Source organism: Clostridium sp. AF34-13 (genome assembly GCF_003477845.1).
Classification (GTDB): domain Bacteria; phylum Bacillota; class Clostridia; order Lachnospirales; family Lachnospiraceae; genus Butyribacter; species Butyribacter intestini.
This window is the reverse complement of record NZ_QUEB01000008.1, coordinates 1-180,795: the sequence shown is the minus strand read 5'-3', so window position 1 is coordinate 180,795 and position 180,795 is coordinate 1. Positions and strand designations below refer to the sequence as shown.

At 36.0% G+C, this 180,795-nt stretch carries 156 protein-coding genes and 1 pseudogene; 17 read left to right on the top strand and 140 right to left on the bottom strand.

Annotation, left to right across the window (positions count from 1 at the left end):
* Positions 1-53: 53 nt before the first annotated feature.
* Positions 54-569 (top strand): hypothetical protein, encoded by a 516-nt coding sequence (locus DWZ63_RS08650; protein WP_055946175.1) that lies wholly within the window; start codon positions 54-56, stop codon positions 567-569.
* A 166-nt stretch (positions 570-735) separates the two neighbouring features.
* A complete protein-coding gene (locus DWZ63_RS08645; RefSeq protein ID WP_055946172.1) occupies positions 736-2,388 on the top strand; it encodes a Na/Pi cotransporter family protein in 1,653 nt (550 codons plus the stop codon).
* Positions 2,389-2,655: 267 nt separating this feature from the next.
* On the opposite strand, the gene DWZ63_RS08640 is transcribed toward DWZ63_RS08645, so the two are convergent.
* The 4 genes from DWZ63_RS08640 to DWZ63_RS08625 are packed head-to-tail and all read right to left on the bottom strand — an operon-like array spanning position 2,656 to position 7,416.
* Positions 2,656-2,874, bottom strand: a complete 219-nt coding sequence (locus DWZ63_RS08640) for a hypothetical protein (RefSeq protein ID WP_055946169.1) — start codon at positions 2,872-2,874, stop codon at positions 2,656-2,658.
* A 58-nt stretch (positions 2,875-2,932) separates the two neighbouring features.
* On the bottom strand, positions 2,933-3,949 hold the full coding sequence (locus DWZ63_RS08635; RefSeq protein WP_055946166.1) for a GNAT family N-acetyltransferase: 1,017 nt from the start codon (positions 3,947-3,949) through the stop codon (positions 2,933-2,935).
* 8 nt (positions 3,950-3,957) lie between these two features.
* Entirely contained in the window at positions 3,958-4,623 is a 666-nt protein-coding gene (locus DWZ63_RS08630; RefSeq protein WP_055946163.1) for a hypothetical protein, read from the bottom strand.
* 15 nt (positions 4,624-4,638) lie between these two features.
* Positions 4,639-7,416 carry a transglycosylase domain-containing protein gene (locus DWZ63_RS08625; protein ID WP_055946161.1) on the bottom strand — a complete coding sequence of 926 codons (2,778 nt, stop codon included), beginning with the start codon at positions 7,414-7,416 and terminating at the stop codon, positions 4,639-4,641.
* Between the two features lie 286 nt (positions 7,417-7,702).
* Here DWZ63_RS08625 and DWZ63_RS08620 point away from each other — a divergent pair, with 286 nt between their 5' ends.
* From DWZ63_RS08620 to argH, 4 genes are all read left to right on the top strand, one after another.
* A complete protein-coding gene (locus DWZ63_RS08620) occupies positions 7,703-8,572 on the top strand; it encodes a prephenate dehydrogenase/arogenate dehydrogenase family protein (protein ID WP_055946156.1) in 870 nt (289 codons plus the stop codon).
* Between the two features lie 15 nt (positions 8,573-8,587).
* The gene (locus DWZ63_RS08615) at positions 8,588-10,972 is read left to right on the top strand and encodes a UvrD-helicase domain-containing protein (RefSeq protein ID WP_118499509.1); all 2,385 of its coding nucleotides are present in this window, start codon (positions 8,588-8,590) and stop codon (positions 10,970-10,972) included.
* Positions 10,973-11,166: 194 nt separating this feature from the next.
* Entirely contained in the window at positions 11,167-11,433 is a 267-nt protein-coding gene (locus tag DWZ63_RS08610) for a hypothetical protein (protein ID WP_022014474.1), read from the top strand.
* A 148-nt stretch (positions 11,434-11,581) separates the two neighbouring features.
* A complete protein-coding gene (gene argH / locus DWZ63_RS08605; RefSeq protein WP_055946144.1) occupies positions 11,582-12,955 on the top strand; it encodes an argininosuccinate lyase in 1,374 nt (457 codons plus the stop codon).
* 182 nt (positions 12,956-13,137) lie between these two features.
* Here the strand turns inward: argH and DWZ63_RS08600 are convergent, their stop codons facing one another.
* The 3 genes from DWZ63_RS08600 to DWZ63_RS08590 all read right to left on the bottom strand — a co-directional run bounded on the left by DWZ63_RS08600 (position 13,138) and on the right by DWZ63_RS08590 (position 16,448).
* Entirely contained in the window at positions 13,138-14,079 is a 942-nt protein-coding gene (locus tag DWZ63_RS08600) for a magnesium transporter CorA family protein (RefSeq protein ID WP_022014476.1), read from the bottom strand.
* Between the two features lie 125 nt (positions 14,080-14,204).
* A complete protein-coding gene (locus tag DWZ63_RS08595; protein WP_055946141.1) occupies positions 14,205-15,104 on the bottom strand; it encodes a mechanosensitive ion channel domain-containing protein in 900 nt (299 codons plus the stop codon).
* A gap of 105 nt (positions 15,105-15,209) precedes the next feature.
* Positions 15,210-16,448: a DUF1015 family protein gene (locus DWZ63_RS08590; RefSeq protein ID WP_118499507.1), complete on the bottom strand. Its 1,239-nt coding sequence runs from the start codon at positions 16,446-16,448 to the stop codon at positions 15,210-15,212.
* Between the two features lie 281 nt (positions 16,449-16,729).
* On the opposite strand from DWZ63_RS08590, the gene DWZ63_RS08585 reads away from it, so the two are divergent.
* On the top strand, positions 16,730-17,911 hold the full coding sequence (locus DWZ63_RS08585) for a GNAT family N-acetyltransferase (protein ID WP_055946135.1): 1,182 nt from the start codon (positions 16,730-16,732) through the stop codon (positions 17,909-17,911).
* Between the two features lie 235 nt (positions 17,912-18,146).
* Here the strand turns inward: DWZ63_RS08585 and DWZ63_RS08580 are convergent, their stop codons facing one another.
* The 32 genes and pseudogenes from DWZ63_RS08580 to DWZ63_RS08425 form a co-directional block, all read right to left on the bottom strand.
* Complete coding sequence (locus DWZ63_RS08580) at positions 18,147-18,620, bottom strand: hypothetical protein (RefSeq protein WP_055946133.1); 474 nt, start codon at positions 18,618-18,620, stop codon at positions 18,147-18,149.
* A gap of 162 nt (positions 18,621-18,782) precedes the next feature.
* Positions 18,783-20,012 carry a tyrosine--tRNA ligase gene (tyrS, locus tag DWZ63_RS08575; RefSeq protein ID WP_055946129.1) on the bottom strand — a complete coding sequence of 410 codons (1,230 nt, stop codon included), beginning with the start codon at positions 20,010-20,012 and terminating at the stop codon, positions 18,783-18,785.
* Between the two features lie 17 nt (positions 20,013-20,029).
* Positions 20,030-21,016: a GGDEF domain-containing protein gene (locus DWZ63_RS08570; protein WP_055946126.1), complete on the bottom strand. Its 987-nt coding sequence runs from the start codon at positions 21,014-21,016 to the stop codon at positions 20,030-20,032.
* Positions 21,017-21,198: 182 nt separating this feature from the next.
* Positions 21,199-22,212, bottom strand: coding sequence for a UDP-glucose 4-epimerase GalE (galE, locus tag DWZ63_RS08565; protein WP_055946123.1), 1,014 nt, complete (start codon positions 22,210-22,212; stop codon positions 21,199-21,201).
* Positions 22,213-22,335: 123 nt separating this feature from the next.
* Entirely contained in the window at positions 22,336-23,427 is a 1,092-nt protein-coding gene (gene glf, locus DWZ63_RS08560; RefSeq protein ID WP_055946120.1) for a UDP-galactopyranose mutase, read from the bottom strand.
* A 120-nt stretch (positions 23,428-23,547) separates the two neighbouring features.
* On the bottom strand, positions 23,548-24,021 hold the full coding sequence (locus DWZ63_RS08555) for a hypothetical protein (RefSeq protein WP_055946117.1): 474 nt from the start codon (positions 24,019-24,021) through the stop codon (positions 23,548-23,550).
* Between the two features lie 130 nt (positions 24,022-24,151).
* Positions 24,152-24,580: a GtrA family protein gene (locus DWZ63_RS08550; protein WP_055946114.1), complete on the bottom strand. Its 429-nt coding sequence runs from the start codon at positions 24,578-24,580 to the stop codon at positions 24,152-24,154.
* An 84-nt stretch (positions 24,581-24,664) separates the two neighbouring features.
* Positions 24,665-26,503, bottom strand: coding sequence for a glutamine--fructose-6-phosphate transaminase (isomerizing) (gene glmS, locus DWZ63_RS08545; RefSeq protein WP_055946112.1), 1,839 nt, complete (start codon positions 26,501-26,503; stop codon positions 24,665-24,667).
* 215 nt (positions 26,504-26,718) lie between these two features.
* Complete coding sequence (locus DWZ63_RS08540; RefSeq protein ID WP_055946110.1) at positions 26,719-27,018, bottom strand: hypothetical protein; 300 nt, start codon at positions 27,016-27,018, stop codon at positions 26,719-26,721.
* Between the two features lie 209 nt (positions 27,019-27,227).
* Positions 27,228-27,653, bottom strand: a pseudogene (locus DWZ63_RS08535) (IS21 family transposase); the annotation flags it as partial.
* Positions 27,654-27,995: 342 nt separating this feature from the next.
* Positions 27,996-29,228: a nucleotide sugar dehydrogenase gene (locus DWZ63_RS08530; protein WP_055946107.1), complete on the bottom strand. Its 1,233-nt coding sequence runs from the start codon at positions 29,226-29,228 to the stop codon at positions 27,996-27,998.
* Complete coding sequence (locus DWZ63_RS08525; protein WP_055946104.1) at positions 29,225-30,691, bottom strand: flippase; 1,467 nt, start codon at positions 30,689-30,691, stop codon at positions 29,225-29,227. Before DWZ63_RS08525 ends, DWZ63_RS08530 begins: the two co-directional genes overlap by 4 nt.
* A gap of 1 nt (position 30,692) precedes the next feature.
* Positions 30,693-31,610: a glycosyltransferase gene (locus tag DWZ63_RS08520; protein ID WP_055946100.1), complete on the bottom strand. Its 918-nt coding sequence runs from the start codon at positions 31,608-31,610 to the stop codon at positions 30,693-30,695.
* Positions 31,611-31,614: 4 nt separating this feature from the next.
* On the bottom strand, positions 31,615-32,613 hold the full coding sequence (locus DWZ63_RS08515) for a glycosyltransferase family 2 protein (RefSeq protein WP_182431473.1): 999 nt from the start codon (positions 32,611-32,613) through the stop codon (positions 31,615-31,617).
* A 9-nt stretch (positions 32,614-32,622) separates the two neighbouring features.
* A complete protein-coding gene (locus tag DWZ63_RS08510; protein WP_207664385.1) occupies positions 32,623-33,558 on the bottom strand; it encodes a GNAT family N-acetyltransferase in 936 nt (311 codons plus the stop codon).
* 61 nt (positions 33,559-33,619) lie between these two features.
* Positions 33,620-34,717 (bottom strand): DegT/DnrJ/EryC1/StrS family aminotransferase, encoded by a 1,098-nt coding sequence (locus tag DWZ63_RS08505; RefSeq protein ID WP_055946231.1) that lies wholly within the window; start codon positions 34,715-34,717, stop codon positions 33,620-33,622.
* Positions 34,717-35,127 (bottom strand): FdtA/QdtA family cupin domain-containing protein, encoded by a 411-nt coding sequence (locus tag DWZ63_RS08500; RefSeq protein WP_055946091.1) that lies wholly within the window; start codon positions 35,125-35,127, stop codon positions 34,717-34,719. Before DWZ63_RS08500 ends, DWZ63_RS08505 begins: the two co-directional genes overlap by 1 nt.
* Positions 35,128-35,139: 12 nt before the next feature.
* Positions 35,140-36,084, bottom strand: a complete 945-nt coding sequence (locus DWZ63_RS08495) for a glycosyltransferase family 2 protein (RefSeq protein WP_055946087.1) — start codon at positions 36,082-36,084, stop codon at positions 35,140-35,142.
* 14 nt (positions 36,085-36,098) lie between these two features.
* Positions 36,099-37,079 carry a glycosyltransferase family A protein gene (locus DWZ63_RS08490; protein WP_182431472.1) on the bottom strand — a complete coding sequence of 327 codons (981 nt, stop codon included), beginning with the start codon at positions 37,077-37,079 and terminating at the stop codon, positions 36,099-36,101.
* Between the two features lie 16 nt (positions 37,080-37,095).
* Positions 37,096-37,458, bottom strand: a complete 363-nt coding sequence (locus tag DWZ63_RS08485) for a DUF2304 domain-containing protein (RefSeq protein WP_055946082.1) — start codon at positions 37,456-37,458, stop codon at positions 37,096-37,098.
* A 12-nt stretch (positions 37,459-37,470) separates the two neighbouring features.
* On the bottom strand, positions 37,471-38,160 hold the full coding sequence (locus tag DWZ63_RS08480) for a glycosyltransferase family 2 protein (RefSeq protein ID WP_055946079.1): 690 nt from the start codon (positions 38,158-38,160) through the stop codon (positions 37,471-37,473).
* A 52-nt stretch (positions 38,161-38,212) separates the two neighbouring features.
* Positions 38,213-38,995, bottom strand: coding sequence for a glycosyltransferase (locus DWZ63_RS08475; protein ID WP_055946076.1), 783 nt, complete (start codon positions 38,993-38,995; stop codon positions 38,213-38,215).
* 11 nt (positions 38,996-39,006) lie between these two features.
* On the bottom strand, positions 39,007-40,758 hold the full coding sequence (locus DWZ63_RS08470) for a hypothetical protein (RefSeq protein WP_055946073.1): 1,752 nt from the start codon (positions 40,756-40,758) through the stop codon (positions 39,007-39,009).
* Between the two features lie 21 nt (positions 40,759-40,779).
* Positions 40,780-42,771 carry a DUF2142 domain-containing protein gene (locus DWZ63_RS08465; RefSeq protein ID WP_055946070.1) on the bottom strand — a complete coding sequence of 664 codons (1,992 nt, stop codon included), beginning with the start codon at positions 42,769-42,771 and terminating at the stop codon, positions 40,780-40,782.
* A 24-nt stretch (positions 42,772-42,795) separates the two neighbouring features.
* Positions 42,796-45,003: a glycosyltransferase gene (locus DWZ63_RS08460; RefSeq protein ID WP_055946067.1), complete on the bottom strand. Its 2,208-nt coding sequence runs from the start codon at positions 45,001-45,003 to the stop codon at positions 42,796-42,798.
* Between the two features lie 6 nt (positions 45,004-45,009).
* Complete coding sequence (locus tag DWZ63_RS08455; RefSeq protein ID WP_055946064.1) at positions 45,010-46,206, bottom strand: ABC transporter ATP-binding protein; 1,197 nt, start codon at positions 46,204-46,206, stop codon at positions 45,010-45,012.
* Between the two features lie 71 nt (positions 46,207-46,277).
* Complete coding sequence (locus DWZ63_RS08450) at positions 46,278-47,105, bottom strand: ABC transporter permease (protein WP_055946062.1); 828 nt, start codon at positions 47,103-47,105, stop codon at positions 46,278-46,280.
* Between the two features lie 12 nt (positions 47,106-47,117).
* Positions 47,118-48,947 (bottom strand): glycosyltransferase family 2 protein, encoded by a 1,830-nt coding sequence (locus tag DWZ63_RS08445; protein WP_055946058.1) that lies wholly within the window; start codon positions 48,945-48,947, stop codon positions 47,118-47,120.
* Between the two features lie 134 nt (positions 48,948-49,081).
* Positions 49,082-50,722 (bottom strand): glycosyltransferase, encoded by a 1,641-nt coding sequence (locus tag DWZ63_RS08440; RefSeq protein ID WP_055946055.1) that lies wholly within the window; start codon positions 50,720-50,722, stop codon positions 49,082-49,084.
* Between the two features lie 158 nt (positions 50,723-50,880).
* Entirely contained in the window at positions 50,881-51,909 is a 1,029-nt protein-coding gene (locus DWZ63_RS08435) for a glycosyltransferase family 2 protein (RefSeq protein ID WP_055946052.1), read from the bottom strand.
* Position 51,910: 1 nt separating this feature from the next.
* Positions 51,911-53,176 carry a glycosyltransferase gene (locus DWZ63_RS08430; protein ID WP_055946049.1) on the bottom strand — a complete coding sequence of 422 codons (1,266 nt, stop codon included), beginning with the start codon at positions 53,174-53,176 and terminating at the stop codon, positions 51,911-51,913.
* 107 nt (positions 53,177-53,283) lie between these two features.
* Entirely contained in the window at positions 53,284-54,804 is a 1,521-nt protein-coding gene (locus DWZ63_RS08425; protein WP_243020543.1) for a sugar transferase, read from the bottom strand.
* A gap of 276 nt (positions 54,805-55,080) precedes the next feature.
* Here DWZ63_RS08425 and DWZ63_RS08420 point away from each other — a divergent pair, with 276 nt between their 5' ends.
* A complete protein-coding gene (locus tag DWZ63_RS08420) occupies positions 55,081-56,928 on the top strand; it encodes an O-antigen ligase family protein (RefSeq protein WP_055946043.1) in 1,848 nt (615 codons plus the stop codon).
* A gap of 482 nt (positions 56,929-57,410) precedes the next feature.
* Here DWZ63_RS08420 and nadA read toward each other — a convergent pair whose 3' ends face one another.
* From nadA to DWZ63_RS08335, 17 genes are all read right to left on the bottom strand, one after another.
* Positions 57,411-58,319, bottom strand: a complete 909-nt coding sequence (gene nadA / locus DWZ63_RS08415; RefSeq protein ID WP_022014086.1) for a quinolinate synthase NadA — start codon at positions 58,317-58,319, stop codon at positions 57,411-57,413.
* A gap of 131 nt (positions 58,320-58,450) precedes the next feature.
* Positions 58,451-59,419, bottom strand: a complete 969-nt coding sequence (dusB, locus tag DWZ63_RS08410; protein ID WP_055946039.1) for a tRNA dihydrouridine synthase DusB — start codon at positions 59,417-59,419, stop codon at positions 58,451-58,453.
* 6 nt (positions 59,420-59,425) lie between these two features.
* Complete coding sequence (locus DWZ63_RS08405) at positions 59,426-60,196, bottom strand: type III pantothenate kinase (RefSeq protein WP_022014083.1); 771 nt, start codon at positions 60,194-60,196, stop codon at positions 59,426-59,428.
* 54 nt (positions 60,197-60,250) lie between these two features.
* Positions 60,251-60,625, bottom strand: a complete 375-nt coding sequence (locus tag DWZ63_RS08400) for a DUF6145 family protein (RefSeq protein WP_243020541.1) — start codon at positions 60,623-60,625, stop codon at positions 60,251-60,253.
* The gene (locus DWZ63_RS08395) at positions 60,612-61,613 is read right to left on the bottom strand and encodes a biotin--[acetyl-CoA-carboxylase] ligase (protein ID WP_055946033.1); all 1,002 of its coding nucleotides are present in this window, start codon (positions 61,611-61,613) and stop codon (positions 60,612-60,614) included. The genes DWZ63_RS08400 and DWZ63_RS08395 overlap by 14 nt, the downstream gene beginning before the upstream one ends.
* A 117-nt stretch (positions 61,614-61,730) precedes the next feature.
* Complete coding sequence (argF, locus tag DWZ63_RS08390) at positions 61,731-62,732, bottom strand: ornithine carbamoyltransferase (RefSeq protein ID WP_330672358.1); 1,002 nt, start codon at positions 62,730-62,732, stop codon at positions 61,731-61,733.
* A gap of 138 nt (positions 62,733-62,870) precedes the next feature.
* Positions 62,871-63,788, bottom strand: coding sequence for an SPFH domain-containing protein (locus DWZ63_RS08385; RefSeq protein ID WP_022014079.1), 918 nt, complete (start codon positions 63,786-63,788; stop codon positions 62,871-62,873).
* A gap of 15 nt (positions 63,789-63,803) precedes the next feature.
* Positions 63,804-64,238 carry an NfeD family protein gene (locus DWZ63_RS08380; protein ID WP_055946028.1) on the bottom strand — a complete coding sequence of 145 codons (435 nt, stop codon included), beginning with the start codon at positions 64,236-64,238 and terminating at the stop codon, positions 63,804-63,806.
* Between the two features lie 205 nt (positions 64,239-64,443).
* A complete protein-coding gene (locus tag DWZ63_RS08375) occupies positions 64,444-65,247 on the bottom strand; it encodes an RNA methyltransferase (RefSeq protein ID WP_243020539.1) in 804 nt (267 codons plus the stop codon).
* A gap of 332 nt (positions 65,248-65,579) precedes the next feature.
* Positions 65,580-66,653: a peptide chain release factor 1 gene (prfA, locus tag DWZ63_RS08370; RefSeq protein ID WP_022014076.1), complete on the bottom strand. Its 1,074-nt coding sequence runs from the start codon at positions 66,651-66,653 to the stop codon at positions 65,580-65,582.
* 111 nt (positions 66,654-66,764) lie between these two features.
* Positions 66,765-67,592, bottom strand: coding sequence for a peptide chain release factor N(5)-glutamine methyltransferase (prmC, locus tag DWZ63_RS08365; protein ID WP_082440836.1), 828 nt, complete (start codon positions 67,590-67,592; stop codon positions 66,765-66,767).
* Between the two features lie 115 nt (positions 67,593-67,707).
* A complete protein-coding gene (locus DWZ63_RS08360; protein WP_055946021.1) occupies positions 67,708-68,643 on the bottom strand; it encodes a DUF1385 domain-containing protein in 936 nt (311 codons plus the stop codon).
* Positions 68,644-68,823: 180 nt separating this feature from the next.
* On the bottom strand, positions 68,824-69,030 hold the full coding sequence (gene rpmE / locus DWZ63_RS08355) for a 50S ribosomal protein L31 (protein WP_022014073.1): 207 nt from the start codon (positions 69,028-69,030) through the stop codon (positions 68,824-68,826).
* A 158-nt stretch (positions 69,031-69,188) separates the two neighbouring features.
* Complete coding sequence (gene rho / locus DWZ63_RS08350; RefSeq protein WP_055946019.1) at positions 69,189-71,195, bottom strand: transcription termination factor Rho; 2,007 nt, start codon at positions 71,193-71,195, stop codon at positions 69,189-69,191.
* Between the two features lie 261 nt (positions 71,196-71,456).
* The gene (locus tag DWZ63_RS08345) at positions 71,457-72,275 is read right to left on the bottom strand and encodes a hypothetical protein (protein ID WP_055946016.1); all 819 of its coding nucleotides are present in this window, start codon (positions 72,273-72,275) and stop codon (positions 71,457-71,459) included.
* Positions 72,269-72,961 (bottom strand): ABC transporter ATP-binding protein, encoded by a 693-nt coding sequence (locus DWZ63_RS08340; RefSeq protein ID WP_243020537.1) that lies wholly within the window; start codon positions 72,959-72,961, stop codon positions 72,269-72,271. Before DWZ63_RS08340 ends, DWZ63_RS08345 begins: the two co-directional genes overlap by 7 nt.
* 186 nt (positions 72,962-73,147) lie before the next feature.
* A complete protein-coding gene (locus tag DWZ63_RS08335) occupies positions 73,148-73,516 on the bottom strand; it encodes a GntR family transcriptional regulator (RefSeq protein WP_055946010.1) in 369 nt (122 codons plus the stop codon).
* 227 nt (positions 73,517-73,743) lie between these two features.
* Between DWZ63_RS08335 and DWZ63_RS08330 the strand changes: the two genes are divergently transcribed.
* The 3 genes from DWZ63_RS08330 to DWZ63_RS08320 are packed head-to-tail and all read left to right on the top strand — an operon-like array spanning position 73,744 to position 76,387.
* The gene (locus DWZ63_RS08330; protein WP_055946007.1) at positions 73,744-74,895 is read left to right on the top strand and encodes an NADP-dependent malic enzyme; all 1,152 of its coding nucleotides are present in this window, start codon (positions 73,744-73,746) and stop codon (positions 74,893-74,895) included.
* Positions 74,896-74,903: 8 nt separating this feature from the next.
* Positions 74,904-75,866, top strand: a complete 963-nt coding sequence (locus DWZ63_RS08325; RefSeq protein WP_055946004.1) for a TIGR01212 family radical SAM protein — start codon at positions 74,904-74,906, stop codon at positions 75,864-75,866.
* Complete coding sequence (locus DWZ63_RS08320) at positions 75,866-76,387, top strand: DUF4364 family protein (protein WP_022014069.1); 522 nt, start codon at positions 75,866-75,868, stop codon at positions 76,385-76,387. Before DWZ63_RS08325 ends, DWZ63_RS08320 begins: the two co-directional genes overlap by 1 nt.
* A gap of 42 nt (positions 76,388-76,429) precedes the next feature.
* Here the strand turns inward: DWZ63_RS08320 and DWZ63_RS08315 are convergent, their stop codons facing one another.
* The 26 genes from DWZ63_RS08315 to DWZ63_RS08200 form a co-directional block, all read right to left on the bottom strand.
* A complete protein-coding gene (locus tag DWZ63_RS08315) occupies positions 76,430-77,728 on the bottom strand; it encodes a sensor histidine kinase (protein ID WP_118499501.1) in 1,299 nt (432 codons plus the stop codon).
* Positions 77,728-78,471 carry a LytTR family DNA-binding domain-containing protein gene (locus DWZ63_RS08310; protein WP_055945999.1) on the bottom strand — a complete coding sequence of 248 codons (744 nt, stop codon included), beginning with the start codon at positions 78,469-78,471 and terminating at the stop codon, positions 77,728-77,730. The genes DWZ63_RS08315 and DWZ63_RS08310 overlap by 1 nt, the downstream gene beginning before the upstream one ends.
* A gap of 146 nt (positions 78,472-78,617) precedes the next feature.
* Positions 78,618-80,663 (bottom strand): SIR2 family protein, encoded by a 2,046-nt coding sequence (locus DWZ63_RS08305; protein ID WP_243020535.1) that lies wholly within the window; start codon positions 80,661-80,663, stop codon positions 78,618-78,620.
* Between the two features lie 95 nt (positions 80,664-80,758).
* A complete protein-coding gene (locus tag DWZ63_RS15960; RefSeq protein ID WP_243020533.1) occupies positions 80,759-81,001 on the bottom strand; it encodes a hypothetical protein in 243 nt (80 codons plus the stop codon).
* Positions 81,002-81,077: 76 nt separating this feature from the next.
* Positions 81,078-81,809 carry a hypothetical protein gene (locus DWZ63_RS08300; RefSeq protein ID WP_055945996.1) on the bottom strand — a complete coding sequence of 244 codons (732 nt, stop codon included), beginning with the start codon at positions 81,807-81,809 and terminating at the stop codon, positions 81,078-81,080.
* Between the two features lie 34 nt (positions 81,810-81,843).
* Positions 81,844-82,881, bottom strand: a complete 1,038-nt coding sequence (locus DWZ63_RS08295; protein WP_055945994.1) for a hypothetical protein — start codon at positions 82,879-82,881, stop codon at positions 81,844-81,846.
* Complete coding sequence (locus DWZ63_RS08290; RefSeq protein WP_055945991.1) at positions 82,868-83,515, bottom strand: ATP-binding cassette domain-containing protein; 648 nt, start codon at positions 83,513-83,515, stop codon at positions 82,868-82,870. Before DWZ63_RS08290 ends, DWZ63_RS08295 begins: the two co-directional genes overlap by 14 nt.
* Positions 83,515-84,339, bottom strand: a complete 825-nt coding sequence (locus DWZ63_RS08285) for a hypothetical protein (RefSeq protein ID WP_055945988.1) — start codon at positions 84,337-84,339, stop codon at positions 83,515-83,517. Before DWZ63_RS08285 ends, DWZ63_RS08290 begins: the two co-directional genes overlap by 1 nt.
* A gap of 51 nt (positions 84,340-84,390) precedes the next feature.
* Positions 84,391-84,834 carry a hypothetical protein gene (locus tag DWZ63_RS08280; protein ID WP_055945985.1) on the bottom strand — a complete coding sequence of 148 codons (444 nt, stop codon included), beginning with the start codon at positions 84,832-84,834 and terminating at the stop codon, positions 84,391-84,393.
* Between the two features lie 64 nt (positions 84,835-84,898).
* Positions 84,899-85,039, bottom strand: a complete 141-nt coding sequence (locus tag DWZ63_RS08275) for a cyclic lactone autoinducer peptide (protein WP_082440835.1) — start codon at positions 85,037-85,039, stop codon at positions 84,899-84,901.
* Between the two features lie 277 nt (positions 85,040-85,316).
* Entirely contained in the window at positions 85,317-85,895 is a 579-nt protein-coding gene (locus DWZ63_RS08270; RefSeq protein ID WP_055945982.1) for an accessory gene regulator B family protein, read from the bottom strand.
* A 217-nt stretch (positions 85,896-86,112) separates the two neighbouring features.
* Positions 86,113-87,309 (bottom strand): DUF3880 domain-containing protein, encoded by a 1,197-nt coding sequence (locus DWZ63_RS08265; RefSeq protein WP_055945979.1) that lies wholly within the window; start codon positions 87,307-87,309, stop codon positions 86,113-86,115.
* A gap of 28 nt (positions 87,310-87,337) precedes the next feature.
* Positions 87,338-88,966: a hypothetical protein gene (locus DWZ63_RS15690; RefSeq protein ID WP_182431471.1), complete on the bottom strand. Its 1,629-nt coding sequence runs from the start codon at positions 88,964-88,966 to the stop codon at positions 87,338-87,340.
* Between the two features lie 101 nt (positions 88,967-89,067).
* A complete protein-coding gene (locus DWZ63_RS08255) occupies positions 89,068-89,928 on the bottom strand; it encodes a phosphatidylserine decarboxylase (RefSeq protein WP_118499499.1) in 861 nt (286 codons plus the stop codon).
* A 158-nt stretch (positions 89,929-90,086) separates the two neighbouring features.
* A complete protein-coding gene (locus DWZ63_RS15685) occupies positions 90,087-90,245 on the bottom strand; it encodes a hypothetical protein (protein ID WP_182431470.1) in 159 nt (52 codons plus the stop codon).
* A 112-nt stretch (positions 90,246-90,357) separates the two neighbouring features.
* Entirely contained in the window at positions 90,358-91,077 is a 720-nt protein-coding gene (locus DWZ63_RS08250) for a CDP-alcohol phosphatidyltransferase family protein (RefSeq protein WP_055945970.1), read from the bottom strand.
* Between the two features lie 8 nt (positions 91,078-91,085).
* Positions 91,086-92,147, bottom strand: coding sequence for a lysylphosphatidylglycerol synthase transmembrane domain-containing protein (locus DWZ63_RS08245; RefSeq protein WP_118499497.1), 1,062 nt, complete (start codon positions 92,145-92,147; stop codon positions 91,086-91,088).
* Positions 92,148-92,963 (bottom strand): phosphatase PAP2 family protein, encoded by an 816-nt coding sequence (locus tag DWZ63_RS08240; RefSeq protein WP_243020531.1) that lies wholly within the window; start codon positions 92,961-92,963, stop codon positions 92,148-92,150. It lies immediately after the preceding gene.
* On the bottom strand, positions 92,881-93,219 hold the full coding sequence (locus DWZ63_RS08235) for a hypothetical protein (protein WP_118499495.1): 339 nt from the start codon (positions 93,217-93,219) through the stop codon (positions 92,881-92,883). Before DWZ63_RS08235 ends, DWZ63_RS08240 begins: the two co-directional genes overlap by 83 nt.
* 16 nt (positions 93,220-93,235) lie before the next feature.
* Positions 93,236-94,570, bottom strand: a complete 1,335-nt coding sequence (locus DWZ63_RS08230; protein WP_118499493.1) for an AAA family ATPase — start codon at positions 94,568-94,570, stop codon at positions 93,236-93,238.
* A 14-nt stretch (positions 94,571-94,584) separates the two neighbouring features.
* On the bottom strand, positions 94,585-95,232 hold the full coding sequence (locus DWZ63_RS08225) for a YigZ family protein (protein WP_118499491.1): 648 nt from the start codon (positions 95,230-95,232) through the stop codon (positions 94,585-94,587).
* On the bottom strand, positions 95,214-96,254 hold the full coding sequence (locus tag DWZ63_RS08220; protein WP_055945957.1) for a lysylphosphatidylglycerol synthase transmembrane domain-containing protein: 1,041 nt from the start codon (positions 96,252-96,254) through the stop codon (positions 95,214-95,216). The genes DWZ63_RS08225 and DWZ63_RS08220 overlap by 19 nt, the downstream gene beginning before the upstream one ends.
* Positions 96,255-96,406: 152 nt before the next feature.
* Complete coding sequence (locus DWZ63_RS08215; RefSeq protein ID WP_118499489.1) at positions 96,407-98,107, bottom strand: hypothetical protein; 1,701 nt, start codon at positions 98,105-98,107, stop codon at positions 96,407-96,409.
* A 130-nt stretch (positions 98,108-98,237) separates the two neighbouring features.
* Positions 98,238-99,113 carry an ABC transporter ATP-binding protein gene (locus DWZ63_RS08210; protein ID WP_118499487.1) on the bottom strand — a complete coding sequence of 292 codons (876 nt, stop codon included), beginning with the start codon at positions 99,111-99,113 and terminating at the stop codon, positions 98,238-98,240.
* Positions 99,114-99,129: 16 nt separating this feature from the next.
* A complete protein-coding gene (locus tag DWZ63_RS08205; protein WP_055945951.1) occupies positions 99,130-100,380 on the bottom strand; it encodes a glutamate-5-semialdehyde dehydrogenase in 1,251 nt (416 codons plus the stop codon).
* A gap of 165 nt (positions 100,381-100,545) precedes the next feature.
* The gene (locus tag DWZ63_RS08200) at positions 100,546-101,412 is read right to left on the bottom strand and encodes a DegV family protein (protein WP_055945948.1); all 867 of its coding nucleotides are present in this window, start codon (positions 101,410-101,412) and stop codon (positions 100,546-100,548) included.
* Positions 101,413-101,628: 216 nt separating this feature from the next.
* Here DWZ63_RS08200 and DWZ63_RS08195 point away from each other — a divergent pair, with 216 nt between their 5' ends.
* Entirely contained in the window at positions 101,629-102,519 is an 891-nt protein-coding gene (locus DWZ63_RS08195; RefSeq protein WP_055945945.1) for a DUF3881 family protein, read from the top strand.
* Here the strand turns inward: DWZ63_RS08195 and DWZ63_RS08190 are convergent.
* The 6 genes from DWZ63_RS08190 to DWZ63_RS08165 all read right to left on the bottom strand — a co-directional run bounded on the left by DWZ63_RS08190 (position 102,497) and on the right by DWZ63_RS08165 (position 112,351).
* Positions 102,497-105,028, bottom strand: coding sequence for a PBP1A family penicillin-binding protein (locus DWZ63_RS08190; protein WP_118499485.1), 2,532 nt, complete (start codon positions 105,026-105,028; stop codon positions 102,497-102,499). The two genes, DWZ63_RS08195 and DWZ63_RS08190, sit on opposite strands and share 23 nt — an antisense overlap.
* 103 nt (positions 105,029-105,131) lie before the next feature.
* Entirely contained in the window at positions 105,132-106,415 is a 1,284-nt protein-coding gene (locus DWZ63_RS08185; protein ID WP_118499483.1) for an adenylosuccinate synthase, read from the bottom strand.
* 183 nt (positions 106,416-106,598) lie between these two features.
* The gene (locus DWZ63_RS08180; RefSeq protein WP_118499481.1) at positions 106,599-107,768 is read right to left on the bottom strand and encodes an HD-GYP domain-containing protein; all 1,170 of its coding nucleotides are present in this window, start codon (positions 107,766-107,768) and stop codon (positions 106,599-106,601) included.
* Positions 107,769-107,837: 69 nt separating this feature from the next.
* Positions 107,838-109,292, bottom strand: a complete 1,455-nt coding sequence (gene purB / locus DWZ63_RS08175; protein WP_118499479.1) for an adenylosuccinate lyase — start codon at positions 109,290-109,292, stop codon at positions 107,838-107,840.
* A gap of 117 nt (positions 109,293-109,409) precedes the next feature.
* Positions 109,410-110,903, bottom strand: coding sequence for an amidophosphoribosyltransferase (purF, locus tag DWZ63_RS08170; protein ID WP_022014040.1), 1,494 nt, complete (start codon positions 110,901-110,903; stop codon positions 109,410-109,412).
* A gap of 149 nt (positions 110,904-111,052) precedes the next feature.
* Positions 111,053-112,351 carry a glycoside hydrolase family 3 protein gene (locus tag DWZ63_RS08165; RefSeq protein WP_055945931.1) on the bottom strand — a complete coding sequence of 433 codons (1,299 nt, stop codon included), beginning with the start codon at positions 112,349-112,351 and terminating at the stop codon, positions 111,053-111,055.
* 386 nt (positions 112,352-112,737) lie between these two features.
* Between DWZ63_RS08165 and DWZ63_RS08160 the strand changes: the two genes are divergently transcribed.
* On the top strand, positions 112,738-112,950 hold the full coding sequence (locus tag DWZ63_RS08160) for a hypothetical protein (RefSeq protein ID WP_022014038.1): 213 nt from the start codon (positions 112,738-112,740) through the stop codon (positions 112,948-112,950).
* A 192-nt stretch (positions 112,951-113,142) separates the two neighbouring features.
* Here DWZ63_RS08160 and DWZ63_RS08155 read toward each other — a convergent pair whose 3' ends face one another.
* The 6 genes from DWZ63_RS08155 to DWZ63_RS08135 form a co-directional block, all read right to left on the bottom strand.
* Entirely contained in the window at positions 113,143-113,352 is a 210-nt protein-coding gene (locus tag DWZ63_RS08155; RefSeq protein ID WP_118499478.1) for a hypothetical protein, read from the bottom strand.
* A 196-nt stretch (positions 113,353-113,548) separates the two neighbouring features.
* Positions 113,549-114,655, bottom strand: coding sequence for a chorismate synthase (gene aroC / locus DWZ63_RS08150; RefSeq protein WP_118499476.1), 1,107 nt, complete (start codon positions 114,653-114,655; stop codon positions 113,549-113,551).
* Between the two features lie 75 nt (positions 114,656-114,730).
* The gene (locus tag DWZ63_RS15955) at positions 114,731-115,813 is read right to left on the bottom strand and encodes an ABC transporter substrate-binding protein (protein WP_243020529.1); all 1,083 of its coding nucleotides are present in this window, start codon (positions 115,811-115,813) and stop codon (positions 114,731-114,733) included.
* Positions 115,810-116,607, bottom strand: a complete 798-nt coding sequence (locus DWZ63_RS15950) for an ABC transporter permease (RefSeq protein ID WP_055945919.1) — start codon at positions 116,605-116,607, stop codon at positions 115,810-115,812. Before DWZ63_RS15950 ends, DWZ63_RS15955 begins: the two co-directional genes overlap by 4 nt.
* Positions 116,601-117,437, bottom strand: a complete 837-nt coding sequence (locus DWZ63_RS08140) for an ABC transporter permease (RefSeq protein WP_022015255.1) — start codon at positions 117,435-117,437, stop codon at positions 116,601-116,603. Before DWZ63_RS08140 ends, DWZ63_RS15950 begins: the two co-directional genes overlap by 7 nt.
* 15 nt (positions 117,438-117,452) lie before the next feature.
* Positions 117,453-118,523, bottom strand: a complete 1,071-nt coding sequence (locus DWZ63_RS08135) for an ABC transporter ATP-binding protein (RefSeq protein ID WP_055945916.1) — start codon at positions 118,521-118,523, stop codon at positions 117,453-117,455.
* A gap of 209 nt (positions 118,524-118,732) precedes the next feature.
* On the opposite strand from DWZ63_RS08135, the gene DWZ63_RS08130 reads away from it, so the two are divergent.
* Both DWZ63_RS08130 and DWZ63_RS08125 read left to right on the top strand, forming a co-directional pair.
* Positions 118,733-119,218, top strand: coding sequence for a hypothetical protein (locus DWZ63_RS08130; protein WP_118499474.1), 486 nt, complete (start codon positions 118,733-118,735; stop codon positions 119,216-119,218).
* Positions 119,211-119,468 (top strand): hypothetical protein, encoded by a 258-nt coding sequence (locus tag DWZ63_RS08125; protein WP_022015252.1) that lies wholly within the window; start codon positions 119,211-119,213, stop codon positions 119,466-119,468. The genes DWZ63_RS08130 and DWZ63_RS08125 overlap by 8 nt, the downstream gene beginning before the upstream one ends.
* A gap of 74 nt (positions 119,469-119,542) precedes the next feature.
* On the opposite strand, the gene DWZ63_RS08120 is transcribed toward DWZ63_RS08125, so the two are convergent.
* The 4 genes from DWZ63_RS08120 to DWZ63_RS08105 form a co-directional block, all read right to left on the bottom strand.
* Positions 119,543-120,901, bottom strand: coding sequence for a glycosyltransferase (locus tag DWZ63_RS08120; RefSeq protein ID WP_118499472.1), 1,359 nt, complete (start codon positions 120,899-120,901; stop codon positions 119,543-119,545).
* Between the two features lie 89 nt (positions 120,902-120,990).
* Positions 120,991-121,614 carry an HAD family phosphatase gene (locus DWZ63_RS08115; protein WP_055945906.1) on the bottom strand — a complete coding sequence of 208 codons (624 nt, stop codon included), beginning with the start codon at positions 121,612-121,614 and terminating at the stop codon, positions 120,991-120,993.
* Between the two features lie 159 nt (positions 121,615-121,773).
* Positions 121,774-122,667: an AraC family transcriptional regulator gene (locus DWZ63_RS08110; protein ID WP_118499470.1), complete on the bottom strand. Its 894-nt coding sequence runs from the start codon at positions 122,665-122,667 to the stop codon at positions 121,774-121,776.
* A gap of 176 nt (positions 122,668-122,843) precedes the next feature.
* A complete protein-coding gene (locus DWZ63_RS08105) occupies positions 122,844-123,809 on the bottom strand; it encodes a phytochelatin synthase family protein (RefSeq protein ID WP_118499468.1) in 966 nt (321 codons plus the stop codon).
* A gap of 998 nt (positions 123,810-124,807) precedes the next feature.
* Here DWZ63_RS08105 and DWZ63_RS08100 point away from each other — a divergent pair.
* On the top strand, positions 124,808-125,530 hold the full coding sequence (locus DWZ63_RS08100) for a LytTR family DNA-binding domain-containing protein (RefSeq protein ID WP_055945898.1): 723 nt from the start codon (positions 124,808-124,810) through the stop codon (positions 125,528-125,530).
* 82 nt (positions 125,531-125,612) lie between these two features.
* Here DWZ63_RS08100 and DWZ63_RS08095 read toward each other — a convergent pair whose 3' ends face one another.
* The 3 genes from DWZ63_RS08095 to DWZ63_RS08085 form a co-directional block, all read right to left on the bottom strand.
* The gene (locus DWZ63_RS08095) at positions 125,613-126,545 is read right to left on the bottom strand and encodes a hypothetical protein (RefSeq protein ID WP_118499464.1); all 933 of its coding nucleotides are present in this window, start codon (positions 126,543-126,545) and stop codon (positions 125,613-125,615) included.
* A gap of 660 nt (positions 126,546-127,205) precedes the next feature.
* Positions 127,206-128,207 (bottom strand): leucine-rich repeat domain-containing protein, encoded by a 1,002-nt coding sequence (locus DWZ63_RS08090; protein ID WP_182431469.1) that lies wholly within the window; start codon positions 128,205-128,207, stop codon positions 127,206-127,208.
* Between the two features lie 314 nt (positions 128,208-128,521).
* Entirely contained in the window at positions 128,522-129,997 is a 1,476-nt protein-coding gene (locus tag DWZ63_RS08085; protein ID WP_118499460.1) for a hypothetical protein, read from the bottom strand.
* Positions 129,998-130,257: 260 nt separating this feature from the next.
* Between DWZ63_RS08085 and DWZ63_RS08080 the strand changes: the two genes are divergently transcribed.
* On the top strand, positions 130,258-132,462 hold the full coding sequence (locus tag DWZ63_RS08080) for an Ig-like domain-containing protein (RefSeq protein WP_182431468.1): 2,205 nt from the start codon (positions 130,258-130,260) through the stop codon (positions 132,460-132,462).
* Positions 132,463-132,581: 119 nt separating this feature from the next.
* On the opposite strand, the gene DWZ63_RS08075 is transcribed toward DWZ63_RS08080, so the two are convergent.
* The 39 genes from DWZ63_RS08075 to murB all read right to left on the bottom strand — a co-directional run bounded on the left by DWZ63_RS08075 (position 132,582) and on the right by murB (position 180,580).
* Entirely contained in the window at positions 132,582-133,823 is a 1,242-nt protein-coding gene (locus DWZ63_RS08075; protein ID WP_118499456.1) for a LicD family protein, read from the bottom strand.
* A gap of 18 nt (positions 133,824-133,841) precedes the next feature.
* Positions 133,842-134,552, bottom strand: coding sequence for an IspD/TarI family cytidylyltransferase (locus DWZ63_RS08070; RefSeq protein ID WP_118499455.1), 711 nt, complete (start codon positions 134,550-134,552; stop codon positions 133,842-133,844).
* 28 nt (positions 134,553-134,580) lie between these two features.
* Positions 134,581-135,795: a CDP-glycerol glycerophosphotransferase family protein gene (locus tag DWZ63_RS08065; protein WP_118499453.1), complete on the bottom strand. Its 1,215-nt coding sequence runs from the start codon at positions 135,793-135,795 to the stop codon at positions 134,581-134,583.
* Positions 135,788-136,879 carry an NAD-dependent epimerase/dehydratase family protein gene (locus DWZ63_RS08060; RefSeq protein ID WP_182431467.1) on the bottom strand — a complete coding sequence of 364 codons (1,092 nt, stop codon included), beginning with the start codon at positions 136,877-136,879 and terminating at the stop codon, positions 135,788-135,790. The genes DWZ63_RS08065 and DWZ63_RS08060 overlap by 8 nt, the downstream gene beginning before the upstream one ends.
* 36 nt (positions 136,880-136,915) lie before the next feature.
* Complete coding sequence (locus DWZ63_RS08055) at positions 136,916-137,962, bottom strand: hypothetical protein (protein ID WP_118499450.1); 1,047 nt, start codon at positions 137,960-137,962, stop codon at positions 136,916-136,918.
* A 271-nt stretch (positions 137,963-138,233) separates the two neighbouring features.
* Complete coding sequence (locus DWZ63_RS08050; RefSeq protein WP_118499448.1) at positions 138,234-139,439, bottom strand: LicD family protein; 1,206 nt, start codon at positions 139,437-139,439, stop codon at positions 138,234-138,236.
* An 18-nt stretch (positions 139,440-139,457) separates the two neighbouring features.
* Positions 139,458-140,780 carry a hypothetical protein gene (locus DWZ63_RS08045; RefSeq protein WP_118499446.1) on the bottom strand — a complete coding sequence of 441 codons (1,323 nt, stop codon included), beginning with the start codon at positions 140,778-140,780 and terminating at the stop codon, positions 139,458-139,460.
* A 90-nt stretch (positions 140,781-140,870) separates the two neighbouring features.
* A complete protein-coding gene (locus tag DWZ63_RS08040; protein ID WP_118499444.1) occupies positions 140,871-141,314 on the bottom strand; it encodes a hypothetical protein in 444 nt (147 codons plus the stop codon).
* A 99-nt stretch (positions 141,315-141,413) separates the two neighbouring features.
* Entirely contained in the window at positions 141,414-141,791 is a 378-nt protein-coding gene (locus tag DWZ63_RS08035; RefSeq protein ID WP_118499442.1) for a hypothetical protein, read from the bottom strand.
* Complete coding sequence (locus tag DWZ63_RS08030; protein WP_118499440.1) at positions 141,784-142,368, bottom strand: SIS domain-containing protein; 585 nt, start codon at positions 142,366-142,368, stop codon at positions 141,784-141,786. The genes DWZ63_RS08035 and DWZ63_RS08030 overlap by 8 nt, the downstream gene beginning before the upstream one ends.
* Positions 142,369-142,458: 90 nt before the next feature.
* Complete coding sequence (locus DWZ63_RS08025; RefSeq protein WP_118499438.1) at positions 142,459-143,961, bottom strand: phosphotransferase; 1,503 nt, start codon at positions 143,959-143,961, stop codon at positions 142,459-142,461.
* Positions 143,962-144,436: 475 nt separating this feature from the next.
* A complete protein-coding gene (locus tag DWZ63_RS08020) occupies positions 144,437-146,260 on the bottom strand; it encodes a 6-hydroxymethylpterin diphosphokinase MptE-like protein (RefSeq protein WP_118499436.1) in 1,824 nt (607 codons plus the stop codon).
* A 29-nt stretch (positions 146,261-146,289) separates the two neighbouring features.
* Complete coding sequence (locus DWZ63_RS08015) at positions 146,290-147,783, bottom strand: N-acetylneuraminate synthase family protein (protein WP_182431466.1); 1,494 nt, start codon at positions 147,781-147,783, stop codon at positions 146,290-146,292.
* A 66-nt stretch (positions 147,784-147,849) separates the two neighbouring features.
* Positions 147,850-148,563, bottom strand: coding sequence for an acylneuraminate cytidylyltransferase family protein (locus tag DWZ63_RS08010; RefSeq protein WP_182431465.1), 714 nt, complete (start codon positions 148,561-148,563; stop codon positions 147,850-147,852).
* A 120-nt stretch (positions 148,564-148,683) separates the two neighbouring features.
* Positions 148,684-150,327 (bottom strand): 6-hydroxymethylpterin diphosphokinase MptE-like protein, encoded by a 1,644-nt coding sequence (locus DWZ63_RS08005; RefSeq protein WP_118499430.1) that lies wholly within the window; start codon positions 150,325-150,327, stop codon positions 148,684-148,686.
* Positions 150,328-150,434: 107 nt separating this feature from the next.
* On the bottom strand, positions 150,435-152,279 hold the full coding sequence (locus DWZ63_RS08000; RefSeq protein WP_118499428.1) for a 6-hydroxymethylpterin diphosphokinase MptE-like protein: 1,845 nt from the start codon (positions 152,277-152,279) through the stop codon (positions 150,435-150,437).
* A 37-nt stretch (positions 152,280-152,316) separates the two neighbouring features.
* Positions 152,317-152,631, bottom strand: coding sequence for a hypothetical protein (locus DWZ63_RS07995; RefSeq protein WP_118499426.1), 315 nt, complete (start codon positions 152,629-152,631; stop codon positions 152,317-152,319).
* A gap of 133 nt (positions 152,632-152,764) precedes the next feature.
* On the bottom strand, positions 152,765-153,589 hold the full coding sequence (locus DWZ63_RS07990; RefSeq protein WP_118499424.1) for a flagellin: 825 nt from the start codon (positions 153,587-153,589) through the stop codon (positions 152,765-152,767).
* 233 nt (positions 153,590-153,822) lie between these two features.
* The gene (gene flgN / locus DWZ63_RS07985; protein WP_118499423.1) at positions 153,823-154,317 is read right to left on the bottom strand and encodes a flagellar export chaperone FlgN; all 495 of its coding nucleotides are present in this window, start codon (positions 154,315-154,317) and stop codon (positions 153,823-153,825) included.
* Between the two features lie 12 nt (positions 154,318-154,329).
* Complete coding sequence (gene fliS, locus DWZ63_RS07980) at positions 154,330-154,728, bottom strand: flagellar export chaperone FliS (RefSeq protein ID WP_118499421.1); 399 nt, start codon at positions 154,726-154,728, stop codon at positions 154,330-154,332.
* Between the two features lie 117 nt (positions 154,729-154,845).
* Positions 154,846-156,984, bottom strand: a complete 2,139-nt coding sequence (gene fliD, locus DWZ63_RS07975) for a flagellar filament capping protein FliD (protein ID WP_118499419.1) — start codon at positions 156,982-156,984, stop codon at positions 154,846-154,848.
* A 56-nt stretch (positions 156,985-157,040) separates the two neighbouring features.
* Positions 157,041-157,469: a flagellar protein FlaG gene (locus DWZ63_RS07970; RefSeq protein WP_055945843.1), complete on the bottom strand. Its 429-nt coding sequence runs from the start codon at positions 157,467-157,469 to the stop codon at positions 157,041-157,043.
* A 340-nt stretch (positions 157,470-157,809) separates the two neighbouring features.
* Positions 157,810-158,040, bottom strand: a complete 231-nt coding sequence (gene csrA / locus DWZ63_RS07965; protein ID WP_022015200.1) for a carbon storage regulator CsrA — start codon at positions 158,038-158,040, stop codon at positions 157,810-157,812.
* A 14-nt stretch (positions 158,041-158,054) separates the two neighbouring features.
* Positions 158,055-158,501 (bottom strand): flagellar assembly protein FliW, encoded by a 447-nt coding sequence (locus DWZ63_RS07960; protein WP_182431464.1) that lies wholly within the window; start codon positions 158,499-158,501, stop codon positions 158,055-158,057.
* A gap of 406 nt (positions 158,502-158,907) precedes the next feature.
* Complete coding sequence (locus DWZ63_RS07955; RefSeq protein ID WP_182431463.1) at positions 158,908-160,464, bottom strand: flagellin; 1,557 nt, start codon at positions 160,462-160,464, stop codon at positions 158,908-158,910.
* A gap of 251 nt (positions 160,465-160,715) precedes the next feature.
* On the bottom strand, positions 160,716-162,890 hold the full coding sequence (gene flgK / locus DWZ63_RS07950; protein WP_118499413.1) for a flagellar hook-associated protein FlgK: 2,175 nt from the start codon (positions 162,888-162,890) through the stop codon (positions 160,716-160,718).
* Between the two features lie 103 nt (positions 162,891-162,993).
* Positions 162,994-164,979, bottom strand: coding sequence for a flagellar hook-associated protein FlgK (gene flgK / locus DWZ63_RS07945; protein ID WP_055945834.1), 1,986 nt, complete (start codon positions 164,977-164,979; stop codon positions 162,994-162,996).
* A 198-nt stretch (positions 164,980-165,177) separates the two neighbouring features.
* Entirely contained in the window at positions 165,178-165,690 is a 513-nt protein-coding gene (locus DWZ63_RS07940; protein WP_172794185.1) for a flagellar protein FlgN, read from the bottom strand.
* Between the two features lie 50 nt (positions 165,691-165,740).
* The gene (gene flgM / locus DWZ63_RS07935; RefSeq protein ID WP_055945832.1) at positions 165,741-166,019 is read right to left on the bottom strand and encodes a flagellar biosynthesis anti-sigma factor FlgM; all 279 of its coding nucleotides are present in this window, start codon (positions 166,017-166,019) and stop codon (positions 165,741-165,743) included.
* 276 nt (positions 166,020-166,295) lie between these two features.
* Positions 166,296-167,564: a diaminopimelate decarboxylase gene (locus DWZ63_RS07930; RefSeq protein WP_118499411.1), complete on the bottom strand. Its 1,269-nt coding sequence runs from the start codon at positions 167,562-167,564 to the stop codon at positions 166,296-166,298.
* Between the two features lie 107 nt (positions 167,565-167,671).
* Positions 167,672-169,924, bottom strand: a complete 2,253-nt coding sequence (locus tag DWZ63_RS07925; protein WP_118499409.1) for a DNA topoisomerase (ATP-hydrolyzing) — start codon at positions 169,922-169,924, stop codon at positions 167,672-167,674.
* Between the two features lie 18 nt (positions 169,925-169,942).
* The gene (locus DWZ63_RS07920) at positions 169,943-171,874 is read right to left on the bottom strand and encodes a DNA gyrase subunit B (protein ID WP_118499407.1); all 1,932 of its coding nucleotides are present in this window, start codon (positions 171,872-171,874) and stop codon (positions 169,943-169,945) included.
* A 501-nt stretch (positions 171,875-172,375) separates the two neighbouring features.
* Positions 172,376-172,693: a hypothetical protein gene (locus tag DWZ63_RS07915; RefSeq protein ID WP_055945820.1), complete on the bottom strand. Its 318-nt coding sequence runs from the start codon at positions 172,691-172,693 to the stop codon at positions 172,376-172,378.
* A gap of 94 nt (positions 172,694-172,787) precedes the next feature.
* Positions 172,788-173,765, bottom strand: a complete 978-nt coding sequence (pfkA, locus tag DWZ63_RS07910) for a 6-phosphofructokinase (RefSeq protein WP_022015189.1) — start codon at positions 173,763-173,765, stop codon at positions 172,788-172,790.
* Between the two features lie 178 nt (positions 173,766-173,943).
* A complete protein-coding gene (locus DWZ63_RS07905; protein WP_118499405.1) occupies positions 173,944-177,411 on the bottom strand; it encodes a DNA polymerase III subunit alpha in 3,468 nt (1,155 codons plus the stop codon).
* 86 nt (positions 177,412-177,497) lie between these two features.
* A complete protein-coding gene (locus DWZ63_RS07900; RefSeq protein ID WP_022015187.1) occupies positions 177,498-177,758 on the bottom strand; it encodes an HPr family phosphocarrier protein in 261 nt (86 codons plus the stop codon).
* 38 nt (positions 177,759-177,796) lie between these two features.
* Positions 177,797-178,759, bottom strand: coding sequence for a DNA-binding protein WhiA (gene whiA, locus DWZ63_RS07895; RefSeq protein ID WP_118499403.1), 963 nt, complete (start codon positions 178,757-178,759; stop codon positions 177,797-177,799).
* The gene (gene rapZ / locus DWZ63_RS07890) at positions 178,759-179,637 is read right to left on the bottom strand and encodes an RNase adapter RapZ (protein ID WP_055945812.1); all 879 of its coding nucleotides are present in this window, start codon (positions 179,635-179,637) and stop codon (positions 178,759-178,761) included. The genes whiA and rapZ overlap by 1 nt, the downstream gene beginning before the upstream one ends.
* Positions 179,638-179,653: 16 nt before the next feature.
* The gene (gene murB, locus DWZ63_RS07885; protein ID WP_118499401.1) at positions 179,654-180,580 is read right to left on the bottom strand and encodes a UDP-N-acetylmuramate dehydrogenase; all 927 of its coding nucleotides are present in this window, start codon (positions 180,578-180,580) and stop codon (positions 179,654-179,656) included.
* Positions 180,581-180,795 lie beyond the last annotated feature (215 nt).

Here is a 180,795-nt window from a genome sequence, read left to right as displayed (position 1 = left end):
TTAACCAAGTAGTCTTGTTTGACTACATCATTATTATACTAGGAGGTTATACGATGAATATCAGGAAATATTTTACCAGCAGATTTTTTATTATACTTCTCATTTTACTCCCTGCCATATGCACCGATTCACTTTTGACTAATGAATTGTCAGGTACAGTGCACTTTCAGACTATAGCTCCTTTCTTTTTACAAACAGAAAATGACATATCTGCAAATAAATTATATGCAAATGCTACATCAACAGATAATACCACCGCAAATGATGAACAGGGCGGTGTTTCTTTATCCGGAACAGATGATAATTCTCTGTATCATTATGAACTTATCTGCACGACAAACACGCTGAGCATTTCTGAAAATTTTCAATTTAATGAGCTGATAAACCGCATACGAAAACAAGGAGGAATTTTAGATTTTTCCTTTATTTTCATGCCCGTTTTTATATTATCTGCATTATATCCTGTCTGTTCTGAATACATTTCTTTACATTTTCCAAAAACAACCGAAATCGTAACCTGTTATCTTCATAGATCCGACGGCAAAAAAAAGAATGGCTTAATACAATAGTTTTCTATGTGATTATGATGTTAATATCAAAACAATACACTACAATTAACCAAGTTGAAATCAATGGTTGATTCTTGACTTAAAGTCCAAAAGACAGATATTATTTTTTAATTAATGCATCATATAAAATCACTATACTTTCTTTTTTTAGGAGGATTTTTAATTTATGAACCTTTCAAATATAATGGGATTACTAGGCGGTCTTGCTCTATTCCTTTATGGAATGCAGATGATGAGCAATGGCCTTGAACAGACTGCAAGAAATCAGATGAGAGATATTCTCAAAAAAATAACTTCAAACAGGATAACCGGTGTTCTTACCGGTGCACTTATCACGGCTGTCATTCAGTCTTCTTCCGCAACTACGGTTATGGTTGTCGGTTTTGTTAATTCAGGAATAATGAATCTTGAACAGGCAACCTGGATAATAATGGGAGCAAATATCGGAACTACAATCACAGGACAGCTCATTGCACTTGATGTCGGTGCCATTGCCCCGCTTTTTGCATTTATAGGTGTAGCAGCAGTTGTATTTCAGAAAAATGAAAAACTTAAACATGTCGGTGAGATACTCGCCGGTCTTGGTGTTTTGTTCATCGGTATGAACATGATGAGTTCCGCAATGAAACCTCTTGCCAATGAGCCGCAATTTGTAAATATGCTTACAAAGGTTGAAAACCCTATTGTCGGAATACTCATGGGTATGGTATTTACTGCGATAATACAGTCTTCTTCCGCTTCGGTCGGAATACTTCAGGCACTTGCCGCAAGCGGTGTAATAGGGCTTAACAGTGCTGCATTTATCCTTTTTGGTCAGAATATCGGTACATGTATAACTGCACTTCTCGCATCTATCGGAACTACAACAAATGCAAAAAGGACAACTCTTATACATATCATTTTTAATGTATTCGGTACTATCGTGTTCACTATATTATGCCTGATAACACCTCTTATCAGCATTATGCAGCATATTACACCGGCATCTGTTCCATCGCAGATAGCCAATCTTCACACATTGTTTAATATCGTCACAACACTGCTTTTGCTTCCTATCGGCAGTTTTCTTCCAAAAGCCGCTTCTCTTATACTGCGTGACCGCAAAGATGAAGCCCGCACCAAAAACGGCATGTTTGTAAAATATCTTTTAGATCCAAAGAATGTGCATACAGAAACAACCATGATTTCTGTTATATGCATCGAGGGAATACGAAACGAGCTTTCAAGAATGACGGCAATGGCAAAGGAAAATGTGCACGACTCTTTTGATGTATTTGAGCATTGTGATGAAGAAAAATTTAAAGAAGTTGAAAGCCGCGAAGAATATGTGGATTTTCTCAACAAGGAAATATCGAGTTATATAACTAATGCAATTACACATGAAGCAACAAAAGCCGGCAGCCAGATATTCAACTCATTTTATACGGTCACAAGCAATATAGAACGAATAAGTGACCATGCTGTCAATATTGCCGGATATTACAAGATGATACATGAAAAGAATATTATTTTTTCTGACAACGCCAATCTTGAGATAGCTGAAATAAAAGATACCTGCGACCAGACTATGGATATGCTTCTTGAAAAACCTGAAAATATTGTGAAATGGCATGAAAATGTGACCTGTATGGAACAAAAAATAGATGATATGACCGAACATTTCCGTAACAATATGTATAAACGTATTCAGGATGGAAAATGCTCTGACGAAGGCAGCATACTCTTTTCAGAAATGCTTACTGATTTTGAGAGGATAGGCGACCATGCACTCAATATTTCAAATGAGATACTAAAGATAACAATGAAAGAAATCGTGTAAAACCGCCAAAATGTTTTAATTTAATATTTAACATAAAAAAGCACAAAACCAGCGTTTTGCTCCTGGCATTACACTGCTTTACGAGCATTTGCCTATACAATAAAAACAATCCCGGAAAATCTTCTCTTTTGATTTTCCGGGATTTTAACTTAATTATTTTAATCTGCAAATATTTGAACTCCTGTCTGCTGCCCGATTATAACACTATCAGCTACTATCGCATCATATCAGAAAGTGCTTCATCAATAATGTTAAATTTTATACAGACTATTTCTTATACATAATCATACCAGAAACCTTTGGTGCAGCAATATTTCTTAAATCAGCTTTTTTAATCTTGACATTCTTTTTTGCAATAGTATATTTAACATACTTTTTACCACCACTCTTAAGTGTTATCTTTTTATTTTTTACTGTATATGAACAAATTGTTTTTCCATCCAGTGTCTTTACCTGAATATTAATCTTTTTTATCTTTATTGCCATATACTGTGTATTATTTAATATATTTGCCTGTAATACAATATTTCCTTTTTTCCAAATGTTATTTTATTTTTATATTATAGAAATACACATCGTCCATATCTTTTACTTCACATTCATACCCGGATTTTTTTATGACTTTTTTCCAAAATTTAACCGAGCCTTTATTTGCTTTTAATGCACACACGGAGCATATGCCTTTATTTATACTCCATACAGCTTCTATCAATTCTTCTGCTATGTGCTGTTTTCTATATGCTTTTAAGATAAATAATTCCTCAATATAAAAATCTGCTTCATCAGGTTCTCTTTCCCTGTCCGGTACTAAAAACACAATAAGTCCTGCAATTTTCCCTTTTACTTTAATTATAAACGGCTGTTTTTCCGACATTTCAAAATATTCTGAAACTTTATCCGGTATAAAAAGTGCATCCTCTGTCATACATTCTCCCATCCATTCGGCATATGATGACATTTCGTATATATATAGGTTAAATAATCTTTCAAATACTCTCCTATTTTCACTTGCTTCTGACAGATAAAATCTTTTGCTTGAAATAGCTGCTGACCGTTCTTCAGCGTCTATACCACATATTTTCTTTATAAATTCCTGATGTTTTTTTGTCGGCTCGCTAAAAATAAAATTTCTTATATCACCAGTGTCCCTTATCGCCAGTTTTCCGGCATATTCCATACCAACATGGTCGCACCACCTTTTATATCCGATTTCAAAAGGCTCAACCGCATAACCTTCATCATAACCATGAGATACCATTATGGCACTTTTTATCTTTATACCACTTTCTTTTCTCCTGCCATCAAAATAATCCTCATTTTCAAATGCAAAATCCATGAGTTCTTTTACCGCATCACTGCAATAAAATGAATGAATTGGAGTGGCTATTATGACAACATCATATTTTTTTATCTCTTCAGCTACAAAATCAACTTCTTCTTCATACAGATTAAATAAATCGTATTTTATTTTCATGTCCTTTAAATATGCTGCTGCATTATCACACATAATAGCCGTATTTCCATTTGGATTTTCACTTCCCGATAATATACAAACTTTCATAACTTTACCTATGCCTTTATAAAAGATAATATTCCATCTACAAAACCAAGACCAAGTTTATACAGACAATAAAGAAGAACTATCGCCAGTATCCATACTAAAACCTTATAGATAAGGTATCCTCTTGCAAAGTCTTTTCTCTCTTCAGATGTTTTTTTACTAAATGCAAGTACGAGAACATATATGAAACCGATTATGGGAATATTCATGTAACAGATAGTCTGAAACCATCCTCCTGCTCTTCCTATCTTTTCAATCCTTTCATTTTTCTTCTGTTCTTTTATCTCCGGAGAAATCTCAGGCTTTTTTTCTTTTTCTACAGCATTCTTAATTTTCCTGTCATTTAACGCTTTAATTTTTTTTCTATCCGCATCAGCCACTCTGACAGGATTTTCCGCCTTATTGTCATCCTCCCGTTTTTTCAAATTAGCTTGAACAGGCTTATATACCTTTTTTTTCATGTCAAAATCTTCATCTTTTGTTCTTTTAACTCTCTCAGGCTTTTTTTTCACCGGTTGTTTTGGTGGCTTCTCCTCTTTTTTTTCATTTTCTGTCAGGGAAGCCGCCCCAAAATACTCCTCATGTGTGGCAACAATATCTTTAAGCGACATCTCTTTAAAAGAGGAGTCGATGCTTTTTACAAGCTCATCTATATCATTTTTATTTTCTTCCATTTATCACTTCCTCCTCTATTCCTCTTCCTGAGGTTCTTCCGTTGCCACCGGTTCACTTGTATCTGTTGGCGTCTGATTTTTTTTGTTACTTTCTCCCTTTACCGGAAGTTCCTCAAGTTCTTTCTTATACATATCAAACATCGCTTTAAGATTATAATATTCTGAATAACCTTTACAAGCATCTAGGGCTTCTTTTGCCGAATCAATAAGAAGCTGCATATTTGACGGCTGATACAAATAACCATGCATCCTCTTTATTCTTGTTCTGGCAAGCTCTATCTTATTTTTGTAAATCTGATTTTTCAAAGCTCTCTCTGAATCATTTTTCTTCTTCTCTGCAAGACGTTCGTTCTCCTCTTTTTGCTGTTTTTCATATGCTTTTACTACTTTCTTCCAGCTTACTGTCTCGTCCTTTAAAGAGTCATATTTATTTCTCGCCCTTACCGCATAATCTGTTCTTACATCATCATCCACGATACTTGATATCATATCCGTAAGTTCCTTATAATCATTTTCCAAATCGTAGTAATCGGCGATATTACTGATATACCTCTTTTCAAAATTCTTGAGTTTTTTAAGCACTTCTTTCTGATATTTTTTATCCTTAAGTACCTGAACCTCATCTGCTTTCTCAGAGAGAATTGTCTTTGAGAAATAATCCATACCATATGTTCTTTTGCTGCTTCCTGAAATAGCTGTTCCCTCTATGATATTTCCATTTCCATCATATTTTGCAAGACTTATCGTAGACGGCATAATAAAGTCTTCCGGTTTTAATTTTTTATGAATATCATCCATATAATCTTTCCATATAACACCCGGAATAGAAGCACCTGAAGCCCCCGGCATTGCTCTAGGAGTGTCATAACCAGCCCAAACTACAGTTGTATAATACTTTGTATATCCGCAGAACCACACATCCTTACTTGAGTTTGTCGTACCGGTCTTACCTGCACATATCTGACCGTTATCAAGTTTTAATTTGCGTCCCGTTCCGTATGACTCATTAAATACTCCCTTTAACACATCAGTCATCATCCATGCAGCATCCTGTGAATACACCTGATCTTTTTCATTGTTATTCTTGTAAACTACACCGTCAGAAACATGTTCTATTTTCTTAATGCAAGTCCTGTCACTGTAACTTCCGTTGTTTGCAAGCGTTGAAAATCCTTTCGCCATATCGACTACACGCACACCCTCTGTAAATCCACCAAGAGAAAGTGCCATATTGTCATTATCAATATAACTTATATTATGGAAATGAAGCTTATCAAGGAATGACAATCCGTATTTTACGGTAATATTGTCAAGCACCTGCCATGCTACCGTATTGAGCGACCTTGCTACTGCCTCTCTTATCCTTACATTTCCATGATAACCGCCACCTGCATTTGATGGTCCGTTTACAAATTTATGGTCATTTACTATGGTAGACGGAGAATACATACCTGATTCAAATCCGGGAGTATAGTCAATAAGCGGTTTTATCGCACTTCCTGACTGTCTTGCAGCAAGATATGCCCTATTATACTGGTCATTTTTTCCACGACCTCCGACAATCGCCTCGACATAGTTTGTCTCATTATTGATACATACCGCTGCCCCCTGAAGTGCATATTTTCCAGTATCACCATCTTTTTCTTTATTAAATGAAAGTCCGTTATCTACTGCCTTTTGAAGTTTTTTCTGTTTCTTCATGTTTATTGAAGTATAGAGCTTATATCCGCCTGAACGTATGCTCTCTATTTTTTCACTATATACTTTGGAATATTGTTTATTGTATTTCTGATAATCTTCTTTTGAATCAAATACATATTGAAACTTGAAATTTTCTTTTTCCATAAGTGATATGGCTGCACAATGGATAGCATAGCTCATAACATAGCTCTCTTTACTGCCACCTTTTTCCGAAAACTGCTTTATATTTAATTTCTTTTTCAGTGCGGATTTGTACTCTTTAGGTGTGATAACCCCCTCTTTACACATAATCCTTAAAACACTGTTTCTCTTTTTTAATGCTGCCTTTGGATGAAGAACAGGATTGTATGATGCAGGGCTGTTTGACAGTCCTATAAGCATCGCTGCCTCATGTGGTTCTAAGTCTGCACACTTCTTTCCAAAATAATATTTGCTTGCGGCACCAACACCATAACATTTGTTTCCATAAAAGTTACTATTACAATAAAACTCCATAATCTGAGCTTTTGTAAATTTACTCTCTATTGTCGGTGCAAGAAGAATTTCAGCAATCTTTCTTGTGTAACTCTTGTTCTGCGTGAGCAGGTTGTTCTTTATAACCTGCTGTGTAATCGTACTTCCACCCTGTGTTATCTCCATGTTGTGTTTCAAAAGCGAAACACCTGCTCTCATCGTGGCAACAAGGTCCACACCTCCGTGTGTCTTAAATCGCTTGTCCTCCACGGCAATATAACCCTCATAAATATATGGCGATACATCATTTATCTTGACATATTTATAACTTCCGGCATTTACTGAACCTACTTGCTTACCCTTTGAGTCATATACCACCGTGTCTTCTTTCATTACAAAATCATCTTCACTAAGATGAACAAGTTTGTCAAATACTTCCTCTCTTGCCTCTGTAAACATAGGAAGCACTTTAACATATACACACAAACCTACTATTCCGCCTATCACCATTACTGATGCCAGAATACCCATAGCAGTTCCTATTATATTGGAAATAACTCCTGCATAACTGCCTATTACTCCTGCTATGATACGGAATACATCTTTCGCGTTTTTAACATATCTGCGTAAAGTGTTCATAACTTTCCTCCAACTAAAAATCAAATACGGCTTATTTTTCACCAAAACAGCCCATCTTATATCAAATGCCATGGATTGCAATATTGCTATCCGCTTTTGACCCTTGCATCATATAATACTATTTTTTGAGATATGTGTAAAGTTTTATTAGATTATATTGACATGATTTTTTAGCTGAATTACAATAAAAGAAGCTCTATATGAGAGGTTTTTTGTTGCTTACCGCACTATAAGTGTGAACAGTAACTTTTTCTCGTGAAGCAAAAAAATAACGAAAGGTTAAATCATGACTGAACAACTCTCTTTTAATAATTTTGGATTTATTGGATTTGGACTTATCGGTGGCTCTATAGCACACGCATTAAAAGAAATCTATCCTTCTTCCAATATTATTGCATATAACTACTATAAAACTAAAACACACAAAAAACTTGAAGCAGCAAAACAAGATGGTATCGTTGATAATATCAGCACATCACTAAGTGATTTTTCAGATTGTGATGTTATATTTCTTTGTGCTCCGGTTCTTACTAATATTTCTTATCTTAACGAACTCTCACCTTACATATCAGAAAATTGTTTACTTACTGATGTTGGAAGTGTAAAAGGAAATATCCACAAAGTCGTAGCAGAGCTTGGACTTAACAAAAATTTTATCGGTGGTCATCCAATGACCGGCTCTGAAAAAACCGGATATGCAAACTCCGACTCATCATATCTTAAAGATGCCTACTACATTCTCACTCCGACTGAGGAAGTCCCGGCTGAATATACTTCATGGCTTAAAAATTTTATAATCACTGCAGGCTCACATTGTGAGATAATGGACTATAAAACCCATGACAATGTAACTGCTGCCATAAGTCACTGCCCTCATATCATATCGGCTTCTCTTATAAATACCGTGGCTAAGCTTGATGATGACGGAAAATATGGCAGACTTGCCGCCGGCGGACTTAAGGATATAACACGCATTTCTTCTTCTTCCCCCGAAATGTGGCAGAATATCTGTCTTTCAAACCCAGATGCAATAGTTTCATTTCTCAACAGATACATTGCTACTCTTACAAATGCGAAAGAAGCAGTTATAAGTGGTGATTCAGACAAACTGATGCAATTTTTTGAAAGTGCAAAAAAATATCGTGATAAACTTTAATAAATGGAGGTAACAATGAATATATTAGAAGGACTGAACCCCGAACAGGAAAAAGCTGTTAAACATTTTCAGGGACCTCTCCTTATACTTGCAGGTGCAGGCTCCGGTAAAACAAGGGTTCTTACACACAGAATAGCCTTTTTGATAAATGAATACAGAGTAAAACCTTGGAACATTTTAGCACTCACATTTACAAACAAGGCTGCCGGTGAGATGCGTGAGCGTGTGCAGTCACTCCTTGCAGAACAGGCTGATGATATATGGGTGAGCACTTTTCACTCAACCTGCGTCAGGATATTGCGAAGAAATATTGAGGCACTCGGTTACTCACGGAGTTTTACGATATATGACGGTGACGACCAGAAAACGCTTATGCGTGAGATAATCAAATTTCTTAACCTTGACCCGAAAAAATATAAAGAAAGAACTTTTATGAACGCTATCTCCTCAGCAAAAGACGAACTTGTCTCACCTGAGGAATACGAAAAAATGGCGATGGGCGACCACCAGAAAGAACTTTATGCAAGAGCATACAGAGAATATGAAAGACGGCTTCACGATGCCAATGCACTCGATTTTGATGACCTTATCTGTAAAACGGTACAGCTTTTTAAAGAAAACCCGGATATACTTGAATATTACCAAAACAGATTTAAGTACATAATGGTTGATGAATATCAGGACACAAACACAGCACAGTTTAGACTTATACATCTTCTTGCCAGCACAAAAGGTGATAACGGTGAGACATTGCACAATCTTTGTGTGGTAGGTGATGATGATCAGTCCATCTACAAATTTCGTGGTGCAAACATCAAAAACATACTGAATTTTGAAAACTCCTATCCTGAAACAGAAGTCATAAAACTTGAGGAAAACTATCGTTCGACCCAGAACATCCTTGATGCAGCAAATGCTGTTATTAAAAACAATCAGGTGAGAAAAGATAAGGCTCTCTGGACACAGCACGAAAAAGGTGATCTTATATATCTCTCACAATTTGATTCCGATTATGACGAGGCATCTTCCATCGCTGCTGCCATTGCAGCAGTCACAAGAAGCGGGCAGGCAGACTATAAGGACTTTGCAATTCTTTACAGAACAAATGCCCAGTCACGTATTTTCGAGGAAAAACTTGTAACAAACAATATTCCTTACAGGATAGTCGGTGCTGTAAACTTCTACCAGCGTAAAGAAATAAAAGATATGCTCGCCTATCTCCGCACGATAGAAAATGGTCTTGATGACATATCGGTAAAGCGAATAATCAATGTTCCAAAAAGAGGTATAGGACTTACAACGATAGACCGAATAACCTCTTATGCCATAGAGCATGAAACAAGTTTTTACGGAGCATTGCAAAACTGTGATTACATCGATGGTGTCAAACGAAGTACCGGAAAGATAAATTCCTTTGTAAATCTTATCGAGTCATTTAAGAGACATTTAGAGATGGACGGCTATGGTCTTGATGATCTCATAAAAGAAATCATCGACGAAACAGGTTATGTAAAGCTTCTTGAGGAAGAAGATACCGAGGAAGCAAAAGGCCGTATAGAAAATATCGAGGAACTTGTCAACAAGATTGCATCATACATTGAAAGCTGTGACGATGAAGAACCATCGCTTAGCGGTTTTCTTGAGGAGATAGCTCTTGTAGCTGATATTGACAATGTGGATGAGAGTAATGACCTTGTTCTCCTTATGACACTTCACAGTGCAAAAGGTCTTGAATTTCCGTATGTCTACCTTGTCGGCATGGAAGACGGCATCTTTCCAGGATATATGGCAGTAACAGGTGATGACCCTGAGGAGATGGAGGAAGAAAGGCGACTCTGCTATGTAGGCATAACGCGTGCAAAGAAAAAACTTTCACTCAGTTGTGCTAAAGCAAGGTTTAGAAACGGCGAAATGCAATTCTACAGACCATCACGCTTTATAGATGAGATACCCCGCTATCTTATCAAGCAAACAGGTCCGGCAAAACAACAGACCACGCAGTCTGCAAAAAAAACATCCGGAAGCTACAGTGCGGCAGACTTCCTCAAAATGCAGCCAAAAATGCAGCAGACTCCGATATATAAAAAACCAGATGCAGCAGCCACAACCTGGAATCCGCTTGCGGAAAAAAAAGTAAAACAAAAACAGCATCAGGCATCAGGCATCGGACTCCTGGACAATCCTCTTATCAAAAAGGGCTTCGGAAACACTAAGGCTGCCACTGCTTCCTCTTCCACGCCTGATTATAAAACAGGTGACAGAGTTTCACACATCAAGTTTGGAGAAGGTGTAGTCAAGGATATGACTGAGCATTCAGGTGATTATATGGTGACTGTTGAATTTGACAACCAAACCACACGCAAAATGATGGCTTCCTTTGCAAAACTTAAGAAAAAATAACTATTATACTACTAGATATAACGGTTATCTTATGATATAATAATGACAAAATCCAGATGCATCGCATCTGCCGCACTTCGTGCTATATGATTTTATCGTTCACAAATTCGGTACAAGAAGATAACACCTTCTCTTGCCTTGCGAATTTGTGATATATTTCAACAGACATTTTTTAAGAAGAAAGGATGGGGATTATGAGCAACAAATTTGAAGATTTGATCAATGCAGCAAAAGTTTCTGAATTATTACACAAAAAAGAACTTGAAGAAAAGAACAAAAACGCTATCGTTATCGTTCTTGCCGTACTCGGTGCGATTGCAGCCGTAGCAGGTATCGCATTTGCGGTTTATAAGTATCTCACACCTGATTATCTTGAGGATTTTGATCCTGATGATTACTCAGATGATTTTGACGATGACTATATCGAGTTCTCTGACGGAGAACCTGAGGCTGAGGACTAATATATATTTGATATGATCTATTATCTAATTTTAATATATATTTTAGACTTAGGCAAATATTATAATTACAAGAATACCGAAGTGGATATTCCATTTCGGTATTTTAACAATTACCTGACATTATAACTGAAACGGAGGAACAACCAATATGAAACTTTGGGGAGGACGATTCACAAAGGAAACCAACCAACTCGTGCACAATTTCAATGCATCACTCTCATTTGACCAAAAATTTTATGAGGAAGACATAACAGGAAGTATCGCTCATGTAACTATGCTCGCTGAGCAGAAGATAATCTCTGATGAAGACAAAGACACTATAATCGGAGGTCTTAAATCAATTCTTGAAGATATAAAATCTGGAAAACTCATAATCAATGAGGAGCATGAGGATATACACAGTTTTGTAGAAGCTCATCTTATCGAGCGTGTCGGTGATGCCGGAAAGAAACTTCACACCGGAAGAAGCCGTAACGACCAGGTTGCACTTGATATGAAACTCTATACAAGGAAAGAAGTCCTTGAGATGGATAAGCTTCTCAAAAATCTTCTTAATAGTCTCTTAAAGATAATGAAAGAAAATCTTGACACTATAATACCGGGATTTACTCATCTCCAGAAAGCACAGCCTATAACTCTCGCACATCACATGGGTGCATATTTTGAGATGTTTAAAAGAGACCGCTCACGCCTTAAAGATATATATGAACGCATGAACTACTGCCCACTTGGCTCAGGTGCACTTGCCGGCACTACATATCCATTAAACAGAGAGAGAACAGCAGAGCTCCTTGGTTTTTACGGTCCTACATTAAACAGTATGGACTCCGTTTCTGACAGAGATTATCTCATCGAATTTTCATGTGCGATGTCTATTATAATGATGCATTTAAGCCGTTTTTGTGAGGAGATAATCATCTGGAACACAAACGAGTACAGATATATTGAGATAGATGATTCATACTCAACCGGCAGCAGTATTATGCCGCAGAAGAAAAACCCTGACATTGCCGAGCTTGTGCGTGGAAAGACAGGCAGGGTTTATGGCTCACTTACTTCACTTCTCACTACAATGAAAGGTCTTTCACTTGCATACAACAAAGATATGCAGGAGGACAAAGAATTTGTATTTGATGCCATCGACACTACAAAGGGATGTATTCTTCTTTTCAACGGTATGCTCGACACAATGACATTCAATAAAGACCGTATGCGTGCAAGTGCAGAAGGCGGATTTACAAATGCTACTGATGCCGCAGATTATCTTGTTAAACACGGTGTTCCATTCAGGGATGCACACGGAATTATTGGTCAGCTTGTACTTTACTGCATAGACAAAAATATATCACTTGGAGAAATGACTCTTGACGAATACAAAGCGATAAGCCCTGTATTTGAAGAAGATATATACGATGCAATAAGCATGGAAACCTGTGTCGATAAACGAAACACAATCGGTGCACCGGGACCACAGGCTATGCGTGATGTTATAAAATTATATGACGAATATCTTGCTGGGTAGAAAAGAGCAAAACCAGCGTTTTGCTCCCCAAGAATTGCAAAGCAATTCTTGTTGGTATCATACTATTTTACGAGCATTTCACTATACTGTAGAAAGGAGCAAAACCAGCGTTTTGCTCCTTTCTACTATGTTACGAACATTTTGCTATAACTAAAAAAGAAAAAGTTTTTGCAGGCTACAGCCTACAAAAACTTTTTCTTTTTTAATACTATAAGCATAACTGCACACACAATAAGTATCACTCCACAAATAATCCCAAAACCAAACGGTGTATTTGAAAACGGAACCCATTTTGAATTTACGTTCATTCCATATATTCCTGAAATAAGAGTTGGAATACCCATGACGAGCGTAACTATCGTAAGCGTCTTCATTACATTATTCAGTCTGTTGTCAATAACTGATGACATAAGTTCTCTTGTTCCGTTTACTATATCTCTGTATATGCTTGTCATCTCAATAGCCTGCTGGTTCTCGACAATTACATCATCAAGCAAGTCCTTATCATCAGGATACTGCTCAAGTCTTTTATATCTTGTCAGTCTGTCCATTACAACGGCATTTGCACGAAGCGATGTTGCAAAGTAAACAAGCGTTGACTCTAAGGCATGGAGATCTATAAGGTCTATATCTTCCGTATCATCATCGATTCTCTCCTCTATTTCAGTACGCTTCTTATCTATAACCCTAAGGCTGGTCTGATAGGATGATGCCACTCTAAACAATATCTGATAAACAAATCTGAGTTTTTTCTTTGTACTAAACTCCTTTACCCTTCCATTTACAAATGCTTGCAATATAGAAGTCTCCTCAGTACAGACAGTAATAATCGTATCTGATGTAAGTATGATACCAAGTGGTATAGTAGTATATGCTTCTTTATCGTGTCTTATCTCAGTCGTAGGTATATCAATGAGAATAAGTGTGTATCCATCCTCAAGCTCCACACGCGAGCTTTCCTCTTCATCAAGTGCTGCCAACAGATCCTGAATATCTATATTTAATTTTTCTGCTACTTCCTCACCTTCAGAAACCGTCGGGTTTACCATATCAATCCAGATTCCCTGAGTAAGTTCAGAAACCTCATATATCTTTTTATCATCTGTCCTGTAATACTTAACCACTTAATCTCACCAGCTTTCTTTCATTTTTTAATGACAATGCAGACATTTGCAATCCGCTTTCGCTGCTTTCCCATGAATACATTCACTTTGCTTATCTGCATTCTCAAAACACATTTAATTATACCCTATCCCCTGAATCCTTGCAACACAATACTTATCTGCTCAAGTAAAAGATACTTTACATCCCAGTAATCTTCGCTCTTTGTCCATGCCTTTGCCTGCATCTTTATGTTGACCGGTGTAAGTTTATCAACAACAACACATCTGTTCATTTCATGAAGTATCCTTTCGTTGCCCTCGATAAGCTTCATTATCTCAGTTTTAACTTCCTCGATATTTGCATCTAAAGAAACCGTAAACTCTAACACAAGCATTCTTTCGTCCTGCTTAGTTGTATTTGTGACATTTGAGTTTGAAATGGTACCGTTCGGTATAACGACAACCTTGTTATCCGTGGTGGCTATCCTTGTATAAAATATATCTATACTCATAACCGTTCCCTCAGCACCGGCAGTGATTATATAATCTCCCACTCTAAAAGGCTTCAAAAGAAGTATAAGCACACCGCCTGCAAGATTTGAAAGACTTCCCTGTAATGCAAGACCAACCGCCAATCCTGCCGAACCAAGAACCGCAACAATAGAACTTGTACCTATGCCGATTATTCCTGCTATAACCATCAGGAGTAGAATATTATAGGCAAATGTAGCAAGTGACATAACAAACTTTTGAACACTTATCTCTACCGCCTTACGCTCCATAGTCTTTTTTGTAACCTTGAGAGCCAGTTTGACAAGTTTTCTTCCAATAACAAAAACAATTACCGCTATCAGAAGCGTCTTTGCAAAATCAAGCAGCCACTCTCTCTGGCTAAGCAGATATTGTATAAAAAAGCTTGTTTTCTGCTCATCAGATGCAGATGAATTCATGACTTTCTGAAGTTCATCGACACCTATCGCCTTTCCACTTGCCGACTGCTCCACGACACCCGCTGCTGAGCTTAAAAGCCCTCTTGTATATAACATAAATCCCTCCTGTTTACCGTTATGCACTCTCTATATCTTCTCAATAAATGATTTTCCACCACTTATTACCATACGCAACAAAAGCTTTGGGACTTGCCTGTAATATTAAATCCTGTGAATAAAAAGACCGCTCCTGAGCTTTGGCTCAAACCATGTACTCTTAGGTGGCATTAAAAGACCTGCATCTGCCACCTCAAACAATTCTGATATAGATGTAGGATACATTGCAAATGATACTTTCATATCTGAATCAGCACGCTTTTCAAGTTCCTTAAGACCTCTTATACCACCGATAAAATCTATTCTCTCATCTGTTCTCGGATCTTTTATTCCAAGAACCGGTTCAAGAAGATAATTCTGTAACAGTGAAACATCGAGCGACAATACAGGGTCATTTATCTCAAGAAGCTCTTTCTTTGCAGAAAGCATATACCATTTTCCTGATAAATACATTGAAACCTTACCTTTTTTGTCAGGATGTTTTGCTTCACTTAAAGTTGTGACCTCAAAATTATCTTTGATTTTTTCGATAAATTCATCCTCTGAAAGTCCATTCAGATCCTTTACCGTGCGGTTATAATCCATTATCATAAGCTGGTCATCCGGGAAAAGCACTGATAAGAAATAATTAAATTCCTCCGTTCCGTCATAACCAGGATTTTCTTTTCTTCTCTTTAATCCGACTTTTACCGCAGAAGCTGCTCTGTGATGTCCATCTGCTATGTATATCTCTCCAATACCTGCAAACGCATTTTTGATAATCTCAACCTCTTTACTTTCAGCAATCTTCCATACTGTATGACCTATGCCGTCAACCGCCGTAAAATCATAAAGCGGACTTTCCTCAGTCATGACTTTTGACACTACATCATTTATTGCTTTTTTAGATCTGTATGCAAGAAAGATAGGTCCTGTCTGTGCACTTAATGTATCTACATGTCTGATACGATCCTGTTCCTTTTCCTCTCTTGTATTTTCATGCTTTTTAATAACATTATTTACATAATCGTCAACACTTGCACATGCAACAATCCCCGTCTGCTCTCTTCCATCCATCGTAAGTCTGTAAATATAATAACACTCGTCCTCATCCGTTACATATATGCCGTCTGCCACCATACTCTCAAAAATTTCTTTTGCCTTGTCATAAACCTGCGGTGCATATGTATCAACACTGTCATCAAACTGAGTTTCTGCCCTGTCTATCTTCAAAAAAGATAAAGGTTCTCTTATCACCTCTTCTGCTGCCTCCGCCCTGTTATAAACATCATAAGGTAATGCTGCAACCCTGTCTGCGACATCTGTATCCGGTCTTATTGCAACAAACGGTTTAATTACTGCCATAATACTTTTCCTCCATTTTTCTATAACTTTTTACTTATATGTAACAGTTCAGTCATAAAAAGATAATTGGCAATACAATGAGCTTGTTCATTGTATTGTTAAGTATCTTTTTATGGTAGAACTGTTACGCTTATATTTATCTAAAATAAAATATCTTTTGACCCTAACATACACATATGATATTATAACAAAAAAGAGAATAAAAAAACAGATGTAAATTAAACCAATACTGTTTATTGCAACAACTAAAAACAGACAGCGTAAAAAGGGGGCGGATGATTATGTTAAAAACTATTATATTTGACATGGATGGCGTTATCATAGACAGTGAACCACAACACGCAAAAGCAGCAGTCAGGACATTTAAGGAGCTTGGTGCTGATGTTGATATAGAATATTGCTATTCATTTATAGGAAGTTCAACTAAAAAAATGGCAGAGACAGCTATTAAAGATTTTTCTCTCGATATATCAACAGATGAACTTCTTGAAAAATTAAACAAGACCAAAAAAGAAATGCATGAAAAAGAAGGCTATATCGCTGTTCCCGGTGTCATAGAGCTTATCAAAAGGCTTTACAGAGACGGCATACAACTTGCAATAGCTTCATCATCTTCACCTAAAGAGATTGAAACTGTAGTAAAAAAACTCGGTATAAAAAAATACTTTGAAAAACTCGTGTCAGCATCACAAGTCAAACATCCAAAACCTGCACCTGACACATTTCTCCTTGCACTTGAAAAACTCGGTGCATCACTTGAGGATACCGTTATAATCGAGGATTCAGAAAATGGTGTAAAGGCAGCGAAAGAATGTAATGTCACCTGCATAGGTTTTTCTTCTCCAGATGCCGTAAAGCCACAGAATCTCTACAAAGCAGATGTGCTCATCGAGTCTTTTGACAGCATTGACAAGACATTTATCGAAAACACATTGTTACGCTCACATGGAAAACCGATAACTATAGCATCGACAAAACGACTTATCATAAGAGAACTTGCCGTATCAGATATACCCCAGATATATACTATATACTCTGACCCTCAGGTAAGAAAGTACATAGACAATATAGACGATTATCTTGACGCTGAAATAGAAAAACAAAAAGCCTATATACAGAAAGTCTATTCTTTTTACGGCTATGGTCTTTGGGGAGTATTTGGCAAGACAAGTAAAAAACTAATAGGAAGATGTGGCTTTGAAAATGAAACCATAGACGGCAAAGACGAAATAATGCTCTCTTATCTGCTTGACAGTGAGCACTGGGGCTATGGCTATGCATTAGAATGCTGTGAGGCAGCTTTAAGATATGCAAAAGAAAACCTGGACATGAACCGTATAGTTGTCGTCATCGACCATGACAATAGCCGCTCTATCAAAACAGCTGAAAAACTTGGTTTTAAATATGAAAAAGATGTAGTATTCAACGATAAAGATCGGAAACTTTTTTCGATTCAATTATAATCAGCAAAGCGTCTGCTTGCAATAATTAGTAAAACTATTTATATTCAGGGATATTCGCAATTTGTTTCACTAATTGCTCATAAATCTGTTAACTACTAAAATTATTTATTTGAAAAAACGGGTAAAACTTAATATTTTACCCGTTTTTATTATAAATTTTATACCAGAAACCGTCTGTTTTTATGCCACCGATTGTAAAAACAATAAGTGCACCCCGGCTTATTTCATGTTACCATTATCTTTTGTTGTTCTTTTTATTATTGTTTTTGTCTGTATTCTTGTTTGTATTTTTCTTATTATTTGCTTTCTTTTTGTTTGGCTTCTTTGTCGTTTTAGGTTTTGCTGTTGCAGTATTTCCATTTGCATTGCCAGTTGTCCCTGCCTGTCCCGCATTATTTGCTGTTCCATCAGTTCCCTGATTTCCTGTAGCATCATCGACAACATCCGCCGTATCATCCGCAACATCGTCAACTACATCTGCTGCATCATCAACAACATCACCCACAACACCGTCATCATCACCGGTCATATCACTCTCATCATAATCACTGTCATCCTCATTTACAACAGGTCCAGCTGTCTTTTCAGCCTCAGGTTCCTGTGTAGCAGATGATGTAACCGAATTATTGTTCTTACCGTTTCCACAACCGGCAAGCATCATAGTAGATAATGCCAATGTAGTTATTAACATCACAATTCTTCTTCGCATAATTTCCTCCTAACACAACTATATTTTTGTACTTAAGTGAAGCATTACCGCTGCCATAAGATTCCAGCAACAGCCACGCATTAGAAACAGGTCAATCAGTGCAATCATCCCATCTCTTAAACATAGTATGTTACGAGTTTAGCAAAGTTATTCATTTTTCAATTATTTAACAACAATTTTCATAAATTTTTTCTTTCCTCGTTTGAGTACAATACCATCTTCCGTGATATTATCTTTATTGATAACAGATTTAGGCTCTGTAACTTTCTCACCATCGACAGAAACTCCACCCTGCTGCACATTTCTTCTCGCCTCACCATTTGACGAAGCAAGTCCTGCCTTTACGAGAAGTGTAAGTATTCCTATATTTCCATCCACATCAAAATCTTCACCAGAAAGTTCAGTAACAGGCATCTGTGATGTATTTCCACCACCTGCAAATAATGCTCTTGCACCCTCTTTTGCCTTGTTTGCTTCCTCCTCGCCGTGAACGAGTTTTGTAAGTTCAAATGCAAGTATCTCCTTAGCTTCATTTAACTTGCTGCCTTCCCACTTGTCCATCTCATCAATCTGCTCTAATGGAAGGAATGTGAGCATACGGAGACATTTAAGTACATCAGCATCACTAACATTTCTCCAATACTGGAAGAAGTCAAACGGGGAAGTCTTGTCCGGGTCAAGCCAAACTGCTCCTGACTGTGTCTTACCCATCTTCTTTCCTTCAGAGTTAAGTAAAAGATTTATAGTCATTGCATATGCGTCCTTACCAAGCTTTCTTCTGATAAGCTCAGTACCACCGAGCATATTACTCCACTGGTCATCCCCACCAAACTCCATGTTACAGCCGTATTTCTGATATAATGTGTAGAAATCAAAACTCTGCATTATCATGTAGTTAAATTCAAGGAATGAAAGTCCCTTCTCCATTCTCTGCTTGTAACATTCAGCGGCAAGCATACGATTGACTGTAAAATGTGGTCCTATATCTCTTAAAACTTCCATATAATTTAAGTCTGTAAGCCAATCAGCATTGTTTACAAGCATTGCCTTACCCTCGCCAAACTCAATAAAACGGCTCATCTGTTTCTTGAAACATTCAACATTATGATTTATCGTCTCGACAGTCATCATCTGTCTCATGTCCGTTCTTCCTGATGGATCACCAATCATTGCCGTACCACCACCGATAAGTGCGATTGGCTTATTTCCTGCCATCTGGAGTCTCTTCATAAGACAGAGAGCCATAAAATGCCCCACATGAAGACTGTCAGCTGTCGGATCAAAACCGATATAAAAAGTTGCCTTACCATTGTTTATAAGTTCCTTTATCTCTTTCTCGTCTGTGACCTGTGCTATAAGACCACGAGCCACTAACTCATCGTATAATTTCATAATTATAATTCCTCCATTTATCTGCAATTATGCTTTCTTTTTTTATCCTCATACATTCTGTCATCTGCTATCTTGCACAATTCCTCTATTCTGAATGAGCCTTTTGCAAATGCTGTTCCAACAGCCACACTGCACGGACTCATACCATACTTTTCATTGACTATTTCTAGCTCTTTTTCCCATCTTTCCTTTATCTTGGTGACATCACTTTCAGCACAATTTAATGCAACCATTATAAACTCATCGCCACCCATTCTGAAACCGTGTATATTTTCAGACAACATAGCCTTAATACTCTCGGCAGCCTTTTTAAGAAGTGCATCCCCGGCATCATGTCCATATCTGTCGTTCGTCTCTTTCAGATGATTTACATCCATGAAAAATATACCGACTGATGCAAGCATAGTATATTCTTCCCTGCTTTTCGTGAAATAACTTCGTCTGTTATAAAGTCCCGTGAGAAGATCATGTTCACTGTCATAGCGCATTTTCTCACTCATTATCTTATTTTCCATCATAAGATGCACAGCGTTTAAAAACATATCAGAACAATCATTAAAATCAATTCCCACTTCCTCATCCTGCTCACCAAGCACAAGAACAATGCTATATAAAACACCCTCTACTATTCCTGAACAAACTACTATCCTTTTGTTTTCAATAAACTCATAACAACTCAATAATTCTTCTCTCATATCATCTGACATTTCAGCAACAGATGTATATATATAATGTCTGGTATTAAACAGTCTCCCCATTCCTGCATTGAGATATGTCTGATATTTTGTCACATCATCCGAATCTTTTCTGTAAACCACACTGTCAACAATACCTGACTCTGTACACGAATATGTCAACATTGCATCCATTCCAAAGCACTTTGAAAGCACCTTAAACAAAACTGAAAAATCATCGTGTATATGTTCCAAAACATAACTCTGAAACTGAACAATATTTTCTAAGGATTTAAGATATTCCATCATTTCTGCATTTTGTTTTTCCAACTTTTAGTCCTCCTGCAATCTGCAAAATCAAAATAACAATCCTACTCTGATTCTCCGTTTCAAAGCTGTCACAAAGTATCAGACATTTTCCTGCAATATATTTTATTAAACCGGGGACAAACTTCTAGCCAAAACTTTGTATTTAAACATACATACCTACCTGACTTTGTCCACACATCATCTTATCCCTCATAACCATTAGGATTTTTAGTCTGCCATCTCCATGCATCTTCACACATCTTATCTATGCTTCTCGTTGCCTCCCAGCCAAGTTCCTCCTTAGCTTTTGCCGGGTCGGCATAACACATATCAATATCTCCCGGTCTGCGTGGGGTAATCTTGTATGGTATCTCTTTTCCACAAGCTTTTTCAAAATTCTTAATTATATCAAGAACACTGTAGCCAACGCCTGTTCCAAGATTGTAAGTCACAAGTCCCGGATGTGTGACAAGTTTCTCAAGAGCCTTTATATGACCTGTTGCAAGGTCAACAACATGAATATAATCACGCACTCCGGTTCCATCCGGTGTATCATAATCATCGCCAAAAACATTTACACATTCAAGCTGTCCTGCAGCCACTTTTGCTACATATGGCAGAAGATTATTTGGTATGCCATGCGGATTTTCACCTATCATTCCACTCTCATGTGCTCCGATAGGATTAAAATATCTAAGCAGTGCTATATCCCACTCATTATCAGATTTGTATATATCTCTGAGCATATCTTCTATTATAAGCTTTGTTCGTCCATAAGGATTTGATACCGACAGTGGAAAATCTTCTCTAATAGGCACAGATTCAGGCTTTCCGTAAACAGTAGCCGATGAGCTGAAAACTATCGACTTAACACCATGCTTTTCCATAACCTTTAAAAGATTTAATGTACCTGTAAGATTGTTATCAAAATATCTAAGAGGTATCTGGCATGATTCACCGACTGCTTTAAGTGCAGCAAAATGAATTACAGAATCTATGTTTTCCTTTTCAAATATAGCATCAATGGCTTTTTCGTTTAAAAGATCTTCCTCATAAAAAGAAATCTTTTTTCCTGTAAGTTCTTCAACCCTTGCAACAGACTCCCTGCTGGAATTTACAAGATTATCCACAACTACTACATCATAACCTGCATTTAAAAGTTCCACATTTGTATGGCTTGCAATAAAACCTGCTCCACCGGTTACTAAAATCTTCATAAAGCACCTCATTTCGTTAATCTATTATTTTTCCGTCTGTTTTCTGCTTAATTTATCAATCAATGTCATAAACCACACACTCAATGTGATACAAAACATCTCTCATATGTTCATACACTTTTCCTATAACTCATTATCACACATTTCAAGTGCTGCCGCAATAACCTTATCCATATCATAATATTTGTACTGACCGAGTCTTCCGCCAAATAAAACATTTTTCTCATTTTTTGCAAGCTCCTCATACTGCCGGTAAAGACTGTCATTTTTTTCATTGTTGACCGGATAATACGGTTCATCACCCTTTTTCCACTCAGAAGAATACTCCCTGCTTATAATAGTTACGGGCTGTTTTCCAAAATTAAAATGCTTATGCTCGATTATCCTCGTATAAGGTACATCCGCAGAAGTATAATTGACAACTGCATTTCCCTGATAATTCTCCATATCAAGCTTTTCAGTCTCAAATCTGACTGAACGGTACTCAAGAACACCGAGTTTATAATCAAAAAACCGGTCTATCATACCTGTATATATTATTTTATCGGCATCAATCTGATTTTTTATATCAAAATAATCGACTGAAAGTTTAACTTCAATGCCCTTAAGCATATTCTCAATCATTTTTGTATAACCTTCAACCGGAATACCCTGATACCTGTCATTGAAATAATTGTTATCATAAGTAAATCTAAGAGGAAGTCTTTTTATGATAAATGCAGGAAGCTCCTTACATTCCCTGCCCCACTGTTTCTGGGTATATCCTTTTACAAGTTTCTCATACACATCTTTACCGGCAAGTTTTAAAGCCTGCTCCTCAAGATTTTTTGGCTCACCTATATTTAACTCAGCAATCTGCCTTTCTATCACAGCCTTAGCTTCAGCCGGAGTCTTAATGCCCCACATCTTGCTGAAAGTATTCATATTGAACGGAAGATTATAAAGTTCATCCCCATATATGGCAACCGGAGAATTTATATAATTATTAAACTCTGCAAATTGATTTACATACTGCCATATCCTCTTGTCAGAAGTATGAAAAATATGTGCTCCGTATTTGTGAACATCAATATCATCAATTTTTTCAGTATAAATATTACCTGCAAGATGCTCTCTCTTGTCGATAACAAGACATTTCTTTCCCTTTTTATGTGCTTCATGTGCAAAAACCGCACCAAACAGTCCCGCACCTACTATTAAGTAATCGTATTTCATATTTTTCCCCTTTTCCGTCATAATCAGACAACTTATTCACACGCTTTATACCAGCAGTCTTTTTAACTGCATACACATTTTTAAAAATTTTATCAAAGGCATTTCTTATGATTTTAAATCTTAATTAGGGTTCTTTAAGTCTCCGCCTTCTTTTGAAGAAAAATTGATACTGTCAAGTGTAAAATCATGCGGTATCATAATCTTATAACCCGAATATTTTTCGCTGTCCTTAACAGGAATCCTGCAATAATTTGTTCCTTTTTTCCATGTTGCATTGATGTAATCAGTCAATTTATTACCATCTTTGTCAAAAAATTTAAGACTTAAAACAACATCCTGTTCTGCTGTTTCAGCAAAATTAACATCAATTTCTTTTACTCCGTTATAATTGTCCGTTTTCAGATAACATTCCTGCTGGGTGTTAAACCCATAGTGAAGCCCCTCAACATTATAACCGGAATACTCAATGACACCTGAACTGCCCTCCTTAAATGCACCCTTTGGTGCAAAAACCGTATTTTTTAAGATAACGGCACATATTATCACAACAACTGCTATTGCTATACATATTATTGTTTTCTTTGATTTATTCATGTTTTTTCTCCTTACACCTATTTGTCATGTAGGTAAATGCAAAACTAATTATATCCTGTGTTAATTTCTCTATTTAATCAAGGATTATGCCATTTTCACAAATGCCTAATTAAGCAGGTGTGACTGCCCCTTATACGCTCTCAGCCTTTTTAGCAAAAATAATAAGTTTACTGAACACAAAATTCAAAACTATCACGAGGACATTCGACAATATTTTCATTATCATATCCGACCAGTGCAGGCAGTCAACAGTCACATACATTATAACCATATCCATAACCCCGGTAGCCAGACGGCACCATACAAATGACATACACTCTTTGAGTAATGCCGAAAGTGTATCAGTTTTGCTCTCGAAAACAAAAATCTTGTTTGTCACATACGCAAACGCAACACCGAGCACCCACGCTATTGCATTGCTGGGGATAGTATCTATCCCTATAAGATGCTTGCAAACCGCATATGCCACAATGTTTATAAGTGTCGTAAATCCTCCGAACACAAGGTAAAGGATTGGCTCTTTATACTTTAAATATAAATCCCATATTTTTTTAATCATATCTTATCTGTTAGTCTCCATTCCATTACGGCTTTCCGTTAATAATCTATCATACATTCCTGTTCATATCCGTCCAAACAACATTTATTCAACGGTAACGCTCTTTGCAAGATTTCTAGGCTTATCAACATCAAGACCTTTAGCTACAGAAACATAATAAGCTAAAAGCTGAAGTGGAATTACTGCAAGACTTGCTGCAAAATGCTCATCTGTCTTAGGAATATATGTTGCAAATTCTACTGTATCTTCTATATTATAGTTGCCATATGTAGTAAGTCCCATGAGGTATGCACCTCTACTCTTACACTCTACCATATTGCTTATCGTCTTTTCATAAAGACCATTCTGCGTAAGCACACCTATAACAAGCGTTCCATCCTCGATAAGACTTATAGTTCCATGCTTAAGTTCACCTGCCGCATATGCCTCAGAGTGAATATAGCTTATCTCCTTAAGCTTGAGACTTCCCTCAAGTGAGATAGCATAATCTATTCCACGGCCTACAAAGAAAATATCCTTTGCATTTGCCTGTTTAGAAGCAAACCACTGAAGTCTCTCTTTATCGTCTATTATCTTTTGAATCTTATCAGGAAGTTCACTAAGTTCTGACAAAAATCCGTCATACTGCTCCTGATTTATCTGACCTCTTACCATAGCAAACTCAATAGCAAGAATATAGCTTGCTATAAGCTGTGTGCTGTATGCCTTAGTAGTGGCAACTGAAATCTCAGGACCCGCAAGTGTATAAAATACATTGTCAGCCTCTCTTGCAATAGAAGAACCGACAACATTAACAATACTGAGTGTCTTTATTCCCCTGCTCTTAGCTTCCCTGAGTGCTGCAAGACTGTCTGCCGTCTCACCTGACTGGCTGATTATAATAACAAGTGCATCTTTATCAATAATAGGATTTCTATATCTGAACTCTGAAGCAAGTTCAACTCTTACCGGTATTCTTGCAAGATCCTCAATAACATACTGTGCAACCATACCAACATGCCATGCAGAACCGCACGCAACAATATGAATCTGACTGATATTTTCAATATCTTCCTTTGCAAGACCTACATTAGAAAGATCAATCTTTCCATCCTTGACAACTGAACCAAGCGTATCCTTTATAGCCTTTGGCTGCTCATGTATCTCTTTCATCATGAAATGCTCAAAACCAGCTTTCTCTGCTGCCTGTGCATCCCACTTAATCTCCTTAGGCTCTTTCTCAATCTCATCACCGTCAAGATTGTAAAAAGTAATCTCACCGGCTCTAAGTCTTCCGATTTCAAGATTTCCTATATAATAAACATTTCTCGCATAGCTGAGTATAGCCGGAACATCAGATGCAACATAAGACTCCCCATTTGCCGTAGCAAGAATCATCGGACTGTCTTTTCTTGCAACATAAATCTCCTCAGGATACTCCTTAAACATAACTGCGAGTGCATACGAACCACGGATTCTTATCATCGCATGATTGATGGCATCGACAGGAGTTCCCTCATATTTTTTATAATAATAGTCAATAAGTTTTACGGCAACCTCTGTATCAGTCTGTGAATAAAACTCATATCCTTTTTTGGCAAGCTTATCTCTAAGTTCCTGATAATTCTCAATAATACCGTTATGTACTGCAACAACATTACCATCATCACTGTGATGCGGATGTGCATTAGTCTCTGACGGCTCACCATGTGTAGCCCATCTTGTATGACCGATACCACAAGTTCCTTGCATAGCCTTACCGTCATTTGTCTTTTCGGCAAGCACTTTAAGACGACCTTTCGCCTTAACTACCTCTATATCTGCATCCCCGTTTCTCACAGCAAGCCCTGCTGAATCATACCCTCTGTATTCAAGCTTAGACAAACTGTCCAAAAGAATAGGTGCTGCCTGATGTTTACCAATAAAACCAACAATTCCACACATATTTTATAGTCTCCTTTATCATCAACATTATCTAAAGCAATTAAAAATCATAAACTTAGTCTATTATATTTAATTTATCTGTAAATTGCAACTAAAATATGTCAAGTGCGTAGGTTTAGGGGAAAAATTTCAATGTGAAAAGGCAGATGCTCACTGCATCCGCCTTTTCACATTCTTTTTTACTTTATAATATTGACCTTATATTTCCAAGCAGCTTATTCACCCAAAATATCTTTATTATAAAACTTTGAATTTTTAGATAATTCCTGTTCTATATATTCATAACCATATTTTTCTGCTAATGTTTTCTTATCTGCATACAGATTAGTTCCAAGACCCAGTCTGTCACTATCTATGTCTACGCCTAATACTGCAAGTGTTGTAGGGAACATATTCATACTTGTAAATTTACGATTTTTGTTATTTGATGTCTCAATGGCAGAATTTATAAAACAGTTATAAACTCTTCTGTCCTTAGAACCGTCATAATAATTTTCCATATAATCATTATCCATTGTAGGATGAGCACCTGAAATAACTATCGTAGTATTGTCATAAAAGTCCTGCCTCTGTATAAGTTACTTTCTCACTTTTTCTTTACCACACAACGCTTTTTGAAGAATGAAATTCCATAACTGTTTTTTGCAACTTTGTCCAATTTGGACTTGCAATAATGTCCAAAAATGTTTTGCAACTTTGTCCAAAAAGTGCTTGCAAAAAACAGACGCAGATAACCAACCTGGTTTTCCACGTTTCCCTTTTCCCATCCAGATTCGGGATTCATGAATACCAGCTTAACACGGTAGTGCTCGCAGAAACGCTGAAAACGCTCTGTTACATTGCGACCGCCACCTTTAATAACTTTGGTGACAATGGTTCTGGTATTGTCAAACCAGCTTTCAGTAGGAACTCCACCGATGTGCTCAAATATGGCAACCAGTCCCTCTAGAAGACACTCCATGTTTTCCCCGTAATTAAGCTGGAGAAAGCCGCCGTTGCTGTATGGAAAACTGAGCACAAGATACTTTGCTTCGTGGTGAAGCCTGCTGTTTTCACAAAAATCAGCAGTTCCAAAATCTGCCTGGCCTTCACCGGGATGATGCACAAGAAGAATGTAGCCATCGGTTCTCTTTAGCCATAGTTCCTCTTTTGTTTTTTTGAAAAAAGTTGTAAAGTGGTGTATATATTATACTGTCATTTTATTAATAATCTCTCTATCATCTACATCTCTATGCATTTCAATGAAAATTATCGAAATACTCAATTCATTCAATAACTCCTAACATTAATAATAAAAACACAAAAGTATGCATTGTTTTTGTCAAAAATAATGCATACTTCTAAAGAATACTTATTCTCCGTAAGCACAAAATATCCCTACGGCTAGCACAGCAACAAACATTATGCCATAATTAGAGTGTCTCAAAAATTTGAAACATCCGCTCCAACAATTTTGAAGTTTCTCCTTCAAAATTGAAACCATTTACTATATCTAATCTCTAAAATAGATATCCCTTGTATATACTTTATTCATAACATCACTTAATTCATCACTATATCTATTTGCAATTATCTGATTGCACATAACTTTAAATTTGTCCAAATCATTGATAACTTCACTTCCAAAAAATTCCTTTTCTTTCAAAGTAGGTTCATATATAACAACCTTTACTCCCTTAGCTTTTATTCTTTTCATTACTCCCTGTATGCTACTCTGTCTAAAGTTGTCAGAATTTGCCTTCATCGTTAATCTATATATACCTATTGTACATTCATGCCCTGGAGTTCCATCATAACCTGCACTTGTTTCATCATAATACCCCGCTCTTTTTAAAACTCTTTCTGCTATAAAATCCTTTCTTGTTTTATTAGCGTCAACTATTGCAGCTATTATATTATTAGGAACATTCTCATAATTAGCTAACAGTTGCTTAGTATCTTTCGGCAAACAATACCCTCCATATCCAAAAGACGGATTATTATAATGATTGCCTATCCTAGGGTCTAAACCTATTCCCTCTATTATCTGTTTAGTGTTTAATCCTCTAACCTCTGCATATGTATCAAGTTCATTAAAAAATGACACTCTTAACGCCAAATAAGTATTTGCAAACAACTTTATTGCCTCTGCCTCTGTCAAATCGGTAAATAAAACATCTATATTTTCCTTTATTGCTCCTTCCTTTAATAAATCTGCAAACTTTTCAGCCGCTTTTCTTAACCTTTCATCCTCTAACGGCGCTCCAACTATAATTCTAGACGGATATAAATTATCATATAAAGCTCTACCTTCACGCAAAAATTCAGGACTAAAAATTATATTTTCCATATCAAATTTTTCTCTGATTGATTTAGTATATCCGACAGGAATAGTTGATTTAATAACTATAATAGCATTTGTATTATATTTTTTTACAAGCTTTAAAACTGTTTCTACTGAACTAGTATCAAAATAATTTTTTACTGGATCATAATTTGTAGGTGTAGATATAATAATATAATCAGCCCCCATATAAGCTTTTTTTTCATCCATTGTCGCATGAAGATTCAGCTTTTTATTTGCAAGATATTCTGAAATTTCCTTATCTACTATAGGAGATTTTTTATTATTTATCATCTCAACCTTATCATTAATTATATCAACTGCCCAAACTTCATTATTCTGTGAAAGCAATACTGCATTTGATAATCCTACATATCCTGTTCCTGCAACTGCTATTTTCATCTCAATTTCCTCCTTTTTTCCTTTAATATTTTCACAAATTCACTATACACTATATCTTCTTTTAATATAATTAGTAAAGCAAAATATGTTACTGAACAACATAAAACCATTATAAATGTATATATTATAAAATTCATACTTACCATTTTTCTTAATACAACATAAAATACTACCATTGGACATGCTGATATAAACATTTTCACATATTCAGATGCTCCATTATTTTCTATCTTTATATACTCTTTTCCAAGAAAGACGGATATTAACATTACTATTCCTTCAGCAATTACCGTCGCCATAGCAGCTCCATTGTAACTTAAATATGGAATCAAAAACAAATTCATTATAATATTAGATACTGCTCCTCCACATGTTGCCCAAAATATTATTTTTTCTTTTTTAATTGGCATAAAAACTTGATAAGCTATAAAACCATTTATTGGAGATAAAAACAAATTTAAAACCAGTATTCTGACTGTTGGTACAGCATCCATATATCTTTCACCTGATATTAACATAATAATTTGAGGTGCTAACAAATACATTCCAAACATCGCAGGAATAATTAAAAGTATTAAAAATCTAAATACATTTGTTAATAAATTATAATATTCATCTTCCTTGTCATTACTCTTATAAAAAGATAATCTAGCCAATACAACCGTACTTATTGATTTTATCAATTGACACAGTACCTGATTCATCTTTGTTGCTGCTGTATAAATTCCAACATCTCTATTATTTTTCATTGTTCCTAACATTGTTATATCTGAATTTAAATAAATAACTGATGCAACAGATACTCCAAACATATATGTCATTGGTTTTAAATGCTTTTTTATATCCGTATAGCGTATTCCCTTAATAGATATTTTAATGTAATTTTTACTATGAAAAAAATTCAATATGTTAGATCCTGCCGTAGCAAATACTGTTAAACCTATATACCATGCTACATCATTTGAATTTTTAACAAAAACAAATAACAAAACTAAAGAAACTACCTGAAATATTATAGATCTTATTGTTATATATTGATATTCCTCTATAAGCTCATATAACCATTCTATTCCAACTGTAGAAAAGAATATCGTTGTACAACTTATCAGTAATAAATATCTATATGTTTTAAAATGTGGAAAGAAAAATATAATTATAAATCCTATATATGCTATAACCATTGTAAATAAATTAATATAAAACATCTCAGAAACGAATCTATTTAATTTTTGTCTGTCATTTCTTATTTTAGCACCTTCTGTTATAGCATAATTACTTATTCCAAATGCAGCAATAAGCTGAAAATAACTTACCATAGTAGTAACATATGTAACCTTACCTAAACCATATTCCGTTAATACCCTTGATGCATATGGAAAAGTAATCATTGGAAATACTATAGTCATTAACACACGGATAAAATTCATTATAAAATTATATTTTATTGATTTATATTTATTCAAGCTATCTCTCCTCATTCAATTTATGACACTTTTTTATTAGTATCCCTAGCGATACAATCTGATTTTCATAATTAAAAATTAGTTTCTTTCTATCATTATTATAAATGTAATTTGTAGAAACATCTTCTAAATGCTTAACCTCTATTTCTGGATAATACAACATATTCAATTCTTTATCTCTACACCTTAAATAAAGCAATTCTTCTTCTCTAAACATAAAAGTTTCTGTATCAAATCCCTCATCAAACTTTTTTATGTACGATGGCATAAAAATCAAACAACATCCATGTAATATTATATTATAATGTTTGTCTAAACTTCCTTCTATCATTTCTTCATGTAAAACTAATTTGTCCATTACTCCTATGTAACCTAATAGTTTTCTTACTACCAATTTGAATTTGTCCCACTTAGTCCAAAATCTCCATATAGATGACTTAATTCTTCTAAGTTGTTTAATATATGCATTACGCTCTTTTTCTAATTCTTCTACACTATTCATTTTATAATACATAGCATTTTCTTCACCATTTTTTAAACAGATATGTGGACCAACAACTGCCAAATTATTCTCATCAATTCTTTTTACTAAATCCCAAAAATTTTCTTGAAGAATAAATACATCATTATTCATGACACAAATATACTCACTATTTAGTACATCTTTTGCAAATTTATATCCCACATTATTTCCATTTGCAAAACCTAAATTTTTCTTATTGTAAATAAAGAAAACATTATTTTTACTTTCAAATTCTCCATCAACCTGTTTTCCCGTCTGTAATGGCGAATTATTATCAACTACAATTATGGCACTTTTTTCATCTTTGATTTTATCTAGCAAATTATTCACGCAATCTATTGTCATTTTAGCTTCACCATAATGTAATATCACAAATGCATATATATATTTTTTCATTTTATCACCTATTTCTTTTTACAATCCATTTCATGTTAAATAAAATATAAGCAATCATCGCCTTAAAAAATAAAGAATATGCTTTTATACTAAATCTTTTTTTTCCTACATTATAGCGATACAGTATTTCCGTATTATACAATTTATCTTTAGCTATCTGCTTTAAATAAAACTTTATTTTGTCATTGCTTTCATTGTTTACATTTTTCCTAAACACAAAATAATAAATATCCCAAAAATGTCTTATTAAACTTGATACCCAAAAATCATCATTTATCTTTATCTCCAAATCCATATCCATTAAATTTCTAAGACAACCAACATATTTTGAACTTCCTGTCCATATTCCATCGCCAGTTTGAGTATAACATGCCATTATATCAGCCATATAATAAATATCTCCATGCTGTAAAAAAGAGTAAACTATCATATTATCATTAAAATAATCTTTTACTAAATTATATTTTATCTCTTTTATATATTCACTTCTAAAAATAATTGAATCTGGATGAAAATAATACTTTTTCCAATAATCTTTAGCCTTTAATTTCATATTTCTTTCCATTTTTTTTAGAAATATTGTTTTTGTACCACTTTTACCGTCAACTGAATAAACATTATGTGCACACATCGAAAATCGTTTTTCATTATCATTTTCAAGAAATGCAATTTGCTTTTGAAACTTATTATTATTGCAAAAATAATCATCACCATCCAAATATGTAAAATATTTTCCCTTTACATACTTTAATAGATTAATTCTATTCCTTGATGCCCTAAAACTGCTATTATATTTTTTTCCCTCTTGTCTATCCATAATATATACACTTATCTTATTAGGATATTTTGCTTGCCATTCCTTTATTTTATCTAGTGTCCCGTCTGTAGAACCATCATCACCGACTAGAATCTCATATTCAAAATCAGTGTTTTGTAATAAAATACTTCTTAAAGCCCTATCAACATAATCTTTCTGATTATAAAATGTTACAAGAACGCTCAATTTCATTCGTTACTCTCCTTTTATGTAATAAGTAAGATTATTACAATATCTGCTTCCAAAATCTTCCTTACTTGTTATTAAGCCAGTATTTAGGTACTGCCCTAAATTTTCTGTTGCTGTTCCCCAAGAAACTTTTTTATATCCCAAATCTTTCATTTTTTCAATCATACTATAATACATATATGTCATTGGACTTAGCTTGTTATATGCCTGTCTTGCTGCTAAATACTGTGTATGTGCACAGGATACCTTAGGAAAATAAAACATCATTGAACCAGCAATCATTTCATTGTCCAAGAATGTCCCAAAAAATCCACATTCATTTTTTAACCTGTCATTTTTGAATTCTAATAATTCCTCAATCGTATGGACAGGTTTAGTATCATATTTAGCAAGATTTTCACACAGAATATCATAAAAAACTTTTATTTCATCATCTGTTTCAAGTTCTCTTGTCACAAGACCTTCTTTAATACAATTATGAACATTTGTCCTTTTACCCTGAGCAAAATTAGATAAAATATCTTCTTTATAATTATTCAAATCAACATATGTACTTAACTCCTTAAATTCTTTAAAGTTATTATATTGAAATGCATATTGAAATAAATCTGATTCCGCATCTGAAAATATATCTGATGTCATTTTCAGATACATCTCATCAAATTTTTCCTGTAATAGATATTCTTTAAATTCTTTGACCATATCTATTATATATTTCGCTCTGTAGTGCTTTTTATCTGTTATTATTCCTCCAAAAGTTGTCCCTTTATGTGAAAAGAAAATTCTCTTTCCATCTTCCTCAATAAGGCAGGCCGGACAAACCGCTGCAATATTATTTTTTTTATTATAAATTATTATTGATTCATCTACAAATCTGTCTTTTGGATGATAGTTAAGAAATCTTCTTGTCTGTAAAAAAGTTCCATTTATTGATTTTTCCATAACAAAATCATCCCATTTTTTCTCATCCTTTTCATTATATTTTTCAAAATGAAACATTTTACTACCTCCAGTTGTTAATTGTATTAATTACATAATCCACTTCTTCTTCTGACATTCCGTAATACATAGGAATGCTAAGTTCCGTATCTGAAATTTCTTCTGCAATCGGATAATCCCCTTCTTTGTATCCTAAATAACTATATGCTTTCTGGATATGTATTGGTATAGGATAGTGTTTATTTGTTCCAATTCCATTGTCATTTAGATGTTTTTCTAAACTTGCTCTTTCTTCACATCTTATAGCAAAAATATGAAAAACATGCTCGCAGTTTTGATTTATTTTAGGCAAAATAATCTTACTGTTATTTATTCCTAATAAATATGCATTTGCAATTTCCTGTCTGTTCTTATTCCATTTATCTAAATTTTTTAATTTAATTCTAAGAACTGCTGCCTGAATTTCATCAAGCCTTGAATTATTTCCCATATATATATGATGATACTTATAATCAGAACCATAATTTCCCAATGCCCTTACTTTATCTGCAAGCTCTTTATTATTTGTAACCACAGCCCCCGCATCACCTAATGCTCCAAGATTTTTTCCGGGATAAAAACTAAATCCGCCCGCATCACCTAATGCTCCAGCTTTCTGTCCGTACAATCTTGCACCATGAGCCTGAGCAGCATCCTCCAAAACAAACAAATTATGTTTTTTTGCAATTTTATTTATTTTTTTTACCTCAGCTGTTTGTCCATATAAATGTACAGCTGCAATAGCTTTAGTATTACTATTTATTTTTTCCTCTATCAATTCCTCATTTATAAGATAATCATCTATTCTAGGTTCTACAAAAACCGGTTTTGCACCAGTATAAGAAACCGCAAGTGCAGTAGCAATAAATGTATTAGACGGTACAATAACCTCATCACCTTCTCCTATTCCCTGTGCTTTCAAAGTTAAAAATAACGCATCTAAACCATTCCCTGTGCCTACACAATACTTTGTTCCACAATACTCTGCAAATTCACTTTCAAATTTTTCTACTTCTTCTCCTTGTATAAACCATCCTTTTTCATATACATCTTTTATTTTTTTTAATACTTCATCTTTTATCTCGTTATGCATATGCTCAAATGTTACAAACGGTATATTCATCATTCTTTCACCTCATTTTTTATATATTGTATGTACTCATCATAATTCCTTATATAATCACTCTCATCGTAATATTCCGATGCCAGTACCATCAGAACAGCATCCTCCGAAAAATCATACATTTCCCTCCACATATCATTTGAAATATATAATCCCTCATATGGTTTATCCAATAAAATCTCTGCGGTTTCTTTTCCATTGTCCAAATGAATCTTACAGTTTCCATGTATTGCTATAAGAATTTGCTTCAAACACTTATGTGCATGGTATCCTCTCCTGACTCCTTTCACGGTATCATACATATAATATACTCTTTTCACCTGAAATGGTATATCTTTATTTTCTTCAAGAGCTACCAATTGTCCTCTCTCATCACCATGTTGCTGAAATCTATACTTTACTATCTCCATCTTTATCACTCCCTAGCTATTCCACTGTTCACCTTTACTATTGATTTTGTAATCACCTCTTATAACAGATACATAATGCTTTACCAAATAGATGATTGCATATGGATCATACAAAAAACGTACAATCGTTCTTAGATATAAATTATCTATTCTGTACAGTTTTGACAATCTCATCCTTTTCTGCACATATTTATTTTCTCCAAATTTTAAATTCATTAGGTCAAAAAAATGTTCTACATCCAATGCAATCTTTTTCTTGAAAGGACTATTTTTATTTGTAGAAATACCTTCTGAGGTTTCATACCATATCAAACATTCATCTAAAAATTCAAAATTATTTCCTTCAAGTGCCGCATATACCTGAAAAATATCTTCCTCATATACTACACTTCCAACTATTTTCTTAAGATAACTTAAATAATAGTCCGTCTTATACGATGTAGATGCCCCTGAGACATTGTCACTATACAAAATCAAGTTTTTTATAATTAAGTCTTTTTTACCTTTTTTATATGCGTTTATGTCGAACGGATGTATATATTCTTTCTCTGTCAATGTTCCGTTTTTCTCAATATAACCCTGTACTCTGCAAAAACAACTGTCACATTGCTTCTTTTCCATAAATTCATATAACTTTTTTAATGAATCTTTTGTATAAAACATATCACCAGGTCCAAAATCTCTTACATACTTCCCGGAACAATTTTCAAGACCACTTATAAGATTTTTAACTGTTCCCTGATTTTTATCATGTCCAACCATCTTATAATTGAAGAATTTATGTTCTTTCATAAATTCTTCAATCTGTTTAAATTTGTTATCTTCAGAACCATCATCAGACAAAACAATCTCAAAATGCTCAAACTCCTGATTTATAATTGAAGTTAATGTCTTAAATATATCACTCAATTCTGAATTATATGTCACTAATAAAACAGAAAATAATATGTTACTCATTTTATTCCTTTCTTCTACAACACAACCTTTAATATCTTTAATATCAAATTATCAGCTCTCAACATATTTAATCTGATTATCCCACACACACTTAACCTGTTTCTTAATGAATCCCCTTTCGGAAGTCCCATCTTTATGTTTGGATTTTTCCTATAGTATGGAAATTTTGTTTCAAGCCAATCAAACATTTCCTTTTTCTTTTCCCTGACTTTTTTCCACTCACTGTTTTTCAATGTAAACAATATATACCATACAATATACCTAATAAAATAATATTCTATAAATTCCTTTTTTTTACCTGATACTTCCGGCAGCCTGTCGTATATTGACTGTAATAAAAACAATGGATCTATATTTTCATCAATTTTAGCCTGCTTTGAATTTGAAACCGACTCCGGATTGTTTGTCCAATAATATAATTCTTCTTCACATATTTTTACATTTTTTGCATACGCATATGCCAATATATTGAAATACACATCCTCTCCGATTGCCGACTTTAAAAATTCTATTTTGTTATTTACCAGGAAATCTCTCTTATAAATATGAGCCCACGGTGCGGTAACTATATATTTACTCCACTCCGCTTCTGCTAAATGTTCACGATAAAGTTCTTTCTCCTCTGAATCAACTCTTATATATCCGCCAACAACAATATCCGTATTTTCGTCAACAAGTCCCATATAACTGCTGCAATAATTTTCAGAATACATATCATCCTGATCTATAAAAGTAATATAATCACCTAAAGCAATACTTATGGCATAATTTCGCGTGTCTGCAACCCCTGTATTTTCTTTATATATATATATAACATCTTTTCTGCCATACTCTTCTATTACACTTTTTATTATCTCCTCAGAATTGTCTGTAGAGCCGTCATTTACAATTATAATTTCTAAGTTTGTATAATCTTGGGCAAATATGCTTTTTATACACTTTTTTACACTTTTTGCACCATTATACACCGGTAAAACAATTGATATTTTTTTCATTTTATCCTCACAATTATCATACATCCTTATTTGAATTGTATCTTTCATACATATCTTTTCTGATAATAGCAATCTCCTGTGCCATTTTTTTAACCTTGTCAGTCAGGTTACTCAATGCTATAGACAATGTAAATATAACTACTATGGACAAACAAAATCCAAAAAAGAATAACATATTTACCGGTGATGCTATCCCAAATGCTTTTGCAACCACATTCAACAATTTAGGAAATATCGCTAGTACCAATACACATATACATACAAAAAGCCATAATAATGCGTATTTAAAATCTATGCTTTTCTTTCTAACATGATTAACAATATATAACATTGCCAAAATAATGACAACTATTATCAAAATCTGTAATTTTATCGACATTTTTATCCACCTTTATTTTTTCATTCTTGCTATCAGTATTGCAAAACTAACTTTAATCATATAATATACACTGTTTTTTAATGAAATTGAAGATACACCTTCTTCTCTTTCATTCATAACTACAGGAATTTCCGTTACCTTATATTTTTCAGCTAAAATCGTTACTACACTTTCGGGCTCAGGATAATCTTTGGGATATTCATCTGTAAATTTTTCCAAGAGCTTTTTATTAACCATTCTCATTCCTGAAGTCGGATCAGTTATTTTCTTTCCAGTCAGCAATTTAATAAGTCCGGTAAAATATTTAATTCCTATTCTTCTTAAACCAGAGGACTGAAAACCTTCTTTTTCAATAAATCTTGAACCGATTACCATATCTGACTCTGTATCGATAAGTGTCGTAACCATATCCTCTAAATGTGATGCACTGTGCTGTCCGTCACCATCAAACTGAACTGCTATATCATAACCATGATAATACGCATATCTGTATCCTGTCTGGACAGCACCACCTATTCCAAGGTTTACCGGAAGATTAAGATAACTAAATCCATGTCTCCTACACATTTCAAGTGTTTTATCGGTTGAACAGTCATTGATTATAACATAATCAAAGTCCGGTGCATTATCTTTTATATCTTTTATTGTTTTTTCTAAATTTCCTTCTTCATTAAAAGCCGGAATTATTACAAGTTTTTTCATTGTATTTTAACTCCCTAATCTTGTATAACTTTAATTCATCTTTATCTATTTACTATATCTCATTTGATTTTTCAGATTTTGTATAAAAATGATTTATCAGTTTCGCTATCGGTTTCGGCCAAAATTTACAATACATGGTATAATTTTCCTGAACTCTTGCATTATCATGTATTATAGCCGTTGTTGCCGATTCCTCATGTATTCTGTGACACATCAGGGGTTCATTTATATAAATAAATTTTCCTTTTAATCCAGATAATTTTTCCCATGCTTCCCAGTCCTCGCAACTTCTGAATCCATCTTGAAAAATTGGTCTTTTAACATTTTTAAGATCAAATGTAACGGCAGGACAACATATTGGATCGCCCATAGATAAAACTCTTCTTCTTATAAACTTGCTTTTCCAAAATGCCCTTATTCTCAATGGCAATAACATTATCCTCTTAATTTTAAGCATCGTTGTATCATGTATCTTTTCACCTTTTCTAAGCTCACTATAATCAGAAAATGCAATAATCGAATTGTCCGATTTAGCCATCTCCTTAATTATTTTTTCTGCATATTCAGGCTCATATATATCATCCTGATGTGCAACTGTGGCATATCTGGTCTTAACTTTACTAAGTCCAAAGTTCCAATCCTGTGTTATTCCACCCTGACCTTTATTTACCATAACAACAATCCCATGTTTTTCTGCAATATCATCTATATATTTATTTGGTGTTGATGTTGCAATAAAAATATTTGATCTTACTGTCTGCTTTTTCAAAGACAAGATACATTCTTCTAAAAATTCACTTTCTTTATATGCACAAATCACAAATGTATGTTTCATATTTTTCCTCTTTATTTTATCTTTGCAATAAAACCTACGCCATTTTGATACACTTTTTCCAAGCTGTCAAAATATGCCTGATTAGTCTGATATGCATCTCCATATAATACACAGACATATTCTGCTTTTCCTGTACTCACTATTTCATTATATGTGTTTATGTCTCCATTACATTTAGGAGAATCCTGATCAGTTAATGTCTGAAACCATCCCTCTTCCAATTCATTTCCAAAAACCAGCACATTATTATTGACATCTGGTTGGTATGCATCGCTTGCATATTTATATAATTCCAGTTTTCCACCATCAAATTTAGGCTGATCATACCACAATTTTGTAAAATCATATATATTAATAAAATTTTTTGATGTTACAGATATAAAATTTGAATTCTTATTTAAAATATAATTATCTCCTCCTTTAAAATCAAACCCAAATAAAATCAAATAAGTAACAAAAAAACCTATAACTATTTCTTTATGTTTTTCAGATAATGTTTCCACGCACCAAAAAACACATATAAAAGACAATAACCATAGCAAACTATGATTTTTACAAAAATAATAACTCGATACTTTTCCGTCCATTCCTAATTTAAAAAGAATAATCATAAAAATTATTAATAATGGCATAGTCGTAATAACCATATTAATTTTTTTTATTTTCTTTATAATAAACCAATATCCAGCAATTATCAAAGGTAATATTAATATGAAATCCGAATATAAATCTCTATAGCTACCACCTTCATTTGCAAATGCAGTCGTAGTCGAAGATGTTATCGCCAATTCCTTAACATTTCTAAATGAATATATCAATCCCAAAATACATGGAATTAAAAATACACTTAACATAGTCCAAATAGTCTCAAGTGAAATCATCATCTTTTTCTTTATTTGTCCATTAAGAATGCAGATAAATATTCCCAAAAAAACTACTGGTACAAATAATGTGTAACAAACCATAAGCGAATAACATCCTAATGCCAGCATTATTATACATATTTCCCTCTTTATCAATTTATCAACATACATATCACAAACAGCAATCAAATATGCAATAACAGTTATTCCTAATCCAAAATATGAAAAACCAAAAACTGTACTATACAAAGGATAACCTAACCAATAAAAAATTGTTGTAACACATGCAGCTAATTGTAAAAATATATTTTTACTATAATTGCGTACAATAGTGTAGAAAATCATCCCAGCTAAAAATAAGTAAAAAATTTCACATAACACAAAAATTTTATAATAGAAAAATTTAGGAACAATTCCTTTTAATACTTCTATTATCAAAGCTTCATTCAAAGATGATAAATATAAGTTAGTTGAAATACTATGATTTTTGACTGTATCTGTAGCCAGTTTCATATGAACTGTTGCATCTACAGACTGAAAATTAATATCTAAACCAAAGCCAAATCTATGATACACCAAATTCAGCAAAATCAAAAAGGCAACTATGGTAAAAATAATATCAATCCTATCATAATAATACTTTTGTATTTTTTTATTCTCAAAAATAATTTTAAAAAATATAAGTGAAACCAGCCAGTTTGCTCCTCCTATAGTTATTATACCAACAGGTAAATTAACTAAATTTACTATTCCTCCAATAAATCCTTGATAACCTATTATGGTGATAATAGTCAGTACAAACCACGATATACCATTTAATTTTTCCTTACTTTTTTCTATAAGGAAAATTGAAGCGGCAATTGAACATATAGATGTGATATAAAAAATAAGTGCTAACATATATCGGTATCCTTTCTTAACTTATCCCCAAAATCTTTGAAGCAACTGCATTATCACATAAATAAACATTATCGGATATACTATTACCTCAACAATGCTGATAACTTTGTCCTTTATCTTGACAAGGTCATACAATAATGCATATATTAAAAATACAATAGGTACAAAATATCTTCCTTGGGTTCCTAAACTCAATTCTGTATTATTTAAATATTTTGCCATTTCTATAAATGATACATTTATGTCCATTTCAGCAATTTGAAAAGTCCATGTAAACATGATAGTGATTATAGTAACAACTATTAAAAAAGCAATCGTCAACATAATAATCCTATCTCTTAATACAAAACCATTCTTGTATCTATTATTTATATTGTCTTTCTGTGCTATAATTGCCAAGAAAATAATTATAAATAAATAATAACATATTGAAAATTTTGTATCAAGCCATCCCATTATTCCAATAGTAGACACTGTGTAAAACTCAGCATATGACTTTAATGTATTAAACACAATGACAACATATCTTTTAAAGTTAAATACACATGCCAAAACCACTTTAACATACATATTCTCCCTAAATAATATGCATCCTAATATAATGGCAAATATAATTAAAACTGCAAAACAATATTTAAATTTTTTAATCTTCTGATATACTAAACTATCAAAAAAAGAAATCTTTTCACATCGCAACATTAACAGTAGCCCTAATAAAAGTAAATACGGCGGTTTAATTAACATTATAACAACTGATAACGCACCTAAACACAATATCTGTTTATATCCTACCGTTATATAATCATATATTAAATGAAAAATGTAACTTGTCAACAAAAAACAAACTGGCAACAATACTGCATCATAACTTACACTTGAACACTGCTGCAAATTCATAGGCAAAAGCATTATTGCAAATAATAAACTTTTTTTGACTGGCATAATCTTTAATGCAATATATCCTATTATTACAAAAAATAATACCGCTGCAAATTCTGCTGCATACATACACACTGCTATCGGTGCTCCTAACAATGCAAATATAAAAAATGCTATGCCCTGAGGCAAATGTGTTATCATTTTTATACTTATCTTGCCTGTCCATTTACATTCCTTAGAAAATCTGTCACCACTATGCTTTTTAAGCGATTCTTTACTTTGTTTTACATCATAGTTTCTAACAACATTAGTGGCTCCAATATCTTCATAATATTTGTAGATTTCATTATAATAACCAGAAAAACCAAATTCATTTTCAATCATACTATATTGAGCAGGTTCATCTGGTACCTGTTCTGGTGGAATCAATACCGCAAACAAACATCCCATTATTATTCCAACAACAGTGAAAATCTTTTCTATCTTCTTGTCAAGCTGTTTTAAAATTCCATCTAATTGTTTCACTGTTTTAAACAAAAAAGCATTAATTTTATCATATCTATTTTTAATATTTATTGCTCCCAAAATTGCAATAACCAAAAATATACATATACTTATTGTAAACTTAACATCATTTTTTTCCAACCTTTTTCCATTAAGTTCAATTTTATCTAATATAAAATCTTTTTCTACATCTAGCCGTATATATTTATATTTATTTTTTTTGAGATAAAATTTAATATCACTTTCTCCCTTTTTTATTTTACTATACCTAACATTTTTTTCGCTAAATTGTTCTGTTTTTTTTGCATAATAAACAGCAATATCAATATCATCTTCCACAGCTTGTTCAAATTTTATATCCACTATATTGATATATTCCAAATCATCCGTTATTGTAAAATTAGGATCATCTCCAATTACATTAAATGTATTGTCAACTATATTATAAGAATTGTAACCTGATATATTTTCAATCCCCACAACCTGTTTTCCATTTATGTAATCATATCTGATGCTCGGATATATTACATAAAAAATAAGCATTAATGCTATTAACATAATTGTTTGATAAGATAAAATCAAGCATTTTCTTTTATTAACTTTATCCTCTAATTTTTTCTTCAAATTCATAATTTAAATTTTCCTCTTACTAAATCAGTAAACACTTTTCACTTTTTCCAATATTCTGCTACTATCAAAAATATATTTTCCTTTTTTTATATAAATGTTATATTTTCGACTCGGTAACTGATTCGAATCAAAATATACTCTAAAACAACTCAAATTATTTTTTCCATTTATACCAGTAAGCTCATTCATATGTTCTCTATACATTTTCTGTGTTTTTAATTCAAATATTTTATCATCACAAACCAAAAGTATTTTCGCTCTTATAAAATTGTTCCATCTCGATTTCTCATTTATGCACCAACCACTAACTAGCATATACTTTCCTGTAACAACTATATTCTCTATTGAACCTTTAATAAAATTACTCTTTCTTTTTTCTAAACAATCTTTACTTTGCAAATTTAAGACTATATTTTCTAAATTATCAAGCCCGCCTTCTACAGTACAATCTCCTCTCCTCATCGTAAGATTCGGATTATAAAACGGATCTTTTCCCTCCAGTGATGGATGTATATCATATAATCTGCGGCGTTCTTTTAAAAGTCTCTCATATTTTGCCTTGTCAAGCACATCACTTCCACGGCTTAATGATTCATGGTGATATAATACTGCATCTGTCCGTACTACATTATAATAGCCTTTCTCTAATAAGTCAAAACAGAATTTTACATCATTATACGCTACCGCAAAGCTTTCATCAAGTCCACCGACTTCTAAGTATTTCTCACGGGTAACCATAAGGCACGCAGCAGTCACTGCACTATAATTGTATTCAATCTTATTTCTGCAAAAATTAAACAAGATACTATCATCATATCGGCATAATGCATGGCTTGGTCCACAATCAAAACTAAATACACCAGTATGTTGTATAAGCGTACTGTTTGGATATAATAGTTTTGCACCGACTGCACCTGTATATGGCAGCATCGCATGACCTGCCATACGCTCCATCCATTCTCCGTCTATTATCTCCATATCATCATTTAACAATAATACAAGTTCTCCATCTGAATTTTCTACTCCTATATTACACATTTTTGAGAAGTTGAAATCCATTGGCTTGTAAATATATTTCTGAGCCTTATCTTTATTATACTGTTCATATTTTTTTCTGTTTTCTTCAGAACTTCCATTATCGACAGTTACTATCTCATAATTTTTATATTTTGTTTTTTCAGTCAGTGTTTCTATACACCTTTTATATACATCAAAATTGTCTTTAGACGGTATTATCACACTTATCTTTGGATTTCCAACAGGCTTGTAATTTACTCTGAACTGATATATATTATCAACCCATTCAAGTTGTGCCTCATATCCCCTTCTTTTTAATGCTTCTTCTTTCGTTTTTCTGGTAGCATCTACTATATACCCTTTCGCTTCCGGATTTATAGCAGTAGATTCTTTTCTTTCTCTCCAATGATAAAGTATTTTTGTAATGTGACCTATCCTTTTTGTCTTTTCCGTAAATCTTAATGTAAGGTCATAATCCTGTGCTCCCTCGAAGCCTGTTCTAAGCCATTCAAGTTCATCACCTATCCTTTTTCTATATACCCCAAGATGACATGTGTACATGAGTGACATCATAGTATCAGGTGACCAGTCAGGTTTAAAATGTGGCTGATGTCTGTGTTTTCCATCTTCTGACAGCTTATCTTCATCACTATATATAAAGTCAAGGCTTTTATCCTGATTGAGCAGCTTTACAACTTCATATAACGCATTTGGAGCAAGAACATCATCACAGTCCATAAATGCTATATATTCACCTGTTGCCATCTTTATCGCTGTATTCGTACAGCGTGATATATGACCATTTTTTTCCCTGTATTTAATTTTTATCTTGGGATTGTCCTCAAATGATTTCAGGCACTTTCTTACTTCGGGCATCGTAGATGCATCGTCAGCAAGGCAAAGTTCCCAATTTGCATATGTCTGATCTATCACAGACATTATACACTCTTTTAACATCTTAGTTGATACATTATAAACAGGCACTACAACCGAAATCAACGGCTTATATGGAATTTTCTCTTCATCAAACTCATTTAGAGCTGTTTCATTTTTCTTTATCCAGTTCTGATAGTTTTTTTCATCATTTGATGCAATGCCAGCATTTTCCCCTGCTGAACCTATTCCTAATTTTGCTTTAAATTTGTATAACATTACATACATGCCTTCTTCTTTAACTATCCTGCATGCCGTATTTATCTTCTTTAATATACCCATCTTTTGTTATTCTCCTATTTGCCATTCATGTTTAAGGTAAAACATTCCCTCCGAAAAGTATTCATTTGCAACCGAAAAGCCTTCACAGTTATTTTTGTAATCTAAATTTACAATTCCACCGCTGTTAAATATTCCTACATCAACCGTATAATCTCCTCCCATAAGCATAAGCTCAGGTACTATGTATTTCACCACATGACGCCCCTGCTTTTGAGGTACTGATATTTTGTCAAGATTAGTGTTAGGTCCAAATACATATATCTTTCTGTCAAGACTGTAAAATGCAACCCCTACCTGAAGATCTTCCATATGATTATCATAAACATCGTATGTTACTTCAACTTCAAGTTTCTCAAATGTTTTAAACATATTTTTATTTATTGAAACTTTTTGTATTACAGCAAGGTAATCTGAATTCTCAGGTAGTCTAAATTCATCTTCATTATTTACTTTTTCTATTTTCTTTTCACCGTATTTCATGAAATTATCATATAAATCAACAACCTGACTCGCTTCACCATCTTCTATAAGTTCACCGTTTTTTATCCATATTGCTCTTGTGCAAAATCTTTTTATCTGCTCTATCGCATGTGTTACAAACAATATCGTCGTTCCGCTCTCCTGAAGTTCACGCATCTTATCTATACATTTAACCTGAAATCTGGTGTCGCCTACTGATAATGCTTCATCTACTATCAATATGTCAGGTTCAACATTTATCGAAACAGCGAATGCAAGTCTCGCAAACATACCACTTGAATATGATTTTACAGGCTGATTTATAAATTCTCCTATATCCGCAAATTCTATTATATCTGGAACACGTTTCTTCATTTCTTCTTCTGTATATCCCATCATAGTCCCGTTAAGATATATATTTTCTATACCTGTATATTCAGGATTGAATCCTGCACCAAGCTCAAGTAAAGCTGCAATTTTACCATCTGTTTTTATAGTTCCAGTAGTAGGTGTCACAACTCCAGTAACTAATTTTAATAATGTAGATTTACCTGAACCGTTTGTCCCTACTATACCAATCGACTCACCCTTATTTATTTTTAAGTTAATATTTTTTAAAGCATAATGTTCTTTTGAATACTTTTTCTTTCTTATACTAAATGTTTCGCGTATTCTGTCACTCGGTTTATTATATAAGTGGTAGACTTTAGATAAATCTCTGACCTCTATTGTTCCCTTATCCATTTACTGAATTCCTTTCCTAACATCAATTGGATGCAAAATACATTTTATCTGCAACATCTTTCAATATATTTCTACAATACATCTGCAAAATGAGGTCTTAATTTTTGGAATACATGAGTTCCTGCTATATATATGAACAGAACTAACACCCAAAAATAAATCGTCCATATCGGTCTTTCCCAAAACCATTTTTCTGCAAACATAGCATCTCTATATCCCTGAACTATATAAAAGACGGGATTTAACTTAAGCAGATTTACAAGCCACGGAAATCTTCCCTGTACCATCTGTATATTCCACATAATAGGTGTCATCCACATAAGCACCTGCAATACTATTCCTAGCAGATGTCCGAGATCTCTTATAAAAACTATTATTGATGATGTAAAGTATGACATTGCACCACATAATGCAATTATACATATAAGACAATATATAAGCTGCAATGTATGCATAGTAGGCATATACCCATTTACCATAAACAAAACTACCATAAACAGTGAAAAGAATATATTTACAAAAAAAGCAGAAAATATTTTGATAACTGGCAATATTCCTATGTCAAACACTACTTTTTTTACAAGAAAGCTATATTCCAGCATACTGTTTGTTGCACCATTCCACGCATCACTGAAAAAGAACCACGGAACAAGACCTGCCGTAAGCCATAGCACAAACGGATAATCACCATATGGCTGGCTTCTAAATCCCACCTGAAATACAAACCAATATAATAATATTGTCATTATCGGCTGTACAAATGCCCAGATAATTCCTAAATAAGAGCCTGCATATTTTGTTTTAAAATCATTTTTTGCAAGTTTAAATATCATTTTCCTGCTTTTATAATTTTCTTTCAATATACCTATTGCCGCTGGTAATCTTTTTGTCTTTTCCATAATATTCCTCATCTATCTCAGTTCAAAATTTTCATATCTTAATGTCAAATGTGGGTTATAATACAAATCCCCTTCTTCCAGTTCTTTTCCCCATTTATTTTTAAACCTTTCAGTTTCACTGCGAAATCTTTTTTCTTTCGCTTCTGTTGTTTCGTATCCTCTGCTTATAGATTCGTAATGATACAGCCTTGAATATGGTGTAAATATGATTCCAAGTCCTTTTTCTCTTAATTTCATACAATAATCTATATCATTAAAGGCAACTTCAAACTTTTCATCAAGTCCGCAAACTTCATTATATATATCCTTTCTTGTCATCATGCATGCTGCCGTAACTGCACTAAGTTCCTGAACATAGTTCATTCTCTCATTATACCCACTTGCTGATGAACTGAAATGTTTGTGGGAATGACCTGCTACCCCACCGATACCAAGTATAACTCCTGCGTGCTGAACCGTATCATCAGGATAATATAACATACATCCTACTGCCCCTATCTCTGACATTTGTGCATACATAAGCATTTCCTCTATCCAATGGGGAGATATTATTTCCACATCATTATTCAAAAGAACAAGATAATCTCCTTTTGCTTTTCCTGCTCCAAAATTATTGATTGCTGAATAATTAAAACCATTCTTCCACTCACAAATTGTTATATTATCTTTCTCTGACAATTCTTTATAATACTCTTTTATATTTTCTGAAGTGCTTCCGTTTTCCACTATTATAATTTCATAATCCGTATAACTTGTCTTTGTTTCAATTGAATCTATACATCTCTTTAAATCATCCCTATGCTCCTTATTTGGAATGATTATCGATACTTTTTTGTCTTTGTTTATTGGATAAATGATATGTCTCTCGTGTAATCTATCATCATACATAATCTTTGCAGATATATCACACCTGTTAAAGTGCTCCTCTAACACCTTTATTTCTATTAGATCATTTTCTATTTTCTTTTCTTCTGATTTATCGTTGTCCTGTTTATAATACATAGGTTCCTTAATATGTACAAAACCATCATCCAACATTTTTTTAATTTCCCTGTCATTTGATTTTGTTTCTTTTGCACAATGGTCTATATACTCTACAGTTTTCAATAAATAGTTATAATAGCTTGCCCGTGTTTCTCCATCAAACCCTCTTAACTTTACAAAAACATCTGCTCTTGTCATAAAAAAATCATCTATATAGTTTTTGGAATAAAGTGAAATCCTTGAAAAATCACTTTTATAATTATGCTTCCTGGCTTTTCTGACATCATCTTCAAAATACCACTCGTCGAAATAATAGAGAAATTTTCTATTATTTTGACTAATTTCTTTAAGCAAAAAGTATGTCATATATGGATGAAGCAGGTCTCCTGCCTGAATTTCACCATAATAGTCGAATTTATTCTTTTCTACAAAAGATACAACATCCTTTCCATCTTCCATAAAATACAGACACATCTCTGACTCTTTGCTAAAAACACTTTTTAACCTCTCTCTGTCTTTAATATCCGTCCCTATGCATACTACTGACAACACCTTGTCAACACTTTGCCTAGATAATGATATAAGACTTGAAAGTATGTTGGCATTTGTTTTTTCCTCACATGAAATACCAATAAGAATATTTGCATTTGAATTTGCAAACTCTTTTTTTTGCCTAATTACTTCTTTTTTATTAACTACCCACGGCTTTCTATAATATTTGTTATATCTTTCTTCCCCAATGACATTGCCCAAATGCGATATTCCATCTTTTTTTACTCCAAAATATATCTTGAGCAGTGAATTGGCAAAATCATTTGAACAAATCATATACTTAATTTTTGATTTTATATCACCCAAAACATTTCCTCCAATAGTCTAATACCTGTCTACACTATATACAAACTATTATTTTACCTAATTTTCTTTTCTTTTTCAATATAATATTAAATTTTTATATTGGTAATTTTCAACAAAAAGTATGTTTCCCCCTTTTACCACATAAAATGCTCTCGCCCAAATTTCTCCATTCCTTCATTATAATACCTGTCCTTTTCAGCCATTTCAAACTCAGATACAAACTCTGCATTTTCCAATTCTATTTTCTTCACCTTACTTATAACTGCCGGAAAGTATGGTGTCAGCACACAGCAGCCTCCTGTTTTATTTCCTTCCATGCACATCTCAAACCAGCTGCTGCGGCAAAAGAAATCTATATCTTTTCGTTCTTTATCCTGTTTTTTTATGCCCCGTGTCTTTTTTTCAAGCCATTTTTTTACAATTTCTGTTTTTATTGCAAGCACGCTGCCATCTAATAGTGACACACTTTGCCGGAAATGAAGTCTGTTCATATATCCCGGTTCTTTTACGGGTACTCCTTTGTAAAGTGGTCTGCATTTTTCTTTCCATTTCTTATTATAACACCAGCCTGCATTTATATATTTTTGCCTGTTATCTAAAACGGTATTGGATGCTGCCATATTTTCTTTTGGTATCAGACAATTTACAAGTTCGTCAATGCCCTTGTTAGTTTCTGTTTTATCTGCTGAAACTATATCCGGCATAAATGCCTCGTAACCTTTTCGTGAAAGAATGATTATATCATATTTTCCACTGTTTTTACCAAGATCTGCTATTATTTCCTCCGAAGTTATATCACCCTGTCTATATGCTTTTACCCGGTCTTTTTCTATTTTATTTTCATATGTAACCCTGTAAAAAGGTCCATGTTCTTTTGATGCTTCTACTTTTCCAGGCTGTCCTATTCTTCTTAGATGTTCTTCTACGGCTTTTCTGCCTGCCTCGACTATATACGGTTTTGCTGCAACGCCTGCTGCTGACGATGCACTATGTATCCTCCAATAGTAAAGCACTTTTTGTATGTGATATACCTTTTTTGTCTGTTCTAATATTCTAAGAAACAAGTCATAATCCTGACCTCCATCATATTCTTTTCTATACCCACCGGCTTTTTCAAATAATTCCTTTTTAAATACAGTGAAATGACATATAAAATTATTATATCTGAATGTCTCCCATGAAAAATCAGGTTTGAAGTTTATACTCTGTACTTTTCTTGTATCTCCATCGAAGGATAATTCATCTGTGTATATAAATTCGCTACCATGTTCTTCTATTGCCATTGCTACATTATAGAGTGCTGACGGGTGCAGGAGATCATCATGATCGAGCAAGCCTATATAATTTCCTATTGCCATTTCTGCTGCCCTGTTTGTGTTTTCACCTATTCCTGCATTTGTTTCCAGTTTCTTATATTTTATCCTGTCATCTTTCTGTGCTAGTTTCTTTACAACCCCCTCTACTGCTGCTCCATTTTCATCGCTTGCATCCGCAAGACAAAGTTCCCAGTTTTTATATGTCTGTTTTTTTACTGACTCTATCATCGGTACAAGATATGAAACCGGAGTATTATATACGGGTACTACTATACTTATTTTTATATCATCATGCGTTATATACTGTTCTTCGAGTTTTCTTTCTTCTGACGAAATATCAATCGGACAGTATTTTCTTCCTTTATGGTATTTTATTATATAGCGGTTATATACTTTTTTTATAGTGTATGTAAAACCATAATCTTTTAAGTACCCTTTTATTTTTGCTGCTTTTCCCATATTCCCAGCCTTTCCATCTAAAACAGTCAGACGGATACTTTCAATCCGATCTGCTTCCTGCTTGCAATACTGTTAGATTTTCATATACATAAATCTTGTTTTTATAATTTACAGACAATGATTTTATTTTTACAGTAAAAATGTTACTATACATCTTTTTAGTAACTGCCAGACAACAATATTATCTTAAATATTATATTATCAACCTTCCTCTGACGATATATACCCGTCTTTTTCAGCAAACCTGCCCGTTTGATGATAAATCCCGGTTTTCCACTGTATTTTACCAGCATTTTTGCAATATGAATCTTTTGCTTTGTCTTTTTTGCCTTAAATACACTGTTATCAGGTTCATCTTTTAAATACAATTCATATATTCTCACAAAATCCTTAAGCTGATTTGTTATGTTTCTCCTGTTTCCTTTAAATCTTTTTACTCTGTCTTTAAATTCTTTCAACTTACTTGTGTTGTATCCTACCGTGTTGGTTCCATGCTGTCTGTAACTTATTAACTGCCTGCCGTCAAAGTATAGCTCACCATAGCAGCTTGCCAGAAGATAGAACCACCAGTCATGCATTACCGTAAATTTTGGCGGATGCTTTTTTGCCATGTTTCTTAATGTCTTGTTCATCACAATAGTACATCCTGTAACTATGTTTTCCACCACAGCATTTTCAAAACTTGGTATTTTGTTCTTCCTAGTCATTTCATTATCTATCTCTTTAAGATTTTCGTCTACCAGCAATGGACTACAGCAATAGAGCAATGGGACTTTTAAATATACACTATTTTTTTCACTAAATCCTATATATTTATCTTTTTCCTGTTGATACTTTTTTGACATTTCTTTTATTTTTTCTATGCCGGCCCTTAATTTTTCTTTATGCCAGTAATCATCCTGATCTGAAAATGCATAGTAATCTGCTTTTTCATCTGATTTTTCTATAAGATCAAAAAAACTTTTTATTACTCCTATGTTTTCTCCCTGATACCAGCTCACCTGATCCGGATATTTTGCAGCATATTTTCTAAGTATCTCCTGTGTTCCGTCTTTTGAACCATCATCTCTTATCAGAAGTTTTAATTTTACATCTGCTTTTTCTTCACAATCCTGTGAGAGTATGCTGTCTATCTGTTCTCTTAAATAGTCTTTTCCATTGTAGGTTGACATAAGTACCTGTATCACTTTAGTTTTCTCCTCCTAATAAGTCTGCGTATATTTTACGCATCTGTTTATCTACTACTTCTATACTGTATTTTTTTACATATTCCATATTGAATTCACCCATCTGCTGTCTGCGTTTATTTCGTGGAATTGCACTTTTCCCATATTTTTCAGTAAATATTCTTCTTATCTTTACAGCATAATCTTCCGGAGCATGACCATGTACAAGATATCCCCCTTTTGCATGAACCACAAGTTCCCTGACTCCCCTTATATCTGAGGCTATCACAGGAAGACCTGCTGCCATTGCCTCCATTACCGAAACAGGTAGTCCCTCTCTTGCTGACGGAAATACAAATACATCACTCTGAGATAATATGAGTGGTGTGTCAGTTACATATCCTGCAAAAACTATCCTGTCACTTACACCTAACTCTGCGGCTCTCTTTTCAAGTTCTTCTCTCATCTGTCCTTCACCGCATATCAGATATGATATTTTCAAATCCTTTAATTCCGCAAGCGCATCAATAACAACCATATTTTTCTTTCCCGGTGCAAGTTCCCCTACACTCACCAATATATAATGATCATTAGGTATTCCATATCTCAATCGTATATTATTTTGTACAGTCTGTGTTTCTTCTTTATCGGGCATATATATATCCCAGCTTTTTTTGTGAAACTCTTTAAACCTCTCTGTCTTAAGCCCAACCCCATTTATTTTTTCCGCCTTTCCTCTTATCGGAAATCTTACTGCCCTGCCATAATCTTCATCATTTATCGTTATAAGCCTGTCTGTATATCTTGCAAGCTCCCTCTCCACCGGATACATGATCCAATTTTTCAACGGACATCCCCTAAAAAAATGCATACCATGTACAGTATATATTACCGGTACATTTTTCTTTGTTTCTTTTCTAACTGCATTAGCCGCAAGCCTTGCAAGGATTCCGCTAAGAGGCATATGACAATGAACAACATCATAATCACCATGATACATTTCATCCTTTAGCTGTTTATATGCTTTCTTTATATCTTTTATGGACGGTTTTCTTAAAAAATCTATCTGATGTGTGATTATCCCCGTTTCCTCAAGCCTGCTGTTGTCCTTTCCATACACAACAACATTAAGATTTGTAGCATAATGAACTTCATATCCCATTTCCTGAAGAATCTTCACATTATTCATCTCATGCTGAGGTATAAAGCCACTAACCCTTGTAACAAGAAGTGCTTTCTTAACCTTTCCCACTTCTTCCGTTTTTTCCACATCTAAATTCTCTTTCAAAATCTTCCTCCAACTTATGCTATTGATTAAGCTTTTGCGAAACCCTCAATAAATTACATTTTATATGTGCAAATATTCACAGTGAAAAACTGCGTTTCGCAATCACATCATTGGTTATTCTTAACTATTTCCTTAACTATCTTCTCCACCGGCTCCTGTGCCGCATCATCTGCTTTCTCGGCTGTAACCTGATTGTCTGAAACACCTTCCGTTGCATCCTTCTTAAGAACCGTTTTTACTGTCATAAGTATAAGTTTTATATCAGTCCATAGTGAATAATTTTCTATATAAAACAAGTCAAGTTTTAATTTGTCATAAGGCGTTGTATTGTACTTACCATATACCTGTGCATATCCCGTAAGTCCCGCTTTTACTCTTGTCCTGAACGAAAATTCCGGCATTTCCTCGCAATACTGCTTCATTATCTCAGGTCTTTCCGGTCTTGGACCTACAAATGACATATCTCCCTTTATTATATTAAATAATTGTGGCAATTCATCGATACGGGTCGCCCTAATAAATTTTCCTATCGGTGTTATCCTGTCGTCATTTTCCTTTGCAAGCTTTGCGACACCGTCACTCTCAGCATTTACTATCATGCTCCTGAATTTGTATATCTCAAATTCACGCTCATATTTTGTGCATCTTACCTGTTTGTAAAATACCGGACCTCCATCATACAATTTTATTGCTATTGCCGTGATAAGCATAAACGGTGAAGCTATGACTGTCATTGGAATTGCAATGATAAGGTCTAGTGCTCTTTTAAACAATCTCTGGTCAAGGCTCAATGTATAGCCTTTTGAAAGCAAAAACGGTGTATCAAACACATGAATCCTGTCTGCTCCCATAAGTATTATGTCTGAGAGTTTCGGTATAACATATGCCCTCATTTTATGTGCATAACAGTATTTGAGCATATCGTTTCTCTTTTCGGCAGATATATCACCGATTATGACAGCCTGAAAATCTTTCATTTTCTCAGCTATCTTATCTATCCCCTCATCTATATTTACCGCATCATAGATTGCATACTTATCACGCCTTGCCTCAACCTTATATACAAGGTCTGCCGCCGGTCTTTCACCATATATAAGCAAAATCTTCCACGGCTGGAAAATTCTGTTGTAGAAATGGATTATCACAAAATTCCATATCGTGGAAAGAGTCATCTCAACTGCCATTGCAGCAATCATATACATGGGATTTACTATTCCGAATGCCAAAAGGCATATTACAAAATACATCACCATATTAGACAAAAACAGACTGAGATACTGCGACAGCATAACCTCAAGCCGCCTGTACTGCCCTATTTTCATGCTTCCATACATCGTTGAAAAAAAGAAAAGAATAAGTGCGTATAAACCAATCATAGCATAATGTCCTTTTCTGTAAAAAGTTGCCACAAACATCGTAGCTGCATAGTAATGAAACCATACATACATAAATACAAGTGACATAAGCACTATATTAACAAGCGATGCAAAAAAAAGTATCGTTTTTTTGTATGGGTCGTAATTTCTCATCTTTATCCTTAAACCTCGTTTCTTTATAAAACCTCCAAAACTCATTGTATATTCAAACAGATATTCGCAATCCTCTCTGTCGTTTATTGCTCTACGCAATAAAAATGGTTATGTTCATAAACTTACCATAAGGCAGAAAACTGCATTATCATTAAAAATATACGGTACAATACTTCTTATTCTACTAATTTCCTTATTTAATGTCAACTTTACTGTTGTTTCTTTTTAAAATATATGTATAATTAGATGTGTGTATCTGAACATAATCTATGTTTACATACATATATTTCAGTTTGCAAAATAGTCTATATATGTTCAATCTTTACAGCATACAGCTATTTTTGCAATCATAAAAAATTTTTAGGAGGTTTACCTATGGCATCTCAAAATGCTAAGAAAAAAGGCACAGCGGCTGAGCCAAAGTACCCATTAGGTCTTTTGCTCCCGATAATCGCCGTACTCAGCGTGATACCACTTATCACTTATATGTATTCTTATGAAACCAAACTTGGCAAGTTTGAATGGTACACAAGCCAGACTTCCGCAGTCGACTTTTTCCTTCACACAAAACTCATATGGTTTCTCGTTGCCTGTGCATGCATGATATTCTGTCTTGTCTATATGATATTTGCAGATGAACAGAAGGCTGCATGGTGCAAAATACTTATACCACTTGCAATTTATTGTGGCATTTCCTTTATTTCGGCTCTTGCATCCTCAAACAGAGATTTCTGTTTTTCAGGTATCTATGAGCAGTTTGAACCTGTCTGGGCTCTTATGGGATATTGCCTTACCGCATACTATTGTTTCTTTATAATGCGTACAGAAGCAGCAGTAAAGCGTATAATGCCGTGGTTTGTTGCCGGTATTACGGTTATGGTTCTGCTTGGACTCAGCCAGGCATTAAAGCACGATTTTTTCAGGACTTCACTCGGTCAGAAACTTATGACACCTTCTACATACAAGGGAGGTCCTCTTAAGTTTAATTTTGAGGAGGGGCGTACTTATCTTTCCCTCTACAATCCTAACTATGTAGGATTTTATGTCTGCCTTATAGTTCCTATTCTTGTAGGTCTTATATTTGCACTCAAAAAAGTGTGGGCGAAGATAGGCTGTACTGTTTTGATAGTATCTCTTATGCTTATTCTTTTTGCATCACAGTCGCGTGCCGGTATTCTTGCGGTTATCTTTTCTCTTATAGTTATGCTTCTCTGTATGAGGAAAGTGTTTATTAAAAATATCAAAATCGTTATTGCCGCAATCGCTGTTTTTATAGTTGCATTTATTGGAATAAATGTGGCAAACCAGGGTATATTGCTTGACAGAATGAAATCCATGTTCAGTACTGAAGCTGAATATCATCCGCTCAGCGAGATTACCACAAATGATGACAATGTTTCCATTGTTTATAATAATGAAACTCTTATCATCAAGTGTACTCAGGATGCTAACGGTACTGACCAGTTTTCACTTACTGACAAGTCAGGTAAAGAAGTGGCTTTCGCACTTAATGAGGACTCTTCAAGCTATGTTATAAATGATGAGAGATTTCCATTCTCATTCTCTTCTATCCGCTCTGACAGTTTCAATGGTTATCAGATTACGATAGATGATAAAACATGGTACTTTACAAATATGATGAAAGAAAATGATTCAACATTTTATACTTATGGTCCGGGTGGTGCCATTATGAAACTTACAAAACAGACCAAATCACTTTCTTTCCTTGAAAACCATTTCCATTTTGCAAATATGCGTGGATATATCTGGGCAAGAACACTTCCGCTTCTCAAGAAGTATTTCTTACTCGGTTCAGGTCCTGATACATTTATCATTGCGTTTCCTAACAATGACCTTGTCGGTCTTTACAATTCAGGACACATAAATGAGATTATTACAAAACCCCACTGTACGCTGATGCAGATTGGTGTACAGACTGGTGTTATCTCGCTTATCGCATGGCTGGTATTCTTTATATGGTACCTTGTCAGCAGCTTAAAACTCTACTGGAAACACGATTTTAGCGGTTATCTTCCAAAAATCGGAGTGAGTATATTTGTCGGTGTTATAGGCTACCTGATAATCTCACTCACAAACGACTCCTGTATAGCTGTTGCTCCTGTATTCTATGCAGTTACGGGTATGGGACTTGGTATCAATTACAAGTTGAAGAAAGACCAAAAAGAAACTGGGACAGCTCAGATTAAAGAGGTCGCAAAATAAATCAATAAAATTAAAGTAATTACAGCTTGCACTATTGCTGTGACACAGTAAAAAACAAAATATATTGTTTTATAAAAAAATAACACCAATTGCTTTTAAACGATTGGTGTTGTTTTTTTGTGTATATCATATATCATTGGTGTACGGCCCATTATACGATATACACTGATATAGTAAATCATATTCTCACAATCTGAAACTCTCTGGAGAGTGTACGGCCAATCCTTTGAACTTCGGACTATGTTGATATGTTTTACCTCGTGAGTAAGTATTTTACCTTTTTGCCATCCATAAATAATATCGGATTATTTTATCATTTTTTTAATGATTATTGTACAATTTCACGATTATTTCACAAATTATGCACAACAGGTGAACAAACTATCTATGTCAATATCTGAACCTGCTCATTGTATCGTCAAAGCTATTTATTTAATGTAACAGCCATTCATTTTATAATAATCCAAATGCTGAATGTTTGTCTATTTTGCAAGTTCAAGCATTTTCTGAAGCGGTTTACAGGCTTCATCCATTATATCATCAGGAAGAATTACTTCCTCCATCGGATTTTCCATTACATCTGCCACTTTTTCAAGGCTTACTTTCTTCATATTCGGGCAGAACTGTCTGTGTCCTACTGAATAGAACTTCTTGTCAGGATTCTGCTTGCTGAGTTTAAAGAATATGCCCATCTCTGTACAGATGATAAATTTCTTGCAGTCACTCTCTGTTGCATAATCAAGTATTCCTGCCGTACTTCCTATATAATCGGCAAGTTCGAGTACATCCTCAGTACATTCAGGATGTGCGAGCACGAGTGCGTCAGGATGATGCTCTTTTGCTTCTTTGACAAGCTCTGGGTCAATACTCTTATGGACATGACAAAATCCGTCATTGAATATAAACTCTTTTTCAGGCAACTGCTTTGCAACATATCTTCCAAGGTTATTGTCAGGCACAAAGAATATCCTCTTATTCTCTATATTTTTTACTACCTTGATGGCATTTGATGAAGTCACACATACATCTGATACTGCCTTTATCTCGGCTGTTGAGTTTACATAACAGACTACGGCAACATCGTCATACTGCTCTTTTACTTCTTTTATACGGTCAACCGTTACCATATGAGCCATAGGACAGTCGGCAGTCACATCTGCCATATATACATGCTTTTCAGGATTTAAGAGTTTTGCACTCTCACCCATAAATGACACACCTGCAAATAATATGTTTTTTGCCTCAACTTTTGTCGCAACCTTGCTTAAATAAAATGAGTCTCCAACATAGTCTGCTATATCCTGAACAGCACCATCTACATAGTAATGTGCAAGTATGACAAAATCGTTTTCTTTCTTTAATCTCTCAATCTTTTGAATAAGTTCTTCCATCTTTATCTCCATTTCGTTTTAATTATGTGCTAAATTAAATGCATCTTTCCCAAATCATGGCAGTTTGTCATAAATATTTTGCAATTTTCAATATTTGTAATACAGCCAGTATAAATTATAACTATCGTTTTTTATAAATTCCTGCAATCATTTATAAGGCTTTCTAACTGCTCATAATTTTCTACTTCATTTACTTGTCTGCGTATTGATGATGAATTCTTATAGCCTGCCGTGTACCAGCCGACATGTTTTCTCATCTCGCGTATGCCAAGATATTCACCTTTATATTCTATCTGCATTTTTGTATGTCTGAGTATCATAGCTGCCACCTCATCAAATGATGGCTTGTCCTGATATTGACCGCTTTTTTCAAATTCCTTTATCTGCCTGAATATCCACGGATTTCCTCTCGCACCTCTCGCTATCATAAGACCGTCGCAGCCTGTTTCATTCTTGCATCTTACCGCATCCTCAGGTGTAAATATGTCTCCACTCGCTATGACCGGGATTTTTACTGCTTCCTTTACTTTTCTTATTATATCCCAGTCCGCCGTTCCGGAGTAATATTCTTCCCTTGTCCTGCCGTGTACCGCAACGGCACTTGCACCGCTTTGTTCCATCATTCTTGCAAATTCAACGGCATTTATGTTTTCGTCATTAAAACCTTTCCTGAATTTGACCGTGACAGGCTTTTTTATCCTGTCTGATATGGCTCTCACTATTTTTGCGGCAAGTTCCGGATTTTTCATAAGTGCCGAACCCTCACCGTTGTTTACTACTTTTGGCACGGGACAGCCCATATTTATATCGAGTATGTCAAAGTTTCTGTATTCTATCTGCTCCGCCATATCCGCCATAAGTTCCGGTTCTGAACCAAAAAGCTGCAATGCTACCGGATGCTCCGTATCGTCTATCTGCCACAGAGGTTCTGTATTTTTATTTTTATAATAGATGCCTTTTGCACTTATCATCTCAGTGTAAAGCAGATCTGCACCAAACTCTTTACAAATCATGCGAAATGGCATATCCGTCACTCCTGCCATAGGTCCTAAAGCAAGATTACCGTCTATTTTTACATTTCCTATATAAAATTCACTCATAACTCTCTATTTTTTCTGTTTGCTGTGTATAAGCTGCAACCCTTTTAATGTGAGGTCACCGTCATATATCTCTATAGACTTGGTATTTTCATATACAACCTTTCCAAGCCCGCCTGTTGCGATGACTTTAGCATCCATAAGTCCGGATTCTTCCTTAATCTTTCTTATGATATACTCTGTCTGACCTATCGTTCCATAAAAAAGTCCCGCCTGCATTGCAGAAATAGTATCTTTAGCAATAATATTTCCGGGACATTTTATCTCTATCTCAGGAAGATTAGCCGTGTTATTCCAGAGTGCATTTGCCGATATTCTTATTCCCGGGCTGATAACTCCGCCCTTAAATGCTCCATCTGCCGTCACAAGATCATAAGTCGTCGCTGTTCCATAATCCACGACGATTATAGGTCCACCATAAAGTTCAAACGCACTTACTGCATCCACTATCCTGTCAGGTCCTATTTCTTTTGGGTTCATCGTATCTATTCTTATGCCTGTCTTTGTACCTGCTCCGACAACTATAGGATGGCAGTTGAGGTACTTGATTATACCACTCGTAAAGGAGTACATCATCTTAGGCACTACCGATGCTATTATAACCTCTGTTATATCGTCAGGCTTGTACCCTTTCTGCTCTAAAATATTGCACAATAATTCTCCATATTCATCTGATGTTCTCGGAACCTGAACAGTAAATCTGAACCTTGCTGCAAGTCTCTCTCCATCAAATACTCCAAATGTCACATCCGTATTTCCAACATCTACTGCTAATAACATGATTTTTTCCTCACATTTCTATATATGTTATCACACAAAGCCATATATAATTTATTATTCCTGCGTCTGTATAGCATCTAAATCTTCGTGTAATATCACTGCTTTATAATATTTTTCAAGTGATTCAAGAAGATCCCTTTTCTCATTTTGCAATGCTTTTATCTTTAATGCACTTCCTATCTCGTCAAATGAAAAATCGTCTTCCTCTGCTACGACATTCATGTAAAGGTTGCCCTCTTCATCATACTGTAATGAAAAAATTCCGCCTATCTCTGCCGTATAGAGTACACACATTATCTGTAATTCATCCTTAATTGTCTGTGGAAGTGAACTGAAATTTTCATTGAGATAATATTTCTGTTCATAGGCATTTGCCGCACACAATATCACCGCTTCACTGTTTATGTCAGCCTCATCATACATAGCCATACAACCCCCTTACTGATACTTCTCCCGACACAATGCTCTTAATGCCGTCTTTTGTCTCGACAAGCAGTGCACCGTCCTTGTCTATTCCTCTTGCGATACCTGTTTCTTCTTCCTTAGGATCTGCTGTCTCCGCCATGCCATAAAGCACTTTTACTTCACTGTCCATGCTTATGAGCATAGAATTATACTTATCGACAACCTGCGACAAATCATTTGTCTCAAGAAATTTTTTGTAATATTCATCAAATTTCTCTACAACCTTTGCTGTAAGTTTATTTCTGTTTGTCATTTTGCCTGTCTCAAGATATATTGAAGAAGCATTTTTTCTAAGTTCGTCAGGTATATCATCATCGTTTACATTTATGCCTATTCCTATAACGGCATAATTTACATAGTTCATCTCTGAACTCATCTCAGTAAGAATACCACATATTTTCTTTTTTTCAAGTACAATATCATTAGGCCACTTTATCTTTGTGTCCGCACCACACACATCTTTTATTGCTCCTGCAACAGACATTGCCGCAAGAAGCGTGATACCCGAAAGATGTTTAGGCTCAGTCTTTGGTCTTATGAGAAGTGTCATAAAAATATTTGCACCTTTTTTAGAGCACCATTTTCTGCCACGCCTGCCCTTGCCGTTTGTCTGCTCGTCAGCCACCAGCAAAATCCCCTCCGGCTCTCCTGCCTCGGCAAGCTGCTTTGCCTTTGTATTCGTTGAATCTATCGTGTCATATGTCACGGCTTTCTTGCAAATGCAGTCCTTGGGCAGATAACTTTCTATCGCTGGTGCATTTAATATGTCAGGCTCACTCTTAAGTTTATATCCCTTATTAGAAACTGACTCTATCTCAAATCCTTTTTCCTTAAGCTGCGTTATATTCTTCCAGACAGCCTGTCTTGACACGCCGAAACGCTCACACAAACTCTGCCCCGAAACACACTCATCTCCCGCTTCGCGTAAAATGCGTAGTAGCTCACTTTTCATGTCATCCTCTTTTCTGTGCCTTTTTGTACATTAACAAGTTTGTGCAAAGCACAAATCTTGAGTGTGAAAATTGCTGTTTACCATATTTTACAGGTTTTCCTGCTGTTAATTTTCACACTATTCCCTTTCTCCAAGTGTGGCAACCATAACTGCCTTTATAGTGTGCATACGGTTTTCGGCTTCATCAAACACAACTGACTGCTCTGACTCAAATACCTCGTCAGTAACTTCAAGTTCGCTCATTCCGAATTTCTCATAAACTTCTTTACCGATTTTGGTCTTAAGGTCATGGAATGCCGGAAGACAGTGCATAAATATCGCATCCCTGCCTGCATTTTCCATTACTTTTTTATTTATCTGATATGGTGATAAAGCTTTTATTCTCTCTGCCCATACTTCGTCAGGCTCACCCATTGATACCCATACATCAGTATAGAGAACATCTGCACCTTTTGTTCCACTCTCAACATCCTCAGTAAGTGTAATAGAACCGCCTGATGCCTTTGCATATTCCTGACACTGTTCAACAAGTTCCTGATTTGGGAAATATTCCTTTGCAGTACAAGCCGTAAAATTCATCCCCATCTTTGCACACGCTATCATAAGCGAATTTCCCATATTATAACGGGCATCCCCCATATATACGAGTTTTACACCTTTAATCTTTCCTAAATGCTCTTTGATGGTAAGTAAGTCAGCAAGCATCTGTGTAGGATGATATTCATTTGTAAGACCATTCCATACCGGAACTCCTGCATATTTTGCAAGTTCTTCTACAATATCCTGTCCATATCCACGGTACTCGATACCGTCAAACATTCTTCCGAGAACCCTTGCAGTATCAGGTATACTCTCCTTTTTGCCTATCTGTGAACCGGACGGGTCAAGATATGTAACTCCCATACCCATATCATTTGCTGCAACTTCAAAAGAACATCGTGTGCGTGTGCTTGTCTTTTCAAATATAAGTGCGATATTTTTATCTGTGTAGTTTTTAATTGATACTCCGTTTTTCTTTTTCGCCTTTAAATCAGCCGACAGATCAAGCATATACTGTATCTCTTCCGGTGTAAAGTCCTTTAAAGTAAGAAAATTGCGTCCTTTTAAATTGATAGCCATTGATATGTCCTCCATTTCTTTTTTATACTATGATGTAATAATACACATATAGAGTCTGCCAGTGACAGACTCCTACTTTTTAATATTAAAACAGGTACTTGCGAAATTCTCGCAACATATAATCATTTTCGCAACAACCTAATTCTCTTTTGCAATCTCGGTTACTGATTTTGCAAGTCCCGCAAGCCCTTGTATCTCTGACGGAATGATTATCTTTGTTGCTTTTCCATCTGCTGCCTTTGCAAATGCATCAAGGCTCTTTAATTTGATAACATTGTCGGATGCAGCCGCATCGTTAAGCATCTTTATACCATCTGCGTTTGCCTGCTGAACCGCAAGTATAGCCTGAGCCTGACCTTCAGCCTCACGGATAGTTGCCTCTTTTTTGGCTTCGGCTCTAAGTATCGCAGCCTGCTTCTCAGCCTCCGCATCAAGGATTGCTGACTGTTTCTTTCCCTCCGCAACAAGGATTGCCGACTCTTTTTCTCCCTGTGAGCGAAGGATTGCTTCACGCTTTTCACGCTCTGCCTTCATCTGTTTTTCCATCGCATCCTGGATTGCTGCCGGCGGAATGATATTCTTAAGCTCGACTCTGTTTACCTTTATTCCCCATGGATCTGTCGCCGTGTCAAGTGATGAACGCATTTTTGCATTTATAATCTCTCTTGATGTAAGTGTTTCATCAAGTTCAAGCTCACCGATAACATTTCTAAGCGTTGTAGCTGTGAGATTTTCGATAGCCATTATCGGATTTTCAACACCGTATGTATAAAGTTTAGGATCAGTTATCTGATAAAAGATAACAGTGTCTATTCTCATTGTTACATTGTCTTTTGTAATAACCGGCTGTGGTGGAAAATCTGCAACCTGCTCTTTTAAATCTACTTTTCTTGCAACTCTGTCTATAAAAGGGATTTTAAAGTGGATTCCAACTCCCCATGTCCCCTGATATCCTCCAAGTCTCTCAATAACATACGCCCTTGCCTGTGGTACTACATTTATACATGACAAAAGTATAATTACAATCAATATTACTAAAGCTGCTAAAAATGGCATTTTCATATCTCCTTTCTACCAATTCTGCTTTTCTACAAGCAATTTAACTCCATTTACCTCTTTTACTTTGACTTTTGAACCCTCAGGAATGATTTCATTGTCATCAACACTCCTCGCTGTCCACTCAAGCCCTCTTACAACAACCGCACCTTTCTGGTTAAAGTTGTCAATCTCCTCTGTAACCTTTGCTTCTTCACCGATAATACTGTTTATATTTGTCTTTGTCCTGCTGTTATTTAGGTATTTTTCTGCAATAGGTCTTGTAAAACAGAACAATACCACCGATACGGTCAAAAACAATGCAAACTGCACGATGAGCGGAGCATGAAAAAGTGCTGCAACAACCGCTGCTAATGCTCCTGCCGCAAACCATATGGTCGTAAGCCCCATAGTGATTATCTCAATGACAAGCAGTATCGCCATAGCAATAAGCCAATACATCGGTTCCATATTTTCCTCCTCTCCTATACCATAATCTCTCAGTATCTTTTCAAAACGAATTATTTTGGCTGGATTTCCGAGAGTATATGATTTGTACGATTTTATCGCATTTATTCACTGAATATAGCTCAAACAACTGTATTTGTCAACTAAATGATACTTTCGTTTCTCTATTCAACTATTATTCACAACCTCAAATAAACTAAATAACAGACTATTTTCGTTTCTGTCTCGCCATCTCATACATTATTATGGCGGCTGATACTGCTGCGTTAAGCGACTCCAATTTTCCCTCCATAGGAATCCTGATACGCTTTGATGCTTTTTCAAACACTGCATCAGATACACCGTTTGCTTCATTGCCTATTATAAAGGCGGAACCCTTTGTGTAATCAACACAGTCATATACCTCACTGCCCTCCATTGCCGTTGCATACACATCATATCCGGATTTTTTAATCTCTTCTATAATGTCTATAAGCGACTCAACATAACAGAACTTAACCCTGAATATTGCTCCCATCGTTGAACGCACCACTTTAGGATTAAAAAGGTCAACGCTCTCCTTACTCATGATAACACCGGACATTCCAGCCCCCTCCGATGTTCTTATTATAGTACCTAGATTGCCGGGGTCTCTTAAATCATCCAAAAGTACCCACGCTTTTCTCTCATCCGACAGAATTTCTTTAACATCGTACTCGGGCATATTGACTATAGCAAGAACTCCCTGAGGTGTAACCGTATCGGAAATCTGTTTAAAAACATTATCGGCAACAACCTCATACGGTATTCTTTCAAGCTTATCACCAAGTCTCTGTGCCGTCCTGTCAAAAGCAGACTCCGAAACATATAATTTATCGAGCTTATCAAAATTGATTGCTTCAAGAACCATCTTAATCCCCTCTGCAACAAATTTCTTAGTCTTTCTTCGCTCCCTCGCCTGCTTCTGAAGTTTTATAAGTTCTTTAATCTGTCCGTTAGACTCGCTTGTGATTATTAAATCCTTTGATTTCAAACCAAATCTCCTCTTTAAAACAATATATATACATAAATGTATGCAAATCCCAAACATATATAATGCGTGGTTGCATACAATTATTTTTGTAGCAAAATTTATTTTAACATTAGCATACCGACATTATTATTCTGTCGTAATATTTGCTTGGATTGTGCAGCTATAACAAATAATGTTAGCCGGCATTTTTGTCACCGTCAGTACTCAGTCAGCGTCTTTTGCTGACTTTATGTACTGCTACGAGTGACAACATAGCGAAAGCGTGCCGGCGGTATTATTCTGTTATAGCTGCACAATCAACACAACCTACATAATTTCGCAGCTGAAAAAACTTACTCCTCGCTCATCTTCGCAAGTCTTGCCGTCTGGTCTGCCGCAATGATATTTTCAAGAAGCTCATTTATATCACCGTCAAGTATCTCTCCAAGTCTGTGGCTTGTGTACTTTATTCTGTGGTCTGTAACCCTGCCCTGTGGGAAGTTGTATGTTCTTATCTTCTCTGAACGGTCACCTGTTCCTACCTGACTTCTTCTCTCTGCCGCCTGCTCGCTGTTTGCCTTTTCCTGCTCCATGTCATAAATTCTTGAACGGAGAACTTTCATGGCTTTATCTTTATTTTTAAGCTGTGATTTCTCATCCTGACAGGTTACGACTATTCCCGTAGGGATATGTGTGATTCGTACTGCCGAGTCCGTTGTATTTACACACTGACCGCCGTTTCCTGATGCTCTATACACATCAATCTTACAGTCATTAGGGTCTACATGAACATCAACTTCCTCAACTTCCGGCATAATTGCCACCGTTGCCGTTGATGTATGAATTCTTCCACCCGACTCCGTAGAAGGTATTCTCTGCACACGATGAACACCACTCTCATATTTAAGTTTTGAGTACGCACCTGCACCTATTACCATAAATACGATTTCTTTGAAGCCACCGATTCCATTCTCGCTCGCACTCATAACTTCTACTTTCCAGCGGTTTGCCTCGGCAAATTTTGAATACATCCTGAAAAGGTCTGCCGCAAAAAGTGCTGCTTCATCTCCGCCTGCACCTCCACGGATTTCGACAATAACATTCTTCTCATCGTTAGGGTCTTTTGGAAGCATGAGAATTTTAAGCTCCTGCTCACATTTCTCAACAGTTTCCTTGCACTCATTAAGTTCCTCTTTTGCGAGTTCACGCATATCCTCGTCACTCTCCTCGTCAAGTATCGCAAGACTGTCCTCTATTCCATCTTTTGCAGCCTTGTATTCCTTGTACTTTTCAACGATAGGAGTAAGTTCGTTCTGCTCACGCATAAGCTCCCTGTATTTTTTCTGGTCATTGATAACCTCCGGCTCAGTGAGCATCATGTTTATCTCTTCCAATCGTCCTACAAGTTCTTCTAATTTATCAAACATCGTTTTTCCTCCATATAAAAATATTGTTTATATTTATATTCAGTGTATAAATCCTAAAAATCTTTAAAGCAAAGCCTGTGTATTCTTTTTTGCATAACAAAATTTCAACTTTTATTTTACAGCCATAACAACCCTGTCATTTTCACACAAATCTTTCTTTACGATAACCTCTTTAAAGCCCTCGTTTTCAAAAATCTCTTTTACGGCTCTGCCCTGGTCATGCCCTATCTCCATAAACATCATCCCCGGACCGGCAAGATGTTTTTTTCCCTCTTTTGCAAGTATGCGGTAAAACATAAGACCATCCTCTCCGCCATCAAGTGCAAGCATCGGGTCATGCTCCCTCACCTCCGGTTCAAGAGTTTTTATCACATCGGGTCTGATATAAGGCGGATTTGATACTATAATATCATATTTTCCGTTTATTTTCTCAAACATATCACTTTCTATAAAATAAACCTCAGCTTCATTTGAAGCCGCATTTTTCTGTGCAACCTCCAGGGCCTTTTTAGAAATATCAGCACCGGTACATTCTGCTGTTTCCTCAAGTTTTTTCAGTGATATTATAATACAGCCTGAACCCGTACACATATCAAGTATCTTCTTTCCATGTGCAAAGGGAAGGACATTTTCGACAAGGCACTCCGTATCCTGTCTTGGAACCAGGACATTTTCATTTACAAAAAAGTCAAATCCCATAAATTCCTGAGTTCCCGTTATATGCTGCAATGGTATATGTTCTTTTCTCATATGGATAAGTGAGAGGTATCTGTCTTTTATTTCATCAGACACTTCCATATCTCTATCAAGAAAAAATTTTGCCCTGCTCATCCCCGTAATATACTCAAGCAGATACCATGCGTCAAGCTCTGCATCTGAAATATTTGATGACACGAGTTCATTTTCTCCGCTTTTTAACAATTCCTGATATGTTATCATGTTAATCCTCATTCCTGCACATACTTTTGAATTACTGATATGTTATCATCGTAATCCTCACTTCCGTACCTTTTGTCTGAACACGATACAAAAACTGCATATATATCTTTTATAGTCACTCTGCATCCTTATTTTTCTGAAACTCTTTCCAGTCAAAGACAGCCTCTACCGAAGCTATCGCAACTTCTATCATAGAGTCATCTGGTTCTTTTGTCGTTAGTTTCTGTATAAGCATACCCGGCTTACTCAGTGCATTTACAATGCTGTTTTCTGATTTTCCCGCAAGCCGTATAAACTCATAGGAAACTCCGGCTATAACAGGCACCAGCAAAATCCTACACAAAATCTTAAGCCACATATTATCAACTCTTATAAATATAAAAAATATAATACTTATAAATAATACTATAAAAATGAAACTTGTTCCACATCTTTTATGTTCTCTCGACTGTTTTTTTACATTTTCGACAGTCAGTGGAAGCATATGTTCAACACAGTTTATTGTCTTGTGCTCTGCTCCGTGATACATAAAGACACGCTTTATATCTTTAACAAAGGAAATCGCAAATACATAACCGATAAACAGTAAAATCCTTATAACTCCCTCTATCACTGCAAGAAGTTTTTCTGATGCGACAACTTTTTTCAAAAGTTCTGATATGAAAAACGGTAAAATCATAAAAATCCCAACCGCAAGTATTATCGACAAAATGACCGTAAAAGTCGTTTCCACCTTTTCACGCTTTTCCTTTTTGTCCTCGTCAATCTCCTCTGCATCATCTTCCTCGTCCTCAAAATATTTTGATGAGTCCGTAAGGCTTTTCATTCCGAGTACCAGCGACTCGACAAAAGTCACAACACCTCTTATTATAGGCAGGTCGCAGATAAAGTATTTATCTCTGAGACTTTTGCAAGTTCCTTCTTCTACCTCAATCTCTCCGTCAGGTTTTCTGACGGCAACGGCATATCTGTCTTTATTTTTCATCATGACACCCTCAAGAACAGCCTGCCCTCCTATACCTGATGGTTTTACTACCGATTTTTTGTTCATATAATACCCTCCAAATGAAAAAGAGCAAAACCAGCGTTTTGCTCCTGGTTTCACACTACTTCACGAGCATTTACCTATACAATGAAAAATGGTCACAGCCCCCTTTTGGTTGCTGTGACCATCTATAAGACCGAATCTTACATTATTCTTATACTAAAGTCATTGATACAGTACACTAATTTAGTTTGCCTGCATTCCATATTTACGGTTGAACTTGTCAATCGCACCACGAGCCTTAACAGCTTTCTGCTGACCTGTGTAGAAAGAATGACATTTTGAACAGATTTCTACATGAATTTCTTCCTTTGTAGAACCAGTTACAAACTCATTACCACAGTTGCAAACAACTTTAGCCTGATAATAATTAGGATGAATTCCCTCTCTCATGTCTTATGACCTCCATTCCGCTGCCATCACGACAGCAAATACATATCACGAAAAAGATCACACCCAGAATGTAGGACTGTATCTTTTCGATTTCAATTTTCAACACAACTTCATTATTATAACACACTTCACATAAAAGTGCAAGCACATTTTTATTTTTAAAAATGTATCTTTCTTATCATTTCAACAAATTCCCTGTTGTTTCTTGTCTTTCTGAACAAATCTATGATTTTTTCCACAGCTTCATCATTTCTCATTGAGCTGAAAGCCTTGCGTATACGGTAAGCCGCATCTTTCTCATCCTGTGTGAGTAAAAGGTCGTCTCTTCTGGTGCTTGATTTTGGAAGATCTATAGCCGGGAATACTCTCTTTTCCGAGAGTCCTCTGTCGAGAACCATTTCCATGTTACCTGTTCCCTTAAACTCCTCAAATACAACATCGTCCATCTTGCTTCCCGTATCGACAAGTGCCGTTGCAAGTACGGTAAGGCTTCCGCCTTCTCTCATATTTCTCGCTGCACCAAAGAATTTCTTCGGCATATGAAGTGCAGCCGGGTCAAGACCTCCGGAAAGTGTTCTTCCACTCGGTGACACCGTGAGATTGTAGGCTCTTGCAAGTCTTGTGATACTGTCAAGAAGTATCGTAACATCCTCGCCATGCTCAACAAGTCTCTTTGCTCTCTCGATTACCATCTCTGAAACTCTCTTGTGATTTTCAGGAAGTTCGTCAAATGTGGAGTAGATAACATCAACATTGTGTCCCATGATAGACTCTTTTATATCAGTAACTTCCTCAGGTCTTTCATCTATAAGAAGAACAATAAGGTTCATTTTAGGATAATTTGTCTTTATAGCCTTTGCAACCTGCTTAAGAAGTGTTGTCTTTCCTGTCTTTGGCTGAGAAACTATCATTCCACGCTGTCCCTTGCCGATAGGAGCAATTATATCCATCATTCTTGTTGAGATAGTCGCACCGTCCGTCTCAAGTCTTATCTTTTCATTTGGAAAGATAGGTGTGAGCTGTTCAAACTTTGGTCTTGCCAAAAGATCTTCTACCGGATAACCATTTACAGTAACAACATACAGCAATGCCGCAAATTTCTCACTCTGGCTTCTGACTTTCAAATTTCCCTTAAGAATATCTCCCGTGCGGAGTCTGTATTTCTTTATGAGTGCATGAGATACATAAACATCATTATCACCCGGCAGGAAATTGTCGCATCTGATAAATCCATAACCCTCTGTCATTATCTCAAGGATTCCCTCTCTTGACTCACCGCTGTCAAGCTGACTTAAATCAGGCTGCTTGTCAATATCCGCTGTGTTCTGTGCAGCATTATTCTGGTAACCCTGATTTCCATAACTGCCATTCTGATAACCGTTGTTTGAATATGAACCTGACTGGTTCTGATAATTGTTGTTTTGATTATAGCCGCCGTTCTGATAATTATTACTCTGGCTGTAATTGTTCTGTCCGTAACCGCCATTCTGACCGTAACCACCGTTTTGATTGTAACTGCCATTCTGATAGCCGTTGTTATAACCATTCTGTGAATATCCGCCGTTTGACTGACCGTTATTCTGGTTATAATTATTCTGATAACCGCCATGATTAGAATTTGACTGGTAGCCGTTCTGAGAATAACCCGGATTTTGATTTAAATAAGGATTATTGCCCTGTCTTTGATTCATTCTGCCGTTGTTTCTCTGCTGTCCACGCACATTGCCTGTTCTTCCGTATGATGACTGGATGCCACCCTCTCTCCTGTTTTTATATGTATTTTTATGTTCTTCATTATAATCATTTCTCACATACGAATTCTGAAACTGTGGTCTTTTTTCATCTGCGTTCTCAATTTTATCACTGTTCTTTAAATCTGACTCTGCTGTTCCTGCCTGTTCAGCCACATTATCATGTTCTGCAGCCGGAATATCATCTTTCTTTTCTTCTTTTTTTCTGTTTTCTGTCTTTTTTATCTTAACATCTGCTGATGCATTTTCAGCATTGTCCACTGCACTTTCTGCCACATTTGACGACTGCTTCTTTTCAACTTCCAAAAGTAACTCTAAAAGCTCTCTTTTCTTATAAGTTGTTACATTCTTCACGCCCATCTTTCTGCCTGCAACCCTAAGTTCAACAAGAGACATTTTTTCTAAATCTGACATTATTTTGCTCCTTTACAAATACATTTTGATTTTTCTTTGATTGTTTAATTTTTAAATTATATTGACGATTCCGGGATTTTAATTTCACGATAGTGTCTGAATAATTTTATAATACTTTCAATTTACTATACACAATCTTTTAGCATTTGTAAAGGATAAAAAAAGCAAGGCTGACCTGTTACATCAGCTCAGCCAAAAAAATAATTGACAATGCAATAAATTAAATACTAAATTCTCTTTTTATGGCGGAACAGCCTTTCCTCAATCAACATTAAGCTTTTTGTTTAAAAGGTACACACTCATTCCGCAATAAAATGTCATCATCACTATCATAAGTATGATACTTCCGATAAGAACATCACTTATATATGCATTGAGAACTCCCATATCAGGTGCCTCCGCACTTTCCACAAGCTGCGTCATCATTCCTCTCCCTGCTGCTGCGATGACAACAAAAGCTATTGAAAATACCTGCATTACGACATAACCTATAAAGTATGTCAAAAAAGAACATACATCTTTATTCATTTTCTTTCCAAATGAATAACCGATCGTAATCGATCCAAATAGTTGGCTTATTCCGTATAATGCTCCCACTACTAATGAAATAACAACAAGCCACTGGCTCAGTATGGTAAAACCGCTCTCTTTCATGCCATCTGCAAATCCTTTTATGAATTTTATGCACCACAAAGGGCTGCCTACCGATATAGACATTGTTATATATGCCCCCACAATATTTATGATAAACAGTATCAATGCAGACAAATATTTAGATGTGAATATCATAGTCTCGCTTACGGGAAGTGTATGTGTCAGATAGCTTTCATCTTTAAACATACTTTTTCTGTAATATAATACACTGGTTATTATCGTAATGGCAAATCCTGCTCCCACACTCAAAATATGCAGTATAAATAAAATATTTTCCAGCACAATCCATTGAACCGCTCCCGGATAAGCTTTATAAAGTTTTTCCATTATCAGGTGTAAAATGGCAAACAATGTTATCAAACTATATGCCCCTGCAATTACTTTTATATTTGACTTTACATCATGTTTTATAAGTTTCTTTAGCATGAAAACACCTCCCTGAATAAAGCGTCAACTGACTTTTCTTTTTCCATCCTGAGTTCATCCACATCACTGTGAAGCATCACTTTTCCCTCTTTCAGAAAAACAACCTCATCAAGTATCTGCTCAACATCCTGAATAAGATGGGTAGATATGATAACCGTCGCATCCTCTGAATAATTGCTTATTATGGTTTTTAAGATATAATCTCTTGCGGCAGGGTCAACACCGCCCATCGGTTCATCGAGTAGATACAGCTTTGCTTTTCTGCTCATTACCATGATAAGCTGAACCTTTTCCCTGTTTCCCTTTGAGAGAGATTTTAGTTTGCTCTCTTTGTCAAGACTAAGTTCCCCAAGCATCGCATCCGCCTTTTTTGCATCAAAGTCCTCATAAAATTCTTGAAAAAAGCTTACCACTTCTTTTATCTTCATCTCCGGTGAAAGATAACTCCTCTCAGGAAGATATGAAACTATTTTCTTTGTCCCGACCCCTATCCTTTTGCCGTCTATGAGAACTTTTCCCTTATCTTTGCTTAAAAGACCACTCAAAGTCTTTATAAGAGTAGTCTTGCCGTGACCGTTCGGTCCGAGAAGTCCCACTATCTTTCCGCTTTCAATCTTAAGTGTCAGATTATCAAGAGCTTTAACACTGCCATAGTTTTTCGATAGATTTTCACATTCTAATATCATCATGACCTCCATTTCCGCACAGACTCCCGTGCATCTAAAGTCTGCATCAAATATATGCAGACACAAATCCTGTATGTGAAAAAATTTTTTATGCTAATTCCTTACCAAATTCATGCCTAAATTTCATTTTCCATGCTTTTATCAAAATCCCCACGCTTTGGTAAAGTTAATTTCTTCACGCTGACTTTACTTATTTTCAGATATATATTTGTTTAACATTTCTATAATCTGTTCTTTTTTATATCCCATTTTCTCCATCTGAGCCACAAATGTTTTTATACACTCCATTGTCATTTCCTCCTGCAGCCTGTCTGTCTTTTCCTTATTGTCTGATACAAATCTCCCAGCCGTCCTCTGCGAATATACAAGTCCCTCTCTCTCAAGTTCGGCAAGTGCTTTTTGCATCGTATTTGGATTTACTCCCGCTTCTAAGGCAAGCTCCCTGACTGACTTTAATTTACTTCCGGCTTTCCACTCCCCAGCCACTATACGCTCTTTTATCTGGCTGATTATCTGCTGATAAATAGGCTGTTCATCATTGAATTTCCAAACCAATCATATATCCTCCTTTCCTTGTTCCACATTGTATCATTGTATTACTCACTTAGTACAATAATACTGTAATACAGTTTTTATAAAATGTCAACACTTATTTATATTTTTGACCAAACTTTTCATATATGGTATTCTTATCTATGTAACATTCATTTTTATATGCGGTATCGCAAACTTATATAAAAATTTCAAATCATATATCAGTAAAACAAACGGAGGAAATAAAAATGACAAACAGCGAAAAAGCTATTGCACTTCACAAAGAATGGAACGGAAAAATCGACACAACACCAAAATGTCATGTAAAGTCAAGAGAAGACCTTGCTATCGCATACACACCCGGTGTCGCTGAGCCTTGCAAGATAATCGCAAAAGATAAAAAAGAAGCATACAACTATACCATCAAATCAAATACTGTTGCCGTTGTCTCTGACGGCAGTGCCGTTCTCGGTTTAGGCAATATCGGTCCTGAGGCTGCCATGCCTGTTATGGAGGGAAAAGCTGTTTTGTTTAAGGAATTTGGCAATGTAAACGCATTTCCTATCTGCCTTGATACGCAGGATACCGAGGAGATAATAAAGACCGTTATAAATATAGCACCTGCTTTTGGTGGCATCAACCTTGAAGATATATCAGCTCCAAGATGTTTTGAGATAGAGACAAGATTAAAAGAAGCACTTGACATTCCTGTTTTCCATGACGACCAGCACGGTACGGCTATCGTTGTCCTCGCCGGAATAATAAACGGTCTTAAGGTTGTCGGAAAGACAAAAGAAGAATGTCATGTAGTTGTAAACGGTGCCGGTTCTGCCGGAGTTGCCATTACTAAACTTCTTCTCAGATACGGCTTTAAGGATGTTGTTATGTGCGACAAATCAGGTATTCTCTCAAAAGCAAGTGATGACCTTAACTGGATGCAGAAAGAAATGATGGAAGTTACAAACCTTACAGGAAAAACAGGTACTCTCGCAGACGCACTCAAAGGTGCGGACATTTTTGTAGGTGTGTCAGCTCCGGGCATTGTATCAGAAGATATGGTTAAGAGCATGAATAAGGATGCCATCCTCTTTGCAATGGCAAATCCTGTTCCTGAGATAATGCCTGATGTGGCAAAGAAAGCCGGTGCAAAAGTTGTCGGCACAGGCCGTTCAGATTTTCCAAATCAGGTAAACAATGTCGTTGCTTTCCCTGGTATATTCAAGGGTGCACTTGAAGGCCACGCAAAACAGATAACTGAAGAAATGAAACTTGCTGCTGCACTTGCTATCGCAGGGCTTGTAGACGAAAAGGATTTAAATGAGGACAATATCATGCCCGAAGCCTTTGACCCTCGTGTAGCAGATGTGGTATCTCAGGCAGTAAAGGCAAACATAAAGTAACTTAATATATGAAAAAAAATGAACATATAAAACGGTGGGGCGAAAAACCTTACTACTCTCTCGATTATTATTTGAAAAAAACTTTCGGTGAAAAAATATATAAAGTTGCCCTTGACGGAGGCATGAGCTGTCCAAACCGTGACGGCACTGTCTCCACGGGCGGCTGTATATTCTGCAGCAACGGAGGTTCGGGGGATTTTGCCATAAAACATGATAAAGACAATGACATAACAAGACAGATTGAAACCGGAATAAATTCACTAAAGGCAAATGAAAAATTTGTTGGAGAAAAATTTATAGCATACTTTCAGTCATTTTCAAATACATATGCTCCCGTTTCATATCTTGAAGATATTTTCTTGCAGGCAATAGACCACCCTCTTATATCAGCTCTTTCCATCGGCACAAGACCCGACTGTTTCTCATCTGAAATATATGACCTTATTGAAAGGCTGAACCATATAAAACCGGTCTGGGTAGAACTTGGTCTACAGACAAAGCATGAAAAAACTGCTGAGTTTATAAACCGTGGTTATACACTGGAGGTATTTGAAAAAGCCGTTCATGAACTTAGAAAGCGAAACATAACCGTTATCGTCCATGTCATAATCGGACTTCCGGGCGAAAATGCCGATAATCTATATGAAACTATCGATTATCTTAATCAAATGGACATTCAGGGCATAAAGCTGCAGCTTCTTCATATCCTAAAAGATACTGCTTTAGCTGACCTTATGGGAAGTTTTCATATATTGACACCGGACGAATATATAGACATACTATGTGAATGTATAGCAAAACTCTCGCCTGACATAGTTATACACCGGCTTACCGGAGACGGACCGAAAGATTTACTTATAGCACCTGAATGGAGCAAAAACAAACGACAGGTTTTAAATACCCTGAGCCATGAATTAAAGGTGCGTGGCATATATCAGGGACAAAAACTTAAAAGAAATGGGGGATTTTAATGACACCTGAATCACGAAAGCTGTATAAACTGATAATACTTTATTTTTTAAGTCTGACTAAACAGCCAATGTCAAACGCTATCATCTCTGATTTTATCCTTACAAACAATTATACGGATTATTTTTCAATACAGGAAACGCTCACCAACCTGCTTGAAGATGATATGATAGAGAGTGAGCAGACGCACGCAACTTCATATTATAAGATAAAGCCTGCCGGTCAGGAAATACTTACTTTCTTTGGCAAACAGCTCCCTGACAGCACAAAGGCACAGATACGAAAATATCTCTCTGAAAATAGGGTAAGCATTGTAGAGAATACCTCGATACATACTGATTACACCCATGTCAAAAACAAAGAGTACATCGCCCGCTGTTCAATAGTAGAACGAGGCAGTGTACTCCTTGAAGTCTCCCTCAATGTACCGACCGAGGAAGAAGCGATACAGGTATGCAAAAACTTTAAAAAGAAAAATGAAAAGATTTACAGTCTTTTATTCAGCGAATTGTCGGTAGAGTAATCTGCCGGCTTTTCTTATTCATAATTTCTCTCATCATTCTCCCTAAAAATCCATCGGAATTATAACAATCGCACTAAACTCATCACCCTCCGGCTCAAACAGATAAAATCCGTCATATTTTTCAACTACTTTTATAACATTTTTTATACCTATACCATGAAGCTCATTATTTTCTCTTTTTGTCGAAAGAAATCTCTCCCCGTCTTTTCTAAGATTTCCGTCAAAAGTATTTTTCACGGATACAATAAATTTTTCATCTTCAATAACGGTCTTTAACTTTATCATCTTTCTGCCATTGCATTTTTCAACTGCCTCGATGGCATTATTTAAAAGATTTGACAAAACTAAAATAAGCTCCCCCTCCATCATCGTAATTCCTGCCAGGTCATTTATTTTACATATGAATGAAGCTCCTGCCCTCTTTGCCTCGTAATATTTTGTGTTCAATATAATATTTACCACCGAATTATTTGTATCTATGACATCTTCCCCTGCCATATTTCCATCGCTCAACTTTTTCAGATAATCCGAAAGTTCATCATACTCTTTTTTCTGAAGCAGTCCCCCAATATATAAAAGGTTATTTCTATATTCATGTGATATACTTCTCTGCTGCTTTACATTCTCTTCGAGCGACTCATACATTTCCTGCTGTTTCTTTACATCCATCTCAAACATAAGCTTTTCCCGCTTTAACTTTGCTTTTTCAGCAATGTCATCCATAAAAAATATCACAAGTATGTTCATTGCTATAAGGCTTACCATAACTATCCAGACAAATTGCATTTCATTTTGAAACTTTACTGCGATTTCTATTTTAAGTGTAAATAAAATACAGGCTATTGATATGATGGGAAATATCATCAAAAAGAATACATCTGTTGTCTCGACACTTTCAAGCCATCTTCTGCTCATACATTTTTTGAAGATAAGTATAAGCAATAACAATACCGACTTGCTCAACAGTATTACAAACACATTTATACTATATGAGCCATTTGTATCAATTTTAAATACATTGCTATCTATCAATATTGTTATTATATCAGCAGCAAGCAGCAAGAATATAAATAAAACTGATACTATAACTGCCCTTTCAAACTTTTTCTTTTCCATAATCATACTCACGGTTACAAGAATGACTATATTTAATATCTGTTTTAGTATAGGACTTTGTCCAAAAACATCACTTACAATAAGAACCAGCGTTGCCATAATAAATACATAGACAACTCTCGTCCATTTTTTAAATCTAAACTCGGGTTTATAAAACGACGAACTGAATATCAAAAAGCATGACATTTCAATAAGTATAATCAGATAACTCTGTAAAACATTCATTATAATTTTCCTCTCTGCTTTATATATTCACTGGCAACGGATTTATACTTCTGTTTTGATACCGGAAGTTCCCTTCCATTTACAAGCTTTGCATAATATCTCTTTACATCACACACATAATCCATATTAACGATAAAACTCTGGTGAATCCTGACAAACTTCTCCTCTTTAATCTCCTGCTCTATATCATTCAGCTTTTTATAAACTGTATATTCTTTTTCGCTGTCATTCTCAACTAAATGAAAACACGCCCTATGTAAAAAATTTTCAATATAGACTATGTTGTCAATATTTACCTTTTTTTCTCTCTGTTCAACAAAATCATATACAAGCTCATGGACGCTTCTTCCCATTTTTTCTAAAATAACATTCAAAGCCTCGATAATGTCAGATTCTATAGTTGTCTCATCTTTTATTATATATCTTATGGCATCAACCTTATATCCTGCCAGTGAATACTCAATAAAACCGGTCACAAATACAAGAAATGTCCTGTCACTGTATTTTCTTAGATCTTCAGCCGTTTTTATCCCGTCCATCTCTTTCATATTCACATCCATAAAAACAATATCATACCCGCTCATAGCTTTTTCTAAAGCTGCAAACTCCTCACCCGACTGATAAATGTCTATCTTATATGGAAATCCTGCTTTTTTTATATGCTTCTCGATATATCCCCGCAGCCTGTCTATAATAACCTTTTCATCATCACATATAGCTATTTTAATAATATCAGTCCCCAAATATGTTTCCTCCTTTGTGATTTATACAATAACTATAACACAAAATAGAGATTATGAACAAAATTCTGACTGAGAGGTCAAAATAATGGACTGAAATGCAAAAATGGCACTTATCTATAAAAAATAATAAATGCCATTTATAAAAATCACATACTTTTCTTAATCATCACTAATTTTTTTTGTAAATTCTTCAATTCTCTTAATGTTCCATGAAAAATATATTCTTCAGAATTTAACAATATATCCAATTGTTTCAATGCACTTTCAACATACTGTTCAGCATAATTATCCCAATCATATTTCTCATAATACCTTATAGCATTTCTAGCATAAGTTAAAATATGATAATTTACTCTAACATCTTGAGTAATGCAAAATTCTAATGTTAAAAACGATTTTTCTATCGTTTTCTTTAACATATCCAATTCCCTTTGATCACTTGCTTCACTTATAATATTTCTTTCAAACATAATAATCGCATGTGTATTTGCAATTGAAAAAATTTTCTTTTTACTTTCAGTATATGCCTGGTCTATCTGCGACCATGCTAAATCATACTCTTTTTTTCTCTGTAAAAACAAAGCATATTGATGTCTTATATATGGAGATTTATTGTTTTTTAATATTTTTTCATAAAATTCAATTCCATCTTCTAGGCAAAATGCTTTTTTAGTTAAATCAGCGTCATAAGCTCTACGTTTAAAAATATCATACCTATATATTATATGAATTCCAACTTTATCCAAAAACTTATTCATAACTTTTGCTATTACACTTGCCTCCAATACATTAAATGATTTTTCTGCAAACAATTTACTTCTCATTTCTTTGTAGTCTTGGTTTTTTCCAATACTGTCATAATCCGTACTTTCTACTATAATTCGGTTCATCTTTTTCAATGCATATAATATGTCTTTATATGACTCAATACAATCACTAAAATAAAAATACATCATATCCATTGAACATGGTATTCCACAATAACTTGTATAATTAACCAATACAAATAATTCCAGTAAATCAATTTTTAAGCTATTATCCTTATATTCCTTTAAATCTCTCACATAACTTTTTATTCTCTCCTGAATTTGTGTTGATGTTGCGGTATAAAATACAATTTCTAATAATGATATATTTTCATTTGATGCCATTAAATCAAATGCATCTGAACTTGAACGATTCATAGACTTGCATATCACTTGTACATCATTTTTATTCAGTTCACTAATGTCCACAATTCTATCTGATGAAATATTTAAAAAACGCTTGACATATTCATAATTTAATGCTCTTTCCGCTAATACTAGTTTAATATTTTCATTTTTTCTTAATACTTTAAGTGCATCTACATTATTATACAAATTGTCAATAAAAACAGTTACGTTTTCATCATCTCTTACAAGATTCACAAGTTTTACGGCTTCTTGCTCTATAATATTGTTAAACCAAAATTTTCTACCACTGAGTTCCTTCGAAAAGGCTAATTGCATTAACAATGTAGACTTTCCGCAGCCTGGTATTCCAGTTATTAAAGTAATATTCCCCTTTAATATTGTACCTAACAAAACAGTATAATATGAAGTTCTAGAAACATTACTAGATACTATATCTGAGATAATAGGTTCTGCACCCGCAAAAAAATCCACAACCGGACGTTTTACACCCGACTTTTTTAACTCATTGCAGATAAAACTTGTTGGGAACTTGTCCCTATACTCTTTATATATATTTTTATCCCCCTCGTCGACCCTTGCAAAACTCTGCTCTCCAAGATAATTAATCAATTCTTTAGTATCAGCTTCTATAATATTAAACCCCAAATCTATGTAATCTTCAATAAATTCTTTATTTTTTTCGTCAGGATAAACAACTAACCATCTTTGCATCGATGATTTTGCATAAGCTTCACTATTACATATTATTTGCATAATGTTGTTATCACTTAACTTGGTTCCCCAAAATATAGTAGGTGCTGTAGAAAGCTTAAATGAAACTGTTTCAAACAATTTATTATCTCTAATAAATAAATCTGTCAATTCTGTTTCTGTAAATGACATTCTACTACCAACAGGATAAGTAACTGAACCATGCAGTTTATATAAACTAACAACTTTCTCTTTCTCCAATGAACCATAAATTGCCGTATCCGATATGTTTACTGAAGATTCTTGAGAATCATATATTTTTTCCAACAAATTATCTATATTTACAGTTATAATATTCTTTATCGGAAGTCTTGTTATTTTGAAATATTCCTTGTCAAAATTTTCAACTGTATATATATCCTTTAATTTTTTTCCAACATATCTGAATTATTTATTTTTATCTTTTGGCATGTTTTACTCAAATTAAATTTTCTTCCGTTATCTAACGAAAAAAGCTTTATCAATTTTTTGTTTATTTCTTCACCTAACGGTAAACTTTCTTTATCCTCATTATAAGCATAAACAGAAAACCCTGCTCCTACAAACAAATTCATTCCATATTTTTTTACTAATTCCTTAAATAATTCTTCATTATCAAATCTCATGTAATTATATCCTCCTAAAATAAATTTAATTACCCCAAAATATTTGTTTGCTTTTAACATATATAGCATATTTTGTTTATAATATACTCTTATTTTGCATAATTTTAATAAATAATAATATAATACATAATGTAATTATATTTTCAATGTAACATCTCCCTGGATGATATAACAAAATATTTACTTTTTCTATATTTATATCTGTCATTGACATAATTAAAAATAATATATTTACCATAAAAAATGATATTCCCGTGCCATATTTTATATAGATTAAAAATAATATATTACCAAATACTGTCAATACTACAATTCTTAAAATTGAAAACATCAAAATATCATGTAATATGCTACTATTCATTGATATTTCACACATATTATTTCCTATTAATACTACACACACCATAAATCCCACAACATACACAGAAAATAAAAAAAATGGTCTTTTTCTTATATTTTTTATTACCTCCTTATTCGAATTAAGCCTTACCATAATCATTGGATAATATGTTTCTGTTTCCCTTGAATATTTATATAAGAGAAACATTAATGGCGGTATATAAAAATACAACAATATTGTCAATAACTTAGTTATACTTCCATTCATATATGCAATATCTTTATATCCATCATTAAAAAATATCACATTTATAATATAGTCAAAATATTTATTCTTCAGTATATTTTCTATATTTTGATTTATATATGAATTGGTCACAACTAATGATACCAGCCCACTGATAATACCACAACACAACATCTCAATATAATTTAATATAAGATATTTATATGTAATCTTTTTATTCATATCAAACTCCGTTTCATTACCTTCCAAGTCATCTTTATTCTGGAATTATACTTATTTCTATTTTTCCTGAATTATTATTCATAATCATTGAAGCATCTTCTAATTTTATTTCTTTTGAAGCATTGTCGTTTTTAAGCTCCTTTAGCTGTAAAATGTATTTTTCTATCTTATTATTAGAAATATTATTACATACCATATTTAAAATACAACCTAAAATCCTACAGTTTTCTAAAACTCCATTATCATCTTTTAAGCTCACTAATGTTGTTTGAATATATATTGCCTCTGTGCTAGTTTCTTTACCAATTTTCTCTTGATTGTCTCTTATTATTACTGTGGCTACTTTGTTTTTTAATGTCAACATCCTTTTCACAAAATCCAACTCACCTTTTGATTTAATCTCTGACACTACTATTTCTTCACTTTTTAATTTATCCCAAACATCATTCCGATTAAAATCAAATGTTTTTTCCTGTTCGTTTGCAAAATCGTTTGCAACTATCCTTAATTTAATCTCATCTCCCTCCCAGCTATACTCTAACTGTATTTTATTATTATATTTTAAATCTATACTCTTGTCTTTCTGTTTTTTTTCAAACATCTCTTTTAATTTATCAAAAACAATACTTTTATACTCATACCCTATATCTTCAAAAATTGCCTTTAACAACCTTTTATTTTCTTTTTTATTATCTCTTATCATTTTCTCTGAATAATATATGTCAATATCCTTGCACCCACTTGCTTTTTTATTCAAGATATCGTCAAATAACTCAATCACAAACAGATTACCTTTTTCTTTCAACCTAAAACAATTTTTCATGTCTTCTTCCATTTGTTCCTCATCAAGATTGAACCCTAATGACAGCAAATTGTCTTTTATTTTCTCTGACTTAACTTTAAATACATATGAATTATTTTGTTTTTCATTATCTTCAACACTCTTCATTTCCATTTTTTCAAAAAGTTCTTTATTCCCACCTATTCCAGTCTTAGAACACCCTGTTACTATCACAGACATTATGCCAAATGATAAAATTCCAATATACTGAACCAATTTATATATTTTCATCTATAATTCTCCCTAATTCCATCTTAAAAATATGATCACACAATACTTGCAAATCTTCACTCATATGACTTGCAAGCAAAACTGTTTTATTCTGCTTTTTTAAATCATTTAAATATTCTCTTATTTTTAACACACTTTCCCTGTCTACCCCATTAAACGGCTCATCCAATATCAATATCTCAGGTTCTTCCATTATAGCCTGAGCTATTCGTAACTTTTGTTTCATTCCAACTGAATACTTTTTAAATTTTTTATCCTTTTCCTCAAAAAGATTTACTTTCTTTAACACAGATAAAATTTCCTCATCAGTTATTTTATTATTTATCTCTGCAAGCAGTTTAAGATTTTCATATCCACTCAAATGTCTTAAAAAATCAGATTCTCCTATTGACGCCCCTGTATTTCTTATGTATTCAATATCTTTTCCTATTCTCAAATTGTCTACAATAATTTCACCTGCTGCCGGCTTTACAAAACCGCATATAGTCCTAAAAAGCATTGTTTTTCCACAGCCATTTCTCCCTACAAATCCATAAACTTTTCCTTTTTCCATAGAAATATTTATATTATCAAGAATTTTATTTTGATTTTTTAGCTGCAAAGTCAAATTTTTACATTCAATATAACCTGACATTATTCAATCACTCCTCTCCTGGAATGTATTTTTACCTCAATCATCACAATACTTATCCCTATTATTATCAGCAACGGCAATGAAAGCTCTAAAATGTTATGTGGTGTATTAAATGCAACTATACTATCAGCAGACCATAACGGCATAAAACCACCAAGTTGTGATGAAATAAAGTTTTCCAAATGATAAAATAAAAACGGAATGCCTAATATAAAAACTGCATCATTCTTCCATATTGCAACACTACATGCCATAAAGGCAAAAGCAAAACCTGCTAAAAAATATATTGTACATGCAAGAGTATTAAAAACAAAAAAAGGATGAAGTACATAAAAATTTTTAGGAAAAAAATCATCTGCCCCACCAATATCCGTAAGTGCCGCCTTAGCAAACGGAGCAAGCATAATGTCTCCAAGAAGCAATGACACCGATACTACAATTCCGCCAAGTATTGCATAAAATATGCACGCTTTTCTTATTGACATATTTCCGTTTTTCATATAAATCACTGCATGGGGAAAATATCCCTTTAGTTCTTTTGAAAATTCCAAAACAACCAAACAAGGGAACAAGGTAAAAAAATTTACAAGATATGTAAAAGCACCCATCCATGAATTTTCCCATGACAATATCTGCGGCAATATCATATTAAGATATTCTTTTTTTGACATTCCACCATTAGCTTTTATATAATCCTCGCTGTATGTTATAACCGTTAGAAATTCACTTCCAAACAACCACGAAACTATTAAAACTGTAATCAATGATAAAACGGCAATAAATAAAAATGGATTTTTTATTCTTTCTTTAGTAATCGTTTTCATCTTGTCCCCCTGTCTGTAATTAACAAAACTAATTAAAAAATCACAACACTTTTAATAATCAGCTCTCCAATACCCATTAACATATGAAACAGGATTATTCCCCTTATATGTCCGTGTAATATATAATGTGTAATTAGTATTAGCAACTCCGCTATTGGTAAATGTAGCACTCGTACCTTCCTGTAAAACTACTGATCCGGCAACATAACTTTTTTTTACTTTTTTTCCTTTTTTCATTCTTGCCGTAATCCATCGACTGTTAGCATCCTCCTTCAAATTGACAAAACCATTTCGTCTACTAACATTTTTTGTCAATGTACTAGCTGCTTCTTCACCATTACCGTATTTCACCTTAATATTATTAATGTCTCCATTTTTTGCAAATGCAGAACTTCCCGCCAATACTGATGCACACAATGCAATTATAGTACTTTTGGCAACCAATTTCTTTATTCTATCATTCATAGAATACTCCTTTTCTTCTACCCATCCCATCAAGAACTCCCTCACCTGGGTAGAGGTAAAAGGTGAGAGGTTCTTCTTTAATTTTTAGCAGCTATTACTTTATCTTTTTAAGTGTTGCCGGTCTTTTAGGCTGATGCAAAAATCCCATACATCCTGGTTTCTTCTGCTGTTCTTTTTCAACCATCTTCTTAAGAACAGAACCAGAAATTTTTAATGCACTGTCTTTAATTCCCATAATCTTATACTCTCCTTTCTTCTGTATTGGTGGGTCACAAATCTATGATAATGTCTTTCTCCTGTTTTCATCCCACAAAATCACAAAAATCTCTGCCGGCACATCATTTTTTATGACCCACAGTGCAGCGATTACATACTAAAATTAATTTCTCTTTAATTTCTTCATCTTCGCTGCAATAGAAAAATATCACTTAATTTTTCACTTTTCAATAGATATTGCAGATTTGGAAATTTTATTGCATATTTGGGAATTTTTTGTCGAAATTACAATTTTTTTATGAATAATAAACTTTTTTATGCTGACCCATTGTAAATGCCATCACAAGAAGTACCGCTGAAAGTATAATCGAATATTCCACTGCCTGGATATATATTTCTGATACATCTAATCCGATAAAAAAGAGAATTGCCGAAAATTCTACGATTACTATAAGTCTTGCATATTTTTTATTGAAACGGTATTCGTCTTTGTCATAATTCATATTGGGATGGTTTGATGCCCCTAAAATAAAGATGATAACTGCCGCGATTGCAGACAATATTTCCGATATAATGAGCGGTACGACACGATATTTTATCAGAAGTATAAGCACTATCTCTGTGCCTATGGTGCCTACAAAGCACCCCTTAAAAGAATCAAGATGAAAGCCACCCATTCTGCTTCTCAGCCAAAAAAAAGATACGATAAACATAACAATACTGATGGTCTGTCTGAAAATCAGACTTATCAATATCATTATACTTATCGTAAATGTTTTTTCAAGAAAACAAGTCAGTTTATACTTATATATTTCTTCTTCTCCCTGCCATATTATTCCTCTGTCTATCAAAAGATTTATATATCTGTCAATCATCCCTCAAATACCTCCTGTTTGATTTACCAGAAGATACCATTTATCATTTATCTTTTCAATAGATATTGCAGATTTGGGAATTTTATTGCAGATTTGGGAACTGTTCCGAAAACATCTACCGTCCGTCTATTAGCACCTCTTTACCTCTAAACGCAAAACCATAGTGATGGATGTTTTCTGCTCTCACCCCTCGTTTGACAAGTTCTGCATCATAGTGTTAAATACTCCCAATTATCTCCGACAGCCTCTGTGTATATGTATGCTCCTCTCTCACCTTTCTGCATCCGTTTTCTGCTATCATCTTTCTCTCGTCTTCATGTTCAAGATAATATTTTATCTTGTTAAGCATATCTTCTCTGTCACTGTAACTAACATAATCTTCCCCATCCACAAAGTGCATTGAAAAATCATTCTGATAATTTGTCAGCAAGAATCCTCCTGCACCCATTATATCCATTGCACGAAGCGGTATTCCGTTTCTTATGCTTCTTAGCGTGATGTTGAGATTTATCTTACTGTACTTAAATACAAGCGGCATTTCATACATATAGTGGACTTCGCCCATGTTTTTTATTCCCTTTAACTGTGGTGTCGGCTCTGATGTGTAAAGTTTCATTGGAGCTATATTTCTTCCGTTTTCAAGCTTTATTTCATGAAGTTTCTCACCTAAATAACTGAATATCTCCGTTCTGTCAAGCTGTGTCATTTTGCGGCATAAAAAATAATTTGCATAGATATATTCTATACTCTCCATCCCGTTTTCCTGCACTTTTATAGGCATTGCAGCCATCATTTTTTCCACTATATCAGGTGTTAGGAGTTCTTCAATAAATGTGTAGCCGTATATCATTCTCTGCGACTCCATTATCCCCTCAAGATAGCCTTTTGTATAATCATCAAGTTTTGGTTCCATTCTGTCATAAAGATTGTGTTCCTCCGTATAAAGCCTGCCGACAAATGAAACATCACTCTCAACAATCTTTCTGTCCTGCGGTGAAATACTTAAATCTGCAAGCCTTTTTTCATTCACTGCCATAGGCATATACCAGACATTTTTCACACCCAGATTTCTAAGTTCCTGAACCATCAGCGAATCAAATATAAAAATCCTGTTTACCTCGTTAAAGACTGATTTTGAATATGTAAGTATAAGCGGGCTGTCATAACACCATGAAAGATACGGTATCTTAATGTCATTGCAGCCATCTGATATAACCGGATAATAATTTGATGTAAACACAGCATCTATGTCATTTTCTTTAATATATTTTTTTATTTCTGATTTGTATCTTGGGTCAATGCGATAATTTTTCGGTTCTCTTTCATATAAAGATACCTTATGTCCCAATTCTTCAAATGTCTCTTTTATATCTTCAACTCCAAAACTTTTCCATGTTGGAAATAAAATGTTCATCTTTAATCCGCCTTTCGCAATTACCTAATCAATAACTTACAACATTTACATAGTCTATTCCGTACTCCTCAAATATACTTATCATATTTTGGTCTATCCTCTCGCCGCACACGGCTATAGGGATTGCCGGAGGACACGCTATTGTCTGTGATGCACATATACTGCCACCGGCATCAGAAACTTTTATTTTCCTGTACGGCGAAAATGCCGCTTTTCTTATGCTCATCACTCTTTCTGCCCTGTGCAATATAAGTTTTTTAGGTTCTATTTTCTTTTTCGCCACTCTTTTATACTTAGTTTTAACTGCCCACTTTTCAAGCCGTTCAAAATCTTTCTCATCATTCTGCGGTGTTATCATCAATACAACAAAATATTTGTCTGCATATTCACATTCTATCTTATATTTTCTAAGTTCTTCGGCGAGTTTCCCACCCTCCATACCTGCTGCCGCAGTATCTATAACTATCTTAAGCGGCTCTGTTTCCATAAGTTTTACATTATTTTCAACAAGAACTTTTTTTGTCTTTTCTATCCGTCCGATACATTCACTTAATTCATGTCTGATTTTTTCATCAATATATCTGTTACACATATCAAGTGACTGCATTATCAGATATGAAGGACTTGTCGAGCCAAACATTGTCATGTAGGATGCGACATAAGGTGCAAATCTTTCCTTATATTTCCTTGAAACATGAATATACGCTCCGCCTGTCAAAACCGGAAGTGTCTTGTGTGCCGAATCACAACATATGGCTGCTCCGCTTTTTATCGGATGAATGTTTCCGTATTTTTCCTCATCAAGAAATGCCTGATATGCCCCGTGTGCATTGTCGACAATTAATGGAATGTCATATTTTTCACATACTTTTGATATTCCCTCTATGTCGGCGGTATTTCCGAGATAATCAGGAGAAGTTATATATACTGCCATCGGCAGCATATTTCTTTTATTATCTTTTCCACATATGTTCTTTCGCTCTGTATCTGATAACTTTATATCATCCCTTTCGGCATTGTCTGATTTTATTTCAACTTCCTCCGTCTTTATTTCTGTATTGTCTGATACTTTTTCAAGATATTCCATAATGTCCGCCGGTGTCACCATACTCACACATATGCTGTCCGCATCTTTGGGATAGATAAATTCCACATCAAGGTCAAGAAGTGCAAGTGCATCTATCATAGACTTGTGGACATTTCTTGCTGCAAGTACATATGCACGCTCTGTTATTGCTTCTGGCTTTTCAATTATCTCATTCTCATAAAAAGGCCTCGCACTTGTATTTTTGTTTTCACAAAGCTTTTCCGACTTATCTGTTTTTTTTGCTTCACTAAGATTTTCCGGCTTGTCTGTTTTTTCATGCAAAAGCTTTCTTCTGTAATCGGCAAAAACAACGGCAAGCATCGTTTTTATGCACTGTGAGGAGCCTTCTGTTGAATAAAAAGAAGCACCACTTCCAAATAGTTTTGCCGCATTTTCCTGACTTTTCTTTATTATTCCATCTGCATGGCTTAATACATCTGCACCATCTATCTCCGTTATGTCGTATTTCTCACAACCAATAAATTTTCTGCCCTTATGCCCCGGCATATGAAATCTTGAAAAGCCGTTGTCGGCGTATTCTTTCACAAAATCACAGATTGGTGTTTCCATCTATCTTGCTCCTTTTTAATCTCTCTATCTCTTGCTAAGCGTATATTAGCAATCCGCTTTGCTGCTTGCACATAACACTATTGTGTACTTACCTGATAGTGTTAAAATTTCTCTCCGATAACATCCCCCATCTTTACAATGGTTTCAAAGTCCTCTGCTGAGTTTTTGATTATCTCATCCTTAATCTTTACCATGTCTTTTGCAAATGTAAGTATAACCGTAGAGCCGCCAAATTCAAAACGACCTTTCTCCTGCCCTCTTGACACGTGGCATTTCTCATCATTATTGACAATCCGTCCAACCATCAACGCACCTACTTCTATCTGAAGTATCTTGCCAAAATTTTCGCTGTGCAAAACACTTAACTCCCTTGTGTTTTCCTTATATATATCATTTCCGGCTTCTATAGCAACAGGGTTTACTGTATGATAAACACCGTTTATTCTTCTTACCGGTCCGAGATAACCGTTATCCACATATGAATATCTGTGATAATCATCGACGCAAAGCCTGAAAACAAGCATATGACCGCCGTTGTAATAATCAGCGAGCTTTTTGCTCCTTGTAAGGCTTTCAAATGAATATTTTGTGCCCTTAATCTCATACTCTGAATTTTCATCTATATTATAAACCGTAAGTTTACTGTCACATGGCGAACACAAAAACTCCGGTGTCAAATCAAAGACTCTCTCACCCTCTTTAATCTTTCTGGTAAAAAAATCATTGTAGCTTTTATATCCTTTTTCTTCATACTGTGACATATCAATATTGTTTTTTTCGATAAATGGCTTTATTACCGGTACTGAAAGCGGGCTGTCCATAAACCTTCCGCCAAGTTCAGACACGGCTTTGCCTGTAAGTACCTTTAATAACTGCTTTCCTATATCACTTTTATACATTTTTTCAAGTAATTTGTCCTGACTGTTTTGCTGTAATTTGCAATTTATTCTTTCAAATTCCATTTTTTACTCCATTCATCCGTTATATTGTTTATAACATTTTTCCAATTTAATAAAATCATTTGTCCTTTTTGCAAGCGGTGTCGATGTTCCATTATGCAGCTTATGCTTATACACAATATCTGCATTTTTTAGAATTCTATTTTTTGCCTCTTAATCTCTCAATTTTCAACCTGCATCAAATATTTATACTGCTGGTCTTTTGTGCCATTTATATCAGCCAAACGATACTCGCCATCCGAAATAAATATATGTTCCTGATACTGCGACAGATACTTTATATATCTTGGATTGATTTCATATAACTTTAGTCCTCTCAATGTTTCCTCCTACAAAAAACAGGGACACTATAAAAATGCCCCTGCTGACAGCCTGCTGGCAGGTTTATGAATTTATTAAATGCAAAGCTGAACTGTTATATCTTAATCAATATCACCCTCTGAAAATCTTCCACAAAGGTTTCTCAAAGAAATGCGGCTTTGGCACTCTGTATTTAGAAAATAAAACAACTATTATAACTGCTGCCGCTACCACTACAACAAGAAATACAAGTGTCTTATTATCCGGTTTTTTTAGTTTGAAATCAACAATAAATAATGTTCCAACTATCGCAAGGGCAAAATATAACACAAGCACAAATGCCCTGTCACTCACAAATACCTGGAGCATAAATACGAGCGGAAGTACGATAGCCATTGATGTTATCGGAAGTCCGTGATAATACTTGTTTGCTCCTTCCTCCACCTGCTGTCTCCTAGTCTCAAGTACATTGAAAAATGCAAGCCTTATAACTGAGCATACACAATAATATCCTACAATAAACATTCCTATCGGTCCTCTCACGCCTATAAGGAAACATATAAGTGCCGGAAACACACCGAAGCAGACTACATCACAGAGAGAGTCTATCTGTACACCGTAAAGCTTTTCATCGTCTGTCCTGTTCTTTTTGCTTCTGGCTATCTTTCCGTCAAACATATCACAAAGTCCCGAAAGTGCAAGACAGGTAACTGCCGTCCTAAATCTTCCGTTCATCGCCTGCGTCATGCCTATAACTGATATAAAAAGACTTATATATGTAAGTATAACTGTATAATCATATACTCCTATAAGCTTATCAGTGATTTTTTTCTTTTCAACATTCTCTTTCATATTAATCCTCATTTCTTTCTAAAATACAACCGTTTCAGGCTTAGTATCTTATCTGCTGACCCAATCCTAAGATACGCAACAACCGTCATTACAGCACTTATTCCAAGCTGAACATAAAAACTTAATCCCCTGCTGACTATCATAACAGGAAGCGTATATTTTTTTGTGCATATCTGCAAGAATATATCTTTAAATAATTTTTCGCTTATCCCAAGCCCTCCCGGTAACGGAAGCATATCAACTGCAACAGAAATCATTCCCTGGAGCGTTATAACCACACCTGCCCCGGCAAGGTTGAGCGAAAATGACCTATATACAAGATATGTAACTGCAAACAGCAGAAGTCTCTGCACGCAGGTTATCAGAAATACATTTACTATAACTTTTATGTTTTTATAGAAAAATTCTGCCGCATACCTGTATTTTTCCATTGCTCTCTCCAGGCGTCCGCCATATTTTTTTTCCATATCTTTCTTAAATATCCTGTCAAACAATCTTAAGCAAAATAATACAATATTACTTGCGAGCGTAGGATGAAATACAAGTATAAGCATACCAAAAACACACACAACATTCAAGAAAATTCCAAGATAACACCAGCCGTATATCGGTTTTAAAAGTCTCCATACAGGCTCAGGTCTTAATATCATTACAACAAGACCAAGCACGACAAGTACAAGTTTATATGTAATCGTTACTATAAGAAGTACCATTGTCGATGTAGGCAATGACAGTTTATCTTTTTTCATAAAGTAAAGCTGTGCCGGCTGCCCACCCGTAGCCGATGGTGTGATGAGCGAGAAGAAAAATCCGACAAATGAATATAAAAAACAATGTGTCAGTTTTACATTTTCGCCTAATACTTTCATCATATAATAGATTATCACCGACTCTGACTCGATAAATCCTACAACAAATACCGCACCGAGCAGCCAATATCTGAAATCTCCCTGCTTTAAATAAATTAGAAGCTCTGAAAGATTTTCTCCATGAAATACCGAATAGAGCGTGATAAGAAGCACCAACAACAAAAAAGCACCATTAAAAATATTTTTCTTTACTCCTGACATTTAATCTCTCCCAAATACAACATTATTAACTTTATCAAAAAATCTCCATATCTTTTTATAAAAGTTAGTATGTGTCCCTATAAAATATGACAGTTCAGCAATCGCGGCCCCTGCAAACACATCAATTATATAATGCTGCTTCGTAAACTGCGTTGATGCAAACACGAGTACCGCAAACACTGCCGAAAAAACTTTGTACCAAACCGGTATATGTTTCTGTTTTCTTATCCCGATGAAACACATCCAGCTTACAAGACAATGTATCGACGGAAACAGATTTGATGCAGGGTCAGCCGTATATACGAACCTCATAAGAATACTTGAAAGACCGTTTCTAGTAATCTCAGGTCTTACATTGGTAGTAGGAAGCAATATAAAAAACACGCCACAGATAAGTCTTGACAGATAATCACCTGTTGCAAACTTATACCAGTGTTCTCTCTCAGTCCTTGATATTATTATGTAGTTGACCGCCCAGAAAGCAAAGCATATAAGATATATGTATATCCATTCCTTAACAAACGGCAGACTCTTATCAAACTTAGTCGATAAGTCATAATGCTTAGCATTTTTCATAAGAAGCTGAGTTCCTGTATATATTGCCGAATTAAGCACAAAGCATGAAATAAGTGAGACAACCGTCTGCTTAGGAATAAGTTTTCCCACAGATTTTTCATACCATATTCCAAACCTTGTACTTCCTGTCTTACTCTTTTTTTTATCTCTCATATCTCTAATTTCCCTTATCCCTATTATCATCATTATTCCCGCCGGCATTATTCTCGCTATCCGGTTCGCCGCCATCATTCTCACCATTTAGCCCGCCGCCATCATCATATTTTTCCATATCCTCATACATTTCATCCTCCTTATGCACTTCAGGATGAATAACCCTGTAAATAATCGTGTACGCATAAAGAAGTAACGGAATCATAATCGTCATACCCACACTCGCCATAAAAAGACCGTGAGCCTGCGGCTTGGCAAAAATCGCCGCCACAAACGAAGCAACATACATGCCAACCAAAAGAACACACATAACAATAGCCACAACCTGTTTTATTTTTTTCAATCAAATCACCTCACAACTACTCAAGAGTTTCGCTCTCAACCTTTATTTTATTAAAGTATTCAGAAATATTCCTCTCATACCCATTGTCTGACGGCACATAAAACTTTCGTCCCACAAGTTCATCCGGAAGATACTGCTGTCTTACATAATGATTCGGATAATCATGTGCATACTTATATCCCGTGCCATGACCGAGTTTCCCGGCACTTTTGTAATGTGCATCTTTTAAATGATTTGGTACTCCGCTTATCTTCTCATTCCGAACTGACTGCATTGCCTCGTCTATCGCCATTATTGCCGAATTACTCTTTGGTGCTGATGCCACATATGCAGCCGCCTGTGCAAGCACTATCCGTCCCTCCGGCATACCAAGTCTTTCCACTGCCTGCGCCGCACTTACCGCTACTACAAGTGCCTGTGGGTCTGCGTTTGATACATCCTCGGCTGCACATATCATTATTCTCCTTGCGATAAATTTTACATCTTCACCAGCATAGAGCATCCTTGCAAGGTAATAGACCGCCGCATCCGGATCTGAACCACGCATACTCTTTATAAATGCAGATATTGTATCATAATGATTGTCACCTGTCTTATCATATCTTACAGGTCTTTTCTGGATACATTCCCCTGCTGCTTCAAGCGTTATATGAATAATACCGTCAGCTCCTCTGTCGGTCGTGAGTATTCCAAGTTCAATGGCATTTAAAGCTGCCCTTGCATCTCCATTTGCCATGTCTGCAAGAAATTCAAGTGCCTCATCGTCTATCTTAGCATTGTACGAACCCATTCCCCTCTCTTTATCATTTACGGCACGAAGTATCAGTTCTTTTATGTCCTCTGTATCAAGTGCTTTTAATTCAAATATCCTTGACCTTGATATAAGCGCACCATTTACCTCAAAATATGGGTTTTCAGTTGTCGCACCAATAAGAATGACTGTTCCGTCCTCGACAAACGGCAACAGATAATCCTGCTGTCCTTTATTAAACCTATGAATCTCGTCTACAAAAAGGATAGTTTTTTTGCCATACATTCCTGCGTTGTTTTTGGCTTTTTCTATAACTTCCTCCATATCCTTTTTTCCTGCACTTGTCGCATTTATCTGTAAAAACTCTGCACTTGTCGTGTTTGCGATAACCTTAGCAAGTGTTGTCTTTCCTGTTCCCGGAGGTCCGTAAAATATGATAGAACCAAGTTTGTCAGCTTTTATTGCACGATATAAAAGTTTGCCTTTTCCGACAATATGCTGCTGCCCCACCACTTCATCGAGCGTTCTCGGTCTGAGTCTTGATGCAAGCGGAGATTCATCTTCTTTGCTCTGTTCACGCATATAATCAAATAAATCCATGATGTACTACCTTTCTAAAAGATTACCGGACTGCCATCAAGCATTGCAAAATATATTTCCTCTCTGTCATCTATCCCAGCCTTGCCTGCCGTCGCTTCTACTATCTTTTTCTTTAATTCCTCACATTTATCAAGCGGTACTATAAATGTCATTACAACCTTATCAGTGTACTGTGTATCTGTTATCGTTATGTCCATATTTGCTGCAATATACTGTAATTTGCCTACACCATTGTAATCAGTGTCTATCACAAATTTCTTTCCGGCTTCTTTAGTAATTATACTGCTGTTTGCAATTCCCTCTTTTGCCGCACCGGAGTATGCTCTTACAAGTCCTCCCGTGCCAAGAAGTGTTCCACCGAAATATCTTGTGACAACAACAAGGATATTTATAATGCCCGCCCCATCGATAACTTCAAGTATAGGCTTTCCCGCCGTTCCCTGCGGTTCTTTGTCATCACTGCATCTTTTTGTCTGCCCGTTTTCTCCTATAATATAGGCAAAACAGTTGTGTCTTGCATCCCAGTATTTTTTTCTTGTCTGCTCAATAATCTCAAGAGCCTCATCTTCGCTCTCTACCTTAAACACATTTGCTATAAATCTTGATTTTTTTTCAACTATCTCCCCTGTTCCGCCTTTATAAACTATCTTGTATTCTGACATTTACTCCTCCGTACATTCTGAAACTGTGCAAACATTGATACTGCTGCACTGACTATAACTAAAACATAGAAGCTTGAACCCCTGCTGAGAAGCATTGCTGATACCGCGATGCTGTGTCCCATGACCGGTGCAAACAGTGCCACGAAAAAACCCTCGTTTGCTCCGACACCTCCCGGAAACGGAAGGATGTCTATACATACCGACACGAAACTTTGAAGCATTATTATCTCCAATGCCGAAAATCCACTGCCGCCAAGTGCCCTATAGACAAACCATGTTACTGCAAAGTACGAAATCCTCTGAACACAAGTCGTTAAGAATACAATTATTGCAACCTTTACATGGGTACGCATATAGACTGCACCCTCTTTGTATGAATCAAGCAGAGCGTCAAGTTTCTTTTCTGCCTTTTCTTTATGTCTTACTATCTTTAATTTATGTAAAAACCATGTTCCCATATAAGCAAGCTTTTTTGCACCCGTTTCTGAAAAAACTATAATTGTATATAAAACTATCGAAACAACATTTACCGCCATCCCAATAATAAACAGCCACATATATCCGCCGATATATTTTACGGCAAAATCAAAATGGAACAAAAATACATACAACTCAAATACGACGAGTACGACTTTGTATATTATCGTCCAGAAAAGAAGTGTCACTGAAGATGCTCCCGCATTTATCCCCTCCTCATGCATATAATATACCTGCATGGGCTGCCCACCGGATGCCGACGGTGTTATCGCATTAAAGAAAAATCCTATAAACGAATATTTTACACATTTTAGTCCCTGTTTCTTGAAATCGAGCGAGTGTAATATTATCTGCATGGAAACTCCCTCCATGATAACATAAACAAGTGCCGCAAACATCGAGAGAATCATATCAAATTTCTTAGCACCTCTCATCGCATTTAATATGTCATTTAAGTCCTGGTCTTTTAAAAGCACATAAAACACTGCCGCTAAAAGAACCGCCATAAATATTACATTTAAATAGTATTTTTTATTTTTGCCCATTCTTCCTCCCATCCTGTCATTTCAGTAATACACCGGTAAAATCATCATCACCTTTAATTATTCGCAATCCACTCTGCTCCCTGCCATAACTCTATCAGCTTCTATTTTTGCAAAATCAACACCGTATGCATCCGCTTAACAAACATATGCATTTATTTCAAAACAAATCGTTTCGGTGCCATAAAATATGCAAGTACATAGCCTGCGACAAGCCCTACAACAGTTATCACCATTATTATTGCAGCAAAATACTGTGGAAGCGTATCTATCTGCAAGCATGAATATGATGCCACATATATAACACCCTTACATACTGAATATCCGACTCCCGTCTCTTTTCCGCCCTCTGTGTACGGCTGGAAAATATAATACATACAAAGATATACCACTGAATAAAAGATACTCAGCAATACTATGCAGGCTATTATCGAAAGAAGCTTTACCCACTGGTCTGCCTTTCCGATGATTATCGTATCTATCACAAAACCGACACATAATACAACTACCATAGGAAGTTCGCCTTTTAACATAAATCTCAGTCTTATCCTGAAATTTTTAAGTATGGCATCAGGTCTTCTGTAATAACCGTATTTCATAAGACTATGGTCGCAATTATAAAATAACGCTCTCGTTATGCTTCTTCCTGATGTAATGCAATACATAAGAAATACAAAGATAGTCATAACCCTGTCCATTGCATTCCACATATCATTTGCAAATGAATTAAACTCCTTTGCCGTTGAGCCTGCCTTAAATACGATAAGCCCCACTATGCTCGCAGCCATTATGATAAATGAAATAACCGTTTTTAATTTTCTCGGTCTTGAAAAAATCTTTTTGTGCCGCTCAAAAAATATCGCATTGAGATATTCATATCCCTCTTTTTCTTCAAAAATCTTCTGTCCTGTTTCTTTTTTGCTAAGGTCATCCGCCTCAACATTCTGATTTACCTTTACAAGCGCATCTACGGCAGCCTTCTGCTCCATAACCGTATTAAAACCGGCAAGTCTTTTGGCAACAAGCGGATAATTTTGATAATTTACAATATATCTTATTGATAGTACCGCCAGTACAACTGACAATATAAGAAACACCGGATTTGTCGCTACAATGCGTATATCAGGGTAAACTATCCCGTCAATGTCAAGTACATATTTGAGAAATATCAACAGATAAAAAGTTCCATATGCCACAAAAAACATAACTACCGTATAAATATTATAAAATATGCCCGGCAGCTTTTTATCCGTAAACGGCATACCAAATCTGTCGTTTAAGAAAAGTCTTACCGCCTCTCCTATAAACCTGAACGCTGCAAATCCAAGCATATAAAGAAACACCGTCATTAAACTTTCATCAAATATGATATGCTGTGCCACGCTCATAAATACCGTGTAATATATTATCTGTGTAATCTGCGATTTAAATATTTTTAATAAAAAATACTTTTTTGCATCAATCCTCAGCAGACCTACAAGCAGATAATCTTTTTCATCACAGGCACATATATTACTGTTTACAAATGAACCCAGCAAAAAATTCATAAAGAAAAATATCCAGAACAACATGATACTTTGTCCCGTGAAAGCATTTTTCCCATCGTCCAAAAAAATATAAACAACAGTAGCTCCTAAACATATGGCGGCTAAAAAATATAAAAGTTTATTTATCATATCTCCAAGCACTGACCGTATTGCCGCCAACACCGCAAGCACTCTTTTTAAAGATACTCTCGCATAAAGTTCCTCAGGTATGCATTTTCCGATAACCGGTATTCTCCTAACCGTATATATAAATTTGTTTATTCTCTCGGCAAACGCAATCTGCATCTGCTGATACATCAATTCAAACATTCTTCTTCCTCCTGACTACGAAATTTCTGAGCAATTTGCTATAAAGATTCAGGTGTCAAATCTATTTGTCATCTCTCATAAGCAAATATTCGTGCAAAAAATAAACTCTCGAACTTATTTCTCACATTTATCAATCAAAATCATATGGATCGTAGTCGTCAGTCCTGCTGTCTGATTGTGTATGATTTTCGGTATTGCCATCGGTCATTAAATTATCTTTCTCGTTTTTATTTTTATCATCCGAAAGATTTTGTTCATACAAACCTGCATCTGCACTCCACATATCAATATTTTCTGTATCTTCATCACTTTCGGCACTAAGCATCTGTATAAGCTTTTCTTCAAAGTCTGCACTGTGATAAACCTCATCTGCCACTCCTGCAAGCTTTCCTCCGTGAAGAAGCACTATCTCATCACAAAGATCTTTTGCAAGCTGAAGTATATGTGTAGAAAAAATGATTATATGATCCTTTTTCATATTCATAAGCATTTCTTTCATCTCATGTGCGGCGACAACATCAAGTGATGTTAGCGGCTCGTCGAGAAGTATAACCTCAGGGCTTGCAATAACTGTCGCAAGCATCTGCATCTTGTTTTTCATTCCATGCGAATAGCCTTTTATAAGTTTGTCAAGGTCACTTCTGTCAAAGCACACCATATCTGCATATTCCTCTGGTGTTTTAATATTTTTTATTTTCTTTTTGTTTATATCAGTAAAAAATCTGATAAACTCATAACCTGTAAGAAACTCCGGAAGTATCGGTGTTGAATAGACATAACCTATCTTTTCATAATCCATGCTCTCACTGTTTTCTTCATCTGTCATATAAATCTTTCCGCTGTCAAAATCCATCTCACCGCTTATACAGTTAAAAAGTGTTGTCTTTCCTGCACCGTTTCTTCCCAGCAGCCCATATATTTTTCCTTTCTCGAACGAGTAGTCCGCACCTTTTATAACTCTTTTTTCTTCAAAACTCTTTATCAGATTTTCTACTTTTAATTCCATAACCCTTTCCCTTTCCCTATTTTCTTATCTGTCCATCTCCGTTTATGAGGTATTTCATCGTTGTAAGTTCCCTAAGTCCCATAGGTCCTCTTGCATGAAGCCTCTGTGTTGATATTCCTATCTCAGCTCCAAATCCAAATTCACCGCCATCAGTAAATCTCGTTGAACAGTTTACATATACGCACGCACTGTCTATCTCCCTCTGGAATTTCTCAGCATTTTTAAGGTCATTTGTAATGATACACTCAGAATGTCCCGTAGAATATTCTGATATATGCTCTATCGCCTCGTCTATATCATCAACAACCTTTACAGCCATGATATAATCATCAAACTCCGTGGCATAATCTTCCTCTGTAGCAGGCTTTATGCCTTCTCCGAGTATCTCAACGGTTCTCTCACATCCTCTTACATCGACATTAAACTTTTTAAACTCCTCCATAAGTTTTGGAAGAAACTCCTTTGCAACCGACTTATGCACAAGACAAGTCTCAAGTGCATTGCACACGCTCGGACGCTGTGTCTTTCCATTGTTTGTGACTGATACCGCCATGTCAATATCGGCACTCTCATCTATATAAATATGGCAGTTACCGCTTCCCGTTTCAATAACCGGCACCGTGGCATTTTCAACCACCGCTTTTATAAGTCCTTTTCCTCCTCTTGGAATAAGCACATCTATGTAACCGTTCGCTCTCATCATCTGATTTGAACTCTCTCTCGATGTATCTTCGACAAGCTGGATTATATCTTTCGGCAGACCACATTCCTCTACTGACTCCCTCATTATGTCCATAAGAATTTTATTTGAGTTTATCGCTTCTTTTCCACCTCTAAGTATCGCTGCATTTCCGCTTTTTATACAAAGCGTTGCCGCATCGACCGTGACATTTGGTCTTGACTCAAAGATAATACCGATAACTCCCATCGGAACTCTTGTCTTTGTGATACGCATACCGTTCGGTCTGGTGTAACCCTCGATAACCTCGCCGACCGGGTCATTTAACCCGGTCAGATATATGCACGCATCAGCGATATCATTTATCCTTTCAGGTGTAAGCCGGAGTCTGTCTACCATTGCATCAGTTATACCATTTTCCTTTGCCATAGCCGTATCTTTTTCATTTTCTTTAAGTATCACATCAATATTTTTTCTGAGATTTTCTGCTATCTTTTCAAGAACCTCATTTTTCTTAGCCGTTCCTGCCGTTGCTATACTCTTTTTTGATGCCTTAGCTGCTTTACCAAGCTGTTCGATATAATTCATCCCGTCTTTCCCCCTCATTCTATAAACGATTTCAGGTGATTGCAAAACCAATGTGTTGTGCCGGGTGCACAATCTAATCATATCTTTACGACAGTTCCGCATACACCTATATAACGATTTGTTTCAATAAAAATCTTCAATATTTTAATAATTATATAAATTTTTTCAGTCAATAACTTTTGAGCACGCAACTGCTATAGAACCAGGTCCTATATGACACGCAATGCTTAATGACAACGGATAAAGGTCAACCTCAGTCACTCCGAATTTTTCGATTATCTGCTGTTTTAAATCCTCTGCCGCCTCAGGATTTTTGGTATGTGCTATCTCCATGTGTATGTTTTCCATATGGTCAGTACCGCCAAATCTCTTGTTTATGTCATCTTCTATTGCTGCGAGCATCTTCTTGACACCCTGCTTTTTTGTCTTGGCTATCGCATATGCGTCAAGTTTTTCTCCCTGAATCGTAAGAACAGGTTTTAACCTTAGTGCAGAGCCAACTGCTGCTGCCGCCGGTGTTATCCTGCCGCCCTTTTTGAGATATTTAAGCGTATCGAGCATTATATATATACTCGATTCAAACTTAACTTTCTCAAGCTTTTCTTTTATCTGAACTGCCGTAAGTCCTCTTTTTGCAAGTTCCATAGCATCAAGCACTGACTGACGCTGTGTGACAGATATTCTCTGGTTATCAACAACCTGAACTTTTCCATCATAATCATCTGCCAGCATCAATGCCGTATGGCATGAACTTGAAAGACCGCTCGACATAGGTATATAAACCACCTCGTCAGCCTCCTCAAGTGCCTCATCCCATATCTTCATGACGCTCTCCGGTGACGGCTGGGATGTCGATATGTCAACATCATTTTCAAGTTTCTCAAAAAATTCTTCCTGCGAAAGACTTATCTCCTCAAAATAAGTCTTTCCATCAATAAGAAAAGGCATAGGCAGAACTTTAATCCCAAGTTCTTTTGCATCTTCAAAATTTATACCACTGTTACTATCCGTAATAACCGCAATCCTGCTCATATTAATCTCCATTCTTGTGCTGTTTTTTGTGCAAACTGCTTTTAAGCCGACCGGTTTACACTGAAACTCATTAGATTATACCCTAAAAGTCGCTTTTTTACAAGAAAATAGCCGAATATTATACTTGTAGCTGTGGCAGTCATGTAGTATCATATGATGCAAGATAGTATTAAATAGTATTAAATAAATTTTTTATAAATAATGGAGTAATATCATATGCATAGATTTTTAAGAGCTGTCGGTTTCAGCAACATCACAACAAAACAGGATATGGATAAACTTCTTGGTATCACTATGGATAAACCGTCCGTCAGCAAACAGATTTTGTCTAAGGATGGCAGAAAGATTACGGAACTGAGCCGTGAATTTGCACATAATACAGGACTTACGGTGCGTGGTGAATACGACAAGCTCGGCTTTTTTCATGTTGACCATTATTTTCCATATTGCTACAGTTCACTTATCACTATGAGAACTGAAGTCACAATAAACCGGCGTGTCGATACAAGTGCTTTTACAGGTATGTGTGATGATATACGCATGGCTGTTTCTGTTATTTTTTATCTGCAAAATTCCGTAGATTATATTAAACTTAATTTTACTGATAATACTCCGCACAGGGCAAATCTTGCACTCTCAGGTCTTTCACTTACTGGACGCATCTTACTTGGCATAGAGAAAACTGATGACAGCATCGAAAGATTAAGACATGAAACACGCATGAAAAGACAGCTTATCATTCAGGCAAAAAACGGAGACCAGGATGCCATCGACAATCTAACTCTCGATGAGATAGACCTCTCCGGCCAACTCATGAAAAGAATTATGACAGAAGATTTGTACTCTATAGTCGATTCCACATTTATTCCATATGGCTCGGAATCAGACAACTATATGATAATAGGTACTATACTTAACTGGTCACTTACGACCAATCCTTACACAAATGAAGATGTTTTCCAGCTTCTTATAAACTGTAATGATGTTGTTATGAACATCTCCATAAACAGAAAAGACCTTGAAGGAGAACCTATGATAGGTCGTCGCTTCAAGGGCGTTATCTGGATGCAGGGACACGCTGACTTTATTTCAACCAGCCTGGTATAAGATACGGTGTATCTTTTGTCTGTGCCTTATAAGTTGATTCGTCTTTATTGAGATACACTTTATCATTAGTCGAAGCAGATGCACCTGTTTCTGCCATATGACCGGTTGAATTTGAAAAAGTATATTTCACATGACAGTCACAACTTTCCTTTGGCTGTGTTCCTCTTGCAAAATATTCGGTTTTTATATCATTTCCATCAAGTGCTCTGTCACAAAGACCGTAAACCGCAAGCTTGCCGCACTTCTTACATATTTTTCTAGTTATTATGTCTTCCGGTTTCTTAAAGTTTTTATTCTTCAATTTTTTGACTTTATGAACTTTCTCCATAATATCACGCCACATTATCTTGCTTGCACTTCCTGACATCTGCGTAAACATCGAATCATAGCCAAGCCATATTCCTGCCGTATAATACGGTGTATATCCCTCAAACCAGAAGTCCGTATTGTCAGATGTTGTTCCTGTTTTTCCTGCCTGTGGCATTTTGATTTTCTTAAATGCAGCTTTCTTTCCTGTTCCTCTTTTTATCACATCTTTCATTGCATCAGTAAGAAGCCATGCCGTCGTATTCTTCATCACTTTTTTACCGGACTTACTGTTTTGCAGCAGAACATTTCCCTTAGAGTCAACTATTTTTGTATAATATACAGGCTTTATATATGTTCCGCCATTTGCTATCGCAGCATATGCCGCCGTAAGCTCAACATTGGTTACACCATCCGTAAGTCCACCGAGTGCTGTCGGAAGCTGAATATCTGAATATATCTGCCCATCTGAAGTCTCTCGCCGGTCAACTAATGTCGTAAATCCAAGATTTAACAGATAATCAAATCCGGTCTGGGGTGTAACTTTCTGAAAAGTTTTTACCGTAACAATATTTACCGAATCGACAATACCCTGTCGCAGTGATGTAAGTCCTTTGTATCCTGATGAATCCCAGTCTTTTACACGCTTATTTGTTCCGGGATATTTATATGGTGCATCATCCATAACATTTGCAAGTGTAAAACCACTTGTATCAAGTGCAGGCAGATATGTCGATAAAACTTTAAATGTAGAACCCGGCTGTCTCTTTGAGGAAGATGCCCTGTTCAATGTTCTGTTTGCTGTCTTTTCACCTCTTCCTCCCACTATAGCCCTAACTTTTCCTGTAGACTGTTCCATCAAAACAAAAGATGCCTGCGGCTGCTTTATCAGATTGATGCTCTCACTCAGTATCTTATCATGCTTATCCAAATTTTTCTTTTTAAACAATTTTATATACTTCTCAGCTTTTTTACGGTTTTTAAAATAAAAACTTATTCTCTTTTTGTGTGCATCATTTATAAATGCTCTTACGTCGCCCTCAGTATATGATTCAGTTTCACCATCTGATTTTTTTACCTTAAGCTGATATGAAAGATACGACTTTGTATTTTTCTGATAATATTTATCATTGTTTATAACATCATCACATATCTTTTGAAGTGACTGATCCTGACAAGTATATATTTTCAGTCCCTCCCTGTAGATTGCATTATATGCCTGTGTTTCCGTATATCCAAGTTTCTGTTTAAGATCACTTACAACATTTTCAATAACCGCATCAACATAATATGAGTTTATATCACCATAAGAAGATGTCCTTTTTTCTTTATTTATATCTTGTATCCGGCTGTAAACATCATCCCCCAATGCTTCCTCATACTCATCTTCAGTTATATATTCCTGATCAAGCATATTTTTCAATATAATCTTTCTTTTTGCTTCATTGTTCTGCTGCTCTGTGATAGGATTATATTCTGTCGGATTTTGGGTAATTCCCGCAAGCACTGCTGCCTCAGATACCGTCAGTTTTGAAACTGATTTTCCAAAATATCTTTTGCTTGCCGTCTCAACCCCCATTGTATTTTGTCCAAGATTTATCGTGTTCAGATAATATTCAAGTATTTTTTTCTTATCTATGGTACTTTCAAGCTTAATGGCAAGTGACTGTTCCTGTATCTTTCTTGAAACTTTTCCAAAAAATGACTTTTCATTTCCACCGCCAAACACCTGATTTTTCAAAAGCTGCTGGGTAATGGTACTCGCTCCCTGCGTCATTTTTTCATCAGATAATGCTGAAAACACCGCACGCAAAATTCCCTGAAGATCTACACCACTGTGTTTGTAAAATCTTGCATCCTCGATTGCAACAAATGCATTCTGAACACACTCAGGAATGTCAGTTATCTTTTTATACTCTCTGTTAGCGTTTATGCCCATCAGTTTTTGAACCTTTTTGCCGTTAGCATCATATATAATGGAAGGATATCCATCAGGCATTATATTTTCTTCATTTATATCAGGTGCACTGTCCGTAAGTCCTCTTACTATCCCGACTCCCGAAAATACCGCACACAAAATCAAGGTAAACACAATGATAACAGCAAAAATCTTTACATTAAGCTTTATTTTGTTGAATACTTTTTTATTAGATGAATTAATTTTGTCTATTTTGCTGTCTATCTCTTTTTTGCCGTAATTCATAATTTCCTTTCCACTTAACACTATACGGGCTAATCGTTTTTCAAAAGCATTATGCCGTATCTGAAAACCAACTAACCCGTATATTTTCTTGATTTATATATTTTTAAGCTCTATGAATAATATCATGTCTCTTTGGTCCATTTGATACCATCTTAATAGGAACTCCGATTTCTTTTTCAATAAACTCAATGTAGTCCCTACATTCTTTTGGAAGTTTATCATATTCTTTGATTCCGCCTATGTCACAATTCCATCCCGGAAGAACTTTGTAAACAGGCTTTGCTTTTGCAAGCTTTGCCGTAACAGGGAAGTCTTTTACGACTTCTCCATCAATCTCATAACCTACACATACCGGAATTTCCTTGAGATAACCGAGACAATCAAGCACTGTAAGTACAACCTCAGTTGCACCCTGAATCTCACATCCGTAACGCGTTGCAACCGCATCAAACCATCCCATACGACGAGGACGACCTGTTGTTGCTCCATACTCTCCGCCGTCACCACCATGTTTACGAAGTTTGTCTGCTTCTTCCTCATCAAGAATCTCACTTACAAATTCACCTGCTCCAACAGCACTTGAATAAGCCTTGACTACAGTAACGATTCTTTTTATCTCATATGGTGGTATGCCTGCACCGATTGCTCCGTATGCGGCAAGTGTTGATGATGATGTAACCATAGGATAAATTCCGTGGTCCGGATCTTTGAGTGAACCAAGCTGTCCCTCTAAAAGAATATTCTTTCCTTCTTTAATAGCCTTCCTAAGATATGCAGATACATCACATACATATGGTGCAACCATATCTCTGTACTTATGAAGTGTATCAAGTATCTCTGCCTGATCAAGTTCAGGTTTATTGTACAAATGTTTTAATATAACATTTTTCTGGACACAAATTCTTTCAATCTTCTCTTTTAATGCATCATCATCCTGGAAAAGCTCTGAAACCTGGATTCCAATCTTTGCATATTTATCTGAATAAAATGGTGCAATTCCTGACTTTGTAGAACCAAATGACTTCTTGCCAAGTCTTTCTTCTTCATACTCATCAAATGCGACATGATAAGGCATAAGAATCTGAGCCCTGTCAGATACGAGGATTTTTGGCTGTGGTACTCCTCTTTTAACAAGTTCATTTATTTCATTGAATAAATATGGGATATTGAGTGCAACACCATTACCGATAATACTTGTAGTATGATCATAAAATACACCTGATGGAAGTAAATGCAATGCAAATTTACCATAGTTGTTTATAATTGTATGACCTGCATTACTTCCTCCCTGGAAACGAACGATGATGTCCGACTCTTCTCCAAGCATATCAGTAATCTTACCTTTACCTTCATCTCCCCAGTTAGCACCTACGATAGCTGTAACCATAAAAATCCTCCAATCTGTCATAATATGTATGACACCATATATTTTACGATATGTATAGATGAGTCTGCTGACCCCTTTGACAATATACCACTGTTCGTGCTTATGATATGACCGCCGGCAGTAAGACAACATTCTCATGTCTTTATTTATAAGACCACAATGGATTATACCTAATTTGAAGAATTATATCAAGACCTTATCTATAACAATATCATTTGTTTCTTTTGATAAGTCATAAAATTCATCTCCCACCTGGACAACAGGCTTTGAAAATTCATTTTTGTTTATCATTATTACTTTTCCAATCTGATTTGTGGAAAGCCTTACATTAGTATTCATATATGCCTGTACTGCTTTTTCGAGAAACGGAAGCAAAAACTCAACATCATACTTGACGATTCCCTCGCGTTCAAACATCTCTATAACATCAAACGGACATATTGCTGCCCTATATGCTCTGTCTGATGTCATGGCATCATATGTATCCGCTATTGCGACAATTCTCGCAAATGGCTCTATCTGTTCTCTTTTGTATCCCCCCGGATAACCGGTTCCATCACATCTCTCATGATGACGCATCGCAACTTCTGCTATCCTTGGGTCAAGATTGTCAATGCCTTTAAGAATATTATTTCCAAACAGTACATGCGTCTTGACAAGATTATACTCCGGAAGTGTAAGTCTGCCTTTTTTCTGTATTATATTGTCAGGTACCATCATTTTTCCTATATCATGAAGAAGTCCTGCCAATGTAAGTACCTTAAGTTCCTCGTCACTAATGTCCGGATATACAATACGCCCTATCATATTACTGAGCAATGCAACATTGACACTGTGAACATATGTTACATCATCATACCCTCTCATACACTGAAGCATATCAAGAATATGAATACTATTTCTTCCTTTCGATACAACATTTTCAACATCGCTGAGTATCGACTCACCATCTATCTGCTCATTGTGCATTACAACCTTGCTGAATACATTTTTAAGATTGTCAACGCTGTCAACAAATGCACTGTGAAACACTTCAAACTCTTTGCTCTCTTTAACTTGTTTCAGAAAGCTTTCATGTTCCTGTTCTGCTGAGTTTTTAATTTCCTGCCTCTGTTCGTTCAGGGCTTCGTCCCCGGCAAGCGTGACTTTTTCATTCTCCGCTGCTGCATTGTTTCCGTCATCATCGACTTTAATTCTAATTGCGAAGACACCATATTCTTTTAGTGAATCAATAATATCTTCCGTAAGTACCGTACCTTCAGGAATTACCAGCTTATCATCTGATGTATAAACATCATCTGCCACTATCATGTTTTGTGTTGCCCTGGAAGTCAAAATACGCTTAGCTGCCATATAGCCTCCATTCTGCTTGCCAAATTTTCAATTCATACCCTTTTGCAAGCCCTAATTTAATTATTTTTATCAGACATTTATTTCTGCCTTAACTCCTAATATATCTTTATTTGCATCCAAGATAGGATTTACGATATTTTCAAGAAATTCCGTAACCTGTGAAGCTGAACGTCCAACATATTTTGCCGGATCCATCGTTGCATTTAATTCTTCAATTCCTACCGGGAACTTATCATCGTCTGCAATGAGTTCAAGAAGATTGTTATCTTTTCCATATTTCTTTACATTTTCTCCGGCTTTCATTGAAAGTTTACGAATTTCCTCATGAAGTTCCTGTCTGTTTCCGCCAGCCTTTACTGAATCCATCATGATATTTTCAGTTGCCATAAACGGAAGTTCTGACATAAGGCGTTTCTCTATAACTTTGTCATAAACTACAAGTCCATCAACAACATTGAGCACGAGGTCTAAGATTCCGTCTGTTGCAAGGAATCCCTCCGGAACACTGATTCTCTTATTTGCCGAATCATCAAGTGTTCTCTCAAACCACTGACACGCCGATGTGAACATTGTGTTTGTCACATCTGACATGACATATCTTGAAAGCGATGCGATACGCTCACTTCTCATAGGATTTCTCTTGTATGCCATAGCCGATGAACCTATCTGGTTTTTCTCAAATGGCTCCTCTATCTCTTTAAGATGCTGTAAAAGTCTTATATCATTTGAAAATTTATGTGCACTTGCAGCAACACCGGCAAGAACATTCAATACACGTGTATCAAGTTTACGCGAATATGTCTGTCCTGAAACAGGGAAACATTTTTCAAATCCCATCTTCTTTGCAATAATATCATCTAACTTTTTAACCTTTTCCTCATCACCGTCAAAAAGTTCCATGAAACTTGCCTGCGTTCCTGTGGTTCCCTTTGAACCTAAAAGCTTCATAGTAGAAAGAACATATTCAACATCTTCAAGATCCATAACAAATTCCTGAAGCCATAATGCAGCTCTCTTACCTACCGTTGTAGGCTGTGCCGGCTGAAAATGTGTAAATGCAAGTGTCGGCTGGCTTTTATATTTGTCTGCAAATTTTGAAAGTTCGTCAATAACATTGATAAGTTTTTTTCTTACAAGCTTAAGCCCCTCTGTCATAACGATAACATCTGTATTGTCTCCTACATAGCAGGATGTTGCTCCAAGATGGATGATTCCTGCTGCCTTAGGACACTGTACACCGTATGCATATACATGCGACATAACATCATGACGAACTTCTTTTTCTCTCTGTTTTGCCACATCATAGTTTATGTTATCGGCATTTGCCTTAAGCTCGTCTATCTGCTCTTTAGTTACCGCCGGCTCTCCATGCTCATTTTTAAGTCCGAGTTCATTTTCCGCTTCTGCAAGTGCAATCCAGAGTCTTCTCCAGGTTTTAAACTTCTTATCAGGCGAAAAAATGTATTGCATTTCTTTACTTGCATAACGCTCTGAAAGCGGGCTTGTATATCTATCATAACTCATATCTTCTATTCCTTTCCCTTCCGTGATGATAAAACATCATCAGCTTTGTGCCATAGTTTATAATATCAGGTCTGAATTTTTAACTTTTCGTATCATATCGTATCCTGTGTCTGAGGATTACTTTTCAAAATCTCCTCTTATATCCTCCTTAGGAGGCTCTACAGGATAATTTCCGGAGAAACAGGCATTACAATAACCTTTGTCTCCGTCTATAAGTTCACTTAATCTTTCTATGTCAAGATAACCGAGAGAATCTGCACCTATCATCTCACATATCTGTTCTACTGAATGATTGTATGCTATAAGCTGGTCACTTGACGGTACATCCGTTCCAAAATAACACGGATACAGAAACGGTGGTGAACTGATGCGTACATGCACCTCAGATGCTCCTGCATCTTTTATCATCTTTACTATCCTTGCACTTGTCGTTCCTCTTACAATGGAATCATCTATCATTACAACTCTCTTGCCCCTTACAACTTCCCTTAACGCATTTAATTTTACTCTTACGCTCGACTCTCTCGCCGACTGCTTAGGTTTGATAAATGTTCTTCCCACATAACTGTTCTTGACGAATGCAATGCCATAAGGTATTCCGGACTCCATTGCATATCCCATAGCTGCCGCATTTCCTGATTCAGGTACACCTACTACGATGTCTGCATCTACCGGATGCGTCTGTGCCAGAATCCTTCCGGCTGTTATCCTCGACGAATTTACTGATATGCCGTCTATGTAACTGTCAGGTCTTGCAAAATAAATATACTCAAATATACATTTTGCCGCTTTTGCCTGTGTCAGACTCTTGTCAGATTTTATGCCATCCTGTGTGATGGTTACAATCTCACCCGGTTCTACATCTCTTATAAACTCTGCCCCCACTGTATCGAGTGCACATGACTCTGATGAAAGTACATATGCATTGTCCCTCTTTCCTATACATAGTGGTCTGAATCCAAATGGATCTCTTGCTCCTATAAGTTTTCTCGGACTTGCCACAACAAGTGAGTATGCTCCCTTAAGCTTAACCATCGCATTTTTAACGGCTTCTTCAACTTTTCCGGTCTTTAGTCTTTCCCTTGCAATAAGATAAGCAATAACCTCTGAGTCGATACTTGTCTGAAAAATAGCTCCGTTCATCTCAAGCTCATTTCTAAGTTCTAATGCATTTACAAGGTTTCCGTTGTGTGCCATTGAGAGAGTACCTTTTATATAGTTCAAAACAAGTGGCTGTGTATTCTCAGCAACACTTGCCCCCGCTGTCGAATAACGCACATGACCTACTCCGATATCACCTGCCATCTTTTCAAGATTTTCTGCATTAAAGACTTCATTTACAAGTCCCATACCTTTGCATACATTTGAATTTCTCGGCGGACCATCTGTCCTGCTGACTGCGATACCACAGCTTTCCTGTCCACGATGCTGTAATGCAAACAATCCATAATAGATTGAAGATGCAACATCATTTCCATCAAGGTCATACATACCAAAAACTCCACATTCTTCTCCGAGTTTAGGTTCCTCTATACCTCTCAGAAGACAACCTTTGCAATCACCTTTCTGACAGGATTTTCTTTCCCCGCAATAATTTGTTTCGTTATTCATTGTTTCCTCCGGATTTGTATTTTAACGCAATTACCACAAATATAATTATATCAATTTTTTACAAAATCGCAAGTTAATATTGATTTTTCGTATAAATATAACAAAAAACGGTTACTTTTCACTCTTCATAAATATAAACACAAAAAAATCTATTGCGGTGTTGTTGTTACCGCCTGTGCCGTTGCAGCCTGTACCGGACTATCCACATTCTCAGGGATTATTCCCCTCATGAATTTAACAGTGAGTATTCTCTGAACTGACTCATCGAGTCTGTCCATACCTATCTCACCTGAGTCTACCGCTGAAAGTATATTTTTATATGCTTCTTCAAAATCCATAGGCATAAGGATTATATCGGCACCTGCCTCGAATGCACCTAGTGCAGCTTCTTCTGACGAGTATTTGTCTGTTATTGATGCCATATCCATAGCATCTGTTATTATAACGCCCTCAAAACCAAGTTCCTCTCTGAGTATGGTCTTCATGATAAGTTCTGACATACTTGCCGGCTGTGCAGTCTCCGTAACCCTGCTTACCGATATATGCGATACCATTACAAAATCGGCACCTGCCTTTATTCCTTTTTCAAAAGGTACAAAATCGACTTTTCTAAGTGCAGCTATACTGCTGTCAATATTTACATTTTCAATATGAGTATCCCCCTTTGACGAACCTTGTCCCGGAAAATGTTTGAGTGTTGCCGAAACATTTGTTGACTGGATACCTTTTACAAATGCCTCCACAAGCTCTGCCACCTTGTCCGGGTCCTTTCCAAATGACCTTGAACCTATCTCGAGATTCAGGTTACTCGTCTTTACATCTGCAACCGGTGCAAAATCAACATTAAAGCCCAGCTTTTTTATATCATTTCCTATGGTTTTTCCCATATTGTTTACATAATCAGCATCTTTCTTTTTGCCAACATCCTCCATTGAAGGATACTTTGTTGTTTTCATATCAGGATTGCCTGCGATTCTTGCAACCTCTCCGCCCTCTTCATCAACCGTTACAAATGCCGGAATGTCAGCAGCTTTCTGAATTTCTTTTATGAGTTTTTTCGTCTGCTTTCTTTTTCCGATATTTCTCGAAAACATTATAACTCCGCCTATGCTGTTTTTCTTAATAGCTTCTTTCATCTTCTTTGAGCATTTTTTCCACTCATAATAACTTCCTTTAGATGAATCGAGCTGTTCAAGATTTACCACAAATAACTGTCCGACTTTTTGTTCAACACTCATATTCTTAAGATACTGTGCTGCCTTTGCAAATGCATCTTCCTTTGACAAAGTTTTTACCTCTGCCTGTTTTACGGTAGACGCAGGTGCCTTTGTATTTTCAGCTTTTTTATCACCGCCGGATAACGAACATCCTGTAAGCGAAATGACAAGCAATAAACTCACCGCTGCCTTTATAATTCCATATGTGCTGTTTATTTTCTTTCTAAACATAATTACCTCTTTCCTGTTTTTAATTACAACGCTCTTGAAAACTCAAAATCTTATTTATGCTCCGGCAAAAAGTTCGCAAAAGCTTTGCTTTTACGAACTCGCGGGTGCATTCACATAGAAATTAGCAGATGCTGTGTGTAAACACCCATATCTGTTAATTTCTATGTTCATTTTTGCCTTCGCGGATATTATATCATATAGCCCTATGATTTTTAATTAATTTTTTCTAAATAAAATCAATTCATCCTCCATTTTTCGCCACTCCAAAAGTCATTTTAACCTTTTTTCAAATTTCTTTCAATTTTTTGTAAATAAGACAACCCACACCGCATATTATGAGATTGTAGATAATTATTAAGTCGATGAAATCGACAAATGGAGGATTTATGAGTGATTTAGCAGCAACAACATGTGGCGGATGCAGCAACGGAGATAGCGGATGCAGTTGGATTATCATTCTTCTTTTACTCTGCTCATGCTGTGGCAACGGAAATGGCTTTGGTTTCGGTAACGGCTGCGGATGCGGTTCTGACAACGGATGCAATTCAATCATCTGGATTTTACTTATTCTTTGCTGCTGTGGCGGCGGTGGTTTCTAAATATCCGCAAAAACAGCAAAACATTTACATTACTTAACGACAATATTTAACAATATTTGGGGAGCCTTAAAAAGGCTCCCCGTTTTTTAGTAAAACAACTATCCGAAACAAAATAAAATTTCGTTTGAAATACTGTTTTTGATTTAAACTAAGTTTTACAACTCATATGCAGTTTTTATCACAAACTCAGCTTTATCTGCATCTTCCCTTGTTTTTCTTACACTCTACACATTTCCTGTCTATCTCATAGACCGTATCTTTCTCTATAACAAGCTCCGTATCATCATCTATTATGATTCTTTTTATCACATTATCACTTTCTTTTTCAACCGGAGTTTTCTCTTTTTTTTCAACAGCTTTAAGTTCTGCGTACTCATTTCCATAATAATAGCATCTTCCCATATTTTTTCTCCGTATATCAGGATATACACTATTATTTTATGTAACTTTTATATCGAAGTGAAAACCTTAACCGTTGTAATTTTTTATTATTTAAACAAACATTCGCAATCTGCTTCGCTACTTGCTCATGAACTCAGTCGCTTTGTGACCTGTCAGTGGAAGTTTTTATACTATACGCACTAAAAAACCGGAATGCTTATATGCGTTCAAAATACTTTTTAATATTATACATCTTTGATGTCATCGACTCTAAGAGCATATCAAACGCACATATCGCCGCCATAGACTCGACAACTACAACCGCTCTCGGCACAATTATCGGGTCGTGTCTTCCCTTTATCTGAACTTCAATATCCTCACCGTCACGGTTTACGGTCTCCTGACTCCTTGCGATAGATGGTGTCGGCTTAACTGCCGCTCTTAAAACTATATCACTTCCATCACTTATGCCGCCCAGTATCCCTCCGGCATTGTTTGTCTTTTTAGAGACATTTTCTCCGTCCATCTTAAATGCGTCGTTGTTGTCTGAGCCATACATTGAAGCCACTTCAAAACCTGCACCTATCTCCACACCTTTAACTGCACCTATCGACATAACAGCCTTTGCAAGATTTGCGTCGAGCTTCTCAAAAACCGGCTCTCCTACACCTGTAGGTATTCCTGAGATGACACATTCAATAATTCCGCCCACTGAGTCCTGTTCATTCATCTTCTCCTCAAGAAGCTTTTCGGCTTTATGTGATGCCGCAATGTCAGGCATATAAAGAGGACTTTCCATAATCTTATCAAATGAAACATCTGTCGTATCTGCTTCAATGCCGCCTATTGCCTTACTGTATGCAATAACATTAACACCAAGCTGTTTCAATGCCTCGCACGCAATGGCACCTGCCGCGACCCTGCCTATAGTCTCACGGCCTGAAGAACGACCGCCGCCCCTGTAATCTCTGAAACCGAATTTTTCATCAAAAGTATAATCAGCGTGTCCAGGTCTGTAATACTTAGCAATCTCCGAATAATCCTTTGAACGCTGTGTCTTATTGTAAACAACCATAGAGATAGGTGTCCCCGTCGTCTTACCCTCAAAAACACCTGACTGTATCTCGACAAGATCGTCCTCCTTTCTCGGAGTCGAATAACGCGTCTGCCCCGGCTTCCTTCTGTTGAGATACTTCTGGATAACCTCCTCGCTAATCTCAAGCCCTGCCGGACAACCATCAACAACAACGCCAATGCCCTTACCATGGGACTCACCCCATGTAGTCACACGAAACAAATTTCCAAACGATGAACCTGCTGCCATATCAATTTCTCCTTTTTCTAAATTTATATTATTGTTATATCCGCACAATCCTCACAGCCTATATTTTAAAATCAATCAGTAAACTTTAAGCTCCTTCCAAAGCCTGTTATAATACTCCTCCGCATCCTTTCCAAGATACTTAAAGACCTTGCACCTGTCTATAACATCATCTGACGGAAAAATCGCATTTCTCTCTGCCTTTTCCTCGTCGTCTATCTGATCTAATACCGCTTCATTAGGTGTTGAATAATATACATATTCAAAGTTTGTCATTGCCACATCTTCCCTGCACAAAAAGTCAAGGAATTTGACGGCTCCATCATAATTTTTACCTTTCTTTGGTATAACCCAGCTATCCATCCATATGTCAGAACCCTCTTTAGGAACAACATATTCAAGTTTATCATTGTAGTCCTGTGCGATACTAGCCTCACCTGAATATATAAGTCCCATAGCAGCCTGGTTGTTCGCCATATCATCCCTAATCTCATCCACAAGGTAGGATTGTACTATCTCCTTTTGCTGCTTAAGGTCATTGAGTGCAGTCCCCAGCTCATTTTTATCTGTCGTATTTATAGAATACCCATGTCTTACAAGTGCCGGTATGAAGCTATCCCTGACACTGTTCTGCATGATTATGTTGTTTTTATACTTCTTATCCCATAGGACATCCCAGCTGTCAGGTACTTTATCCACCATTTCAGTATTATACAGTATGCCGACTGTTCCCCAGTAATAAGGAACTGTATAACTAAGTGTCTTGTCAAAACTTTTCGACATATCCCAGTATTTTTTACCGATATTTTTGATATATTTCATCTTATCGTAGTCAATTTTTCTTACATCTTTTTCCTTTATCATCTTGTCGAGCATATAATCAGAACAACAGATAAGGTCATAATCCACCGCACCATTTTTAAACTTTGTGTACATCGCTTCAGGTGTCAGAAACTCCTCATATACCACCTTTATCCCTGTTTCTTTCTCAAATTTATCAAGAAGCGTGGAATCAATATAATCGCCATAATTAAAAACTACTATCTTATTTTTTGAAGAAACATCATTATTTTTACACGCAGTAAGAAAAAAAGTTGATGAGACCGTTATGCTCATAAACAAAACTGCCGCCGTAAGTCTCTTTATGCTTTTTCTCATCATGCCGCTGCCCCCTTCTTTTTCAAAGACATAACGCTTTTTCTGTTTATCACAAACAGCACAATAAGCACTATTATGAATATTATCGTTGACAGAGCATATATCTCCGTCTGAATACCCTTTCTGTACTCCGCATTTATCATTGTAGACATTGTGTGTATTCCCGGTGCTTTAGTGAAATATGTCACTGAGAAATCATCGAGAGACATTGTAAATGCGAGTAAAAATCCTGACATTATGCCCGGCATTATATCAGGGATAACGACTTTCCACATTGCATACAGCCTTGACGCACCAAGGTCTAGTGCAGCCTCGTATGTGCTTATGTTAAGCTGCAAAACTTTCGGCCAGACCGACAAGACCACATACGGTATTATCAGTGTGATATGTGCTACCATCATAGTCGAAAAACTAAGCTCTGTAAACCTCGTAAACAGAAGCATAAGTGCTATACCTGTTACAACATCAGCATTTAACATCGGTATATTTGTAACTCCCATTATCGCAGAGCGTACTTTTTTGCTCATGCCTATCATTCCAATACAGACGAGCGTTCCTAAAATCGTTGCTATAAAACCTGCCGCTGCCGCAAGGATAACGGTCGTATAAAGTGCATTCATTATCGTACCGTCATGGAACAGCTTTTTGTATGCAGCAAGAGAAAATCCTCCCCATACGGCTTTATTCTTTTCTGAGGCGTTGACGGAAGAAATTATCAAAACGCCTATTGGAAGATAGAGCATTATGAGGATAACGGCAAGATATATTTTCTGAAAAATGTTCTTTTTCTTTACCATATACTCTCTGACTCCTTTCCATTATCAAATATCCTGTATATAACGATACTTATAAGAATAAGCACCATAAGTGACATGGACAGTCCCGAACCCGCATGAACATCAGCATATCCTGAATTAAAAGCCTGCTCAATGGCATTACCGATAAGATATATCTTACCGCCGCCAAGCATATCCGCTATGACGAACTCGCTCATTGACGGAACAAGCACCATCGTTATGCCGCTTACTATCCCCGGAACACTCAACGGGAGAATTATCTTTCTAAGCACGACCGAATTGGTGGCTCCGAGGTCTTTCGCCGCATTTATAACATCCTTGTCTATCTTTACGACAGCATTGTATATCGGCAGAACCATAAACGGAAAATAATCGTATGCCGTTCCAAAGATAATGGCGGCTTTCGTGTTCATTAGATACACTTTTGAAAGACCAAGCATTGTAAGAAATTGGTTTAAAAATCCATTATTTAGTAAAATAAGTCTCCACGCAAGTGTCCTCAGCATGAAATTCATCCACATAGGCAGGATAAATATCATAACGATAAAGCTGTTTTTGTCCGTCGAATATTTACTCAATATTACTGCAAGCGGAAATGCAAGCAAAAGGCAGACAACCGTCACGATAAGAGACATTTCAAAACTTAACAGAAGCGGTTTTGCATTAACCGGGTCTGCGATGGCTGCAACATATTTAAAAGTAAATCTTCCGTCTGAATTTGTAAATCCGTTGTAGATGATAAGTCCGAGAGGAATCACCGTAAACAGCAGCATCCAGATAACATACGGTCCTGCCAGAAGTTTGGAACCGAGATTTTTTAACTTACCCATAAAATCACTCCTCTCCTACTCCTCAACAAGTACCTTTTCGTCTTCTGACTCAGGCTTGTTCATAATCTGGATATTGAAAGGATCTACCCAGAGTCCGACTTCTTTTCCCGGCTCCGCCATGACTGTACTGTGCACAAGAAATGTAAATCCACAGGCATCTATCTCCATCTCATAGTGAACGCCCTTAAATATTGCTGAAATAACCCTGCCGTTTATTATACCTTTGTCCTTTTCAGTGATAACAAGATCCTCAGGTCTTATGACAACATCAACCGGCTTGTTTGTACCGAAGCCCTCATCGACACACTCAAACTTAGTACCGAGAATATTTACGACCCTGTCCTGAACCATCGTCGAAGCTATAATATTACTCTCACCGATAAAATCGGCAACAAATGCATTCTGCGGCTCATTGTAAATATCTTCTGGAGTGCCTATCTGCTGGATATAGCCCTGATTCATTACAACTATAGTATCAGACATTGTAAGAGCTTCCTCCTGGTCATGCGTTACATAAATAAAAGTAATGCCAAGCTCATTTTTAAGCCTGATAAGCTCGTATTGCATATCCTGACGCATCTTAAGGTCGAGTGCCCCAAGCGGCTCATCAAGAAGAAGCACCCTAGGTTCATTTACGATGGCTCTCGCTATCGCAATCCTCTGCTGCTGGCCTCCTGAAAGAGAGTCCGGCATACGCTTCTCAAACCCGTCAAGATTTACAAGTTTCAACGCGTATTTTATCTTGTCCTTTATATAAGACTTTGATTTATTTTTAATCTTAAGTCCAAAAGCGATATTTTCTTCTATATTCATATGCGTAAATAACGCATATTTCTGGAAAACCGTATTTAAGTTACGCTCATTAGGCGGCATATTTGTAATATCTTTTCCGTCGAATATGACCTTGCCCCTGTCAGGAGTCTCAAAACCACCTATTATCCTGAGTGTCGTTGTCTTGCCACATCCACTCGGTCCAAGCAGTGTCAAAAATCTGTTTTCATTCATAAAAAGGTTCATATCATCAAGAATGACCTTATCCCCATAAGATTTTGTAATTCCTACCAAATCAATAAGTTTCTTCGCCATTTATTTCACTCCAGTCTTTCTTCTAATGTCTTGTGCAGATAATGTAAAAATATTGCTGATACAATATTTTGCCGCAAAACAATGGCGGCATCACTTTGCAGCAAGCTACTCAAAATAATGATTACTTTCAAAATGTTATCAATATATCTGCATAAAATCAATTATATATCATAAAATCAATTTAGAAAATACTTTAAAGGAGAATTATATTGGAATTTTCAAACGAACATCAACGCCGTCTTGCAATGCTCAAAGCGGCACTGCCATATGTTCCTCCACATAACAAAAAAGCCATGGAAATAATACTCCAGGCTGATAATCTCATTTCGCTGGCAACAGAAGTCTCACAAAATGACGACGAGATGACACTGCGTGCAGCCCAGGCAGAAGCCGCTGCCACTCCGGCAGTTTATGAAAAACTGCTTCTAAACATAAAAGACTATTGCACACCTGCCGAGTCAGAGGTAGTCCGTATGCTGTTAAATTTCCTGCACGCCGGCGAACTGTTTAAAAATTACAGAGATTTTGCAAAAACACATTCTGCCGTCAAAAGTGAGGAATACAGCGAAAACAGTACACAAAATTTTATGATGGAGTTTCTAATGTCACAGCTTTCACCACAGCAGCGTACAACATTTGAACAGGTATCCAAAGTCATGAACAATAAAAAAGGAGAAGAAAAAGTATATGAATAACTGGAAAAATAACAAATCTTTTATGCAGATGGATCCAAGTAAACAGCATATGGTGGAGCTTCTCGTAAACTCGCTCCACGGCAAAGACCTAAACGAGGCACTGCCAATCCTCGCAAACTGGAAAGACAAACTAAGAACAGAACATATAAGTTTCACTGCTGAGGAAGATAAACTTCTCACTGACATCTTCATTGAAATGCTCCCTCCAAAACAGAAAAGCCAGTATGAATTTCTACGGTCTTTTTTGTAAAAATAATATATACCATATCAGCTCAGTTTTATTATGCTAATAATACACTAAGCCATTTTCTGTTGACCTTTGCATCAATTTATAAAAATCTCAATATATTTTTTAAAGCTGAGACTACTTACGGCACAGACATAACCTTTTGCGGCTGCTCTTGCAGCCTCTAAAGGATGTGCCAGTAAATCCCTGACAAGCATAGCCGCCCCTGTCATATCCTCAAGCGAATACATAAAAATGTTTTCACCGTCAACAAATTTCTTTTCAAGATAAGTACTCTCATCTGTCACGCAGACACAACCGTTACACATAGCAAGTGCTATGCGGTCATGCTGCCCAGCCTTAAACCACGGCAGAACATTCAATGCAATCTTAGTATCAGCGTATAATTCAGGAAGTTGTCTATAATCAACCTCACCACATATATTTATCTTTCCCTTAAATCTACCCTCGCTTTTTTCCACATTTCCACACTTTTCTACAAACTTTTCCCATCCATGTCCGAATATATCAACATCGATGCCGTTTCTTAACATCTCCATTAACAATTCTTCCCTGATAACCGCTCTTATAAACATATCCGCCAAAAAATTAAGTTCAAGACCATCTGCAAAAGCTGCAGCTGTTTCTTTTAATGCCGTTTCATCCGTTATATCTCCCAATGCAAAAGTGTAAGCCTTTTCTATTGTTTCACACGGGTTTTCCAACAGATAACCAGCCATCTTGTTAAATATCTGCATACTATTTATAAATTCCTGTGCCGGTTCTTTGTGCATAGTTTGAAAATTTTTAATTTCCACACTATCTCCGCCACTTCGCATGGCAAGTGCAACAATATCCTCCGATGATGTATAAGTTCCGGTAAAAAGAACATCCCTGCTCCTCTCATTGTATGGGACAAGATTTTTCGCCGTATCAGCCGGCAAAGGCATCACGATAACCTCCTTAATATGACTGTAATGCTTTCTGATATACTCTGCATGAGTCTCATCAAGACACACTACTCTTATATTCTTAAGAGGCTGCCTCAAGACACTGTTGTGGTAAAGAGGATGGTCAAGAATAATATGCCACAACTTTACATAGTCGCTGCCGCTGTTATCATTTTTAATGTCAAATATGTAATTTTCTCTGTCATACTTCACGCTGCCGCCTGCACATTCTGTCCCGGCAACATAACTCTCTGCATTATAATTATCATAATAATTTTTAGGAAATATATACGAAAAAATATCCGTATTAAAATCTATTATATCCGTAACTTCATTTAATCTTTCATACTTTTGCACAAATCTTTCAGCATCTTCCTTAGAATTTATATCTACTATCTCCGAACTTATCCCAGTCTTTTTAAACTCCTCGTTGATACGCTCCGCAAAGTATGATGTCGAACCGTAACAGACATTTCCTTTTTTTAGTATTATAATGTGTTTTTTCATATGACCTCATCCCCACATTTTTAATAATAAACTCCAATTTCAAATGTTTAGGCAAAACAAAATCTTTTGTATAACTTTTTCCCGATTATTCACCGCCTTACAATAGCCGTCACAAGTTTCTCAACCTCTCTTGATGGTTCTTTAAGGTCAGGAATACATATAACCGGGATTCCTGCAGCTCTTGCCGCCCTTATTCCATTTTCACTGTCCTCAAGCACAAGAGCTTTCATCGGAGATACATTAAGTCTCTCGCAGGCATAGATAAAAATATCCGGCTCCGGCTTTGATACCTTAACTTTATCCCCACCAATCACAACATCAAAAAAGCCGTCAAGTTCTGCCTGTTTCAAATATTTCTCAACAAGTTCAGTCTTTGTCGATGAAGCAACCCCACATTTAATATTCCCTGCTTTTAACTCCTGTAAAAGCTCTCTTATCTGAGGTTTAACCGAAAGACCAATAGTTTCTGAAATCATTGCCATTCTCTCCTGTGCCTTTCTGCTACACTCCTCAAAAGGATAATCATAACCAAATTTAGACTGCATAAAATCAACAAGCTTTTTTCCACCAAGACCAAGTGTCTCTGTGTAAATTTCCCTCGTCAGTACATAGCCATGTTCTTTCATCGCAACCGCAAGCTGTTCCATAAAAACACGCTCAGTATCAAAAATAAGACCATCCATATCAAAAATAACCGCCTGCTTTGACTTCACACTACGAACAGCCTCCAAAATATCGTTATATTCTCTAACCACTCTTATACTTTCCTTCCTATTCCCAGTTTAATAAACATTTGCGAAACTCCTATAATACATAATTAAATTGTGCAACTAACACAGCCTATATCCGTTTTCGCAATTCACTATTAAAATTTAATAACTGCTGTTTTCCCTGTATTCTTTTGGTGTACATCCTATCGTATTCAAGAATACCCTGTTAAAATAACTTATATTATTAAATCCTGACAGATTTGCTATCTCACCTATCTTTTTCTCCGTATCCTGCAACAATTTGCAGCTTTGCAATATCCTATATCTCATAAGATACTGTATCGGAGACAGTTTCATCGTCTGCTTAAAAACCCTGCTGAACTGCCCCTCACTCATAGGAAGTATCGCCGCAAGCTCTCCTAATGTTATCTCATACGCATAATTTTCTTTTATATAGGAAATAACAGGCTCAAGTCTCTCAGAATAACGGCTCTCTATATCGTTGTCTTTCTGTGCACGAACACAATTTTTATCAAGAATATCCCATATAGCCAAAATACGGCTTCTTATCATAAGCTCAAACGGTTCTAGCTCATGCTCCGGACACTCTCCTATTTCATGCAGATAATTCCTTATATCTTTCTGCCAGCATTTATCTTCATCCTCACTTACGGGCATAAATTCAGGAAATACATACTTATCATTTAATATTGGTCTTATAAATTTCTTAGAAAAAATGCTATGTATATCCTCATTAAGCACATGATATGAAAAATCAATGGCATAAAATGAACATACTCCGCCACAAATATTTTTTGCCATATGAAGATAATTTGAATTTATAAATACAATATCCCCAGGATTCATAACATATTCCCTGTCCTCAATCGTAAACAGCACTTTCCCCTCAGTCAGAACAAGAAACTCAAATTCCTGATGCCAGTGAACATAAAACATTACATCCGTATCCGCCGAATATTCAAGTTTGTGAAGTCCAACCGGAAACTGAGCCGTACCATGTTTTTCTTTTTCTTCGTATTCCTTTTTTCTGCTCATCTTTCCTCCTCATCTCCAAATGTTTTTATAAAATTCATTATTAAATGTGTAATCATACCACGACAGGCATTATCAAACTTCCACAATAAAGCATCTTTATTTCATTTACCGCATATATCTTTTTATCCACTTTTTCACTTTGCACATATGTCTTTCTCATTCGTGTTTGTTGTGCTTTACCGCATATATGCCGGCTTTATCCACTTTCCTCTAGCTTTTCTGTTCTTAAAAGCATCTTTCTTATTATTGTACCCTGTCACACATACATACTGGTATCTGCTCGCCTTTTTAAGTGAACGATAAACCTTTTTAAGACTTATCCATCTGCGGTTGTGCTTCGGATCACCTGAATCAGCTAGAAATACCCTGTCACGCTTCTTATCATATGCAAAAATAGTAACATAATGTCCTGGCGTGCCTTTCCAAAAACAAGTCGAATCATAACTGCTGACAAGCACAACAGCACATTTTGAATTCGCAATATCCCGCCTAAACGAAGAATATCTCTTCGGCTTTCTCTTAGGTCCGCAATAAATACCTGCCTTTCGCATACCAACCACCATATATTTCCAGTCGATTGCACCTACCCCCCAGTAGCCTGTTTTCTTCTTTACGAAATTTCGCATATCTACCGGTGATGCCTTATATGTTTCCGAAGTGATAGATGAATAAACATTTGCCATGCAGCAAAGACCACATCCATACGCACCAAACTTTCTTCCGCCAATATATGCATCTCCCCAGTAACCCGACCACGCAAGCTTCTTTTTCCATGCCTTTGGTCCCTGAAAATATGAATAAAGATATCTTGTGTCAACAGTGTTTTTCTTTGCCGGAACTTTTGTCTGCACCGGAGCAGGTGCAGCAGTCTGAACAACCTCCTCCGTAGGCTGCGGGGTCATGGTATCAGCCGGTGCTTCCGTAACACTTGCTTCTTCGCTTTTTGAAAAATGTCTCACAAAATCATGTGCCAGACCGGTTTTAAAAGTTGCAAATGCCACAATTGCAATAATACACACCGTTGTGATAATATGCAATCTATATGCCTTTAACGGATTTTTTCTCTTCCACATTCTGAAAGTTTTTTTAATTTTTCTCATCAGCCTTACAATATAAGGCTTTTTTCTTTTCTTATTTGCCATGTTTTTTCCTTTTCTGTTCTTTGTTTTTGTATTTTCCTCTTATACAGTTATACTTCCCTTTCATTATATCCATATAAACTGATGCTCCGGATTGCTTCATTGCCACGCAATTTTCGCAATCCTACAAACACCTCAATTCTCGCTTATTTGCAAGCAAATCTGCTTCATGTCGGTGTTTGGTGGGTCAAGCCAGTAGATATCAATTTACATATAAACATGCATTGCTATCTACTTTTGACCCTAACATCATAGTATAAAACATAATCTCAATTCTTTCCATTAAAATTTAATAAAAAACAAAAAAAAGAGCAAAACCAGCGTTTTGCCTTAACACCACCACTACATTACGAGCATTTTACTATACAGAAAAAAATGATGAAATCATTCAAAAATAATTTCATCATTTCTCTACCCTTTTTTCTACCCTTTAAATTTTCCCGACTCCCTATTTTCAATCATACCTTATATATGACGTCCTACACTTATATGTATGAGAGACTCACCAGCTACATTACCCGATGCAGCAGACATTTATACAACCGTGATAAAACACCATAACCCTTTCCAATACCCTTTTTATCCTTGAAAGATTTAGCTGCCGTTCACACTATAAGTATCATCAACGGCTTCTACCCGTTAATCTTTCAATCTTGTCTCTCTTAATCATCATTAACTTAGTTGCTGCTCACACTTTCACTGTCACCGGCAACTAGACTTTCTCAATGACTTTTTACATTTTTTATTTTACTCATTTTCGCCTAAAACTCAACACTTTTCGCATAATTTGGTCTGAAATACATATATTCTGGTCTGAATTGCAATTTTGTAAAATGAATGAATCTGTGATATAATAGTGTTTAAATATACTTGTATTAAATAAAGTAAAATTTTGACTACGATATTGATTTGAGAAATACAGCAATTAGTTTCAGAGCAAAAAACAAATTGCTTTTACGGTATCTATCCCCCAAAAAAGTTGCTCAGGAATGAGGATGATTATGTTTACGGTACTTATTTTAGAAGATGACTATGAACAGCAGAAAGCTGTCAGCAAAATAATAAATGAACACTACAAAGACTGGCAGATTTTTATAGCCGGTACATATAAAGAAGCCTGCAACCTTACATCAACAAAATGTTTTGATCTTTTTTTACTTGATATTGAGTTAAAGCATGAAAACGAAAATGATCTGGACTGTGACGGACTTGATTTTGGAAAATATATACGAAGCATCGAGCATTACCTTTACACACCGATAGTTTATATGACAGCACTCCCTGATAGGATATTCTTTGCCCTTCAGGAGATACATTGCAGCTCATATCTGGTAAAACCATTCACCTCATATAAACTCATAGAAACACTTGACTATATAATAGGTGAACATAGAGAAAACAAAAAAGAAAAGATAACTTTAAAAGACAGTAATGGTGTATATCTCCATTTACTGCTTGATGACATAGACTACATTGAATCAACCAGCAAAGAAACTGTCGTTTACACACATGACGCAAATATTAAACTCACAAATATGACAATAAATGAACTACTTGATATATTTCCAGACAATTTCATACAATGCCACAGAAAATATATCGTAAACCTGCATCATTTTTATTCATATGATAAATCAACATTCATAATACAGGTTGGAAAACACTCCATTCCACTTGGAAGAAAACACAAAAAGGACATAGAAGAACGACTTCATTTGATTTAAAATTTTTTATTCAAATCCCCCGATGGAATCCATCGGGGGATAGGTTGGTTTCCTCATATGATACTCTGTTGTATATACAACTTTAGAGACACGCTGCTGATATTTTCTTTATAATCTCTTTTACATAATCCTCTGATTTTGACACTTTCTTTGCTATGTCAGATACTGACATATTGCAATCCGTGTATAAAGTCTCTATTCTGCCTTCTTCTCTACCTTTCTCAATTCCTTTTTCTATCCCTTTTTCCATCCCTTTTTCCATTCCTTTTTTCCAGCCTCTGTTCATCGCCTGCTCTTCATTAGCTTTTATCTCTTCCTTAAAAAACTCTCTTAATACATCATTCATAATACCTGTCCCTCCATTCTTTATACTGTCAAATAATTCTTGGTTTGACGATACCATTATCCCTAACAATGAATTTATACAATCTTTTTCAAACGGCTCATGCATTTCAAATGCTTTATCTAAAAAATCATCTACAGTACTTCTCTTCAGTCCTCGTTTCAGTGTCTTTAGGAATATATGTTCTTTTTCTCCGACTTCTGCCGTGACTACTACCTGTGTTTTTATAAATCCGTCTTTTTCTATGTAGTATATGCCACTCGTTTTTTCATATACTTTGTAGCTGTTTTCTTTAAACCATCTCAAAAGCTTTTCAGGTTTTCTTTCTCTTACAAGCGTAATCGTGATGCTGTTTATGTCTATATCACCTACATATTTTTCACTGCTTTTGTACAAATATGCGTATGCCATTACTTTGAAATATGTGTCTTCATTTAATGTATCATTTTCAGACTTATACTCCATTATGTTATGTTTCTGAAATATCCGACCTATATCGTTCGCTATTTCAAAGTCGCCTGTTTTTTCCACTACAAGCAAATCTATAAGCAGCGGCTTTCTACTTAGCGGATATTCCCTGTGAAATTCCAGTCTGTCTGCGTACTCTCTAAGCTCCAGTTCCATAGCTGCACAAAATCCCAAATGCCACTGTATATCATTTTCTTTCCCCATAATGTCTCCTTTCCTATATTATACATACCATATAATAAAAATGCAATGTTTTCTCCTACTTTTACAAACATTTGTTTGTTTTTGTATTTCCATCATAGCATATAAACAAATGTTCGTCAATATGTTTTCTGCGAAGCTTTCCCACTCTATGCTTTCTGCATATTTTTCCTTCTCTATATTTTCTGCAAAGTTTTTCCATCTATATTTTCTGCATAGGTTTTCATCTATGTTTTCTGCATAGTTTTCTCTCTCAAATAAAAAACACCCCAAAATGCTTCAATACATTACATATCCACATTCTGGAGTGTTTTTCAATTATTATAATTCCATAAGTTAGCAACCCCCATTTCAAATGGGGGGATTTAAAGTACTATTCATTAAATTATATTAAGACATAATCGTAATTTAATATTAAGCACCGGTACTTGCTAAAGCTGTTGGCACCGGTGTTGCTGCTGTAAACTTAGCTATTCCAACTACGACATAAGCAACTTACTTTCCTCCTTAATTTTAATTTTTGACTTCGCCGTAAACTTCACTGTCCTAACTACAACATAGTCAGAACCTAATATCTTTTTCTTTGCATCACCTGCTAAACAAATAAATATCCTATCCTTATCTCCACCCACTTTTCACATAAAGTGTGTATCAACTCCACACCTACTTCTTTAACTGCAATATCTCAAATGATACTATATCATAAAAATCTTCATACTGAGATCTCATAAGTTCGGGTACATACAGCTTCTCAAGATTATCTGCTCCATCCAGCAGCTTATCTGTCGGTGCGATTCCTTTTGAATATATCTTCAAGGTCTCTATTCCACTGTCATAAAATGCACTGTCACCCACCGTATTTACACTCTCAGGCACTGTCATCTCCTTTATGGATGTGCAAGACCAAAAAGCTTCTTTTCCTATTGAATGTATTGAGTCCGGCAATTCAATCTTTTCAAGTGAAGTACAGTTTGTAAACATACTTGCACCTATTACCTCAATGCCGTTTTCCAATTTACATTCTTTCAAACCGTCACATCCGAAAAATACACTTTCGCCCATCACTTTTACACCAGCCGGTACTGTAATGCTCTTTAGTGCCGTGCAGTCACAAAAAGCTTCTTTTCCTATATCCGTAAGATTTTTTGAAAAACTGACCGTTTCAAGACTTGAACACTCGGCAAACGCACTTGCTCCGATGCTTTTTACACCTTTAGACATATCGACCGTTTTCAATGAAGGGCATGAATAAAAAGCTTCTTTTCCTATCCTTGTTACATTTTTTCCTATTTTTATCTCAGTCATAAACTGATTTGACTCAAATGCAGCTTTCTGGATTTCAGTAACTTTATATTTTTTCTCTTTATATGTGACCTCATCCGGTATTTCAAACTTTTCCAAGTCATTATTATAATAAGTTTTAGCTGACATTAACATTTTTTTCTCATCAGTAATCTCATAAACCACACCATCGTTTAATACTCCGCCAAGGCTTTCGTCATACTGCCCGTTCATGGCAGAATAGTCAGTACCATCTGATGTCGCATCCGCATTATCTTTTGATGTATTTTTCCCTTCTTTTCCGAGAAATATAAAAAACACTACACATATCGCCAAAAACAATGCTATTATGATAAAATATATTCCTTTGTTTTTTTTATCCATTATATTTATTTCCTCCATGAATTTTAACATAATTCATCGCCATAATCAAAAGACTGATAACGCAAAATTATATTTACTTTTACCTTAAATCCCGACATGATTATGCTAAAAAAAGCACTTCAGAATGTTTCGATATATAATCTCCACATCCTGAAGTGTTATATGTAACGATCATCAAAAGTCAAATATCAAATTTCATAATATCCACTCTATAACAATCCTCTTATCATATAAAAACTTTTTTCAAAGCTTTATCTGACTCTGCTGTAAATTAGTCTTAATTGCCACTATTCTGTGAAGCAGTGTCACTATTTTTATTTACCTGTAGCAGTTGCTGTCGGTGCTGGTGTCGCTACCGGAAGCTTAACTGTACCAAATGCACCATACTCAGAAGCAAATGTCTTCTTCTTTGCATTACCTGCTACACGGATAAAGATCTTGTCTCCGTCTTTGAGTTTTGTAAGCTTTAATGTCTTTCCTGCTGCAAGCTTCTTTGCACCTGTTACTGTAGATGCAGGAGCTACATATGCATTTTCAGCACCTGCAAATCCTACTGTAGAGTCTGTTGTTACATAGACATCATATGCATTTTCAGTATCGGCATTTGTCAATGTAGCTGTAGTTTTTCCTACACCTGTGTATTTTAAAGTAACCTTTCCATTTGCAGTAACTTTCTCAAGATCTGCTGTTCCAAAGTTAGTCTTATCAATCTCTGCATCTGTATCAGCAGAAGCACCTGCTACTTTTGATACGCATTTAGTGCTTGCTGGAACTACTACTTCTGTGATGTTTGATGCTGATTTAGACTTTGTCTTATCTTTATCATTTGTCTTTGCTGCTGTGCGGACATCAAGTGTAAATGCTGCATCCTGCTTAAACTCAGCCAATGGTACAACGACTGTATTCTTTGTTGCACCCTTAACGAGGTCATTTGCAAAAACACCTACTGCTGTTCTGTACTCTGCTGTCTTTGGTATAGAAACAGTGTTCTTTGTGTAGTTTACTGTAATCTTAGGACCTGATGCAAGCTTAGCAACTTTTACTTTTAACTCTTTGCTTGCGAATGTACCTGTAGCTGCATATGCTTTTGCAGCCTCACCATTTAACTTGATATCAACTTCTTTACAATTTCCAGTACTATCATTTTTGTCAAGCGCATCGATATCTGTTGAAGCAGCCTGGCGTACTTTAAGTGTTGCACCGAGTTTCTGATACTTAGTAAGATCTGTGCCCGCTGCACTATCTGTTTTAGCTGTATATGTAGTATATTTACTTCCGTTTGCTACTGAAAACTCTACATTTTTCACTGCTGTAGCTGAACTCTTTCCTTTAGTAATATCTTTAAGTGAAAGTGCAGGTGCTGCAGGGTCAGTATAGTCGATAGATGCTGCAAGTTTGCTTGGTGTAGCTGCTAACTGTATAGCAACTTCTTTAGTGTTTTTGTCACCTTTTATAACAACATACTGTGTCTTTGTAACTGCTAATGATGATGTATCAATAGTCACACCATTTGTCGTGTCATTATCATACTCAATCCATTTCTTAACTTTGACATCTGTAGGTGTCTTGGCACTGTAAGTACCGATACCTACATATAATTTTTTGTCTGCTGTGTCACTAGCAGCTTCTTTTACTACAATATTCTGCTCGCCGTAGTTTATCGCGATTTTTGCGATATCAATAGCTGTAGCAGCATCTTCTGCTGAAGCGCTCTGGACTCCAAATCCGGCAGATACAGCCAGTGCAGAAGTGACAACTCCTGCTCCTAAAAGTAATTTTCCTAATTTCATAACGAAAACCTCCTTGTTTTTGTTGTTTTTTTGTCCCCACGCATCGTCCTTGGAACAAGGGACATATAATCTTACAATATGTATTTCGACATAAAAAATAAAACATTTAGCTTTTTTTTATTTTTTTTCAAAAATACTCCATACTTTTTTAACGGTCTTTTTTTTGCCGTATTATTCCCTTAATATGGCATTATATTGTTGACTTTTGTTCTATTTTCCTATTAGAATAGAAGCATAAATAACAAACGGAGGATATGCATATGAAGAAGAAAAACACTCTTTTATCTTTGATGATAGCATTGTCTGTCATTATTTCATCTTTATCTTTTCCGGGAAGTACGGCTTTTGCCGCCCGCAAAAAGATAAAACTTAACAAATCGACACTTTCATTATATGTTAAGAAAACTTACACCTTAAAACTCTCAGGTGTAAGTGCCAAAAAGAAATCAAAGATAAAATGGAGCAGTTCCAACAAAAAAATTGCTACTATTAATAAAAAAGGTAAGATTACCGCAAAAAAGAACGGTAAATGTAATATCTACGCAAAATACGGTAAGAAAAAATATAAATGCAAACTTACCGTAAAGAAGAAAAAGTCTGTGAAAGCTACCAAAAAACCAAGCGTAAAAAAGACACCTGCACCTACATCAAAGGCAACTGCAAGCCCTGATACTGACGATACAGATACAACATCAATGCCAAAAGTCACAGTAAAGCCTGACACAACACCGACTAAAAAACCATCTGTGACCCAAAAACCGTCTGCGTCAGCTACACCTGTTGTAAACACGCCCGTTCCTATCACGACTAAAAAACCGTTATTTCCATCAACACCTGATACTTCCGCCGCTCCGGGCACATCCGCCGCTCCGGGTACGGCATCTTCACAGCCTTCAACAGATACGAACAAGCCTGATACGCCTGGCACTTCACAGACACCCGGTACAACAAATGCACCCGTTCCTACGGCAACGGCCTTACCTACCAAAAAGCCTGCTGCCACGGCACCTTCAATAATCCAGACAAAAGCTCAGGTGGTCACACCTGTTGTCGATTCGACAGATGATACTGCACTCGATGCATTGGCAGGCAAAGTAACTGCAAAGGTACAGGCATTTTATGGTCATATACTTATCACACTTACAAATACGAGTACAGATTGGATAAACACACTCAATATAAGCAGTACTTTTTACAGTTCAGATGTAAAAAAAGCGTCTGCAGATGAAAAAGACGATTATAATATCCTTACTGACAGCTCTGTACAGTCTGATATAGCACCAAATGAGAAACGATACATAACTGTTGACACTTCAAAACTTGATGACCCATACGATGTTTCTGCTGCCGATACAGATATCACATTATCTGTCACTAATGAAGAATCAGCCCAGGGAAGCTACAAGACCGTCGATTCAAACCTTATAAATGTAAGTATAGGTGATACAGATTTGGAGCATCTTACAATCCCTGTCACAGTAAATAACAGTTCTGACAATATTACAACGGTATCTTATTTAGTATATTTATACAATGCAGAAAGTAAGATTGTTGATACTATTGCAGACTCAGTATCTGTACAGGCTTCAGGAAGTACAACTTCGACATATCAGCTTCCTTACTACACGGATACATCACTCAAAAATATTTGCCTTGTAACTGCTGCTCAGCTTAATCCTCTCATAAGTGCATCGACATTTGTTGAGAGAGACTACGAAGAAGAACTGCGTACATATGCCCAAAATGTTTCTGTCAGTGCGTCAACAGTTAAATATCTCGGTCATGCTGAATTAAACATTACAAACAACAATGCCATAACACTCAGCACGGTCACCGTAAACTCTACATTCTACAACAGTGACAATGAACAGATTTATACCGATGAGTCCGCACTATTGTCGATAATGCCTAATGAAACGCAGCATCTGGCAGTAAAAATAGACTCCGAACTACTGTCACAGATAGATTTATCTAAAACACAGTTTTATGTAAGTGTACAGGAAGATAATTCTACTTTTTCATACAGCGAGGCTAAATCAGAGGCAAACTATGAAACTTATGACTATTCTATTACCGGAATTTCCATCGACCTTAACCATCTTGATGAATATCTTGATGAATACGGAAACCTCACCGATGAGCCTACTGTTGATGTGACTATTGAAAACAAATCCATCGACAACATTGATGTATCTTTTGAACTGCTGTTTAAGACTGGAACAAAACCTTATGATATTTATGCTGAAAGCGTCACAGCGGCAGCCGGTGAAACTACCATAGTTACTGTGCCTATGCCTTATACTGTAAAAACTACCGTTACTGAAACAAAAGATGAAGTAACAGGCGAAGTAATAGACAGTGAAGAAATAACTTCATATGTACTGGAGGACGGACTTAAATACAGTTTTCAAAATGTCACAGCACATCGTCTGACTGATATATCGATGAATATGGCAAAGAAATAAATTAAATATTCAATAAATACTTTTCAACTTAATATTTAATTCAGAAACACTGAAAAGTTCAGATTAAAAGCTCCTTTGGGTTTGAATTATTTCAACCCAAAAGGAGCTTTTTGTTTTCATTATTTTTCTCTTATTTTATATGCTTTGTAGTTGTGACAGCCTGTTCTCTGATTTACCGGTGGCAGTTTCATATAATCTCCATACAATGACTTCAAATATATATCATATCCACCCGCCGCATCATAAATCCTGTCTTCAAAATTCACTTTTATGGTTTTATCATATATTGATGTTGGAAGTATATCCTTCTCTTTATACTTTGTTATACAGAATGCCTTTTTGCTATCATCAAAGCGGTATCTTTCTAACATTTCAAGTATCTCACTTCTGATCTTCTCTCTTGCTTGTATCTCGTCGTTATCATTATATGACAATTTTAAATACGAACTGATAAATTTTGTATTTAATCTTCTAACTTTATTGTAATAGAAACGGATTTCATCTTCACTATCAGGCAGACCCGATAATGCAAAAATATCTATGCTCACTCCGCTAGTCATTAAAAACGGATATTCCCACCATTTCATAAATGTATCATTGTGTATCATCCTCGCAAAAAAAGTAAAACATTGTTCTTTATTTGTATAAGGAGACAATATAGTATAATGCTCATTGTCTTTGTCAATTATCTCAATAAATTCCAAATAATCTTGATATGGCATTATAACATCTATATCATCATCCCAAGGTATATAACCTTTGTGTCGTATAGCTCCTAATAATGTACCGCCACACAGATAATATCTGAGATTATTTTGTTCACATACTCTTTTTACCTCGTCCAATATCTCTAACTGATATTTTCTGACTTCTTCATGAGACAATGGTATATAATCATCGGCTACTTTAAAATCTTTTAACTGCTGCTCCAAACTATAAAAGTCAACTATCTGATATATATGTTTTCCTTCTTTATATCCCATGTTTTCCAACTGTTCACACATCTGGCTGTAATATTTTGATGCTATCAGTATTACATAGTCATCACAAAATTCTTTCAGTAAATTTTCCGGATTATAAGCTCTTATAAATTCTTTTTTTGCAAATTCATATGCCATACTCTGCATATGTACCGGTAATATTTCATTGATTATATCATTTAATTCATCTACCTTTTTACGATCATTATCTATGTATGCACACACTCTGAATCCTTTTTTCTCCAGATACTCCCTCGCAGCATATGATGATGTATTCAATCCAAATAATACTATTCTTTTATCTTCAAGCTTCTTTTCTTCTATTAATATGTCTATATTCTCTAACATATATCTATTTATATTTTCCATTTCTATCTTCATAGTAAGCCTCTTTCATATCTATTTCAACCATTCATCTTCCCTTGTAGCTAAAAGTGCTTTGAATATCTCTATGTCATCTACTGTCGTCAGCTTTACATTTTTTTCAGAACCGGCAGAGAAATAAACCTTTTCCCCTAATTCCACCATCAATGTACATGAAGCGACCGAATTAGTAATTCCTCTTTTAGCTGCCTCCTCATGTGCCCACAACAATTTTTGCAATTTAAACGCCTGCGGCGTCTGTGTCCTCACAAGACTTGAACGTTCAATCTCCGAAACAGCAGTATCCTCACTTTCTTTTAAAAGCATTGCCTCAGCACATGGTATCACTGCTATAGCAGAACCACGCATATTACATACTCTTATGCAATCTGATATAATCTCAGATGACACCATAGGTCTTATAGCATCATGAATCAAAACCGTATCCTCTTTTTTTATATGCTTTTCCAGTTCTTTTATACCGTTATATATCGACTGCTGACCATTTAAACCACCGGGTACAATCCACTTCAATTTATCTATATTAAACTGATTTGCATATGCTTGCAATACAGTTTCCCAACCATCGATACAAACAACCAATATAGCATCTATACTTGGATGTTTCTGAAATGCTTCCAATGTATAAATGATAACAGGTTTGTCATTTACATTCAAAAATTGTTTTGGAATATCCTGGTGCATTCTCTGCCCACTTCCACCTGCGATAAGCATTGCGACATTCATTTCTTCTCCTCCATCAATATTATATTTTTTAAATTATTTCTTTTATTTTTTCACAAAGACGTTTTGATGATTCTTCGTCCTGGGATGAAAAAGTTCTCTCCAAAAGCCATTTTCTTCCTTCATAATCGGTGTCCTTTTCTAAAAGTCTTTCCATTGATTTTTCTAGCTCAGCCTGTGAATATACTTTCGTAACTTTAATATATTCATTAAACGGTACATACTCATCCCTTGTACCACTTGAATATTCTTTATAATCAAAAGGAAATATTATGGTAGGACGGTTTAATAGTGAAAAATCTGAAAAAACAGATGAATAATCTGTTACAAGCATATCTACATCTTCAAGAAAAGTATATGGATCAACATCTGAATCAATATTGTATATATTAGTAAATTCCACCCTTTGAAATTCTTTTTTTGCCTTTGATTTAGGATGCATTTTAGTCATAAAAAATATATTTTTTTCTCTAAGAAATATATTAAATTTTTCTAAGTTTACAACATCAAAAAACATTGTTTCCGTATTTCTAAATGTAGGCATATATACTACAACTTTCTCACCTTTATTTTTATGACCGGTTATTATTTGCAGATTTTTTTCTTCTGCTCCTGTAAGAAGTTTGTCTATATTTTCATTCAACATTGCCACATTCCTCGGATATCCTTCTATTATAATATGTTCCTTCGGTACCTGAAATGCTGATGCAAATATATCTCTGTAAGTTGGAGATGTTGCAAGTATATAATGTGACGGCTTTTCATTGCTCATACGCGTGATTGCTGTCGAAATATATTCCCTAAAGTTTCTTGGGTGTCTTAAATAATCAAATCTGTTATCAAAATTGGTTGCTTTATTTCCTGCTCCATGCCACAGATTTACTTTTCTTGCACCCCCTGAAAGCCAAAAACATATATCTTTAGAATAGTTGTCAAAAATATAGACTTTTGCTCTTAGACAATAATAAACTCCTTTTATTGAACGAACATAATATGCCTCTTTCCCATTTTCTTTTAAAAATCGCACTATTTCTTTTTTTCTGCTTATCCAAATTGGACGAATTGATTTTTTTTCAAATTCGTCAAGATACAAATAAAAGTATCGTGCATTGTCCGCATACCTCCTCCCAAATGTCGAACCGAGTACCCATATTTTTCTGCTTCTCGGTGTCAAAAAAGAAATCCAATATACCGGTATCAAAAAAATCTGTAACCAGTATTTTATTCTGTCTGATATTTTATTCATCAATACTTTCCGCCTTATTCATATCTCTTAAATCATCGACTGTTATTCTCATCCCTGAAACCGGATCCGTAAATGCCCTCCAGCCAATTTTTTTTATTTTTTCTCCATTTAAAATCTGACAATCCGATTTGGAATATCCACTTTTCTCCTGTTCTGATGCATTTTCATATATTAATTTTGTCCCTGCTATTTCTGACAGTATCTCTCCCATCTCATATATTCTCATCTGTGAATTATGTGAAGCTATATTGTATGGCTCTCCACTTTTTCCTTCAAGCAGTAACATTATAATTGCACTTGCAGCATCTGTAACATAACATATAGAACGCTTTTGCAAACCTGCACTTTTTATAATAATGTCTTTTCCTGCTGCTGCCAGACGTATAAAATATGACAATACCCTGCTATCTCTTTCTGTCATGGTCGGCCCATATGTATGACATAGTCTTGCAATCGTAAAATCTACACCGTACTCCGCACTATAACTCCTACAAAACACTTCAGCAGCACGCTTACTTTCCGGATAACAGGAACGAAGCATATTAAAATCAAGCTCTCCAATATTTTCTTCACTATATCCGTCATCCGCATTAAATCTTCCATACACTTCACCGGTAGAAATATATATGATCCTTGCATCATTTGCCTTTGCAAGCTCTAACATTCTCTCCGTTCCTGTAAGATTAGCCTTCATCACCTCAACCGGCATAACACTAAAAGCTTTGGGATCACCGTATCCGGCTGCATGAACGATAAAATCTATTTTAGGATAATCCATTTTTTCACAAACATCACCCTGTATAAATTTTATCTGTACAATGTTTTTTTCTTCGCTTTCCTTTTTTAAAACATTATTTTTTATTTTATCACCAAAAAGTGCTTCTGCTTTTTTAAGACTTCTTGTCAATATATATATATTAACTTTTTTACCAAATCTATTGCAGCCATAATATATCATATCAGCAACAGCACGACCTACCATACCTGTCGCACCGGTTATCAAAACACTTTTATTATCAAATCTGTTCCAATCTATACTTAGTTTATCTAATATATTTTCAATATTATTTATATATTTTTTCATATTCATCATATTTTGCAGACAATTTATATCCTGTTATTAAATCTGCTCTATATCCTCATTTTTTAATTCTTTTATATAACTTCTCAAATCAGCGACCACATTTGCAAATATCTTTATTATCTCTTTTTCACGATCTGTAAAGTTCATCTTATACTCAGGTATATCAACAACCTTTTCCTTGAATAATACTCCATCTTTCCTTCCCATATAATTTGTTGCTATATAATAATTATCATCACTGTATTTTTTTATAAGTTCTTTTCTACATTCATTAGAAATATATCCTACTTTTGAAAATTTGTGATTTGCCGCATACTCCATGGCATTTCTCGTAACAACATAACACGGTTCGTCAAGATGCTTTTTATATTCTTGATTGAACAGCCATTTCATTTCTATTAATTCCGCATCTATTCTCTCATTTACCATCCCCGGTAATACGATACCTTCCCATGTATCTTTTATTCCAAGAACTTTACAAAAATCGGATGTAATATCTTCTCTTGAACCTTCAAACTGTTCTCTCTCATATACCCTGACTATAATATTTTCTCTTCCTACTATTTCTGCAATCTCATCCAATTTTTCTTTATATCTTATGGTTGTATCTTCTAAGAGCATCTGATCTATGTCTCTTATTTCCATTTTTGTCTTGATACATTGATTCCAATAAGACTCTATATATAAATCCTGTCTTCTCAGATAACATACTATTTTAATATTATCATATCTGTTTTTTATACTTCTTATAACTTCTGCTGTTGTCGTAGACGGATCATCCTCCCATATAACTTCATCAGAAAGAATAACATTTGATGATTGCAAATGTTTTAAAAGCATTTGCAATAATTTTTCTTTTTTTTCTTCGCTCCAATTTTTTTTAATCGACCATCTGAGCAACATACCATTCCGCTGAGTAGATTTATAAGCCCTCTCACCGTACTGGATCTGCCACTCTTTCAGCATATCAGGGACATCCCATCCCTGCTTCTTTAATTCTTCAGAATTTTCTGCCAAAAATTTTTGCAATGCCGTTGTTCCTGTTTTAGGAGTTCCTATGTGAAGTAATAATGTATTTTTCAAGATTTCTTTCCTCCATGAAATATTCATTTTTATATTTTCAACATCCATGCCGAAATATTTTCTAAAATTCTATTAAAATTCCAAGTTCTATTATGTTAATTCAAATAATATTTTAACTTTAGTTCCTGCATTATATTTTAACATCTGTTTAGTTTAAATATCGACATTTTTTTATCATATTTAACTCAACATTGTATCTATATTTTCTTTTATTCTTTCTTAGAGCATATTCTTCAAACAGCTCTATGTCTTATTTCGTCGTAATTTTTGACTATTTTATCTTTTTATATGCCGTCACTGAGTGCAATACACGGTCTTTTTCATCAGGCGGTGTCATATAATCACCATATGCCAAAGTAAGACATTTATCGTAATCTATCGGCACTTTATATTTTTCTCCCTCAAACATCATTTCAGTTTTTTCTGTTATCTTTTCTTTTTCTATCGTCCAGCGCAGTTCTTTAAATTGTGTATGTATCAGACCCACATAATTACTTTTATCATAATCATATTCAAAACATTTCTTTTTCATTATCTGTGCTCTTGGGTCCTCTATGCCCGAAAGTATATCCCTTGCACAATAGTACTCTGTCCACATCTCATTGAGTACAAGATTTTCATCAGTTTTTGCTTTTCTCTCTTTTTCACCGTCCGGATAACCGGCAAACGGAAATACATCTATAAACACTCCTGAAACAATCTGTATAGGAAATTCATTGTGAAATGCAAGTGTGTCCGTATCTATTATGCGTGCAAACTGATGTGTATATGAATCATCGTTTTCCCAGTCTGTAACTCTATATTTTCCGTCTTTTGGATAACTGTTTAGAAACTTTATATAGTCCGGCAAAGGCATAGCAACATCAATATCATCATCCCACGGTATATATCCCTTATGTCTGACTGCACCGAGCAAAGTACCTGCAAGCAGAAAATACTCAAGTCCGTTTTCATCACAGTATTTTTTGAAATTTCGCAGGATATTTAATTGAATTTTTTTCACTTCTTCTATACCTATCGGTTCATATTTAGTGAGTATTTCACGGATTTCCGGCTTTTTTAATACATACTCGTCAATTTCTTTTGGCAGACATATTATATTCCCTTCAGGAACTCCTATATCTAAAAGCTGCTTAGTCATTTCTTTTTGATACCGTGATATAATAAAAACAATAATATTATTTTTTTTATCTGATATACTTTCCGGCGAATCAACAATAATTTCAGGCGGCAATGATTCAAACTCTGAACTGTCGCAAAACTGGCAGAAATTATTCACTTTCTTTTCCCATTTATTTTTATTGTTATCAAGAACACAAGATATATTTCTGCCTTTTCTCCATAAATATGTATTTAAAATAGGCACATAATTTGTACTGCCAAACCATACGATTTCTTTTTCTTTTTTATCTTCCACAACATCTTCTATCTTCTGTATTATGTCGTTTAAAAAATTGTAATGTACTATCTTGTCCATCTAAAGTTTTCCTCTCTTTCATCCTACCCTGTCAAGTACTTCTCTTATCATGTCCTCCTCAGACTTGTCACACAGCAGTTCCTCTGCATCGTCACAAAGTTCCATGCGGTTAAGGCTGAAAAAATTTAAAAAGCTGTCCGGTCCGTAAAATCTATCCGGATAGAGTATTATCTTTTTCGCCTTTGCTGAGGCTATAACATCACACAGACCGCTTCTAAGCCCTATCACCGTTCCTGCTGCCTCGACCGTCTCTAACGCATACCTTATATCAAAAAACAACGGCTTTGTGCCTTTTACCGCAGGCTCTCCGTCACCGCCGCTGTTGGTGCATACCGTATAGCCTTTCTGCACCAGAAGTGATGTAAGTTTTTCCCAGAATGTTTCAGGCATTTTTGTCGCCGTCTTTGCATAAGGAAACAATATAACTGTCTTTCCACGCTCTAATTTTTCATTTTCAAACAATTCGCTTACATATTTAAGGCTTGTCTCACTGTCTCTTATCGCCGACGGCAACTCTGGTCTTGTGCCCTCAGGCAACCCCAATATCGTGTATCTGTAGTGATCCATAAAGTTTACTTCATGGTAGTTTCCTATCTCGCCTATTTTACTGGTGTACGGATGTTTGTGATTTACGACTAGCATTTTCCCTTCTGCCATGTCTGTAAAAACACCGTACTGTATAAAGTCTGACAGTTCACTTCTCTCCACTCTGAATAGATTGTCATCAAAGCCAAACAGCCATGCTATTTTTGAGCAGGCCTTGTTTGCAAGCACAAGTGCATAAGATTTTATATTATTTTTTTTGATGTAGTCATGCAGGCAGCTCATGCCGACATATGCATCACCCAAAGCGATAAGTGGAAATACAAATATCTTCTCAACATCACCGCGGCTGTCTTTCAAGTTCTCATATACTTTTTTTCCTCGTTTTACTTTATCAACACAGGAGTGAAATTCTTCTTCAGTGAGCGTTGCTACACGATGGCTGATGTAGTCGATAAGCTTTCTTATATGCTCTTTTTCATTGTATCCCATGCCCGCAAGCTGTACTACCATCTCAGGATAATATTTTGATGCGATGAGAATCAACGCATTTTCTTTTTTTGGCTGCAAAAGTTTTTCGGGCAATGAAACTGTTACACCGTTTATCACCATACCGTTTTTTTTTGAATTGTTGTCTATAAGTCCATTTACCGTGATGCCTTTTTCAGTAAGGTATTCCATAATACGCTCTGCCGGCTCATTGCTCCCAAATATCACCACAAAACGATTTTTAAATATACCTTTACTTGCACACTCATCTATTTTCTTGTGCATTTCCATGAGCACATTATATTCCATTTGGTCTCCTCCTCTTCATGAATATTTTGTGACGCTCTCCTATACTGACATAGGGATATGCGATAGATTTCCATCAGTGCATCATTCCTTTTAGTCTACAAGGCTGTAGACGATACCTCTCACTACTTCTTCTGCCGTCAGTCCCTTTTTGCCTATAAGTTTCTCTCCCATCCTGCCGGCAGGACACTTTAGCGATGCTATGACAATATTAGGTGCAAACTCATACAACTGATAAAACTGTATCAGCATTTCTATCTGTTCCTGTGACAAAAATACGGCATCCGCAATATTTTTATAAAGCCCTGTGTTTTCTGATACCCACTCGTCCTGTGTGAGGAGCAGAGCATGGCTTATACCTCTCTTTTTTAAAAATTCACCAAGATATTTTATAACGGGTCCGTTGTATTTTTCGCCATTGTGCGGCATGAGTATCACATATACTGTATTGTCTATGTGGTATTTGTCAACCAGTTTAAGCCAGAGTTCTCTTCCCTGCTTTGCTTTCATAATCCGTTCTTCAAATCCAATGCCCATATTCCTCTCCTTTTCCTGTTTGTAAAATTTGTATGATTAAATTTTACAGTTATAACACAACATATAATTAGTTTCACAATCACCTAAAACTTATATTTATTACAGAGTTTCATCAATCTCAAACTCATCCTCCATAAACCTATCACGCTGTGTATTGACTGCCAAAGCAGTCCTTAAGCCTGACGGTTTACAGTCGTTTACAAGTATTCTCTCACCGTAGCCTGCACCATAGACTATCATATCATAACGCACATTATATTTTGCGAGAAAATTTTCTGTCAGTTCCTTTTCTTTTTCTGTCCTCGATGTTAGAAATACTATCATATCCTGCTTTGGTATCTGCCTAAGATATTCTAGGGCTCCGTCAAGCCAACTGTCCTCACCGTCGAGTTTGTAGCCGTTGTGCTTTACGAGTGTTCCGTCAAGGTCGAATATCCAGGTCTTTCCAAGAGGGGATACTTTGTGTTTTTTATTCATTTTTGAGCACCTCTCCTATATGTCCTCCCGGATGGTTTCTCTTGAAATCACCAAGCTCAAGACCCAGCCTGTTTGCTATCATCATCGCAAGTCCCTGTAAGACGATAAGATTCATTGTCGTTGAGTTGTTCGGCATAATATTCCACATATCGCCCTCGTGCATAAGGTCGATGACGAGGTGGTCAGGTATCTCTTTTGTGAGCGTACTCTCTTTTACAAATGTCAGAAGCCACATCTTGACATTCCTCTCCTTTAAAAGATTTGTCAGATAAATTGACTCTGCCGTTTCTCCGCTCTTTGTCAGTATTATCACCATATCTCCGTCTTTTACGATTCCCATATCTCCATGTACCGCTGAGTTTGTATGCAGGAAGTAGGCATCAAGTCCGAGTGAAATCATCGAACCTACAAATTTATCACAGATAGGAACATTTTTTCCAAGTCCGGAAACTATTATCTTGTGACCTAATTTTATAGTCTCAACTGCCATGTTTACCATTTTTTCAAATACATCCATGTCAATAGAATGTATTGAGTGTTCTATCTCTTTTAGCTGTCTTTCAAAATATGTTGTCATTATACTCTCCATTCCTGCACTTTTTTGTGCATATCAAATCTGTACTTTGCACAAATTTAGCTTTTAAAAAATTTTGCGTATATGGATTCTTCACATTATTTCTTCCAGATAATAAATACCATTATAAAATGCTCCGCATATAGAATCGTAATCTTCCCATGCGTATGTCGTGAGTGACAGCCATATGATGGCATGAATAAGTTTTAACTGTTCTTTAGTCACATCATCCTTAACCATTTCAAAGAATGTGTCCTCCATGTCTTTCCAGTTGTTTGAAGCTATATCAAGATTGACGCTGTCCCCGCCAATGTCCAGTCTGAAATCTTTTAAATTAAATCTGTCGTAATCACCGACTAAAGAATAATATAATTTTGCCCAGTCGTATGCGGTATCCCCATACATTTCCGTGTAACCGAAATATCCTCTAGGGTCTATGACTACCGGTGTCATGTCCTCTCTAAGCATCATATTGGAGAATGTGCAGTCTCCGTGTAAAAGCACAAACTTATCACAGGTAAGTTCTGATATTTTCTGCTCCAGCTCGTCCTGATAAAAATAGACATTACGGCACTCTCTTCCGTTTACCGTTATCGTCTTTTGGTCGGCAAACGGTATCATATCCCTTATTTTTGCAAGGCGGTCAAATGTCTTTGTCATATATGCCTGCTGCATACTGAAATAGTCGGTCGGTATGCTACCTAATGAATGTAAGCGTTTTAACATGACAACTATCTTTTCAAGTATCTGCTTTTTGTCCTCAAATTTAAGGTCATCATATTCATATATGTTTTTTCCGTTTATCTTTTCCATAATAAACGGCTCATAACTGTAAATCTCAGGCATATCGGTAAATCCGAGCGGTTTTACAAATTTGTACCAGCCTTTTTCTCTTACGGCAAGGCTTCTTCCCTGCTCGTCGATGCCCTCTTTTACCAGTCTGCCGTTTTCTACCGTCATCCTGTTGAACGGGCGGCATTTCTGTCTTTCCAGTTTGTTGTACTCGGCGATAAGCCCGTACTCTTTTGTGCGGTAAAGTCCCACCTCAGACATTTTCATGCCTGTCTGCTGAAGCCAGCGTACAAACTCGCCCTCCTTAGGCACATCCGCTATCTCTGACTTGTCTTTAAATACAAACAATCCCGCAACTCCATATTCTTTTGATCGTTCTTCCTCAAACAGAGCATTTTCGTATTTCCAGCGGCACTCAAAGTCTTTTGACAGACCTACAAAGTTTTCATCATCCTCAGGTATCTCAAATGACTCAGGCAATATAAGATCCGACCAGATAAGCATAAAACGCTCTTTTGGCGGAAGAAGTCCGAGTGCATCCTGTATGCCTGCACAAGTTCCTTTTTTTCCTCTTGCATCTACCAGCAGATATTTTACATCCGCAAATACTTTTAAATATTTTTTTAATACTTCATATTTATAATCCCCTATTATGATAAACCGTTTATCCGGATATTTTCTAAACAGATGAAAAAGCATCGGAAGATTGTTTATCGGAACAAGTGCTTTCGGTTTGTTTACCGTCAGATGTTCCATTCTCGTTCCTTTTCCTCCAGCCTGCACAATTATATAATCTGTATTCATATCATAGTCCCCCTGTGTTTTCTGAAATTATTTTATTAGTTTTGAAGATTTCTGCAGTCCTTATGAAAAGACTTTGTCTCTTAAAATACCATCTTTCTTTTTTGTTTCTTCCTCTTATAAAGCCGCATCCTTTTATTTCCGGGAACTAAAAAAGATAACCAACAGACCGGCAGCAACAATAGCTGCCTCCAATATTTCAGCCTTTCAGTTATCTTGTTTATCATTATTATTTCCTCCATGAAATATCAGTTTTTGTCACGGCATCCGTGCCTTTTTAATAAATTTCTCTATTTAAAATATCGACATCTTTTTTATTATGTTTAATCTAACAGACAAACTACAGATTTACCATTTCATTCCAAATCAGATATTCTCTAAAGTTCCACTTAGCCAATCAACGCTTTCTTTTCCAAAAAGGCAAAGCTTATCTTCCTCATATTCACTCCTATCTTATATCTGATAATTTTCCTTTATTTTACAGTGTTTCTAACGCAGCCTCCAACAAAGGTGTTGTAAATTCAACCGCTCTTATGACTGATTCAAATGCAGCCTTTGACAACTCATATGCTCTGATAGTGTCCTCCTGTTCATCACCTGACAAGCTATTAACCTCCATAATTCCGTCGATATTCATCTCAATAAAATCGTCCAACAAACTATATACAAGCTGCTTTGGGAAAAATTCGTTTAGCTTTTTTATTTTCTTTACAGCTTTTTTTTCCTTTGCCATATCTCTCTTTTTATGTTTTAACGATTTTATTACTGACTCTGTGGTCTTTATGCCTTCTTCAGCTTTTTTCTTCATTTCAAACAATTCAATTTTCATATGCTTCATATCATTTTTAAATATGGCATACTTTTCATCGTCAAATGTCGGCTTAAGACTATCCAGTATTTCTTTAAAATCAAAGTTTCCCGTACAATATTCATCTATAGCCTCATTCAGTGTCATTATACGGCTTCCCTCTATCTTTGCACCGCCCTCAGTTGCATCTATAACATCCATCTCTCCGTGAAGTTCTGCTATCATCGTCTTAAACCAATACAGAAATGTCCTCCAGTCCTCTCTGGTCCTTACCTGACCACCGTATATATCCTCTGTATATATCTCTTTTCCAACAAACTTTTTTACTTCCCCTCTTCCTGCATGAGACTGTTTCCCCATATATGCAAGATCCTGTCCCACAAATATAACACGCTTAGATTTCAGATGTTTTGCAATATTAAATGCATCTGTTGCAACAGACCCCCCTTGTACCCAATTAGGATATTTTAATCCATACTTTGAATATATCTTACTCATAAATCCGGATGTTATTATCCATATCTTTCTGCCTGTATTCTGCTCCAGAAACTCATTTCTTGATGTTATTCCTACAAACATCGGCGATGTATGACATCTTTCATCTTCTAAATGGCTGAGTCTCTTTTTAACATCTATGCTTACTATTATGTCATAATGTATATCATGCTTTAACAGTGTTTTTACCGCTGTATCTGTTGCAATTATAAATGCTTTTCCCTCAGCTTTTTTTAATTCTTCTACATTTTTACTGAGTGAAGGACCAGCAGCAACTATTATAACCGGTACATCTTCCGGAACTTTTCCTATAAGTTCGGTTATATAATTGCTGTTCCTTACAAATTTTAGATTTTTTAAAGTATTATCTATACCTTTGCGATACACATCATCTAAGCCATAAGCAACAAGCATATCAAAAGAATATTTCTCCTGTATGGCTCTCTCAAACTCTTTTGCCTTATCATAATACAGTTTCTCCATCTCAGGATAAAAACAAATTATCTGGTTTGGAATCATTATTGAATTTATTACTTTATGCAGACAGAAATAGAAGTTTTCATCATTTATCCTATCTATATACAACTCAACCCTGTCTGATGAGATTATCCCTGTCATATCAAAATTATTGAGGCAGAAAATAAAAAGTGAAACATCCGGCTCCATGATAATCAAAATCGCATCGTCCTTCATTTTATTCATTATTGCATTTGCAAATGCACCATTTGCAAGACCGAACATCAAAACAGAAACATCTATGTTGTCAAATTTGTACTGTTTTACCCATCTCTCCGCTTCTTTTTTTGGACTATACAAACTGTTTAATCTTATCGTTTTGCCGGCTTCATTTATCTGAACTGCTTTGTCACCGTCTTTAGTGTCAATCACCTCAAATTTTTCCGGATTATATTTTTCTTTTTCTAACACTTCCTTTACTCTATCATATAAATCCGGTCTGTTTTCTTTTATACAATCTATGTTTTTTTCCAAATATCCCATAACATGTCACTCCGTATTCATTGTCTTTATTACCACTTACGCAATATCGTCTTTCTCTCCATAGGGTCGAGTTTGCTTATCTTAGGATCATCATAATACGAATCATTGCGTATATGTGTTGTAGATATTTCCTCAAATATAGCACCATTTCTTGATGTAAATGCGTGTTTCTGTCCTCTAAGCACGGTCTGTACATCTCCTGCCTTAAGTTCTTTTTCTTCTCCATCGAGAACTATCTCAAGATCACCGTATAAAAGCTGGAATGTTTCTTCTTTTATCTTGTGCATATGCATCGGATGTTTCTGTCCTGGAAGTACAATGAGAAGCTTTTTGCAATATTCTCTGTTTATGACACTCACAATAATGGCACCTGTCTGTCTGAAGTTTTTCATTCCATAATGATGTGAAAGTTCTATTTCTATGTCATCACCAAGTACGATGCCGGCTTCATAGAGCATACCTTTTGCATCATGTATAACACTTCTTGCAAGCTTTGCAGGTGTGATATGTCTGGTCTCGAAAAGTGCTTCATTTGCTGCATAATCCCTTGATGCTTCTATACCGTCATAAAATTCTCCACTGTTCATCTGCTTTTCCTGACAAGGCATCGCAAAGAATACATCCTCACGACCTATGGTGTCGCCTGTCTTTACATCATGCTTTACATATACTCCACGCATAAGCGAATTGAGTGAGTCTATCTCTGCCTGGCTCACATATTTGTCATTTTCTTTTTTTGTAGTACAGATAGTCTTTGCTTTTAGAACGGCTTCAACCCACTTGTCTGCCTGTGCAGGTGTCATGGAATATGCATTTATTGAATATTGTTCTGTCGGAAGTGCCACATGTCTTTCAAGTATCTTTGCTCCTTTTGCAACGGCAAGCATTGCAACCGTATTATCATCAGGATTCTCATGACCTGAGTAGCCTATTGTAATATCTCTGTATCTCTTGTTCATACGGTCAATAAAGTCAAGCTGCAAGTGGTCATCAGGTGCCGGATATTCTGCGATACAATGCAAAAATGCAAAATCACATTTTCTGTGTGAGAAGAAATTGTAAAGTTTGTCTATATCTGATAATGTCTTTCCACCTGTTGATATGATAAGAGGCTTTCCGGCAGCTGCCGCCTTTTCAAGCAACGGCCAGTCCAGTGAACTGCAGCTTGCTATTTTTATTATGTCTATCCCCTGATTCACACACCAGTCTACACTATCCTCATCAAACGGTGTACTCATTGCTATCATGCCCTCTTCTTTTATGGCATCCACAAGTTCGGTAAACTGGTCATATGTAAGCCTTGTGCTCATAAATCTAGGCACATGGGGTACATCCGTCCTGTTTACATAATCAGGATGGATAAAATTGTCAAGATTTCTATACTGTAATTTCACAGCCGCATTTATATTGTATTTTCTGGCTATCTTTCCCATTTCATGAATAATATCTTTTCCATGCTCCACATCTCCCTGATGACTGTTTGCCATCTCAAAAATAAATAAGTCATTAAATAATTTGCTCATTTTGTTATCCTCCGTTCCCATTTTCATTAATTGTCTATATTTTATATCGGTTTTATTGGCTGATGCCTATAGTTTTTCTAAGTCGGCTTTCAGCTTCTCTGCTGCCTTTAGAAAATCTTCTTCCGTATCTATGTCATAATTTTCATCCATCTGATAACCTGCTATAACATCACCTGTCATTGAATTTTTCTCTGTAACAACTGTTGTCCTGAATACATCTATACACGCATTCTGATAATATACCTTTGGCAGCTGCTGTCTTGGCATATTGTAACATTCAGGTACATCTTTCATTATCGGCGACAGTATGTTTTTTTCATCCATAAACCACATCTTATATGGTATCTCTTTTGCCGGAGCTATACACCTTACCGAATCAGCTTCAGGATGTTCCTTTAAATATTGTATCATATTTTCAATATCCTGAATTTTCCTTATCGGATATGTCGGTCTTAACTGAACGACTATATCAGGCATATAATTTTCATTTTCTTTAAGATATGATAATGCGTGTCTGAATACATCTAAGTCAAGTGCCGTATCCGTGGCATATTCCGCCGGTCGTATAAATGGCACTTCTGCTCCATATTTTCTTGCTATCTCAGCATATTTCTCACTGTCCGTACTTACGATAACTCTGTCAATCCCCGGGGCTTTCAGTGCGTGCTCTATTGAATATGCTATCATAGGCTTTCCGTTTATTATCCTTATATTTTTGTCTACGACACTTTTTGAACCGCTTCTTGCCGGTATGACCGCCAGCACCTCACATTCTTTCATATCTTCCCTCCATAACTTTGTATTTTCTATATATACAAATGCATACATTCCATCACTAAACATTTATATATTAGTAAAATATACACTCTGTTAATTTTAGTCTGCTTATTTTTTACAAACTTATTTATAATCATCTATGTCTTTTAAATCTACTTCCCTCATACCGTGTATTCTTGCACCATGTGAGGCATTTATCAGCTCAATATCTTTCTCTGCAGCTATTCTTTTCTCTATCCATTTCCTGTATATGTCAAGACTTTTATTTGTATATGCCTTTCCACCTCCGACCGCTTCTACCTGTTTAAGTTTTGACCTGTCCGAGATTTTCCCTCCAATACCCCCTGCATGTGTCCTCTCATCTGTATATCCCATGTCAAGGCCGATACATATAAGTCTTTTACACTTAAACCTTAGTGCCATATCTATTGCAAAGGCAGCAACAGACCCACCTGTTTCAAACAATGTAGCACCATTCTGTCCGGCTTTTTCTTCTGCCTGCTCGAAACCTTTCTGATATGCAATATATCTCTTTGAACGATACTCTGCTGCCACCTTTGCCGAAGCCGTTGATATATATATAAGAGGTATCCCGCTTTTTTCAACCCCCCGTATCTGCCATCTGGTCTTATCTTTTGCATCCGTCATTATGATATAGTCAGGAATAATCCCTTTTTCAATAACTTTTCTGACAATTTTTCCAACACACAATATTACCGTGTTTTTTCTGTCACGCTGCTTAGTGATTTTATTTAGATTTTCCGTCTCATTATCAAGTGACGGACCTGCGGCTATAAGAATCACATCTTTTCCGCTTATATCATTTTTTACTGCATCGACATTTTCATCTTTTAACTTTGTATTCTTAGTAAAATTTTCTACTAATTTATCCCTAAAATAATCCATTGAAAAGAACGATACACTATACTGTTCAAGCAATTCCCTTAAGTTTTTGTCATCAATAACTTTTATTGACGGCATCCACATTTTACATTCCAGCTTCTTATTTTCTTCTTTTTCAATGATTTTTTTAATCCATCCCGCATATGAAACAGTGTCATTGCAATATATTAAATGTATATTTTCATTTAGCAATATATCTGATACATCTCTATAATATACCGCAGCCCGTATCTGTTCAATGTCATTTTCCAAAATATATATAGTTTTTTCAGGATACATCACACTTATCTCCTGAACATGATAACCCATGCCAAAGCCAAAAATAACACATACCTGTGCATCATCGTTTAACTTTTCGGCATAAAGCAGTGCTTCTCTCCACGGATCTCCAAATGAACATATATTTGTCTTTTCATTTTCAGATAACTCTACTGACAACGAAATACCACATATTCTGTTCCAGCCAACCTCATACTGCCTGTTTTTGTTTTGTATATTTTCATCAATAATCTTTTCATATAAAAAACTGGTTCTATTATTTATTAGTTTAAGGTTTTTTTCACTGTAGAAACATACATCTATATCATAATTGTTTAATATATATTCTTTTATGCCATATATGTTTTTTGATATATCGGTTGTACTTATATCCTGACATTCAAGTATCTGCCTAATATTTTCTTCCAACAGACTGTCTTTTTTTTCTACTACTCTTTCGAGCATTTTATTAAGATAACCTGATACTTCCGCAGTCAGTCGCTCAATTTTTTTATCAAAAGTATCTGATTCTTTATTTCTCTTATAATACATAATCTCTGATTCTGCTCTTATTATATTATCAATATATAAAATAATGTCCTGCATAAAATTTTTCTCCAATTATATATTAATCTAATTCTCCGGATTGTTTCTTTGCTATCTGTTTTTAACCCCCGCACCACATTATTGGTGAAGCAAAAGGTAAATTTTCCTTACATCTGTTCTAATGTCTGCTCCAATACCGGCATCAGTTCATCGACAGCTTTTTGTAATGCCACAAACAATATTTTTACACTTATCATATTTTCTGTAATCTGTTCAAGTTCACTGTCATAATTTTTTGCCGCTGCTTCTATCCTGTCTGCTATATCTGCTGAAATATACTCGTCGAGCAGTGTATATACTTTCTGCTCTTTTATGATTCCCTGTAATTTTCTTATTTCTCTCTGCTCTTTTTCTATCTTATTCAGGTTTATCTGTTTTTCTTTAAGCATAAGCATTATGCGGTCTGCCATTGCCTCACCTTCGCCGCCTGCCTTGGCTATTGTCTGAAATTCTTCTTTCAGATGTGCTGTTTCTTCACAGACTTTAGTGTACTTTTCTTTATCAAATGTAACCGGAGTATTTTCTAAGATACTGTTAAAGTTAAACTCACATTTACAATAACAGTCTATCGCATCCGAAAGACTCATTATCTTAGTCCCTGCTATTTTTGCTCCGCCCTCTGTTGCATCTATTACTTCTGTTTCCCCATTTAACTGTAATATCTCATTTTCAAACCATCTGAGATAATTAAGCCAGTCGGCTCTTGTCTGAACTTTTTTGCCATCTACAGCTTCAATATAGACAGGTGTATTTTTATTTACTGAAAGAACCTTTCTTTTTATGCCTCCGGCATGAGTCATATCACCGTCATAAGCTAAATCCTGACCTATCAATATTATCGTTTTTAATCTCAGTGTTTTGGCAAGCCAGAATGCCGCTGTTGCAACAGAACCGCCACTGTTGTACTCAGGGAAATGATACCCAAATCTGTCATATAAAGTTTCAAGATAACCGGATCCTGTTATCCATATTTTTCTTGCATGGTTTTCATCTAATATCTCACTTCTTGCATCAGGAATCGTAAACATCGGATAATCCAGACATTCTTCACTTTTTAAATGTTCCACCCGTTTTCTTCCGTCTACGGTTACTATCGCATCAAATCTTATACCATGTGCCAGAAGATATTTCACTGATGTATCAGTTGCAAGAATAAAAGCTTTTTTTTCTGCTTTTTTTAATATGTCTACATTTTTGTCCAATGATGGTCCTGCCGCTGCTATTATCACAGGAACATCTTCTTTTATCTTACCGATAAACTCGCTTATATAATTGCTGTTCTTTATATGTTTGAGATTTTGTATTGCATTTATTGTAAATTTTTTTGCAAATTTCAAAGATGTTTTTTTATTGGCCGTCAATGCTTTCTCAAGCTGTTCTAATATAAATTGATATTTTATGTATTCTTCTCTATAAAGTCTGTCATATGACGGATGGCAACATACTAACTGTGTAGACAACATTGCCCAATTTATCTTTCCTGACAACTCCTTATAAAACTCTTTGTCATTTATTCCATTTATGTATAATGCCACCCTGTTATCAGATAATATAGCTCTCATGTCAAAACTTTCCAAACAAAACAAAAACAGTTCTATGTCAGGTTCAAAAAAAAGTATGTACGCTGAAACATTCAACTGTTTTTTTATGGCATTAAAGAATACTCCATTTCCCATTCCAAACATTATAAACGAAGTAATCTCTGATATATTCTTATATTTATCAGCCCACTTTTCGGCTTCCCTTGACGAATTATATACACTGTTTAACCGTACATCTTTTTCTCCGGCACACACCTCAACTGTCTGACTCTGATCACGACCTGTCACCAGCTTGAACTTTCCATAAACTTCTTTTATATCTCTTTTCTGATAGATATATTCATTTAGTTTTTCATATATATATTCATCTTTATTTTTAAGTTTTTCAAGATTTGTTTTCAAGTATCCCATTTATTTCCTCCGAAATACCACATCCGGCTTTTAGATTTTATTCCATATTTTCTATTAGTCCACCAATATACTCTACAAAATCATACTGTAATATATCAGCCATAAGTACCTTATCATCAGACTGTAATGCACCCATCGCATCATTTAAGATATTGCATATCTTTTTTTCATCCATCTCAAATCCCGGATTTTCTGCTTTATATGCAGCAAGATTGTCTATTGCACTTGTCATATCTTCAAGTGTAACTATAAATTTCTCAAGTGCATCTTTATCGTTCTGCTGGTAAAACAGATCTACTACCTCCTGTACTTTATCAATAGTGTTTTGAATCTGTTCTTTTCTATCAGTCATAATATTCCTCCATCTTTATTATTCAAAAAAAAGGAGCCGGCTTTATGCCAGCTCCTTTCAGAATGTCTATATATGTGATACATTCTGTCTGGTCTCTTACGCATATAAATATGCCTTGCAAAATATCCTTTAATTACTGGAGTAATGAAAGAACACCCTGTGTAGCCTGATTTGCATGAGAAAGCATTGACTGACCAGCCTGCTGAAGAATACTCATGCTTGAGTAAGATACCATCTCTGATGCGATGTTTACATCACGGATCTTGCTCTCTGATGACTGGAGATTCTCAGCCATGTTATCAGCATTTGCAATAGTATGATCAAGTCTGTTAGAAATAGCACCGAGGTTAGATCTAGATGTTGATACCTTAGTAATAGCTGCATCAATAACTGAAAGCTGGTTTCCAATTGCAGAACCCATCTTTGCTTTTACTTTAGTAGCTACATTATCAACTTTAAGTGCTTTTGCACTCATAGCTGAAATGCTGAACTTGATAGTCTGTTTATCATTAGCACCAACCTGAATCTGTTTCTGTTTAAATTGACCATTAAGAAGGGTCATCTTATTGAACTGTGTCTGAGAAGCAATACGTGTAATCTCTGACTGAAGCTGTGCCATCTCTGTAGAAATCTTTGCACGGTCTTCTGATAAATATGTATCGTTCTTAGCCTGAACAACAAGCTCTCTCATTCTCTGAAGTACTGAATGAATTTCGTTCATAGCACCTTCTGCTGTCTGGATAAGTGACTGACCATCCTGAGCATTTGTTGAAGCCTGCTTAAGACCTCTGATCTGACCACGCATCTTCTCTGAAATAGAAAGTCCTGCTGCATCATCTGATGCACGGTTGATTCTATAACCTGAAGAAAGCTTCTCTGTGCTTCTTGAAAGATTTGTGTTTGTAATGCCTAACTGTCTGTTAGCATTTAACGCTGTCATATTATGCTGTACTATCATAATGTTTTCCTCCTTGAATTTACAATAGCATCCATGCCATTGATGTAATGATTAATATTTTCTGCTTTTCTATCTGTCCGCACACATATAGTTAAAAGCTCTTATAAGTATTAACTTACTCAATATATATATCGGTTGATTGCCATTTCACTTTAGTGCTTTTTTTTAATTTTTTTTTAAATTTTTTTAAAATTTTTGTTTATATATTTTTTTGACACATTTGTATGTTAAAATTATTTTTTCTTATCCAGAAAATGTGACTGCCATTCTCTGTGCTGGTTTGACATATTTTGATAATACGATGTTGCAACTCTGTTTGACTGTTTAAAACTGCTTATCTCATGTCTTTTATTTCTTATAAATGTATTAAACTTTGTCTTATTCTGCTGTTCAAGACTCTCCAGCTTTATACCTGTATCTGTAATGCTCCTGATAAGATTCTGCATCTGAAGTATATCCTGTTTATACTCCTGTTTGTTTTCAGCAAGGAAGCTTCCTACCTTTTTATAGACGGAATCAAATCCATTATCAAGTTCCTGCATCTTTTTGATAAGTTTGTCTTTTTCCTCGAAAGCACGGTCAAATCCGTCAATATCAACTTTTTCTGTGTCTTTTTCGCTTAATATCTCATTCTGTTTTTTTGTCAGAGAAAATAACTCCTGCAGGACATCCAGCTTTTTCCTAAGAGAATCCGAAAGTATATTTACATAAACTCTAATATCGTCCATTCATTCTCCTTTTTACTTTGCTTTCCCTTCTTTATTTAAACGAACTACCTCTTTCCATGTATCACGCATGGTATTTATGTGAGTAAGCGTATCTTTGATTATGTCTACATCTTTTTTCATATTGCCCTCTACAAGTCTTCTGTAGATATAATCATACACTTTTTCAAATTCACCCGCTACAGGATACTTAAAATCAAGTCCCATTCTAAGTTCCATTATGCAGTCCTGAGCCTTTTTAAGATTTTTATTTATTTCTTCATAATTGTCCGGTTCTTTTTCCATAAGTTCTATGCTTGTATCAGTAAATCTGACTGCTGCATCATAAAGCATACTCGTAAGTCTTGCCGGAGATGCCGTTTTTATCGCATTTATCTTATAAGCCTGGGCTGCATTTCTTTTATTTGGTATCATATTTTTTCCCCATTTCCTGTAGTTTTTCTTTCTTCAACTGTAGCGACGGACACTTTCCGTATCCGCCGCTACATATAATTTTATATCCTTTTTTTAGAAAAATCAATCAAATTTTCATCAGCTTCCAAGATAACTTGACAATGTATTTTGCTGACTCTGAAGTTTTGCAAGTGCAGTTTCCATCGCACTAAACTGTGAATAATATTTTTCTTCCATATCACTGAGTTTTGATTCCCAGTTCGAGATTTCTTTCTTGTAATCTGAAAGCTGCGATGCCATCTCCTTATCATTGTAGAATGTAAGTGCACTGCTCATTGTACTCGTGGACATCTTTTTATTCAGACTGTCATAGAGATTTGATGCAAGCCCCGACAAAACCTCTTTTACCGTATCAGGATCTTCCTCAAGCATCTTCATAAGTGTATTTGTTGAATCCGCAAACTCATCATCATCCTCATCACCTTTTATATGAAGCAGTCCACCCTCATTATAATTTTTTGATGAAGTAGAAATTCCGAGATTTGCAAGTGAATATGTCTTTCCGTTTGATGCTTTATAACTTCCCATCATATCGGTTTTCATAACCGAAATAAGACCACTAAGGGTACTGTCTCTGCGAAGAAGTGAATCTTTAATCTTTGTGTTCCACTTATCTACTTCATCATCAGACATAGCCTCTTTCTGTTCATCAGTAAGTACCTCATAGCTGCTTGCTGATGCTGCATCATAATATGTATTCATTGTCTTAAGAATACTGTTGTATTCTGTAATGAACTCTTTGATAGTATCGTAAACTGCTGATGTATCATTGCTGACTGTTACATTGACTGATTCACCTGCTGCTGTCGTTCCAAGAAGATTGAGTGTTACTCCTGCTACTTCAATGCTTGTATTATTGCTTGTAAGTGTTGCTCCATTGTAAACGATCTCTGTGTCTGCAGCCTTTGACAGAACCATATTACTAGCTAAATCACCTTCTTTATAGCTTGTTGCACCGTCAAAATTTGAAAGTCCAAGCTTTAATAATCCTGAGCCATTATCCGAAGTAATACCTGATTCTATAGCTGTATTAAATTTCCCTACTGCTGACTCTATTGCATTTTCGGCATTTTCTTTTCTTGTTTCAGTCTTTTCAAAAGTATATTTTGATATACTTGCCGGATCTTCAGCATTTGAACTATCTGTTACCGCTAATCCGGCTTTTCTTACTTCCTCTGCTGTAATACCTTTAGTGACTGCTTCTGATATTTTAGTTTTATATTCGTCAGTTTTAAGTTTTTCTTCAATGTCTGACTGTTTCTTCTTTTCTATTGCATCTGCGATTGCCTTTGTTCTGTCATCACCTGAAAGAGTCAAATCTGAATCGTATTTTTTCTTAATCTTCTCTTTCTCTTCATCAGATATATCATATGTTTTATTAAGTGATGCCCTGTAAAACTCTGTTGCCTTGCTTTTTGCATCTGCATCCGCTGAACTGACGGCAATCGATTTTAATGTCTCCTTATCATCATCTGATATCTGTGTGCCTGATGCTATTGCTCCATATACGATTGAATTATACTTAGTTTTCTGCGATGATGTAAGATTTGCTAACCCTACTGCATCATTCAGCTCAGTAATTGCTGTGTCTCCTTCTGAAGAATATGTATTAGCCGATAATGAAAATGAATTTTCTTCTCCACTGTCTTTTGAACTAAGGAAAAATCTCTGCTGCTTCTCATCAAATGTAGCATTTAATCCTGCGTTGCTGCAAAAATTTACAAAATCTTTTATAGTTGTATCATCTTTTACTTCTAAAGCTGATGATTTGTCTCCCACTTCTAATTTAAGTACAGTACCTGATGACATTCCAAGGTCACTGAGCTTTGTTGATGTAGTAGCAGTGTTAGTGTTACCAGAGCTGTCTTTATAGCTTAATTTTCCACTTGTAACATACTGCGCTGATGCAATGGACTTGATTTCAACCTTATAAGACCCTGCTGCCGCTTTTGTTGATGCCGTTGCCGTAAGCTTTGTAGAGTCACTCACTGACGCTTTTTTTGTTGAATAATTTGAGCTATATTTCATCTTTGAAAGAGAGTCTTTATAAAATCCATAGATTTTGGTATTAAGACCTTTCCAAATCTCCTGTTTCCACTCAAGCTTCTGCTTTTTATTTTCAACTTTTGTCTGTTTTGTACGCTGTGCTGACATTAACTGATTTACTATAGACTCTGTATCAAGTCCTGATGTAAGTCCTGTCATTCTTATTGGCATAATAACCCTCCTATTCTAAGCAGGTACACCAAACAATTACCTGATAATTGTACCTGTTATCTCTTTTCATCTACTATGATACCTGCAATCTCCCATATCTTTTTGATTGCTTCAAGTGTTTCCTCAGGTGGAACTTCACGGATAACTTTGTCTGTATCCTTGTCAATGATCTTGATAGATATACGCTGAGTTTCTTCATCTATATGATATTTCAACTGAGTATTAGACATTTTTATCTTTGAGTTAGTCTCAGATATAGTGCTGTCTATTGTACTCTTAGCTACCTTTCGATTTTCATTTGCCTGATTTTGCACTTCGCTCTGATTGTTTGAATCGCTATTGCTTTCACTTGGTGTCGCTGCTGCTTTCTGTGTATCATTGACAACTTTAACAGAATTTCCTGAAGTATCTGATACAGGCGGTACATAAGATGATGCTGCTCCTGAGTTTGCTGCTCCTACTGACTTTATTGATTCTATTTCCATAATATTGTCACCTCCGTGTGATTTTCATGTTTATGTGCTGCTTATCCGAAATTGCAAAAAATCCATTTATATTACATTCCCGAATTTTTATGATTATCCCCGTACAATAAAAATTAAATCTTTGATATAATTACTGATTACTATTTTTTTGTACCGATACCATTGACACATACTGTAACATTTTTTGTTTCTTTTTGTCTTTTCAATCTGGTCTAATCTAATTTGCCATAAATGCAAAAAAACTTACAGCAAATATGAGTTTTTTGCTCTGCTTATTAAACCCAAATCAAAAATGTCATAAACTTCTTTATCCTTTATATCGGCAATTCCCCGCCTTATTTTAGGCTTTGCCGGAAAATAACTTATTTAATACTTCTACATCTATTTCACCCTCTGATGCTTTTTTATTTTCATCCTGTATCTGCATATAAATTTCTTTCCTATATATAGGTACGGATTTTGGTGCATTTATTCCTATCTTCACCTGGTCGCCTTTTATTTCAAGCAATGTTATCTCTATATCGCTGCCTATCATTATCGACTGGTTTATTTTTCTTGCTAATGCTAACATACTACCCTCCATTCCTATTCTTTACTGATATCTTCTATAATCTTATGCTTTATCTTATAGTCACCTTTTTCAAGTATTACCTGGATAGCTTTTCCATTTGCTGCATTTACTATGACAGGTGCTTTCATATTTACTGATGCGTCTTTTACATCCTTTGGTATAGTGGCAAACACAAGAAGAACTATATCTTCATCTTTAAGTTCACCCAGTGGTTCAAGAAGTGCATCTTCAACTACAGGATTATAGTCTTTTATGACATTTAGCGGATTTACAACCGGAAAAGCGAGTGACTTTTTCGTCACACACTGAAGCCATGAGAAAAACGGCTTTTTCTCTGCTTCGCTGTCATATAAAAGAGTGAAGTTCTTATATTCCTCAAATCCCATAATTCCATTTTCAAAGTGAATTATCTTATCATTATCTATTTCTATCTCACCGAAATATTTTGTATCTATTTTCATACAAACCTCCGTTCTAAATTTAATGTGCTCTCGAAATCTTCTGAACGAAGAATTTCGAGATGGATTTTTGATATACAATGACATTTTCGCAATACATACAAAGTATGTATGCGTACACGGTGTGTACGATGAGAAAATGGAAACAGTATATCGGAAACCCAGCCGAAATGACTCGTTTTGAGAAGATGCCAAGAGTACATATTTAGAATACCGGAAGTAATGAACCTCTATTCATCACCTCCGGCATCCTTTCCACCTGTTCTAATAAAATAATTTTCGTTTATTTATTATTTATTTTCAATCCAGATTATTCTAAATTTTCAAATATAATCATCAGGTATATCTATATAGCATCATAAAATTTTAAATATAATTAACATTGCCATTTACATATCATCCTAAAATTCTAAATATAATTAAGAAGTGAATTTCCAAGTATCTTAGCCGTTGCTGAGAGTGATGCCTGATAAAGATTGTCCGCCTGTGTAAGATTTATATACACATCCGTAAGACTTACATCTTCATTTTCTGAAAGCTTATCTTCTGCATCTGTCTGTTCATCGAGAAGCTTATTGTATGTGAGCTGTGCTCTATTGTATTTTGCACCGAGTTCTGATGTTGCAACACTTACTTTCTGACCTGCTTCATCTACCATCGTAAGACCCATACCAAAAGCTTCCGTCATTACTTTTCCACGGAGGTCTTTTTCCGTTTCGAGTGATGTCTTAAGACTTTCTAATGTTGCAAGTTTGTCTTTGTCTGTAGTGTTTGATATCATCTTTTCCACTTCTTCAAGTTTTGTTTCTACTTCATCGACATATTTTACCGTCTTGGCTATATAGTCTACCATTCTGTAAATATCCGTGCTTATCGCATCCTTTGCCTGCGTATTTACTGTTATGTTCTGACTATAGTTTATCTCATACTGGATTTCCTGATTACTTGGATCTGCATATTTTGTTGTCTTATTGTTGACTGAATCATATGCTGTACATTCAAAATACATTTCTGGTCTGATGTCACCTTTTTCAAAATCATTTTTTACATATGTTACACTGAAATCAGCCTGCTTTGTCTGTATATCCGCATATTTTGTCTTGCCTACGAGCACCTCTCCGGTATCGTAGAGATAAACCATCTCATCATCGCCTACATCATATGCGTTTGTATCTGTTGATGCACGAGTTATAATATTTCCGGATGCTGCCGGTGTTCCTTTATATCCTGCTGCTGCATAAACCTCTGTCTGTGTCTTTCCCGCCGCATCTTTATATGTAAATGAAATTGCTATGCCTGTACCGTTTGAACCTGTTTGATTAAATGCATCTTTTGAGCAATTATCGTAAGAAAGTCTTAACTGATATACATTATTTGTCTTTGCTGTCGCATCTGTATATGTCTGACCGTCCGTTACTGTATCACTGTAATTTGCACCACCTGTTACTACCGTGATGCTGTCAAATGAAGCATATGAAAAATCTTCTTTTATCTGATATGAAAGCTTGTCAGTATTTTCCTCAAATAAAAGTGATGTGTCAGTACGGTACCCGGTAAATACATATCTTCCTGAATAGTCCGTGTTTGCTTCATCCTCAAAGATTGACTTTACATACTGCTGTAAAGTTTTCAATACTGATTTTCTGTCATCTGCCTTGAGATAATCATTTGCACCCTGGTTGAAATATGATTTCATACTGTCAAACTTCTTTGATATATTTTCCAGTGCCGTCTCTGTTGTGTCCATCCAGCTCATGGCATCCTGAACATTTTTCTCAGCATACTGTGTAAGCTGTGAATATGTTGTACGAAGTTTCAGAGAACGAACGGCAACTGTCGGATCATCAGAAGGTCTCTGTATCTTTTTCTGTGTTGTGTACTGATCTGAATATTTTAAAAGACTATTCTTCGCATTTGTAATATGTGCCGAAGCACTATTTGAAATCATAGAATTTGTAACTCTCATGTTATTCCCCCTTGTTTTATCACCTATAATATCGGCTGACATTTTTACACTGAACTGCTAAATTTATACTTTTAAACTTGAGAAAAAAATTTTTAGCATTCTCTTACACCAAACCGTTATACTAATATTTCTCAATTTGTGGAAAATGCTGTTTAAACATTCTCTTACACCAAATCTCCAAACTGGTATTTCTCAGTTTGTGGAAAATGCTGTTAAGCATTTTCTTACACCAAACCGTCAGGTTTGGTGTTTTATACTCCAGTCTGATTTATCAGCTTGTCGAGCACTTCATTCATAACTGAAATAACCCTGTACTGTGCATTTAACAGGTTCTGCGTGATAACAAGGTTTTGTGCTTCTTCATCTTCGTCTACACCCATCACAGAAAGTCTTCTGTTTTCAATGGATTTCTGTATATTTTCTGAGTTCGTTGCTGCTGCGACAACTTTACTTGAATCTACACCTATCGTTGCAGTCATTATCTGAAGGAATGCCGTCGGTGTTCCCTGCTTAAATATATTCTGATCGTTTTGCAATGCAACAAGTCTGTCAAGGTTTCCTGATTCTGATAAACCGGTTTTTTCCTGCGGATATTTAGCTGCTGCCATAAGTCTTCCGTCTTTTACAACATTCTTGTTTGCCTGAAAGCGTGCCGCCGTAATTCCATAATATGATGAATGAACATCTCCGTTTGCATCCTCTGTTGAAGACGAGCTGAATGAGAAGATGTTTTTTGCATCATCCGGTATAAATATTGTATCTGTATCATCACCGTCTTTATTGACAAGTGTGTATATTTTTCCTTTTATGCCGTTTTTGCTTACAACTTCTTCTGAATCCTTTTTTATCGTATATTCATTGTTTTTAAGGTAATCTATAAGTGTTGCATCATTTTTATCTGCCCCTGCTGTTATTTTCGTCGGGTCTGTAGAGTCATCTATATTTCCTGAGAACGAAAATACTTTGCTTCCATTGAGATAGTAATAACCATCTTTTGTGTTTCTGATAAGTTCAATCATATCCATCTGCTTGTTTGTCTTGCTGTCAAGTCCTACAAACAAATCTACACCATGGTCATTGTTCATATCATATCCTGCATTTTGAAGCTGATTTACATTCGCCGAAAATGTTCTTATAAACTCATTGAGCTGTGACATATAATAAGGTATTCCTCTGAAATCTACCGAATCGCCTATTGATGCCGAATCACCTTTTTTATAAGCTTTTTCTATGTTAGTAGTCGATGTTGCATCAAGATTTTCTGACAATGTAAATGTGTATGTGTATGTTCCATCCAATGCCACTGATACTTCAAATGAATCATATTTATAATCTATGCCTCCTATCGTAAGGCAGGCATTTGACTCCGGTATGCTGAGTTTTGCAAGATCGCAGTTGTTAGCTCCCGTTATCGACTCTGCTGATAATGTGATGGTCGATTTTCCTTTTGCATCCTTGCCTACGCAGGTTCCGTTGCCATTGTCAGTAAGCTTTGCAGTAAAGTTTTCACCATTGTTTCCATCTCTTATCTCAAATAATGCCTGAAGTTTTCCTCCAAGTATCGTACTTCTTATATTAAATGTCTGACCGTCACTCCATTTAAGTCCGTAGAGTCCCTGAATATCACATTGATTGTCTTTTGTCGCAGATGTTTCAACAGATATTGTTTTATATGAATATGTGTCTACAAGGATATTACCTCCGAGTGCTACTATGTACTGATGAAGTCCGCTTCCTGTCTCAGGAACTTTTTCCGTAACTTCTACATCGGCAAGTGCCGAAAGTTCATCAAGTATCCTCGCTCTCTGGTCGCGCAGATCGTTTGCCTGTCCTCCGTACACTTCAAGCGAATTTATCTGCTTTGTAAGTGAAGCTAACTGCTCTGCATATGCGTTTATCTGCTTAACCGTAGAACTTATCTCAGTATTTAGGTCATTCTGAAGTGTCTGAAGATTCATTGACATTTTCCTTGCATACTCTCCAAGTGAATCGGCATAACCTGCTGCCTCTGCCCTCTTTGTTGTATCCGTGGAATCAGTCGTCATATTTATAAGTGATTTAAAGAATGAATCAAGCGATGTTGAAAGTCCTCCACTCTTGTCATCCTTTACATATAAATAATCTTCTATGCTGCTCATATAATATTTTGCCGCATCATAATATCCAAATGTTGTTGTACTTTTTCTGTACTTATAGTCATAATAAGAATCTCTTGTATTTGCTATCTCAGTAACCTCAACACCGGTACCCTGCATTCCGAATGATGTTCTGAGCGACAATGCATTTTTTGCCTGCTGGTTTACCACCTGCTTTGAATATCCTTTTGTCTTAGTATTGGATATGTTGTGTGCTGTTGTATTTAACACGGCATTGTATGTGTTCATTCCGGATACAGCTATGTTTAATCCAAAAAATGTTGATGCCATATATTTTCCTCCCCTGAATTTATATGTACTCCCGGCAGCTTCTAAAGGAAAAATCCTGAGATAGATTCGTTCTTAGAAGATACTGACAGTACATTTATATGTTTTATCCGAGTCTTTCAAGCAGATGTTCAAGCATCTGATTTACTACATTTATATATCTCGACGCTGCGTTGTACGCGTGCTGGTAAGTCAAAAGGCTTGCAAGTTCTTCGTCCGTTGATACACCGGCTATCTGCTGACGCTTTTCCTCATCCTGTTGTACTTCTTTTTCCTGATTATCTACTATCGTCTGCCATACACTTCCTCTTGTACCAAAGTTTCCTATCATTTCATTGTAATATTCATCAAATGTATATGAAGTTTTGGTATTTGGGTCAAGCACTGCAAAATCTGACTTCCATGCCGTGAGAATTTTCTGATATATATCCTGTGCATATGCACCTGAATCTCCTCCGGTTGAATTTTCCTTTACCGGCAAAAGCGAATAATCAGCAAGTATATCAGGATTTATCTGAAGATTTGTGATAGTGTACATTGTTGTCTTGTCAGTGTAACCGTCTTTATCATCATGATAATTATATGTATATTTGCCGTCTGTCTTGTCTTGTTCTATTGATACATTTTCTTCATTGTAAACATATAATGTATATGTTCCGTCGCCATTGTCTTTTGCAAGTCCCAGCGGATTTCCGTCTGAATCTACACAGCTGTCGGAATAAACCTGATGGTCAAGAGTTATCTTTGTATATCTTGACATACCTGTTCTGACAAACAGCTCTGTTCCGATAGTTTCATCATCATCTGCTCCTACCGGGCTGTTCGTGACATCAAGCAGCTTATATTTTTTGGATGTATCGAGCTTAAATGTTATATCATTGCCGTTTGCATCTTTTGTTGTACCCTCAACTGCACTTTTTATCGTAATCCTGTCATCATCATTTTTATCCTTTAGATTTGGGCAGAACACATCATTTAACATTGTTACAACTCCATTTATAAGAAGGTCAAACTGTGCTTCTGCCTGTGTAAGTATTGAATTTCCTATAGTGTTGTTGTAAAGCTCAACCTTGTCTTTATATTTGCCATAATCTGTATCATATAATGTCTGATTGAACGAACCATCCGCATTCAGATACTTTTTATCATTTGGATCGGGCTGCTGTGGAACATCACTGTAAACTGCATTTTTATTTCCTCTTGCCGTAAGTATTCCGTAAAGTGTACCTGTATCTGTCTTTTTAGCTGTCGAATACGCTTCATCCTGCTTGTAGACATCTCCGAAACCATTACTTTCCCATACAACATTATAAAGACCTGTCTGTGTGGCACTTTCCGTTTTCATATGAAATGCCTTTGTCTCTATAACCAGTGGTGCATTGTTTATATATATCTGAACTTTGCCATCTATATCTTCGTTGTAGGTATAGTATGTATATTTTGCAAGTTCATCCATGAGAAGATTTCGCTGATCACGGTAATCATTGGCATTTTCAACACCGGATGCCTCCTTTTCAGCTATCGTCTTATTTAATGCTGCTATCTTGTCTGCTATATCATTTACTTCTTTTACCTGTTTCGCCACTTCCGTATTCAATCCGCTTTGATACTTTGTAATGGCTGTATAAGCATTTTTTGCTGTTTCTATAAATGATTCGCACTGTGCTATAAAAAGCTGTCTGTTTACTACACTTTCAGGATTTGTTGACAGGTTCTGAATAGCTTCCCACATACTTTCCATAGAGTTTCTAAACTCTACACCCTCATTTTCACCGAAGATGTCCTCTACTTCCTGCTCACATTCAACCTGTTTTTCATAGAATGTCTGTCTGCTGACCTGCAATCTGTACTCTTTATCAAGAAACATATCTCTTATCTGACGCACATCTGCGACATATGTTCCCATTCCTATCTTCATAGCACCATTATTTGATACTTTGAAAGTCTGATAATACATATCCTTCTGGATTGTCTGCTGCCTCGTATATCCTGCTGTCTTTGTATTGGCAAGATTGTGTGCTGTCGTGTTAAGACCCGATGATGCAGCATTTAATCCGGAAACCCCGTTTTGTAAACTTGCGAATAAGCTCATCTTTTTCCTCCATACTCTTTAATTCACTCCCGGTATCTTCTGAACGAAGAATTTTGAGAGCATCTTTTATAGTTTAAATCAAAAAAAGAATGTACACCGTATAATCATAATCTTATCAGATGCTTATAGCTATACGCTGTACACTCCTAATGCATAGTTTTTAAAACCATGCATCTTTAAGAATATACTCCGTAAGAACTACTGTTTTGCATCAAATCCGCCTCTGCTTGAATCTGTGTAGCTTGTAGCGGCATTGCGATTATAATTGTTATTTCCCGGCGACATCCTTGTGCTTTTAATATAGTTCATATTGAACTCTATCATTTCTAGGGAATTTTCTATAAGTTCTTTATTTTTCTGATTGGCAATCACCAGCCTGTTCATAACCTGTCTCAGCGAGTCATGAAGCATATTGAGCTTTTTACGCTCATCCGGCTGCTTACATAATATATTGCCAAGTGTGGCAAGATCCAATTCCTTTGAATCCTTATTTAAAACAACGCTTATATTCTGAATGACTTTTTCCCTTTTCCTGTCAACAATACTTACTTTGTCAACAAGTAACTGTTCTTTGTCAGTAATCTTTTTGAGCTCTTTTAAATCCTCTTTTATAAGCACCTGCGTTTTTTTCTCCGATATTGGTGCAAGCTCTTCATAAATATCTCTCTCCTCTGATAAAACCTCAAGGAGTTCATCCATTAAACTAGCCAAATCTTTTTCCTCTTTTTTCATACCGGGGCATCCACTGCCAACGGCTTACTCTAAAAAATCGAATCGAAGTATTTACCTACCATCTTGTCTGCAATTTCTGCCGCTGATACATTGTAAGTACCACTCGTAACAGCTTCTTTAAGTTCAGCAACTTTGTCCTCCCTGATATCGGAAGAAGTTTTTACTGCTGCCTTTGCTGTCTGGTAATCCTTTGCTGACTGCGATATTTCAAATTTGTCTGATGTATCGTTTTCTTTGTTCTTTAATACTTTTTTAGGTTTGCTCGTCTGGTATAACTGACTTACCTGATTTAATGCATCTATCCTCATATTATCACCACCTAATCAAAACTTGTGATTTAAAGATTCCACAACATATGTATCTGTATTTTCAACACCGATACTATGTGTAAATTTCATTTTCATACTATTTATCGACCTTAAGTAAAAAAAACTTTACCTGTATTCAGACATAATTCAAAAAGACACCGACAAATTTTACCGGTGTCTTTTTTTCTTTTTATGCAATTTGAACAAATCCGCAACAGTTTAATAATTGTCAATACCTGAGTCCGCATATTGTATCGCATAATATTTTGTTATTTTTTAATATTTAACATCTTTGAGTATGTCGCAGAAATCAAATGTTGCAAAGTAATCCTTTGGTGTCTCAGCGCGTCTTATCATCTGAACACTTCCGTCCTCTTTAAGAAGAAGCTCTGCTGATTTTAATTTGCCGTTGTAGTTGTAACCCATGGCAAATCCATGTGCTCCTGCATCATGTATAAAGAGATAATCTCCCATGTCAATCTTTGGAAGCATACGGTCAATGGCAAATTTATCATTGTTTTCGCAAAGTGAACCTGTTACATCATATTTGTGGTCGCATGGCTCATTTTCTTTGCCGAGTACCGTGATGTGGTGATATGCACCGTACATTGCAGGACGCATAAGGTTTACTGCACAAGCATCTACTCCGATGTACTCTTTGTAGATATGTTTCTCATGGATTGCTTTTGTTACGAGTCCGCCATATGGTGCGAGCATGAAACGCCCAAGCTCTGTAAATATTGCCACATCTCCCATGCCTGCCGGTACCATTATCTCATCAAATTTCTTGTGTACACCCTCACCGATAATTGCTATATCGTTTGGCTCTTTATCCTCTGTGTAAGGGATTCCGACACCACCTGAGAGGTTGATGAACTTAATCTCAACTCCTGTCTTTTCTTTAAGCTCTACAGCGAGTTCAAAGAGGATTCCTGCAAGTGTAGGATAGTAATCATTGCTTACTGTGTTGCTGGCAAGGAATGAATGTATTCCGAAATATTTTGCTCCCATTGATTTAAGTCTCTTGAAAGCTTCTATCATCTGCTCTTTTGTCATGCCATACTTGGCATCTCCAGGGTTGTCCATTATGTCTGTTCCCATCTTAAACACTCCGCCTGGATTGTAACGACAGCAGATAGTCTCAGGGATTCCTGCAACTTCGTCAAGAAAATCTATATGTGTAATATCATCAAGGTTTATATATGCACCGAGTTCTTTTGCTTTTTTGTACTCAGCTGCCGGTGTAACATTTGATGAAAACATTATATCGTCATTCTTAAAGCCGCAAGCCTCTGACATCATAAGCTCCGTGAGTGATGAACAATCAACACCGCATCCCTCTTCCTGGAGAAGTTTTAAGATAAATGGGTTTGGAGTTGCCTTTACCGCAAAATACTCACGATAACCTTTGTTCCATGAAAATGCCTTTTTAAGTCTGCGCGCATTTTCTCTGATGCCCTTTTCATCGTAGATGTGAAAAGGTGTAGGGTATGTTTTTGCTATTTCTTCAATCTGTTCTTTTGTTACAAATGGTGTCTTTTTCATGTTGTGTCGTCCTTTCTTAAAGCCGGTCTTTTGCTTTGTTAGTAAATATACCACTTCTTATGGTATCAAAAATCAATTTAGGTTTCAATACCCTAACCGGAGAAATTTTACTCCCTTATCTTCGACCTCGATGCCTTGTCATTCCTTTTTCGTATTTTTATCTTCTTTGCCGAAAATTTCTTTCCGTCATGCTCAATCGTCTCAGTTTCTTTTGAGATAACCTCCGCATACCACGCATAATCATCTGCTGCCATCGTTATTCCCTTTACTCCCTTGCTGGCTTTCTTCAGTTCATTTACCTGTGAGAGCGGAAATCTCAGCGATGCTTCTTTGTGGGTTATTATGACTACACTGCTGTCTTCTGAGATGGATTCTTCATCACTTAGCGGTCTGACTGCTATAAGTTCGTCTCCATCATCGAGCTTTGTTGCATTTATAGTTGAGCGTATCGTTTCAAACTCTATTCCAGATACAAGTTTTACAAGTCCGTTTTTTGTAGCAAATAAAAGCTGTGAGTTAAACAGGTCTTCAAATGCTATATATATAAGCACTTCATCGTTTCCAAGTTTGCATAAAGACTGGATAAGCACACCCTTATCCCTGTTTCTTCCTTTTGGTACCGCTGACATTTTTATCTGGTGCATAAATCCGTTTTTCGTAAATACACAGAGTTTGTCAGTGTTTCTTATCTGTAGCTTGTGCGTGTATTCTTTTAATGATTCAGCCGATATTCTCGAATAACTTGACTCGTCCACCGATTTGCAATAACCAAATCTATCAATAAGTACATAGAGGTCTTCTTCTTTTACTTCCTCAACATATTTTCCTGCGTCCATATTTGTGAGTATTGTGCGTCTTCCTCTGCCAAACTGCTTTTTATAATTTTTAAGCCTTTTCTTTATTACTTTGTGCAATTCAGCTATATTTCCAAGTATGTTGTTGTATTCTTCTATATTTGAAAGAAGCTGATCGTTTTCCTGATGAAGCTTTAAAAGTTCAAGTCCGATAAGTTTACTTAAAGGCATCGCAAGTATCGCATCTGCCTGATTTTTTGTAAAATCAAGTTTTGCTGCTGCCTTTTCTGATTTCTGAGACTTGAATTTTATATCGGTCGTAACTCCGTTTATAAGACAGTTTTTCGCCTGTTTTACGGAATTGCTTCCACGAAGTATCTCTATGATAAGGTCTATCACATCTGTTGCTTTTATAAGACCTGCCACTATCTCAAGTCTTGCCTTTGCTTTTTCTAAAAGATGCTCGTACTCTTTTGTGTAAAGTTCTTCCTGAAATTCCACAAATTCCTGTACAAGTCCTTTTAATGTAAATGTTATAGGCTGCTTATCTTTTACGGCAAGCATATTTACGCCGTATGTGTCTTCAAGTGCTGTTTTCTGGTAAAGTCCGTTTAAGAGGTTTTCTGCATTTCTGTCTTTTTTAACTTCTACTACTATCCTTATTCCCTCTTTTGATGACTCGTCACGCACATCATATATCTCATCAAACACCTTATCTTTTGAAAGTGACACAAGATTTTCAAGAAGTTTTGTCTTGTTTCCTGCGACGGTGTACGGTATCTCGGTTACAACTATATTTTTTCTTCCATTTGTACCGTTTTCTATCTCGGCTTTTGCACGAAGTTTTATCTTTCCCTCGCCCGTGTCATATATATCAAACAAATCATCCGTGTTTGTTATCGCCGCACCTGTCGGAAAATCAGGTCCTTTTATGTATTTCATAAGTCCTTTTGTTGAAATCTCCGGATTATCCATATATGCGATAACTCCGTCTATAACTTCGCCCGGATTGTGCGGCGGCATATTGGTTGCCATTCCGACTGCAATTCCCGTTGTTCCGTTTATGAGGAGATTTGGCAGTGTTGCCGGAAGAACGAGAGGCTCTTTTTCACTCTCATCAAAGTTTGGTCCAAACGGCACAAGACCTTTATCGAGATTTTCAAGCATCGTCATCGCAGTCTTTGACAGTCTCGCCTCAGTGTATCGCATAGCTGCCGCACCGTCACCGTCTATCGAACCGAAATTTCCGTGTCCGTCAACAAGCGGCAGTGAAAGCGAATACTCCTCCGTCATATGCACAAGTGCATCATAGATGGAGCTGTCACCGTGAGGATGATACTTACCCATCGTATCACCGACAATACGAGCACTCTTTCTGTGGGGTTTGTCAGGTGCAAGTGAAAGCTCATCCATAGCATAAAGAATCCTTCTCTGAACAGGTTTCAAACCGTCCCTGACATCAGGAAGTGCTCTCGCTATGATAACACTCATCGCATAATCTCTATATGAATTTCTCATCTCCTCAGAGAAATCAAGCTGAATAATTGGTTGTTCCTTTGTTTTCATTTTATTCTCCTTAAATTACTATATATCCAGATTTGCATACTGTGCTTCTTCCATTATAAACTGCCGTCTCGGCGGCACATTACTGCTCATAAGCGTCGTCGTCGCATCGTCCGCATCCACGCTGTCACTTATCGTTATCTGTGCGAGCAGTCTGCTCTCAGGATCAAGTGTCGTTTCCCAGAGCTGTGACGCGTCCATCTCACCAAGTCCTTTGTAACGCTGTATGCTTACTATCTTATTGTTTTTATTTTTTCTAAACTTTTCAAGTTCAAAGTCATTAAATACATATTCAGAATTTTTCTTCTTTGTCTTTTTGTCAAGCGCCTCATAATCAACCTTGTAAAGTGGTGGAAGACCTCTGTATATTTTCCCTGAATAGATAAGTTCAGGCATAAAACGGTAGAAAAATGTGAGCAGCAATGTGCTTATATGTGCTCCGTCAACATCAGCATCAGTGAGTATTATTATCTTGTCATATCTGAGTTTATTTATATCAAATTCATCACCTATGCCACAACCGAATGCTGCTATCATTGATTTTATCTCATTATTTAACAATATTTTTTCAAGTGATGCTTTTTCTACATTTAATATTTTTCCCCTAAGTGGAAGAACCGCCTGCGTTTTTCTGTTTCTCGCCGTTTTTACTGTACCGCCGGCTGAATCTCCCTCAACTATGTAGACCTCACATTCCTCCGGATTTTTGGAAGTACACGCAGCAAGTTTACTCTTTGTATCCACATCGTTTAACTGCTTTAATACTGTATTTCTTGCCTTGTCGCTCGCTTTTCTCGCATTGTAACTTTTTACGGAGTTGTCGAGTATCGCCTGAAGTACATTTATGTTTTTATCGAGATAACGCTGTATCTCTGTCGTCACGACCTCGTCCACCGCCGTTTTTGCGTCAGTGTTTCCAAGTTTTGTCTTTGTCTGCCCCTCAAACTGCGGGTCAGGATGCTTTATTGAAATGATTGCCACAAGTCCGTTTCTTATGTCTTTTCCATCGAAATTTTCATCTTTATCCTTGAGCACTCCAAGTTCCCTCGCATACTGGTTCATAACTCTTGTAAGTGCCATCTTAAATCCTGTCACAAGTGTACCGCCGTCTACTACATTTATCCTATTGCAATATGGATTTATCTGCTCAGAAAAGTTTGTAGTATATTGAAGAGCCACTTCGACCTCTATATCCCCGCTTGTCCCCTCAAAATAAATTGGTTCTTTATGGAGTACATGAGCATCCCTGTTTATATATGAAACAAAGCTTTTTATGCCATGTTCTTCAAGATATGTTTTCTCCTCGCCGTCATTTTCATTCTTAAATACAAGTTTGAGATTTTTGTTAAGATATGCTATCTCTTTAAGTTTTTTCTTTATGACTTCCGCCTTAAAATGTATAGTCTCAAAAATCTCAGCATCAGGATAAAATGTTACTTTTGTTCCCGTCGCTGATTTTGCACATTTACCGACCGGCTCTAAGGCACCATTCTTAAGTTCCGTAACAGGATGACCGCCGTCTTTATATTCATCTCTGTAAACAAGTCCGCCTCTTTTCACCTCAACTGTCATATGTGTTGAAAGGGCATTTACTACTGACGAACCAACACCGTGAAGCCCACCTGACACCTTGTAGGCTGAGTTTCCAAATTTGCCGCCCGCATGGAGTATCGTATATACCACACGCACCGTCGATACTTTTTTTGTCGGATGTATATCTACCGGAACTCCTCTGCCGTTATCTTCTATGCTGATTCCTCCGTCTTTTTTCATCGTTATATGTATCTCATTACAAAATCCCGCAAGATGTTCGTCTATACTGTTGTCTAATATTTCCCATATAAGATGGTGAAGCCCCCTCGAACCGGTAGAACCTATATACATACCCGGTCTTTTTCTGACTGCTTCAAGTCCTTCAAGTATCACTATCTCTTTTCCTGTATAGTCGCTCATTACGCCCTCCATTTTAATAAATATCTACTCCCGGTATCTTCCGAGAGTAGATTAAATCACAGGTAATTACAAGACTGTTTGTTATAAGAGTCTCGCAACTCCCTATTAATAAATCACTATCTGCCGTCTGTCTGTTGTTCTTAATTTTCACATAACAAAACTGTATATATCAGAACAAAATAAATATCAGCAGCAAACTGACACGAACAAACATTTGCATATTATAACAGAAAATCTTAAAAAATGCAAAAAAAATCTGTGCAGTCCGATATAAAATGTAACAGTTCAGCCTTTCATTTATTACATTCGTAAACCTGCCAGCAGGCTGTCAGTCGCTGCTATGCAGCTTAAGTTTACTTCATTTCATAAATGAAAGGCTATTCCGCCCCAAAAAACAAGTCAATAATACATTGAGCAAGCTCATGTATTATTGACTTATCTTTTTTGTGCTGAACTGTTACATAAAACCACACAGATTTTTAATTTTAATCAGTGAACAACTTAGTCCTCTGCTTTTTCTTCTTCTGAATCTTCTTTCTCCGAAGCTTCTTCACCATCCATATCAAGTGTTACATATTCTCTGTCACCTGATTCGTCATCATCTGATGTCTCGTTTTCTTCATCTGATTCTTCGTCATCATCTGAAGCATCGTCATAGTCATCGTCGAAATCTTCATCAAATTCCTCGTCAAACTCATCGAAATCTTCATCTCTGTTTAAAAGATCGATTCCGCAGAATTTCTTAAGGCAATAAACAACTCCGCAGGCTGCACCTGCAACTGCCGCCACTCCCGCAACAAATTTTAAAAATTTCTTCATATAAAACCTCCTTAAATGTTTACGAAACTATGATTATCCGTAATTATATCGTGCAATTAACACAACCTGTAATCAGTTTCGTAATTACCTTTTTCTATCTTGTTGTAAGTTTATGTGTAATATGGAACAAGTATGGATCAAGGTCTTTTGACATTGAAAGTGCTTCCTGGATATCAAAGTCTACAAACTCTCCTTCTTTGTATCCTACAACTCTGTTGCTCTTACCTTCACATAAAAGCTCAACTGCCATTGTACCCATAGCTGATGCAAATACTCTGTCCTTACATGTAGGATTACCGCCACGCTGAATGTGACCAAGTATTGTAGCTCTTGTTTCTACACCTGTGGCAACCTCGATTATCTTTGCCATCTCTGCTGAGTTTCCTACTCCCTCTGCGTTTACAATAATATGGTTTTTCTTACCGAGTTTTCTTCTATCCTGTATCTTTGTGATAATTCTCTGAATATCACCATGATATTTCTCTGTAGTAAGTATATATTCAGCACCACTTGCTATACCTGTCCAAAGTGCTATATGACCTGCCGTGCGTCCCATAACCTCTACAACACTGCATCGTTCATGTGACTCGGATGTATCCCTTAATTTGTCGATGGCTTCCATAGCTGTGTTTATAGCCGTATCAAATCCGATAGTGTACTCGGTACAGGCAATATCAAGGTCAATGGTTCCCGGAACTCCGATAGTGTTTATACCCTGCTCTGAGAGTCTGCTCGCTCCGTTGAATGAACCGTCACCACCGATAACAACTATACCGTCAATACCATGCTTGCGGCAGATATCTGCTGCCTTTTTCTGATATTCTTTCTTTTTAAATTCAAGACATCTTGCAGTATACAGAATAGTACCGCCTGTCTGGATAATGTCAGATACAGAAAGATTGTTCATGTCTATGATATCTTCCTCTAAAAGACCTGCATATCCTCTCCTGATTCCTTTTACTTTTAATCCGTTTGAAATTCCGGTGCGGACAACTGCCCTTATCGCAGCATTCATTCCTGGTGCATCACCACCACTTGTCAGTACACCAATAGTCTTAACAGCATTACTCATAATGTCCTCCTTAAGTATCGTCAAATAAAAACGTTAGTATAAATTTTCCGAAACAATAAGTATAGTACAATAAGTTTTGTCTGACACACAAAGTGCGTACAGTAACCGTAATCGTCCTTACATAAATTTTACTATTACTTATTCTCATTTATCCAACATAATTTTACGGCAAATCCAATTATTTTTCAATACTCTTTTCACGAATTGCGAGTGCCTCTTTCGGCATAAACTTAAAATTGTCATCTTTTACAAGTTTTCTCGCATCAACACCTCTGCTTTTTGGAAGTCTTTTAACCTGTTTTTCTTTTGCAACATATATACATACTAAATCTTTTCCATCATATGGCAGGAGGTTTTTATATAATTCCTGTTCTTTATCAACAAACTCCTCCATATTTTCAAACCGTATCCACAATTCGCACGGTATTCTGTCAAAAGGTATTATATCACGGCAGATAAGCTTTGCTGCTCTGTTCTCCGATGTTTGAACCCTGCCCCTGACAAATATCTTCGCATCGTCAGTAAGAAGCGGCTTAAGTCTCTCGTAATCCCTCGGAAATATTGTTATCTCTATAGTTCCATAAAGATCTTCAAGCTGTATATATGCCATAAGTTTGTTTGAGGATTTTGTAACTTTTACATTTTTATCTGCTATCATACCGCCGACAATAACATTCTGTCCGTCCTCGACTTTTGCAGATGACTCTTCATCATCCTCAGACACCATAAAGTCAAGAGATGTATTTGTGCAGTTTTTTTCCATAAGCTCCGTATAATCATTTAAAGGATGCCCACTTATATATATACCCAGAACTTCTTTTTCAAATCCCAAAAGTTCTTCTTTTGCATACTCATCAATTTCGGGATACTTTATCTCATTCGCTTTGTCAAGGTCATCATCACCCATATCAAAAAGTGACATCTGCCCTGCAATGGCATCTTTCTTTTCCCTGTTTACGGCATCTAACATAGAATCATAAACCATCATTTTCTGACGGCGGTTTCCGGGCATAGAATCAAGTGCCCCTGCTTTTATAAAGTTTTCTATCGTGTGCCTGTTTATCTCTTTTGAGGTGAGGCGCATCATAAAATCATGCATTGACTCAAATTTCCCGCCACGCTCTCTTTCCGCCACGATTGCTTCGATAACCGGCTCTCCTACACCTTTTATGGCTGACATTCCAAAGCGTATTGCCCCGTTTGCCACATGAAATCTGCTGAATCCCTCGTTTACATCGGGCGGCAGTATGTCTATACCAAGACTTTTACTGCTCATTATATATGAGATTACTTTTGCGGTATTGTCTTTTACTGATGTGAGAAGTGCCGCCATAAATTCAACGGGATAATAGCATTTTAAATATGCGGTCTGATATGACACGACTGCATATGCCGCTGCGTGTGATTTATTGAAAGCATATTTGGCAAAATCTATCATCTCATCATATATCTTGTTTGCCGTTTTTTCATCTATTCCGTTTGCGATGCAGCCTTTTACACCCTCTTCCCCGTTGCCATACACAAAGTTTTTACGCTCTGCCTCCATGACTTTTGTTTTCTTTTTTGCCATCGCACGGCGCACGAGATCGCTTCGCCCGAAACTGTAGCCTGCAAGATTTCTTACTATCTGCATTACCTGCTCCTGATACACGATACAGCCGTATGTCGGTGCAAGTATCGGTTCAAGCTGTGGACAATCGTAAACTATGCTGTCACGGTTTGTCTTTCCGGCAATATATTTTGGTATAAAGTCCATCGGTCCGGGACGGTAAAGTGAGATACCTGCTATAACATCCTCCATGTTCTGAGGTTTAAGTTCTTTCATAAACTGCCTCATACCCGGACTTTCAAGCTGGAACACACCCTCTGTTTTTCCTGTTCCTATCATCTCAAACACTTTTTTGTCATCGTAATTTATATCCATCATAGTGTCATCGGCAAGTCCTGCCATGTGTGCCGCATTCTGGATAACAGTGAGTGTCCTAAGACCAAGAAAGTCCATCTTCAAAAGGCCAAGTTCCTCTAAGGTCGTCATGGTGTACTGCGTTGTTATTGTTCCGTCGGATGCCCTCGACAACGGTACAAACTCATCTACTGCCTCAGGACTTATAAGAACTCCCGCCGCGTGCATTGATGTATGGCGTGGCAGTCCCTCAAGTCTCATAGACATATCTATAAGATTTTTTGCCTGCTCATCACTGTCATAAAGTGCTTTTAATTCAGGATTTTCCTTAAGTCCCTTTTCTATCGTAATACCAAGTTCCATAGGAATTGCCTTTGCCACAGTATCGACAAAATTAAGCGGCAGGTCTAATGCTCTACCCACATCCCTTATGGCATTTCTCGCGGCCATAGTTCCAAATGTAACTATCTGAACAACACGGTCTTTTCCGTATTTTTCCATTACATATTTTATGACTTCAGGCCGTCTTTCATAACAAAAATCTATATCTATATCGGGCATTGTAACTCGCTCCGGATTTAGGAAACGCTCAAAGAGAAGGTCATACCTAAGCGGGTCTATATTGGTAATACCAAGTGTGTAGGATACGACACTTCCCGCTGCCGAACCTCGTCCCGGTCCTACGCTTATGCCGTGGTCCCTCGCATATTTGATAAAATCCCACACGATAAGAAAATAATCGACAAATCCCATTGTGTGGATTGTCTCAAGCTCATATTCAAGTCTCTCTTTAAGTTCTTTGTCAGGATTTCCATATCTTCTTACAAGTCCCTCATTACAGAGTTTATTTAGATATTCCCATGCCGTATAGCCGTCAGGTACATCGTACTGCGGCAGTTTGTAATTGCCAAATTCTATCTCGACATGACATCTGTTTGCAATCTTTTCCGTATTTTCCAATGCTTCAAGTGCATACGGAAAAAGCTGTTTCATCTCGTCCTCAGACTTGAGATAATACTGACCACCGTCATATCTCATCCTGTCCTCGTCGGTAACCTTTTTCTGTGTCTGTATGCAGAGAAGTATGTTATGTGCTTTCGCATCATCAGCCATTATGTAGTGCACATCATTTGTCGCAACAAGTTCTATACCTGTCTCCTGACTCATCCTGAGCAATCCCTGGTTTACGGTCGCCTGATCCGGTATTCCATGATCCTGAAGTTCCAAAAAGAAATTGTCCTCTCCAAATATGTCCCTTAACCTGAGTGCTTCTTTTTTTGCCTCATCATAAAATCCCTGTCTTAAATTTGTTGCAACGATACCTGCAAGACAGGCACTCAAAGCGATAATTCCCTCATGAAACCGTTCAAGCACTTCATAATCCACTCTTGGCTTATAATAAAAACCCTCGGTAAATCCTCTTGAAACAATCTTCATAAGATTGGCATAACCTTTATCATTCTCTGCAAGCAGAACAAGATGATTATATCTGCCCTCGCCTTTGTCATTTTTCTTCTCAAATCTTGACCCCGGTGCAACATAAACCTCACAGCCTATGACCGGATTTATATCTGCCGCCTTTGCTGCCCTGTAAAAATCTATAACACCATACATATTTCCGTGATCTGTTATGGCAAGATTTTTCATACCAAGCTCCTTTGCCCTGTTCACAATCTCACCAATCTTACAGGAACCGTCAAGCAGTGAATACTGTGTATGGACATGAAGATGCGTAAAACTCATGACTTTCCCCTTTCTAAATATAAAAAAGCGAACTATGCTGCCTAATGCAACCGTCCGCTTTAAACTTTATCTCAGGCAATACTTTTCTATGCATTGGCTGTGCTTAAGTACTTTACTATATCATCCATTGCTGTCTGCTCATCATCTCCATTGGCCGAAACTACAACTTCCTCGCCTGCCGTAAGTCCGAGTGTCATCATACCCATGATACTTTTTGCATTCACTTTTCTATCATCACACTCAACATAAATGCTGCTGTTGTACTGGCTTGCAACCTGAACCAATACGGCTACCGGTCTTGCCTCCAAACCATTTTGAAGCTGAATCTGAATCTTTTTTGTAATCATGTTGTTCCTCCTTTTATCAGACAGATTACTTAAAATTTTTATAAATTCATATTTTCCTTTTCCTGTCTGATTTCGTTTGCAATATTGCTTAGTTTTTTCAGACGGTGATTGACACCTGACTTGCTTATTGGTCTGTCAAGCATCTTTCCAAGTTCCTGCAGGGAACTGTCAGGATATTCAAGTCTCAACTCGGCTATTTCCTTTAGTCCGTCCGTAAGTGCACTAAACCCCCTATTACATTGAATATACTTAATATCTTCTATCTGCCTTGCAGCAGTATTTACTATTTTTGAAATATTTGCAGTCTCACAATTCACCTGCCTGTTGACAAAGTTGCGCACTTCTTTAACAATGCGTACATTTTCAAATTCCATAAGTGCCTTATGTGCTCCTATGACATTTAAAAAATCAACAATCTGTGCCCCCTCTTTTATATAGACGACCTGATATTTTTTTCTCTCGACTATCTTCGCATCAATTTCAAAACAACTCATTGCTTCTTTTAACTGCTGTGCAAGTGAGACACTTGTCACGGCTATCTCAAGATGATAGCCTTTTTGAGGGTTGGTAACTGAACCGGCAACCATAAATGCTCCACGCAGAAACGCCCGTTTACAGCAAGTGTTCCTGATTATAAGCTGATTTACGGCATTAAAATCTCCCCATGTGTCCTCATCACTTAAAAGTTTTATCGTTCTTAGCACTTCAAGTACATTTTCCCTGTCTTTTATACAGATAAAATAGTTTTTTGAGCGAGCCATAAGATTGTGCGTTCTTATCATCACTTCCGGCGATATGTCAAACATACACTTTAATAACATATAGGATTTCTTTGCAACTGTCAAGTTCTCTGTTCGCATTTCAATGTAATTTTCATTTTTAAAATCTCTTTTTATATGTCCCGTAAGTGCGAATATCACTGCAAGCTGGGCTATCTGACAATGTCTTCCTTTGTCATACTGTTTTCCAATTTCTTCCTTTACATCACTTGCAAACGACATTAATTTTCTCCCTTTGTTTTGGCATCCTTTTCTATATCCCTGTGCTCAACTTTAAGACTGTATGGAAGTTCCTGCATATGCTTTGCAAGTGCATTTGCAAGTGATACCGAACGATGCTTTCCTCCCGTACAGCCTATTCCTATAACAAGCTGGTTTTTTCCCTCAGTGATATAATTTGGAACAAGAAATTTTATCATATCAAATAATTTTTCATCAAATTCTTTTGCCTGTTCCGATTTCATAACATAATCATACACTTCAAAATCATTTCCCGTTTTTTTCTTTAACTCCGGAATATAGTACGGATTTGGTAAAAATCTCACATCAAAAACAAGGTCACAGTCTGCCGGTATCCCGTATTTAAATCCAAATGACAGTATCGTGATAAAAAAGTTCTGATACTCTTCGTTTTCTAAAAATATCTTGTCAATCTCCTGTTTGAGTTCACGCACCAGCATATGACTTGTATCCATAATATAGTCGGCGTGTTTTTTTATAAACTGAAGTTCTTCTCTCTCTGCCTCAATCGCTTTGTCAACCCTGCCTTGCAAGGCAAGAGGGTGATTTCTTCTTGTCTCTTTATATCTCTTAACGAGCACATTGCTGTCAGCATCAAGAAAAAGTATCTCATACGGATAGCCGTTTTCTCTCATTTCATTGAGTGTTTTATCAAGATGTGAAAGTCCCTCAAGATTTCTGATGTCTATACCAAGTGCCAGTTTTTCTATGCTGTCAGTTTCACATATAAACATTTTTGTAAGTTTTGGTATAAGCTTTACCGGAAGATTATCTACACAAAAATATCCTATATCCTCAAGCATTTTAAGCACTGAGCTTTTCCCGGCTCCTGACATTCCCGTAACTATTACAAAACGCATATTCATCCTCATTTCTTTAACTCCATCCTAGTTTTCTTACTTCCATTTCAAGTATGACTCCAAACTTTTTCTCTACTTCTTCTCTTACATGAGTTATAACAGCTTTTGCTTCCTCGCAGGTTCCACCGCCGACATTTACGACAAATCCACAATGCTTCTCTGACACCATGACATTTCCGACACGGTAACCTCTTAGCCCTGCATCATCGACAAGTTTTCCGGCAAAATATCCCTCCGGTCTTTTAAATGTACTTCCGGCACTTGCATATTCAAGCGGCTGTTTATCCCGTCTCCTTGTCGAAAAATCTTTCATCTTTGCAAGTATTTCCTCTTTTTTGCCCTTCTTTAAAGCAAATTCAGCTGATAAAACTACTAGATTTTTTTTCTGTATTATACTGTTTCTATATGAAAGTTCTAATTCTTTATTTGTCATTTTCACGACACTTCCATCCTCCATAAGAACATCCGCACTGACTATTACATCTTTAATCTCGCCCCCGTATGCTCCCGCATTCATCGAAACCGCTCCGCCTATACTTCCCGGTATTCCCCCTGCAAATTCAAATCCTGTAAGGGAACTTTCAGAAGCAAGAACTGCTGCTCTTGAAAGCATCACGCCTGCCTGTGCATAGATATATGTCATATCGCCATCTTCTTTTTCTATATTAAGTTCCTTTAAGTTTTCCGTAGAAACTACTATCCCATTATATCCCTCATCTGCAACTAAAAGATTACTTCCGTTACCTAGAATAAAATATTCCTGTTCTTCTTTTTTAAGTAATTCTATTGTCTTTATTATCTTATCTATATTATCAGAACTGACAAATACCCTTGCCGGGCCTCCTATCCTGAATGTAGTATGTCTGCTCATCGCTTCTGACTCAGAAACACACTGTTCTCCATTTATATCAATAAGTTTTTTTACGATTTCAGTTTCAGCCATGCTGACCTCCAATTTTTTAAATGCATTTATATCACTTTTTGTGAAACTATTATATGTTTTGTTAATTCTGCAGCTATAACAAATACTAATTTATAATCCTCTTATATTTATATCACATTGCCGGTATTAGTTGCAAGTTTTTACGAGCAGGCTGAACTTACACTTTTTTGTAACAGTTCAGCCTTTCATTTCTTACATTCATAAACCTGCCAGCG

Excerpts from the sequence above, each read along its gene's own strand:
- DWZ63_RS08650 (WP_055946175.1), top strand. The coding sequence starts at position 54 with ATGAATATCAGGAAATATTTTACCAGCAGATTTTTTATTATACTTCTC.
- DWZ63_RS08645 (WP_055946172.1), top strand. The coding sequence starts at position 736 with ATGAACCTTTCAAATATAATGGGATTACTAGGCGGTCTTGCTCTATTC.
- DWZ63_RS08640 (WP_055946169.1), bottom strand. The coding sequence starts at position 2,874 with ATGGCAATAAAGATAAAAAAGATTAATATTCAGGTAAAGACACTGGAT.
- DWZ63_RS08635 (WP_055946166.1), bottom strand. The coding sequence starts at position 3,949 with ATGAAAGTTTGTATATTATCGGGAAGTGAAAATCCAAATGGAAATACG.
- DWZ63_RS08630 (WP_055946163.1), bottom strand. The coding sequence starts at position 4,623 with ATGGAAGAAAATAAAAATGATATAGATGAGCTTGTAAAAAGCATCGAC.
- DWZ63_RS08625 (WP_055946161.1), bottom strand. The coding sequence starts at position 7,416 with ATGAACACTTTACGCAGATATGTTAAAAACGCGAAAGATGTATTCCGT.
- DWZ63_RS08620 (WP_055946156.1), top strand. The coding sequence starts at position 7,703 with ATGACTGAACAACTCTCTTTTAATAATTTTGGATTTATTGGATTTGGA.
- DWZ63_RS08615 (WP_118499509.1), top strand. The coding sequence starts at position 8,588 with ATGAATATATTAGAAGGACTGAACCCCGAACAGGAAAAAGCTGTTAAA.
- DWZ63_RS08610 (WP_022014474.1), top strand. The coding sequence starts at position 11,167 with ATGAGCAACAAATTTGAAGATTTGATCAATGCAGCAAAAGTTTCTGAA.
- argH (WP_055946144.1), top strand. The coding sequence starts at position 11,582 with ATGAAACTTTGGGGAGGACGATTCACAAAGGAAACCAACCAACTCGTG.
- DWZ63_RS08595 (WP_055946141.1), bottom strand. The coding sequence starts at position 15,104 with ATGTTATATACAAGAGGGCTTTTAAGCTCAGCAGCGGGTGTCGTGGAG.
- DWZ63_RS08590 (WP_118499507.1), bottom strand. The coding sequence starts at position 16,448 with ATGGCAGTAATTAAACCGTTTGTTGCAATAAGACCGGATACAGATGTC.
- DWZ63_RS08585 (WP_055946135.1), top strand. The coding sequence starts at position 16,730 with ATGTTAAAAACTATTATATTTGACATGGATGGCGTTATCATAGACAGT.
- DWZ63_RS08580 (WP_055946133.1), bottom strand. The coding sequence starts at position 18,620 with ATGCGAAGAAGAATTGTGATGTTAATAACTACATTGGCATTATCTACT.
- tyrS (WP_055946129.1), bottom strand. The coding sequence starts at position 20,012 with ATGAAATTATACGATGAGTTAGTGGCTCGTGGTCTTATAGCACAGGTC.
- galE (WP_055946123.1), bottom strand. The coding sequence starts at position 22,212 with ATGAAGATTTTAGTAACCGGTGGAGCAGGTTTTATTGCAAGCCATACA.
- glf (WP_055946120.1), bottom strand. The coding sequence starts at position 23,427 with ATGAAATACGATTACTTAATAGTAGGTGCGGGACTGTTTGGTGCGGTT.
- DWZ63_RS08555 (WP_055946117.1), bottom strand. The coding sequence starts at position 24,021 with ATGAATAAATCAAAGAAAACAATAATATGTATAGCAATAGCAGTTGTT.
- DWZ63_RS08550 (WP_055946114.1), bottom strand. The coding sequence starts at position 24,580 with ATGATTAAAAAAATATGGGATTTATATTTAAAGTATAAAGAGCCAATC.
- glmS (WP_055946112.1), bottom strand. The coding sequence starts at position 26,503 with ATGTGTGGAATTGTTGGTTTTATTGGTAAACATCAGGCAGCACCTATT.
- DWZ63_RS08540 (WP_055946110.1), bottom strand. The coding sequence starts at position 27,018 with ATGGATAATGATTATATGGAAAATTATTATGACGGTTCTAAGGACAGA.
- DWZ63_RS08530 (WP_055946107.1), bottom strand. The coding sequence starts at position 29,228 with ATGAAAATAGCAGTTGCAGGAACAGGATATGTAGGATTATCAAATGCA.
- DWZ63_RS08520 (WP_055946100.1), bottom strand. The coding sequence starts at position 31,610 with ATGAAAAAATATATATATGCATTTGTGATATTACATTATGGTGAAGCT.
- DWZ63_RS08510 (WP_207664385.1), bottom strand. The coding sequence starts at position 33,558 with ATGGAAAAATCAATAAATGGAACTTTTTTACAGACAAGAAGATTTCTT.
- DWZ63_RS08505 (WP_055946231.1), bottom strand. The coding sequence starts at position 34,717 with ATGAATATACCGTTTGTAACATTTGAGCATATGCATAACGAGATAAAA.
- DWZ63_RS08500 (WP_055946091.1), bottom strand. The coding sequence starts at position 35,127 with ATGGAGATAGTAAAGTATAGATTTCAGCAACATGGTGATGAGAGAGGA.
- DWZ63_RS08495 (WP_055946087.1), bottom strand. The coding sequence starts at position 36,084 with ATGAGTAACATATTATTTTCTGTTTTATTAGTGACATATAATTCAGAA.
- DWZ63_RS08490 (WP_182431472.1), bottom strand. The coding sequence starts at position 37,079 with ATGAAAAAAATATCAATTGTTTTACCGGTGTATAATGGTGCAAAAAGT.
- DWZ63_RS08485 (WP_055946082.1), bottom strand. The coding sequence starts at position 37,458 with ATGTCGATAAAATTACAGATTTTGATAATAGTTGTCATTATTTTGGCA.
- DWZ63_RS08480 (WP_055946079.1), bottom strand. The coding sequence starts at position 38,160 with ATGAAAAAACTTGTAATAATTCCGGCTTTTAATGAAGAAGGAAATTTA.
- DWZ63_RS08475 (WP_055946076.1), bottom strand. The coding sequence starts at position 38,995 with ATGAAACATACATTTGTGATTTGTGCATATAAAGAAAGTGAATTTTTA.
- DWZ63_RS08470 (WP_055946073.1), bottom strand. The coding sequence starts at position 40,758 with ATGTTAGCACTTATTTTTTATATCACATCTATATGTTCAATTGCCGCT.
- DWZ63_RS08465 (WP_055946070.1), bottom strand. The coding sequence starts at position 42,771 with ATGAATTTGAAGAAAAAATTAGAGGATAAAGTTAATAAAAGAAAATGC.
- DWZ63_RS08460 (WP_055946067.1), bottom strand. The coding sequence starts at position 45,003 with ATGGGTATATTAAAGAAGATAAATACGGCATGCAGGATAGTTAAAGAA.
- DWZ63_RS08455 (WP_055946064.1), bottom strand. The coding sequence starts at position 46,206 with ATGGATAAGGGAACAATAGAGGTCAGAGATTTATCTAAAGTCTACCAC.
- DWZ63_RS08450 (WP_055946062.1), bottom strand. The coding sequence starts at position 47,105 with ATGGAAAAGACAAAAAGATTACCAGCGGCAATAGGTATATTGAAAGAA.
- DWZ63_RS08440 (WP_055946055.1), bottom strand. The coding sequence starts at position 50,722 with ATGGGAAAAGCAGCAAAAATAAAAGGGTACTTAAAAGATTATGGTTTT.
- DWZ63_RS08420 (WP_055946043.1), top strand. The coding sequence starts at position 55,081 with ATGGCATCTCAAAATGCTAAGAAAAAAGGCACAGCGGCTGAGCCAAAG.
- nadA (WP_022014086.1), bottom strand. The coding sequence starts at position 58,319 with ATGGAAGAACTTATTCAAAAGATTGAGAGATTAAAGAAAGAAAACGAT.
- dusB (WP_055946039.1), bottom strand. The coding sequence starts at position 59,419 with ATGAGTGAATTTTATATAGGAAATGTAAAAATAGACGGTAATCTTGCT.
- DWZ63_RS08405 (WP_022014083.1), bottom strand. The coding sequence starts at position 60,196 with ATGTTATTAGCAGTAGATGTTGGAAATACGGATGTGACATTTGGAGTA.
- DWZ63_RS08400 (WP_243020541.1), bottom strand. The coding sequence starts at position 60,625 with ATGGCTATGTATGATGAGGCTGACATAAACAGTGAAGCGGTGATATTG.
- DWZ63_RS08395 (WP_055946033.1), bottom strand. The coding sequence starts at position 61,613 with ATGAAAAGTGAGCTACTACGCATTTTACGCGAAGCGGGAGATGAGTGT.
- argF (WP_330672358.1), bottom strand. The coding sequence starts at position 62,732 with ATGGCTATCAATTTAAAAGGACGCAATTTTCTTACTTTAAAGGACTTT.
- DWZ63_RS08385 (WP_022014079.1), bottom strand. The coding sequence starts at position 63,788 with ATGCCATTTTTAGCAGCTTTAGTAATATTGATTGTAATTATACTTTTG.
- DWZ63_RS08380 (WP_055946028.1), bottom strand. The coding sequence starts at position 64,238 with ATGGAACCGATGTATTGGCTTATTGCTATGGCGATACTGCTTGTCATT.
- prfA (WP_022014076.1), bottom strand. The coding sequence starts at position 66,653 with ATGTTTGATAAATTAGAAGAACTTGTAGGACGATTGGAAGAGATAAAC.
- prmC (WP_082440836.1), bottom strand. The coding sequence starts at position 67,592 with ATGATAACATATCAGGAATTGTTAAAAAGCGGAGAAAATGAACTCGTG.
- DWZ63_RS08360 (WP_055946021.1), bottom strand. The coding sequence starts at position 68,643 with ATGAACAAAAAATCGGTAGTAAAACCATCAGGTATAGGAGGGCAGGCT.
- rpmE (WP_022014073.1), bottom strand. The coding sequence starts at position 69,030 with ATGAGAGAGGGAATTCATCCTAATTATTATCAGGCTAAAGTTGTTTGC.
- rho (WP_055946019.1), bottom strand. The coding sequence starts at position 71,195 with ATGTCAGATTTAGAAAAAATGTCTCTTGTTGAACTTAGGGTTGCAGGC.
- DWZ63_RS08345 (WP_055946016.1), bottom strand. The coding sequence starts at position 72,275 with ATGCTAAAGAAACTTATAAAACATGATGTAAAGTCAAATATAAAAGTA.
- DWZ63_RS08340 (WP_243020537.1), bottom strand. The coding sequence starts at position 72,961 with ATGATATTAGAATGTGAAAATCTATCGAAAAACTATGGCAGTGTTAAA.
- DWZ63_RS08330 (WP_055946007.1), top strand. The coding sequence starts at position 73,744 with ATGACAAACAGCGAAAAAGCTATTGCACTTCACAAAGAATGGAACGGA.
- DWZ63_RS08325 (WP_055946004.1), top strand. The coding sequence starts at position 74,904 with ATGAAAAAAAATGAACATATAAAACGGTGGGGCGAAAAACCTTACTAC.
- DWZ63_RS08320 (WP_022014069.1), top strand. The coding sequence starts at position 75,866 with ATGACACCTGAATCACGAAAGCTGTATAAACTGATAATACTTTATTTT.
- DWZ63_RS08315 (WP_118499501.1), bottom strand. The coding sequence starts at position 77,728 with ATGAATGTTTTACAGAGTTATCTGATTATACTTATTGAAATGTCATGC.
- DWZ63_RS15960 (WP_243020533.1), bottom strand. The coding sequence starts at position 81,001 with ATGAGATTTGATAATGAAGAATTATTTAAGGAATTAGTAAAAAAATAT.
- DWZ63_RS08300 (WP_055945996.1), bottom strand. The coding sequence starts at position 81,809 with ATGAATAAAAAGATTACATATAAATATCTTATATTAAATTATATTGAG.
- DWZ63_RS08295 (WP_055945994.1), bottom strand. The coding sequence starts at position 82,881 with ATGAAAATATATAAATTGGTTCAGTATATTGGAATTTTATCATTTGGC.
- DWZ63_RS08290 (WP_055945991.1), bottom strand. The coding sequence starts at position 83,515 with ATGTCAGGTTATATTGAATGTAAAAATTTGACTTTGCAGCTAAAAAAT.
- DWZ63_RS08285 (WP_055945988.1), bottom strand. The coding sequence starts at position 84,339 with ATGAAAACGATTACTAAAGAAAGAATAAAAAATCCATTTTTATTTATT.
- DWZ63_RS08280 (WP_055945985.1), bottom strand. The coding sequence starts at position 84,834 with ATGGGATGGGTAGAAGAAAAGGAGTATTCTATGAATGATAGAATAAAG.
- DWZ63_RS08275 (WP_082440835.1), bottom strand. The coding sequence starts at position 85,039 with ATGGGAATTAAAGACAGTGCATTAAAAATTTCTGGTTCTGTTCTTAAG.
- DWZ63_RS08270 (WP_055945982.1), bottom strand. The coding sequence starts at position 85,895 with ATGATTGACAGATATATAAATCTTTTGATAGACAGAGGAATAATATGG.
- DWZ63_RS08265 (WP_055945979.1), bottom strand. The coding sequence starts at position 87,309 with ATGAACATTTTATTTCCAACATGGAAAAGTTTTGGAGTTGAAGATATA.
- DWZ63_RS15690 (WP_182431471.1), bottom strand. The coding sequence starts at position 88,966 with ATGGAAACACCAATCTGTGATTTTGTGAAAGAATACGCCGACAACGGC.
- DWZ63_RS08255 (WP_118499499.1), bottom strand. The coding sequence starts at position 89,928 with ATGGAATTTGAAAGAATAAATTGCAAATTACAGCAAAACAGTCAGGAC.
- DWZ63_RS08250 (WP_055945970.1), bottom strand. The coding sequence starts at position 91,077 with ATGAAAGAGAATGTTGAAAAGAAAAAAATCACTGATAAGCTTATAGGA.
- DWZ63_RS08245 (WP_118499497.1), bottom strand. The coding sequence starts at position 92,147 with ATGTCAGGAGTAAAGAAAAATATTTTTAATGGTGCTTTTTTGTTGTTG.
- DWZ63_RS08240 (WP_243020531.1), bottom strand. The coding sequence starts at position 92,963 with ATGGTGAGAATGATGGCGGCGAACCGGATAGCGAGAATAATGCCGGCG.
- DWZ63_RS08230 (WP_118499493.1), bottom strand. The coding sequence starts at position 94,570 with ATGGATTTATTTGATTATATGCGTGAACAGAGCAAAGAAGATGAATCT.
- DWZ63_RS08225 (WP_118499491.1), bottom strand. The coding sequence starts at position 95,232 with ATGTCAGAATACAAGATAGTTTATAAAGGCGGAACAGGGGAGATAGTT.
- DWZ63_RS08220 (WP_055945957.1), bottom strand. The coding sequence starts at position 96,254 with ATGGGCAAAAATAAAAAATACTATTTAAATGTAATATTTATGGCGGTT.
- DWZ63_RS08215 (WP_118499489.1), bottom strand. The coding sequence starts at position 98,107 with ATGTTTGAATTGATGTATCAGCAGATGCAGATTGCGTTTGCCGAGAGA.
- DWZ63_RS08210 (WP_118499487.1), bottom strand. The coding sequence starts at position 99,113 with ATGGAATTAAAAGTAGAAAATCTGATAAAGAGTTTTGAAGAAAAAAGA.
- DWZ63_RS08205 (WP_055945951.1), bottom strand. The coding sequence starts at position 100,380 with ATGAATTATATCGAACAGCTTGGTAAAGCAGCTAAGGCATCAAAAAAG.
- DWZ63_RS08200 (WP_055945948.1), bottom strand. The coding sequence starts at position 101,412 with ATGAGCAGGATTGCGGTTATTACGGATAGTAACAGTGGTATAAATTTT.
- DWZ63_RS08195 (WP_055945945.1), top strand. The coding sequence starts at position 101,629 with ATGCATAGATTTTTAAGAGCTGTCGGTTTCAGCAACATCACAACAAAA.
- DWZ63_RS08190 (WP_118499485.1), bottom strand. The coding sequence starts at position 105,028 with ATGAATTACGGCAAAAAAGAGATAGACAGCAAAATAGACAAAATTAAT.
- DWZ63_RS08185 (WP_118499483.1), bottom strand. The coding sequence starts at position 106,415 with ATGGTTACAGCTATCGTAGGTGCTAACTGGGGAGATGAAGGTAAAGGT.
- DWZ63_RS08180 (WP_118499481.1), bottom strand. The coding sequence starts at position 107,768 with ATGGCAGCTAAGCGTATTTTGACTTCCAGGGCAACACAAAACATGATA.
- purB (WP_118499479.1), bottom strand. The coding sequence starts at position 109,292 with ATGAGTTATGATAGATATACAAGCCCGCTTTCAGAGCGTTATGCAAGT.
- purF (WP_022014040.1), bottom strand. The coding sequence starts at position 110,903 with ATGAATAACGAAACAAATTATTGCGGGGAAAGAAAATCCTGTCAGAAA.
- DWZ63_RS08165 (WP_055945931.1), bottom strand. The coding sequence starts at position 112,351 with ATGTTTAGAAAGAAAATAAACAGCACATATGGAATTATAAAGGCAGCG.
- DWZ63_RS08160 (WP_022014038.1), top strand. The coding sequence starts at position 112,738 with ATGAGTGATTTAGCAGCAACAACATGTGGCGGATGCAGCAACGGAGAT.
- DWZ63_RS08155 (WP_118499478.1), bottom strand. The coding sequence starts at position 113,352 with ATGGGAAGATGCTATTATTATGGAAATGAGTACGCAGAACTTAAAGCT.
- aroC (WP_118499476.1), bottom strand. The coding sequence starts at position 114,655 with ATGGCAGCAGGTTCATCGTTTGGAAATTTGTTTCGTGTGACTACATGG.
- DWZ63_RS15955 (WP_243020529.1), bottom strand. The coding sequence starts at position 115,813 with ATGATGAGAAAAAGCATAAAGAGACTTACGGCGGCAGTTTTGTTTATG.
- DWZ63_RS15950 (WP_055945919.1), bottom strand. The coding sequence starts at position 116,607 with ATGGTAAAGAAAAAGAACATTTTTCAGAAAATATATCTTGCCGTTATC.
- DWZ63_RS08140 (WP_022015255.1), bottom strand. The coding sequence starts at position 117,437 with ATGGGTAAGTTAAAAAATCTCGGTTCCAAACTTCTGGCAGGACCGTAT.
- DWZ63_RS08135 (WP_055945916.1), bottom strand. The coding sequence starts at position 118,523 with ATGGCGAAGAAACTTATTGATTTGGTAGGAATTACAAAATCTTATGGG.
- DWZ63_RS08125 (WP_022015252.1), top strand. The coding sequence starts at position 119,211 with ATGAATAACTGGAAAAATAACAAATCTTTTATGCAGATGGATCCAAGT.
- DWZ63_RS08120 (WP_118499472.1), bottom strand. The coding sequence starts at position 120,901 with ATGAAAAAACACATTATAATACTAAAAAAAGGAAATGTCTGTTACGGT.
- DWZ63_RS08110 (WP_118499470.1), bottom strand. The coding sequence starts at position 122,667 with ATGAGCAGAAAAAAGGAATACGAAGAAAAAGAAAAACATGGTACGGCT.
- DWZ63_RS08105 (WP_118499468.1), bottom strand. The coding sequence starts at position 123,809 with ATGGCAAATAAGAAAAGAAAAAAGCCTTATATTGTAAGGCTGATGAGA.
- DWZ63_RS08100 (WP_055945898.1), top strand. The coding sequence starts at position 124,808 with ATGTTTACGGTACTTATTTTAGAAGATGACTATGAACAGCAGAAAGCT.
- DWZ63_RS08095 (WP_118499464.1), bottom strand. The coding sequence starts at position 126,545 with ATGGGGAAAGAAAATGATATACAGTGGCATTTGGGATTTTGTGCAGCT.
- DWZ63_RS08090 (WP_182431469.1), bottom strand. The coding sequence starts at position 128,207 with ATGGATAAAAAAAACAAAGGAATATATTTTATCATAATAGCATTGTTT.
- DWZ63_RS08085 (WP_118499460.1), bottom strand. The coding sequence starts at position 129,997 with ATGAAATTAGGAAAATTACTTTTAGGAGCAGGAGTTGTCACTTCTGCA.
- DWZ63_RS08080 (WP_182431468.1), top strand. The coding sequence starts at position 130,258 with ATGAAGAAGAAAAACACTCTTTTATCTTTGATGATAGCATTGTCTGTC.
- DWZ63_RS08075 (WP_118499456.1), bottom strand. The coding sequence starts at position 133,823 with ATGAAGATAGAAATGGAAAATATAAATAGATATATGTTAGAGAATATA.
- DWZ63_RS08070 (WP_118499455.1), bottom strand. The coding sequence starts at position 134,552 with ATGAATGTCGCAATGCTTATCGCAGGTGGAAGTGGGCAGAGAATGCAC.
- DWZ63_RS08065 (WP_118499453.1), bottom strand. The coding sequence starts at position 135,795 with ATGAATAAAATATCAGACAGAATAAAATACTGGTTACAGATTTTTTTG.
- DWZ63_RS08060 (WP_182431467.1), bottom strand. The coding sequence starts at position 136,879 with ATGAAAAAATATATAAATAATATTGAAAATATATTAGATAAACTAAGT.
- DWZ63_RS08050 (WP_118499448.1), bottom strand. The coding sequence starts at position 139,439 with ATGGACAAGATAGTACATTACAATTTTTTAAACGACATAATACAGAAG.
- DWZ63_RS08045 (WP_118499446.1), bottom strand. The coding sequence starts at position 140,780 with ATGGAATATAATGTGCTCATGGAAATGCACAAGAAAATAGATGAGTGT.
- DWZ63_RS08040 (WP_118499444.1), bottom strand. The coding sequence starts at position 141,314 with ATGGGCATTGGATTTGAAGAACGGATTATGAAAGCAAAGCAGGGAAGA.
- DWZ63_RS08035 (WP_118499442.1), bottom strand. The coding sequence starts at position 141,791 with ATGAATAAAAAACACAAAGTATCCCCTCTTGGAAAGACCTGGATATTC.
- DWZ63_RS08030 (WP_118499440.1), bottom strand. The coding sequence starts at position 142,368 with ATGACAACATATTTTGAAAGACAGCTAAAAGAGATAGAACACTCAATA.
- DWZ63_RS08025 (WP_118499438.1), bottom strand. The coding sequence starts at position 143,961 with ATGAATACAGATTATATAATTGTGCAGGCTGGAGGAAAAGGAACGAGA.
- DWZ63_RS08020 (WP_118499436.1), bottom strand. The coding sequence starts at position 146,260 with ATGGGATATTTGGAAAAAAACATAGATTGTATAAAAGAAAACAGACCG.
- DWZ63_RS08015 (WP_182431466.1), bottom strand. The coding sequence starts at position 147,783 with ATGAGCAAATTATTTAATGACTTATTTATTTTTGAGATGGCAAACAGT.
- DWZ63_RS08010 (WP_182431465.1), bottom strand. The coding sequence starts at position 148,563 with ATGAAAGAATGTGAGGTGCTGGCGGTCATACCGGCAAGAAGCGGTTCA.
- DWZ63_RS08005 (WP_118499430.1), bottom strand. The coding sequence starts at position 150,327 with ATGCAGGACATTATTTTATATATTGATAATATAATAAGAGCAGAATCA.
- DWZ63_RS08000 (WP_118499428.1), bottom strand. The coding sequence starts at position 152,279 with ATGGGATACTTGAAAACAAATCTTGAAAAACTTAAAAATAAAGATGAA.
- DWZ63_RS07995 (WP_118499426.1), bottom strand. The coding sequence starts at position 152,631 with ATGACTGATAGAAAAGAACAGATTCAAAACACTATTGATAAAGTACAG.
- DWZ63_RS07990 (WP_118499424.1), bottom strand. The coding sequence starts at position 153,589 with ATGATAGTACAGCATAATATGACAGCGTTAAATGCTAACAGACAGTTA.
- flgN (WP_118499423.1), bottom strand. The coding sequence starts at position 154,317 with ATGGACGATATTAGAGTTTATGTAAATATACTTTCGGATTCTCTTAGG.
- fliS (WP_118499421.1), bottom strand. The coding sequence starts at position 154,728 with ATGATACCAAATAAAAGAAATGCAGCCCAGGCTTATAAGATAAATGCG.
- fliD (WP_118499419.1), bottom strand. The coding sequence starts at position 156,984 with ATGCCAATAAGAATGACAGGACTTACATCAGGACTTGATACAGAGTCT.
- DWZ63_RS07970 (WP_055945843.1), bottom strand. The coding sequence starts at position 157,469 with ATGGAAATAGAATCAATAAAGTCAGTAGGAGCAGCAAACTCAGGAGCA.
- csrA (WP_022015200.1), bottom strand. The coding sequence starts at position 158,040 with ATGTTAGCATTAGCAAGAAAAATAAACCAGTCGATAATGATAGGCAGC.
- DWZ63_RS07960 (WP_182431464.1), bottom strand. The coding sequence starts at position 158,501 with ATGAAAATAGATACAAAATATTTCGGTGAGATAGAAATAGATAATGAT.
- DWZ63_RS07955 (WP_182431463.1), bottom strand. The coding sequence starts at position 160,464 with ATGAGAGTTACAAATTCTATGATTTCAAATAGTGCTTCGGCACATATT.
- flgK (WP_118499413.1), bottom strand. The coding sequence starts at position 162,890 with ATGGCATCAACATTTTTTGGATTAAACATAGCTGTATCCGGAATGAAC.
- flgK (WP_055945834.1), bottom strand. The coding sequence starts at position 164,979 with ATGAGCTTATTCGCAAGTTTACAAAACGGGGTTTCCGGATTAAATGCT.
- flgM (WP_055945832.1), bottom strand. The coding sequence starts at position 166,019 with ATGAGGATAGATGCATTAAATCAGGTAAGTCAGTTATACCAGACGAGC.
- DWZ63_RS07930 (WP_118499411.1), bottom strand. The coding sequence starts at position 167,564 with ATGAAAAAGACACCATTTGTAACAAAAGAACAGATTGAAGAAATAGCA.
- DWZ63_RS07925 (WP_118499409.1), bottom strand. The coding sequence starts at position 169,924 with ATGAAAACAAAGGAACAACCAATTATTCAGCTTGATTTCTCTGAGGAG.
- DWZ63_RS07920 (WP_118499407.1), bottom strand. The coding sequence starts at position 171,874 with ATGAGCGACTATACAGGAAAAGAGATAGTGATACTTGAAGGACTTGAA.
- DWZ63_RS07915 (WP_055945820.1), bottom strand. The coding sequence starts at position 172,693 with ATGAAGAAATTTTTAAAATTTGTTGCGGGAGTGGCGGCAGTTGCAGGT.
- pfkA (WP_022015189.1), bottom strand. The coding sequence starts at position 173,765 with ATGAGTAATGCTGTTAAGACTATTGGTGTACTGACAAGTGGTGGTGAT.
- DWZ63_RS07905 (WP_118499405.1), bottom strand. The coding sequence starts at position 177,411 with ATGAGTTTTACGCATCTTCATGTCCATACACAGTATTCACTGCTTGAC.
- DWZ63_RS07900 (WP_022015187.1), bottom strand. The coding sequence starts at position 177,758 with ATGATTACAAAAAAGATTCAGATTCAGCTTCAAAATGGTTTGGAGGCA.
- whiA (WP_118499403.1), bottom strand. The coding sequence starts at position 178,759 with ATGTCGTTTGCAAGTGATGTAAAGGAAGAAATTGGAAAACAGTATGAC.
- rapZ (WP_055945812.1), bottom strand. The coding sequence starts at position 179,637 with ATGCGTTTTGTAATAGTTACGGGAATGTCAGGAGCCGGGAAAAGCTCA.
- murB (WP_118499401.1), bottom strand. The coding sequence starts at position 180,580 with ATGGCTGAAACTGAAATCGTAAAAAAACTTATTGATATAAATGGAGAA.